We start from the raw sequence: 227,906 nt of genomic DNA, 5'->3' as shown, positions 1-227,906 counted from the left end.
TTGAGGCGTCCTCCTGTAAGTAGTCAGCCGCTTAGCGCTGCTAAGCGCGCAGCCCGCTCACCGCATGGCGGATAAGCGTGATGGCATGGTCGATGTCAGCCTCGGTAGTAAAGCGTCCGAAGCTGAAACGTATCGACGAGAGGGCAAGACGTCGCGGTACGCCAATGCCAAGTAATACGTATGACGGATCTACGCTTGCAGAGTTGCATGCAGAGCCGGTAGAGACAGCGACATCGCGCAGCCCCATCAGTAGCGATTCACCTTCCACACCTTCAAAGGCGAGGTTCAAAATATTGGGGACTGCCTGGGAAATAGGGGTATTGGCGTAGACACCGTCCAGTCCCTCCAGTCCTTTCAGAAAGCGTTGCTGCAGTTGGGTGATATGCGTTTGATCTGCAGCATGTTGCTGCTGCATCAGGTTAAAGGCTTCGCCCATGCCGGCAATCTGATGCGTGGGCAGGGTGCCGGAGCGCATGCCACGCTCGTGGCCGCCGCCGTGAATCAGCGCTTCAATGCGCATATCCGGGTGGCGCTTCACGTAGAGCGCCCCCACGCCCTTCGGCCCATAGGCCTTGTGGCCTGACAGCGACATTAGGTCCACCTGCTGGGCGACCACCGATAGTTCGATGCGGCCGACGGCCTGGGCGGCATCGCAATGAAAGGCGGCACCGAACTCGTGGGTCACCGCGGCGAGGGCGGCAATGTCATTGATGCTGCCGAGCTCGTTGTTGACCGCCATTAGCGAAACCAGCGCGGTGTCATCCCGCATGGCCTCGCGTAGTTGATCGGGCTGGATGCAGCCGTCGGGTCCCGGCGTCAGCCAGGTAACCTCAAAGCCCTCGTTTTCAAGCGCCCGGGCGGTGTCGATAATCGCCTTGTGTTCAATGGCTGACGTCACCAGGTGCATGCCCCGTTCGCGATTGGCGCGCATGAAGCCGATCAGTGCCAGGTTGTCGGCCTCGGTGGCACCGCTGGTCCAGACGATTTCGCGTGGGTCAGCACCGATCGTATCGGCCACCTGGCGACGTGCCTGCTCCACGGCTTGTTCCGCCTGCCAGCCCAGCATGTGGCTGCGCGAAGCCGGGTTGGCGAACAGTTGATCCACGGTCAGGTAACGCTGCATCACCTCGGCCACACGCTGGTCGACCGGCGTTGTGGCGGCATAATCAAGGTAGATGGGAAGCGAAGCAGCAGTCATCGTGGTCATGTACCTGTGGTGGAAAGAAGGTGCTGGCGTATCAGGTTGACGAAGCAAGGATACCTGCCGCGACCCGTTGCTGCTGGCGTTCAGCGACCTGCATTACATCGGGTCGCTGCATCAACTGAGCCAGCGTCACGTCGTTCAGAAAATGGCGAATCTGCGCCGAGAGATCGCACCATAAATGGTGCGTCAGGCAGGTATCTCCCTGCTGGCAGTCCGAAAGCCCCTGGCAGCGTGTGGCGTCGACGGTTTCGTTAACCGCGTCAATTACCTGGGAAACGCTGATGCTGTCAGGTGCGTGGGCGAGGAGGTAACCGCCACCCGGGCCCCGCACGCTATTCACCAGCCCGTAACGGCGTAACCGTGCAAACAGTTGCTCTAAATACGACAGGGATATTTCCTGGCGCTGGGAAATATCGCTAAGGCTGGTGGGCCCATGCTGGGCATTCAGGGCTAAGTCCAACATGGCGGTTACGGCGTAACGCCCTTTGGTAGTCAAACGCATGACAGGTACCTCGACGCCGGTGGCTCAGCGCTAACGGCAAATGTTTCGCCATTATGGGAAAACCCGAGTGCTTTGGTCAACCATTACCCGATGAAGCGTCCTGCTCAGCCGAGGTCGTTGATCGTGGATATTTTGCTGAATCCGAGCAGGCGCCGTCGGCTTCATCCAGAATATCGGCGAAATCCTCATCGCGCAGCGCCGGTAGCTGGCCATCCCGATAGCTGGCATCCAGTTTGCGCAGCGTCGAGCACATGCGTTCGATACGTTCATCCACGGCGTGCATGTGATCCAGCATGGCCTGCATGGAACGGGCGACTGGGTCGGGCATGTCCTCGCTTACGCCGTAGGCATCAAAACCGAATTTCTGGCAGATTGCTTCGCGGCGAGCCGGGTCGACGTCCAGGGCTTCTTCGACATCCGGGTCGGCACGTTTCACTACCTTGCCGGGAATGCCGACCACCGTCGCCCCGGCCGGGACTTCCTTGGTGACCACGGCATTGGAGCCGATTTTAGCGCCCGCACCGACGGTGAAGGGGCCGAGGATTTTCGCTCCCGCGCCGACGATCACGCCATCGCCCAGCGTCGGGTGGCGCTTGCCCTTGTGCCAGCTGGTACCCCCAAGCGTGACCCCCTGATAGAGCGTTACGTCATCGCCCACTCTAGCGGTCTCGCCAATCACCACGCCCATGCCATGGTCAATGAAAAAACGCCGCCCGATGGTCGCGCCGGGATGGATTTCGATGCCCGTCAGCCAGCGTCCAAACGTCGACATCGAGCGCGATAGCCACTTGAGGTTTTTTTTCCACAGCCAGTGACTGCAGCGATGCAGCAGCAGCGCGTGAAGTCCGGGGTAGTTGGTCAGTACCTCAAGAAAGTTGCGGGCGGCCGGGTCGCGCTCAAAGACGCTGTTAATATCTTCACGCAGGCGTTGAAACATGGGGATCCCTTGGGCGTTGGCAGTTCGATTCGTCACCGGGTGGTTTTGACCCGAATCGCAGGGTCATCGAGCGCAGTAGACATCTGATACTGGGGGCGCGTGACACTCTCTTCAAGTCTAGCGCTTCACTCACGCGGCTGCTTGTGATGCGCCGCCTTTTCGGTGGCGGATAAAATCCCGCGTAGAATATTCATTTCCATCTGTTCAGGGCGGGCGCGAAGGTAAAGACGTCGCAGGCGCGCCATAAGCTGACGGGGCTTCTCTGGGTCATGGAACCCGATGGCGATCAGTACGCGTTCCAGGTGTTCAAAATAGTTTTCAAGAGCTGCGTGTGAAGCCAGTTCATCGTCCGCTTCCGATACGGTGACGGGCAGAGCCGCGTCCGCTGGATCAGTGGTGCTGGGCTCCTGGCTGGCTTGAGATAACCAGGCCATGCGGCATTCATAGGCGAGTACCTGAACGGCCGCCGCCAAGTTGAGCGAGCTGAAATCAGCATTGGTGGGGATATGCACGTGAGCATGGCAGCGCTGAAGCTCGGCGTTGGTCAGGCCGCTGTCCTCACGGCCAAAGACCAGCGCCACGCGCGACTCGCTCGGCCGGCATTCTCCGGGCAGGCGGTCGGCCAGCTCGCGGGGGGTTATCATCGGCCACGGCAGGGTACGCGAGCGGGCGCTGGCACCCACCGCCAGCGTGCAGTCCGCCACGGCGTCTTCGATGGTCGCAAACACCTGAGCGCTGTGAAGCAGGTGGTCGGCGCCCGAGGCGCGGGAAATGCTCTCCTGGGTGATGACCTCGCAGCGCGGCGCCACCAGCGCCAGGTCGGCGAGCCCCATATTATGCATGGCGCGGGCGACCCCCCCGATATTGCCAGGATGACTGGTGCCAATAAGTACAATGCGGACGCGCTCAAGCATGATAAAACCCGACCCCTAGAAGCGGAAAAGGCGCAGTTTACCATGAGTCGATAGCATGCCCGATAGCGGTCTGCTAGAATTGCGCGCCATAGGCGATGTCTACGCCTAACGTTCTTTAACATCACTGTGACAAGGCCCAACCATGAATCCAATGGTCCAATTTACGCTGCGCGCCGCGCGTAGCGCTGTTGAGCATTTTTTGAAGGTGCGTGAGCGCATTGAAAATGCCCACGATGAATTCAATCTCGACAAGTTGCTTGAAGACACGGCGCGTAAAGCCGAGGCGACAATTGTTCAGCAACTGGAGCGTGGCTATCCTCAGCACGGCGTCATCGGGCGCTACACGACTTTCAAGCCCGGGCAGGCTGAAAGCGAGGATATCGTCTGGAAAATTGAACCGCTGCACGGCTACTCCAATCTGGCCGTGGCAGGTAAGGGCTTTGCACTGTCAGTGGTGTGTCTGATTAAAGGTCGTCCCGAGCATGCGGTGATTATCGCCCCCTTTGCGGACGACGAGTACATCGCCAGCCGTGGCCGGGGTGCCCAGCATAACGGTAAGCGTATGCGGGTTAGCCAAGCCAAGGCGATAAGCGCTACCCGCCTGGCGATGAGCCTTCCCGAAGCGTGGTTACGCACCCGTCATCTACCTGCTTACTTGACCATTACCCAACAGTTGGCTCCCCAGTTAGATACGCTGGTGGCCACGGGCAGTGGGTTGCTGGATATCTGCGAGTTGGCGACGGGACGCGTCGACAGCGCCTTTGTGCTGGGACTTGAAGAGCAGGATCTGCAGGTGGGCAGTCTATTATTGAAGGAGGCCGGTGCGTTGATGGGCACTCCGGACGGGCAGCCCAACGTGAAAGCCGAAGGCCAGCTGTTGGCGGCGGGGCCGCGTCTGTATAAAGCGATTATCAAGCAGCTTGCACCCCACCTTTAAGGTCTAACCATCTAAACCCGATTATCAAGACACCGTCATCAAAGCAAAACGCCCCTGCCGTGGATAACGGCAGGGGCGTTTTTTGGGAAGCAAAGCCTGCCTGATTAGGGCAGTTCTTCCTCTTCTTCGTCGGTTTCTTTCTGGGGAGGAATCAAGTCTTCCCGCGACAGCTTGAGTGGGAGAAGTAGTGCGCCAGAGACATAGATGGATGAAAATGTCCCCACCACGATACCCACCAGCAGGGCGATGGCGAAGTTTTGGATCATGTCGCCGCCCAGCAATAACAGGGCAATGAGTACCAGCAGAGTGGTACCTGAAGTTGCCAGCGTCCGAGAGAGCGTGGCATTGATCGCATCGTTGAAGATTTGCGGCATATCATCAATGCGCGACATACGGATTTCTTCGCGCATGCGGTCGTATACCACAATGGTATCGTTCAGTGAGTAACCAATGACGGCGAGAATTGCTGCCAGCACAGTCAGGTCGAAATCGAGCTGAAATATGGCGAAAAAACCGACCACGATAATGACGTCATGCATCAACGCAAGCAGGGCACCAATAGCGAACTTGTATTGGAAGCGAAGCGCCACGTAGAGCATCACCACACCCAGTGCGACCAGTAACCCCATGCCGCTTTGGTCGCGCAATTGGTCACCGACCTGAGCCCCGACGAATTCGGCGCGCACCAGATCAACGCTTGCGCCATCGTCTCTCAGTAAGTTGACGACCTGGTTGCCAATATCCGGATCGAAAGCTTGGCGCAGGCGTATGAGCACTTCGCTGGAAGCGCCAAAGGTTTGTACGGCCACGTCTTCAAAGCCGTTGTCTTGCAGCAGTTGGCGTATCGTGTCGAGAGCAGGAGCTTCGGCGTAGCGCACTTCAATCAGGGTGCCGCCAGTGAAGTCCAGGCCTAGATTCAGCTGCTGGAAAAAAATCGCGCCAATCGACACGATCAGCAGGACGGCAGCGACGATGAACGCCAGTTTGCGGCGCCCCATAAAGTCGATTTGCCGTTGTGTTAAAGGTTTCATGACCACCTCGTGAAATCTGGGCTGAGCATTGGCGTTAGATCCACAGCTTTTTGACGGGCTTGCTGCCGTAGGTCAGGTTGACCATGGCGCGCGTCACCAACAGTGCGGTAAACATCGAAGTCAAAATACCGATCGACAGGGTGACGGCGAAGCCTTTGACCGGCCCGGTGCCAATGGAGAACAGAATGACCGCCACCAGCAGCGTGGTGATGTTGGCGTCGACGATCGAGGTGAACGCACGCTCGTAACCCGAGTAGATCGCTTGCTGAATCGACATGCCATTGCGCAATTCTTCGCGTATTCGCTCGAATATCAGTACGTTGGCGTCGACGGCCATGCCTAGCGTGAGCACGATGCCGGCGATCCCCGGAAGCGTCAGCGTGGCGCCCAAAAGCGACATGGCAGCTACCAGCAGCGTCAGGTTCAGTGCCAGCGCGATGTTGGCAAAAATACCGAAAACCTTGTAGCGAATCAGCATGAACAGGGCGACCAGTAACAAGCCGATCTGGACCGATAGCAAACCGCGCTCGATGTTGTCGGCCCCCAGGCTTGGCCCGATAGTGCGTTCCTGGACGAAGTAGATGGGGGCGGCAAGTGACCCCGAACGCAGCAGCAGGGCAAGCTCAGCAGCTTCGGTGGGTGACTCAAGACCGGTAATGCGGAAGCTGTTACCCAGCGCGCTCTGGATGGTCGCCAGACTGATCAGGCCGCGTTCCACATAGGGTTCGCGAACCGTGGTCTCTTCCCCATTTTCCATGACCGTGCGCTCTTCGGTCTTGTGCTCGATAAACAGCACTGCCATGTTGCGCCCGATATTGCTGCGGGTGGCGCGGTTCATCAGGGTACCGCCAGTGCCATCAAGGTCGATGTTGACCTGTGGGCGTCCGTTTTCGTCAAAGCTGCGGCTGGCGTTTGAAACGCTGTCGCCGGTGACGATGACGTCGCGCATCAGGTCGGCAGAACGTGATGGCTGGTTGAGGAAGCTGAAGGTTTCCGTTTCGTTGTCGGGGGTGTCGGGGCGTGCCTCCAGGCGGAATTCAAGGTTAGCCGTTGCACCCACAACGCGCTTGGCGGCCACGGTATCCTGTACGCCGGGTAGTTCGACAACGATCCGGTTAGGCCCTTGACGTTGTACCAGCGGCTCCGCGACGCCCAGCTCATTCACCCGGTTACGCAGCGTGGTCAGGTTCTGATTGATCGCGTAGTCCTGGATTTCATTGACCAATTCGTCGGTCAGTGACATCACCAGGCGCGCCGCGCGGCCTTCTTCTTCGTTGCGGTATTCAAAGTCGGGGAACTCGCGGCTGATCAGGCGGCGCGCTTCATCGCGATCTTCTTCGCCTGCGAAGTCAAGCGACAGGCTGCGCTCGTCTATCTCGGTATTGCGATAGCGAATGCCCTCGCTACGCAGCATTTCGCGAACGGCACTGGCGTTAACTTCCAGACGCTGGGTCAGGGCCGCTTCCATGTCCACTTCCAGCAGAAAGTGAACGCCGCCGCGCAAGTCGAGGCCCAGCGTCATGGGTGAGGCGGAAAACGCCTGCAGCCAGCCGGGGGTGGCTTCGGCAAGGTTAAGGGCCACGGTGGCATCATCACCCAATACATCGCTGGCGATTTCCTGGGTGCGTAGCTGATCGTTGGGGTTAGGCAGCCGGATAAGCCACTGCTGGTTGGTTTGTTCGATGGATTTGACAGCAATGTCGGCCTCATCGAGGGCGTTTTCGACACGCTCGATTTCGCTCTCATCCAGCGTTTCGCCGGTTTCGGCGCTACTGATTTGGACGGCGGGATCTTCAGGAAACAGGTTGGGAAGCGCGTAGATAAGGCCGGCCACTAAAACGGCCAGTATCAAGAGATACTTCCACAGGGGATAACGGTTGAGCATGCAAGCCCTGCCTTCAATTACAAACGGAATGCTGTGCACAGATTCACTGCGCACAGCAAGGTTCACCATCGTGGATACCATGTCACCCCTGCCGGGATGGCTGGCATTAAGGCAGGGGTACTACATCATTACATTAGATGGACTTGATGGTGCCCTTTGGCAGTACGGTGGCAACGGCGTTTTTCTGCACGTTGACTTCGGTGCCTTCGGCGATTTCCATGGTGAGAAATTCATCGCTCACCTTGGTGATGCGACCTACCATGCCGCCGCCAATGACGATTTCATCGCCTTTGTCCAGGTTACTGATCAATTGCTTGTGCTGCTTCGCGCGCTTGGCCTGGGGGCGCCAAAGCAGGAAGTAGAAAATCAGCACAAAACCGACCAGCATCACGATTTGCGCAATACCACCGCCAGCACCGCCTGCTTGGGCGTGGGCTGGTGAGATAAAGAAATCCAGCATTGCAGATAACTCCTGGGTTATAAACTCAATGAATGAGCAAGAGAAAGCGCCCGCTTGTACGCGCGCCGATTAATTCTCAAGGGGAGGCACCGGCAGGCCGCGCCGTGCATAGAAGCCTTCCACAAAGTTCGTCAATGTACCCGCTTCGATTGCCGCGCGCAAATCAGCCATCACCCTCTGATAATAACGCAGATTGTGGATGGTATTGAGCATTGAGCCAAGCATTTCGTTGCAGCGGTCAAGATGGTGCAGGTAGCCACGTGAGAAATGCTGGCAGGTATGGCAATCGCAGTCTTCTTCAAGCGGCCGGGTATCAAAGCGATGGGCGGCGTTGCGGATCTTGACGGTACCATCAGCGGTAAACAGGTGGCCGTTGCGTGCGTTGCGCGTGGGCATCACGCAGTCGAACATATCCACGCCACGGCGTACGCCTTCGACCAGGTCTTCGGGCTTGCCGACGCCCATCAGATAGCGGGGCTTGTCGTCGGGCATCCAGGTGGGCAAATAGTCGAGCACCTTGATCATCTCGTCCTTGGGCTCACCCACGGATAAGCCGCCGATCGCCAGCCCATCAAAGCCGATATCAAGCAAACCCTTCAGCGAGCGTTCACGAAGTTCAGGGTGCATGCCGCCCTGGATGATGCCGAACAACGCCGAGGGGGAGTCGCCATGGGCGTCCCGCGAGCGTTTGGCCCACCGCAGCGACAGTTCCATGGATTTCTCGGCCTCTTCGAACGTTGCCGGGTAAGGCGTGCACTCGTCGAAGATCATCACCACATCGGATCCCAGCGAGCGTTGAACCGCCATGGACTCTTCCGGGCCCATGAATACTTTGCTGCCATCCACCGGCGAGCGGAAATGCACCCCCTGCTCGGTGATTTTGCGCATCTCGCCCAGCGAGAACACCTGAAAACCACCAGAGTCGGTCAGGATCGGCTTGTCCCATTGGGCAAAGTCGTGAAGGTCGCCGTGGGCTTCGATGACGTCGGTGCCGGGGCGTAACCAGAGGTGAAAGGTATTGCCCAGGATGATCTCGGCGCCGATCTCTTTGACGGATTCGGGCGTCATGCCTTTTACCGTGCCGTAGGTACCTACCGGCATAAAGGCAGGTGTTTCTACCGTTCCCCGCGGGAAGTGAAGGCGACCCCGGCGCGCGCGACCGTCCTCGGCCAGGCGCTCAAAGCGCATAAAGCATTCGTTTCGCATCGTTGTTACTCGTTCAGAAAGCGGTTAAAGCGCGACATGATCAGCGGGTCAGCAGCATGGCATCGCCATAGCTGAAAAACGCATAGCGCTCGTCAACCGCCGCTTGATAGGCGTGCATGATGTTATCGTAACCTGCGAATGCCGAAACCAGCATTAACAGTGTTGATTCGGGCAGGTGGAAATTGGTGATCAGCGCATCCACACAGCGCCATTCATAGCCGGGGTAGATGAAGATATCGGTATCGCCACTGAACGGGGCAATTTGATTGTCCGGGCTCTCGAGGCAGGCGCTCTCCAGGCAGCGCACGCTGGTCGTACCCACCGCAATCACCCGCTTGCCCGCTGCCTGTGTGGCGCGCACCTGCTGGCAGGTGTCTTCTGAGACATCAATCCACTCGCTATGCATGTGGTGCTCTAGAATGTTGTCCACGCGCACCGGCTGGAAGGTCCCAGCGCCGACGTGCAAGGTCACGAAGGCGCTGTTGATCCCTTTTTCTGCCAGCGCATCGAGCAGCGGCTGATCGAAGTGCAGGCCTGCCGTAGGTGCTGCCACCGCACCATCACGCCGGGCATAGACGGTTTGATAGCGCTCGCGGTCGCTGAGCTCGTCTTCCCGGGTAATGTAGGGCGGCAGGGGCATATGGCCGTGGGCTTCGAGCAGCGCAATCATTGGCGTGTCGCCCAGAAAGCGCAGTTCGAACAGCGCATCACGACGGCCTTCCACGACGGCGTGAATATCGCCTTCAAAGATCAGCTCGGTGCCGGGCTTGGGAGATTTGCTCGAACGGATATGCGCGAGACCGCGGTGCGCATCCAGCGGGCGTTCAAGTAGCATTTCCACCTTGCCACCGCTGGTTTTCTGGCCGTGCAGGCGCGCCGGGATCACTCGAGTGTCGTTGAACACCAGCAGGTCGCCGGGTTCAAGCAGCTCAAGCAAGTCGGGAAAACGACGGTGTTCTAGCCCACCGCTCTGGCCATCCACGCATAGCAAACGGCAGTCGCTACGCTGTTCAGACGGGTAACGGGCGATAAGCTCGTCGGGTAGCTCAAAGTGAAAATCCGCGCGCTGCATGAATAAAGCTCTATATCGGTGACCAAACGGGCGGCATAGGATAGCGCTTTACGTGGATAAAGTCAGTCAATGTGATTGACCTAGAAGGTGATCTACGTATAATGCGCAGCCATTGCCGGTGTGGCGGAATTGGTAGACGCAGCGGATTCAAAATCCGCCGCTGTAACAGGCGTGCCAGTTCGAGTCTGGCCACCGGCACCATATATATATCAAGGGCTTAGCGTTCATCGCTAGGCCCTTTTTCATTGCTGGTACTTCAAAAGTGTCCACAAAGTGTCAATAGAGACTCCAGCCCTTACTTCCTTACTTCCTTCCCCGTATTAGCCAGACGCTCAGCCGCCAACCTTCGATAAAGAGCAACCAGCGCGGCACTCTGGGTGTCCTCATGCCAGCTGGCGGCATAGGTTTGGCCGCGCAGGGCGAGCTGTGCTCGGTGTGTTTCATCGCTTAATAGCTGGTTAACTTTAGTGGCGAAGTCGTTATGGTTTTCCTCGGCGATCAGGCAGCCTTCTCCTTCTTTTAATACATCAAGCGTGCCCATCGTGGCAGTGGAAACGACCGGTGTGCCCAGCGCCATCGCCTCCAGCAGTACCAGTCCCTGGGTTTCTGTGCGTGATGCAAAGACGAAAACGTCGGCAGCGCGGTAGACGGCTTGCAGTGGGCCGTGGCGGTCGAGATAGCCAAGGAAAATTACGGCGTCTGACACGCCAACGTCCTGGGCGCGACGTACAAGCGAAGCATGGGCCGGACCTTCGCCGGTAATGATTAGCCGGGTGGTGGGGTGTTCGGTTAATACCTGCGGCAGCATATCGATCAGAAAATCGATGTTCTTCTCAAAGGCGGCACGGCCGACATAGAGCAGCAGCCGCGCTTCGCTAGGCAGATCGTGGTGAGCCCGAAAGTCGCGCTGGTCTTGAGGCTGACAAAACGCTTCTAGCGCTAAACCAGTGGCAATCACCGTGATGGGTGTCGTCACGCCGTAGTGGGCGACTGCTTGCTGCATCGCCCGTGAAGGTGCCACTAAGGCATTTAGCTGCTGGCACTGGTGCACTGAAAGCCTGCGTGCCGCAAAGCGCAGCCAGCGTCCTGGTAACCAGCGGATATAGTGATGAACATACGCCTCAAAAAGCGTGTGGTAGGTCGCTACCACCGGAAGCCCGAGCCGGCGACCCAGAGCAATACCCGCATAGTGGGCGGTAAAGGGCGTATGGACATGAATAACATCAAAAGCCTTGCCTGCAAGCTGTGGTGTCAGAGCGAGCAGATCGCGGTAGCGCATAATGCGATCCTCTGGATCGCCGGGCACCGGGTGCGAGCGGATACGCAGTACACCCGGTTCGTCCACTTGGCCCAACGGGTAGTCGGGGCAGATCAGCGTGACCGAGTGGCCCAGGCGTTCAAGGGCACCGCGAAAGCTGGCAATCGAGGTGGAGACGCCATTGACGCGGGGAAAGTAGACATCCGAAATCATCAGTACTTTCATGCATCCCGGCTGCGCGTTAGCCATTGAGGCCGTTGAGTGAAGCAGCGCCAACGCCGATTCCCGCCGAGCCTCGCGGTCAGTCTCACGTTGCAGATAGAGAGCATTGCCGTTGGCTAAATGGGTTAGCGCCGCGACTTCCTGGTCACTGAGCGGAGAGTTGAGAGGAGGGCGTCGACGCTGTGGCATGTTGTCTAAACTCTTATGGCAGCATATTTCCACCCTAACCCGAATCCATGACTTGCAGATGACAGCTTGTCATCCACATTGCACGTATCCGGAGTAGCGTTAACGCACAGTTGGCTAACCTCTCGCATTTTGTTGTCTCGCCGTCTTATAGTGAGTGTCTGAACAGCCTTCGATGAAAGACGGAACTCCACCATGTCCCTTTTTGAGCTGCACAGCCGCAACTTGTCCCAGGAGCAGGTGGCCCATACCCACGATTTTCATCAACTGATACTGGCGACCTGTGGTGTCACGGAGCTTTCGATGGAAGGGCAGGGGGAAAGGGTGACTGCCCGTCGCGGGTGTCTGATTCCTGCGTCGCGCCATCATGAGTACCAGGGCGATGGCAGTAATCGTACCTTGGTGCTGGACGTTCCCGTTGCTCAACTGGCCACGCTTGAAAAAGGCAGTGAGATTGAGCGCCTGTTCGATAAGCCGCGTTTTTTCAGCGTGCCACCTGGGTTAAATCAGCTTACCCACGCCCTGGCCAGCCAGCTTGAGCAGTGCCCTGCGCTGCAGAATGAAATCGCCATTCTGCTATTACGTGCGCTGACCATGTATCTGCACGACACCACCTCTGATGTAGCTGAGCAATTGGGACAGCACTGCATCAGCGAACGCCTCGACCTCGCCCGTCTGGATGCCTGGTTGGATCAGCACCTTGCCGACGACATTCGCGTGGAGCAGCTGGCCGCACTGTGTGCCTTGAGCCCGGGGCATTTCCACACCTGTTTCCGCGAGCTGACCGGCGTGACGCCGCTGGCCTATGTTCAGCGCCGACGCCTGGAGCATGCGCGTACGTTGGTACGGCACAGCACGCTTAGCCTGGGGCATGTCGCCATGCTGGTCGGCTTTCGCGATCAGGGCAGCTTCTCCCGCGCGTACCGGCGCTATTTTGACATCTCTCCCTCGTCTGACCGATAGGCGTTACCTCGAACCGGGCACCATCCTGAGATCGGTTTACATGACTTACGGGCAAACTTGCCGCAGTGTCGGGCAAGTAATTTGCCCAATAGCGTTCTAGTCTCTGAAGAAGCCCTTTTGATGGAGAGACCCAGTGAGCGTTACTTACCAAGACAGCAATGCGCGTATGAGCCAAGTGGCGGTTCATAACGGCACCGTTTACCTCGCGGGCCAGGTCCCCATGGATGCCTCGGCGGATATGCGCGGGCAAACCGAACAAGTGCTGGCACGTATTGATCAACTACTGGCCCAGGCCGGCACCTCCAAAGAACAGCTGCTTTCAGCGCAAATCTGGGTCACCAGCATGGCAGAGTTCGACCAGATGAACGCCGCCTGGGATGCCTGGGTCGTGCCGGGTCGCCCGCCCGTGCGCGCTGCCGTCGAAGCCAAGCTCGCCAAGCCCGAGTGGAAGGTGGAAATCATGGTGATTGCCGCACTGCCGGAGGCCTGATATGCGGGTAGTATCTGCACAAGACGTCGCTCAAACACTGGGTTGGGATGGTCTGGTCAAGCGGCTGCATGCCACCTTCGTGAATGGCGTTGAGTCGCCACCGCGCCACCATCACGCCATGCACCGGCCAGATGGCGAAGCCACCATGCTGCTGATGCCCGCCTGGGAAGAAGCCGGGTATATCGGCGTCAAGATGGTCAATGTGTTTCCGCAAAACGCCGACCATGGCGTCCCTGCTATCTCCGGGCTTTATCTGCTCAGCGAGGGCAAGCACGGACAGCCGTTGGCATGCATCGATGGCAGCGAGCTTACCCGGCGTCGCACGGCCGCGGCGTCGGCGCTTGCCGCCCAGGCCTTGGCGAATGAAGACGCCGATACCCTGCTGGTCGTAGGCACTGGCAAGCTGGCGCCGATGGTGATTGAAGCCCACGCCAGCGTGCGGCCTATCAAGCGGGTGCTGATTTGGGGACGCAACCCCAGCAAGGCGGCAGCGATTGCCGACGATTACGCCGAACGCTTCGAGACACAGGTAGTAGACGAGCTGGCCGATGCCGTGGCTGAGGCCGACATCATCAGCTGTGTGACGCTTTCCACCCAGCCGCTGATCAAGGGTGAATGGCTGACCCAGGGCACTCACCTGGACTTGATTGGCGCGTTTCGTCCACAAATGCGCGAAACCGATGCCCTGTGTTTGCGCCGCGCCGAGGTATTTGTGGATACCTACGCCGGTGCCCAAGGCGAGGCGGGGGATATTCTGCAGGCGGTTGAGGAAGGGGAGTTTCAGCTCGACCAGATTCAGGCAGAGCTTGCTGAAGTGCTTTCTGACACCAAGCCCGGACGCTCGGGAAAGGAGGCGATTACGCTGTTCAAGTCGGTAGGCGCGTCGCTTGAGGATCTCGCTGCCGCCATTGAAGTATGGGAGTCACTTCCCGAATAACCCACACAACAAAGAAATCGCTACCGATCAGGTGGTAACGCCAGTCATAACCAAGACCGACCAACAACCAAAACGAGGTATGTTATGAACACTAGCAAATCCATATTGATTGCCGCCCTGGCAGCACTCCCCCTGGCCATTGCCAGTGCTAATGCCCAGGCGCAATCCAATGAAATGGTGATCGCCACCCAACTGCCGGAGGACATGAGCAATAACGCGATTTATCCGGCGTTGGTGCACTTCAAAAATCTTGTCGAGGCACGTACCGACGGGGATCTGACGGTCAACATCTTCGGTGGCGGCCAGTTAGGCTCCGAGGTTGAGAATGGCTCGGAAGTACAGGGCGGGCGTACATTACAGTCGACGATCATGTCGGCCGGGGCCATGTCGTCTTTCTATGACGACTATCAGGTGGTCACGGCACCCTTCCTGTTCACTAACTGGCGACAAGCCTGGACCTTCTTCGACAGTGAATGGTTCGCTGACTTCATGTCCGGCACCATTGAAGACGCCGATATGCGCTACCTCGGCACCTTCGATGATGGCGGCGGCTTCGTGGCGTTTACCAACAACGTGCGCTTGATCGAGACTGTCGAAGACCTGGAAGGGCTCAATATCCGCACTGAAGAAAACCCCGCCCATGTCGCCATCATGCAATCTCTCGGGGCTTCTGCCACACCGCTGCCCTGGGGTGAGCTGATCACCGCGCTGGAAACCGGCCTTGCCGATGGTCAGTTCAATGCCCCGGTGCTCAACACCACCTTCAACTTCGATGCCGTCACCGACTACACCACGCTCACCGGGCATGTGTATAACAGCGCCCCCTGGATGGTCAGCGAGTCGTGGTACCAATCGCTGCCCGAAGAGCAGCAGCAGGTGCTGATTACCTCCGCGCGGGAGGCGATCCAGATGAGCCACGGCATGTCCGGTGCACTGGCCACCGCCAGCTGGGTGGAATCCTGCGAACGCTTTGAAGAGTGCTACCTGATGCCCGATGAAGAGCGCGAACGCATGGCCGAGATTGCCCGCCCTGCCTGGCAGGAGTGGATTGTCGATGACTTCGGCATGGACGAAGCCCGTGTGCAGGGGCTACTGGACGAAGTTGAAAGCGTCGGCCAAACAGTTGCCGAGGAAGACTACCGTGTTTATGGCCAATAAACGCATGTCCATAGTGACGCGCTGCTGATCGCCGCCGGGGCGGCACTTGCTGCCCCGGCGTATAACGTGATTGGCGGGCGTTGCATGAGGGGGTGTCATGGGCGTATTACAACCGTTGCGCCGCCTGAGCGATAGCGTCAATCAGGTGGCCATCGTGGTGTGTGTGGGCTGTATCCTGGCGATGCTGGGCATCTCCTTCACCGCGTTTATCTACAAGCTGGTGACCGGCAGCACGCTAAGCTGGACGTACTCACTGGCGCGACTGTTTTTGCCATGGATCGGCTTTTTATCAATGACCATTTCGCTGCGCTACGGCGAACACGTGGCCATGACCCTGCTGGTGCGCAGTTTGCCCCGCGTCATGGTGCAGGTGGCGGCCGGTCTGTGCCTGGCGGTGATTGCGCTGTTTGCGGTGATGCTCACCTGGTACGGCTGGAATTACTTCACTAGCGCCACCCAGGTCTACATGGTGTCCGCACAAATTCAAATTCCCAGCAAGGTGACTGCCATCGTGGTACCTCTCAGCGGCGTCATCATGCTGCTCCACCTGGTACATGGCTTTTCACTACTGGAGCACTTTATCGATGATAACGACGTGATCGGCGAGCTCATCGACTCGGCCGACGGGGAGCACCGCTCATGACGCCTGCGATTATCGTCTTCGTACTGCTGCTCTTCATCGGCGCGCCGGTGGCCGTGGTGATGGCCATGTCAGGGCTGGCCGGTGGCTTTGCCATCGGCGGCGAGCGCATGCTGGGCATCATTGCCGACCGCATGTTCTCCGGTGTGTCGGGCTTTCTGCTGATCGCTGTGCCCTACTTTATTTTCACCGCCGAGCTGATGAACCAGGGCGGGCTGACCCATAAGCTGATTGCGTTCAACAATGCGCTGTTTGGCCGGGTGCGCGGCTCGCTCTCCCACGTGAATATCTCCGTCTCGGTGTTTTTTGCCGGGCTGACCGGCGCGGCGGTGACCGACACCGTCGCGATCGGCAAGATCATGATCCCCGAGATGAAAAAGCAGGGCTACGATGCCGAGTACGCCGCGGCGGTCACCGCCTGCTCTTCGATCATCGGGCCGATTATTCCGCCCAGCGTGGTGATGGTGGTCTACGCCACGCTGTTGCGGGATATTTCAGTGATTGACCTGTTTGCTGGAGGCATTATTCCAGGCCTGATCATGGCATTGGCGCTGCTGGGCGTGAGCTTTTTCCTGGCCTGGAAGCGCAACTACCCCAAGCAAGCGCCGACGCCGTTCAAGATGGCGGTCATGGCGTTTCTGCTGGCGCTTCCCGCCATGGTGGTGCCGCTGATCATTCTGGGCGGGATTCTCTCAGGGCTGACGACGATTACCGAAGCCTCGGGCTTTGCCGCGGTCTACGCCATCGTGATCGGCGTGGTGTTCTACCGTAACCTCACCTGGCGCAAGATCTGGGATTCCCTGGTCACCACGGTTCGTTTCTCCGGGGTGGTGTTTTTTCTACTGGCAACGTCGGCCGTGCTGGGCTGGTTTGTCACCCGCTCGGGCATTGCCCGGGATGCGGCGAGCATGATCACCACCGTCAGCGATGCGGCCTTTGTGCAATTGATGCTGGTCTGCCTGCTGCTCATCGTGATTGGTACGGTGATGGATGTGCTGCCCGCGCTGGTGGTGATTGCCCCGGTGCTGGTACCCGCCATGATTCAGTTGGGTTTCGACCCGCTGCACTTCGCCATCCTGATGATCGTGGTGCTCAATATCTCCAATGTAACACCACCCGTGGGGATGACGCTGATGACCGCCGCGCGAATCGCCGAGGTGCCCTATGAGCGGGCCATTGTGGCCTCGCTGCCGTTTTACGTGTCGTTTTTAGTGGTAATTGTACTGCTGGCGGCGTTCCCAGCGCTTTCTACCTGGATTCCTTCTTTACTCTAACGGGCTGCCAAGGATTGCAAATTTGACCATGAAATGCTTCTACCATCCTGATCAGGCCTACCACGCGCCGCCAACGTTTCTGTTGCGCGGCCAGCCTGCGCCTTCACCGGAAGGCCCACTGCGCGCCGAGTTGCTTACCCAGGGTTTGACCAACGCAGGACTGACCCTGACCGCCCCCAGAGAGGCGGATTCGCCGACGCTGCGCAAGCGCCTGGAGCAAATCCATACACCGCGCTACCTGACATTTCTGGATACCATTTATGCCCGTTGGCAGACCCTGCCCAATGCGGCGGAGGTGGTTGCCCCCAACGTTCATCCCTGCGGCGGTGGTCACCACTACCCACGCCACCCGATCGGCCAGGCGGGCTGGCATCTGCATGATATGGCCTGCCCACTAAGTGCCACCAGCTTTCAAGGCGCGCTGGCGTCAGCCGCCAGCGCTGAAGCCGCTGCAGAAGAAGTGCTTGATGGAGCACCAGCGGCCTACGCGCTGTGCCGCCCGCCGGGTCACCATGCCGGGCCTGAACGCGCCGGGGGCTTCTGCCTGTTGAATAACTCGGCGCTGGCGGCCACGGTGCTGCGCGAACGCTTTGCCAAGGTGGCCATCATCGATGTGGACCTGCACCACGGGAACGGTACCCAGGATATTTTCTATGATCGCTGTGATGTCTGGACCGGCTCTCTCCACGCTGACCCCAGCGACTTCTACCCGTTCTTTTGGGGCGGTGCTGATGAAGAGGGCAGCGATGAGGGCGTCGGCGCAAATGTCAATCTGCCCCTGCCGGTAGGCAGCGATGAGGTGGTCTACCTCGACGCGCTGGCGGTGTTAATTGATCACCTCCAGCGCTACGCGCCGGATGCCGTTGTGGTAGCGCTGGGGTTGGATGCCCACAAAGATGACCCGCTGGCAGGGCTCACCGTGGAAACGGACGCCTTTGTAGAGCTTGGCAAACGTCTGGGCGCACTGGCGTTGCCCACCGTTGTGGTCCAGGAGGGCGGTTATCCCACCGAGTATCTAAGCGCCAACCTGAGCGCCTTCATGCAGGGCTTTACGGCATGAGCACGACCGGCTTTTACTGGCACGAACGCTGCTTTTGGCACGACCAGGGCGCCATTGGGGTGTTTTCCGCACCCGGTGAGTTTCTACAGCCCCAGCCCGCCTCGGAAAGCCCGGAAAGCAAGCGGCGGCTGAAGAATATCCTCGAAGTCAGCGGGCTGATCGATGAATTGAGCGTGGTTAAACCACCTGTCGCGTCGCTGGAGGATCTGCTGCGCTTTCACACCCCGCGCTACCTGGACGAACTGCAGGCAGGAGACAAATCACGCGGCGGCAACGGCGGCGACTGCGCCCCCTACATGCCGGGCAGTTGGGCGGCAGCCACGCAATCCGCCGGGTTAGCCATCGCTGCTGTGGAAGCCGTGGCACTTGGCGGGGTGAACAACGCCTATGCCCTCTGCCGTCCGCCGGGTCACCATGCGGAAGCCGACCAGGGCCGTGGGTTCTGCCTGCTGGGCAATATTCCCGTGGCGGTGATGCGTGCCCGCGCCTTGGGGCAGGTTAAGCGCGTGGTAATACTCGACTGGGATGTACATCACGGCAACGGCCAGCAGGCAGCGTTTTATGGCCAACCAGAGGTGTTTACCGTTTCGCTCCATCAGGCGGGTAACTACCCGCTGGAAACCGGTGATTTCGATGAACAGGGTGAGGGGGCCGGTCGGGGCGCCAACCTCAATCTGCCCCTGCCGCCGGGTTGTGGCCTGGGGGCCTACGCCTATGCCATGGAAAAACTGGTGTTGCCGGCGCTCGAGGCCTTCAACCCCGAGCTCATCGTGGTGGCCTGCGGTTATGACGCCTGCGCCAAAGATCCATTAGGCAAAATGTTGCTCAATAGCCAGGCGTTCGCCGACATGACTTCCCAGCTTAAATCGCTGGCCGAGCGCTGCTGCGATGGCAAGCTGGTAGTTGTTCATGAAGGCGGCTACTCGGAAGGCTACGCGCCGCTATGCGGCCACGCCGTCATCCAGACCCTGGCAGGCAGCGAAATTGCCGTGCCTGATCCGCAAAACGATGAAATTGCCGCCTGGGGCTATCAGGCCCTGCAACCGCACCAGCAGACGTTGATCGACGACTGGTGCCAACAGTGGGAGCAAACCACCCGATGACACCGCTTTACGACCGCGACGGCTGGATCTGGCAGGACGGCGAATGGCGTGAATGGCGCGACGCCAAGGTGCATGTGTTCACACACACGCTGCACTACGGCATGGGGTGTTTCGAAGGGGTGCGCGCCTACGCTGGCCCCGACGGCACACACCTGTTCCGAGCCGCCGAGCACACCCGCCGCCTGGTGGAAAGCGCCCATTCGCTGGATATGCCACTGCCGTTCAGCGAAGCGGCGCTGATCGACGCCCAGCGCGATTGTCTGGCCAAAAACGGCCTGAGCAACGCCTACCTCAAGCCCACGGTATTCTTCGGGGCGGAAGGCCTGGGGCTGCGCGCCCAAGGCTTGACTACCCATGTGATGATCGCCGCCTGGGATCTGGGCCCTTACATTTCCCCCCAGGCTGCGACCCACGGGCTGCGCGCGCTGACCTCTTCCTGGGCGCGCCACCACGTCAATATCAGCCTTTGCCGCGCCAAAACCAACGGCCACTACGTCAACTCCATGCTGGCGCTGAATACGGCGCTTAAAGCCGGGTTTGATGAAACCATCATGCTCGATCCGGAGGGCTACGTGGCCGAGGCCTCGGCGGCGAACGTGTTTTTGCTGCGCGATGGCGTGCTGCACACCCCGGAAGTGACCTCCTGCCTGCAGGGCATCACCCGGGATAGCGTGATTCAGCTGGCGCAACGTGAATTGGGTATCGAGGTGCGCGAGCGGCGGATGACCCGCGACGAGCTGTACACCGCCGACGAAGCCTTCCTGACCGGCACCGCCGCTGAAATACTACCGCTGCGCGAACTGGATGGGCGGCGCATTGGCGTCCGTGCGGCGGCTACGCCTGTCAACGAGCCAATCAGCCCCGACAGCGTGACGGCTCAACTGCAGCGCTTATATCGCCAGGCGGTGCGCGGTGAGCTGGCTGATTTTTGTCACTGGCTGACGCCAGCCTAAGTCTTGATTGCCTTCTCTAGCGCCGCCAATCTTCCTGGCTCCAGCGCGGCCTGCACGGCGGTAATGCGTATTACGTTGGCAAGTTCCGGGTGGGCCAGGCGAGCGACCAACACACCCTCAGCGAGCAGTTGCTGGTGCACCTCGGCGGCGAGCTCGGCGCTGGGCAGGCGAATACCGATAAAGTTGGTGGCGCTGGGCAGAACGTCCGCTCCCAGCGCGCGGAAGTGTTCTGTCAACTGCTCACGGCGGGCTTTTACGTCGGCAACGTGCTGGTTCACCTCGTCAGGGTGGTCGAGCACCACTTCGGCGGCGGCCTGGGTGAAGGTGGAGACGGCGTAGTGAATGCGCACTTTCATCATCATCGCCAGCACGTCGGGCTCGGCAATCGTGTAGCCAATGCGCAGGCCCGCCAGGCCGTGGGCCTTGGACAGCGTGCGCAGGCGGATCACGCCCGGAATCGCTCGGGTGGTGAATTCGCTGCCCGCATCGTCGCGGAAGTCCCCATAGGCCTCGTCCAGCAATAACCAGCAGGTGTCGGGCAGGGCCTCACGCAGCTTGAGAATGTCGCTATCGCTATGCAAATGGCCGCTGGGGTTGTCCGGGTTGGCCAGATACACCATCCTTGCATCGGCGTCTTGCGCTGCGATTGCCAGGGCGTCAAGGTCCGGGGCCAGCACGCCCGGGGCCTCAAAATAACTGGGCTCGACCAGGTGGCAGCCCTGCCCCCTGGCGAAATAGCCAAAGGTGGGGTAGGTGCCGGCGGTGCTCACCACCGTATCGCCGGGTTCGCAGGTGGTACGCAGGGCCAGCGCCATCAGGCTGTCGGCGCCGGCATCCACCAGCAGCGTCTCAAGGGGCATGCCCTGCTGGGCGCTCAAGCGCTTGCGTATACCCAACGCCTCGGCATCGCCGTAGCTATAAACGTGGGCCGCCAGGGCATCGCCAAAGTGCTCGCGCAGGGCGTGGTGAGGCATGTCCAGGCCCTCGTTGGAGCCCAACTGGTAGGGAACCGCATGGCCAAGCTTGCGCTCCAGCACCTTGATGCCGGGGAAAGGGTTATGTGGGCCTTCACCGGTGAGATGGTCGGGGTAGCGGGGCATAGTCGAGTCCTAAAGATAGAAAGTGGTTAGCTTAAAATTTTACCGCGATTCAGCAACTGGTACGGGTCAAGCGCCTGTTTGAGTGACTGCATCAATTCAATTTCATCTGTTGAGCGGCAGGTGCTGAGCCAAGGGCGCTTCTCCAGGCCGATGCCGTGTTCGGCGGAGACCGAGCCGCCCAGCACCGCCAGTGGTTGATACACCATGGCTTCTACTTCGCGGCGAACCGCTACGTCATCGCTCCCGGCGCTGACGGATATATGCAGGTTGCCATCACCCAGGTGACCAAACACCACGAGGCGTGCGTCGGGCCAACGCTGTGCCAGTTGGGCCTCCAGTGCATCGATATAACGCTGCATATCGGCAATGGGCAGGCTGACATCGAAGGTGAACAGCGGTGCCAGCCCTTTGATCAGCCCTTCGATGTCTTCACGAATCGCCCATAGGCCATCGCGCTGGGTGTGGGACTGAGCGATAACGGCATCGACAATCACTTCATTCTCTAAAGCGCTCTCCAGCGCTTCGCGGAACTGGATGGCGTTGCGCTCGTCATCGCTGCCCAGGCACTCAATAATCACATAAAAGGGGTGTTCGGGGGCAATCGGCGGCGTGTGGCGCCCTAGCGTTTCGGTAAGCAGGCGGTAGTGGTTTTGCCACATCACCTCGAAAGCGCCGAGACTGCCACCCAGCGCTTTGCCCATCTGGCTGAGCAGACCGGTTAACGCCTCGAATGAGGGGCAGGCCACCAGTGCCGTCTGCTCGCTGGGCGTGGGGGGCTGGAGGCGCAGTACCGCGCGGGTCACAATGCCCAGCGTGCCTTCGCTGCCGATAAACAGCTGCTTCAAATCGAAACCGGCATTGTTTTTCAGCATCCGATTCATGGAACTGATCACGCGGCCATTGGCCATTACCGCTTCCAGGCCTAGCACCTGCTGGCGCATCATGCCGTAGCGGATAACGCGAACGCCACCGGCGTTGGTGGCGATATTGCCGCCAATCGTGCAGCTACCCCGCGCGCCCAGGTCCAGCGGAAACTGCAGACCGACCTCCCGCGCAGCCTCCTGAACCCGCTGTAGCGGTGTTCCTGCCTGCACGGTAAGCGTGCCGCCTACCTGGTCAATCGCTTCAATCGCCGTCATGCGCTCCAGGGAGATGACCAGTTCATCGGGGCTTGCCTCGGCGCCGTGCACCAAGCCTGTTAATCCGCCGTGGGTTACCACTGTTTGCTCTACCGCATGGCATGCCTTCATGACGGCGGCAACCTGCTCGGTATTCGCAGGGCGGACAATCGCGCCTGCCTGGCAGGGAGCGCCGGTCATCCAGTCGACGCGGCGGCTGTGTACATCGTCGCCCGTTAGCACGTGGGACGGGCCAACAATGGCACGCAGTGCCTCCAGCGTTATCTGCATTCGAATGTCCTTTCGTTTTCAACAGATCAGTTTTCAACTGATCAGGCAGTCGCCGCGACGGGCGCTTCGCGGCCGGGAATCGCCTTGAGCAGGTCTTGGGTGTAGGCCTCGCGCGGGGCTAGGAATATCTGCTCGGCGCTGCCTTGTTCGACAATGCGGCCGTGCTGCATGACCACAATGCGGTCGCAAACATGCGCGGCGACGCGCAAGTCGTGGGTGATGAACAAAAGCGATAACGATAGCCGCTGCTTTAGCTCTTCCAGCAGTTCGAGCACCTGAGCCTGAATCGACACATCCAGTGCCGACACGGCTTCGTCGGCTACGATCAGTTCAGGGTTGAGCGCCAGTGCCCTGGCAATGCCGATACGCTGGCGCTGGCCGCCGGAAAACTCGTGGGGAAAACGCTCCATGGCACCGGCGCCCAGGCCGACCATGTCGAGCAACTCACCGGCCTGCTTAAGCGCCGCGGTTTTAGGCGTGCCGTTGGCGATCGGTCCCTGGGCAATCGCCATACCCACACGGGTACGTGGATTGAGCGAGGCGTAGGGATCCTGAAAGATCATCTGCACCCGGTGACGTTCTCGGCGCAGGGTATCCCCTTTCAACTGCGAGAGATTGATGCCGTCCAGCAGCAGTTCCCCGCTGTCGGGGTGTTCCAGACGCACCACGCAGCGCCCTAACGTGGATTTCCCGGAACCGGACTCACCGACAATGCCCACGGTTTCACCCCTGGCCAAGGTGAGCGATACGTCTTCAAGGGCACGTACCTCCCGGGCAGCTTTAAACCAGCCGCCCCGTGAACGGAACACTTTGCTCAATTGCTTGATTTCCAAAAGCGGCGCCACCTGGCTCGTCTCGCGGTGGGGTGGTACCGCGTTGCTGGGGATCGCCGCAATCAGCGCCTGGGTGTAGGCGTCTTGTGGGTTTTCGAGCACCGGCTGGGCGTCGCCCAGCTCGACAATCCTGCCGTGGCGCATGACGCAGACGCGGTTGGCGATCTCCGCCACCACGCCAAAGTCGTGAGTGATGAACATCACGGCCATACCGCGGCGCTTCTGGAGATCGCGGATCAGTTCCAGAATCTGCGCTTGCGTGGTGACATCCAGCGCCGTGGTGGGCTCATCGGCAATCAACAGAATGGGTTCCAGCGCCAGGGCCATGGCGATCATCACCCGCTGGCGCTGGCCGCCGGAAAGCTCAAACGGGTAGGCCCGAATGGCCTTTTCCGGCTGTGGGATGCCGACTTCAATCAACAGTTCCAGGGCGCGGGTTTGGCGCTCCTTGGCGGTGAGCTGGCCGTGGGCCTCGAACACCTCGGCGATTTGCGCGCCTACCCGCATCAGTGGATTCAGGGCGGTCATCGGCTCCTGGAAGATCATGCCGATTTTTAGTCCTTGCAGGGCGCGGTGCTGCTTTTCCGACAGGGCGAGCAGGTTCTGCCCTTCGAACAGGATCTCACCCTGGGTCGGGCGTACACCTTTAGGTAGCAGTCCCATCACCGCGTTGGCAGCCATCGACTTGCCCGAACCGGACTCGCCCACCACACACATGATTTCCCCGCGATTGACGTCGTAACTGACGTCTTCCACCGCCAGGGCGCGGTCGGCGCCTTTGGGCAGTGCAACGCTCAGGTCACGGATGCTGAGGACGGTTTCTGTTGATGCTTCATTCATAACAAGCACTCCAGCCATAACAAACGCCTAGCGCTCGCGGGACAGTTTGGGGTTCAAGGCATCGTCTAATCCTTCACCGACGAGGTTTAGCGCGAGTACCGTGAGCAGAATCGCCACGCCAGGGAAGAAACTCAGCCACCACGCTTGGCGGATTACCGTGCGCGCCGCGCCAATCATGTAGCCCCATGACATCACATTGGGGTCGCCCAGGCCGAGAAACGACAGCGCGGACTCCAGCAGTATGGCGGTTGCCACCATTAGTGATGCCAGCACGATAATCGGCGACAGCGTGTTGGGCAGTATCTGGCGCAGAATGATCGTGCTGTTGGACTGGCCGACCAGGCGCGCGGCTTCGACATATTCGCGGTTGCGCAGCGACATGAATTCGGCACGCACCAAGCGCGCTACCGGGGGCCAACTGACAATCGCAATAGCGAGCACGATCGAGGTGACACTGGGCTGCATGATGGCCACCAGCACAATCGCCAGCGCGAAGTTGGGGATCGTCTGGAAAAACTCGGTAAAGCGCATGAGCACATCGTCAATGATGCCACCGTAGTAACCGGCAATGGCGCCTAGCGGTACACCAATCAATAGCGCTACACAGGTAGAGACCAGCCCGATGAGCAGCGACACCCAGGCGCCGTGCATCAGGCCCGACGCTACGTTACGGCCCATGGTATCGGTTCCCAGCGGGAAGCCTTCCTGTGAGAGTGGCGGCAGGAACGGCCGCTGGACCATGCGCCAGGGCGATTCGGGGAACAGCAGCGGGGCGAGTATCGCCATGGCAATAATCACCATCAGGATGATGAACCCCACCAGCGCGCCACGGTTTTGCGCAAAGCGTGCGAAAAAGCTCATGAGGCCCCCTTGATGCGCGGATCCGCCAAGCGATAAACCAGATCAGTAATGATGTTGAAGACAATCACCAGCGCCGCCGAGAAGAAGAAAATGCCCAGCAGCAGGTTGTAGTCGCGCTGCTCAAGCGCTTCAAACATCAAGCGGCCGATACCGGGCCAGGCAAAGACGGTCTCGGTCAGAATCGCTCCGCCAACCATTTGCCCCGCTTGGAGGCCGGCCAGCGTGATAATCGGCAATAGCGCGTTGCGTAGTACATGGCGGCGCTGAATAACGCCGGGTTTTAAGCCTTTGGCCCGGGCGGTTTTGACGTAATCCTGCTGGGCGGCGTCCAGCATGGAGGTGCGCGTCATGCGGGTGTAAATGGCCATAAAGAACAGTGCTAACGTGGTGGCCGGTAGCACTAGGTGCTTGGCGATATCCAGCGCCAGCGCAATCCCCGTATGGCCTGCTCCCACGGTGTACATACCATAAGCGGGCAGCCAGCCGAGATACACCGAAAAGACCACCACCGACATCAGCGCCACCCAGAACAGCGGCGTGGCGTAGAACACCAGCGCGAGCGCCATAATCAGTGAGCCTGAGGGCTTTTTGACCCGTGCCGCGGCCATCGAACCGGCCACAATGCCCAGTACCAACGACAACACAAAGGCCGTGCCGGTGAGCAGTAGGGTGGCGGGCAAGCGATCCATGATCAGGTCAAATACCGGAACGCCCAAGCGGTAGGAGTAGCCGAAATCAAGCATGGCGATGCCCGATACGTAGCGCCATAGCTGAACATACATCGGCTGGTCGAGGCCGAAGCGCTCGCGCAATTGGTTTAAAAACTCCTGATCAGCGGCCCCCGCTTGACCCGCCAGAATCGCGGCAGGATCACCGGGGGCCAGCTGAATCAGTAGAAAATTGAAAATAACGATTAAAAACAGTACAACCACGGCTTTCAGTAGCCGCATGAGGATGAGGCGAGCGTAAACCATAAATACCTTCCTGACGTGGCTGAAATACCCAGGCGGCGCAGGCCGCCTGGGTAGGGCTTTAGGCCTAGCGGTCTAGCCAAGCATCCTTAAAGCCGTCGTTAACCCCCACGCCGGAGGTGACCAGGTTTTTCACATCGCAGCGGTAAAGCGTCGGGAAGCCCAGCTCCATCAGCCAGCCAACGGGCACATCTTCATGTAGGATCTCTTGCACTTCGCGGTAAAGCTTTTCGCGCTCTTCGTCGGGATAGGCAGTAGCGGCCTCGTTAAACAGCTCGTCAACGCGTTCGTTTTCGTAGCCTTCGACGTTATTCCAGGGCGAGCCCTTAGCGATATTGTCGGAAAGGTAGGTGCGTGAAATACCCAAGGCCGGGTCGCCGTACTGGTAGAGGTAGGTAAAGGCGAGGTCATAATCCCAATCACCCAGGCGCTGGTTCCAGCCGCCCACATCGGTGGCTTGGGTTTCTACGTTAATACCTACCTCGCGCAGGTTCTGCTGCACGGCTTCGGCCCAGCGCGTCCAGGTTTCGCCGTAAGGCAGCGGCAGAATGGTGATCTCTTCACCGTCGTAGCCCATTTCGTCCAGCAGCTCGCGGGCGTGGTCCGGGTCGTGATCGTAAGGCTCCAGGTCATCATTCTGGAAGCGCGCGTTAGAGCCAAAGGCGGAGAGCGGTACCTGGCCCAGGCCGTTCCACAGCACATCGCGGGCGAACTCGCGATCCATGGCGTACATCACCGCCTGACGGAAACGCTTGTCGGAGGTGGGGCCTTCACGATTGTTCATCCAAAGCATGGCGAAGGGGCTGAAGTATTCATGACCTTCTTCGGTCATGCACACGTTATCCATTTTCGCCAGGCGGGGAATGTCGAAATTTTCCACCGTGCCGCTGGGCAGTACATCAATGGTGCCATTCTCAAAGGCCACCGCCCGGGACGCGCCATCGGGGATAATGTGCCAATTAATGCCGTCCAGATAGGGTAGGCCGTCTTCGTAATAGTCTTCGTTTTTAACCAGCTCGATCACCGTTCCGCGTTCCCAGTTAGAGAACTTGAACGGGCCGGTACCAATCGGGTGATCATTGTGCTCGTTATCGCGGAATTCAGTGCCCGCGTAGAGGTGCTCCGGCACCATGGTGAAGGTGCCTGCTTCGAAAGAGAGCAAAAACGGCCCGAAAGGCTGGGTCAGGCTAAACTCCACTGTATGCTCGTCGATGGCTTCGATGCTTTCCACATGTTCCAGCACGGCGCGTGCACTGGGGTTGAGTTCACGGTGGAAAACATCGGCGGAAAACACCACATCCTCTGCGGTGAAGGCTTCGCCATCGTGCCAGGTAACGTCGTCGCGAAGGCGGAAGGTGTAGGTGCGGCCATCGTCGCTGACTTCCCACGACTCTGCCAACTGAGGCATGGGTTCAAGGTCAGTGGTATAGCGCAAAAGTCCTTCGTAGATATTGCCTGACACGGTGCGGGTCGGGGCATTTTGCACCATACCCAGCACCAGACCCGGAGGCTCGGGTTGAACTATCGTGTCGACGGTTCCCCCTTGCTTGGGGTCCTCGGCCAGGGTAGCCGACGAAAAGGCGAGTGCTGCAGCGGAAATAGCCAACGCTAAGGGTGTTTTCATTTTTCCTGCTCCTCGGTTATTAGCACGTAATGGGTTTACGTAGTCGTTAGGCGAGCGAGGCGTGATCCCATTAGCCCTGTTGTCATATTTTTAGGGCGTTATTGAATATAGGGTCTTTTTGAACATAGCAGCGCTTTGAAAAACTGTCGACAGTCGGCAATCGTTCGTCGACAAGGCGTTATTTTTCGCCATACTTAAGGGAACGCATACCCTCCATGAGTGAACTTTATGGCCTTATCAACCGCGCCTCCCAGGGCCTTTATCCAGCAGCAGAACCTCGTCGAGCAGGTGGCTGACTATTTAACCCAAGCCATTATTCAGCAAAATTTTTTACCCGGCGAGCGACTTTCTGAAGTGCAGCTCTCCCGCGACCTGGGTGTCAGCCGCGCGCCGGTTCGTGAGGCCGCGCGTTTGCTTGAAAGTCGCGGTTTGCTGATCTCGAAACCCCGGCGGGGTTTCTTTGTGCGCGCGTTGAATGCCGTTGAACTCGAAGACGTGTTCGATTTGCGGCTGTGCCTTGAGCGCCACGCGATTCAGCGTCTGGCCGAGCGCTATACGCCCGAGGCCCAGCGCGCACTCAAGCAGCAAGTAGAGGTGCTATGTAAAGCGGCCGAAGGCAATGACGGCACTCGCCGGATTGAAGAAGATCTGCAATTTCACCGCTTGATGTTGCACTACGCCGGCAATGAGCGGCTGCTGCGCGCCTTTAATGACCTGAGCCATGAACTGCGCCTATGCATTACCTTGATCACCAAGACCCATGAAGCCCCCGAGACCATTGCCACCAGCCATTTCAAACTGCTTGATGCGCTGGATAGCGGCCGCCCCGAGGCCTGTCGCGAAGCGATTGATTATCACATCGGAGTGGCCCGCGACTTTGTGGTGAAGGGCGTAGGTGAAACGGGGGAGTAAGGGATGAAGACATTCTTTCACGATGACCAAATGTTTCATCAGCCGCAAACCTATTTCTCCCGTGGGAAAATGCGCACGCCCCAGGAAGTCCCCGAACGCGCCACGCATCTGCTGGCGGCGGCCAAGCAGTTGAGCTTTGAGGTGCAGGCACCTGCCGATTATGGCGTGGCGCCGCTGCGTGCGGTGCATTCGCTGGCGTACCTACGCTTTCTCGAAAGTGCCTACCAGCGCTGGCATGCCCTTGGCGAAGATTGGGGAGACGAAGTGATCTCCAACATCTTTGTGCGTTCGCCCAACGCCCTGCGCGGCATACTGGCTGAAGCCGCGCGCTACCTGGCCGACGGCAGCGCGCCGGTGGGTCAGCATACCTGGCAGGCGGCCTACTGGTCAGCGCAAAGCGCGGTCGCGGGTGCCGAGGCCCTGCTTAACGGCGAGCGGTTTGCCTATGCAATATCGCGCCCGCCGGGCCACCATGCGGGTATCGAAACCGCCGGTGGCTTTTGTTTCCTCAATAACACGGCGATTGCCGCTCAACATCTGACGTCGCACTACCCGCGCATCGTGGTGTTGGACCCCGATATGCACCACGGGCAGGGCGTTCAGGAAATTTTCTACCAGCGCGACGATGTGCTGTATATCTCGATCCACGGCGATACCACCAACTTTTATCCAGCGGTGACCGGCTTTGAAGACGAGCGCGGGCAGGGCGCTGGGCTGGGTTACAACATCAACCTGCCCATGACCCATGGCTCTCCGGAGTCGGTATTTTTCGACCGCCTGGAGCAAGCTTGCCAGGCCATTCGTCTGTTTGAGCCAGACGCGATCGTGCTGGCGCTGGGGTTTGATATCGACGAGCGTGACCCGCAGGCCAAGGTCGCCGTCTCCACGCCGGGTTTTGCCAAGCTTGGCTGCACGGTAGCGGGCCTGAACCTGCCCACGCTGGTCATACAGGAGGGCGGTTACTACTTGGAAGGCCTGGAAGCTAACGCGGTGAGTTTCTTTGAGGGGCTGCTTGCCAAGGCGTAATCAATAAGACAAGCCATCAAGGTGTCTGGCACTATAGCCACTTTCAGCGATCAGCAAACGATCCGGATAGCAAACGAAAGGACACGGCATGGCCCACCTGCTACGCATCGTGATGATTCACGGCCACCTGGAAGGGGTGGTCGAACTGAGTGTGGATGGCCACACCAATATTTGCGGCACCAACGCCTCGGGTAAAACCACGCTCCAGCGGCTGGTCCCGGTGTTTTACGGCGAGCTACCTAACAAGGTAGTCCCTAAAACCCGCATGAAGTTTGACGCCTTCTATCTGCCTTCCAGCAATAGTTATCTGGTGTATGAATACCGCCGCGAAGCGGGCGACGTCTGTCAGGCGGTGCTCACGCGCAGCGCCAGCGGCGGGGTGGAATACCGCTTTGTGGCCTCGCCTTATCGGCCCGAAGATTACCTGATGGAAACCGACCAGGGCCCGCTGGCGATACCCTACAGCCAGTGGGCCAGCGGCCTGCGTCGCGAATCCATCGAGGTGTCGCCCAAGCTCTCCGCGACCTCCGAATACCGCGCGGTGATCCAGAACGACTTCACGCCCACGCCGGGCCTTGCCATGCACGGCAACCGCAAGGACGCCCTCAAGCTGCGCCAGATGGCGGCCAAGTTCAGCCTGGTCAAGTCCGAGCATCGCATTCGCCACATCGAAAAGCTGGTCTCGGCGGTGCACGCCAAAGAGGGCAAGATGGACACCCTCAAGACCATGCTGGCAGCGATTTTCGAAGAAGACGGCGTCGAGCTGCCGGTGACGCGTATCCGCAGCGCCAAAGCGCGCGAGTGGATCGCCCAGATGCGCCAATCCATGCGTCTCGAGCCGCTGCAGCGCTCGCTCACCAAGCTGCATGAGGTGGACCGCGAGCTCGAGCACCTGGAGACCTCGTTGTGGCAGCTCAAGCCGCAGTTGGAGGCCGATCAGAACAGCACCGAGCGCAGTCTGGCCGATGCCGAAGCCACCATGGCCGAGCAGCAGCGCGTCTTCGAAGCCGAGCAAAGCGCCTACGAGGCAGCCCGCGACCAACTCAACGACCAACTGAGCGAGCGCGAGAGCGAGCTGAAGCAGACCCAGCGCGAGCTGAGCGATCTTCAGCAGCGCTTTGAGGCCTTCGAAACCGCCGACATGCCGGCGCTTCAGCGCGACCTCAACGCGCTGCCGCAAAAGCGCGAGCAGTTCGACCAGCTCACCAGTCACCTGCGCACGCTGCAGGACGCGGTGCAGGCCAGCCAGGCCCGCAAGGAAGAGCGCCTGCGCGAACTTGGCGAAGCGCTGGCCCGCCAACGCGACGAAATTCAGGCCCTGGTCGACGCCCTGCACGACGAAAAAGCCGAGCGCCAGGAAGCCCAGTGGGAAGCCCAGCGCCAGTTGGAAGCCCGCTACCACGAGCAACGCCAGACGCTGGAGGCCGATTACCAGGCACGCCTGGCCCAGGGCGTCGAGCAGCTGGCCTCGCTGAAAGCGGCGCTCGAGCACAATGGCGCCACGCCCGAAGAAAGCGAAGAGGCCGCGCTGGCCCAGGCGCGGTTGGACCAGGCCCAGAGCGAACGCAGTGCCGCCAACAGCCAGCGCGAGAGCCAGCGCCGCGAAGTCGAAAGCCTCAAGCGCGAGCGGGACGAAGCCGAGCAGACCCACGCCGAGGCGCGCCGGGTGCTTTCCCGCCGTCAGCAGGACAACCAGGCCCTGCACCAGCAGCGCGACCCAAGTCAAGGCACGCTGCGCCACTTCCTGCGCTACCACCTGCCCGGCTGGGAGCAGCGCCTGGGCAAGGTGATCGCCCCCGAACTGCTGGAGCGCCGCGATCTGGCGCCGGCGCTTGCCGAGCCCGCCGGGGACGACCTGTTTGGCCTGGTGGTGGATACCCACGCCATCGAGCCGCCCGACTACGCCCAGGACGAAGCCAGCCTGCTGGCCGCCATCGACGCCGCCGAAGCCGAAGTGTTGCGCGCCGAGGCCGAAGTAGAGCGCGCCGAAAAGGCCCTCAAGCGGGCGAACGAGCGGGTGGGTGAGGCCGACGATGTGTTAAGCCAGGCGCAGTTGGCCGTCAAACGCGCCGATGAAGAGGTCGACTACGCCCAGGAAGCGCGCCGCCAGATCCAGGCCCGCCACGCCGAGGCGCAGCAGCAGCGGCGCAGCGAACAGCAATCGCTGCTCGCCGAGCAGGAAGCCCAACAGCAGGCCCTGCGCGACGAACGCCAGGACGCGCTGGACAAGCGTCAGGCGGCTCACCAGGCCGAACTTCTCGAGCTCAAGGCCGATGCGCAAAGCCAGTTGGATAGCCTCGATGGTCAGATTCAGCAGCACAAAACGCAACTCACCGAGCTGAAGGCCGAGCACAAACGCCAGTGCTATGAGCTGGAGCAGGCCTTCGATGAAGAGCTTAAAGAACAGGGCGTTGACCCGGAGACGCTGCGCGACACCCGCGCCAAGCTGAAAACCCTGGAAGCGCACAATCGCGAGACCGCCGCCCGCCAGGAAGAGCTCGAAGCCTACTCGCGCTTCATGCGCGTGGACTGGGAACAGCGCAAGCCCGAGCTGGTCGAGCAGGAAAGCCGCCTGAGCCGTGAAGTGGACGACGCCAAGCGTCAGCGCGAGCAGCACCAGCAGGCGTTCACCACCACCAAGGCCGCCCACCAGCGCCACGTCAGCGCGTTCGAGGCTACTCGCCGCGCGTCTCAGGAGGTCCTCAACGAGCTCAAGCCGCTGCTCAAGCAGCTCGACGAACTGCCGCTGTCGGCCAACGCCACGCCCCGGCAGGAAGCCCCAGGGGATGTCACCGAACGTTTGGCACGTAGCCGCGAGGCCCTCAAACGCCGCGCCCAGGAGCGCGACACGCTGCGCAAGGGCTGCCAGGAGGTCGAAAGTCAACTGATCAAGGGCGCGAGCACCAGCTTTGTCGACGCCCTGGAAAGCGAGCGCGCCAAGCTCAACGACCCCGACGACCCGCGCGCGCTGCTGCCGCTGCTGGGCGGCATGCTCAAGCTGCTCGAGGACCAGCAACAACAGCTGATCCAGCAGGGGCGCAACCTGAGCGACGACCTGGACAAGTTCTTCACCGTGTTCCGCGACCTCAACCGGCGAATCAGCGCCCAGAGCAAGCGGCTGTCCGACGAAGTAGCCGACGACCTTCGCCTGGAGGGCATCAGCAAGGCTGAAGTGCGCATCCAGTCGACCATCGACGAGCTGGGCTTCTGGGAGCCGCTGAAGCTGTTCTCCCAGCGCTACAAGACCTGGCGCGAATCGGGGCAGATGCTGCCCAGCGACGACTACCTCAACGCCCTGGCCGATGTGGTCGACCTGCTGCGCAGCGACCAGCAATACAGCTTTGAAAGTCTGCTGCGCCTGGAGCTGCACCTCAACGAAGGCGGCACCGACCTGGTCATCAAGAACGACCGCCAACTGCTCGAGTCCTCGAGCCACGGCATGGCGTACCTGATTCTGTGCAAGTTCCTGCTGGCGTTTACCCGCCTGCTGCGCGGCCGGGCCGAGATCGCCATTCACTGGCCGATCGATGAAATCGGCACCCTGGCCTATCACAACGTCGAAAAGCTGTTCGACGCCTGCGACAGCAACCGCATTCATATCGTAGGTGCGTTCCCCAACCCGGAGTCCGACGTGCTGCTGCTGTTCCACAACCGCTACCTGATCGACCGCGACGCCGACCAGCCCGACGTCCGGCGGCTCAAGCGTATCGAGCCGTATCGCAGCCGCTTATCGGAACGGCTCAAGGCACGCAGTGAGGAGGTGATGGCATGAGCGATACGAATCCGCTTGCCAATGGTTTGCTACCCCAGGGCCCGCTGCTGGAGCGCCTGCTGGCCGGCGAGTTTATCTGCGCGGTGAGCGACGAAAGCGCCTTTCAGCGCCTCGAGGATGAAGACACCCGCGAGGCCATCGACGCCTATTTGCGCCCGCTCAATCGCCGCCTGGCGAGCAACCCGGACGCCAGTGTCTACTTCCTCGCCTGGCGTCAGCTCGACGACAGCGCCCGCGACCAGCTCTCCCGCCAGCTCAGCGACACGCTGCACAGCCTGCTGCCGGTGCTCGAGTGGCTGCAGCTGGTCCAGGAAGCGCTCGGCCGCGACAGCGTGCTTTCCCCCGGCGATGTGCTTAAACCCGGCGAACTGCAGGCCAAGAGCGAAGACAACCCCAGCCTGCGCGAGCGCATCGAACGCCTGGCCACCGACAGCTTTTTCGGCTCCCAGAGCGACCAGCTGGACGCCCAGGTCAAGCAGGTGTTCAAGCGCCTGAAAGAGCACGGTTACCTGCTCCAGCCCCACGGCGAGCGGCAGGTCTTTCTGGTCACCGGCAAGATCGACTACCTGCTGGATCTGGTGCGCTTTATTCGCGATGAGGAACACCTGCCGGTCGACGAGCAGGGCGAGGCCACCCAGGAGGCGCTGCTGTGAGCGAGGCTGATACACCGGGGCTGGAAAGCCGCCTGATCACCACCGGCGTCGAGCGCCTGTCGCTGCTGGGGCGCCACGCCGAATCCCTGATGCAGGGCTACGCCCACGACGAAGTGCCGCTGGAAGGGCTAAGCAATACCGCGCTGCGCAGGCTGCTGGCGGCGCGGATTGTCTGGCGGCCCGACGAGCAGAGCGGCGTCAAGCTCACCCCCAAGGTGCGCGAACTGATCGCTGAAATGGTCGCCGACGAGGCGCGCCGCCACGTCAACGCCGATGTGGCCGAAACGCTGGAGCTGATTCGCAGCCTGGTCGAGAGCTACCGCGAATCCAGCCACCGGGGTGACTACTGGCAGCAGGAGCAGCAGCTTCTGCGCCTGCGCCAGGCGGTGGACGACATGAGCGGGCGCTTTGCCGACGCCATCGACAGCCTCTGGCAGCGGCTCAACAGCGACTTTGGCTTTGTCAGTCGCCTCAACGACAAGGTGCGCGAGAACGACCGCGCGCAAAAGCAGGTGGTGCGCCTGCTCGACGGCCTGGCGCTGATCGACTTCAACGAGCTGATTGCCCTGGTCGGCAGCGACGGCACCCTGCGCAAGCTGCTGATCAGCCAGCTACAGCAGCAGCTAAGCGAGCATTACACCAGCCTGCGCGAAGTGCAGCACCGACTGATCGAGCTGATGGCGCGCTTCCGCCATATGCAGTCGCGCAGCCGCCTGGTGGCGGGCATGGCCGCCTTCCTGCGCGAACACCCCGGCTTTGTGCCCGGCAACTACGCCCGGCGCAGCGAGGTGCCCGCGCTGTTCAACCGCGCCGCACCGCTCACCGCCGCCGGCTCCGCAGCACTGGACCGCGCCCAAGAAACCGCCACGCTAAGCGCGCTGCTTAATGACATCCCCGCGCCCGCCCACTCGGTGCAATCGGTCAGCGCCGCACGACCCTCGCAAAGCAGCGCAGGCGACCACGTCGCCGCCCGCCAGCAAGCGCTCAAGCAGGATGTCGAAACCTTCTACCTCCACGTGGTCGACAAGACCGAGCCCGACCAACCCATCAGCGCGCTGGAATACCTACACACCAGCGAACTGACCTGGAACGCCGAGATATGGCTATTCCAGGTCATCGCCGAATTCCAGGGGCTACCGCACAGCGAACAGCGCGCCTTCCATATTCAGCAGGAAGAAGGTCAGGCCAGCCCGTTTAATGAAGTGAGGTTGATTCATGACGTCGCGCTGAGTTTGGCGGTGTGAGTATGGAGGATGAAAACCTAACGCCTCAGGTGCGTAAAAAGTTAAGCGAAGTGGAAGGTTTGCTGCGCAGGCAATCACGAGTGGAAAAAACGCGTAACCAATGGGTGGAACAGTTTTGCAGGTGGTGTGACGCACACAATATTGAGCTTGGCTTAAGGTTGAGCGGTAAAACGCTTTGTTTTGATCGCGAACTTATCAAGCAGGTTGATGACGTGCTCGATAGCCAACGGCTGGCACCTGTTGGTCGACTGCTAAGCGGTATGAGCAGTGCCGAACAGGCGAAGAAAGGGCTCGACGAAGACAAGGGGAATCGCGAACGTCCACGCGCTCAGCGGGTGCTGGTCAATATCCCGGCGTCTACGCCCGCATGGTTGTCTAATAAGCATCGCTCAATACACGACGTTGACTGGCGCGACATAGACCTAGAAGAGTGTGATGTGCTGGTTCAGGTTGAGAATCTGGACAGCTTCTATGAATTCTCGTCGGATATTTCAGCACTAAGCAGCTACACAAATCCGCTGGTTGTCTATCGTGGTGATAGCCACTACGGCGGGGGCTTCAAGCAACTCGCCAACGCCTGGAACGCAATCCAAAAGCCACACCTCTACGCAGGTGACTTCGATGTAAAAGGCCTCAGCATCGCGCTTTCCAGCGGCGCCTCGCACCTTCTACTCCCGCCGCTGGCATGGCTCACCAAGCAGGCCACCACTTTCCACGACCCCGCTGAACAGCTCGAACACCGCCCACGCCTGCTACGCCACCGCGATCAATTACCCGCCACACATCCACTACAGCCGTATCTAACGCTACTGCTCGACCAGCAGCGTGGGCTAAGACAGCAGTGGTTGGGTGGAGAACTGGAGCGCGTAGCGCTGGTGTGAGGGAGTCTCCGTCGACCTAATGCGCATTGTCGGGTGATGTGCTTGCATCCAGTACGAGTAAAACTCGCAGGCACGTGAATTCTGAATATGTTGCCAAAATTGGCTTTGCTCTAAGAAGAATCAATGGGGTAGAGTCAAAAGAAGTGGCTGCAAAACCGCAATCAATGCGCCGTCGCGTTTATTGAGGTTTTGCAGTTGGGCGTAGAATCAGTGTTAGCTTGATGGTCAATCTATGAGTCAGCTAGAGAAAATTAACGATATCGAGAATGTCCTCGTCCGCCTCATAAAGTGTGAGCATTATTTTGAATTGTGCACGGGCTATGAAGGAGACTTTTGGCCGGTTGTCCAGAACGCAGTTGGGGAGGCTGCCTGCCTTTTTTGGTGCCATCTTTTTGGCAATTGGAAAGACGATCTACATTTCTGCCAATTTTTCAAAGACAGTTCCGAAAACGATTTCTCTCCAAAGTCTGTGAAGCAGAGAATGCTTTCCGCTATGAACCTTTCCGAGCCTGAATACAGACGGTTCTGGAGAGAGGTTAAGGACTGCCGCGATAAATTTGTATCGCACAAAGAGCATGGCGCATCGGTTATTTTCCCGCACATAGAGCTCTGCCGTATCCAGGCAGAGGAGCTTCGACGAATCCTATCGGATTATTCAAAAATGAAGAACAAAGCAGAACTTGGTTCCGGATGGGAATTCTGGGTCGAGTATTATTCTGGCCAATGGCTCAAAAGCGGCCAGTTTAGCGCTGAGTGTCAGCGAGAATTCAGTAAAGGAGTCGTTGGCGCTGCAAAAGAGCTAACAATTGCAGGCAGAGCGACGGTTTAGTCGTTGCTCCTTCGTCACAACGACTAAACCGCGCCTGCTGCAGGCGATAGCTGGGAGGTCCATGTGCTAGATGAGTTTCGAGTGTGGGTCCCGCTAGTTAAGGACTCCACGTTAGCGCTGGCAGCCTTAGCAACGGCATTCGTTGCCATCTCCGGTTTGCGCACCTGGAAGCGAGAGTTGGCTGGCAAAGAACACTTCACCGCTGCGAAGGAACTGGTCAGGTCTAGTCATCGCATTTGGCGAGAATGTGGCCGCCTTAGGTCGCCGCTATCCCCACGGGAGCAGAAAGTATTTTCGGCTGAAGATGTACAGAACACCACGGCTGCCGAACGTTGGCGAATTGCGGATTGGGAAGCTTACTCTAAGCGTCTTGATGACTTCGAGAAGGTATCCGACGAATACCGTGCAGTGCTCTTGTCGGCACGAGTTCTTCTCGGGTCGAAAGTCTATGAGGCATTTCTGCCGTTCAACTATCTGACAATCGACCTGATCAACATCGTTAACGAGTACCTTGATCTGCTTCAGCCCAAGGATGGAGCGCTGCTTCCTGACGACCCAGAGGTTATTGAAGCAAAAAAGCGTATTTCCTTGCGGCCGGGTGAAGATGACGAACTCTCCAGAAAAATCGCGGATGCAAGAGAGGATGGAGAGAAGGCCCTCCTTCCGTACCTTGCCCGCTCAAGCATTCGCGGCTAACCAAAAGCTGTAGCCGATGGCTCCGCCGCGGCTGAGCTTCCAAGTTAGCGAGACAACAGGGGGGGCATACCAATGCAATCAGACGTAGTTAATTTAGCCGAAAAATTCAGAAAGTTTTCTGAGTACTGGTCGCCACGTGTGGTCGCTGAAATGAACGATTATCAGCTCAAGCTGGCAAAGTTTCAGGGCGATTTTGTGTGGCATGACCATAGAGATACGGACGAGGTTTTTCTGGTCGTCAAAGGTGCAATGGGCATCGAACTCCGAGGTGGTACTGTTCATCTATCCGAGGGTGAAATGTATGTAGTGCCCAAAGGGGTGGAACATAGACCCTTCGCTGAAAGTGAGTGTCATGTTCTTCTAATTGAGCCCCGAGGCGTGGTGAATACCGGAGATTCTGGCGGAGAGCTCCAGGCGGAAAATGATGTCTGGGTATAGTGGTGGGCATGCCGTCTTTCGCTAACCAGGCCAAGCACGGCGATGGCGTTTATGCTGCGGCTTCACCTTCACTATAACGCCACGCGTGCTGAGCAGAGTTAGACGTATGCAAACAACGCTACGAACCCCAAAGCAAACCGATTACGACGCTATCGCGGCTTGGGTCAGTGATAAGAAAGCCTGTTCCCGCTGGGCGGGGCCATCCGTGCCGTTTCCCTTTGCTGCAGCCAATTTGCCTGAGCTGCTCGCCGTTGAAGGGTGCTCAAGCTATTGTTTATCCGATATCGATAACCACTGCATTGGTTTTGGCCAATTCTGGCCTGGGAAGCAGGGCGCGGTTCATATCGGCAGGATTATTGTTTCGCCTGATGCAAGAGGGAAGGGAGCAGGCCGCTTGCTTTGCGAAAAGCTGATAGCAAAGGCCAAGCAAGCAACAGGTGCTTCGACGGTGACGCTGCGTGTCTATCGAGACAATCATGCTGCTCGCTCTTTATATTCAAGCCTTGGCTTCTTTGTTATCGATTCAGAATCTACAGATGACTTATTGCTCATGAGCGCAACGGCTAATAGTTCACGCATGGCAGGCGCATGAGAAGCACCTTAGATGTAGGATGAGCGGTAGTAATTTGTCAGGAGTCCTTTCATGAAGGTGTGTGCTGCTCAATTACGACCAGTAGCCGGTGATTTGGCAGCCAACGTTGCTAAGCATCTTGAGCTTATCGAGCTTGCCGTTTCGCAGCAGGCCGATGTGGTATTTTTTCCTGAGCTGTCGCTCACGGGGTTCGAGCCCCGGCTCGCGGATTCACTTGCCATGGATATAGCGGACCAGCGGCTTGACGTGTTTCAGGAACACAGCGACCAAACTAACATGCTGATCGGCGTCGGTATGCCAATCTCCATTGGCTCTGGTGTGTGTATCGGCATGGTGTGGTTCTCACCTGGTGATGCTCGCCGTTTATACGCGAAACAACAGCTGCACGCCGATGAACTTCCTTACTTTGTTGCGGGCGGCAAACAGCTTGTATTGGAGAGAAGCGGCTCCACGCTTGTGCCTGCTATCTGCTACGAGTCGCTTCAAATGAATCATGCTGATAGCGCAGCTCACTTGTCTGCCGATATGTATTTAGCCAGTGTTGCTAAACCGGTTGGCGGTATCGCCAAGGCAATGACGCATTATCCAGCGGTCGCAAGCCAGCATAATATGCTTGTGATCATGGCGAACTGTATCGGGCCTAGCGATGACTTTATCAGCGTTGGGCAGTCGGCCGCCTGGAATGGCTGTGGCGAACTGCTTGCCCAGATGGATGCTGAATCAGAGGGCGTAGTGGTACTGGACACCAGAAACGGAAGTGCTAGCGTAAAGACGCTTGATCATTAAGCGCCCCAGTCGATGTCATCAGTAGCACGATAGAGCTGGCCTTGGTTAAGGACATAGGAGTGTCAAAATGTTTGATTACACAATAATTCACTGGGTGACATTTCTTGGTGCGGCGGCCCTGCTAAACCTTTCCCCAGGCCCAGATATCGCTTTTATTTTGGGGCAAACGTTGCGTAACGGACGTCAACACGGATTCGCTGCGATGTTTGGCATCTGGACAGGGGCCGCGTTGCATGTCGTGATGGCGGCGGTGGGGCTTTCCGCAATCCTTGCCACGTCTGCCCTGGCGTTTTCTATTGTTAAGTGGGTCGGCGCCGCCTATCTAATATGGCTGGGTATTAAAATGCTTCTATCGCGGGGTGACGCTTTCGTGGCCAGTGAGGGTGTCAGCCATCAACGAATGCATTCAATCTATTGGCAAGGAGCACTGGTTTCTGCCCTTAACCCGAAAGTGGCCATATTTTTCCTGGCTTTCTTGCCTCAGTTCGTTGTGGAAGGTGCTGGCCCGCCCAGTGCTCAGTTGCTGTTGCACGGAAGCCTGATCATTGTTGTCGCCGCTTGCATAGAGCCACCTTTGGTTATGCTGGGGTCAAGGTTAGGCGCTTTCTTGAGACAAAATCGGCGAGTGGGCTTATGGATGGATCGTGGCCTTGGGGCATTGTTCGTCGCCTTGGGCGCGCGTCTGGCGGCTAGTACAAGGTAATATCGGTGAGAGCTGGTTGGCGATGCAGGATAGGTATGACCTTTGGGTGGCTCGGAATATGGTCAATCTGGATGGAATCCATCCCCTGGACTTTGAAGCAGCTTAACCAGGGCGTTAAATGCCCGTGATGGCCATGTCCAGGGCGCCAACAATCTGGTCTCTGAAATGCGATAGAGAGCCCACCGGGTTTTTGAGATGCTTTTCAGAAACAGAGGAAATTTGCGGGGTTAACAGGAGTAGTTCCTGGTCTGCAAAGCTGATTTCTGGCGTGAGGCCTTGCATGGCGTTGCCACCTAATGCGGAGCGTTTCCCCAAAGGGATGACGATGCGAGTTGTCAGTTCGCTCAGCAGGCTGCTCTGAATATCGACAAGGTATGGGTAGTGTTCTTGGCTGGTTTTGCTTGGGTTGGGGTATACATCGAACTGTGCCATCAAAATTCCCTGAATTCGTCGCCGAAGCATCCATGTTGTTCGACAAAATCGTTGTAGCTTTGGATCGCAGCGCGATTTTCTTCCACCCATTGGGCTGCTTCGCGTTTGGAGAGCTCTTCTTTCAAGGCTCGCTCCAAGGTAGCGGACAAGTTAATGTTCAGTTCACGGGTCTTACGCAGCAGGTCGCTATTGACTGAGAGGTTCGCCGCTTTTTTTGGCGCGGCTGCGTTATAAAGTTCGGCCATTGGAACCTCCAGGTGGCTATTCAATGTGTCATCTAAGTTTATGCGCATGGCAGTGCGCATTCAAGCATGCGCTTGCTGCTTTGGACGTTAATCCATCAAAGCCCATGGTTAGATCGCCAAAACGAAATTATTTGGGTCGGCAGTATGACCGTGGTGGTTGCTAGAGTGTCAACATAGCGACCAGGCTGGCTTCATCTTGTGCCCAAAGCGTGTACTTAAGAGATCACGAGCAAACGATGAATATAATCTTCCTCGGCACCTCCGCCGGTGTACCCACTAAGCAAAGAAACGTCACCGGAGTCGCGTTGCGTGAGAGCAAGGGGAAGGGCTGGTACCTGGTCGATTGTGGTGAGGGCACCCAGCATCAGATCCTGCACACGAAATTTTCGCTGAACTCACTGAAAGCCATCCTGATTACCCACGTGCATGGCGACCACTGCTATGGGTTGCCGGGCCTACTGGCGAGTGCGGCGATGAACGGCCGGGAAGCGCCGCTGACCATTGTGGCGCCCGCAGGCATCAAGGCATGGCTGGATGCCACCTGCGAGGCCACCCAGCTATCGTTACCCTTTGCTCTGGAATTTGTCTGCTCCGACGAGCTGCCAAGCGTCGAGTTTGAGCGCATCGCGGTTACCACCTGCAGGCTTTCGCACCGGGCGCCGTCCTATGCTTATGGGTTGACGGAGCGAAAGGTCGAGTCGGCACTGGATGTGGATAAGCTGGCACAAAAGGGGATTCCGAGAGGGCCGTTGTGGGGGCAGTTGAAGCAGGGCGTTGATATCGACTTCGCGGGTGAACGGTTAAAAAGCCGTGACTTCCTGATCGCTAAACACAAGCCAAGAAAAGTGGTGATCGCCGGGGACAATGACCAGCCCGCCTTGTTATCTGAGGCGTGCGCAGGGTCCCAAGTGCTGGTACACGAAGCCACCTATACCGAAGCCATGGCCGAGAAGGCCGGTGACGTGGGGCATAGCTACGCCAGTCAGGTCGCTGCGTTTGCCGAATCGGTAGCGCTGCCCAACCTGGTGCTGACGCACTTTAGCCCTCGTTACCAGCTCCACCCCCTTGCCTCGCCTTCCATCGAGGACATCCGCCAAGAGGCGTTGCGTGTCTACTCGGGTTCGCTTTACCTGGCGCGGGATTTTGGCGAATACACCCTGAATAAAGCGGGCCACTTTTCTGAAGTGGTGGGCGAATAGCCTTTTCGTGTGTCGACCCTTCGTGCAAGCAGCGGCTACTTTAAAATATATCGCTCACTTGCTCTTACCCGCTATCGTATATCTCACCCAGAACGCCGCGGCTTTGCATGTGCCCATCGAACAATTCCCCCTATCAGCGCTACAGCGCAAATACCTCGTAAGGCCGTTATTAACCAAAATTCGCTTTGCTGCCAGAAGACTAAATAAAGTAGAGTTAATTTTGATGGTTGTATAAAGATCTCAATTAAAGCGCCATCAGGTTCATTGAGGTTATTCAGCGAGACGTGTAATCACTGTCGGGCGCAATAATGCGTTCCGTTTATTACGATTGGTGGAGGATTAAATGATCACGGAAGAAGTCAGGGAATAGTCGATCGCAGCGTTCTATGTTGGCTTGCAACGGTGGGCCGAGACGGGACTCCGAACGTGTCTCCGAAGGAGGTTTTTGCCGCCCACGAAAACGATCGCCTCGTGATTGCTAATATTGCATCGCCTGGAAGCGTGCGGAATGTACTATCGAATGATGCTGTCTGTGTTTCGTTCGTGGACGTGTTCGTGCAAAAGGGCTTCAAGGTGCGCGGTCGCGCGAACTGTGTGGCACGGTCAGATTCTCGTTACGCCAGCTTAGCAGGACCGCTGGAAGAAATGGTCACGGGCAAATTCGAGATTCATAATCTAATTGAAGTGCGAGCCACGGCCGTAGAGCCGATCCTCGCGCCGAGCTATCAGCTTTATCCGGAAACGACTGAGGATGACCAAATCCAAATCGCATTGTCGGCATATGGTGTGTCCCGTGCCTAGAAACGTGGAGCTTCGTTGGAAGGCTAAGCCCAACAAAACGCTCCAACTGACCACTACACCGCTGCGCGGGTAGCGGCGTTTGAGCGCTCACGTTAAATGAGGAGGAGCCAATGGATCAGGACCTTGCGAATGAGCTGGTTGGGATGATGGCGGAAGACCAGCACATGTTGCATCAGCTCTTCGATTCCGGAGAGCTGCCTTCTGATTCATATCACCCACGCATGAAAGCTTTGCATGAGAAAAACGCTTTACGCCTAAAAGAGATTATTGGCAGTCACGGCTGGCCCGGGATTTCATTAGTTGGGGAAGAAGGCGCCAAAGCTGCCTGGTTAGTAGTTCAGCACTCTGTTTCAGACCTCGAGTTTATGGCTCAATGTGTTGGCCTGCTTGAAGAGGCCGTTGCTAGAGAGGATGTGGTAGGTTGGCAGTTGGCATTCCTGCAGGATCGAGTGCGCATTTTATCTGGAAAGTCTCAATACTACGGCACCCAGTTTGATGCTGATGAAAATGGTTGGCCAACACCGTTTCCCATCGAAGATTTTGCTACGGTTAACGAACGCCGTGCGCGTCTTGGGCTGAATTCCCTAGAAGAGCGCCTGGAACAAATGACTGAGCAGGAGCGGAAGCGCCTTGCCAATATCCAGCAAACCAGTTAATCAAACGCAGCACTTGGACGCCCTTGTCTCCGTTTCGCTGCGTCAAGGGCGCCAGTGCGCTCTGTGGTTCAAAAAGGAGAGCCAGTTGTGTCGCTAATGACTATCTTGTTGTTCATACCAGCGTGCTTTGCTCTTAACATGGTGCCTGGGCCCAATAATCTCCTGTCAATGGCTAACGCGAAGCGGTACAGCGTCAGAACTGCTTGCTATGCTGGTATCGGTCGCCTGGTTGCCTTCGTGGGCATGATTACGCTTGCGGCGATGGGGCTTGCCACCGTGCTGTATACATCGGAAAAGTTATTTCTCATCATAAAGGTTGTCGGAGGTCTTTATCTGCTTTGGATTGCCTTTCAATTGTGGACTGCAGATCCTTCTGACAATGAAAATGAAGCCCTTGGAGGAAGAAGCTTGCTCCAATTGGGGCGGCAAGAGTTTCTTCTGGCGGCCGGAAACCCTAAGGCTATTTTGATTTTCACCGCTTTTCTGCCTCAGTTTGTCGACCCTGCCGGTTCTGTAGGATTTCAGTTTCTGGTGCTAGGTATCCTGTTTTTGGTACTTGAATGGATAGCGATAGCCGGGTATGCATTTGTCGGGAAAGTATTACGTAATTGGTTCTCTCGACCTTCGATGCGTCGTGTGTTCAACCGGATTTGCTCGGGGCTAATTGGCACTGCTGGTATTGGGCTTTTGCTGGCTCGTCGTGAGTGAACTAACAAACCGCGGAAGGTGGAAGTCCCTGACGCCCCGCCGTTTTGCTCTACGTTATGCATAGGGAGTCAATGCATGATCTTCGAGTTACCTGCACCAGAATTGCAAAACGCTGAACCATTAGTTGGCTGTATTGAGGCTCGTCGCAGTATAAGGCATTACTCAAAGGCGCCTTTACCATTAGGTGTCTTGTCCCAGTTGCTTTGGTCGGCTCAGGGAAGCACCGGTCCAGACCAAAAAAGAACAACGCCATCGGCCGGCGGGGTATACCCGCTCCATCTACGAATCGCGGTGCAACGAGTATCAGGGCTTGAGCCTGGTATTTATGAGTATATGGATGACAGCCATTCGCTGAAGCTTGTCGGTGATTGTGTGCCGGAAGACACCATGCTAGAGCTAGGTATCGGCGATCAACCATGGTTGAAGGATGCGGCTATCGTCATCGGAGTGACAGCGAAACTTGAGGAGGCGGTTCGGCACTTTGAATGTCAGCCACCTCAGGGGGAGCGCGGTGCTCGCTATGTGTATATGGAAGTTGGCGCTTTAGCGCAGAATATCCATCTTTTGAGCACGGCTCTCGGAGTTGGCTGTGTGCTAGTGGCAGGGTTTGATGATTTGAGGGTGAAGCAAGCACTAAGGTTACCCTCAGACTTGGAGCCAACGGCACTGCTGTGTATTGGGCAACGGCCGGATGTTTAGCAGCGCATAACGATGCGCGTCACGCTGATAGCCCTTACTCCGCTTCGCGACTCACTCTACAACGCTTTTCGTACCGAGGAATCTATGCCAAGGATGCAAACACGCCCGTTGGTCGCAAGCCTAGTTGCGCTAATGGGGTTATGGATGACGTTACGTCAGTTGCCTGAGGTCGTTTCATCGTTATTTATGGTGTTTTCTGATCAGGGGGATATACCAGCCAGTGTTTTAATGATCCACGCGGTGCACTTTTTTAGTTACACGCTGATTGGCGTTGGTCTTATTTTGCTACGCGAGAAGCTGGCGGGTTGGCTGGTTCCACACGAGGCAAACATGTCGATTGGCGTTCGCGCTTTGATGGCGGTTGGAACGGCGCTTATCGGTATTTACTTTATTGCCACCGGTGTCGTTTCTCTTGGCGAGAGTTTTGCGCAACAGTACTCAAGTGCCAACCCTTATTTACTATGGCGAGGGGGAGCCTCTTTAGCGATGGGGCTGGTCCTTTTTGTGGGGTCTGTGGGTATTCAAAGGTTATGGGTATTGCTGGTCGGGCTGCGACGTGTGTAGGGGGCTGTCGCATGAAGCCTCCTACACCGGGCAGGTGACCCAAAGGAGGGTGATGTCGAGCATTGAGATGCCAGATTTGTCGCACTTGCTGGAAAGAGCGCCAGGCGAGTCAGTCGCGGCAATAGCCTTCACCTGTTCTGACGATCAGACAATCTTCCTTTTCCAATAGCCACTTCATGCCTGTCGCTTCGCCGTCGCCCGCACGGAGCAGCTGTGGGCCGTCCCCGCGGTTGAAGCGAATGCCATCGGCGGTTGATTGCCCTTCGAAGGTGCCGATTTGATCAGCATCCAGGCCGTAGCGCATGTGAAGCAGGTAATGGCCCGGGCCCGCAGACGCGTCCTTGCTGATTTCCAGGAATAACCCTTCTACGCCAGTCCATCGGCCGACCCACTGGTCGGTCATCTGGTGGTGGGGCGCGCTTTGTTCGGCTGACGTGCTTGAGTCGGTCACGTCGGAAGTTTCGGTATGTCTATCATGAGCACAACCGCTGATAAGTAATAGGAAGCTTAACGCTAACGCTGCTTTTGCCATGGCTGTCTCCTTATCAGACTGCCGTTACGCCCTATATACACGTAACATGCTTTATTTAGTTTGATCGAATTTTGGGATATGTCGAAGGGGTAAACAAAATGCAAAAGGTAAGAATCGATCTGGTGTCCGATGTGGCATGCCCGTGGTGCGCGATCGGCTACCGGCGCTTGGAGCAAGCGCTAGAAACCCTTGATGGCGAGATCGACGTTGAACTCCACTGGCAGCCCTTCGAGCTCAATCCGGACATGCCGCCCGAGGGCGAGCCGATCCTGGAGCATTTATGCCGCAAGTACGGCAAGGATGCTGCCAGCATGGAGCAGGCCCAGAGTGAGATTATAGCCGTGGCCGAAGGGCTTGGGCTGAATTTCAGCGGTGCCCGCGAGCGTCGGGCGCACAATACGTTCGATGCCCACCGTGTGCTTGCGTGGGCCGCAACGCAGAACCTGGAGACGCCCCTGCAGTTGGCGCTGTTCGATGCCTACTTTGGTGAGGCAAAAAACCCTTCAGATCCCACTGTTCTGCGAGAGAAGGCCATCGAGGTTGGGCTTGACGGGGACGCTGCTGAGGCTATTGCCCGGTCCGATCAATACGCGGACGAAGTTCGCGCGTCAGAACAGCGATTCATGGAAGCAGGCGTGAGCGCGGTGCCAGGGTTCATTCTCGAAGGGCGCTACCTGATCTCTGGAGCCCAGCCCGCCGACGTGCTTGTCGATGCACTTCGTCAGGTGGCCGAGGAAAATGCTAACCGCTAATACAGGTGCCGACCTGAAATCAAGATAGCTGTAGCAGCCCATCACATGGAGCCTGACTCATTTAAGGGCTCCTTTGAGCTGGTTGGTGGGCGGTTACGCGCTTCATGTCAGCCTGGCACTAGTAGTGATAACGACACGAAATAATCGTAATGGAACGCTCGTCAGCGGCGTACACCAAGCGGTTAGTGTCGTCGATTCGACGAGACCAGAAGCCAGCCAGGTTTTCCTTCAGAGGTTCTGGCTTGCCTAACCCCTCGAAAGGGGAGCGTTTCACATCGTTGATAAGTTTATTGATCCGCCTAAGGGTCTTTTTGTCCTGCGTTTGCCAGTACACATAATCGTTCCACGCCTCATCTGTCCACGACAGTAGACGACTACTCATCCACCAAATCCCTATGCGTGGTTTGCCCCGATCTAAGCTGCGCAATGGAGCGATTGAGATGCTCCGCGTTGGCGGGCGAACGCAGCAAGTGCACCGTTTCCATCAGGCTGTTGTAATAGTCTAACGACATCACGACAGCGTCTTCTGAATCCCGGCGCGTAATAACGGTGGTATCGGCATCATTAATTACGCCGTCTAATACCGCTTTCAGGCCATTTCTAGCTTCCGTGAACGATACAATTCTCATGGAACCTCCTATTGTACAGCTAACCGTACGAGTGTAGGCTTATGCGCCTGACTTGTACAGTAAATGGAACATGAGTTGCTGTCAGCGCACTAGCGCCGTTTGAACGGATTCAGCCCGTTGGCCTGCTGCATCATCATGCGTTTGGCGAAGGGGATACGCTCGGCGATATGCAGGCTGAGATCACCCAGTTGGCGCAGCGGTTTGGCACCGGTAAACAGATGGTGGAAGCTGTCGGTGGCGGCAATCATCGCCTGGTTAGCCGCCCGGCGCTGGCACTCAAAGCGTAGTAGGTTGAGGTAGTCGCCGGGGTCGCGGCCATGAATAATAATCTCGGCGAGCGTGTCGGCGTCGTGCAGGCCGATGTTCAGTCCCTGGCCTGCCAGCGGGTGGACGACGTGGGCGGCGTCGCCGATCAGCGCCAGGCGTTTGCCGATGTAGCGCTTGGCGTGCTGGCGTTTGATGGGGAAGCTGGCGCGCGCCACGATACGGGTGAGCTTGCCCAGCCGCTCGGGGAAGGCGTCTTCGATGTCTGTCTTGAGCGCGTCATCGTCCAGCTTTTCCCGCGTCTTGGTGGCCTCGTCGCTGTCGTACCACACAAGCGACGCGCGCTGGCCGGGCAGTGGCAACATGGCCATGGGGCCGGTGGGGGTAAAGACCTGCCAACTGACGTCTTGCTGGGGCAACTCGGTCTCCACGTTAATGATCATCGCCCGCTGGTGGTAGTCGTAATGGGTCACGCCAATGCTGGCTAATTCGCGCAGGGTGGAACGCGCACCATCGGCCCCGACGATCAACGCGGCGGTTAGCGTCTTGCCGTTATCCAGCTCGATCAGGCGCGCCTCGCCCGTGGTCAGGGTACTTACCGGGGCGCACTGGGTATAGCAGGTCACGCCGGGGAGGTCGGCCAAACGCTGCCAGAGGGCGTACTGGAGCGTGCGGTTTTCGACAAAGATACCGAAGTCTTCCATGCCGCTGTCAGCCGCAGAGAAAAGCGAGTGGCCGGTGCCATCCTGGTTGGCGACATCGATATGCCGGAAGGGGCAGCAGCGCTCCTCGGGCAGCTGTGTGCCGCTGGCGTTGATAAACGTAAGCGAGCGCGCATTCAGCGACGAGATGCGCAGGTCGTAGTCGCCCTCGGGCGCTGCGGGGGCATCCCCTTGTTCGATCAGCCCGACGGATTGGCCCGCATTGCCCAGCCGGGCCGCCAGTGCAGCGCCGACCATGCCGCCGCCAACAATAATGACATCATGATCCCGCATCGTCCGTTGATCAGACCCTTGCATAAGTGGCTCCTCGGATAAAAAGCTTGGCACAGAGTAGGCGTTGCCGTTGTCATACAGTATCGTCTAGCGAGAGCAGAATTGCCTAGGGGTGAACATTTGACGCAGGCAGTGGACATGATCAAAAGCGTGGCCCAGGCAGGTGAAGAGCTTGCCGACTTTATCGCGCGCTACCCAAAGCTCTGGATTCTTACCGGCGCGGGCGTGAGCACCGACAGCGGGATTCCTGACTATCGCGATGCCGATGGCCAGTGGAAGCGCTCACCGCCGGTTCAGCACGGCGACTTCATGGCTTCCCATGCGGTGCGCCAGCGCTACTGGGCGCGTGCGCTGGTCGGTTTCAAGGCCCTGACCGGAGCCCAGGTGAGCGGTGCGCACAAGGCACTGGCCGCATTGGAAACCATGGGTTATGTGGAGCTGTTAGTCACCCAGAACGTGGACCGCCTGCATCAGCGGGCGGGGTCAAGGAAAGTCATTGACCTGCACGGCCGGGCCGATACCGTCAGTTGCATGACCTGTGGCTACCATATGATGCGCCACGCCATGCATAGTGAAATGGCACACCTCAACCCGCGTTTTGCCGCCCTGGATGCCGGTCATGCACCGGACGGCGACGCTGACCTGGAAACCGATTTTTCCGCCTTTCAGGTCTTCGACTGCCCGCGCTGCAGGGGGATTCTCAAACCGGACGTTGTCTATTACGGCGATGTGGTCCCGCCTGCTCGGCGGGTTGCCGCCCAGGCTGGGTTGCACAATGCGGAGGCGGTGCTGGCCGTGGGAACGTCATTGATGGTCTATTCCGGCTACCGCTTCTGCCGCGAGGCGCATGGAATGGGCCTTCCCGTTGCCTCGCTCTCGCTTGGCGTGACCCGCGCTGATGCCATGCTCACCCATCAGTGGCGCGCACCGTTAACGCCGGTGCTGGAAGAGGCGGTGCGTTGTCTGCGCGAGAATTAGCGCGCCTTGGACACCCACGGATTACCCTCCAACCATAGCCGCCAGGGGGCGTCGCGGTGCTCAGGGCTGGCGTAATCGATCCCCACGCGAGGCCCGGTCGCAATAGCGGCACTATGCGTGGCTCGGCTAATCCACAGCTGTCCAGTCTGGGTCATATCGTGGCCGTACAAGGCCTTATCAATACTAAGCGCACGGGTGAGCTTGCCCGGGCCATTGCTCAACTGCTTGCCCGGTGCCTGGCGGGTGGCACGCATTGCCGCCTCGTTGATAGTGGGCTCCACGGCGCGAATTAACACCGCGCAGGGTGAATCTTCCGGCTCGGTGACCACGTTGAGTAGCCAGTGCATGCCATATACCAGATAAACGTAGGCGTGGCCCGCTGGGCCGAACATGGCTTCCGTGCGGGGCGAGCGGCGGCGGTGGGCGTGGCAGGCGGAATCCTCAGCACCGCAATACGCCTCTGTTTCCACAATCCTGGCGGCCAGTTGCTCCCCGTTGTCTTCACGCACCAGCCAGCAGCCGAGCATGTCTCGGGCGACCGTCAGGGTATCGCGGTTATAAAAATCCTGGGGCAGGGGCGTTAGCGTAGATTTATGGGTAGTCGACATCGTTGGGAAGCTTTGTCTCGGCGTTTACTTGAGTAAAATGCTAGGGTATTAGGACATACCTTATTCGCTAGCACGTGGATCGTTTCATGCTGTCATTTGAACATCGTTATGCCACCTTACCGGAACCGCTCTGGGTTGCCAGCCAGGCAACGCCGGTTGCGCGCCCGGAGTTGATTGCGTTTAATGCCCCGCTCGCCCGAGAACTGGGCGCGCAGGACATCCCTGATACCACCACGCTTGCCGAGTGGTTCAGTGGCAATCAGTTACCGCCCGGGGCCAAACCGGGTGCCCTGGGCTACGCGGGCCACCAGTTCGGCAACTTTGTGCCGCAGCTGGGCGATGGCCGAGCGTTACTGCTGGGTGAAGTCGTCGACCAGCACGGCAAGCGCCGTGATGTGCAGCTCAAGGGCAGCGGCCGTACGCCGTTTTCCCGCGGTGGCGATGGCCGCTCGCCCTTGGGGCCGGTGCTGCGTGAATATCTGGTCAGCGAGTTTATGGCCGCCGTAGGGATTCCTACCACCCGCGCGCTGGCGGCCGTTACCACCGGTGAGCGGGTGGTGCGCCAACTGCCCGAGCCGGGGGCGGTATTTACCCGCGTGGCCAGCAGCCATATTCGCGTCGGGACGTTTCAATTTATCGCTGCCCGTCAGGATGAAGCGGCGCTAAAGGCCCTGGCGGATCATGCCATTGAGCGCCATTACCCGGAGGCTGCTTCGGCAGACGACCCCTACATGGCGCTGCTTGAGGCAGTTGTCGCCCGCCAGGCAGAATTGATTGCCCGCTGGCTGAGCGTCGGCTTTATTCATGGGGTGATGAACACCGATAACTGCAGCCTGGCAGGGGAGACCATCGATTATGGCCCCTGTGCTTTCATGGAGCAGTTCAATCCGCAGAAGGTGTATAGCTCCATCGATGAAGGCCGCCGCTATGCGTTTGCCAACCAACCGGCGATTGCCCAGTGGAACCTGGCCCGCTTCGCCGAGACATTGCTGCCGCTGATAGACGGTGAGGGCGATGCCTTGGTTGAAAAAGCCACCGATGCTATCCGCCATTTCGATACGTTGTTTAACGCCGAACAGCGCCGCTTGCATGCCGATAAGCTAGGCCTGGAAGCGGAAAGTGACCAGGCCGAGGCGTTGATGGAAGGCCTGGAAAGCCAGATGCACCAGGGCCGGATGGACATGACCGCCACCTTTGATGCGCTGACGCAATACGTCGCGTCGCCCAGTGACCAGAGGCGTGAGGACGTGCTGGCGCTAACGCAGAACTCAGAGGCGCTAGGCGAATGGCTCAGCCAGTGGCAGGCGGCCCAGGTGGCAAGCCAAAACACCGACCGCCTGGCAGCCATGCAGCGCGCCAACCCGGTGGTGATTCCCCGCAACCACCGCGTTCAAGAGGCCATTGATGCCGCGGTCGAGGGCGATTTCACGCCGTTCCATACGCTACTTGCGGTAGTGACCAAGCCGTTTGAAGACACCGTTGAAGCGCGTCGCTTGGCGGCACCCGCCACCGAAAGCGAGCAGGTGCTGCGGACGTTCTGCGGTACCTGATGCTGTGGTAAGCTGTGTTTTTTTACAGTTTAAAGGCTAGCCAGTGCGCAAAATTATTCACTGCGACTGTGACTGTTTTTTCGCGGCGGTGGAGATGCGCGACAACCCGGCGCTGAGCGATATTCCCATCGCGATTGGCGGCAGCGTGGAGCAGCGCGGGGTGGTCGCCACCTGCAATTACCCCGCCCGCGAATACGGCATTCACTCGGCGATGCCCATGGCCCAGGCGCTCAAGCGCTGCCCGCATTTAACGGTCATTCGCGGCGATATGGCCAAGTATAAAGCCGTCGCGCGGCAGGTATTTGCCATCTATCGCGACGTTACCGAGCTTATCGAGCCGCTTTCCCTGGATGAGGCTTTCCTGGATGTCTCCGGGGTTACTCAGCATCACGGTAGTGCGACGCTCATGGCCGAGGCGATACGTGAGCGGGTCAGCCGCGAGGTAGGCATTACCGTCTCGGCGGGTGTGGCGCCGAACAAGTTTCTGGCCAAAATCGCCAGCGACTGGAACAAGCCCGACGGCCTCTGCGTGATCACGCCGGATGAGGTGGACGGCTTCGTACAGCAGCTCTCGGTGAAAAAAATCCACGGCGTGGGTCCGCGTACGGCGGAGAAACTGGCGGGTCTGGACATTCATACCTGTGCCGATTTACGCGCTCGGACACTCACGGATCTGGTGGAGCACTTCGGCCGTTTCGGGCGGCGGTTGCATGAGCTGAGCTGGGGGCGAGATGATCGACAGGTGAAAACCCACCGCGAGCGCAAATCAATCAGCACCGAGCAAACCTATGCCCAGGACTTGCCTACTCTTGAGGCCTGTCGCCATGAACTGCCGGGGCTGATCGAGGATTTAGAGCGCCGCTACGCAAGGCTGGACCCGCCGCTCGGGGTGCGCGGGCTAATCGTTAAAGTAAAGTTCAACGACTTCACCCAAACCACCGTAGAGCACGCTGACCCCGCGCCGGACCTGGCTCAGTTCGAAACACTGCTGAACGTGGGCTGGCACCGTGGCGAGCGACCCGTGCGCCTGCTGGGCGTAGGGTATCGGCTGGCGGAGAACACGCAAGTGCAACAGCTGGCGCTTTTTTAATTAGCCTGTTAACGCCTGATCGGATTGACGCTGCGCACAGAGTGAATTAAAACAGATGTATGATAGATGGTTTCTAACCACTGACTTATCGACTTCACCATGAGCCCTGCCATGCCTGCTGATACCTCATCACGCCCTCGCTTAGTGTTTGCCCATGCCAATGGCTTTCCCGGTTTGAGCTATCGCAGCCTGCTTGATCCATTGGCCGAGTCCTTTGATCTGCACCCGCTGGATCGCCTGGGGCACCATCCGGATTACCCGGTCAATCATAACTGGGGCAACCTGGTGGATGAGTTGCTGAGCTACCTCCCCGATAGCGATAAGCCATTGCTTGGTGTCGGGCATTCGCTGGGCGGCACACTGATGGCGATGGCGGCTGATAAACAGCCCGAACGCTTCTGCGGCGTGATCATGCTCGATCCACCGTTGATGCTGGGACGGGATGCCTGGGCGATGAAAGCTGCCAAACGCTTTGGGTTTGTCGACCGGGTAACACCTGCGGGTAAAACCCTGGGCCGGCGCACGGTATGGCCGAGTCGTGAGGCCATGGCCAATTCGCTGCGTCGCCGCGGGCTGTTCCGGCGCTTTACCCCGGACGCGCTCAACGACTACATTGAAGCAGGAACCCGAGTGTTGGCCGACGGCAGTGCCGAACTGACGTTTGACCCGCGCATCGAGGTAGAGATTTTCCGTCATTTGCCGGACCACTTGACCCGTTTGCCGCGTCGGTTGAGCGTCCCGGTAGAGGTCGTGGCGGGCGACAACTCACACTTGTTGACGGCGTCGCGCATTCAGCGCTTGAAGCGCTATGGGGTCGAGGTGAGCCGTGTTCCCGGCACGCACATGTTCCCCATGGAGCACCCCGAGGAAACCCGCGACGCTATCCTGGATGTCTGGCATCGCATGGCCAAGACGAGTCAGTCTTCCCGCACAGCGTAAGGAGACGTTATGTATCTTTCTGTACAGCTTAGCTATTACCCACTGGCCGATGATTTCAAGCCGGTGGTGAAAGAAGTGGTAAAACGCCTGGAAGCAACAGGCCTGGAGGTTCATCCTAACCGGATGAGTACCCAGGTGTTTGGTGAATTCGACGAGGTGATGGCAGCGCTGAGCGATGTCATGAAGTGGTCGTTCGAAACCCATGGAAAAGCGGTATTTACGGCTAATTTTCTCGAGGGTGACCGGCGGCCTCGTTAACGCCAACATAAAAAACGCCGCCCAATTGGGCGGCGTTTTGGTCTGATATAAAGATAACGCTTATACCAGCGAATCCAGGCAGGACTCGATAATATCCAGCCCTTCATTGAGCACATCGTCTTGAATGGTGACGGGCATCAAGAAGCGGATGGTGTTGCCGTACATGCCGCAGGAAAGCAGGATCAACCCTTCTTCACGTGCTTTTTTGCACAGCGCCGCGGCCAGTTCAGGGTTGGGCGTACGGTCGGTTTTGTCCGAGACCAGCTCAAAGGCTGCCATGGCACCCATGTTGCGGCTGTTATCAACGCAGGCGAACTTGCTTTCCCAATTGCTGAAGCGTTGCGCCAGCTTTTCGCCCAGCGCCTGGCTCTTCTCGAGAATGTTCTCTTCTTCAAACACTTCCATTACCGCAAGTGCAGCCGCACAGGCGGTCGGGCTGCCGGTATAGGTGCCGCCCAGCGAGTTGGGGCCAGAGGCGTCCATGACCTTGTCGGTACCCACGATCGCGGAGATCGGCATGCCGTCGGCCATGCTCTTGGCCATGGTCATGATGTCTGGCTCTACGCCGCTATGCTCGATGGCAAACATCTTGCCGGTACGACCAAAGCCCGACTGTACTTCGTCGATGATCATCAAGATGCCGTGTTCATCGCAGATTTCACGGATCTTGGTCAGGAAGCTGGTGGAGGCTGGGTAGAAGCCGCCTTCACCGAGTACCGGCTCAAGCACGATAGCGGCGGTATCTTTGGGGTTGGCGTCGGTTTTCAGCGCCATTTTCAAGCCACGGATGGCTTCGTCTTCGCTTACGCCGTGGTAGGGCACGGGGTAAGGTGCGCGGAAAACGGTGCCCGGCATCGGGCCAAAGTCGGTCTGGTAAGGCGCGACCTTGCCGTTCATGGCCATGGTGTAGAAAGTACGGCCGTGGTAGCCGCCGTCGAAGCAGACCACATTGGAGCGTCCTGTGGCCGCGCGGGCAACCTTGATGGCGTTTTCCAGCGCTTCAGCGCCCGAGTTGGCCAGCATTACCTTGGCGTGGCCACGTACCGGGACGATCTGGCTCAGCTTCTCGGCGACTTTTACATAGCCTTCATAGGGCATTACCGTCTGGCAGGTGTGCATCACCTTGTCGAGCTGGGCTTTGACCGCCGCCACGACCTTGGGATGGCGGTGGCCGACGTTCAGTACGCCAATGCCGCCGGCAAAATCGATAAAGCGATTGCCATCGGCGTCCCATACTTCAGAGTTTTCCGCGCGCGCGGCAAAGGCGGTGGCGGGGCTTGCGGCACCAGCAGCGACATACTTGTTTTTTAACTCGTTTAACTCGGCATTACTCATAGCTCAACTCCTGAGTTGATGGGGATAGGCTTCAGCATAGTGCGCAATAGGCAGGATTACATGGATGAAGCGACCACAACGCGATTGCGACCCGACTGTTTAGCTTGATACATGGCTTTATCGGCATGATCAAGTAACCGGGTGGTGGAGGCCTCAACATAACCTGCCACGCCTGCGGAGAGCGTAACCGTCAAGGCCCGCTGGGTAAATGTTGTCTGGGCAACGGCAGCGCGCACTCGCTCCATGGCCTGCCGCGCATTTTCTGCATTTACTTCGGGCATGATGACCAGAAACTCTTCGCCGCCCAGGCGAATCTGCAAGTCAGTTTCGCGCAGTGTCTCGTTCACTTTAGCGGTTACTTCCTGGAGAATATCGTCGCCTACGCTATGGCCGTAGGTATCATTGATCGCCTTGAAATTATCCAGATCAAACATCGCAATGCTAAGTGGGCTGCCATAACGCGAGCTTCGACTTAGCTCCTGTTCCAGGCGCTGCAAGCCGGCCCGGCGATTCAACAGGCCGGTGAGCTCGTCATGGTGGGCGAGGTAATGCAGGCGCTCGTTCGCCCGTTGAAGGCGTTCTTCCAGCCGTTTGCGCTGGGTGATATCGACAATAAAGGTGACTTTCCGTGGCTGGCCGTCGAAGCCGATGATGCGTGCGGCTTCGGCGATAATGGTATGCGTTTTGCCACCTTTACCGATGACCTCCCACTCCTGACGCAGCTCATGTCTCTCCTCTCCCCCTATAAACGAGTCGTGGAGGGCCTGGAGCGTCTCGCGGTTGGCATCGGGAACGACCATGGTGAAGTGCTGGCCGAGCAACTCCTCTTCGGCATAACCGTAAAAGTCACAGTACGCCGGGTTGACCATTTCAAAATAACCATGGGGGTCGGTGATGCAGATACCCAGCGGTGCCGCCTTGATGACGTTTTCCGTATTGCGTTTTGATTGGTCCAGAAGCTGATGAATGTCTGGCGAGGCGTAACTAGTCATTGGGTACCTTCGCTGACCTGCTGTGATTCTTCGCGTAGCGCCATCAGGCGCAGCTTTAAGGCTTTATCGTCAGCCAAGGCATTGACGGCCGGTCGTGCATAGTAGAACCCTTGTTGGCAGGCAATGCCTTCACGGGCCAGCCACAACGCCTCTGCGTGGGTTTCCACGCCTTCGGCAATCAGTTTGATCGCTAGTTCATCGGCCAGTTGAATGATCGAGCGAAGCAGCGACTGGCGTCTATGATCCTGGTCACAGTTCATCACCAGTTCACGGTCTATCTTGATTTTATCGGGGGCGAGGTCGGTCAGAAGGTCCAGATTGGCGTAACCATTGCCGAAATCGTCCAGGGCCGTTCTGAAACCCATCGAGCGATAGGCATCAATGATGTTGCATAGATGCTGCCTGTCACGCACGCGCTCGGTTTCGGTGATTTCGAAGATCAGTCGGTCGGTTGGCCAACCCACGCGTTTAGAGACGTCCAGTGTCGCCTGGATGCAGGCCCTGGGTTCGTATACAGCGTTGGGCAGGAAGTTGATCGACAGCGCTGTCGGCATATCAAGCGCGCTTGCCATCTCAATGGCTTTAACTCGACACGCCTGGTCAAAGTGATAGAGCAGGCTGTCGGTCACCTGGGAAATAACGCTCCAGGCAGATTCACCTTGCGGGCCCCGTACCAGAGCCTCATAGGCGTCAATCTTGGCAAGCGATACATCCACAATGGGTTGAAAGGCCATCGTGAAATCGAAGGGCAGCTCGCCTTCGCAGCGTTTGCAGGTTCCGTTTGTGCGCGCGCACTGACTCATCGTATCTCCAGGTCTCTGGCGCTCGCCAGTAACAAAACAAGCGCGGCATTGCCTACTTGGCCAAACAATAGCAGGTTAGTCGTACAAATAGACTAACTCTCTGTAAGCTTTTTGTATATGTATTGTACAGTATTTTGGTGATAACGGACATCAACCAAAAGCACCGGTATAGGCTGCTTTTTACAGTAGCCTAAGATGTAGTTAACCAGTGTACGGTTGGCTAGGCGTTTAAATGAAATCGGTCAGATTCAGATAATACCTGCATCGCGCAACGCCTGTCGCTGATCAGGGGTAATGCCAATATCGGTTAACACGTCGTCGGTGTGTTCGCCGAGATAGGGCGGCGCCTTACTGGCGCTGATCGATTTACCATTCATGCGAATGGGGTTCGCGACCAGATCAACCTGGCCCGCCTGGGGGTGGGGCAGCGTCTGCTTTAACCCACGCGCTTTGACGTGGGCATCGTCGAATACCCGGTCCAGGGTATTGATCGGGCCGCTGGGCACGCCCACGTCTTCAAATGCCGCCAGCCAGTCGTCGGTGGGGCGCTGGGCAAGTGCCGCTTCGAGTACGGGCACCAATTGGTCGCGGTGCTGAACGCGCATGCCGTTGGTGGCAAAGCGTGGGTCGTCAGCCAGGGCGGGCAGTGAAAGCACCGAGCTAAAGCGCTTGAACTGCTCATCGTTACCCACGGCGACAATCATATGGCCGTCCTGGGTGGCAAAGGCCTGGTAAGGCACGATATTGGGGTGGGCGTTACCCAGCCGCTGGGGGACGTTGCCTGAGGTTAAATAGTTCAAGGCCTGATTGGCGAGCACGCCTACCTGAACGTCCATCAGCGCCATATCGATATGGCAGCCGACACCCGTGTCGCGGCGCTGGTAGAGGGCGGCGAGCACTGCGTTGGCGGCGTACAGGCCGGTAAAGATGTCAGTAAACGCCACGCCGCTTTTTACCGGGCCGCCGCCAGGTTCCTCATCAGGCTTGCCCGTCAGGCTCATGATCCCGCCCATGGCTTGAATCATGAAGTCGTAGCCGGCGCGGTGGGCGTAGGGGCTTTCCTGGCCGAAGCCGGTAATCGAGCAATAGACCAGGCCCGGGTTGAGGGCCTTGAGGCTTGCGTAATCCAGGCCGTACTTCTTGAGACCGCCGACTTTGAAATTCTCGATCACTACGTCACTGTCAGCCGCCATCTGCTTGATGAGTGCCTGGCCCTCGGGCTTTGCCATGTCCACCGTGACCGAACGCTTGCCGCGGTTGGCGCACAGATAGTAGGCCGACTCGGTACTGCCCGCGAGCCAGGGCGGACCCCAGTGGCGGGTGTCATCGCCGCAGCCGGGGCGTTCCACCTTGATCACGTCGGCCCCCATGTCGGCCAGCATTTGCCCACACCATGGGCCGGCCAGCACTCGGGAGATATCGAGTACCTTGATTCCGGCCAAGGGTTTGGTTAGCTCGCCCATAGAGGCTCCTGTAAGGGGGGATAAGTGCTCAAAGCCAGGTGCTTAACAGATAGTGATAAACGACAGTGATCAAAAGAACGCCTGAATGCCGGTCTGGGCGCGACCCAGAATCAAGGCGTGCACGTCGTGGGTGCCTTCGTAGGTGTTGACCGATTCCAGGTTCACCATGTGGCGAATGACGCCGTACTCGTCAGAAACGCCATTACCACCGTGCATGTCCCGGGACTGACGGGCGATATCCAGCGCCTTGCCGCAGTTGTTACGCTTGATCAGCGAGACCATTTCCGGTGCCCAGTTGCCGCTATCCATCAGGCGGCCCACCTGGAGCGCTGACTGCAGGCCAAGGGTGATCTCGGTTTGCATGTCAGCGAGTTTTTTCTGGATCAGCTGGTTGGCGGCCAGCGGGCGACCAAACTGCTTACGGTCCAGGGTGTACTGGCGGGCGGCATGCCAGCAGAATTCAGACGTACCCATCACGCCCCAGGCAATGCCGTAGCGGGCCTTGTTCAGGCAGCCGAACGGTCCCTTCAAGCCGCTGACATTGGGCAGCAGGTTCTCTTCAGGCACAAACGCATTTTCAAGCACGATCTCGCCGGTAATCGACGCGCGCAGCGAGACCTTGCCTTCGATTTTCGGCGTGGTGAAACCTTCCACGCCGCGTTCGACGATAAAGCCCTTGATCTGGTTGTCGTGGGCGGCCGACTTGGCCCAGACCACCGCGATATCGGCAATCGGACTGTTGGTGATCCACATCTTGGCGCCGGTCAGGCGATAACCGCCGTCAACTTTCTCTGCGCGGGTAATCATGTTGCCGGGATCGGAGCCGTGGTCTGGCTCGGTCAGGCCGAAGCAGCCGACCATCTCGCCGCTGGCAAGCTTGGGCAGGAATTTCTGTTTCTGTTCTTCGGAGCCATAGGTCTCGATGGGGTACATTACCAGCGACGACTGCACGCTCATGGCGGAGCGATAGCCGGAGTCCACGCGCTCGACTTCCCGGGCAATCAGGCCGTAAGCGACGTGGTTGACGCCTGCGCCACCGTAGTCGGGGGAAACGGTCGCCCCCAGCAGGCCAAGCTCGCCCATTTCGGTCATGATCTCGCGGTCGAAGCGTTCTTCACGGAAGGCGCTGAGCACCCGGGGCTGAAGGTTTTCCTGGCAGTAGTCGTGGGCGGCGTCGCGGATTTGGCGCTCTTCGTCGCTCAACTGTTGCTCAAGCAGCAGCGGGTCGTCCCAGTTGAAGTGTGTCATGTGAACTCCTTGGTGCTGTCCCGCAGACGCCCGCAAGCGACCACGGCAATAACGGTGCAGTCGGTGTGATGCTACAGTCAATGTATCGCCGTTTCTTTAAAATATCTACATTTTTTTAAAACGAAGAATTTATTCGATACCGCGTGCCTTGAGCACACGGGTAATGATGGGGACCGGCGTCATCAAATGGTCGCGCATCAGGGTAGACGCTCGATCTGCATCCCGGGCCAGGATAACGTCGACCAATGTGGCATGCTCCTGGCGCTTTTGCTCCAGGGCCGTGGGCGACATGACGGTTTCCTGCAGCCAGAGATGGCGGTAGCGCTCCACCTGGTTGAACAGGGTGTCGCGCATTTGCAGGAGATGCGGCGAGTTGCAGCCGCTGGCGATGGCGGTATGAAAGGCTTTGTGACGCAGGTCCCAGCCGTCGAGCAGCTCATCCGGCGAGCTGATGGCGGTGACCTTGGCCAGCCGGTGCGCCGCGGCCAGCACGGCGGCTTCCCAGTCATCGTCGCCGCGTTCGATGGCCAGGCGCAAAATGAGCCCCTCAAGCTGCGCGCGGGCGTCGTAGATATCGTTGAGTTCGGCAAGCGACATGGGCGCAACGCGATAGCCTCGCTGGCTGATGGCCACCACAAGGTGGTCGGCCACCAACTGCGATAATGCCTCGCGCAGCGGGCCGGTGCTGACCCCGTAATCGTCTTTGAGGCGGCTCATCAGCAGCTTCTGTTCCGGTGCGAAGCGGCCTCGGATAATATCGTGCTTGAGCTTCCGGTAGGCGCGAATGGCGAGGTTCTGACGCGGCGCGTCTGGCTCCATGGCGAGTGGCTCCCTGATTAAAGCTGGATAATATCGGTAACAGAAGAATAACGGCTATTATCAGGAAATGTTAACAATTTGGCCTGGAGGAAGAGATTGATGTGGGATTTCATCATTATTGGTGGCGGTATCCTGGGCATGTCCACGGCAATGCAGCTCCAGCAGACCTACCCCGATAAACGTCTGATGGTGCTCGAAAAAGAAAGTGGCCCCGCGCAGCACCAGAGCGGCCATAATAGTGGTGTGATTCACGCCGGTGTGTATTACACGCCGGGTAGCTTGAAGGCCAGATTTTGCCTTGAGGGTAATCGCGCTACCCGCGAATTCTGTGACCAGCACGACATTGCCTACGACATCTGCGGCAAGTTGCTGGTCGCGACGAACGAGGTCGAAAAGCAGCGCATGGAAGCGCTTTGGGAGCGTACTGCGGCCAATGGCCTCGAGCGTGAATGGCTGGAAGCCGATGCCCTGCGCGAGCGCGAGCCGAATATTACCGGCGTGGCGGGTATCCATGTGCCTTCCAGCGGGATCGTCGATTACGCCGAAGTGACTCGGGCCATGGCCGCTGACTTTCAGCGCCTGGGCGGTGAAATCCGCTATGAAGCTGAAGTGACGGGGTTGGAGGAGCGCCGCCAGGAGGTGGTGGTGAGCACATCGAAGGCGTCGTACACCAGCCGTTATCTGGTGTCGTGTTCGGGCCTGATGGCCGACAAGGTGATCCGCATGCTGGGGCAGAAGCCCGACTTCACGATCTGCCCGTTTCGCGGCGAGTACTACCAACTGCCCGAGCAGCATAATCACATCGTGAACCACCTGATTTATCCCATTCCCGACCCGACGATGCCGTTTCTGGGCGTGCACCTGACCCGCATGATCGACGGCAGTGTGACCGTCGGGCCCAACGCAGTGCTCGCTTTAAAGCGTGAAGGCTATCGTAAGCGCGATGTATCGCTTGCCGATATGGGCCAGATGTTGACGCACCCCGGTATTCTCAAGGTGCTGGGCAGGCATCTTCGGCCGGGCCTGGCTGAAATGAAAAACTCGTTTTACAAGCGCGGCTACCTGGAGCTGGTGCGCAAGTACTGCCCCAGCCTGACGGCGGATGACTTGCTGCCCTACCCGGCGGGGGTTCGCGCCCAGGCGGTCTCCAAAGACGGCAAGCTGGTGGACGACTTTCTGTTCGTCAACACCCGGCGGACGCTCAACGTGGGTAACGCGCCGTCACCGGCGGCGACTTCGGCATTGCCCATTGGCGCGCATATCGTTAAGCAGGTTGCGGCGCTGCTGATCGATTGACCCCGGCGCTTAGCCAAACAGCAGGCGCAGCAGGATCGCGGCGATCATCGCAAGGGTAAGGTATTTGATCCACATTGCTCCCCGCGGGCTCATGTTGACCTTTACCGCCAGCCAGGCGCCGGTCATGCTGCCCACCGCCAGCAGAAGCCCGTAGCTCCAGCGCACCTGGTCAAACCACATGAACATCGCCAGGGCAGGGAGGCTATAGACGAGAATGATCAGCACCTTGAAAACATTGACCTGAGCCAGGTCGATTTTCAGCATGCGGTACAGCACGATGATGAACAGCACGCCCACGCCGACCTGAATAAAGCCGCCGTAAATACCGATCACGAACATGGCCAGATAAATCAGCGGGGTCAACCGGTCCTTGGTGAGCGGGCGGGTATCCAGTTTGGGCTGCGGCAGCAGCATCACCAGGGCCGAGGCGGCCATGACGGCAATCAGGATCGCCTCGAACAGCGCATCGCTAACCTGCAGGGCGAGCCACGCCCCCACCAGCGAGCCGACAACGGCAGGCACCGAAAGGCGCAAGCTCAGACCGATATGCGAGGCGCCTGCGCGTCTGAAATTGCTGATCGCGGACACGCTCTGCAGCACAATGGCGACACGGTTAGTGCCGTTGGCTACCTGGGTGGGCAAGCCAAGAAACATTAGTAGCGGCAGTGCCAGCATCGAACCGCCTGCCGAGAGCACGTTGATAAACCCGGCGATAATACCGATGCCCACCAGCGCAGCGGCCTCCCAGAGCATCATGGGCGGCACCTGCCAGGGGCATAGTGTCGATAGAGCATGGGGGTCTCCTTGCCTGAAATTTCGATAAGCCATTGATCATATAAGCATCGCCAACTAAACGCACGCAGACGACTTTTCGGCTTGGCCAAGCGTTGAAGCAAGGTTTGCCTTAACGCCAAGTTATTGGCATCAAACGGCGATTGCATGCTAATTTCACTGGGACCGCTTCCATTCGACCGGAAGCTGGATGTATGACCTCCCTATCGTCAACCATACCTATAAGTCCAAACAGGACGGAGGAAACGCTTATGCGAACTCTATCTAAAGCTGCTGCCGCTTCACTCCTGGCCGTTGCGCTGCCTGCCAGCGCCCAGCAACTGTCTATCGCCACGGGCGGTACCGGTGGCGTTTACTACCCCATCGGCGGCGGTTTCGCCGAGATGATCAACGAGCATATTGAAGGTGCTCAGGCCACCGCCGAAGTGACCGGTGCGTCGGTCGAAAACATGGGGCTGATCATGCGCGGTGACGCCGATATGGCCCTGGCCCTGGCCGACACCGTTTATCAGGCCTATACAGGTACCGGCGACTTTGAAGGCCGCCAGATCGAGAATACCCGTGCGCTGGCGTCGGTATACCCGAATGCCGTGCAGCTGGTCACCCTGGCCGACTCAGACATTGAATCGCTGGCCGATCTTGAAGGCAAGCGGGTTTCCGTGGGTGCACCCGGTAGTGGTACCGAGCTGAACGCGCGCGCCGTACTGGAAGCCAACGGCCTGAGCTATGAAGACTTCACGCCCCAGCGGCTGAACTTCAACGAAACCGCTGACGCCATTCGCGATGGCGATATTGACGCGGGTTTCTGGAGCGTTGGGCCTCCCACCAGTTCCATCATGAACCTGGCCACTACGCGTGACATCCGTATCATCGGCCTTTCCGATGAGGAAGTCGCCAACGCGCGGGAAGCAGTGGAAGTGTTCGCGCCCTACCAGCTCCAGGAAGGTCTCTACGAAGGCATGGACGAAACGGTCCAGACCATCGGCATTCCCAACGTACTGGTGGTCAACTCGGATATGGACGAAGAGCTGGCGTATCAGTTAACCCAGTTGCTGTTCGAGAATACCGACGAACTGATCGCGGTTCATCCGGCGGCGAACGATACCACCGTCGAGTTCACCATGGAGTCCACGCCGGTACCTCTGCATCCGGGCGCCATTCGCTACTTTGAAGAAGTCGACGCCGAGATTCCGGATCGTCTACGTCCCTGATTCTTGCGCAGGCGATCATTATGCAACCATTACGACGCCTGCCTTGGACACTGACGGTAAGGTTAGTCCCGGCCTTTGTGCTGGGGCTAACCGGTTCACCATTAGCCGGAGCGGAGTCCACCTCTGCTCCGGCTAATGCGTCTGAGCTCCTGGTAGTGACCGATGAGCAGGGCGAGCAGCTCTTCCAAACGCCAATGCCCGAGGGCTCGCGCTGGTGCCTGAAATGGCAGCATTCGGTGGAGAAGTTTACGGTCCTGGACTGTTACCGAAATCACGCGGGGGTGATGGAACTGGAACGCAGCCACCAACCCGACTTTGCCGCTGGCCTGGGGCACATTTACGGTCGTGGCGAGCAGGTTTCCGATGGTCAGGGCGGATATTGGATCGAGCACATCGACGAGCCCGTTCCAGGGAATCAGTATGTATTGCGTGTCGGCGCACCTGCCGTTAACCACCGCCTGGTCTGGCAGCGTAATGGACAGGCACACAGCTTCAGCCTGAGCCGCCGGGCAGCCGGCGAGCGGGTAACGCTGGGCCTGACCGAGGCAGCTGACGCCAACGCGAAAAACTAATCAGCCAGATATATCGTCTGACGAGGACTCCATGAGTGAATCAAAACAACCTTCGGTGGTAATGCCCGGCGGCAATGTGGTCCAGCCACGTGCTGTGTTGTGGTGCATTACCATCGTGGCGGTAGGGCTCTCACTGTTTCAACTTTACTCAGCGGGCATCCAGCCGTTGGGCCTGTTTTATCAGCGCAGCATTCACCTGGCGTTGATCATGATGCTGGCCTTTTTGATGTTCCCGGTGTTTGGCGGAGGGCGTCCCAGGGGCATTGTTGGCTGGGGGCTTGATGCGGTGTTTTTTACCGGTGCGTTGATTACTGGCGGCTATCTGGTGCTGTATCTCGATGAGATCATCAATCGGGCCGGTTTCTGGTCCCAGACCGATATCATGGTGGCCTGCATCGCCACGGTAACCGTGCTGGAGGCGAGCCGCCGAGCGGTAGGCCTGAGTATGACCATGATCGGGCTGATTGCGATTCTTTACGCGATGGCAGGGCCACGCGGTGATCTGGCCTGGCTGGGGGAGTGGCTGCCTGGCATCTTGGGGCATCGGGGCTATAGCTTTGACCGTATTGCGGGTCAGCTCTATCTTGGCCAGGAGGGTATTTTCGGTCTGCCGCTGGGCGTGGCCGCGACCTATATCTTTATTTTCGTGCTGTTTGGCGCTTTTCTGGAAAGTACCGGTGCCGGCAAGTTTTTTATCGACATGGCTTACGCGGCGACGGGCCGCCAGCGGGGCGGGCCCGCTAAAGCGGCGGTCTTGGCCTCCGCGGGTATGGGCTCCATTTCTGGCAGTGCAATCGCCAATGTGGTGACCACCGGCGCCTTTACCATTCCGCTCATGAAGCGCCTGGGTTATAAGCCCAAGCAGGCCGGTGGTATCGAGGCGGCTGCTTCCACAGGGGGGCAGATCATGCCGCCGCTGATGGGAGCAGGGGCGTTCTTGATCGCTGAATATACCAATACGCCGTACCTGGAAATCGTCAAGATCAGTATCCTGCCCGCGATTATGTACTTTGCAACGGTTTACCTGTTCGTGCATATCATCGCGCTTAAGCAAGGCATGCAGGGTATGGCCAGAAGCGAGCTGCCCCAGATGCGCCAGGTGATGAAGGATGGCTGGCACTTCCTGCTGCCGCTGGGCGTTCTGGTATGGCTGCTGGCGATGAGCATGTCACCCAGTCGCGTCGGCTTTTATGCGGTCGTCACCATGGTGGCGGTGGCCGTGTTGCGTTATGTGTTGTGGTTCTTCTTTGTGGCCCCTCGCCAGGGTGAAACCGTGACGGCCCACAGCATCAAGGAGATGGCCGCTGCAGGTTTCAAGAAACTTGTGGAAGGTCTGGAGTTGGGGGCGCGCAATGCCGTCGCCGTCTCCATGGCGTGTGCCGTTGCGGGGATCATCGTGGGCATTGTCGGGCTTACCGGCCTGGGGCTTAAGTTCTCGTCGATGATGATGGCGTTTTCAGGCGGCAACATTGTGCTCGCACTCATCATGGTTCTGCTGGCAAGCCTGGTCCTGGGGATGGGGCTGCCGGTCACCGCCAGCTATATCGTGCTGATCGTGCTGGTCGGCCCGGCGCTGACGACAGAGTTCGGGATTCCGCTGCTGGTTGCCCACCTGGTGGTGTTCTGGTACTCCCAGGACTCTAATGTGACGCCGCCCATTGCCCTTGCGGGTTTTGCCGGGGCCGCCATTGCGGGCAGCAAGCCCATGGAAACCAGTTTCCAGTCGTGGAAGTTCGCCAAGGGACTGTATCTGATTCCGCTGTTCATGGTGTTTAATCCGGAGATCATCGTGGGCGGTCCAGTGCCGCTGGTGATCTGGAACGCGGTGATCGCCTTGCTGGCGCTCTGCGCCTTTGCCGCTGCGTTGGAAGGTTACCTGTTCACCCGCATGGGGTGGCTGTCACGTGTGGCGATCGCGGTAGCTATCGTCGGCGTGTTCTACCCCAACCTGATGGCGGAAGTTGCCGGGGTGGTCGTCATGAGCGCGGCGATTATCGCCAACTGGTTGGCCAGTCGCCGGGAGTCTGCTGTCGCGGCCTAGCCTGCTAACGGCCCGATCGATGCAGTGAAAAACCGCCGCATAAAAAAAGGCCTGGCATATCGCCAGGCCTTTTGCGTGGAGTGGGGTTGGCTAGAAAATCGATTCCGCCGTGCCGGAGCCTTGTGAGCCACTGGCCTCTTCCAGTTCACGGCTGATCTGTCTGTTTTGGTAGTCAGGCAGGTGATCCTCATGGAACAGCTCAACGATACCGCCAGACTGGTCGTCGCGCAGGCGACGGCCGCTATCCGGATCAATGCGCGCGGTAATGACCGTATCCGGGCGCTCAGGCAACGCCTGGGGCGTTCCTTCCAGGGCTTGCCCCATAAAGTCGATCCAGATAGGTAATGCTGCCTGGGAACCATACTCGGAGATGGTCTCGTTGCTGTCCTTGCCTACCCAGACGGTGGTGACCAGCTTGTCGTTAAAGCCTGCAAACCAGGCATCACGCTGGCTGTTGGTGGTGCCGGTTTTGCCGACGATATCGTCGCGCTCAAGGCTCAGCGCGGCGCGTCCGGTGCCTCTCTCGATCACGTCACGCATCATGTCGCGGAGAATGTACACCGCAGCGGGGTCGGCGACGCGTTTCGCCACAGGGTAGTCGTGGCCGTTTATCTCCACCGTCTCCTGACCGTCTTCACATTCACGGCAGGCCACTTGCGGGTTTGCCTCGTCGATGGTTTCCTCTTCTTCGTCACCTTGGCGAGCGACCCGTTCGATAAACCAGGGCGAGACCTGGAAGCCGCCGTTGGCCAGCACCGAATAGGCATTGGTCATTTCCATCGGTGTCAGCGTTGCGCTGCCCAGTGCCAGCGAAAGACCGTTAGGCAGACGCCCTTCGGCAAAGCCAAAGCCTTTCAAGTATTCAAGCGTGTAGTTGATGCCCATGCTTTGCAGAACGCGGATGGTCACCAGATTGCGTGAGCGGGCCAGCGCCGGGCGAAGGCGCATGGGGCCCTGGAAGTCGCGGCTCGAATTCACCGGGCGCCAGAGCTCGTTGCTGCCGTCATCCATCACCACGGGGGCATCATTGACCACGCTGGCCGCGTTCATCTCGCCGTCTTCAAGGGCGGCAAGGTAGATAAACGGCTTGAAGATGGAACCGGCCTGGCGCTGGGCCTGAATGGCGCGATTGAATTTACTGGCGTTGAAGTCAAAGCCGCCCTGAAGCGCACGAATTGCCCCGGTGCGTGGGTCTTGGGCGACCAGCGAGCCTTCTGCATCGGGTAGTTGCGATAAGCGAAGCTGACCCTCTTCATTTTCAACCACACGGATCATATCGCCACGCACCGCGATCTCCTGCGCCGAGCTGGGTTGGGCACCGCGGCTGCGCGGGCTGAGATAAGGTTGGGCCCAGCTCAAGCCTTCCCAAGGTATCTGGCGTAGTTCGCCGTCAACCAGCACCTCCATTTCCTGGCCGCTGCTCTCGACGACAATCGCTGGCTCCAGCAAGCCATAGCGAGGCGTGCGGTCCAGGACCTGAAGCCAGTTGCTGACATCGCCGTCAATGCCTTCGATTTCAGTTTGGCTTCGCGCGGCCGCCTGCCGGGCGGTTTGGCGAATTTCCGGTGACTCGGCAAGCTCTTCTTCCAGGCCCCGGGTTTCGGTCTCTTCCTGGGCTTCAACCAGGCTTGCGGCAATGTCGCGTTCCTCAGGCCCGCGCCAGCCGTGGCGCCGGTCGTAGGCAATCAAGCCGTTGGCCAGAGTGCGGCGGGCGGTGGGCTGCAACTCGCTGTCGATGGTCGTGTAAATGCGGTAGCCGCCGGTATAGGCATCGTCCCCGAAGCGATCGACGGCGTATTGGCGGGCCATTTCGGCCACGTAGGACGCATCCACTTCCGGCACGGTGGAATGCCGCTCTGCGGTCACCGGCGCTTGAACGGCTTCACGATAGGTCTCTTCGTCGATGTGGCCCAGCTCGCGCATGCGGAACAGAATCCAGTTGCGGCGAATCAGCGAACGTTCAGAGTTGGCCAGGGGGTTAAACGCCGAGGGGGCTTTGGGCAGGCCAGCGATCATGGCGGTTTCGGCCAGCGTCAGTTCATCCAGGGGTCTGTCGTAATAGGTGTCGGCCGCCGCGGCAATCCCGTACGCCCGGTTACCCAGGAAGATTTTGTTTACATAAAGTTCAAAAATTTCTTGTTTGTTTAACACCTGTTCCATCTGCAGGGCGAGCAGTATTTCGCGGATTTTACGCGTGAAGGTTTGGTCCAGCGTCAGCAGATAATTGCGCGCCACCTGCATGGTAATGGTGGAGCCGCCGGACTGGATGGTTCCCCCGCTCTGCATCAGTTCCAGGGAGGCGCGCGCCAGGCCGCGCGGGTCCACGCCCTGGTGGTCGAAGAAACTGGCGTCTTCGGCGGCGGTCAGTGCGTTGATCATCTCATCGGGGATTGCCTCGAAGTCAATTTCGATGCGTCGTTCTTCGCCAAACTCCCCGATCAGGCGCCCGTCGCGGGTCAGGATGCGCAAGGGGGTGTGCAATTCAAAGTTTTGCAACTGACGAACGTCCGGAAGGCCCGGAGCGAAATAGATAGCGGCGCCGACCAGGGCAAGAACGACGGCACCGGTGAGCGAGACCAGAATGCCCAACAGCGACACAATAAGGGTGCGGAGAAACGTCATGAATGGAAAGTACCCGTGGGATGAATAAAAAAGAGACGGTATCTAAACGACCGTATCACGCAACTGGCTGCCATTATAGGAAGCCAAGGCGGCCGCCACCAGTGTTGATGTGCCATCATGCGGCGTGAGTGTGACTCGGCTTAAAATCATGTAACCTCGAGCAACGCGATAGGCAAGCGACTCCGGACCCATAATGCGCTTACTCAAACCTCGTAACGGGTTGATCGGCGTCGATATTACCTCGGCGACTGTCAAGCTGCTTGAACTCAAGAACGCTCATCAGAACTTTCAGGTGCAAAGCTACGCCGTGCGTCCGCTTCGTGAAGGGGCGGTAGTGGAAAGACGCATCCGTGATATCGACGACGTCGCCCAGGTTCTCAGTCGCGCGGTAGAACATGCCAGCCCGTCAACGCGTAAAGCGGCGGTGGCCGTACCTGCGAGCGCGGCGATCACCAAAACGCTCAGCTTTCCGCGATCACTCAGTGAAGACGATATTGAAGCCCGCATCATCGCCGAGTCAGACCGGCATATTCCGTTTCCGTTCAATGAGGTGGCGTTTGATTTTGAGTGCCTGGGGCCATCGCCATTTGACGATGACCGTCAGCAGGTGGTGCTGGTGGCCTGCCGCCAGCAGGATGTAAGCCAGTTAACCGAGACCCTCGAGCGCGCCGGGCTCGAGCCCGCCGCCGTTGAAGTTGAAACCTTTGCCATGGAGCGATCGTTTGAAGTGCTGCGCCGCCAGCTTCATGTTCAGGACGACCCCGACGCCTGCGTCGGCCTGGTGGATATCGGGGCCAATATGAACGCTTTTCACGTCGTGCGCGGTGGGCACATCGTCTACAGCCGTGACACGGTCTTTGGTGGCCGCCAACTGACCGATGCCATCCGCGACCGTTACCAATTAAGTATGGAGGAGGCCGGTTTTGCCAAAAAACGCGGCGGCCTGCCCGATGACTATCCTGACAGCGTGCTTAACCCGTTTTTGGAAACGGTCGTACAGCAGGTGGGCCGCTCACTCCAGCTTTACTACACCGCAGGGCGTCAACATGAGGTTCAGCATATTGTTCTGGCCGGTGGGTCGAGCGTAATTCCTGGCTTGGCAGAGCGTATCGCTGAAGATAGTGGCATGAACGTGACGATTGCCAACCCCTTCCAGGCCATGGCGGTCAACAAGCGCCTGGATGTCGAAGCGCTCACCAACGATGCCCCGGCGATGCTGACTGCAGGCGGCCTGGCCATGAGGGTTGGGCAATGAGCATCACCATCAACCTGTTACCCTGGCGTGAGGAGCAGCGCGAACGGCGCACGCGGCGTTTTTACTACTTTATGGTGCTGATGTTGTTGTTAGGCGTCGCACTCGGCTGGGGCATCGCCAAGTTTTATTCAATGCAACTGGCTGCGCAGCAACAGCGCAATGCGTTTATTGAGGCTCAAACCCGCGAGCTGACAGCGGATATTGGCAACCTGGAGCGCTATAAGGCGGACGCCCTGCGGCTCGGTGAGCAACTGGTGTTGTTCCAAACGCTGCAAACACAGCGGGCCAGCACCGTTGAGCTGTTCAATGCACTCGCTAGCAGCGTCGCCAGCGGTGTGGTCTACCAGCAGGTGTCGCGCAACGGTGCCCAGGTCAGCATCGAAGGGGTCGCGGCCAGCGAACGGCAGGTGTCCGAGCAGTTACGCCGAGTGGCTGACAGTCGGGCGTTTGGCGTGCCATCGCTATCGGAAGTCGAGAGTGACGCTGAGGGTGGCGGCCGACAGTTCCGTTTCGATGTTGAGCAACCCTCACTATCGGCTTCCGCCGAGGAGCAGCCATGATCTGGAAGCGGGCGCGTTGGGCGCAGGAATGGCAACAGCTGCGCGATGTCGATTGGCGAGACCTGGATGTGAAAGAAGCCGGTGGCTGGCCATTGCTGCTCAAAGCGCTTTGCGGTGGGCTGGCCTTGCTGGTGGCTGTATTGATAATGGAATGGTTGATTATCGGCGAGCGGCGCGCCGAGTTGGCCAGTGCGCAGCAGCAAGAATCGCGCTTGCTTGGCGACTACCGTCGGCAGTCAGGTGAAGCGGCTCAATTGCCCAAGATACGCGAGCAGCTTGCCACGCTGGAAGACCAAATGGCGCGTGTGCGCGCCATCCTGCCCACCGGTGCGGAGATTCCATCGTTGCTCGATAGTATCAGCGATGCCGCGGTGGATAACCGGCTGACAATCGAAACCATTCGTCTGCGTCCCACGGTTACCCAGCCCCACTATGTGGAGCAGCCGCTGGATATACAGGTACGCGGCGACTTTCATCAGATTGCCCGTTTCGCCGCCGACATTGCCTCGTTACCCCGGCTTGTGACCCAGCACGACTTCACGTTGGCGCCCGTCGATACCACTGGGGACAGCCTGCGGCTTTCCTTGCTGGCGCGCACCTACCGAGATCGGGAGGAGGCTCCATGACGTCGTGGGTTCGCCGAGGGTTAGTCGCTGGATGGCTAGCGGGGTTTCTCCTGTTGACGGGCTGCGCGGATCCAGCGCTGTCGCAACTGGAGGCAACCCTTGACGATATACGGCAAACCTCCAGCAGTGAGCCGGTCATGGTGATTCCCTATGTGCCGCTTTACCCTGCACAACGCTATCAGCACAGCGAGGCGCGCAGCCCCTTTTTGCCGCCACAATCGACACAGGACAGCGCGTACGGGGCGGCGGGTGAAAATGGCCCCGACCCGCAACGACCTGCCGAACCACTGGAGCGCTTTTCACTGCAAGAGCTTCAACTGGTTGGCACGATACGCATGGACGGTCGGCGAGTGGCCATGATTGCGACACCTGAAGGTGAGGTGGTTAACGTCAGGGAAGGTCATTATATGGGCACAAATTATGGTCGCATTGTTGCCATATCAGCTCAGGAGATTGAGATTCGCGAACGCGTCTACACCCAGCAAAATGGCTGGCAGACACGTCCTGCTTCGCTCACTATTGTCGATGAGCGCTAAATGATGACGGGCATGCGCATCACGCAGCGACCCAAAGCAAGTGGATGGAGACCCATGGCAAACACCTTGGTAAGCCGTTTTCGGCAAAGCATGCTGGCCGCAATGATGCTACTTCCCGGTTGGGCGGTGGCGTCGGTGCTCACCGATCTCGAGGTGCGTGAAACGCAAGGCGGCGACGTGGCGTTGGAGTTGCGTTTCAGCGGTGAGGTGCCTGAGCTCAATGGCTACCCGCTGACGAACCCGCCGCGTTTGGCACTGGATCTGGCGGATACCCAAAACGGCCTGACCGAGCGTCGGACACGCGTTGACCTGGGGGGCGTTGAGGGCATTACCGCGCTGGAAGGCAGTGGTCGCACGCGCCTTGTGCTGGACCTGGAGGCGCCTCGCCAGTTTCGTTCATCGGTGTCCGGTGACCGGCTGACCGTGACCCTGGCGGCCGCTGGGGCATCGAATGAGCTGCCTGTCGAACGCCTTGAAACAGCGCAGGGGCCCCAGGTGCAGGATATTGACTTTCAACGCGGTGAAAGTGGTGCAGGGCGCTTGTTGGTGACCTTTGATCGCGACAGCGTCAGCCCCAAGGTGCGCGAGGGTGGACGTAATGAGGTGATTGTCGAACTCGGGCAGGTGACGGTGCCCGACGCCCTCAATCAGGTCTATGACGTGACGGATTTTGCCACGCCGATCTCGCGTATCACGCCGCGCCGCGGGCAACGCGGCAGTGAGCTGGTGCTCACCACCGATGGCCCCTATGCCATGGTGTCATCGCAGTCAGGCGATCAGTTGACGGTGGAAGTCCAGCCTGTCAGCGAAGTCCCGCAGCAGGCGCGTGTGGATCAAGGCGAGGAATATACTGGCGAGCGGTTGAGTCTTAACTTTCAGGATATTGAAGTGCGCGCCGTGCTTGCCACGCTCGCCGATTTTACCGGCTTGAACCTGGTGGCCAGCGATAGCGTCAGCGGACGGGTAACGCTCAATCTTAACGATGTGCCCTGGGACCAGGCGCTGGACCTGATCCTCCAGAGCCAGGGGCTTTCCAGTCGTGAAAAGGGCAATGTGATTGTGGTGGCGCCGGCGAGCGAACTGGCTGAACTAGAGCGCCAGGAACTGGAAGCCCGCAATCAGCAGGAAACGCTGGCACCGCTTGTAACAGAGTTTATTGAAGTGAAGTACGCCCGTGCCGAAGACCTGTCGCAACTGCTGCGTGGCGGTGAAGGTTTCGGTCTGCTCACCGAGCGAGGCCGGGTCAGCGTTGACCAACGCACCAACACGCTGCTGGTTCAGGACACCCCGGATCAAGTGCGCGAAATCGTGCGCACGCTGGACCGCCTGGATGTAGCCGTTCGCCAGGTGCAGATTGAAGCCCGCATCGTGATCGCCCGTGATACGGCTTCCCGCGAGCTGGGCATCAACTGGGGGGCGTCCAGCACCCGCGGATTTCAGGGTGGCGGTGACGGCACATTCGAACGCCGCGATATCAATCCCGACGGGCTAAACCGCGCTCGCGGCGGGCTGGCGGTTGATTTTGGCGATACCTCCGACGCCGGTGCCGGGTTCAGCTTTGGCTACCTGGCCGGTGATGTATTGCTCGATCTTGAGCTGCGCGCCCTGGAAAGTGAGGGCAAGAGCCAGACCATTTCACAGCCCAAGATCATTACCGCCAATCAGCGCACCGCTACCATCAGCCAGGGCGAGGAGCGTGCCTTCCAGAGTGTTGACGGTAACGATAATCCGGATACCGAGTTCAAGGAGGCCGAGCTATCGCTTGAGGTCACCCCGCAGATTACGCCGGATAACCGCATCATCATGGATCTGTTGATTCGCAATGACAGCTTCCGGGAGTCCGAGTTTGGGGGGGAACCGCCGATAGACACCAATGAAATCGAGACCCAGGTACTGGTCGATAATGGGCAAACCGTGGTGCTGGGCGGTATTTTAACCACTGAGGAGCTGCGTCAAGTCGCCAAAACACCGCTGCTCGGCGATATTCCCTTGCTGGGTCGACTGTTTCGCTATACCGAAGAGAGCAATGAAAAGGTAGAGTTGTTAGTCTTTATTACACCACGACTTCTTGATGATGGCTTAACGGTTCGCTAATGCAGGATTTACCCAACCTTTTTCTGATTGGCCCCATGGGGGCTGGCAAAAGCACGATTGGTCGACTGCTGGCAGCCGAACTATCGCGCGACTTTTTTGATAGCGACCACGCCATTCAAGCGCGCTGCGGGGCCGATATCCCGTGGATTTTTGATGTGGAAGGCGAGCAGGGCTTTCGCCAGCGTGAGATTCACATGATCGACGAGCTGACCCAACGCCATCCCGTGGTTGTGGCGACCGGCGGTGGCGCGGTGCTGCGCGAGGAAAACCGCCGCGCGCTCCGCGAGCGGGGCACGGTGGTGTACCTGTTGACCACTGTCGATCAGCAGCTCCGGCGCACGGCGAAAGACCGCAACCGCCCGCTGTTGCAGTGTGCTGACCGCGAGAAGGTGCTGAACGATATGTTCGCCGCCCGTGACCCGCTTTATCGCGCCACGTCGGATATTACCGTGCGTACCGACCGGCGCAGCCCGCGCGCGGTGGTCAACGAAATTGTGCGTCGCGTCCGGCGCCTGGTCGACCCTCTTGAATCCATAAATTCGTCAAACAAGGTATCCCCATGACCGCAGTTGACGGCGTACAGCGTACGCTTGAGGTGGCGCTCGGCGAGCGCAGCTATCCGATCCTTATTGGTACAGGGCTTGTAGGCAGGCCCGATATGCTGACGCCGTATCTGGCCGGCCAGCAGGTAATGGTGGTCACCAATGAAACCATTGCCCCGCTGTATCTGGAACGTCTCTGCGATAGCCTGCCGGATGATCTGGAGGTGCGCACGCTAGTGCTGCCCGATGGCGAACAGTACAAGACCATCGAGCAGGTAGAGCGTATCTGGAGTGCGCTGTTGGAAGCGGGGTTTAACCGTCGCTGCACCCTGATAGCGCTGGGCGGTGGGGTCATTGGCGACATGGTGGGCTACGCGGCCGCCGCCTACCAGCGTGGCGTGGCGTTCATCCAGGTGCCGACCACGCTGCTGTCCCAGGTGGACTCCTCGGTGGGCGGCAAAACCGGCGTCAATCACCCGCTGGGTAAGAACATGATCGGCGCCTTCTGGCAACCCAAGGCCGTGCTGGTCGATATCGACACGCTCACCACGCTGCCCGCGAGGGAGTTGTCAGCGGGACTCGCGGAGGTGATCAAATACGGTTTCATCCGCGATGAAACCTTCCTGGCCTGGCTGGAAGCCAACATGACGGCTTTACGCTGCGTGGAGCCCGAGGTGATTGCCGAGGCCATCGCCCGAAGCTGCCTGATAAAAGCGGATATCGTCGCTGAGGATGAAACCGAGCAGGGCGTTCGCGCGCTGCTCAACCTGGGCCACACCTTTGGCCACGCCATTGAAGCGCACCAGGGCTATGGTAACTGGTTGCACGGCGAAGCCGTAGGCGCGGGGATGGCCATGGCCGCGACGCTCTCCCATGAGCTGGGCTGGATTTCGGCGGCGGATCGCGAACGCAGCCTGGCGGTGATCAAGAGCGCCGACTTGCCTGTTCATGCACCGGCAAGCATGTCGAGTGACGACTTTCTTGCCCGCATGCGGCTGGACAAGAAGAATATCGATACCCGCTTGCGCCTGGTGCTGCTTGAGGCGTTGGGCAGTGCCTGCGTCAGCGATGCGGTGCCGCCTGACCAATTAAAAACCCTGCTCGATCAATATCCGCGACGCTAGCCGCTGATTTCCCGTTGTATTGCACCTAAAAACACCCCGCTTCGACTAAGCGGGGTGTTTTTAGGTGTGCGCAATAAAGGTTTCTGTTTTAGCTAATCCGCATGCCTTATGCAGTATCGGCATGGCTAAAAAGCGCCTTATTAGACTAAAGTCTAGGCATTGGAGTGTTTCGTTAAAATAGCGTTTTCCTGCGCTGCAAGTGGTTGAAGGATATCGTTTTTTTAATTGATCGGTTGTGCAACTACAGGATTTGGAAAGGGTTTTGAAGGCTCAGGAGGTGAGGAAAGATTGCGCAAAGCGGCTGCAAATCGCTATGCTGACCGGCCATTTTCCAATGGTAGCGAAGGCAAAAGCCGCCCTCCTACAGGCCGGTTATCACCACTAAAAAAATCAACAACCCGCCTTTTTATCACAACCCCGCTACCAAAAAAACACGCTGACTAGAGGCACGCCCATGAATAGAGGTCTTCACCAGCCCGGCGAGTTTCGCGACAACTGCGGCTTTGGCCTGATTGCCCATATGGAAGGGCAGGCCAGCCACGACCTGTTGAAAACCGCGATCGAGTCCCTTACCTGCATGACGCACCGGGGGGGGATCGCCGCTGACGGTAAAACCGGCGATGGCTGCGGGCTGTTGCTTAAAATGCCCACTCACTTCATGCAGGCGGTGGCCAAGGACGCCTTGGGCGTTGAGCTGGGCGAGCGTTTTGCCGTTGGGGTTGTGTTCCTGCCCGATGATGACAAGCGGGCTGCACGTGGACGCGATGCACTTGAAGACGCGCTCAAGGCACGCGGCCTGAACGTGATCGGCTGGCGCGATGTGCCCACCGACGCCAGTGTGTGCGGGCCGATGTCGCTCGATTGCCTGCCGCGTATCAGGCAGGTCTTTGTGCAGCCGGGTAGCGGTGAGCACTTTGATGTTGACCTTTTCATGGCGCGCCGTCATGCCGAACAGGCGATGCGCGACGACGAAGACTTTTATGTTGCTTCGCTGTCGTCCGAAGTGGTGTCGTATAAAGGGCTGGTAATGCCCGAAGATCTGCCGGCTTTCTATACAGACCTCAACGACCCGCGCCTGGAAACGGCGATTTGCGTCTTCCACCAGCGTTTCTCGACCAATACCGCACCGCGCTGGCCGCTTGCCCAACCGTTCCGCCTGCTGGCGCACAACGGCGAGATCAACACCATTCAAGCCAACCGCGGTTGGGCGAACTCGCGTAAAGCGAACTTCGTTAACGAGCGCCTGCCGGATATCGCCGAACTGGATGAAATTGTCAATACCACCGGTTCAGACTCCTCCAGCATGGATAACATGCTGGAAGTGCTGCTGACCGGTGGCATGGAACTACACCGCGCAGTGCGCATGATGGTGCCGCCAGCCTGGCAGAACGTCGAAACCATGGACGCCGAGTTGCGCGGCTTCTATGAATACAACTCCATGCATATGGAGCCGTGGGACGGCCCGGCAGGCGTGGTGATGACCGACGGGCGCCAGGCAGTGTGTATGCTCGACCGTAACGGCCTGCGTCCTGCGCGCTGGGTGATTACCAAGAATGGCTATATCACCCTGGCGTCGGAAATCGGCACCTACGGCTACAAGCCGGAAGACGTGGTGGCCAAAGGGCGTGTGGGACCCGGCCAGATGCTGGCGGTGGATACCCATACCGGTGAGGTGCTGCATACCGAGGACATCGACAATCGGCTGAAGTCGGCGTATCCGTACAAGCGCTGGCTGAAGCAGGAAGCCAACTACCTGGAATCGGCGCTGACCGAGTTGGCGCGTTTCCAGAACATGGATGGTAATGCACTGAACGTGCAGCAGAAGATGTTCCAGGTCAGCTTTGAAGAGCGCGACCAGGTGCTGCGTCCGTTGGCTGAAAGCGGTCAGGAGGCGGTAGGTTCAATGGGCGATGATACGCCCATGGCGGTGCTGTCCAGCCGTCCGCGGCTGCTGACGGATTACTTCCGCCAGAAGTTTGCCCAGGTGACCAACCCGGCCATCGATCCGCTACGTGAAGCGATCGTCATGTCGCTGGAAACCTGTTGTGGCGCCGAGCTGAATGTTTTCAAAGCGACCCCGGAACATGCCCACCGGCTGATCTTGACCACGCCGGTGCTGTCGCCGCGCAAATTTACCGCCCTGGTCAGTCAGGATGATCCGGCATTTGCCAGTCATACCCTGTCGCTGGGCTATGACCCCGAGCAGCAGTCGCTCAAACAAGCACTGACGGCGCTTTGCCAGGAAGCCGAAACGCAGGTGCGGGCCGGTAAAGTCCTGCTGGTGTTGACGGATGCCGACTTGCCCAAAGGCATGCTGCCGATTCAGGCAGTCCTGGCGGTAGGGGCGGTTCATGCCCATCTGGGCCGGCTTGCCCTGCGCCCCAACGCCAATATTGTGGTCGAGACCGGCTACGCCAGGGATGCCCACCAGATGGCCGTGCTGTTCGGCGTGGGCGCGACGGCTGTCTACCCATGGCTTGCCTATCAGGTGATGGCGGATATGCACCGCACCGGCGAACTGACCGGCAACCCGGCAGACGCGCGGGAAAACTACCGTAAAGGCCTGCAGAAGGGGCTGTTCAAGATCCTCTCCAAGATGGGCATCTCGACACTGGCGTCTTACCGCGGTTCGATGCTGTTTGAAGCTGTCGGCCTCGACGACGACATCATGCAGATGTGCTTCCCGGGCATGGCGTCGCGCATCCAGGGCACTGGCTTTGCCGAGCTGCAAATGCAGCAGGCATTGCTGGCCAAAGACGCCTGGATTCCCCGCAAGGGCATCACCCAGGGCGGCTTGTTCAAGTACGTTCATAACCACGAGTATCACGCCTATAACCCTGACGTGGTGATGACGCTTCAGGCCGCTGTCCAGGAAGGCAGCTACGCCAAGTGGAAGAAATTCGCCCAGCTGGTCAACGAGCGGCCGGTGGCGACAATCCGCGACCTGCTGGCCCTCAAGCCTGCTGAAACGCCGATTCCGCTGGATGACGTCGAGCCGGTTGAAGACCTGCTGCCGCGCTTTGACAGCGCGGGCATGTCGCTGGGCGCGCTGTCGCCGGAGGCCCACGAAGCACTTGCCCAGGCGATGAACGAGGAAGGTGGCCGCTCCAACTCCGGCGAGGGCGGCGAAGACCCGGCGCGCTACGGCACGATTCGCAGCTCGAAAATCAAGCAGATTGCCTCTGGCCGTTTTGGGGTGACGCCTCACTACCTGGTCAATGCGGAAGTCCTGCAGATCAAGGTCGCCCAGGGCGCCAAGCCCGGTGAGGGTGGTCAGTTGCCTGGCGGCAAGGTCAATCAGCTGATTGCGCGGCTGCGCTACTCGGTGCCCGGCGTGACGCTGATTTCGCCGCCGCCGCACCACGACATCTACTCGATCGAAGACCTGGCGCAGTTGATTTTTGACCTCAAGCAGGTCAATCCGGACGCCCAGGTATCGGTCAAGCTGGTGTCCGAGCCGGGTATCGGCACTATCGCGACAGGAGTTGCCAAGGCCTACGCGGACCTGATTACCGTGTCCGGCTATGATGGTGGTACGGCCGCAAGTCCCCTGACCTCGATCAAGCACGCCGGGTCACCCTGGGAGCTGGGGCTGCCGGAAGTCCATCAGGCGCTGCGTATCAACAGTTTGCGTGACAAGATCCGCCTGCAGACCGACGGCGGTCTGAAGACCGGCTTGGACGTGGTCAAGGCGGCGATCCTTGGCGCGGAAAGCTTCGGTTTCGGTACCGCGCCGATGGTCGCGCTGGGCTGTAAATACCTGCGCATCTGTCACCTGAACAACTGTGCCACCGGTGTCGCCACCCAGGATGACTTCCTGCGCGGCGAGCACTTCCGCGGTACCGTGGACATGGTCAAGAACTATTTCCGCTTTATCGCCGAAGAAGTGCGTGAGTTGATGGCCATGCTGGGTGTGACCAAACTCACCGATCTTATCGGCCGTACCGACCTGCTCGACGTGCTGGAAGGCAATACCGCCTCCCAGCGCAAGCTGGATTTGACGCCGCTGCTGACCAACGACTTCGTGCCCGCGGATGCGCCCCAGTTCTGCAAGGTGAGCCGTAACGTGCCCCACGATCCGGGTGCCAAAAACCAGGAAGTGTTGGCGGCACTGAAAGACGCCATAGAAAACCAGTCGGGTGGCGAGTTTGATTTCACCATTACCAACTGTGACCGTAGTGTCGCCGCGCTGACATCCGGCGCGATTGCCAAGCGCTACGGTGAAGAAGGCCTGGAAAACGCGCCGATCACCGCGCGATTTACCGGTGTTGCCGGGCAGAGCTTCGGGGTGTGGAACGCCCGTGGCCTGAACCTGTATCTCGAAGGCGATGCCAACGACTACGTGGGTAAAGGCATGAACGGTGGCAGCATTGTGATTGTGCCGCCGAAAGTCAGTGAATTTGAAAGCCACAAAACGGCGATTATCGGCAACACCTGCCTGTATGGCGCGACCGGCGGCAAGCTGTTTGCGGCGGGTACGGCGGGTGAGCGTTTCGGGGTACGTAACTCCGGGGCGACGGCCGTTATCGAAGGCGCGGGCGACCACTGTTGCGAATACATGACCGGTGGCCTGGTCTGCGTCCTCGGTGAGACCGGGGTGAACTTCGGCGCCGGCATGACAGGCGGGTTTGCCTACGTGCTGGATGAAGAGCGCACCTTTGTAGACAAGTACAACCATGAACTGGTTGAGATTCACCGTGTTAACACCGAAGCGATGGAGGCGTATCGTCGCCACCTGCGCGAAATGATTGAGGCCTACGTAGCAGCGACAGGATCAGCGCGTGGGGCGGCTATTTTGGAAGACTTCAGCGACTACGCGCGTCACTTCTGGCTGGTAAAGCCCAAGGCCGCAAGCCTGGGTAGCCTGCTGGATCAGTCTCGGCGTCAGCCGGAATAACCGTTTTATGCCCCTATCGCTGACAGGAGAGAGATCATGGCCAACCGTTTGAATAACGATTTCCAGTTTGTGGATGTGGGTCGTCAGGACCCGCAGAAAAAAGATGCGCGTAAGCGTTCCAAAGAATTTGCTGAAATCTACGAGCCCTACAAGCCTACCGACGCGGCCAGCCAGGCACACCGCTGTCTGCACTGTGGCAATCCGTACTGCGAGTGGAAGTGCCCGGTACACAACTACATACCCAACTGGCTGCAGCTGGTGGTGGAAGGCAACATTATCGAGGCCGCCGAGCTTTCGCACAAAACCAACTCGCTGCCCGAAGTGTGTGGTCGTGTGTGCCCCCAGGACCGTCTGTGTGAGGGCGACTGCACACTCAACGATGGCTTTGGCGCGGTGACCATTGGATCGATCGAGAAGTACATTACCGATACGGCCTTTGCCATGGGCTGGCGTCCGGATATGTCGCAGGTGACCTGGACGGACAAGAAAGTGGCGATTGTGGGGGCAGGACCTGCAGGCCTTGGCTGCGCCGATATCCTGGCACGCAATGGTGTCAAGCCGGTGGTGTTCGACAAGTACCCTGAAATCGGCGGCTTGCTGACGTTCGGTATTCCCGAGTTCAAGCTGGAAAAGAACGTCATGGAGCGTCGCCGTGCGGTCTTTGAAGAGATGGGCGTCGAGTTCCGGCTGAATACCGAGATCGGTACCGACGTTGAGTTTGAAACGCTGCTCCAGGACTACGATGCCGTTTTCCTGGGTATGGGCACTTACAAGTATATGGAAGGAGGCTTCCCGGGCGAAGATCTGCCGGGTGTTTATAAAGCGCTCGACTTCCTGATTGCCAACGTCAATCGCTGCCTGGGCTTTGAAAAAGATCCCAACGATTACATCTCAATGGAAGGCAAGCGCGTGGTGGTCCTGGGCGGTGGTGATACCGCAATGGACTGCAACCGCACCTCGATTCGTCAGGGAGCGGCGAGCGTGACCTGCGCCTATCGCCGTGATGAAGGCAACATGCCGGGGTCACGTAAGGAAGTTGCCAATGCCCGGGAAGAGGGCGTCGAGTTTCTGTTCAACCGTCAGCCGGTCGCCGTGGTCGGTGACGACAAGGTCGAAGGCGTGAAGGTGGTGCGTACGCGTCTGGGCGAGCCGGATGAAAACGGTCGCCAGCGCCCTGAAGTAGTGCCGGGCTCGGAAGAGATTGTTCCCGCCGATGCGGTGGTTGTTGCCTTCGGTTTCCAGGCAAGCCCCGCGCCCTGGTTCGACCCGGCCAATATCCAGGTCGATGAGCGCGACCGTGTCACCGCGCCGGAGCACGGCCAATACGCCTTCCAGACCAGCAACGAGAAAATCTTTGCCGGCGGCGATATGGTGCGCGGCTCTGACCTGGTGGTCACCGCCATCTACGAAGGCCGTCAGGCAGCGGAAGGCATGCTGGATTATCTGGGCGTTTAATTCGGATTCCAGCATCGGACTTGTCGGGCGATCGGGCTGTCTACGGGAAATCCTCTTCGGTGCCTCGATGATTGCTGATCGCCCAATGAATTGGGCTCCTACCACCCCGTCTTGCACGAGGCCATGTAGGAGCCCGACTTGTCGGGCGATCAGGCCATCGACTGGCTATCACCCTCGGCGCCTCGATCCCTCTTCCCGCCGTAATTGAGCCTTAGGTCGTACTCTGCTATTCTGTCGTCCCATCCTGGTGTGGCTTTCTGCCGTGCCTTCTGATCACGTTTCGACAGGTTTTTCATGACACGATATATCTTCGTGACCGGCGGCGTTGTGTCCTCTCTTGGCAAAGGCATCGCGTCGGCCTCGCTGGCGGCGATCCTCGAGGCACGCGGCCTTAAGGTCACCATGCTCAAGCTCGACCCCTACATCAACGTCGACCCGGGCACCATGAGCCCCTTCCAGCATGGCGAGGTATTTGTCACCGAGGATGGTGCAGAAACCGACCTGGACCTTGGCCACTACGAACGCTTTATTCGCACCAAAATGACCCAGCGCAACAACTTTACGACCGGGCGTGTTTACGAGCACGTACTGCGTAAAGAGCGGCGAGGCGACTATCTAGGTGGCACCGTTCAGGTCATTCCGCATATTACCGACGAAATCAAACAGCGCGTTTATGCCGGTGGTGAAGGCTTTGACGTCGCGCTGGTGGAAATTGGCGGTACGGTCGGCGATATCGAGTCGCTACCCTTCCTGGAATCGATCCGCCAGATTCGCAGCGAACAGGGCGCCAACCGCGCGTTGTTCATGCACCTGACGCTGGTGCCTTACATCAAGACGGCGGGTGAAACCAAAACCAAGCCGACCCAGCACAGCGTCAAGGAGCTCCGCTCCATCGGTATCCAGCCGGACATCCTGATTTGCCGCAGCGAAGTCGAGTTGGAAGAGAGCGAACGCCGCAAAATCGCCCTGTTCACCAACGTTGAAGAGCGTGCCGTTGTGCCACTGCAGGATGCCGATACGATCTACCGTATCCCGCTGATGCTTCACGAGCATGGGCTGGACGATATCGTCTGTGACAAACTGCGCCTGGAGGCCGGCCCGGCGGATCTTTCCGAGTGGGTGAAGGTCCTGGATGCCAAGCTTAACCCGCTGAAGTCGGTCAGCATCGCCATGGTCGGCAAGTACATGGAATTGCTTGACGCCTATAAATCGCTTAATGAAGCGTTGACCCATGCCGGTATCCAGGGGCGCATCAAGGTCAATATCGACTTCGTCGACTCGGAAGATATCGAGCGCCATGGTACCGAACGGCTGGCCGGTAAAGACGCCATCCTGGTGCCGGGTGGCTTTGGTGAGCGCGGCGTTGAAGGCAAGATCATGACCGCCCAGTTTGCCCGTGAAAACAAGGTGCCGTATCTGGGGATCTGCTTGGGCATGCAGGTGGCTGTGATCGAGTTTGCGCGCCATGTGGCGGGCTGGAAGGATGCCAACTCCACCGAGTTCACCCACGATACCCAGCACCCCGTTGTCGGCCTGATTACCGAGTGGCTTAACGCAGAAGGCAAAATCGAGCTGCGCGATGCGGCTTCCGACCTGGGTGGCACCATGCGCCTGGGCGGTCAGGTATGCCGCCTCGCGTCAGGTAGCAAGGCACGTGAAGCCTATGGCGCTGATGAAATCGTCGAGCGCCACCGCCATCGTTTCGAGGTCAATAACCAGTTTATCGATGACCTGGAAAAGGCCGGGCTGGTAATTTCAGGCAAGAGTGTCGACCAGTCGCTGGTGGAAATGGTCGAGCTTGCTGACCATCCCTGGTACGTCGCCTGCCAATTCCACCCGGAATTCACCTCGACGCCGCGGGATGGCCATCCGCTCTTTTCAGGCTTTATCAATGCCGCCGTCGAGCACAAAGCCGCAAGGGCACGTGCCCACGCGGCGCCTCAGGAATAACAGGGGGAAGCATGGCTTCTCAAGAGACATTCCAAGAGCACCATATCAACGTTGCCGGCCTAACTGCCGGCAATTCTTTGCCACTGATGCTGCTGGGGGGCATGAACGTCCTGGAGTCGGCTGAGCTGGCGGATGAAGTGGCCGAGACCTACGTCAAGGTGACGCAAAAGCTGGGCATGCCCTACGTCTACAAGGCGAGTTTCGATAAGGCCAACCGCAGCTCGATCCACTCCTACCGTGGACCGGGACTGGAAAAAGGCCTGCAGATCCTGGCGGATATAAAAGCCCGCCACGGAGTGCCGGTCATCACCGACGTCCACGAACCCTGGCAGGCCGCACCGGCAGCCGAAGTGGCCGATATTATCCAACTGCCAGCGTTTCTTGCACGCCAGACCGATCTGGTCGTGGCCATGGCCAGGACGGGGGCGGCGATCAATATCAAGAAACCGCAGTTTTTGGCGCCGCATGAAATGCGTCATATCCTCACCAAGTTCCGGGAAGCCGGTAACGACCGCCTGATGCTTTGCGAGCGGGGCACCAGTTTTGGCTATAACAACCTGGTTGTGGATATGCTGGGCCTGGGCGACATGAAGCAAACCGGGTCGCCGGTGTTTTTCGACGTGACCCACGCACTGCAGCGCCCGGGTGGGCGTGCCGATAGCGCCGATGGGCGCCGTGCCCAGGTGGCGGAATTGGCTCGCGCGGGCGTCGCGGTGGGTTTGGCCGGGCTGTTCCTGGAAGCGCACCCCGACCCCGATAATGCCAAGTGCGATGGCCCCTGCGCTTTGCCGCTGGATCAGCTGGAGCCGTTTCTGACCCAGCTCATGCAGCTGGATGCACTGGTGAAAGGCTTTGCGCCGCTGTCCATTCGCTGATGGCGCCGCCAAACGTGATACGTTAAACCTCCATTAGACCGACAACTAAGGACACTGTCATGACCAAAATCGTTGATATCCGTGCGTTGGAAGTACTCGATTCACGCGGTAACCCCACCGTTCAGGCTACCGTTCGCCTGGCAAGCGGTGCGGTAGGCGACGCCTGTGCCCCAAGCGGCGCCTCTACCGGCTCGCGGGAAGCGCTCGAACTACGTGATGGCGACAAGGCGCGCTACCTGGGTAAAGGCGTGCTCAAAGCAGTGGACGCGGTCAATGGCAGAATCCGTGAGGCATTGCTGGGGATGGACGCGCGCGATCAGCGTGGCCTGGACGACGCCATGCTTGCCCTGGACGGCACGGATAACAAGGCCAACCTGGGCGCCAATGCGATTCTGGCCGTATCGCTTGCGGCAGCTAAAGCCGCTGCCAATGCCAAAGGCGTGCCACTCTACGCGCACATCGCCGAGCTATACGGCCAGCCTGGCCAGTACCGCATGCCCGTGCCGATGATGAACATCCTGAACGGTGGCGAGCATGCGGATAACAACGTCGATATCCAGGAATTCATGGTCCAGCCAGTAGGCGCGGCCAACTTCCGCGAAGGCCTGCGCATGGGCGCGGAAATTTTCCACGCCCTGAAAAAGGTACTGTCAGCCAAGGGGCTTTCCACCTCGGTAGGCGATGAAGGCGGTTTCGCCCCCAACCTGGCGTCCAACGCTGACGCGCTGGCGGTTATCAAGCAGGCGGTTGCCGATGCGGGCTACTCGCTGGGCAGCGATGTGACGCTGGCGCTGGACTGTGCGTCTTCCGAATTCTACAAAGACGGTCAGTACAACCTTGCCGGTGAAGGCAAAAGCTACGACGCCCAGGGCTTCACTGATTACCTTGCAGGCCTGTGCGCGGACTACCCGATCGTGTCCATCGAGGATGGCATGGATGAATCCGATTGGGCGGGTTGGAAAGCGCTGACCGACAAGCTGGGCGATAAAGTGCAACTGGTGGGTGATGATCTATTCGTCACCAATACCAGGATTCTCAAGCGCGGCATCGACGAGCAGATCGGCAACTCGATTCTGATCAAGTTCAACCAGATCGGTTCGCTGTCGGAAACGCTGGATGCCATCAAGATGGCCCAGGACGCGGGCTTTACCGCGGTGATTTCCCATCGTAGCGGTGAGACCGAAGATACCACCATCGCCGATTTGGCCGTCGGTACCTGTGCCGGGCAGATTAAAACCGGCTCGCTGTGCCGTAGCGACCGCGTTGCCAAATACAACCGCCTGTTGGTGATCGAAGATGAATTGGGCGACGTCAGCTACCCGGGGATCAAGGCCATTAAAGGCCAATAAGGCAAGAAATGGCAGTGGCTTTGTAAGAGATGTCTCAAGATTTTGTAAGAGATCTCTTACAAATGCCGTCGAAAATCGCTCGATAGATGTAAGAAAAACAGAAATTTTTCACTAATTAAATTTTAAATATCTGTTTTTAAAGGTGTTTATGAAAAAGGGTAGGCCAGCATGGCCTACCCTTTGTCGTTTTGGACCGCCTTGTGGTGTCAGCCGGTTCTGCCACAATGCTCATCAAGGACAAGGGAGGCAAGGATGTCCCCCAGGCAGGATGCAACGGGATGCAGGTTGGTGCGCCGGGTGAAACAGTGATGTAAGTCCTGGCAAGGACAGCACCAAAGGAAGTTGACACAGGGAGTGGTCAAGAGGAAGTGCTTGGAGCGGGCGGCCTACGGGCCGCCTTTTTTTATGCCTGCCGCAGGCATAAAAAAACCAGCGCAGTCGCTGGTTTCTAAAAGGTGTGCAATGGCGACTCGATTCGCGCATCACTTACCGTTCAAGCTTCTCCAGCTTGCCGCTTTTGCCATCCCACTCCTCGGCATCGGGCAGCGGGTCTTTCTTCTCGGCAATGTTGGGCCACACTTCTGACAGTTCCGCGTTGATTTCAATAAACTGCTCTTGTCCCTCGGGCAGTTCATCCTCCGAATAGATTGCCTCGGCAGGGCATTCCGGCTCGCAAAGCGCACAGTCGATACACTCGTCCGGGTGGATCACCAGAAAATTGGGGCCTTCATAAAAGCAGTCGACCGGGCAGACTTCTACACAGTCGGTGTATTTACATTGGATGCAGTTCTCGGTAACGACAAACGTCATCTTGCTATCCCTCTTGCGGGACCAAGGGGACGCCCTTGGTCGTGGTCAATCGTGAATGGTTATAAATCAGCCGTTTTTTATAAGCTAAAAAGTATGGGCGACATTCTAGAGGTGCCCTAAGGCCGCGGCAAGCGCCGTGGCGATGTTCTGTTACGCGAATTAAAGCAGCTCGCGCCATTGATATAGCAGCGACAGAGCCTCTCGTGGCGATAAACCATCCACATCCGCGTTTTCCAGCGCCTCCACCACCGGGTGAGGTGCGCTGGCAAACAAATCATTCTGTTGAGGTGCGGCCGTTTGAGACAGTGGCATTTGACGCTGTTCCTCAACGTCGCGCTGTTCAAGGGTAACCAGCTTTTCACGCGCCCGCTGGATGACCTGGCTGGGCACCCCGGCGAGTTGGGCGACCTGCAAGCCGTAACTCTGGCTGGCGGGCCCTGACTCGATACGGTGCATGAAGACGATATTGTCGCCATGCTCGGTAGCGGTTAAGTGAATATTGGCCACGCCGTCGGCCTGGTCGGGTAGCCCGGTCATTTCAAAGTAGTGGGTCGCGAATAGCGTCAAGGCGCGGGCACTGGCCAGATGCTCTGCACTTGCCCACGCCAGTGACAGACCATCAAAGGTGCTGGTGCCGCGGCCGATCTCGTCCATCAGCACCAGGCTGTGCTCGGTGGCATTGTGCAGGATATTGGCGGTCTCGGTCATTTCGACCATGAAGGTCGAGCGTCCGCCCGCCAGGTCATCCGAAGAGCCGATGCGGGTAAAGATACGGTCGACGGGGCCTATTTCGGCAGCGTCCGCCGGGACAAAGCTGCCGCTGTGGGCCAGCAGTGCAATCAGCGCGGTTTGCCGCATGTAGGTTGATTTACCCCCCATGTTGGGGCCGGTGATAATCAGCATGTGCTGCTCGGGGGTGAGGGTCACATCGTTGGGCACGAAGGGATGATCACTCACCTGCTCGACCACCGGGTGACGACCGGCGTGGATGGTCAGACCGGTGGCCTCCACCAGGGTTGGGCGTACCCAGTTGAGTGCTTCGGCGCGTTCGGCAAAGGCGCACAGCACATCCAGTTCGGCCAGCGCCTGGGATGTCCGCTGCAGTGCGTTGAGATCCTCGTTGAGCTCGTTGAGCAGCTGGTCATAAAGCCACTTTTCCCGGCTTAGCGCGCGGGATTTCGCCGACAGCGCTTTATCTTCGAACTCTTTAAGCTCGGGGATGATAAACCGTTCGGCATTTTTCAGCGTCTGGCGGCGAATATAGTCGGCCGGGGCCTGCTGGGCCTGGGCCCGGGGCAGTTCGATAAAGTAGCCATGCACGCGGTTATAGCCGACCTTCAGGTTGGCAAGGCCGGTGCGCTCGCGCTCGCGCTGTTCCAGTTGAACCAGATAGTCGCCGGCGTTCTCGGCCAGGCCGCGGTGTTCATCCAGCTCAGCGTCGTACCCCTGGGCGATGACGCCGCCGTCGCGGATTACCACCGGCGGATTGTCGATCAGCGCCCGCTGGAGCGTATCGGTTATCTCCGGGTAGGGGCGAATATGCGGGCGCAGGCTATCCAGCAGGCTGCCGTTTTCGACCTCACCCAACTGCTGCTCCAGCGTGGGCAGCGTGGCCAGGGCATCGCGCAGACGCGCCAGGTCACGTGGACGGGCGCTATACAGCGCCACCCGGGCAAGAATACGTTCGACGTCACCCACGTCGTTCAGGGTATCGCGGATGGCCAGGTAGTTGGCGTCCAGGCTTAATAGCGCAACGCCTGCCTGGCGACCCTGAATGACGTCTCGTTGGCGCAGCGGTCGATTCAGCCAGCGCTTCAGCAGGCGCGAGCCCATTGCGGTTGTGCAGGTATCCAGAACGCTTGCCAGGGTGTTGTCAGTCCCGCCCCCGAGGTTGATATCGATTTCCAGATTGCGTCGGCTGGCGGCATCGATCACCACCGCGTCGTCACGGTTCTCGACGCTGATGGCCGTCACGTGGGGCAGGCGTGAGCGCTGGGTGTCCCGCGCGTAGTCGATCAGCACGCTGGCGGCGACCAGCGCTGTGGTCAAGTGCGCGCAGCCAAAGCCGCGTAAGTCCTGCACCTCGAACTGGTCGCACAAACTGCGCGTCGCACTCTGCAGGTCAAACAGCCACTCCCCCTGGCGGCGCAGGCCACGGGTCTGCGACCATGCGTCGGGCAGGGTAAGGCTTTCGGGGACCAGCAACTCAGCCGGCGATAGTCGCGTCAACTCGGCCAGCATCTCGGCTTCACCGTCGACTTCCAGCACGCTAAAGCGGCCGCTGGAAAGCTCAAGCCAGGCCAGCCCCCACTGTTCGTTGCCGGGCGCAACGGCCACCAGTACGTTATCGCGCCGGGCGTCCAGCAAGGCCTCGTCGTGCAGGGTGCCGGGCGTGACAATACGCACAACCTGGCGATCAACGGGGCCTTTGCTGGTAGCCGGGTCGCCAATCTGTTCGCAGATGGCAACGGATTCGCCAGCGGCGACCAGGCGTGCCAGGTAGCCTTCGGCACTATGATAGGGCACGCCCGCCATGGGGATGGGCTTGCCGCCCGACTGGCCGCGCTGGGTCAGGGTAATATCCAGCAGCGCAGCGGCGCGCTTGGCATCGTCGAAAAACAGCTCGTAAAAGTCCCCCATTCGGTAAAACAGCAGTACCTCGGGGTGCTCGCGTTTGATCTTCAAATATTGCGCGATCATTGGCGTGTGCGCGGGGCTGGCCTGTGACATGGACGTCCTAATTGAGCGGGGCGCAAGCGCGTGGAACTTGCTGCCTGTTCTTTGAGCAACTGAAACACAGTATTCTACGCTGAATTGATGACGCACATGAAGGAGCGACGATGTCACCCAGTGTCTCAAGCTTGATGAATCTGGATTTATCCCTGCTAGCCCAACGCCTGGGGCGCCTGTGCCAGCAGGCGCAACTGGAAGTGACCGCGGCCGAGTCGTGTACCGGCGGCGGCATTGCCAGCGCGATCACCTCGGTGGCGGGCAGTTCGGCGTACTTCACCACCGGCTACGTCACCTACGCCAATGCGGCCAAGACGCGTCTTCTGGGCGTGCCGGAAGGCACGCTGGACACCCATGGCGCGGTCAGCGACGTCGTGGTCAAGGCCATGGTGGCGGGCGCCTGCCGGGAAAGCGGTGCCGGGCTTGCGGTGGCCGTCAGCGGCGTCGCGGGTCCTGACGGCGGTAGCGAAGACAAGCCCGTGGGGACTGTCTGGCTGGCGTGGGGCAATGCGGACCAGCAGCAAGCCGAGCGGTTTGTTTTTCCCGGTGACCGTCAGGCCGTTCGTGAGCAGGCCGTGCGCCAGGCACTGGCAGGGCTGATAGTGCGGCTGGCGGAAAAAGTGGGTGACGGCAGCGAGAAATAATCGCGCGAAACACTAGCTGAGGATTTGTTTAGCGGCTAATCTTTGGCATACTACTGGCTAATTATACAGCTTATGATGAGGATTGACTGAATGGCTCAGGATGATAATCGCACCAAGGCGCTCAACGCTGCGCTCAGCCAGATTGATCGCCAGTTTGGCAAAGGCACGGTCATGCGGCTGGGCGACGCTCCCCGCGTTGTCATGCCGTCGGTGTCCACCGGCTCGCTGGGTCTGGATATCGCCCTTGGTATCGGTGGCCTGCCGTATGGCCGGGTGGCTGAAATTTTCGGCCCGGAGTCCTCGGGTAAGACGACCCTGACCCTGTCGGTGATTGCGCAAGCCCAGAAACAGGGCAAGGTCTGCGCATTCGTGGATGCCGAGCATGCGCTGGACCCCAGCTATGCTGAAAAACTGGGTGTTAATCTGGACGACCTGCTGGTGTCTCAGCCGGATACCGGCGAACAGGCGCTGGAAATCACCGATATGCTGGTGCGTTCCGGCGGTGTCGATGTGATCATTATCGACTCGGTGGCGGCGTTGACCCCACGTGCTGAAATTGAAGGCGAAATGGGCGATGCCCACGTTGGCCTGCAGGCACGCCTGATGTCGCAGGCGCTGCGCAAGATCAGCGGCAACATCAAGAATGCCAACTGCCTGGTGGTGTTCATCAACCAGATCCGCATGAAGATCGGCGTGATGTTCGGCAGTCCCGAAACGACCACTGGCGGTAACGCACTGAAGTTTTACTCAAGCGTGCGGCTGGACATCCGGCGCACGGGGTCGGTGAAAGTTGGCGACGAGGTCACCGGTAACGAAACCCGCGTTAAAGTGGTCAAGAACAAGGTGGCGCCGCCGTTCCGTCAGGCCGAATTCCAGATTCTCTACGGCAAAGGCATATACCACGCCGGCGAAGTCGTCGATCTGGGCGTGCAGCAGAACCTGGTAGACAAAGCCGGTGCCTGGTACAGCTACAAGGGTAAAAAGATCGGTCAGGGCAAGGCCAATGCGGCCCAGTACCTGGAAGAGCACCCTGACGTCATGGAAGAGATCGAAAGCCAGATTCGCGCCCAGCTGCTTGCCCAGCCCGAGCCGAAGAAAGAAGAGGCTGCCAAGAAGGAAGAAGCGGCTGACGCGAACGCCGAAGACGATCTGCTCTAAGCCGCGGGCGTCAGCATGTTCCCATCGTCCCACGAAGCCCCCCCCCGCGAGGTGGCTATCCAATTGCTGGCAAGGCGCGAATACTCGCGTACCGAGCTGGCGCGAAAGCTGGAACAGAAGACGTTTGCTGCTGAGGATATCGACGCCTGCCTGGACGCCCTGATCGAGCAGGGCCTGCAGTCGGATGAGCGATTTGCCGAAAGCTTCATTCGGTCGCGAGTGAATCGAGGGCAGGGCGTTATTCGCATCAAAGGCGAGTTGCGCCAGCGTGGTGTCGACCAGGAAATCGCCACGGCAGCGTTTGCGACCGTTGAGGAACGCGAGGCCGTCGACTGGTTTGAACTGGCCCGGGACACCCTGGCGCGGCGCTTCTCATCGCCTGGCGCTACCCCTAAAGAACGGGCTAAACGCGAACGTTTTCTGGCGATGCGGGGATTTGATTTTGACCAGATTCGCTACGCATTAGACTGCTTGTAGCCTGCTTTGCCGGGCGATTTAGCCTCCTTTCTGATAGCTCTGCCACTAACTGCGGCTTTAGTCGTTTGACAACTGCGCTATAATGGCGCTTTTGCGACCCCAGTGGGTAGCGGCGACAGCGCCCTGGGGCATCACGCTTTATTGTTACGGATACCCTATGAAGAGCGCAGAGATCAGACAGGCCTTTCTATCCTTCTTCGAAGAACACGGGCACACCATCGTACCCACGAGTTCGCTGGTGCCGGGCAACGACCCGACGCTATTGTTTACCAATGCCGGCATGGTGCCGTTCAAGGACGTTTTTCTGGGTCGAGACCCGCGCCCCTACGTGCGTGCCACCTCGGCGCAGCGTTGTGTTCGTGCGGGTGGCAAGCACAACGACCTGGACAACGTCGGCTATACCGCGCGCCACCACACCTTCTTTGAAATGCTGGGCAACTTCAGCTTTGGTGACTACTTCAAGCGTGATGCCATTCGTTTCGCCTGGACCTTTCTTACCGAGACCCTGGGGTTGCCCAAGGACAAGCTGTGGGTAACGGTACATATCAGCGACGACGAAGCCGAACGCATCTGGAAAGATGAGATCGGTATCGATCCTGAACGTTTTTCCAAGCTCGATGAAGATAACTTCTGGCAGATGGGCGATACCGGCCCCTGTGGCCCCAGTTCCGAAATTTTCTTTGACCACGGTCCCGAGGTCTGGGGTGGCCCGCCGGGAAGCCCGGAAGAGGACGGCGACCGCTACATCGAAATCTGGAACCTGGTGTTCATGCAGTTCGATCGCGACGCCGAAGGAACGCTTAACCCACTGCCCAAGCCGTCCATCGATACCGGCATGGGGTTGGAGCGTGTCGCGGCCGTCATGCAGGGCGTGCACTCCAACTATGAAATCGACCTGTTCCAGAACCTGCTCCAGGCCGCCGCAAGCGCCACTGGCTACGCGGATACCACCGCGCCTTCCTTGCGGGTGATAGCCGATCACATCCGTTCCTGCGCGTTCTTGATTGCCGATGACGTACTGCCGTCCAATGAGGGGCGTGGCTATGTACTGCGCCGGATCATTCGTCGAGCGATTCGCCATGGCCACAAACTGGGGGCGACAGAGCCGTTCTTCCACAAGCTGGTGGACGCACTCGATACGGAAATGGGCGATGCCTATCCCGAGCTGCGCGACGCACGCGATCAGATCACCCGTGTCCTGCTCAAGGAAGAAGAGCAGTTTGCCCGGACACTGGACCACGGCATGGGGCTTTTAAGCGCGGCACTCGATAACCTGCAGGGCGACGTATTGCCGGGCGAGACGGTGTTCAAACTCTATGATACGTACGGGTTCCCCTACGATTTGACCGCCGATGTGTGCCGCGAGCGCGAAGTCACGCTGGATGAAGAGGGCTTCCACCGTGAACTGGAAGCCCAGCGCGAGCGTGCCCGCGCGGCCAGCCAGTTTGGCGCCGACTACAGCGCTTCCATCGAACTGGACGGCGAAACCACCTTTACCGGCTACGACCGGCTGGAAGACCAGTCCAGCGTGACCGCTCTGGTGGATACTGAAGGCAATGAATTGGCAGCACTGGAAGCGGGGCAGAAAGGCGTTGTCGTCCTTGATCGCACCCCCTTTTACGGTGAATCGGGCGGTCAGGTCGGCGATACCGGTTACCTGCATGTCGACGGTGGGCGCTTCCAGGTCACCGACACCCAGAAACAAAGTGGCCACCATCTTCACCAGGGGATCATGGTCGAGGGCACGATGAGTGTCGGGGCCAAGGTGCGCGGCGAGGTGGATGCGAGCCTGCGTAATGCCACTGTTCGCAACCACTCGGCGACTCACCTGCTGCATCAGGCGCTACGCATGGTGCTGGGCGACCATGTGCAGCAAAAGGGCTCATTGGTTAATGCCGAGCGCCTGCGTTTTGACTTTAGCCACTTCGAGCCCATGACCGCCGAGCAACTGGCCGAAGTGGAGCGGCTGGTCAACGAACAGATCCTCGCCAACGCGCCGACCAAAATCGAGCAAATGAGCCTGGATCAGGCCAAGGCCAAAGGGGCTGCGGCGTTGTTTGAAGCCAAGTACGCCGACAACGTCCGCGTGCTGACCATCGGTGAAGATGACTTCTCGATTGAGCTGTGCGGTGGTACCCACGTGGCGCGCAGCGGCGACATCGGTTCTTGCCATCTGGTCAGCGAAGCAGGCATTGCCTCGGGCGTGCGCCGCATCGAAGCGATTACCGGCGAAAATGCCCTGGCATATTTCCGCGAACAGGAGGCCCGTGTCCAGCGGCTTGGGGAGCGGCTGAAGACCAAGCCCGAGCAGGTTGAAGCGCGCGTCGAAGGGCTGGTCGAACGCAATCGCAGTCTGGAAAAAGAACTTGAGCAACTCAAGGCCAAGCTTGCCAGCGCCGCCGGTAGTGACATGCTCAGCCAGGCGCAGGACGTTAACGGCGTTAAACTGCTGGCGACCCAGCTGGACGGCGTATCAGGTAAAGAGCTGCGCGGCGTACTCGACCAGCTGAAGAACAAGCTGGGCTCGGGGGTGATCATTCTTGGCGTTGCCGATACAGACACTGGCAAGGTCAGCCTGATTGCTGGGGTCACCAAAGACCTCACCGACCGGGTCAAAGCGGGCGAACTGGTTAACCACGTGGCCTCACAGGTTGGGGGCAAAGGTGGTGGTCGCCCGGACATGGCCCAGGCCGGGGGTAGCCAGCCCGATGCCCTCCCCGGTGCGTTGAACAGCGTACCGGCATGGTTGGAAAACACGCTTAGCTAAACAGACAGGCCGGTGGCATTATTTGCTATCGGCTTTTTTCTTCATACATGTCCAAACCACAGGAAAACGGCATATGGCATTATACGTACAGAAGTTCGGCGGCACCTCGGTGGGCTCTGTCGACCGTATCAAGGCCGTGGCGGAAAAGGTCAAAGGTTTCCGCGACCAGGGCCATCAGGTAGTCGTCGTCGTCTCTGCGATGAGCGGGGAGACCAATCGCCTGACCGATATGGCCCAAGCGCTAAACAGCGACCCCGCCCCGCGCGAGATGGACATGCTGTTGTCGACCGGTGAGCAGGTGACGATTTCCCTGTTGGCGATGGCGCTGCAGCAGGCAGGTGTGGCGGCAACGTCGCATACCGGTGCCCAGGTGGGTATCCATACCGATAGTGCCTATACCAAGGCGCGCATCCAGCGCATCGAAACCGAAGACCTGAGAGCCGACCTCGACGCCGGTCAGGTTGTCGTGGTGGCGGGCTTCCAGGGTGTCGATGAAGACGGCAACATCACCACGCTGGGTCGTGGCGGTTCAGATACCACCGGTGTGGCCTTGGCGGCAGCACTGGGCGCCGATGAGTGCCAGATCTACACCGACGTCGACGGCGTGTACACCACCGACCCCCGTGTCTGTTCCAAGGCGCAGCGTCTGGAAAATATTACCGTCGAAGAAATGCTCGAGCTATCAAGCCTGGGCTCAAAAATACTGCAAATTCGCGCGGTCGAATTTGCTGGCAAATACAACGTTCCCCTGCGGGTGCTGTCGAGCTTTGAAGATGGCCCCGGTACCCTAATTGTTGCTGAAGCAGACAAAGACGAGGATTCCATGGAAGAACCGCTGATCTCCGGTATCGCCTTTACCAAAAACGAAGCCAAACTGACCCTGCTCAACACGCCTGATGTGCCGGGTGTTGCCTCACGTATTCTGGGCCCGATTGCCGACGCCAATATTGAAGTCGACATGATCGTTCAAAACGTGGCCCCGGCAGGCGATTACACCGACTTCACGTTTACTGTGGCCAAGGGTGATTACAAGGCCACCAAGAAGCTGCTTGAAGAGACGGTGATTCCAGGCCTGGGCGGCGGTGAATTGCGTGGTGACGACAACATCGCGAAAGTATCGCTGGTGGGTGTCGGTATGCGTTCTCACGCGGGCGTGGCATCGAAAATGTTTCGCGTGCTGGCTGACGAAAACGTTAATATCCGTATGGTGTCGACCTCCGAGATTAAAATTTCGGTAGTGATTGACGAGAAACATATGGAGCTGGCCGTGAATGCCTTGCACAAGGCATTCGGCCTGGATAAGTCAGATATCGAATCTGAATAACATTAACGCCTTATACCTTCTACGCTGAAGGGTACTTGCTGCCGTGTGGTGGTGAGCTTTCTTTCAACGGGAGGTTAAGGTGTCATGGAGCCGGTGCCTTTGGTGGCAGGGGGTAGCATGCCGCATAATGGCATGGTACCGCTGCCGGCGGACACATCCCGTTGTATATAACGTCTGAGAAGGAGATCAGCCATGCTCATCCTAACCCGCCGTGTCGGCGAAACCCTGATGATCGGGGATGAAATCACCGTCACCGTACTAGGTGTGAAGGGTAACCAGGTTCGTATCGGCGTCAATGCGCCTAAAGACGTGGCGGTTCATCGTGAAGAGATATACCAGCGTATTCAGCGCGAACGAAGCGGTGAAAGTGAAGCCGAATAAGCGCTGTTTGATGGTGCGATAGTGCCGCGTTTTACGCGTAAGGTAAGGCCGGCGCGAAAAAAATCCGAGCAGGGCTGGACAACTTCCTGCCAAATCGGTAATATTCGCGCCGTGCCGTTAAGGAGAGGTGGCCGAGTGGCTGAAGGCGCTCCCCTGCTAAGGGAGTATAGGGTTTATAGCCCTATCGAGGGTTCGAATCCCTCTCTCTCCGCCAGCCGCACACCAAGGTAAGCGCCCGTAGCTCAGCTGGATAGAGTATCTGACTACGAATCAGAGGGTCGGAGGTTCGAATCCTCCCGGGCGCGCCACCTTTTTAGATGTTGTTTTACCTATATAGCAAACGTGGAATAGCATCCACGCGCCCGTAGCTCAGCTGGATAGAGTATCTGACTACGAATCAGAGGGTCGGAGGTTCGAATCCTCCCGGGCGCGCCAGATTCCAAACCCGTCCTTTTCAAGGGCGGGTTTTCTGCTTTCTAGACAGGCTCAAGTGCCACGCGCTTGAGTCTCGTGCTCGTTTAGCGCCCCACTTCACGGTAGGGCGCTTTTTTTATGCCGGTTCGGCCATCCGGGTTGGCACCACAAGGCTATCAAGCAGGGTGTCCAGATCGGTAATCCGCTTGACGCGCTGAAAGTGAAGGTTGGCTTCCGCGTTGCCTTGGCGCATCTGTGCAAGCCACTGCTTAACGAGCGATACCACCACTTTCTTAGGCAACTGTTGACGCTGACGATGAGCGTATTGCTTGAGAACGTTGGCGCGCATTGACCAAGTGGTGTCGGCCAGGCGCTCGCCGGTGCTCTGCCAGTGTCGTATCCTGGGCGCCAGCCAGGGATCGGCCAGGGCGCTGCGTCCCAGCATGACATCACGGCATCCTGAGAGCGTGCGCGCTTTCCAGTAATCTTCCAGGGACCAGATATCCCCATTGGCCACCACGGGCAGTGAAACGCGGTGTCGGATCTTGGCGATCCATTCCCAGTGAGCGGGTGGCCGGTAGCCTTCGTCACGGGTACGCCCGTGAACGACGAGCCGTGCGGCGCCGCCGGCTTCAGTGGCCTGGGCGCAGGCAACGGCCAGGCGGCGGTCAGAAAACCCCAGGCGGATTTTTGCCGTCACGGGAATTTCGCCGTCGAGGGCGCAAGCAACCGCTTTCACGGCCTGGTAAACGCGCTCGGGCTGGCGCAGCAGCGATGCGCCGCCGTCGTGACGGTTGACGAGCTTGGCCGGGCAGCCGAAATTAAGATCAATGCTGCGCGCCCCGAGTGCCAAAGCCTGGCGGGCATTGGCAGCGAGAGCCACCGGGTCGGCGCCCAGGAGTTGCAGGTGAACGGGAATGCCGCTGGGTGTGGCAACCTGATCGCGGGCGAGTTCAGGGCAGTGTTTGTAAAACACCCGAGGGGGTAAGCGGGCATCGACGACACGCACAAATTCCGTCACCGTCCAGTCAAACCCGGGCCTGACCGTCAGCAGCTCGCGCGTGACAGCATCGATCACACCCTCCATGGGGGCTAGTCCGATTTCGCCTTTATGTAGTAAATTAACAACCATGACTTACACCATCGCGCCATTGCATTCTTCAGGGGGTGTGGCAGGTTAGTGTATTCCCAGCATTGCGCCAAGCGTCAATGAGCGGTCGCGTTGATGGTCTTATTGGCTACCAGATAGGAGAAGCCTTATGCAGGACCCGGAATTATTACACGAAGGCCTGGGGCTTATGGCGTTAGGCATGGGGTTTGTGTTTGTTTTTCTTGCGATTTTAGTTTTTTTGCTGACTTTGATGTCAGGCATTATCCGGCGTTTTCAGCCTGCCCCCGCGCCGGTTGCGCCTGGTGGTAGCGCCAAGCCTGCCTCCCCAGCAAAAGGGCAGGGCGATGAGACGCTTGCCGTGATTAGTGCTGCAGTGCACCGTTATCGCTCGAAAAGACGTCGTTAACTTTCATCTTTTGTTGGGGTGCTCCGCGCAAACCGCATAATTTTTTGTTATTTTTACTACAAATAAACATTCCTTGACTACGAGCCAAGCCATGAACGAAACAAAAAGACCACTAGGCATTACCGATGTCGTGCTGCGCGACGCCCATCAGTCGCTGTTTGCTACCCGCTTACGTCTAGCCGATATGCTGCCGATTGCCGAAAAGCTGGATAAGGTCGGCTACTGGTCGCTGGAAACCTGGGGCGGCGCGACCTTCGACGCCTGCATCCGTTATCTGGGCGAAGATCCCTGGGAGCGCATCCGGGCACTCAAAGAGGCGATGCCGAACACACCGCAAGCGATGTTGCTGCGCGGCCAGAACCTGCTGGGCTATCGCCATTACGCCGACGATGTGGTCGATAAATTCGTCGAGCGCGCCAAAACCAACGGTGTCGATGTATTTCGTGTCTTTGATGCCATGAACGACCCGCGCAATCTGGAGCGCGCCATCAAGGCGGTTCGCCAGGTGGGCGGTCATGCGCAGGGGACTATTTCTTATACGGTTAGTCCGGTACATACCCTGGATAGCTGGGTCGACCTCGCCAAGACCATCGCGGCCATGGGTGCGGATTCGTTGGCTATCAAGGATATGGCGGGTCTACTCACGCCTTACACCGCGTTTGAACTGGTCTCGCGTCTCAAGAAAGAACTGTCGATTCCCGTACACCTGCACTGCCACGCTACCACGGGGCTTTCCACCTCGACCATTCTCAAGGCGGTCGAGGCGGGCATCGATAACGTTGATACCGCCATTTCGTCGATGTCGATGACTTACGGCCACAGCCCCACTGAATCGGTGGTGGCGATGCTCAAGGACACCGACCGCGATACCGGGCTCGACCTTGAGCTGCTGGAAGATATTGCCAGCTATTTCCGTGGCGTGCGCAAGAAGTACGCCGCCTTTGAAGGCTCCCTGCGTGGCATCGACTCGCGGATTCTGATCGCCCAGGTACCCGGCGGCATGCTGACCAACATGGAAGGCCAGCTCAAGGAGCAGGGCGCGGGCGATAAGCTCGACGATGTTCTCACCGAAATACCCCGCGTACGCGAAGACCTGGGCTTTATTCCGCTGGTCACGCCGACTTCGCAGATTGTCGGCACCCAGGCAGTGATGAATGTCATGATGGAGGAGCGCTACAAGTCGATTTCCAAGGAAGTCCAGGCGTTGCTCAAAGGCGAATACGGCGCCGCACCTGCGCCCTTCAACAGCGAGCTGCAACAGCGCGTGCTGGAAGGCAGCGAGCCGATTACCTGCCGCCCGGCGGATAATCTCTCGCCGGAAATGGACAAGCTGGCCAGCGAACTGAAGGACAATGCCAAGGCCGACGGCATTCGCCTGGCCGACGGCGATCAGCAAGTCGACGACGTGCTGACCTACGCGCTGTTTCCGCAGATTGGCCTCAAGTTCCTCAAGAACCGGGATAATCCCGACGCCTTTGAGCCCGAGCCCCAGGCAGCCGAGGCGGAAACGGCCAGCGGGCCTGCCAAAGGGGAAAGCAAAGCGCCTGCCGCCAGTAACGGCCCGGAAACCTATACCGTCAAGCTCAACGGCAAGGCGTTCGTTGTGGAAGTCGCCGAGGGTGGTGACATCAGCAACGTGCAAGAGCAGGCAGGTGCATCTGCCACCGCTGCCAAGGAAGAAGCACCGGCCCCCAGCGGCGAGGCAATCACCGCCCCGCTCGCTGGCAACATCTTCAAGGTCAATGTTCGCCAGGGCGACACCGTCGAAGAAGGTGACGTGGTGATTATTCTCGAAGCGATGAAAATGGAAACCGAAGTGCGCGCCAGCAGTGCCGGGACCGTTTCGGCTGTTAGCGTCAGTGAAGGCGACAGCGTTGTCGTTGGCGATACGCTGATCGAACTTTAAGGACCTCGCATGGATAAATTACTGACCCTATGGCAAGGCTCCGGGCTTTATAACCTGGAACTGGGCCAAGCCGTGATGGTGATGGTGGGCCTGTTACTGCTCTATCTCGCTATCTACAAGAAGTTTGAGCCATTGCTGCTGGTGCCGATTGGTTTTGGTGGCATTCTCGCCAATATTCCGGAAGCCGGTTTGGCGCTGTCCGCTCTTGAACAAGCGATTGATGTGGGGCGCCCCGCCGTGCTGGAGCAGCTTGCTTCGGCGTTGGGGGGCAGCCTCGACACCCAGGCGAGTATCGAGAGCTGGCGCACGAGCCTTCAACAGATGATGGCCAATGGCGCAGCCGAACAGCTTGCCACCGCAAAAGCCGTGGCCAATGGCGCGGGCTATGGCGATGGTTTGCTGTACATGTTTTACACCGTGGCGATTACCTCAGGCATTGCACCGCTGATTATCTTCATGGGCGTTGGCGCCATGACCGACTTTGGGCCGCTGCTGGCCAATCCGAGAACGCTGTTTCTCGGCGCCGCCGCGCAGTTCGGGATCTTTGCCACCCTCTTCGGGGCCGTACTGCTGTCGTCGATGGGCTGGATGGATTTCTCGCTCAACCAGGCGGCTGCCATCGGCATTATCGGCGGTGCAGATGGTCCGACCTCGATCTACGTCTCGAGCATGCTGGCGCCTGAACTGCTGGGTGCGATTGCCGTGGCCGCGTATGCCTACATGGCGCTGGTGCCGTTGATCCAGCCGCCGATCATGCGCCTTCTGACCTCCCAGAAAGAGCGCGAGATCACCATGACGCAGCTGCGCCCGGTGTCGAAGCTCGAGAAGATTGTGTTTCCGCTGCTGCTGTTGATCCTGGTGGCGTTGTTTCTGCCCGATGCGTCGCCGCTGCTGGGGATGTTCTGCTTTGGCAACCTGATGCGCGAATGCGGCGTGGTCGAGCGGTTAAGCGACACGGCGCAAAACTCCCTGATCAATATCGTGACGATCATGCTCGGGCTGGCAGTGGGCTCCAAGCTCATGGCCGACAGCTTCCTGGCGGTTGAAACGCTGGGCATCATGGCGCTGGGGATCGTCGCCTTCGGGATTGGCACCACGGCAGGCGTGCTGATGGCCAAATTGATGAACCTGGTGAGCAAAATGCCGATCAACCCATTGATTGGCGCGGCAGGCGTTTCGGCGGTGCCCATGGCCGCACGTGTGGCCAACAAGGTGGGACTCGAGTCCAACCCGCATAACTTCCTGCTGATGCACGCCATGGGGCCCAACGTGGCTGGGGTGATTGGCTCGGCGGTAGCCGCCGGGGTGATGATCAAGTACTTGGGTTAGGCTAAAGGGCCTCGCCCATAGCAAAACGGCCGCCCCCTTGAGGGGCGGCCGTTTTTTTGCTTAGTCGTTGATGACCTGCGCGGTAATGGACTGCTTCAGGCGGCTTTCCAGTGGTGTTAAGTCAAGCTCGCAATCACTCGGCCAGCCGATGGTGAGCGCCACTCCCTTTCCGTCATACTCGGCGTTGACCACGGGAATGGCCTGTTCGTCGCACCACCCGCGGGCAACGGATTCGTCGGCGAAGGAAAAGCGCACCCGGTAGTGAATGCGTTGGATGATTTCCCGGGTGCCAAGGGTGTCGAGTGCCTTGTTTACCGCTTGGGCATACGCCCGGGCCAGCCCGCCGGTACCCAATTTGGTACCGCCAAAGTAGCGGATGACCACGCAGCCGATTTCGCCCAGCTGACTACCTTGCAGCGAGTGAAACATGCGCCGACCGGCGGTGCCGCCGGGCTCGCCGTCATCGGAAAAGCCAATCTGCTGTTGCTCGCCCGGGGCGCCGGCAATGTAGGCCAGGCAGTGGTGGCTCGCACTGGGGTGTGCCTGTTTGGCGGCCTTTGCCAATGCTTCCACGGCGTCAAGCTCAGGGGTATGGGCTATCCAGGCAATGAAACGGCTCTTCTCAACCTCGATCTCGTCAATATGCCAAGTGCCTGGCGGCAGTTGGGGGACGCGATAGCGCATGATTATCCCGGCAATTTAGTGTGTCACGGGATGATGCTCAATTCCCATGAACATGCCAAGTACCTGAATATCGCGATTATGCAAAAACACTTCGGGGTGCCGGGCATCATCCAGCCACAGGCGTACGCCCGCCCGGCTGATGGATAGCTGCTTGAGGGCGAGGCTTTGCTGATTGATTTCGGCGATAACCGTCTCGCCCTGACTGTCGTCCTGATAGCGCCGAATCACGATGACGTCGCCATCGAACAGGTTGCAATCGGCCATCCGGTTGCCGCGTACCTTCAGCGTATAGGTGTTACGGCGAGTCATTCGCGCTGCTGCCGACGGGATCGAATAGGCGGTTGGCGTCGGGCGAGTCGTCGGTATTGCGGCGTTCATCGACATGTTCATCGGCTTTCTCCAAATCAGCGCCCGGTCCCTAGGCAAGATCTATCGGTAGACACGATACGGTTGTTAGGTTTTTACATGTTCTTTCATACAGTATTTGTCCAGTATAAACCTGTTTTTGCATACAGTGCCAGAAATAATTATCCAGTGGTTTGGCAAACCGACCTATGCGAGCGTCGAAGACCGGCGCGACTAGCGGGGAAATGGCTTTGAGTGTAGAGTTCAAGCCAGTATTTGATTGCGTGGGGTGGCATGTGTCGCTGAGTTTGCAAGGCCGTCAATTGGGTTGTGAGCGCGATGGCCGCTGGCTCTTTGAGGGGCTGGATATTGACGTCAATCGCGGCGATATATGGCATGTAGCCGGCCCCAATGGCAGTGGCAAGACCACGCTGTTAAAAGTGCTGGCGGGGCAATTCAATGACTATTGCGGGTCGCTCCACTGGCAGGGCAAGCCGCTTGGTCAGGGGCGTGAACATTTTGCCGCCAACATGCTTTATCTGGGGCATTCGCCGGGCGTGAGCGCGGGCCTGACGCCGCTGGAAAACCTGGCCTGGTACCAAGCGTTGCACGATGAATGTAGCGACGAGGTACAGCGCGAAGCCGCCCTTGCGACCATGGGGCTTGAAGGCTTTGAAGATGTTCCGGTGGGGCATTTATCAGCAGGCCAGCAACGCCGCGTGGCGCTGGCAAGGCTGAATCTCACTCCGCGTGTGCTATGGATACTGGATGAGCCCTTTACGGCCATCGATCAGGCGGGCGTCGAGGCGCTGGAGGCGCAGCTGGTCGCCCATGCCAGGGCTGGTGGGGCCGTGGTGATGACGACCCATCACGTACTCGAGATTGACCATCCACTGCGTCATGTTGCGTTGGGCTAAGGAGCCAGAGTTGCCGCCTTCAGAAACCACACAGCGCGTTGCGGTCCTGGCCGAGCCGACATCCAGGCGCCTGGGCGTCGCCTTTGGCGCTACCCTGGTGCGTGATCTCAATCGCGTTCGCCGTCGGCGCGGTGACGTGCTGAACCCGTTGGTCTTCTATGCCTTGGCGGTTAGCTTATTTCCCATCGGTATTTCACCCGAGGCAGAGCTGCTGGCTGTCATGGCGCCGGGGCTTTTATGGGTCACGGCGCTGCTCGCCACACTGTTGTCGCTGGATGGACTTTTTCGCAGTGATTTCGATGACGGCAGCCTGGAGCAGATGATGCTTTCCCCTCAGCCGCTTGCGGCGCTGAGTGTCGCCAAAGTGGCTGCCCATTGGCTAGTTACCGGTTTGCCGCTGGCGCTCATGGCGCCGCTGCTGGGTATCATGCTGGCACTGCCTTTCCAGAGTGTCGGCGTGCTGATGGCATCGTTAGCGCTGGGCAGCGCCAGCTTGAGCCTCATCGGCGGCATTGGCGCGGCATTAACCGTCGGTTTGCCCCGGGGTGGCGTGCTACTCTCGCTACTGGTACTGCCGCTGTATATTCCGGTGCTGATTTTTGGCACCGGGGCGGTTCAGGCGGCAATCCAGGGCGATACCGCATTGCCTCACCTGGCGATGCTTGGCGCCTTGCTGGCGGCAGCGCTGATATTTGCTCCCTGGGCCATCGCCGCGTCGCTGCGTATCAGTATTAACGGGTAGGGATGAGCACTGTATGTGGGGCTTGATACATAAGCTGGGGTCGCCAAAGTGGTTTTATTACCGGAGTGCAGCGCTGCAGCCCTGGTGCTGGGGCGTGGCCGCCGCGTTGCTGCTGGTCGGCAGCGTATGGGGGCTCGTCTTTGCCCCCGCCGACTACCAGCAGGGCAACAGCTTCCGCATCATTTATGTCCATGTGCCCGCCGCTTTTTTGGCCCAGTCGGTGTTTGTCGCCATGGCCGTTTCCGGGCTTGTTTTCATGGTCTGGAAAATCAAGATTGCCGATATGGCGGCGACTGCCATGGCCCCATTGGGGGCGGCCATGACCTTTGTCGCGCTGTTTTCCGGCGCGGTGTGGGGCGTGCCAACCTGGGGAACATGGTGGATATGGGACGCCCGATTGACGTCCATGCTCATTCTTCTGTTTTTATATATAGGGGTGATAGCACTGCGCGGTGCCTTTAGTCGTCGGGATAGCGGTGCGCGGGCGGCATCGGTGCTGGCAATGGTTGGCGTGATCAATATTCCCATCATCAAATACTCGGTGGACTGGTGGTACACCTTGCACCAGCCCGCCTCATTTACCCTGACCTCCCGCCCCGCAATGCCGATGGAAATGTGGCTGCCGCTGTTGATGATGGTGTTGGGCTTTTACGGCTTCTTTATCGCCCTTACGCTTACCCGTACGCGCAGCGAAATACTCCGTCGCGAAGCCAATACCCGATGGGTGAGAGCGTTGCTTGAGGAGGTTAACTGATGGTGGCCTCGTTGGCTGAATGGGTATCCATGGGTGAGCACGGTGTCTACGTGTGGTCTGCCTGGGGTATCACGGCCTTGTTTATGCTGGGCCTGACGCTCCATGCCCGGCTGGAACGTCGACAATTGCTCAAACATCTCAAGCGGGTAGCGCGCCGCCAAGCCTCACCCCCGCAGCAAAGAGGGCATGACGATGACCCCAAAGCGTAAGCGCAAGCTTTATGTGATTGTCACGCTGGTCAGCCTGGCAGCAGTGGCCGTGGGCCTGACCCTGTATGCGCTGCGGGCCAACATCAATCTGTTTTTTAGCCCCGTACAGATTGCCCAGGGCGAGGCCCCCGTGTCGCGTTCCATCCGTGCGGGGGGCATGGTGAAAGTCGGCTCGGTATCCCGCGATGCCGATAGTTTGAATGTCGAATTTACCGTTACCGATTACGTGGGTGATCTGCACGTTGATTACCAGGGTATCCTGCCCGACCTGTTTCGTGAGGGGCAGGGCGTGGTCGTGGTGGGGGAGCTGCAGGGGGATGGCCGTTTTCGTGCCGATGACGTCTTAGCCCGGCACGACGAGAACTATATGCCGCCCGAGGTCGCACAGGCCCTGGAAGAGGCCGGTTACTCGCCCGCCGATTTTCAGGCCAGGGCCGCCGAGGTGAGGCAACCGCGCGAGGACGATACGTGATGCCCCGCTACCTCGCCATCGATCGTCGTGTTCAGCAGGAGTCCCCATGCTGACCCGAATATTGCCCGAAATAGGTCATTTCGCCTTGATCGTTGCCCTACTGATGGCGGTTGTGCAGTCAGTACTGCCATTGGCCGGGGCCGCAACGCGGCGTCCCTTGTGGATGGCCTACGGGCAGCCCATGGCCACCGGCCAGTTCCTGTTTGTGCTGCTGGCCTACGTTTGCTTGACGGCCAGTTACGCGATGGACGACTTCAGCGTGGTGAATGTCGCCAATAACTCCAATTCGCTGTTGCCCTGGTATTACAAGCTCAGCGCCGTATGGGGCAACCATGAAGGCTCGGTGCTGCTGTGGAGCCTGATGCTGGCGGGCTGGGGATGCGTTGCCGGCTGGTGGTCGCGGCGCCTGCCCCGCGACATGCTTGCCCGTGTGCTCGGTGTCCTGGGGCTGATCAGCGCCGGTTTTCTGTTGTTTATCCTGTTGACCTCCAATCCCTTCGAGCGGCATCTGCCTGACATCCCCGCCGATGGCGCAGACCTTAACCCCTTGCTGCAGGATATCGGGCTGATCATTCACCCACCCATGCTGTATATGGGCTATGTCGGGTTTTCGGTGGTGTTCGCCTTTGCCATTGCCGCCTTGTTGGGAGGGCGGCTGGATGCCGCCTGGACCCGCTGGGCAAGGCCCTGGACCAACGCCGCCTGGGCGTTTCTGACGGTCGGGATTGCGCTGGGTAGCTGGTGGGCCTATTACGAACTGGGCTGGGGCGGCTGGTGGTTCTGGGACCCGGTGGAAAACGCCTCGCTGCTGCCATGGCTCACCGGTACGGCCCTGATTCACTCGCTGGCGGTCACCGAAAAACGCGGCTCCTTCAAGAGCTGGACGGTCTTGCTGGCGATTGCCACCTTTTCGCTTTCGCTGATGGGCACCTTCCTGGTCCGCTCCGGCGTGCTGACCTCGGTACACGCCTTTGCCAACGACCCATCAAGGGGACTGTTTATCCTGGTGCTGCTGGCTATCACCGTCACGCTTTCCCTGGTCGTGTTTGCGCTGCGAGCACCGCGCGTCAGCCATACGGTGGGTTTTAACTGGTTGTCCCGGGATGCCCTGCTGCTGATCAATAACGGGTTGCTGGTGACCGCGACGATGACGGTGCTGCTGGGCACCCTGTACCCGTTGATCCTGGATTCGCTGGGGCTGGGTAAGATCAGCGTGGGGCCGCCTTATTTCAATGCACTGTTTGTACCGCTGACCGTGATCGCCTGCCTGTTCATGGGCCTGGGGCCGATGGCGCACTGGAAATCGACGTCGCCTGGCAAACTGGTGCGCAGATTGTGGCTGGCCGGGTTGGTCGCGCTGGGTCTGGGGGCACTGGTGCCGCTGGTGTATCGCGGCGAATGGAACCTCTGGGTGACCTTGGGGTTGTCGACGGCGCTGTGGATAGGGCTGTCATTGAGCCGTGACCTGTTCGACAAAGTGCGTCATCGGCACTCGATATGGAAAGGGCTGCGCAGCCTGTCGTTAGCTTATTGGGGAATGGTGCTGGGCCATCTGGGGGTGGCGGTGACGATTGTCGGTGCCACGGTGGTCAGCCATTATGCGGTGGAGCGCAACGTGCGCATGTCGCCGGATACCAGCGTCGAGGTGGCAGGCTATCACTTTACCATGACCGAGCTTTTTGACCGGCGCGGTGCCAACTTTCTGGCCGATACCGCTGTTATTGAGGTACAGCGCGGTGACAGTCGCCGCCGTTTCGAGATGCAGCCAGAAAAGCGGCTGTATCTGGCGACGGGCATGCCCATGACCCAGGTGGCGCTTAGCCCGGGCCTCTTTCGTGATCTTTACGTGGCCATGGGCGAAGAGCTGGACGACGGCAGTTGGGCGATGCGTATCCAGTACAAACCCTTTGTGCGCTGGCTATGGCTCGGCGGTTTGCTGATGGCGCTGGGCGGTGTGCTGGCGGTGTTCGACAAGCGCTATCGTAAGACGCGCCCGGCAAGATTGGTCCAGGAGGGGCAGGCATGAAACGACGCTGGCTTTTGTTTCTGTTACCCGTTGCGTTTTTAGGTCTCGCGCTGTTTTTCTTTGAGCGCTTGTCCCAGGACCCCGCCGATCGTGACTCGGCGCTGATGGCCCGCGACTTCCCCGCCTTTGAGGCCACGACGCTGGAAGATGAGCAGCAGCGAGTCGATCAATCGTTGCTCCAAGGCCAACTGACACTGGTCAATGTGTGGGGAGAGTGGTGTGCCGCCTGTCGCCAGGAAATGCCCCAGTTGCTTGACCTGGCTGATCGGGGCATCCGACTGGTGGGGGTTAACTACCGGGATACCCGTGAGAATGGCCTGGCGTTTCTGGACGAGTTTGGTGATCCTTTTGCGGTAAACATTTTTGATCCTGAAGGTGAACTCGGCTTTGAGCTTGGCGTCATTGGCGCGCCGGAAACCTTTGTGGTCGATGCGCAAGGTGTCATTCGCTATCACCATAAAGGCTATGTATCTCCCGAGGATGTTCGCAACCGTCTTCTGCCGGAGGTGGAGAAATGGCGCTGATTCGCGGCTTAGGCCTGGTGCTGATGCTATGCGCGCTACCGGCGTGGTCGGCCGGTATCGAGCTGCGCGACTTTGACGACCCGGTAACGGAGCAGCGCTATCGCGACCTAACGGCTTCGATGCGCTGCCCACTGTGTGAAAACCAGGCAATCGATGATTCCGATGCGCCCATTTCGGCGGACATGCGGGAACGGGTGTATCAGTTGCTTGACGAGGGCAAATCGGATACGGAAATCATCCAGCACATGGTGCAGCGGTTTGGAGACTACATTCTCTATAACCCGCGTTTGGAACAGCGTACCTACTTGCTGTGGGGCTTGCCGGTCGGGCTGCTGGTAGTGGTGGGCGTTGTGGTGGCATGGATCGTCAGGTCTCGTCGCCACGCCTCGGCGAAGGCCCTTAGCCCTGACGAACAGGCGCGACTGGATGCCCTTATCGAGCGCAAGGAGTCGTCGTGACCCTGCTCTGGATCGCTCTTGCCTGCGTATTGCTGCCCGCGCTCTGGCTGTTGGTGTTGCCGTTGCGCACGGCGCGCCGGTGGCGCGACGAGCAAATGGCCTTTGAGCAGCATGAAAGCGCCGCTGAACAAAATGTCGCCATCTTTCGGCGGCGTCTCGCGGCGCTTGAAAACGCCCACGCCGACGGCAAAGTCGACGCAGCGCAATTGGCGGAAGAACGTCTTGAACTGGAACGCAGTCTGCTGGACGATACCGCCACCTTGCAGCGTCGGCCGCTCAAGCCTTATGTATCGGGGCGTTGGGTCGTGCCACTGGTGATGCTCGCGCTGGGGGCGGGCAGCGTGGTGTGGTACCAGCAGCAGGGCGCTGAAGACGATCTTGTGCTGTGGGCCATTGGCCAGGAGGTTCGCGAACATCCGGAGGGCTCGCGGGAAATGTATATCGAACGGCTTGAAGCCCAGACGTCCCGGCAGCCGACCAACCCCAACCTGTGGAGCACACTGTTCCCGCTTTATCGGGAAACCGGCCAAGCGGATAACGCCGTGACAGCGCTTGAGCGCTTGATCGCCCTCGAAGGGCGCTTGCCATCGCTGTTAGCCCAGCTCGCGCAGCTGCGCTTTTTCATGGCCGGGCGAGAACTCACCGACGAGGTGCAGGGGCTTGTGGACGAAGTGCTGGCGGAAGAACCCCGTCAGCCCACTGCCTTGGGTATACTCGGCATTCACGCCTTCGACGCTGGCGATTATGCGCAGGCAATTGACCGCTGGCGGCGCGCCGTGGCCAATGTTGAGAATCCCGATATCGCCGCGTCGCTGCGCGAGGGAATTCAGGCGGCGCAATCGCGCCTGGGAGAAGAAGGCCGTCAAGTTGCGCAGGCAGACGGCCCGGGGGTGCGGGTCAGCGTGTCGCTCGATCCCGATCTGGCAAGTCAGGTTGACGGTGATGATAAAGTCTTTATCGTTGCGCGCGATGTAGACGGCGAACAGCCGCCACTGGCGGTGGTTCAGGGCCTGGTGTCAGAACTGCCAATGACCGTCGTGCTGGACGACCGCGCGGCCATGACGGCTGACGCGCAGATATCGCAAGCGCGTGAGGTTCGTCTGATGGTGCGTGTTTCGCCAAGCGGCCAGGCTACTCCTCAGGCGGGGGATTTATGGGGCTCTGTCGACCGGGTCGACGTTGGCCCGATTAACGCACGAGAGACTACCAGGGTGACCATTGATCGTGTTTTTGAATAATCTCAACGTGAACTCTCCATGCGTTTAACGTCAATACGTCTCGTCGGTTTCAAATCCTTTGTCGACCCGGTCACGGTGCCTTTCGACGGAAATATGACGGCTGTCGTCGGGCCCAATGGTTGCGGTAAATCAAATATTATCGACGCCGTGCGCTGGGTGATGGGCGAGTCTTCCGCCAAGACGTTGCGCGGTGAGTCCATGGCCGACGTCATCTTCAACGGCTCGACGGGCCGTAAACCGGTGGGGCAGGCCTCCATTGAACTGAAGTTCGATAACCGGGATGGCGCCATGGGTGGGGTCTATGCCCAGTACGCTGAAATTGCGGTGAAGCGGCTGGTGACCCGCGACGGTCAGTCCAACTACTTTTTCAATGGCCAGAAATGCCGCCGCCGGGATATCGCCGACCTGTTCATGGGGACCGGGCTGGGCCCGCGTTCCTACGCCATTATTGGCCAGGGGATGATATCGCGGCTGATCGAAGCTCGTCCGGATGACCTGCGTGCCACCCTGGAAGAGGCGGCGGGGATCTCCAAATACAAAGAGCGCCGCCGGGAAACCGAAAACCGCATGCGGCGTACCCAGGAAAACCTGGAGCGCCTGGACGACATCCGCGAAGAACTGGATAAGCAGCTTGAACGCCTCAAGCGTCAGGCCGAGGCCGCCAAGCGTTACCAGGCATTAAAGCAGCAGGAATTCCAGCTAAAAGGCGAGCTTGCCGTGCTGCGCGGGCGTGCCCTGCGGGCGGAACAGGCCCAGCAGGAAAGCCGTGTGCGCGAGCTGGAAATCGCCGTCGAGAAAGACGTATTCGGCGTGCGCCAGTGCGAAACCCGCCTCGAACAGGCCCGTGAGCAACACGATGAGCTGGCCGAAGTCCTCGAGCGCCATCAGCAGCAGTTCTTTGAGACCACAACCCGCATCGCCCGTCTGGAGCAGGACCAGGCCCACCGGCGCAGCCGGGAAGCGCAACTGGCAAGCGACATCCAGACGGCGCGGCGAGACCTCGACGAGCAGCGCCAGGTCAGCGAAGGCGATCAGGAACGCCTGGCCGCCATTGAAGCGCGGTTGGACGAATTGCTGCCCGAGCACGAAGCACTCGACGAACAGCTGGAAACCCTGGAGCAGGCCCTGGCCGATGCCAGCCCCTCTCTGGAGGCCGCCGAGCAGCAGTGGGCGGATGCCGAAAGCCACTGGCGGGATGCCAGCCGCGAGGCCGAGCGCCGCCAGGATCAGTTGCGTGACCTTGAACAGCGCATTGCCCGCCTGCAGGCCGAACGCCAGCGCCGCCGTCAGCAGCGGGGCGAGCTTGCCGATGTCACCGAATTACGCAGCGAGCACGCTGAATGCCAGGCCCGCAAGGAAGAGGCCGAACAGCGCGCTGAGGCATTCCAAACCGAGCGCGACCAATGGCAGCAGCGCTACAGCGAAGCCAAGGCGGCTTACCAGCAGGCGACCCAGACCCGCGATCAACAGCGCGCCGAGTTGAGTCAGCGACAGGGCGAACTTGCCTCGCTGGAGGCGCTGATTGATGCCGCGCTTGCCGATCACGACCCGCACATCACCGAGGCGTTAGCCGCCCACGGGCTTGCCGAGGCGCCACGGTTGGGGGAGGCCATCAGTGTCGAACCCGGCTGGGAACGGGTGATTTCCTGGCTGCTGGCGCCCTGGCTCAATGCCCGTCTGGTTGCCGTTGATCAGTTGCAGGCCCTGCCCGACGCGCTGGCCACCGACTGGTGTTTGATTGACCGGGCGTCGCCTGCCTTGCACGGTGGACAACGCCTGGACGCGCTGGTGAGTGGGGCGGGCGCGCTGGGTGAATGGTTGGCAAGTATTCACTATGCCGAGAGCAGCGCCGAGGCGGATGCGCTATTAGCCACACTTGCCCCGGGTGAAAGCGTGGTCACGCGGGAGGGAGTGTGGCGCGGGCGTGGCTGGTTGCACCAGCAGGCCAACGGCGACGGCGTGGACGCGCTGTTGGTCACCCGGCGTCGCTATGATGAGCTGGCGGCCCGCCGGGAGCAGGATGAAGAGGCGCTGGCGCTTGCTGAAGCCCAGTGCGAGGCGGCCAGTGAAACCATCGAGACGCTGGAGCACACCCGCGATCAACAGGCGGAGGAAGAGCGTGCCCACGCCGCCACGCTCCAGCAGCTGGCGGTCACCGAGCAGCGCCTTTCTCAGCGTCTGGAACATCTGGAAAGCCGAGCCACAGAACTTGACGAAGAATTGAGTCAACTGCAGGAAGATGAAGCAGAGTTAGCGCTTACTCTCGATGAGCAGCGTGCCCGCTGGCATGAGGCCATGGAACAGCTGGAAATGGCGGCCCAGGCCCGCGACGAAAGCGCCGAGCAGCGGGATCACCAGCGCGAACAACGCGAACGGTTGAATCAGCAGCATGCACCGCTGAAAGCCCGCCAACAGGCGCTGGCGCTTGAACGGGAACGTCTCAACACCGAGGTTAATAGCCTGCGTTCCCAGCAGTCGCGTAGCCATGAAAGCGAAGAGCGCCTGGCGCTGCGCATTGAAGAGTTGGAAGCATCACGGGAGACCCTGCTTGAACCTGACGAGCTTGCCGCCGAGGAGCTTGAAGAGCTGCTTCACCAGCGCGAACAGCAGGAGCAGCGTTTAAACGACACCCGCCAGCAAACCCAGACGCTGGCAGAGCAGTTGCGTAACGACGAACTGACCCGTCAGCAGCATGAACGTAATCTGGAACAAAGCCGCGAGCAGTTGCAGCAGCGGCGAATGGACGTTCAGGCGCTGGCGCTAAAAGCTGCTACTCAGGATGAGCAGCTCACTGAGCTTGGCCACGATGGCGATGCATTGGCAGAACAGCTTGCCGACGACGCCACTGAAACCGCCTGGCAGGAACATCTGGAAAGCACCACCGACAAAATTCGTCGCCTGGGGGCCATTAACCTGGCGGCGATTGAAGAATATGATCAACAGGCCGAACGGCGTGACTATCTGGAAGCCCAGCACGCTGAGCTAAGCGAAGCGCTGGAAACCCTGGAACGCGCCATTAAACGTATTGATCAAGAAACCCGCATTCGTTTTAGAGATACGTTTGATCGGGTCAATACCGGATTGCAAACCTTGTTTCCGAGAGTGTTTGGCGGCGGCACTGCCTGGTTAACGCTCACCGGTGATGACTTATTGGAAACCGGTGTGGCGATCATGGCGCGTCCACCGGGTAAAAAGAACAGCACGATTCATCTCTTATCCGGGGGGGAAAAAGCACTGACGGCACTTTCCCTCGTGTTCGCTATATTCCAGTTAAACCCGGCGCCTTTTTGTATGCTGGATGAAGTCGATGCCCCCTTGGATGATGCTAACGTTGGTCGCTATGCCAAGTTGGTAAAAGAGATGTCGGAAAACGTTCAGTTCATCTATATCACCCACAACAAAATTGCCATGGAGGCTGCCGAGCGATTAATGGGGGTCACCATGCAGGAGCCGGGGGTCTCACGGATGGTCTCGGTAGGGATTGAAGAAGCAACAGCGTTGGTGGATTAATGCTCGCAAGTGTTAACGTTATTAACTACCCTAACGGTTAATGATCCACGCCCCAGCGTTAAAAAAGGTGACTTGAGGCGCTAAACTTATCTATATTATAGGGCGATGAGTGATTTTGGCCTTCAGTAGTGTTAGAAAATGTGGTAACCGCATCCAGCTTCCGGTACTCAGCAGGGTGATGTTTAAAGGACTGGGCATGCATTACTAACACGGGCTTCAATCGCAAACGATGTTGCTGTCGCGTAAGGTAGTTAATTAATAGACAGGCATTGGGGCACTTATCGCCGACGGTATAGTCGAATTTTTGCCTTAAATAACGTTAAAAACTGTGCGATAACGTGAAAATTAGCAAAAAGTGGCCCTTTTCGTAGTAATCGCGCTATGCTTGGGGTAAGTATAGGTTTAACAGTAGTGATCTAATTTTCAGGCATCGCGCCTTAGCAACCGTCAAAATGACCCATGGAATGTTCAACATGGAATTAAGAGAGTGGCTAATCATTTTAGGGCTGGCGTTGGTTTCCCTCATCGTGATTGATGGGGTGAGACGACTTCAGCGCCAGCGCCGTGTTCCTCGCCTTGACCAGTCTGTCGGCGAGACACCGGCAAGTCGATCCACCGAGTTCGATGACGCGGCTAAAGAAGCTGAGGTCAACTGGGAGCTTCCCAACGGCGGAGCCCGTGTCGTAAAGCCTGCTGATTATAGCGGTTTCAATCAAAAGCCCAAGTTGGAACGTCAAGAACACCCGGGACCCTCAAAAATACTTTCCCAGTTTAAGCGCGGTAGCTCCAAGACAAGTTCATCTGTCTCCTCGAGGGTAAAAGAGAGCTGGAAAGAGAGCCGGGATGAGCAACCAGCCACCACGCGCACAGCCGAAGCATCGACAACGACGCGTGCCCAGCGCCCCGAGGTGAAAATGCCTGAGCCAACGCCAGCGCCAGAAGAAGGCCATCGCGATCCTGCGTTGTCCTCCTCAGACGGCGCCAGCCCTGCGCCAGATGAAAACGCCACCGCTGCCAGCCGCGAGCCTCGTTTAAGTGCCATGGAGGAAAACGAGGTTGAACGTTCGGCGGCCACGCAAGACGTCCATGACGACAGGCCGGTACTGAGGGCTGAGCCGGAGGACGCCGCGTTCGCCAAACACGCCTCCTCTGATGGATCGACGAAACGTCGTCATCTGCGCAACGATATTGCCGGTGAATACCCGGATGAAGACGAAGAAGAAGATACCTATCGTCTGGTCGACTTTGAGGAAATTGGTCGTTCACTGAAACAGAAAATGATCGACCATCGCAAAGCCCGGGCAAAGAAAAAAGCCGAGAAGGCGCGTCGCGCCGACGCATTAGCCAAGCAGAAAGCAGAGCGTAAGGCGCTTGAAGCAGAGCAGCGCCGGGCAGCCGAGGAAGCCGCCGAGGCAGAGAAAGCCCGCATCGCTCAGGAACAGGCGAAAGAACGTGAGTTGGCTGCCCAGGCCGCTGAAGAAGAACGTCTCGCCCAGGCGTCCGAGATGGCCCAGTATGCCGCCGAGGAAGAAACTTACGACTCGCTGGAGCCACAAGCGACCCGGCACGAGCCTGATGAAGGGGTAGTACGGACTCACCCTGCACTGGAAAAAGCATTGCGTCACGATGTCTGCGGTGAACACGCCAAGGAAACCTTGACCAATGCAGAAGAAATGATCGTCATCAGCGTGCTGTCACGCGATCCGGAAGGCTTTGACGGTGGCAAGCTGCTGGAATTGATGATGGCCTGTGGCCTCCGCTATAGCAGCGCCATGGGGGTTTTCCACCGCTTCGAAACCGAAAGTGCCGACAGCGAACTGCAATTCTCCATGGTCAATGTCGTCAAGCCCGGCACCTTCCCCATTGAAGAGATGGATGAGTTTGTGACCCCCGGCATTACCTTGCTGATGCCGCTACCCGGCGCCCACGACAGCTCGGCAGCGTTCGAGGCCATGGTCGAAACCGCCATGGTAGTTGTGCGGCATATGGGTGGCGAGCTGAAAGACGAGAACCATAGCGTGATGACGGCACAAACCATCGAGTTTGCGCGCCAACGCGTACACGAGTTTGAACGCCGACATCGCCTGCACCGCCATATGCAGGCGCACTAACAGCGCGCTTGTCATCCAGCACCCGTCCTCTTGCAGAGGGCGGGTGTTTTTTATTTTATAATACCGTTAATTCGTACCACCGCTATCGAGAACCCGCTTCAATGAGTCAGCCTTCCCCCGATGTGCGGCAAGAAGTCAGCCAGCTTCGCGCCGAGCTGGACGACGCCAACTACCGCTACTACGTGTTGGATGAGCCCACGCTATCCGACGCGGACTACGACCGTAAGTTTCAGCGTTTAAAAGCCATTGAAGACGATAACCCTGAACTTGTCTCGCCGGATTCCCCTACCCAGCGGGTGGGCGCGGCGCCTGCCGATGGCTTCCCCGAAGTGGCCCACGCCATTCCCATGCTGTCGTTGGATAACGCCTTTAGCCGTGAGGATATCCACGCGTTTGCCGAGCGCGTTGCCGAACGCCTGGAGAGCGAGACGGATGATATCGAGTTTAGCTGCGAGCCCAAGCTGGATGGTGCGGCGGTGTCGCTGGTTTACGAGCAGGGTGTGCTGGTCAGTGGGGCGACGCGGGGCGATGGTCGCACCGGCGAGGGAATTACCTCCAACCTGCGCACGCTACGCTCGGTGCCCTTGAAGCTGATGGGGAAAAACGTCCCCGAGCTTCTGGAAGTTCGCGGCGAAGTGATCATGCGCCATGCGGGGTTTGAAGCGCTCAACGAACGCGCCCGGGAAGAGGGCAGCAAGGTGTTTGCCAACCCGCGTAACGCAGCGGCGGGTAGCCTGCGTCAGTTGGACCCGCGCATCACCGCTAAACGGCCGCTGGAGTTTCATGCCTACCAGGCGGCTCGCCTTGAGCCCGACCTGGGCGATACCAGCCACAGCGCCTTGATGGCGCGGTTATCAACACTCGGTTTTCGTACCAGCGCCGAGCTGACCACCATGAAGGGCCCCAAAGCCGTCGCCGATTACTGCGAACAGCTCGGCGAGAAGCGCGACCAGTTGGGCTACGATATCGATGGCGTGGTCATCAAGGTGAACGATCTGCGCCACCAGCGGGAGCTTGGCTTTGTCGCCCGGGCGCCGCGCTGGGCCGTGGCCTTCAAGTTCCCCGCCCAGGAAGAAGTCACCACGCTCAACGAGGTGGAATTTCAGGTGGGGCGTACCGGCGCCATTACCCCGGTGGCACGGCTTGAACCGGTGACCGTGGCAGGCGTGACGGTTTCCAATGCCACGTTGCACAATGCCGATGAAATTACCCGCTTGGGCGTCATGATTGGCGATACCGTCGCGATTCGTCGTGCCGGTGATGTGATTCCACAGGTAGTCCGGGTGGATACCGACAAGCGCCCCGCGGATGCCCGGCCCATTATCTTTCCCGAGCGTTGCCCGGTGTGCGACTCAGAGATCGAGCGTTTAGCCGATGAGGCCGTTGCCCGCTGCTCCGGGGGGCTTTACTGCGCCGCCCAGCGTAAAGAAGCGCTGAAACATTTCGCCAGCCGCAAGGCGCTGGATATCGACGGTCTGGGCGAAAAGCTGATCGAGCAGCTCGTTGATCTGGACTGGGTGAAAACCCCGGCAGACTTGTTTCATCTGACCGTTGAGCAACTGCAAGGCCTGCCACGCATGGGGGAAAAGTCATCCCGCAATCTGGTCAACGCCCTGGATAACGCCAAGTCGACAACCTTGGCGCGGTTTATCTACGCATTGGGCATACGCGAAGTGGGCGAAGCCACGGCGTCCAACCTGGCGAATCACTTCGGCACCCTCCAGGCATTGCAGGACGCCGACCAGGCAGGGCTGGAAGCGGTGAACGATGTCGGGCCGGTGGTCGCGGCTCACCTGTACACCTTTTTCCGCCAGCCGCATAACCTGGAAACACTGCAGGCGCTGATAGACGCAGGCGTAACCTGGCAAGAAGCAGAGGTTACCCAGGGCCCCACGCCCCTTGACGGCCAGACCTGGGTGCTCACCGGCACCCTTGAGTCGATGACCCGGGATGAAGGTAAGGCGCGCCTGCAGGCGCTGGGTGCCAAGGTGGCAGGCAGCGTCTCCAAGAAAACTGCCTGCCTGGTGGCGGGCGAAGCTGCGGGCAGCAAACTCACCAAGGCCGAGCAGATGGGTGTCGACGTCATCGATGAAGCGAACTTTATAGACCGATTGGCAGAGTGGGAGCAGAGCTAATGAGCCGATTTATTGAAGTACCCGCCAGAATGCTGCCGCAGGAAACCCTGGATGCCCTGCTCGAGGCGTTTGTGACTCGTCAGGGCTACGACACGACCGATACCACGGGCGAGGGCATGCATGGCTGGGTTGCGCAGCTTAAAAAGCAGCTTGAGCGCAATGAGCTGATCATTGCCCACGACCTTGAGCTAGAGATGACCGAGGTGATGACTCTCGCCCAGTGGCGGTCATTTGGCCGGGATATCGCCGACGACGAAGAAGAAGGCGATATCTAGCGGCGGCTCAGGCCCTCTCACTCCGAATAATCGCGCTGATAAGCCGCCGTCCCGGGTGGAGGTGGTCGACCAGCGGCAACTCCAACGGCTGCGGGTCGTCGCTGATACGCGAGGCAATGACCTCGGCGCACAGCGGCGCGCTGGCAAGCCCACGGGAACCGTGGGCGGTGGATATCCACAGCCCCGGGTAATGCTCCCCCCGTGTATCAGGCACTTTCGAGGCGTCCTTGCCTAATGCTTGATACGCCGCCTGCCAGGATTCAGCTATCGGCACCGGCCCTGCATAGGGGCTTTTGTCCGGGCTTGCCGCACGCACGGCGGCCCGGCCCTGGAGTGTTTCGGGGCTGAGTTCAACGCCTGATGCCTCTAGAGCCGCCACCCAGTCGGGCAATGCCTGTCGCAGCTCGTCAATATTGCGCTGGTGGTCGTCATGGGTGACGTGGCGGGTGTCATTATTGGGTACAAAGCTGGCGCCAAAGGTCAGCACGCCATCCACAGGCGGTGAAACATAGCCGCCAGCGCAAACTACCCGCTGAGGCGCTTTCACGTCTTCGGGCAGCGTCACTTCGCTGACCTGGCCGCGCACCTGCTGGAGCGGCAGTTGTGTGGTTTGCGCAAAGTGGTTGGCAAACTGGGCGTTGGCGATCACGACCTGGTCGGCGCTGACGGTATCGCCGTTGGCCAGGTCGAGCTGCCAATGCTGCCCGCCCCGCTGCAGTTGTGTCACATCCCCCTGAATAATACTGATAAGCGGATGGGCGAGCAGCTGCTCGCACAGCGCTTTGGGGTGTACCCAGCCTGCCTGGGGATAAAACAGCGCCTGCCGGGCACTGATCGGCACCCCGGCAAGCTCGCTTAGTTTTTCCGTATGGGCCGACACCACCGCTTCAGGCAGCGCATGGTACGCCATGAAGCGCTGCTGGCGGCGGGCTTCCTTATCGCTTAACGCCAGCTGTACCACGCCGCTTGGCTGCCATACAGGCGTGTCCGTGGCTAACTGCCCAAGCCAGCGCTGGGAATACATCAAGCCGGCCAAATAAAACCGGCTTTGATGGTTCGTCTCGGCGGCCAGTTTGACGTATAGCGCCCCCTGGCGATTGCCCGAGCCGCCCGCACCGGGTGCCTCGCGCTCTACCACGCTGACCTTGATCCCGCGCCTGGCAAGGGCGGCGGCGACACTGGCCCCGGCGATGCCCGCGCCAATCACCGCCACATGTTGGTTATCCAGGCCTGCAGGCGGCGTAAACCATGGCGTGGCGCGGCGGCGCGTATCGCTGGGTGGCACGGCGATCGCGCCTGCCAGCATTTCCCGCTTGCGTCCAAAGCCCGGCACTTTTTGCCATCCAAACCCGGCGGCTTTCAGCCCGCGTTTGACGATACCGGCGCAGGTGAAGGTGGCGAATGTCGCCCCGGGGCGTGAGCGCGCCGCCATGGCCTCAAATAGCTCAGGTTGCCACATCTCAGGGTTCTTGGAAGGTGCAAAGCCATCCAGAAACCAGGCGTCGACCTGGCCATCCAACTGCGACAGGCGCTCGGTGGTGTCACCAAAATGCAGATCCAGCGTCACGCGTTCGCTCAGGTGCAAACGGTGGATGCCGCTGACCGCGTCGGGCCACTGGTCGCAAAGCACCTGTGCATAAGTGGCAAGCGACGGCCATGCGCTCAACGCGCGGATAAGCGAGGCGCGATCCAGGGGAAACTTCTCTGTGGATAACAGGTGAAGCCGGGCGTGGGCCGGTGCATGCGCGGCAAAGCAGGCCCAGGCACACAGCATATTCAGCCCGGTGCCAAAGCCGGTCTCGCCGATCACAAAGGCACGCCGCTGCTGCCACTCGGTAAAGCGAGCAGGCAGGTGGTTGGCGTTGATAAACACGTGCTCGGTTTCAGCGCGGCCGTTATCACGGGAAAAATAAACGTCGTCGAAGGCGTCCGAGTGCGGCGCCGCGTCGTTCCAGGTGAGCGACGGCGACGTCAGCGCCGCCAGAGGCGGCAAAGGGTAAGGGTGTTGCGTCACGCAGTCATCCGTGTTGCAGAAAGATGGTTAAAAAATGACCAATTTGTGAATAGGGGCGTTATTCCTGGCTTAGGGAAATGCGTCCGCCGTGTTTTCACAGAGTTTTCCACAGCCTCTGTGAAAAAGCCGACGGACCCTCCATATTCACTCGCCAGGGTCAAGGTAAAACTTTCTTGAACGGTTTGACGGTCACCTGGGAATAAACACCGGCAATGACGTAGGGGTCGGCATCGGCCCAGCTTTTGGCGTCTTCCAGGCTGCCGAACTCGGCAATCACCAGGCTGCCACTGAAGCCCGCTTCGCCAGGGTCATTGGCATCAATGGCCGGGTGGGGGCCTGCGAGCACCAGGCGCCCTTCGTCGCGCAAGGCTTCCAGCCGCGCTAAATGGTCAGGCCGGGCGGCCAGGCGGCGTTCCAGACTGTTAGCCGTATCTTCACTGATGATGGCATATAGCATGTGCATAACTCCTTGAATGAAAGAAGGAACAAAAAGGTAGGTAACCACGGCTTCAATTGACCGGACCGGTATAAGCGAGCACCATATCGCATCAACCTAAGCCTTATTCTGACAAACTCGCCACACGGCGTCATGCCTATGCTCCGACTTCCTGCCACGTTTGAGACCGACCAGCGTTACCCCGTTGATTTGCATATGCATTCGACGGCATCCGACGGTGCCTTGACGCCGACGCAACTCGTCACGCTGTGCGCCGAACGTGGGCTTACCCACATGGCGTTGACCGACCACGATACCATGGATGGCGTGGTGGAGGCGGGCCAGGCGGCGGCATCCACAGGTATGTGCCTGCTGCCCGGCTGTGAGTTATCCACTCGCTGGCAGGGTATCAATATTCACATGGTGGCGCTGATGCCGGGCGGCCTCCAGGGCCCGCTGGTGGAAGGGTTGATCCATCAGCGTGAGGCGCGTATCAAACGCGCCGAGGTGATTGCCGAGCGGCTTGAAAAAGCCGGTCTGACTGACGCCCTGGCCAAGGCCCGCGAGCAGGCCGGTAGCGACCGGCCACTAGGCCGCCCCGACTTTGCCCGGGCCCTGGTGGCCGACGGCATGGTGGCCGATTGGGCCAGCGCCTTTAAGCGCTTTTTGGGCAGCGGCAAGAAAGGCGATGTAAAGGCCCACTGGCCGGAAATCAGCGACGCGGTGGGCTGGGTTGTCGCCTCAGGCGGCGTGGCGGTGCTGGCTCATCCGCTGCGACACGGCCTGACCCGGCGCAAGCGTGGCCTGTTGATGGATACCTTTCAGGCAGCCGGCGGCCAGGCGGTGGAACTGGTCAGCGGCCAGCAAAATCCGGACAGCACCCGGGATCTGGCGCGCCAACTGGTCGAACGCGAGTTATACGCCTCGATGGGCAGTGACTTTCACTTTCCCGGCAGCCACGCCGCCCCTGGCAGCATGAGCATGATACCGCGAACCGCAGCGCCGCCTATCTGGCAGCATCCGCGTTTACGCCACCTGCAGGACGCGCCGGCTGGGCCTCTCGCCGCTGCATAAGCTAAGGTAGGCGGTAGGACCACTAATATCCACAGGCAGGAGTACGCCATGAGCCAATACTTTCAGATTCATCCCGAGAATCCGCAAAAACGCCTGATCGACCAAGCCATCGAGATTATCCGCAAAGGCGGCGTGGTGGCGTACCCCACCGATTCCGGCTACGCGCTGGGTTGCCACCTGGGCGAGAAAAAAGCCATCGAGAAAATCAAATGGCTGCGCTCGCTGGACGACAAGCACAACTTCACCCTGGTGTGCTCGGACCTGTCGCAGATCGGCACCTACGCCAAGGTCGATAACGACGTGTTCCGGCTGCTCAAGGCGCATACGCCTGGCCCCTACACCTTCATTCTAGACGCCAGTACCGAAGTGCCGCGCCTGCTGCTGCACCCCAAACGGCGTTCTATCGGTGTTCGCGTGCCCGACCACCGCATCACCCACGCGCTCCTGGATGCACTGGGCGAGCCGCTGATGAGCGTCACCCTGATTCCCGTCGGCGAGGACCTGCCAATGAGCGACGCCGAGGATATCCGCGAGCGCTTTGGGGCACACCTGGACCTGATCATTGACGGCGGCGCCTGCCACCTGGACCCCACCAGCGTCATCGATCTGCGCGAACTGCCGCCCAAGATCGTCCGCGAAGGCCGCGGGGATGTCACGCCCTTTACCGTTTAAGTGGTTGATCTGTTAAGCGCTTGAATGCTTAACGTCCTCATCGTCTAACGGCGCGCCTCAGGTGTCACTATCCTGGGGCGCGTTTTTATCTGTGTCGTCGCCGTTGTCGTCTTTCTTCTTTTCTTCTTTCTTTTCTTCCTCTTTCTTGCGCGGGTCTTCACTGTGTTCATCCAGCCAGGTGCCGCAGCGCAGGCAATAGTAGGCGCGTTTTTCGTGGCGCTCGTGGCCGCAACCTGGGCAGGCTTCTTCAGAGTAGCGATCCTCGCGGATCGAGCGGATCACCTGGGCGGAGAACACCCCGGTGGGCACGGCGATGATCGAGTAACCGAGCAGCATCAGCACCACGGTGATGGATTTGCCTAACGGCGTTGCCGGCACGATGTCGCCGTAGCCTACCGTGGTCATGCTGACGATCGCCCAGTAGATCGACATGGGAATACTGGTAAAGCCGGCTTCTGGCGATTCGATCACATACATTAGCGCCGCAAACAGCGTGACCACCATGAAAATGCTGAAGAAGAACAGCAGGATCTGGCGCAGGCTGCGCTTTAACGCATCGATCAGCAGCCGCGCTTCACCGACAAACTCCATCAACCGCAGAATGCGGAAGATCCGCAATACCCGCAGGATTCGCACAATCACCAGACCGTGGGCGCCGGGTATCAGCAATACCAGCCAGGTGGGCAGGATGGCGATCAGATCGACAATACCGTAAAAGCTTTTCAGGTAGAGCGTGGGGCGCTCAAGGCAGTAAAGGCGCAGCACCAGCTCGATGCTGAACAGGATGGTGAATATCCACTCCAGGACATAAAAAAGCATGCCGTAGCGCTCGGCATAGGCTTCAACGCTATCCAGTAATATGACCCCGACGCTGAGCAGGATCGCCAGAATCAAGCCAATGTCAAAGGCTTTGGCACCCGGCGTATCGGACTCGAAAATGATGTGGAAAAGCTGCGCGCGAAGTCCCTCTGCGCCAGGTTTTAATGAAAGATTCATCAGGCCGTCCTGAAAAAGGCTGTGAGCGCTAGCGTAGCGCGGTTTGATGCGCCATGCGATGGGCAAGGGCCAGTGCGGCCTTGGCATACGTCACGCTTGGCTGGCCGGTGCTTCCCAGCGCATCGCGCATGGCGCTTGCGTCATCACGGGCCTGGTCGGTGAGCGCCGGATCGGCGGCCAGCATGGCAAGTGCCTTCTGAGCCGCCGCCAGGTGCTCGGCGCGGTGGCTGTCATGGTAGGCATCAAGCGCCAGCGTTGCCCGGTGCATCCATTGCGCAGGGGAGTCAGCGTCGGGAAGCGGCCATTGCTGGGCGGCGAGGGCGTTGCCACGGGCGGCCTTGCTGGTGTCTGAAGGACGCAGGGGAACGCGTTCGGCGATCGCCTGGGCCAGCGACCAGAGTGCCTCGGGCGCGCCGTGTTTAAGCTCGAGTTCCGCTTCGCAGATGATCGCCTGATGCCCACCGCTGTGAATCCTGCCTTCATCCAGTGCCAGTTCGATATGGCTGTCCTGCCACATCACCTGCCAGCTCCACCGTTCAAAATCGGTGCTCAGCTGAGGCTGCAGCGTTGGAATTGCCTCGCCCAGGGCGCCCTGAAACGGCGGGAGCCCGGCAAGCCCTTGGGTATCCAGGTGGCGTGTTGTCAGCGGCCATTCCCACTCATGGCGTTGCGAAAACCCGCCGCCGCCGTGGCCGGCGGTCTTGACGGTCTGCAGCACCTGGTCGTCCACCTGACGCAGACGCACCGCGATGCGCGCCTGGGCAAGTGCTCCCCCGGGGGTGTCGTAATAGGTGTTGGTCAGGGTTTGCCGACTGGGTGTCAGGGTCTGCAACAGGGGGTACTGGCGCAGGGCCACCGGCCCCTCGGGGGACAGGGCAAGCTTCAGTTCAATCTCGGTTGGCTCTGAGGGTTTCATGACAATTGCCACCTCTATACTATGACATTTAGGTTAAATTTTAATGACATTATGAACTTTTCATGACGGCGGCAGACGCACTCTCTATACTATTGCCGCCATTTCCCGGCTTCCCGAAAAAAGGCGTAAAGGCTTTATGGTTACTTCCAACCCTTTTTCCTCGATGTTTGGCCGCTCGCCATTCCAGCCGCTGCTCGCTCACATCGTCAAGGCAAACGAATGTGCCGATCAACTCCTGCCCTTCTTCGAAGCGACGCTTGCAGGCGATTGGGAGAGCGCTGCGCAACTACGCGAAAACGTCACCCGTTTAGAACACGATGCCGACGTACTCAAGACCGAGTTACGTCTGAACCTGCCTAACACCATGTTCTTGCCTGTTTCGCGCTCCGATCTGCTCGACCTGATCAGCGTACAGGACAAGATTGCCAATAAAGCACGCGACATTACCGGCATTATGCTGGGCCGTAAAATGACCGTGCCTGACGAGTTGGCTGACCCCATGCGTGACTATATCCGCACCAGCGTGGCCTGTGTGGCGCAAGCCCGCCAGGCGCTGGAAGAACTCAAGGACCTGTTGGAGTCAGGCTTTGGGCGCAACGTATCGGATGTCATGCACAACATGATCCGCGAACTGCATACCCTTGAGCACCAGGCCGATGGTCAGCAAGTCGCGATCCGCCGTCAGTTGTTCAGTCTGGAAAGCGAGCTACCGCCGGTCGATGTGGTCTTCCTCTACCAGATCATTGATTGGGTAGGCGAACTTTCCGACCGCGCCGAACGGGTCGGTAGCCGCCTGCAGATCATGACCGCCAACTAATTTGTGATCCAAACCTAATACCTGATCCCAACCAAGGGAAGCGTTATGCAGATCATTGCTCAGCACGGTGATATTTTTATCATCCTGGCCTGTCTTTTCGGCTTTTTCATGGCCTGGGGCGTGGGGGCCAACGACGTGGCCAACGCCATGGGTACCTCGGTCGGCTCCAAGGCCATCACCATCAAACAGGCAATCCTGATTGCCATTGTGTTTGAGTTTCTAGGTGCCTGGCTTGCGGGCGGCGAAGTCACCAATACCATCCGCAAGGGCATTATCGATCCTGAACTGCTGCAGGGGGAACCACAACTGCTGGTGTACGGCATGTTGTCGGCGCTGCTGGCAGCGGCCACCTGGCTGTTGGTTGCCTCGATGAAGGGGTGGCCGGTTTCGACCACTCACTCTATCGTGGGTGCGATTGTCGGCTTTGCAGTGGCAGGCCTGGGGGCCGAGGCCGTCGACTGGGGGGCGGTCGGTAGTATCGCCGCGAGTTGGCTGGTGTCGCCGCTATTGGCCGGTACGGCCGGTTTCGTGCTGTTTAAGTCGGTCCATCACCTGGTGTTTGAAGACCGCAACCCACTGGCAGCCGCCAAGCGTTATCTGCCCGCCTATGTGTTCCTGGTAGGCTTTGTCGTCTCCATGGTCACCATGACCAAGGGCCTGAAACACGTTGGCCTGAATCTTTCGTTTGGCCAGAGCCTGGTGATCTCGTTGATCCTGGGCGGGTTGCTCGCCGGTGTCGGTGTCTTGATGGAACGCCGTGTGAAGTACGTAGAAAGCAGCGATGATCACTTTGGCTATGCCAACGTGGAGCGCGCTTTTGGTGTGTTGATGATCTTTACCGCCTGCGCCATGGCCTTTGCGCACGGCTCTAACGACGTGGCCAACGCGGTTGGCCCGCTGGCGGCGGTGATCAGCGTGGTGCAAACCGGTGGTGAGATTGGCGGCTCGGCGCTGGTCCCCTGGTGGGTACTGGTACTAGGCGGTGGCGGTATCGTGGCCGGTCTGGTGACCTACGGTCATAAAGTGATTGCCACCGTGGGTACAGGCATCACCGAGCTGACGCCTAGCCGCGGCTTTGCTGCGACCCTGGCGGCGGCCACCACCGTCGTGCTTGCGTCAGGCACCGGCTTGCCGATTTCCACTACCCATACCCTGGTTGGTGCCATTCTGGGGGTTGGCCTGGCGCGCGGCATGACGGCGCTCAACCTGCGGGTGATCGGTACGATCGCCATGTCGTGGTTGATTACGCTGCCCGCAGGCGCGGCGCTCTCCATTCTGTTCTTCTTTATGTTCAAGGGTATGTTCGGTTAAGCGGCGAGGGCAGTACAACTGACCCGGCACGCCAACGCCTGGTACCCCAAAGCGGCATCTTCTTTATGCATAAGTGCATTAGAAGGTGCCGCTATTTTTTGTGCTCTGGTAAAGTAACCGTAGTTATTAACCAGAGTTCTTCCATTCACCTGCTGCCGGAGAGCGGCCCCTTGGATACACGCTTCCCCTTTGTCGACTGGTTTCGTAATGCCTCCCCCTATATCAATGCGCACCGGGGGCGAACCTTTGTCATCTTGATCGAAGGTGAAGCCATGGCGTCTGGCCGAGGGGAGCAGTTGATCCAGGACCTGGCGCTGCTGCATACGCTGGGCGTGCGTCTGGTGGTGGTGTTTGGCATTCGCCCCCAGGTGCACGAGGCGCTGAGTGCGGCGGGGGTTGAACCGACGCGCCTCAACGGCCGCTGGGTCGCCGACCGCGCGGTTATGGCGCATGTGGAACAGGTGGCTGCCCATCAGCGCCTGTGGCTGGAGGCGCGGCTTTCGCTGGGCCTGCCCAGTACGCCGCTGCATGGCGTGGAGCTAAGCGTGATTTCCGGCAACCTGGTGACCGCCAAACCGTTGGGCGTGCGCGAAGGGGTGGATTTCGACCACAGCGGTGAGGTACGCCGAGTGCGCGCCAGCGCCATTGAAGGGTTGCTGGAAAAAGGCTCGCTGGTGCTGTTGCCGCCGCTGGGGTTTTCCAGCACCGGCGAGGTATTCGACCTGGATGCTTCCGAAGTGGCCCAACATGCCGCGGTGGCGCTCAAGGCCGACAAGCTGATTCTGCTGGGCGAGTCCGAAGGTCTGGCAGACGAGCAGGGTGCACTGCTGCGCCAGCTGTCTCCCGCCGATGCCGAGCCGCGCATCCAGCATGCCGCGCCGGGCAGTGAACTGGCCCGCCATCTCAACGCCGCCTGTACCGCCGCGCGGGAAGGCGTGGCCCGCACTCACCTGCTTTCCTGGCGCAATCACGATGCCTTGCTGGGAGAACTCTTCACCCGCGACGGTGTGGGTACCATGATTACCCAGCACCGCTATGAACAGCTGCGCCCGGCCACGCTCAACGATGTGGCGGGCCTGTTGGAGCTGCTGGAGCCGCTGGAAAACCGGGGCATGCTGGTGGCACGCTCACGCGAGCGGCTGGAGCACGAAATCGATGACTACATGGTGATTGAGCGCGACGGCATGGTGATCGGTTGCGCGGCGCTGCATGTCTTCCCTGATACGGGCGTGGCCGAACTGGCCTGCGTAGCGGTGCATACCAATTACCGCGGTGGCGAACGCGGTGAGCGTCTGGTCGAGGCGCTGGAGCGCCGTGCCCGCCAGCGCGCGGTGCAGGAGATGTTTGTGCTGACCACCCACACGGCGCACTGGTTTGTGGAGCGGGGCTTCCGCGCCGCCAGCCTTGAAGAGCTGCCGACGCTGAAGCGTGAAACCTACAACCACGCGCGTAAATCCAAGGTGCTGGTCAAAACGCTGGCGAGTTAGGTATTGAGGATCACACCGCCGTTCAGATGCATTGTTTGTCCGGTCATGTAGGACGACTCTTCGCTTGCCAGATACACATAGGCAGGCCCCATTTCGCTGGGCTGGCCAGCGCGCTTCATCGGCACTTGGCCGCCAAATCCGGCGACTTTATCGTCGTCGAAGCTGGCGGGAATCAGCGGCGTCCATACCGGCCCGGGGGCAACGGCGTTGACCCGAATGCCGCGGTCCATCAGCGACATTGCAAGCGAGCGCACCAGGCCCTGAATCGCCCCTTTGGTGGCGGTGTAGTCGATCAGCGTGTCGTTGCCCTTGAAGGCGTTGATCGACGAGGTGGCGATGATCGTATCGCCCTCGCTCATGTGGGGTAGCGCGGCCTTGGTCATGTAAAAGTGGCTGAACAGGTTAGTTTGAAAGGTACGCTGCAACTGGTCGTCGGGGATCTCGGTAATATCGCGCCAGTCGTACTGCTCAGCCGCGTTATTGACGACGATATTGAGCTTGCCGAATTCTTTCAGGGCGCGCTTCACAATCTCACGGCAGAAGCTGGGAGCTCCTACGTCTCCTTTCACAACCAGGCAGCGACGGCCTTCAGCCTCAACCAGTCGTTGGGTTTCTTTGGCATCTTGGGTTTCCTTCAAATGCACGATCACGCTGTCGGCGCCTTCGCGTGCATAGTGCACTGCCACCGCGCGGCCAATACCGCTGTCGCCGCCGGTAATGATTGCCACTTTATCCAGCAGCTTGTCGGCACCTCGGTAGCTTTCGCGAATAAACTCGGGTTCCGGGTGCATGATGTGTTCGTCGCCCGGTTGTTTAGCTTGATGCTGAGGGGGTTGTTGCTGATTGCTCATGTGCGGTCACTCCTTTGTTGGCACAAACATCAAAAAGTAAGATGCAGCAGGTGCCGGCCTCCTTGGACACCCGTTTTTTAATGTAGACCCGGCTCGTCAGTAGGGGCAAACCGGGGCATCTACCGCATGGCGTAAGCCGGAATCCACGACGATAGTGACAGTCGATGTGCCTTATTTAGTTTGCTAATCACCCTGCTGAATACCATGATTCTTATATGGCATTGTTTTTAAATTGTTTTTTAATTCGAAGGGGATGGGTGGGCGAGAGGTGCTTAATTGCAAGTTACGCGTGACGCACTACAGTGAAGACAGGCAACGTAATGCCGAGCACCATTAACCGTAAGGAGTACGCGTTATGTCTCATCCCGACAGGAAAGACGAGAAATCACCCAAACCTCAGGACGAACACTACAGTGAAGCCAATCCGATGCCGGATACGCATCATGTAAACCCTGAGTCCGAAGACTCGCCCCAGAAACCGGGCAAGGACAGGCAAAAAGACAAGTAGTAAGCCAGGTTGATCCCCTCAACTCAGCCATCGCGGCGCTACCCCTTGTAGCGCCGTTTTACTTCCACGCTGAGTTGGCCTTCGCCCAGACGCAGCTTGAGCTTCTGCCCCGGCGAGGTATCGTCCGCACGCCGCACGATCTGACCCTGCTCGTCCTGGGCGATGGCGTAGCCACGGCCCAATACCGCGAGCGGGCTGATGGCATTCAACTCCCGGGCGGCGCTGGTTAACCGCGCCTGGCGGCTTTCCAGCTGGCGCTGCATGGCCGCGCTCAAGCGGCGTTGAAGCTGACTGACCCGCTCGCTTTCCACGCGGTGCAAACGTGCCATATCCTGGCTGGCCAGGCGCCGGCTCAATTGCGATACCTGCGCTTTCTGCTGGGTGAGCGTGTGCTGCATGGCGCGGCTCAAGCGTTGGTGCAGCGCGGTTAAATACTGGCGCTGACGATTGAGCTGCTCGCCGGGATGGCGCAGTTTGGCGCGCAGGGTATCCAACCGCTGACTGTCCCGCTCCAGGCGCGCCTGCATGGCCCGCATCAATCGGTTTTCATGGTGCTCAAGCTGGCGCTTGAGGGTGTGCTGGTCCGGCACCAGGCGCTCGGCCGCGGCGGAAGGCGTGGGCGCACGCATGTCGGCGGCAAAGTCTGCCAGGGTGATATCCACCTCGTGACCCACCGCCGACATCACCGGCAGCCGAGAGTGAAAAATCGCCCGCGCCAGGTGCTCGTTGTTGAACGCCCACAAATCTTCCAGACTGCCGCCGCCGCGGGTGATCAGGATGGCATCGCGTTCCGGGTCCAGCCGCGCCTGACGATTGAGCAGGGCCAGCGCCGAGATCATCGCAGGCGCCGCCTCGGCCCCCTGTACCGGCACCGGAATCAGCGTGACATCCGCCAGCGGCCAGCGGGCGGCCAATACCGCCAATACGTCACGAATCGCCGCGCCCGTCGCCGAGCTTAAAATCAACAGCTTGCGCGGCGGAAAGGGCAGGGGGCGGGCGTTGGCAAACACGCCTTCACCGTCGAGCTGGGCTTTTAAGCGCTCGAACGCCGCCAGCAGTTCGCCCAGCCCCGCGGCCTGAACGGCCTCGGCAATCAGTTGGTAATCGCCACGGGGCTCGAACAGCGACACCCGCCCGCGCAGCTTGACCTGGTCGCCGTCGCGCATCGGCGCCGACACAAACCGTGCCCGCTGACGAAACAGCGCACAGCGGATCTGCGCCCGGTCATCCTTCAGGGTGAAGTAAACATGCCCGGACGCCGGGCGCGAGACGTTGGAAAGCTCACCCTCTACCCACACCTCGCCCACGTCGCGCTCGAGTGTCTGCTTGGCGCGCTGATTGAGCTGACTGACGGAAAGCGCCTGGGGCGTGGCAGAGGACATAGGTTAAGCGCGCTCGGTGAGGAAGTGTTTCAGCGCCGCCGGGTCGGGGACGCCCTGGATGGTTTCACCGTCGATGATCAAGGTGGGCACCGACTGAATGCGCGCTTCTTCCATGGCGTGGCGCAGCGCCGCCTGGTGCTGCTCGCGGTAGCGGCCCTCGGCAAGCGCATCGAGCACCGCCTGGCGTTCCAGGCCGACGGAGTCGGCAATGTCGGCCAGCACGTCCGGGTCGCCAATATCGCGTTCCTGCTGGAAGAACGCCTTCAACGTTGCCATCGAATAGGCGTGGCCCAGGCCGTGCTCTTCAGCCATGGCGAAGACTTCAAAGGCCTTGTCGGTGCGCGGCTGCGGCGAAATATTGGGCAGCTTGATGGGCACACCCAGTTTTTCAGCCATGGGGTAGACCGCCTCGCGCCACACTTTAGGCAGGTACGGGTCTTCGACCTTCAAGGTGGGCACCGGCGCCGGGCGTAGCTCGAACGGGCGCCATTGGATGTCGACGTCCAGGCCTTTGGTGGCCTCGGCAAGCACCTCTTCGGCCAGCAGGCAGAAGGGGCAGACGTAATCGCTGTAAACAATGATTTGCTGGGTCAACATGCACCCCTTGGGTCGGTAAATGAATCGGTTATCAGGCTACCACCAATCGTCATTATCCATTGGTATAAGCGTAATGGCGTCTCTGCATTGCTGGGACGGCCCTCTACCCGTTATAATGGGGGATTAACTTTTCACGCCCCGTCTTCCACTTCAAATTGGGTGTTGCCGCTATGCTACGTATGGCTCAAGAAGCACTTACGTTCGACGACGTACTCCTCCTGCCCGGTTATTCGGACGTTCTCCCCAAGAATGTTAACCTTAAAACCCGCCTGACCCGCAATCTCTCGCTTAACATTCCGCTTGTCTCCGCCGCGATGGACACGGTGACCGAAGCGCGGTTGGCGATTGCCATGGCGCAGGAAGGTGGCATTGGTATCATTCATAAAAGCATGACCATGTCGCAGCAGGCCGCTGAAGTGCGCAAGGTGAAGAAGCACGAAAGCGTGATCGTTAAAGACCCGATTACCGTTAGCCCCAAAGCCAAGCTCGAAGACCTGCTCGCCATGGCGCGCGAGTACGGGTTCTCCGGTTTCCCGGTGGTCGAGGGCGAAACCCTGGTGGGTATTGTGACCGAGCGCGACATGCGCTTCCAGCCCAACCACGGCGACAGCGTGGCCGACATCATGACCCCCCGCGATCGGTTGGTCACCGTGCCGGAAGGCACCCAGCTTGAAGAAAGCAAAGCCAAGATGCGCGAACACCGCATCGAAAAGATGCTGATCGTTGACGACGCCTTCCACCTGCGCGGCCTGGTGACTTTCCAGGACATCGAAAAAGCCCGCACCTACCCGATGGCCGCCAAGGACAGCGATGGCCGTTTGCTGGTCGGCGCGGCTGTTGGTACTGGCCCGGAAACCCCGGACCGCATCGCGGCGCTGGCCGAAGCCGGTGTGGACGTGATCGTGGTAGACACCGCTCACGGCCACTCCGAAGGCGTGATTGATCGTGTGCGCTGGATCAAGGAACACTTCCCTGCCATTCAGGTGATTGGCGGTAACATCGCCACCGCCGCCGCCGCCAAGGCACTGGCCGAAGCGGGCGCCGATGCGGTGAAAGTCGGCATCGGCCCCGGTTCTATCTGCACCACGCGGATCGTCACAGGCGTGGGTGTACCGCAAATCACCGCCGTCTCCAACGTGGCAGAAGCGCTCAAAGAGTTCGACATTCCGCTGATTGCCGACGGCGGCATCCGCTTCTCCGGCGACCTTTCAAAAGCCATTGCCGCTGGCGCAAGCGCGGTGATGGTGGGCGGCCTGCTGGCCGGTACCGAAGAAGCCCCGGGCGAAGTGGAGCTTTACCAGGGCCGTACCTACAAAGCCTACCGCGGCATGGGCTCCATGGGTGCCATGTCCGAGAATCAGGGCAGTGCCGACCGCTACTTCCAAGATAAAGCCGAAGGTGCCGAAAAGCTGGTGCCGGAAGGCATCGAAGGCCGCGTACCTTACAAAGGCGTGATGGGCGCCATCGTCCACCAGCTGATGGGCGGCCTGCGTGCCTCCATGGGTTACACTGGCTGCAGCACTATTCAAGAGATGCGCACCAAGCCGGAGTTCGTGAAAATCACCGGCGCTGGCTTTAACGAATCCCACGTCCACAACGTGCAGATCACCAAGGAAGCGCCCAACTACCGGGTGAGCTAACCAGCGCTTTAGTTCAATAGCGGCGGGCATGGCTCGCCGCTTGCTTTTTGGCCTTACCGTGGCCCCGCCCCGCTTAACGAGATACCGCCATGAGTGACATTCACGCCCACAAGATCCTGATTCTCGACTTCGGCTCCCAGTACACCCAGTTGATTGCCCGCCGGGTTCGCGAAATCGGTGTGTATTCCGAAGTTCGCGCCTTCGATATCACCGAAGAAGAGATCCGCGAGTACAACCCCAACGGCATCATCCTTGCCGGTGGGCCGGAATCCGTCACCGAGCTGGATTCCCCGCGTGCGCCGCAGTGCGTGTTTGACATGGGCCTGCCGGTCTTTGGCATTTGCTACGGCATGCAGACCATGGCCGAGCAGCTGGGCGGCAAGGTGGAAGGCTCCAACCAGCGCGAATTCGGCTACGCCCAGATCCGTCTGGACGAGCCCACCGCGCTGTTCAACGACATCAAGGACCACGTCGACCATGAGACCGGCAAAGCGTTGCTGGACGTATGGATGAGCCACGGCGATAAAGTCGCCCAGGCGCCGGACACCTTCACCGTGACCGCTTCCACGCCGAGCTGCCCGATTGCCGCCATGGCCTGGGAAGAGAAACAGTTCTACGGCGTGCAGTTCCACCCGGAAGTGACCCACACCCTACAGGGCCAGCGCATTCTCGAGCACTTCGTGCTGGATATCTGCCAGGCCGAAAAGCTGTGGACCCCCGCGCAGATCATCGAAGACCAGGTACAGCGCGTTCGCGAGCAAGTGGGTGACCGCCACGTGCTGCTCGGCCTCTCTGGCGGCGTGGATTCTTCCGTCGTCGCTGCGCTGCTGCACAAGGCAATTGGCACCCAGCTGACCTGCGTCTTCGTGGACAACGGCCTGCTGCGCAAGGCGGAAGGCGACCAGGTAATGGAAACCTTCGCCAAGCACATGGGCGTGAAGGTCATCCGTGTGGACGCCGAAGACCTGTTCCTCGACAAGCTCAAGGGCGAAAACGACCCGGAGGTGAAGCGTAAGATCATCGGCAACACCTTCATCGACGTGTTCGATGATGAAGCCAGTAAAATCGAGGATGTGGACTTCCTCGCCCAGGGCACCATCTACCCGGACGTGATCGAATCCGCCGCCTCCAAGACCGGCAAGGCCCACGTGATCAAATCCCACCACAACGTGGGAGGCCTGCCGGAAACCATGAAGCTCAAGCTGGTCGAGCCGCTGCGCGAGCTGTTCAAGGATGAAGTGCGCAAACTCGGCCTGGAGCTCGGCCTGCCCTACGACATGGTCTACCGCCACCCCTTCCCGGGGCCGGGCCTAGGCGTGCGCATCCTCGGCGAAGTCAAAAAAGAGTACGCCGACATCCTCCGCGAAGCCGACGCCATCTTCATCGAAGAGTTGCGCAATTCAGGCTGGTACGAAAAAACCAGCCAGGCCTTCGCCGTGTTCCTGCCAGTGAAATCCGTCGGCGTGGTCGGCGACGGCCGCCGCTACGAATGGGTCATCGCGCTACGCGCGGTAGAAACCATCGACTTCATGACCGCCCGCTGGGCGCACCTGCCCTATGAGCTGCTGGAGAAGGTTTCCAACCGGATTATCAATGAGTTGGAAGGCGTCTCCCGCGTCACCTATGACGTTAGTAGTAAGCCGCCTGCTACTATTGAGTGGGAGTGAGTGGTTACTCACAAAAGCTGTTTAAAAAACCCACCGAAAGGTGGGTTTTTTATAAATTGTACTTCGGATTGTTGCCAGTATGTGATTACATCCATTAATCTGTTACTTTTCCGTGCAAAGTATTTTCTTGAGGGTTTTTATGTTGGGAGGAAAAGATTTTTGCACTAAAAAACTTGCTTTTTTAATTAGCTTGCTAACATCATTGGTGGCTGCGGTCGCCTTGTTGGCGTTTTTTGTGTTCTTTGCTTCACCAGGGCTAGTGAATAAGGTAATCGGATTTAATTTTTATTCATTATATTCTGGTTTTTTTGAATGTAAAGCAGGTGGGTGTCAATATCTATCTGGTCCAATGAATAACTTTGAAGATGTTGGTGTGGAAGATGTTTGGGCTTTTCAAACTTCGTTGTATCAAACTGTAATAACTTTTTTGATTGCAATAAATGGCTTGATTGCCGCTCTTTCAATAATGTACATAAAAAGTAATTCTGAAGAAAAAGCTGAAGATGCCGCTAAAAATTATGTTAAAGGTGAGGGTTTTGGTGCTTTTATTGATAAAAAGCTTTCAAAAATAAGTAAGAAGAAATTGAAGCAGGTTCAGAAAGACTATTCTAGTACTGTGGAAGAGCTTGAGTTTAAGATTTATGATATGAATGATGTGGAGATTAAAGTTAAACGTTTGGAAAACGAAAATAATGAGTTAAAAAGACAGATTGGCATTATATCGAAAAAAATAGCTGAGCTTGACAGTTCTGAATCGGATGGAAATAGTCTTGAGTTAAATAGGGGCAAATGAATATGGCGTTTATTAGAAAAGGTGCAGTAAAAGAGAGAAAAGTCCCTGAGTTTGAGAACCTTTCTGCTCCTGAAGATTTGGTTAAATTAGCAGAAGAGAAGGGAGTTAATACTAACCCAATAAATGTATCCGAGTTAGCTCAAGTGCTAGGTGTCTTAGTGAGATTCGAGCCTCTTCCAGATGATACGTCAGGAAGTTTGGTTAAGGATAAGCGCTCTGGAAGCTGGATTATGACAGTTAATTCATTACATCATCCACATAGACAAAGATTCACTATTGCACATGAGATTGCTCATCGGATATGCCATGCAGCGAATAGTGATAGCTTTGAGGATAAAACGTTTTTTAGAAACGGTGAGTCAAACTGGATGGAGGCCGAAGCTAATCAGTTTGCAGCTACCTTATTAATGCCTGAGAGTGAGTTTGTGAGCTATATAGATAACATCTCTTCTAAGGTGGAAGACTTAGCTAAGCATTTTCAAGTTTCTTCCATGGCGGTACGAATAAGAGCAAAAGTTTTGGGTTATGAAGGTCATAATTTATGAATAAATTTTTATACTTTCCGATGATAAAAACTAGAGATTCCGAGTTGCGCTGTTTTGCCAATATTAAAGAAGGTGACTTTAATGATTTGTTGCCAATTTATGAGTTGACTAAGTCTAGGAAAACGAAAAAAACTCCTGACGGCGATATTTATCGACGCATGAAGCAGATTGGGGCCATTCAAAATGGCAGGCCTTTCATTCTTGATTTGTGCACGGATCCTAAGTATATAAATCCCCAGATTGAGCAGCTTCTATCTCCTCATTTCGGCTTTAAAGACTGGCAGTATTTCGTATTTGATTTACACAATGAATTAAATATTATACCTATGATTCATATTTATGAAGATCAAGGTGGAGTTGCAGAGGAAGTTGAGGCTTTTGTCGATGCGGCATCTCAAAGAACTCCCTTTTTAGCAGTTCGTCTTCCTTATGATTTGGGCAGAGAGGATGTGGCGCGTTATTTAGAGCCAATCATTAGTGCATTGAAAAATGGATGTAAAATTTATGTTGTTTTAGATGCTGGATTTGTTAGAAACGATCCTGTCTCTGATATTGTGGATGAATTTCTTGATAGTTATGAAGGTTTAGTTGATTTAAAATATGGCATTGAAGATGTTGTTATAATGTCTACCAGTTTTCCCTCAACTCCTGCAAAAGAAGGTGGCGGTGATTCTAAGGGGCAATTTGATATTTTTGAAGAAAATATTTATCAAGGAGTGGTAGAAGAGCATAACGTTAAATATGGTGACTATGTTTCTATCAATACTGAGCAAATTGAGATAAAAGGGGGAACTTTTGTTCCTAGGATAGATGTGGCTGCGGAAAATGGTTTTAGTTTTTCCTATAAGCGGTATAGAAGAAATAGAGGCGGTTATGTACTGTGTGCAAAAGAAACAATAAAAGATACAGGAAATTATACACCATTGGGAACTTGGGCTGATGAAGAGATAAAATTGGCCGCAAATGATTCCCCATCAGGTATTAGCCCTGCTTTTTGGATTTCTGTTAGAATGAATTATTATATTGAAACTAGGCTTAGATTAAGAAGATCTTCGAACTAATTTTTCTGGTGATTTTTTTGTGAGTGTATAAATGTCATCTTTGCTTATTTTTTCTCCTTTTTCGATTTTTACTAAATAAGAAGAGGTTCTATATTTTTTGTCGAAGTCTAGTCTTGACCACCTTCGGATATCTTCTAATGAGTAAATAGAAGATATATGTTTACATAATTCATGTTTCGATTTTATTTTTTTATCTTTTGCTTTTTCTTTTAAGGATTTCACATCTAATGTACTGCAAAGTGTAATTTTATTATGCATTTTAAAGTTCTTTGATTTTCGAACCCATGAAATACTGCTTTGTGATGCAACTAATATCCCTACTGATTTCGGTGTTTTTTTTCTTACTTCCTTAAGATTTGTTTTTTCACAAACAACGAAGCAATAATCAAAGAAAGACTTGTAGCTATCAAGTTGATAGTCAAGTCTGGATATATTGTCTTTGGCTGTTTTTATTTCATATGCAGTCAATTTTCCTGAGTTTGATAAAACGAGATCAGCCCGTCTTTCTCCAAATTGAAATGGCACTTCTAAGCCCATGATATAATCTTGATAAGTATTTGTAATGTGATCTGCTAGGTTTACTTTTATATCAATTTCTTTCATTAGCCAGGCATCCATTGCTTTAGAAGTAGTTTCAATAGTTTGTTTTATATGTGAGTGATTAATCTTTGGGTAGCATATCTGATCCATGTTTTTCTATAAGTGCTCCTATGCGCTCCAGTCTTTTGGATCTTAAAAATTGTTGCATTGTTTCATAGCACAACCATGCAAATACAATACTTCCAAAAACTAGCAATATTGCTACAGGAAGAGATATAAGCCCTATGTTTTGGAGAGGTAACGAGCCAAAGAACATCCCTACGGCTAAAAGATAGAAAGTAAAAGAAATCCAACGCCATTTTTCTGGTGCTTTACTGTCGGGGAATTTATAAGGTTTTGTTCTCTTTTGGAGTTTGTTTTCTTTATAAATAACTTCTCCTTTGAGTCTCCTTAAGTCTTCAAGTGTTTCTATTGCGCTATCAGACTTAAATGCAAGGTTCACTAGGCGATGATTTATTTGATAGCCGCAATAAATTTTAGTTAAATATTCTAGTTTTGCTTTATTTGTACAGTGGTCAGGCTGCTCTATATACTTTTCATAGGTTGAGCATATATTTTCAAAGATATGTAGGCTGTTTTTTTGTTTTTTATATTTCCAATCGGGGATCTGATGTAGGAATATACGTGTCCAAGCAAATAAAGCTGCAGCTACAGCACCTGAAAACATTACTATGGAAATAATAGGAGTGAAAATTTCGTTTAACATTAAGGTCGCTTTTAAGTTGTGCCGTTATCTACAATTAAATTTTAAAATAGTAAGCTGTTGAGTTTGTTAATTTATTGTAAACGCTTTGACCACTCCCCGCCACTACCAACACCGTCGCTAGAAGCGATAGCGCTATCCCCACAGCAGATGTGCCGCTAATCCTTTCCCTGCGCACCAGTGAGCCAAACACGACGGGAGTCAGCGGGTACATCGACACAATCACAATGCTGATAATGGCAAGTTGCCCCTGCCGTGATAGCGTATAGAGCGTAAGCCCCAGTGCGCTGATGCCGCCTGCCACCGTGGCGAAAAGCGGAAAGCGTTTTTGTGCTGGCTTGGCGCGTTGGTAAAACGGTAGTAAACACACGGCTCCGCTTAGCATGCATAGGGCGATGCCATATAACGCAGCGTGGTTGGGCACCTGCCCAAGAAAGTGCAGCTGCAGGGCAAACCCCAAGCCTGCACCCAAACCAAAGAGCAGGCCTGTTTGGGTCATGCTGTTCATCTGCTTGTTGTTTATCCGGTTGCCGCCCGCCGTTAGCCAGATAGCGGGCAGGGCGATCATCACACCGAGCCATACCCAGGCGTTGGGTCGCTCGCCAAGAAACACCAGCGATAGCGCAAGGGCGATGGTCACCATCGAGACAGCACTAACGGGCACCACGAGAGCAAAGGGCGCCTGCGACAAGCCTTTGTAAAGCAGCAATGCGCCCAGGGCCGAGCCAAGGCCAGCCAGTGCGCCCCATTGCCAAGCGGCTGGCTCCCATGTGGAAAAGAGCAGCGCGCCAGCGAGGCTGACAAGCGCTCCGCCCAAGTGGGTATAAAAACCAATATTAAGCGGCGGGTAAAAACGAGCGAGCAAGCCATTGATGAAGTGGGTACTGCCGAGCAATAACATGGCGGTAAGCGCAAGGGCGATGGACATGCGGCTTCCAGGTTAGGATGATAAATGGAATGGCCAGCCTATAAGGCGCTCGCGTGCGGGCGGAAACCCAGTTAACTCATGGTCACCATGAGGAGATGTGATGATTAAAGGCGCAGACATCACCATTGCCCAACTGCGTGTATTACTCACCGTGGCAGAGGAGCAATCCTATACACGTGCTGCCGCGCGCCTTGGCGTTAGCCAGTCCGGCGTTAGTCACTTGATGCAGGCGTTAGAAAAACTGGCCGGTGGCCCGCTTATTTCAAAAGCCGCGGAAGGTTTGGAGCTAACGGCCTTGGGTGAGTTAGTGCTTGCTAGCGCCAGGAAGGTGGTGGGAGAGCTTCAGGTATTAAACCAGCAAGTGGCCCAGTTCCATGATGAGGTGGATGAAACGCTGAAAATTGGCGTCATACCCAGTGCGCTAGCGGGATGGTTATCGCCGCAACTTTCGAGCTTAGCAAGCCGCTACCCGGAGGCCATTAGCCTTGTACTGGAAGGCATGGAGGAAGAGATAAAGGAGTGGGTGGAAAGCGGCGTAGTCAACATGGGTGTGACGACCGATGTGACGCAGCTTAATGTCACCTACTGGCGTGAGCACTTTGATTGGCAGCGGTTAAAACAAGACGAGATTGTTGCCGTACTGTCCGAAAATCACCCACTCAGCAAACAAGCCAGCGTGACGGTGGCACAGTTAGCAGAGCACCCGCTTGTTATGTCGTCAGGCGGTTGTGAGGCGCTTATCCAGCAGATATTTGCCCACTCATTGGAAGAGGTCGAAACCTTCCAGGTGGATTTTTGGGTACGCGATACCCGCACGTTATTGCAGATGGTTGCTGGCGATGTCGGGGTTAGTTTTGTGCCCACATTGGCGTTAAACAATATGCCAATGGCGAAAGTTGTCACGTTGCCATTATCCCCTCGACGTGACCGGAACCTGATTGCTTTCTGGCCTAAACGGCAGCCGCTGAATTCCGTGGGTAAGCAACTCTTGAAAGCGTGTTCAAGATATAGCCAATAGGCTCACTAATAGTGATCAAAAAACCTTTTCTGTAAACCACGCTTCACTAGACAGAGTTCTTGAAAGCCGTATTATGTTCACTATGAGTGAACAAAAATCGTCAAAATTAAACCAGTTGCTAGCCAGCCTCGGAGACTCTGATTTAGTCTCCAGCCGCTGGCTGCAGGCGCATGGCTATTCGAGAAGCCTTGTGGCGCGCTATGTCTCCAGCGGTTGGCTGGTGTCTCCGGCACGTGGCGTCTATCTGAGAAAGGGAGGGCGGCTGCAGTGGCAGGGCGTATTGCGAAGCCTGCAAGAGCGCGAGGGCCTGGCATTATACGCCGGTGGGCGTTTCGCGTTGGCAATGCAAGGGTATGAGCACTACCTGCGCCTGGGCGAAGCAGCCACAATAACGCTTTATGGGGATGCCCGTCCGCCCGGCTGGCTCAGACAATTGGCACTGCCTGAACGATTTGAGTTCTGCGGCAAGCCTCCCTTTGACTGGCCGTTGTCTGATTTCACTGAGGATACGCAGAAGGGTCAGCTATCTGAGCAGGGCCTTAAGCGGCAAGAGGTGCTTTCTGGTGCGGGAACCATCGTTTGTTCTACACCAGAGCGCGCGATACTGGAGCTTTGCGATGGCCCCGCTGGGGCGGCGCTGGTCTACGAAGCTGATACGCTCATGCAGAGTTTGGCAACACTGAGCCCAAGGCGAGTGACGGGGTTGCTGCGCCATTGCAGCAGCATCAAGGCAGCGCGACTGTTTCTCGCCTTGGCGGATCGGTACCAGCATGCATGGCTAAAACGAATCTCGTTAGAGGGGGTGGATCTCGGCAGCGGTAAACGCGTTCTGGTGCCCGGTGGTCGTTTACACCCGACTTATCAGATCACGTTACCGAGGGACTTGGATGAGCACTTGGGATAAACGCTACACCGACCGCGTACAGCTACTTGTAGATATTCTCCCAGTGTTGTCACTGGAGCCTCGCTTTGCGTTGAAGGGCGGAACGGCGATCAATCTGTTCGAGCACGATCTCCCTCGATTATCAGTGGATATCGATCTTACATGGCTGCCGACCCACGGTTTCGCTGAAGACGCCGCCGCGATTGATAATGCGCTGAACATGCTGGCTGATGCGTTACGGACTCAATCAAAAACAATGCATGTGCAGTCGTCGGCGACTCAAGGCAGTCAAGGTGTCACGCGGTTGATTGTCAGCCGCGGCAGGGCACTTGTGCAGATTGAAACCACACCAGTAATGCGGGGCACGGTGCATCCAGTGCGTGAGATGGATGTTCGGCCGGTGGTGGAGGAGGCGTTTGGGTTTGCTTCTGCACAGGTGCTGAGTTTTGCCGATTTGTATGCAAGAAAACTGGCAGCAGCATTATCGCGTCAGCACCCACGCGACTTGTTCGATGTAGGACTATTACTGGATGACAAGCGAGCTGATAGGACGCTTTGGTACACATTCCTGGTCTATTTGACCTGTAGTCCAAAACCCGCCTGGGAAATTCTTGAGCCGCAGATGCCTAAGGATTTTGAAGATATTTTTCAGGCTCATTTTAAGGGCATGACGTCGGAGCCTGTCACTGCGCATGAGCTACTGAAGTATCGGGAACGGCTATTGGTACGTCTTGCTGAGTGGATAGATGAGCCTTCGCAAGAATTTCTGTTCTCCATCGAAGATGAGCAGCCGGAATTTGGTCTGATTGGTCTGCCCCAGGCTCGCGAACTGCCCGGTGTTAAACGTAAGTTGCAGAATTTGAGTCGTCGTTCCGAGGATAAACGCCGGGCAGACAGGCTTCAATTAGAACAAGCGTTGTCGCGGCTTTGGCCTAAGTAATTACATTGCAGCGAGCACGCACATAGTTAAGAAACTCGGTCACGGTTTGAGAGGTTCTTAAATCGGTATGCATCAGTCCCCACATGGTCGTGCTCAATTCAGGGATGATAGGGCTGATTCGTTTGATGCCCGCGCCTTCTTTTTCCAGATACGTCGGTAACACCGCTGCATAGTCGTAATTAGCGACCATGAAATAATCCATAAGAATCGAGTTGCTTTTTAATAGTCGGTTGTTAAGCAGGTTGTTTTTGGAGAACCACTTGCTGAGCTGTGGGTATTGCATTTCCGTATTGGGCGCAATCCACGAAATATCGCTTTCCAGCCAGTCAGTATGTTTGCTCTTTTGTGAAACATAGACAGCCTGGTCAATAGGCAGGATTTTCTTGCCGATAAGCGTTTCGTTCGGGTTGACCACAGGGCGAAATGCGATATCTGCGTCACGAGCTTCCAGGCTCATGAGTTTATTACTGACGATGACGCTTATATTCAGCTCTTTGTATTGGCAATTGAAGTCGTGAATGATATTGCCCAACAGACCATACATTAATGTATCTGTGGTAGTGACTGTCAGGTTGCCGGATAATGTTTCTTTGGCAGAGTAAAGTTTTCGCTGAGCATAAAGCACTTGTTTTTCGATTTCCTCTGCACTTCTCACCAGCTCTAATCCGGCAAGTGTTGGCACATAAGCATTATCTTCACGATGGAAGATCTTTACGCCACATTTGCCTTCAATGTTAGCCAGTTGCCTGTAGATGGTGGCTTGGCTGACATGGAGCTTGCTTGCGGCTTGTTTAAGTGCTTTCTCTTCAGCGATCGCGAGAACAACTTTAAAGTCATCCCACTTTAGATTCTCAATCATGAAAAACTCGTTCTCATTAATGATGGTTTACATGCTAGTCATGGGTGGATAGCGTTTCAATAAACTCTTTAACAGAAATTAATATTGCCATGAGTGAAACGCAACAAGCTTTTCCACTGATTTCTTCACAGCAGAAATTCAATGCCATTCTGGTTGCCGCTCTGTGTGTTGTCACGGCCGGTAGTTATGTCACCTTGTCGGGGTTGTTGACGTCACAGCTGATTGAGGAGCTTGGCTGGTCGTCTCTGAATACGACCTTTGGCATCACCATCAATATGATCCTTTATGGTGCGACGGCACCCTTCGCCATTCATTTGATGGAAAAGCATGGGATCAAGAAAATTGTCATCGCAAGCCTTGTGATACTGTTGGCCGGTGCTTTGGTCTGTACGCTGAATTCAAAAATAATATTCAATCTTGCATGGGGTGTTTTGGTTGGGCTGGGGTGTGGCGCGTTAACGATGTCCTTTGGCGCTCTCTTTGCTCGCTCCTGGTTTGAGAAAACGGGCTTGCCAACAGGTATATTGACGGCCTCCTCGGTGACGGGGCAATTTGTGTTACTCCCCATGTGGGCCAAGCTGGCTGATGAGTTTGGCTGGCGAGCGCCGTTAATAGGCTGTGTTGCCTTGACCCTGATCACATTGTTAATCGTGTGTTTGCTGCTGAATGAGAAGTTCTCGGCGGTGAGGACGGTGACGGCTCATCATATTAAGCCGAATAGTACATTTCGCGATGTCTTCATCAGCCTGAAAGGATTTGTGAAGAATAAGAAATTCTGGGTAATCGCATTAGCCTTTGGAATGTGTGGCGCTACCACGAATGGCCTGATGTGGAGCAGCTTTACCCCGGCGGCATCGTTAGAGGGGATATCGGTAGCGGAATCATCTTATCTGCTCCTGATAATCGGTCTTTTGAATATACCGGGCACCATTGGAGCAGGGTGGCTTTCAGATAAAATCAATAAGCAGGCGCTGCTGGCCGTTATCTTCTTTTTGCGGGGCGCGAGTTTGATTTGTCTGCCTTTTATTTTGTCGCAACCGGTTGGATGGGAGCTGATAGTCTTTGCCGTCGTGTTTGGCGTATTTGATGTTGCAACGGTGCCTCCGGTGATTACTTTGTGCAACCACATATTTGGTGATCAAGGGCCTTCGGCCTTTAGCTGGATCAACGTGGCTCATCAGGTAGGGGCCGGGTTGGTTGCTTTTTTAGGCGGGTTAATTGCCTTTATGACGGGATCTTATTTCGCATTGTGGTTTATCGCAGGCGGGATTTGTTTCCTTGCCGCTGTGATCGTGCTTAGCCCTTATCATGGTGAGAAGTAATGCTGTTTTACGAATCTTGCGCGCGTGGGCAATAGCATTACGAAGGCTGATAACGCCGCTGTTGGTGCCCTTTCTGCATGTCGCCTACTCTCGGCGAGGATTGATGTCGGCTAGATAGAGCTGACTTTGATCCCGCGTCGCCCCTCCTGACTCTATTTCTGGCACCTATCCGCGACGGCAGCGAGGCGCTTCTGGGCTGCTAGGATAGGTAGGTATGCCGTATTTCTAAAAACATTGCGCAGCATTTGTTAGCGTAGCGCCTGGGTCAGTGGCCGATATCCTATGCCTTGAGCAGAGAGGTTATCGTTGCTGTTTTTTTACCTCTACGTGGTTACCCGAAATACTGCAGTTTTCTATGAATTCAGGAAAGCCATATCAACATGGAGCCAAGATGATGAGAAAACGCTATCCCCTAAAACCGATGATGCTGGCCGTGCCGCTACTCGCGCTTAGCCCAGTAGCCTCGGCAAGCTATGCCTACTATGTAGGCAAAAACCTGACCGACGAGGGCGCCGTCATGATCGGTGGCACCGGTGAGGAAGTCTCCAGCCACTGGTTGGAGATCATGCCTGCCGAAGATCACTCAACTGAAGATACAGTGAGTGTTGGTGTCACCGCTGATGCCGGCATTCCCGGTGAGCTCATCGACATTCCGCAAGCCGAACACACCTTCCGCTACCTGTCGATGTCGTATTCCGACTATGAGGGTTTCCCTGCACCGCTCACCAACGGCGGTATCAATGAGCACGGCGTGGCCGTTCGTGACGTCTGGGCGACCAACCGCCAGGAACTGATCGACATGACGGAGACGCCGCAGCAGGGCCCTCAATACAGCGACTTGGCCAGGCTGGTGCTTGAACGCGCCGAGACAGCCCGGGAAGGTGTCGAACTGATCGGAGCGCTTATTGATCAGCATGGCTACTCCACCTATGGCGGCAATACGCACCTCATCGCCGATGACGAGGAAGGCTGGGTTGTTTGGGAGTTTGCTGGCAGTCAGGGGCTGTGGGCCGCCGAGCGGCTTGGTGATGATGACGTGCGTGTGCTCTACCCCGGCTATATTGAAGACTTCCCTGTCGATTTCGAGAACGACCCAGATTACATGGGCGCCGACAACCTGATTACCTTCGCCGAGGAACAGGGCTGGTATGCAGGCGAGGGTGACTTCAATGTATTTGACGTCTATGGCCGCCAGGATACCCAAGCGCGTACCGGTGGCTACAAATACATGTCCCAAGCGGACATAGAAGAGGCCCTGCGCGACTTGGCGCCGATCACTGAGCGCGAAATGATGGCACAGGTTCGTGATCATCGTATCGCTGACGATGAGGCGGGTTATGGGCAGGTCGCCACCTTGAAGGCCGATACGGACGCCGATATGCAGCAAATCTGGTTAGCGCCCACCGGCTCGTTAGCGGCTCCCTTTATTCCTTGGTGGCTCGGTGTCCAGGAGGTCCCCATGGAATATGGGCAGCACCGCTATCTTTCCAAGGGGGCCGCGTCCACCTTCCTCAACCCCGATTTTCAGGTACAGGAAGCCAGTGATTTTGCGGGCCGTCGCTTCAAGCAGGTCATGTACCTGATGTGCGAACAGCCAGATCGTTTTCACGGCTCTGTTACCGAACTCCTGGAAGGCTTTGAGCAAGATAGCTTCGATGATCTGAGCTGGGTGGAAACATCCGCCAAGACATTGATTGATCAGGGTAAGCGTGACGAAGCCAGGCAGTTGCTCACCTTCTACAGCCAGCAGCGTGCCGATGAGGCCCTCGATCTGGGGGATACGCTAGTCAATTGGCTGAACGCTTCGCTTGAGCTTCGCGATCAGCGCCGCCGCCCAGAGGGCGTTTTGCCTAATGACCAGGGCGGCGAAACCGTCAATTGCCTGGTTGACGCCGACCCGGATAAACCCAGCGATGCTCAGTAACTAGCGCCTGCTTCGGTCGTGAAAAGAAACGCCTCCTCGGCTTGGCGCCGGGGAGGCGTCTATAGGGTTTGTACTCAGAAACTCGGTTAGTGACCATTGATTTTTTAGTACAGCGCCCGAGATTATCTTGGCTATCAACGATGAAAAGGGGGAAAGCGAATGCCTGGACATGATGAAATTGAACTTGGAGGTAAGCCTTTCAAGCATGCAATGGTAGATGCTGGAGATGTCCGTTTGCACACTGTATCAGGTGGCAAAGGCTTTCCAGTTTTGCTAATGGCAGGTTTCCCGCAAAGCTGGTACGCGTGGCGCCGCATCATGCCCATTCTTGCCGACCATTTTTACGTGGTTGCTATAGATTTACCTGGACAAGGTGATTCCGACAAACCTGTGGATGGCTATGATACTTGGACGGCTGGTAATCGTGTCCATGCGTTAGCAAAGGAGCTTGGTTTCGAGCGTTATCACATTGGTGCGCATGATATTGGTTCGTGGGTCGCTTACCCCTTTGTGGCGCGATTCGCCGATGAAGTAGGTCGGTTAGTCTTGCTTGACGCTAATATCCCAGGCCTGACGCTTAAACCAACAGTTGAGGTGGGGCCAAACATCTGGAAGTCATGGCACTTCTTTTTTCACCAAGTACCGGATGTCCCTGAGTTTTTAATCACTGGTCGGGAGAGAAGTTATATCGAGTGGTTCTTCCAGCGGAAAACTTTTAATCCCGCCGGTACTTTCTCAACTGCTGATATAGATGAATATGAGCGCGTCTATAAGCAACCCGGAAACCTACGTGGGGCGCTGGCTTATTATCGTGCAGTGCTTGATGACGCCGAGCAGAACGCGTCATTGGCGGCCAAAAAAATTGAGACGCCAATCTTGGCTTTGGGCGGTGATTTCGGCATGTCGCCTGATATTTATGACGCTATAAAACCATTAGCGACCCATGTGGAAGGTGGTGTCATTCAGAATTGCGGTCATTACATGCCCGAAGAACAGCCGGACGAAATCGCCGCTAAAATGATCAAGTTTTTTAGGGGCTGAATAGTTTGTCTACTGGGCTCCTATCGAGCTCTGTGTGGATGCAATGGCCGATTGACGATACAATTCTTTGTGCAGCTTTAAATACGCTGTTGCCGTAACACCATCACCCCCGCGATTAAAATCATGCCCATACCGAACCAGGTCGTGGCATCGTGCACTTCGCTGAATAGCAGATAGCCCCAAAGGCTGGCAAAGATGAGGTAGGCGTAATCAAAGGTGCCGATCAACGCCGAAGGGGCGATTTGATAAGCCCTTGCCAACCGGTGAACAGGAATGGCGCGCGTTAGGCGGACTTTGCTTAAGAGCCAACTTTTCGTACAAACACCTAGGGAGATTGATGATGCATAATCTCGGGGCATTCGCAGTCATTTTTGACGATGCATCAAGGGTTTTGCTTTGTCATCGAACAGATTTTGATGCATGGAATTTGCCTGGCGGAAAGGTTGAGCGCCTGGAAGCGCCGTGGAAAGCCGCACAGCGTGAAGTTCTGGAAGAAGTTGGCCTTGTCGTGAGAGTTGACCACCTTGTCGGTGTATATTCTGTGCCCGAGCAGGAAACCGTAGCGTTTGCTTTTCTATGCACTCGAATGGGTGGCGCTATTCGTCTTAGCGATGAAGCCGACGATATTCAGTATTTCCACAGAGGCGATCTGCCCCCAAACACATTGCCTCGTAATGTTGAGCGCATCGAAGACGCGTTCAACGTAAGTGGCGGTGCTTCGTTGCGTGTACAAGTCCAATAAGCGCTTGCTGCGGATGGCCCGTGCGCTACGCGCTCGCGCCACCGCTGAAGCCAATCGACATCTAGACTTCCTAGGTTAATAGCTTGGCTATCCGCTACTTCTCCCGTTGCGGTTGTTTAGCCACTGCCCGCCACAATTAGTGCCGTAGCCACGATAGAAAGTGCTATACCCACCATGCCGGTGTCACTTAGGGAGTGCAAGGCGTAACAGGCTCTTCATTATATCTTGTGAATGTATTACGGGGAGATGGACATGGTAATCTGTCTCGTAACGATTGGCAGAGGTCTCCATGGTCAATAATCACCACGATACCGGCTACAAAGAGCTGTTCAGCTATCCGGAGTTTGTTCAGCAACTTATCGAAGGCTTTGCGCCCGCCGAGATTGCCCAATTAATGGACTTTTCTACTCTGAAAAGCCATAGCGGCAACTACATTACGCCTCTGTTCGAAGAAAAAATTGAGGACGTGGTGTGGTCAGTCAACGTCAACTGGCAGGGCATGACCCAAGAGGTGTACCTGTACATCTTGTTGGAGTTTCAGTCCTCGGTAGATCGCACCATGCCGGTTCGGCTGATGCACTATGCTGCTTGCTTCTACAGCGAATTATTCAAGCAGAAGGTCATCACGCCAGGCCAAGGCTTGCCGCCAGTGTTTCCGGTGGTGCTTTATAACGGCTCGGATCGTTGGACGGCATCGCTAGACCTGTATGAAATGATCACCCCGGAACCGCCGGGTCTGCTACAGGTCTACCAGCCACGGATGCGTTATTACCTGGTCGATGAAGGGCGCTATACTGATGAGCAGTTAGGCTTGGTGCAGTCGCCGTTAAGCGGGGTGTTCAGTATCGAGAAGGCCTCCACGAATCGCCAGGGGCTGCAGCAAGCCGTGGACCGAATTGTGGCGATTATTCAGGCGGACCCCCACAAAGAGCGCATCGACAAGATTATTACCCGCTGGCTTAAACGCCATCTACAGCGGCTCGGGGCTGAGGTCGACCTCAATCAGCTCAACAGTTTGGTGGAGGATAAAGACATGTTGGCAGAAAATTTGGAAAACTGGGCACAGCAAGAACGTCAGGAAGGCGAGAAGCTAGGCCTTGTGAAAGGCGAAAAGCTGGGCATCGAGAAGGGCGAAAAGCTGGGTATTGAGAAAACGGCCCGTAATCTGCTCAAGCTGGGAGTGCTGAGTGATGAGCAGATTGCTGAAGCGACTGGTCTGGCGCTGGATGAAGTGGTTGAACTGCGCATCGAAGGTAAGCGCTGACCTGCTCCCATTTTCGTATTTCCGTTTCACGCATAAAACGAAAGGGCAGTTCACGTGACTGCCCTTTATGTATTTGGGGCTGAGGATGGTAGACAGTCGAGCTACGGGCATGATGACGATCAGAAGTATTCCTGAGGAAGCGAGTGCGATTCTGGAAGAAGCCACACGTCCATCAAACCGCCTCAAAATGGGCGATGCCCTGGCAAATTTGACCTGTAACGTCGGGTTGACCAATGAAGATGTTGCAGCCATTGAACAGGTTCGCGACAAGACGCCTGCTGAGCTGATTAGGTTTGAATGATCGTTCTCGATACCAATGTCATTTCCGAGGCGATGAAACCCGAACCTGACCCGGCCGTCAGAGCTTGGCTTAATGAGCAGTCAGCCGCAACACTGTATCTGACGACTGTCACACTGGCTGAGTTGATGTTTGGCATTGCAGCGATTGCCGTATCGCAGGGCTACCAGGTTGCATCTCGCGACATGGCGACATTTGAGGCGGCTAATGTGGGCGTGGTTAACCCTTGGGAGGGCTAGCGGTTCTTGAGGGAGTATTGATGATCAATCGGGCAGAAAATAAGAGACGATATCCATTTCTTTGTGAGGAATGCCGATGATCTCAATGCCCCGTTGGCCAATCAGGTAAAAGATAACATGCTGGCCTTGGGGGTAGCTGTAATAGCCCTCGCTGATGTCTGCGCGATGTTTTCCTGATAGTGGATTTTCTGCGAGCCAGTGAAATCGTTTTTCAAAATCTTTTAGATAGATATTACGTTGGCTCCTGCCCCATTGCCGCTCCGTATAGCGGCCAATATTCTTTAAATCGTCTCTCGCTCTCGGTGTGATATGAAACGAGGGCATTACGTTTCTCTATCCAATTCGTTGATTAGTGAATCCATCGAGAAATCATCCACGAATTCACCAGACCTTGCTTGCTCGGCACCTTGGGCTAGATGAGTACGTAGCGCTTCCATTTTGCTTTTACGCTCCTCCATGGCACGCAACGCGTCACGCACAACCTCACTTGCGGAGCCGTAGCGACCGCTGGAGACCTCGTTTCTGATAAAGACTTCCCAGTGCTCTCCGAGGCTAAGGCTTGTCGTCGCCATGAGTGCTTCCTGTATTCAAAAGTAACAAATTTGAATATAGGTGAGGCTGGCAAGAAAGGCAAGAGAGCCCGCTAGCGAGGGCCGATGCGTATGTATACGGCTGAAACTAATCCTAATCATGAGCCGAATATTAACCATAATCGGCTCACGATATGATCTGAATAATTGACACAGCAGTGGAGCATTTGAGCAGGGCATCAATGCGCATAAATACCAATCGCTGGCCAAGGTAAGTAAAGCCACCGCAACATGTGATTTAGCTGAACTGGTAAAAAAGGACTGCCTCTACAAGCTACCCGACGGGGGCGCAACACGCGTTATTGGGTGATGCTTGGTTAAGCAACTACCGAGGATGTCTCGGAAGTGCATCATGAAAATAGGCGTCAGCCCCGCTGTTGCCGTAATACCATCACCCCCGCGATTAAGATCATGCCTATTCCCAGCCAAGTCATGGCATCGGGCACTTCGCTGAATAGCAGATAGCCCCAAAGGCTGGCGAAGATGAGGTAGGCGTAATCAAAGGTGCCGATCAACGCCGAAGGGGCGATTTGATAAGCCCTTGCCACCCCGGTATTCACAATGATCAGCAGTAGGGCGTACGCGCTAACGATCAATAATGCTGTGGCATCTAGCGGTTGCCAACCAGCGAACAGGAAAGGTGCGCGTTCAGCAAGCGATGCTGTGCTGCTGATTGACACCAATACGCTGAAGAGCGTGCCTGCTGCCAGGAAGGCTAGATTTAATCCCAGGGTGAGAAGTAAGGGATGCTCTCTTTGGCAGTGGTGGCGAGTGACCAGCATGGCTAGCGCATAAAAGAGGGCGGCAAGCACGGGTAGCAGTGCGGCAGGTGTGAAGGCGTCGCCGCCAGGCCGCAACACCACCACCACGCCAAGGAAACCGCAGAGTATGCCCAGCCAAGCCTGGCGTGAAAGATGCTCGCCCGCCCCAAAAGCAGCCAGCACGGCAATAAACAGCGGCGTGGTGTAAATAGCGACCGCTGCCACTGAGAGTGGAATCAGCGGCAGTGCTGCGTAGTAGGCGATCCACATCAGTAACAGAAGCAGGCTTCTTATCGCCACCCAGCGGCGTGATTTTACCTTGGGGCGGGGGCCTGAATGACCAATGATCAATCCAAAGAGTAACGACAGCGATAGTGCTGAGGCGATGACATAGAGTTGCCATAGCGACATACTGGCACTTAGATACTTAACCAGGGCGTCGGTCAACGCCAGCAGAAAGACAGCCCCAATGATAAGGCTTATGCCCTGTAGGATATTATCTTGTGGTTCAGCGGTGACCTTCATTGCAGCGTTCCAGGTATGAATTCCGCTATAGAATGCCGCTGCCTCTAGCCGTGCTTCAAACGACTTCTGCGTCACAATGTATGAGCTCAGATTATGGATAACGTCATCAAGTCTCTTCCACCGCTGGCGACGCTGCGCCCCTTTGAGGCTGCCGCCAGGCTTGAAAGTTTTTCGCGCGCGGCCGATGAGCTACACCTTACTCAGGCGGCTATCAGCCGACAGATCCGTGCGCTGGAGGAAGACCTTGGCGTGATGCTTTTCGAGCGCCGTCATCGCCGTGTGTTTCTTACCCGCGAGGGGCGCGAGTTTGGCCGTACGGTCTCCCAGGCGCTGGAGAGTATTGCCACGGGAGCTCAGGGACTGCGTGGCGACCCGGATGATAAGCGCGTCGTATTGTTCTGCCAGTTATGCGAAGCGTTCTATTGGCTGATGCCACAGCTGGCGGACTTCAATCGACGCTATCCTGACATTGAGATACAGCTGGCGACCTCGACACGGCCGATTACCGAATTTAGTGGCCGCTTCGACATTGCGCTGCAAACCAACGGACGACCCAGCGGGAGCCATCGTGTGGTGTTTACCGCCGAGGACGAGATATTTCCGGTCTGCAGCCCTGCTTACCTGAAAGGGGCCGCTACGCCGTTGAGTCTCAATGCGTTGCTGAACCAGCGGCTACTGCACCACCACGCTGAACCGCCGGACTGGCTGGAGTGGGATGATTGGTTTCGTGCCATGGGGCACTTTGAGTTTTCATCAGCGGAGAGCGCTGTGTTCGATAGCTATCCACTGTTACTGCAAGCGGCTGTCGCGGGGCACGGTATCGCCTTGGGATGGCGGCGCACAACGCAACGCTTAATTGAAAATGGCGAACTGATCCGCCCGGTGACAGAGAGCTTGCCCCAGCACGATGCCATCGCCTTATACACTCGCCAGGGCGCACCTCAACGCCAAGGCAGCGAAGCATTACTTGGTTGGCTGCGAGAGGTGTTGAGTCATGAGTGATAGTAGGGCTTGTATATGTTCTCCATAACTCTATGAGCCGAATATAAACCGTAATCGGCTCATAATATGATCTGAATAGATGGGTCAATCGGCGCACGCATCCTTGGGAGCAGCGCCACTGGCCGCCTTTTTAACCGAGCAACTGCGCGCGCGCGGCCTCAAAGCCTTCAAGTAGCGTGCGATGTTCGGCCCCCAGGCCTTCGATGCAATAGCTGTTCAAAAACTGCCGACCGGCAAAGAGCTTCCGGTCAGTCTCGGTCAGCTTGGCTTCCTCGCAGAGCCCCTTCCACTCACTGGCAATCGTTGCGAGCTGTTGCTCAATGATGATCTTGGCTTCTGTGTCATTGAGCAAGAAATCAGGCGCGGCCGCGAGACAGCTATGCAGCGTGCTCATACGGTTTTCACCCTTGATCAGCATCGCCTGTGTCGCCTCGTTGCCGGTTCTTCCTTGGGGGCAAATGTCATAGGCTGGGGTCAAAGTGAGCATCTCGCCGTCCCAGAAAGCAGCATGATTGCGGGCATGGTCGTCCGTGTTGCCGCATAGGATATTGAAAACGATCCGTCCGTAGAGCTCTCGCAGCGTTTCCTGTGGGTCGCTGAAGCGGTGACGGATAATCTCGGCAAGATCTTCATAAGACGCATAGCGTGCCATCATTTCGTCAAGGCCGAGCATCGTCAGAGCCGAGACCATCGCTTTACGCTGCCAGCCAGCCTCTGATTTGAGGCGGTCAAAGCGTTCGATGAGCAGAACGTCCTTGCCAGCCGCTGAGATCATCGAGACTGAGGCAACATTGAGGTTACATAAAGCCGCGAGCTTCATGGCGATAAATTCCAACTTCACAACGCTGTAAAGATCCGAGCTCGACGAGAATTTGGCGATTGTTTTGTGATCGCCGTTGTCAATCAGGGCTTTCGGGCGCGCGCCGCCGATCGACGTGCCGTGGTTCAACGCCTGGTCGAGAGCTGGCGTCAGCGGGGCGCCTTTCTCGATCCGTTCGGCCGCTTCAAGCAATTCCTCATAGGACGCTTCTGCCTTGAGGCGGGGAACGTATTCGGTGGCGGAATGCTGAAAATCGAGTGCACCGATTCGGTCTGATCCGGACTCAAGCAAGTAGGTCAGTTCGTCGATGTCGCTGGTTTCGGTCTCGGCGGCCTTGGCACCCATTAGACGGTTGATGATAACCCTGCGGCCCCAAGCGTCAGGCGAGCCGTCACGAAGGCAACTGGCCATTGCTAAGCCAGCGGCCGGTTCGATCAGGCCGCGGCGGAGCGGAAGCTCGGCGTCATAGATGGGTATTGCGTCATCACGCTCCAAATAGCTGGCGCCATAGTTGAAAGCGTAGGTGCCCCTTTGCTGTGTGATTCGTCCAGCCACGACAGGTTGTGTTTCTCCCGGCAGCCAAATCCAGACATAGGCTCCTTTGTGGTCAGTAAGCTTAGAAATCATCATCGACCTCCTGCTTACTAGGGCGAACGCTCTTAGGCAGCAGCGTTAGTTTGTCTTCGAGATGGGCGTTATGAATCGCCAGGGTCCGTTCGTCAACATCGAACAGACTGACGCCGACGAGTGTCGCAACCTCGAAGACGGTGCCGATCTCAGAACCGGCTTCGCCGTTTTCGATGTTGCGGAGGGTCCTGCGGGTGATGCCCGCGCGTTCTGCCAGTTCTGTAGCCGTCATTTTGCGCTCCAGACGGCCAGCCTTGATCAACTTGCCAAAGAGTGAGAGCGCCTGCTTCGTGACGCGAGAGTAGCTGCGTGCCCGTTTCATCGCCGTTCCATTAGTTTGGGTAATTTAAGACCCATAAAAGCTATTTTGGGCTTTTAAATGCTCATTATGAGTCAGCTTTGGCAAGATGCCAAGTTTAGATAGGCTGCTGCAGCGTTGGCAAACAGATACTGGAAATAGTCTATCGAATCCGGCAGAGGGAGGGCTCAGAGATCGTGGACAACTACGATGCGGCGTTGCGTCGACCGATGAGAGGGGTGCTGCTTAACTGCGCGTGAGGTTCAGGTCATGGCTTAAGTTCATGCACTTTCAAGCTTAACAGTGGAAGAACTTAAATCCGCGCTCGTCTGAAAAAAAAGTTGACAAGCGCAAACAGTCGACATTAACTGAAGTCTGGAATAGTAATCTTCATTCCAATATACCGGAAATATCTAAGAAGTCCAACATACCGGAATATTCCAACAAGGAGACTCATCATGTTAAAAGCCTTTACCCTACTCAGTTCCACTGCGTTCGCCTGTTGCGCCTTCGCCAGTGCAGCTCAGGCCGACAAACTTCAGGACGTTCTCGACCGCGGATATCTAATTGCGGGAACTGGCAGCACCAACTCTCCCTGGCACTTCAAGGACGCCAACAATGAACTTGTCGGATTCGACGTCGACATGCTTCGGCTGATTGCCAAGGGCTTATTCGACGACCCTGAGGCGATCGAATTCGTCAACCAATCGGGCGATGCTCGAATCCCAAACCTCGCGACCGACAAGGTTGATGTGGCCTGCCAGTTCATGACAGTGACAGCTGGCCGCGCACAGCAGGTCGAGTTCACGATCCCCTATTATCGTGAAGGCGTGGGCCTGATGCTGATGGCAGACGGCGAATATGCCGATTACGACGCGCTGAAAGCAGCGGGGAGTGACATCACAGTATCGGTGCTGCAGAACGTCTATGCAGAGGAAATGGTGCATGCCGCCCTGCCAGAGGCTAATGTCGACCAGTACGACAGCGTTGATTTGATGTACCAAGCGCTGAACTCGGGGCGCTCTGATGCAGCAGCGACCGACCAGTCGTCGTTGAGGTGGTACATGACGCAGAACCCGAACCGTTTTGCCGACGCCGGTCACGGCTGGAACCCCCAAAGCTATAGCTGCGCCGTTAAGCCTGGCGAGCAGCGCTGGCTGAACTTTGTGAACTCGGTTCTGCACGAGGCTATGACAGGTGTTGAATTCAACACCTATGCAGCTTCCTTTGAAGAATGGTTCGGAGTGGAACTCGACCCGCCCCAGATTGGTTTCCCGATCGAGTACAAGTAAGACAGAAAATCCTGGGGGGATTTATGGAATACAATTTCAATTTTTCGGCGGTGTGGAGAGACTTCGATATCTTGCTCTCTGGTTTGGGGCTGGGGCTAGTTTTAGCCTTGGCCTCCATCGCGATCGGTTGTCTGATCGGGTTGTTCCTGGCTTTCGCGATGTTATCAAAAAAGAAGCCTATCCGTTGGGCTGCGTCAGTCTATGTATCGGCATTCCGCAACACGCCGATTCTTGTACTAATCCTCTTTACCTTTTTTGCACTGCCGGAACTCGGTATTAACCTTGGCAAAATTGAAAGCTTCATCGTCACGCTTTCGGTCTATTCTGGTGCTTACTTGACCGAAGTCTTTCGCTCTGGCCTCGTTTCGTTGCCCTCGGGGCTTCGAGAGGCCGGGCTGACTATCGGATTGACCGAATTCCGGACCAAGGTTCTCATCACTATCCCGGTCATGTTCCGTCGTGTCCTGCCCGCGCTCGGCAATAACTTTATTTCTCTATTCAAGGATACTTCGCTTGCTGCGGTCATCGCCGTTCCTGAGCTTACTTTCTACGCCCGCAAGATCAACGTGGAAACTTTCCGTGTAATCGAGACCTGGTTGGTTGCAAGCCTTATGTATGTTGTCGCCTGTTCGATCATTGCCGCAATTCTACGGCGTACCGAAAGCCGTCTGGCGATCCCGAGATAGGTGACCAAATGGATATAATGCAAGCTCTTAATGCTGTCTGGGCGGCGCGGATGCCTTTGCTAGACGGTTTCGGCTATACGATCCTCATTTCAACTGTGTCGATACTGCTGGGCACGCCCCTAGGAGTCGTCGTTGGGGTGATTCTCTCCTATGGAAACCCGGTCTTACGATTCTTCGTGCGCCTGTATTCCGACTTCCTGCGTGGCACGCCGGTCTTCGTACTGATTCTTGCCTGTTACTACATTCTATCGATAATTGGTATTCAACTGTCAGCTATGCACGCTGGTGTCTTCGCGCTTACGCTATTTTGCTCATCGCATGTCGGTGAAATTGTTCAAGGCGCCCTGAAGGCTATTCCTAAGGGACAGACTGAAGCAGCGAAATCTGTAGGCCTCACGTTTTTTGGAACGTTCTTCTCAGTACTCCTTCCGCAGGCGCTTCGAATGATCCTGCCGACTTGGGTGACGACTGCCACCGAAATTGTGAAAGCATCGACGCTGCTCTCGGTCATCGGTGTGGTCGAGTTGCTGCTGGCGGCTCAGCAAGTGATCTCCCGCACATATCTTAGCCTCGAACTCTACTTCTTTGCGGGGCTTATCTTCTTCCTTATCAACTTCGCGATCGAGAAAGCCGGACGCTTCGTCGAACGCAAAGTCTCGTTGCCCAGTTGAGGTGTACATTGACTGTTCCTGTTCTGAAAATCACAAACCTGCATAAAAAATTCGGTGAGGTTGAGGTGCTAAAAGGCATCGACCTAACCATGCAAAGTGGCAATGTCGTGAGTCTGATTGGATCGAGCGGATCAGGAAAGACTACCCTGCTGCGTTGCGTCAACCTGCTGGAAGACTACGAGGATGGAGTCGTCGCTGTTGAGGGGGAACAGATCGGCTACAAGCAGCATAAGGGGAAGCGAATCCGGCTTAAAGAAAGAGAAATAGCTCGCCAGCGCGCTATGACCGGTATGGCATTCCAGCATTTCAATCTTTTTCCTCATATGAGCGCGATCCATAATGTCATGCTGGGTTTGATCAAAACTCGCAAGATACCGAAGGACGAGGCTTACGCGGCTGCAGAGGATTGGCTGGATCGTGTGGGTATGAAGGATCGAAAGGACCATTACCCGGGACAGCTTTCTGGTGGCCAACAGCAGCGGGTTGCCATCGCCCGTGCGATCGCCATGAAACCGGCGCTCATGCTCTTTGACGAGGTGACCTCCGCGCTTGACCCAGAGTTAGTTAGCGAAGTGCTGGCAGTCGTCAAGGATCTCGCCTCAGACGGCATGACGATGCTCTTAGTTACTCACGAGATGCAGTTCGCCCACGACGTGTCGGACACCGTCGTCTTCATGCAAGACGGTCGCATAGGCGAGGAGGGCCCACCCGAGCAACTCTTCCACAACCCGAAATCAGAACGTCTCGCGGCGTTCCTCAAAAATTCAAAGTTTTAATAAGGATAGAATATGAGCATTAAAAGGCATGGTTTAAACGAATCCAAGGGCTCTGGGCGTCAGACGTTACCTTTTGCTAAAGCGACAGAGGCCGATGGCTGGCTCTATGTCTCTGGCCAGACGCCGATGGTGGATGGCGAAGTGATTGATGGTGGAATTGTGCCACAGGCCCATCAGGCGATCAGCAATATGATCGCGATCGTGGAGTCAGCTGGCTATAGCGTTGCCGACATCATGCGAGTCGGGGTCTGGCTTGACGATCCACGCGATTTCTGGAGCTTTAACAAGATCTTTGCCCAATACTTCGCCGATTCACCTCCTGCCCGAGCTTGTGTTCAATCGGCAATGGTTGTCGACTGTAAGGTCGAGGTTGACTGTATTGCTTATCGCAAGGCGACCTGACAAAAATTCCCTGCAGAGGGCACACTCAACGAAGAAACAGCCGGTACCTGAATGAGTAATGAGAAATTTGCCCCACCTACCAGAACGAAAGAACGTGGGCTGGAGCGTGCCTTTTTGATCCTTGACTATCTTTGCACAATTAGTGAGCCACAGCGCCCCATTGACATTGCAACCGGCATGGGAGCCCCAAAGTCCTCGATATACGAACTGGTTGGCCTGCTGACGACAGCGGGTCTGCTGGAACGCACTGACTCTGAAGGGCGGGTTTTCCTCGGACGCAAGTTGCACTACTGGGGGCTGAACTATTTGAAGAACTTCGATATAACACGCCATGCTCGGCCGGTTCTGGAATGGATCACGGATCAGACTCGCGAGACATCGCAGCTATGCATGCTCGAGCGAGATAAGTACTTCGTTGCGATGATGAACGAGGGTAGTCGTCCCTTCAGGATTAGTGCTGATGTCGGCGAGCGGACGCCCATCCCCTGGACTGCGTCGGGCCGTTTGCTTCTCGGCCATCTAACAACGAAGGAAATCTTGGCGCTAATACCACCCGAGGATTTCATATGCCCCAACGGTGGTCGTATTGACCCTCAGGAGTATGCCGATAGCGTGCATAAGGCCTGGAAAGAGAAGTTTTTCTCTTTTGATAGCATTGCGGACAATTTTACCCACTGTTTCGCAGCACCAGTTCTCGATGCCGAAGGAATTTGTCAAAGCACCGTCTGTATCATCGCACCTAAGCAGGATGCTATGGAAAACTATGCCCTATATCGCGAGACTCTCATTCAGGCGGGAAGGAGACTGTCGTATCTACCCAATATTTCGAACGACTATATTTAAGGCCAAGTGGCGAGATAACCTGATCGTAAACTTGACCTTCATCGACGCCACCATTCTGCTGAGATTAGCTGATGCATATCAATGACATTGATACCCCCGCTGTACTAATCGACCTGGATAGAGTCGAAGCGAATCTGAAACGTGCGCAGGATTATGCCGATGCGCACGATCTTTCTCTGAGGCCTCACGTGAAGACCCATAAACTTCCGGAAATGGCTCAGAAGCAGGTGGCACTGGGAGCTATAGGCATCACTTGCCAGAAGATCGGTGAGGCGGCGGCAATGGCCGATGGTGGGCTGACTGATATTTTCTTGCCCTACAATATTCTCGGCACATCCAAACTCGACAGACTAGTCGACTTGCATACCCGCGTGACTTTGTCAGTTACTGCCGATAGCGCCCATACAATCGCGGGTTATGCCGCCCGGTTCAGTGCAGCCGACCCACTGAACGTCTTGGTGGAATGCGATACCGGTGCAGGGCGCTGCGGTGTGCAGACTCTGGAAGAGACGGTGGCGCTCGCCCGGCAAATCCGTGATGCGCCAGGCCTTACTTTCGGCGGACTGATGACTTATCCACCCAAGGGCAACATCGACAAGGCCGATGCGTGGCTGCATAAAGCCAAGGCCGCGCTCGAGTCGGCGGGCTTTCCGCCCAAAGTAATCTCTTCCGGGGGGACTCCCGATATGTATCGCGCCGGTGAAGGCACTGCCACGACCGAATACCGGCCCGGCACCTACATCTATTCTGACCGGATGCAAGTCGCTTTCGGCGTCGGGACACTGGACGATTGCGCGTTGACGGTGAAGGCCACGGTGGTCAGCCGCCCTAAAGTAGATCGCGCAGTCATCGATTCCGGCTCAAAGGCACTGGCAGCCGATGCGGTTCCGGCGCCGTACAAAGGCCACGGCCATCTGGTGGAGTATCCGGATGCTGTGATCACCTCTCTCTCCGAGGAACATGCGGTCGTTGATCTGTCTGCCTGCATGGACAAACCATTAATCGGCGACACGGTTCGTGTAATTCCTAATCATGCCTGCGTCGTCACCAACCTGTTCGACACGGTCTACCTAGTGCGAGGCGATACCGTCGAAAGGGAGGTCGAGATCACATCGCGCGGGCATCTGCAATGATGACCATGAAAGTTGGTATCGTCTAACTGGAATGAAAAGGGCCTCTGGAGTCATAAAGTAGGTTCTATGCCTGCTGTTTGCACTGATTCTCACATCCGATGAGATCCAGACTCCCTTTTCTTTGGGCCAGCTTACCTCCTGAATTCAATTAAGAATTGCATTAGCGATGTGTTGGCCGCAATAAAAGGTCGGCATCACGGTCGTCGGCTTTAGAAGAGCTCTTTACTGGCTCTGATTCTGTCTCCGGCTCGATCACGATTTCATGCGCAAGCCGCTCTTTTTCAAGCGCTGCCAAGGCAATTTGATAGCAGTCTTCGATATGACGGTTGCCCATCACCTTCATGGCGGTGAAGCTGATGCTGCCTGCCACGGCACTGCCGATTAGCGGGACGAACTTCGTCACGCCTTTCGCGGCGACCTTGATGCCCATCTTGTTGAGCACCGTCACGATGAGTTTTTTGGTGATGTATTTCCCGGCCAGCTTGCTGCCGGTATTGGAAATGGCGGTCATCACAAAGAGCTTGGATTCGGTATCCAGGCTTTCGATTTGTTCAGGCGATAAGCCAAATTTTTCATTAATTTGGGGGATCAACCGCATCAAGATGGCCACGTCTGAGCCAAGGTCCACCCCGGGGATGGGAATGATCGCCGCCCCGGCTGAAAGGCCTGAGCTCCTCGTGACCAACGACTGGCACGACTGTTTGATGGCGTCGAGGTCTTCCCGTGACTCGATCATGATGCGGTCCTCTCTTGATAGACGATGGTGGGCTTCTCAGGCGCCCTCGATGCCATCCACGATAAAGACCCGATAGTCGGCCCCCTGAAAACGGTGCTGGCGGGCTTCCTGGTAGGCGGGGCTTTCATACCAGGCGCGGGCGGCAGCCATATCGGGGAAGCGTAAAATCACCGCCCCTTCCATGGCGCTACCTTCGAGCACTTTGAAATCACCATAGAACGCGAGCGGCTCAGGGTCATGGCCTTCGCGGGCGGCTTTGGCCTTTTCGCTGTAGCGCTCCATTTCGTCACTGTCGTGGGTGTGTTCTTTGATCATTACCACATAAGCAGTCATAGGGAGCTCCTCGTCGGTGTGAAATGTGGGTCTGTGCATCATACCTGCCATGGGCAGACTTCTGCTGGATCTAAGCGTCTTGCGTCCAGAGCGATGTGAGTGAACCGCCGACCGGGTCGCTCTCGGGCATCTCCACGTTAGCCACGCGTGCCTTTGCCGCTTCCAGCTGTGCCGGGTCGCCGCGTTCTATCTCCGGCCTTTGGCCGGGCGGGTAGGCGCCTACCATGCAGAAATCATCGTCCGCCTCCAGGCTTGCATGCCCAACCCCTGCGGGCAGCACCAGCACGTCGCCAGCGCAAAGCATCAGCTCGCGGCCGTTAGGGCCACCCAGTCGTGCTCGGGCTTGGCCGCGAAAGATGCCCAATACTTCGTGAGCGGTGGAGTGAAAGTGGTCAAAGTCATACAGGTGGTAGCGCCATGCCGGCGGCCAGCCGTGGCGCTTGAACATGGCTTCGAAGGTGGCGGCACACGCCTCTGGGTCACGAGTGTCGATAACATCCCGGTAGATCAACACTGGCAGTGGGGAGTTGGGGTAGCCGGTCGCGTCATCGCTGTCCAGATGGAGCGTTTCGGGTTGCTCGATACTCATCATGGCCTCCTGTGTCGTGATGGGTGTCTCTCAGCGTAGACGTTAGTGGCGCGATGGGTCAGCCTATTGCCACCGCTCAGTCGCCCGGTCGCTGCCAGAGACCGCTAGGCCTTGGCGCTGGCTTTTGCCAGCGGGATGTCATCGCGTGAACGAGTCCCAGACCCAGCAGGCGCGCTTTGTCCGCCTTGCTGGTCGAGATGCGCGCGTCCCAGGCCAGAGCACCGTGCGTTTTCACCTTGACCCCGATTTCCCGGTAGACGCCGTGGGCGGTGCCGATGGCCCAGGCGCAGCGAGGCGGCAAGGCCGTCAATCCACCGCGGGCGGCATCATAGTAGGGTTCCGCCAGGTCGATCAGTTGTCGGGCCAGGCCTGCCAGGGCTTCACGATGCCTTGGCGCGGTCATCTCCTGGCGGGGAATGCCGGCTTCTTCCAGCCACTGGGCCGGCAGATAGCAGCGATCAATCTGTGCATCCTCGATGATGTCCCGGGCGATATTGGTCAGCTGAAAGGCCATCCCCAGGTCGCAGGCCCGATCCAGGGTCGCCTCATCCTTCGCGCCCATGATCCAGGCCATCATGATGCCCACCACGCCGGCCACGTGATAGCAGTAGTCCAGGGTGTCGTCGAGGGTGACATAGCGCCGCTGTGCCACGTCCATGGCGAAGCCGTCCAGATGAGCCAGGGGATAGCGCTCGGGGATCCCGTGGTCGAGCGCCACCTCCTGAAAGGCGGCGAAGGCCGGGCTTTGCATGGGCTCCCCGGCATAGGCACGACGCGTCAGGTGTCGCAGCTCGTTCAGGCGCGTCTCGCTGCTTTCGCCCGTGGTTTCCTGAGCACGAAAGCCCAGCTGCTGGTCGTCGATCACGTCGTCGCAGTGGCGGCACCAGGCATAAAGCATCAGGGCGCTGCGCCGAGTGGCCGGATCGAACAGCTTTGCTGCAGTGGCAAAACTCTTGGAGCCCACGGCGATGGTCTGTGCGGCATGCTGTCCTAGCTTATCGGTCATTGAGTCGCTCCAGCATCAGGCCCGCAGTGGCCTTGGCGGAACCGATCACGCCGGGCACCCCGGCCCCGGGATGGGTGCCGGCCCCCACGAGGTAGAGGTTGTCGATCTTGGCATCCTGGTTGTGGGGTCGGAACCAGGCGCTCTGGGTGAGAATCGGCTCCAGGGAGAAGGCGGAACCCAGGTGGGCGTTGAGCTCCTCGCGAAAGTCCAGGGGCGTGAAGTGCCGACAGGTCACCAGGTGCTCCCGTAGCCCGGGAATATAGTGGCGCTCCAGATAGTCGAGGATGCGGTCGCGGTATATCGGCCCCTGGGTTTCCCAGTCGATGTTCGCCTTGCCCAGGTGCGGTACCGGTGCCAGAACATAGTGAGCGCTACAGCCTTCGGGTGCCATGCTCGGATCGGTGACACAGGGGGAGTGCAGGTAGAGGGAAAAATCCTCCGCCAGGGTGTCCGCGTTGAAGATCTCGTCGATCAATTCCTTGTAGCGGGGGCCGAAGCACACCGTATGGTGCTCCAAGCCTTGCGGTGGCCTGTCCAGGCCGAAATAGATCACGAACAGTGACATGCTGAAGCGCTTGCGGCCCAGAGACTTGGCCTGGCGGGTGCCGCGGGAATGCCCGCTCAAGAGCCTGCTGTAGGTATGCATCACGTCTGCGTTGGAGGCCAGTGCATCCGTCGGGAAATGTCGGCCGTCCATCAAGGTGACGCCGCTCACCTGATCCCCTGCGGTTTCGATGTTTGCCACTTCCGCGTTCAGTTCGAGGGTGCCGCCGAGATCCTTGAACAGCTGGACCATACCCTGTACCAGGGCGCCGGTGCCGCCCCGGGGAAACCATACGCCCCACTCCCGCTCCAGGGCATGGATCAGGGTATAAATGGAGGAAGTGGCGAATGGGTTGCCCCCCACCAGCAGGGAATGAAAGGAGAAGACCTGGCGCAGGTGCGGATCCTCGATGAATTTCGAGACCATGGAGTAGACGCTGCGCCAGGCCTGAAGCTTCGCCAGCTGCGGCCCGGCGGCGAGCATGTCGCGAAAGGCCAGAAAGGGCACGGCGCCGAGCTTGCGATAGCCTTCCTCGAACACTGCCTGGGAATAGCTCAGGAAGTGCCGATAGCCCTCCACGTCACGGGGGTTGCGCTCGGCGATCTGTCGCTCCAGGGCGGCCTGATCGTTGACGTAATCGAAGGCAGGGGCATCTTCCCAGCAGAGCCGGTAGAAGGGCGTGACCGGCAGCAGTTCGACATAATCTGCCATGTGTTTGTCTGCCAGATGAAAGAGCTCTTCCAGGGCGGAGGGGTCGGTAATCACCGTCGGGCCGGCATCGAAGGTGAACCCCTGGTCTTCATAGACATAGGCGCGGCCACCGGGCTTGTCGCGCTTTTCCAGCAGGGTGGTCTGGTAGCCGCCGGACTGCAGGCGAATCGCCAGGGCCAGGCCGCCGAAGCCGGCGCCGATCACCAGGGCACGTTGAGGCTGGGTCATGAGCGTATTCCGAAGAAGGTGGATGAAATCTTTTGTGGGGAATTCGCCCGCACCGCCTTGAGCGCTTCGCCAAGCGGCACCGGCGGCTTGCCCATCAGGATGCGCACTTTGTCGGCACGGGTCAGGCGTCCGGCGTAGAAGCGTTCGATCAGCGGTTCTGGCAGGCCGTAGAAACGTTGCATGACCTGCCAGCGCCGCGCCGGGCGGCCCGCCAGGAACAGCATGCGATTGAGCAGGCGAAAGTAGCCCTGGTGTTGCCATTCCCGGGCGGCGAAGGCATGGATGGCCTGGAACAGCGACGCCGCATCGAGCTTGCCAAGCTCGGCGATGCGTTCTGCCAGACCCATCGCCTGGGGCAGGGAGTACCCGGTGGTGGGGTGGAACAGACCGGCGCGCAGGCCGCTTCGTGGTTGGCCCTGGGCGTTCTGCCAGAAGGCACCGAACTCACCCGCCAGGATGATCGGCAGCACGCCGCTCTCTTCCCGCAGGGTTTCGACGATCCGCCAGTCGCGATCCCGCGCGTAGGCGCCAATATGCTCACGCAGTTGGGCCGCGTCCGCCTCCGGGCGGTCCACATAGTGGGTATCCTCGATCAGCAGGGTATCGTGGCTGAACGGCAGCACGTAGACGAACCGGTAGCCGTCCTGCTGGGGCACGCTGGCGTCCATGAGGATCGGTTCTTCCAGGCCGTGGGGCTTGTCCAGGCGGACTTCCTGGCCGAGAAAGGCCTGGTAGCCCAGGGTCAGGTGAGCGCTGTCGGCGGGGCCCCGGCCGTCGATGACCGCTTTCGCGTGCAGCACCCGGCCATCCTCGAGTTCCACGCTATCCGTGGAAAGGCGGGCCACGCGCGTGTCGACCCACAAGTTGTCGCCCAGGGCCTCTTCCAGAACGCAGGCGAAATCCCGGGAGAAGATACTGGCGTAGCCCCCGTTCAACAGGCGCTCGCGGTGCGGGAAGATCACACGGTGCCGTGGCCAGCGACGACCCACCATGGGCGCCAGCCAGGCATGTTGGTCTACGGAGAGATCGCCATCGTGAAACGACCAGGTGTGATGACCACCGGGGCGACTTTCGCTTTCCAGCATCAGCAGGCGCAACTCTGGCTGCGCCTGTATCAAGCGCAGGGCGATCAGGCCATTGGCCAGGCCGCCCCCCACCAGTATCAGGTCATATCCTGGCGCGTTCATGAATCATACCTCGTCGCCAGCGATCGGCGCGGCAGGACAGGGGCGATGACGGCGATATACCTAGCCATGGGGCGCTTCCAGAGGGACGCCGCGATCATCCAGCAGCACCGCCGTACGCAGGGCATGCAGGTCGGCGCTGCCGGTACAGAAACAGGCGATGCGCAACTGCTGGATGATTACCTCGAAGTGCTCGATCACCGCCTGACTCGATTCGGTGGCACTCTCAAGCACTGCGGCGGCCTGGCCCACCAGGTCCGCGCCCAGGCGTATGGCCTTGGCGGCGTCCACTCCATCGCGAATGCCGCCGGAAGCGATCAAAGGCGTCTTCGGCAGGGTCTGGCGCACCGCTCGAATGGCCTGGGCGGTGGGGGTGCCCCAGCCGGCGAAGGCCATGGCGACCCGGCGCTGGTGCTCATTTGTCGCGCGTTCCGCCTCCACCGCCGCCCAGCTGGTGCCGCCGGCGCCGGCCACGTCGATCATCGCCACACCTTCTTCCACCAGCGCCCGGGCCACCTCGGGGGAGATACCCGCGCCGACTTCCTTGACCACCACCGGCACTTCGAGCGACGTGACCAGCGTGCCGATGGCCTGAAGTACGCCACACCAGTCCCGGTCGCCGCCCTGTTGCACGGCCTCCTGCAGGGGGTTGAGGTGGACGATCAATGCATCCGCCTCGATCATCTCCACCGCCCGGCGCGCCCAGTCGATCCCCTGGGGCTCCCGAAGCTGACCCGCGCCGATATTGCCAAGCAGTGGAATATCCGGGGCGATGCGTCGTAACTGCCTGGTCAGGCCATGATCGTTGCCAGACTGCAGGGCGACTCGTTGGGAGCCGATGGCCAGGGCGATACCCAGGTGTTGGGCGGCTTCTGCCAGGTGATGATTGATCGTTTTGGCCCGTTCGGCGCCGCCGGTCATGGAACTGATCAACAGCGGCGCCTTCATGGGTTTATCGAAAAGTCGTGCGCTCAGATCAATCTCGTCCAGGTGCAGCTGTGGCAGGGCGCAATGGGCGAAGCGATAGTCGGCGAATCCCGTAAGGGTCCGAGCGTTAGCCCGACGAGCGTCCAGCACGATGTCGAGATGATCATTCTTGCGTTTCACCATACTGTCATCGGTCATGTCTCGCTCCCGCTGGAGATGCAGCCCGTTGCTGCTTTAGGCGTTTTTTGAGTTTCCTGACATCTGGCGCGTAAAGGAAGCCGAAGGACACAGCCCCCTCTCGAGTACGCACGGCATGATGGATTCGGTGAGCTTGGACCAGACGCTTCAAATAGCCGCTCTTTGGCTGCCAGCGAATCGGCCAGCGTTGGTGAACCATACCGTCGTGAAACAGAGAATAAGCGACGCCGTAAAGCGTGATGCCTGATGCGATAGCCATGAGTGGCGTCCAGTAAAGGTCTCCCACCGCAAACATGCCGACCACCACCAGCGAAAACACCACAACATACAGGTCATTTTTCTCGAACACGCCCTCAGTGGGTTCGTGATGGGATTTGTGCCAGCGCCAGCCCCAGCCGTGCATAATGTACTTATGGGCGTACCAGGCGAACACTTCCATCCCCAGGAAAGCCGCTATCACAAGCATGAGCGTCCATAACCAGTCCATCATGTTTTACAACCTCTCTTAGGCCGGCGTCTTGAATAAGGGGAGGGCAGCTAGTAGCAGGCTTACCAGTGCCACGGCGGCCAGGATGCCGCCGGGCTGGGCTAGCTGAGCCCAGCTGTCGCCGCGAATCAACGCTCCGTAAAAACCTTCAATCGCCCAGGCATTCGGCGTGAACAGGCTCACCGTCTGCAACCAGTCAGGCATCATGAAACGTGGCACCATTGAGCCGCCTACGCTGGAAACAATGAGCACAAAAAACGAAGAAAAGGTTGTCGCCTGCTGCGTTGTTCGACACAGCGACAGGAGTAAAAGTGCCAGCCCGGCACTGGCGGCGGCGCAGGCAATTGCCATGACAATGACTTTCGCCAAAGCGCGCTCTATCTCCAGCCCAAACCCGAACCTGGCGACCAGGAAGATAGCGCTGGCCTGGAAAAATCCCAGACTCAACAAAAACAGAAACCGGCCCAGCAGTAACCGCGAATGCGCCGCTTTGCTCAGTAGAAGGCGTTCGGCGATACCGTTTTGGCGCTCTTCCAAACTGACCATGCCCGCGTTCACGGCGGACAACAACAGGAACAGAATGGCGGTGGCGCCAGCATAGTAGGCGATACCGCTGAGCCCAGATATTGACGCTGTCGCCTCGCCATAGACGGGATCTAGCTCGATAAGCAAGTCTTCGATCGCTGCCTCGCCCGGGTCCCTGGCCATGGCTTCCAGAGCGGCGTCCAGGCGTGCTTGTTGTTCGGGCGAGAAACCCTCAACCAGAGCTTCTGTGGTTTGCGCAAGACGCTGCACAAGAACCTGCGGTTGCTGGGAGACCAGGCTTTGGCGCAGCCAGCCCTGTAGAGACAGAGCGGCAATTTCACGGGTGGGTTCGCTGACAATAGTAAACAGCGGATCGTTGTCCGTGTCTGGTTGCCCGTGAACGATCACCCCCGTGTCGAAATTGCCTTGTTGCACCTGTTCCCGTAGTTGAGCGCGGCCCGAATCGGGTAGAGCCGTCATCTCCAGTTCTTCGGTCTGCGTCAGGTACTGCGCAAACTCTTGCATCTGTTGATCTTCGGTTTCCACCACAAGACCGACCCGCAAGTGCAAGTCGCCTTCCGTGGCGCCGGAGAAGATGCTGGCAAAGATGGCGAATACCAGGCTGGGCAAAGCAAATGCCATGAGTAACGCACCGCGGTCACGCCACAAGCCCAGGACCATCACTCGGAAAATTGCCCTCATGACACTGTCTCCACCGCAGTATCGCTTCGGGCACCGGTAACCTGCTGCATCACGTTTTTTAATCCGGGTCGGCGTATCGATACCTCGGCAATGGCCTCACGTGCTCCGCCCAGGTCGCGGTAGAGGTGGTCGATCAATCTATCCAGCGGCAGGTCACTTTCCAGCCACCATTCACTGCTCTCATCACTACTCTCATCACTGCGAGGGCGAAAACCCATCTCCTGCAGCCGCTCACAGAGTGCCGGGGGCAGCATGTGAACCGTACGCACAACGAATAGCTGACGGTTGCCGAAGGTTTCCTGTATCAACGCCTGGGGCTCGTCCAGGGCTTTCAGTTGGCCTTGATGAAGAAGGGCGACGCGGTGGGATAGCACTTCAGCTTCATCTAACTCATGGGTCACAACGACCACGGCCACACCTTGCTCGGCGCGGCGGCGAATAAGGTCGTGGATTGACAGGCGCACACCCAAGTCGACCCCGGCCGTGGGTTCGTCCAGCACGAGCAGAGAAGGGTGGGAGACCAGGGTGGCTGCCAGGTGTAAGCGCCGCTGCATACCACCGGACAACTGGTCGACCCGCACATCGGCGTTGTCTGTTAACTCGATTTCTTCCAGCGCTTGACTGACCCGGGCGGGCATCTGGTGGCGGCTGACACCTGTGCAGCGCGCGAAAAACGCCAGGTTCTCCCGCCCCGTCAAGTGCCGGTATAAACCCAGGAACTGGGGGGTGAAGCCGATGGAGTGTTGATAGGCCTTACCCGGAGAAAGCGCTTTTCCGGCAATGAATATTTGCCCGGAACGGGGGCGCAGCTTGCCGGTGATGGCGCGCAACAATGTCGATTTCCCGGCACCATTAGGCCCGAGGATACCGAGTATTTCACCTGGACGTACCTGTAAAGAAACGTCGTCTAAGGCGCTGTGGCTGCCGTAGACAACCCTTAGTCGATCAATGGTGAGTGCTGCAGTCGTCGTCATTCGCAAGGTCTAAACCCCAAGCCTTTGCGCCGCACCGTTGAAGGCAACGAACTGTTGTTCCACGAGCGCTGCGAGTGAGGATTCATCGTATCCGGCTCTACGCAATTGCTCTCTTGCCATGGCTTGTGCATTGCTCAATGCGCCGCGAACTTCTTCGGGTGTGTAAAGAGAAAGCAAGGTGGTTTTCGCACTATCCTGCTGCACGTCCTTACCGGTCTCCTGCACAAAGGTACTGTGATCCAACATATCATCGTAAAGCTGAAACAGCAGACCAAAGGCACGGGCAAAGCGCGTCAATGCGTCTATCACTTCTGCATCCAGCCCCCGAAGTCGTGCACCGGTAACGACAGCAAACTCAAACAGGCAGCCTGTTTTCTGGTGGTAGAGTTGCTCAATGGCGCTCTTGGTGCCCACGGGGTGATTTTGTAAATCAGCGATCTGTCCGCCCACTAACCCCATAGAACCAATAACATGACTGAGATGAGCGCTAACGGCGACTTTGGTGGAAGCATCCACGTTGGGGCAATCGGCGATAACCCCGTACGCGAGGTTGAGGAAGTTGGTTGAGGCAAGAATGGCGGTGCTTTCGGAAAAGCGTATATGCGTGCAGGGGCGGTCGCGGCGCATAGTCGCATCGTCCATGCAGGGCAGGTCGTCGAGAATCAGCGAAGCGGTATGCACCAGTTCCGACACACAGGCCATACGGAGGGTGTGACTGTCAGTGGCCACATTCGCAGCTAGAAGCGTAAGCAGCGGGCGCAAGCGCTTGCCTGAACCCAACAGGGCGTAATGCATGCCTTGATGCAGATGCGTGGGCGATGTTTCCTGAGCTGGCATAAGCTCCAGCAAGGTTGCGTTTACCATGCTCTTTAGATGGACAATATCCATCGGTGGCGTCATTGAAACTTGTCTCTTTCTACCTTGAGACGCGACAGGCGCGGACTCTGCGGCGGACGCTTGCGGCTTGCGTATAAAGGTCACCCTGTACCCCCCGGTTGCCTACCTATGCGGCCGTAATAAAGTCAGAGCTGACTTCCTTGAACCGCCATTTGAAGAATTGTATTAACCTGGTCTTTTGGATCACCATGAAAGACGGGCGACGACACGCTTCTCATCAGCGAGTAGCGAAAACGACCAGCCATTGCGCTCACAAAGCCGTTGCACGATACCCAGACCAAGACCATAACCCCGCGACGAGGACACCTCAGTCGGCGCGTGCCGCTTTTCGGCGTCGCTGCTCACCTGATTGGTGACCAGGAGCTCATGCTCTTTAATACGAATCGTGATCGGGCCGTGCGCGTGGAGCGTATGCTCGAACGCATTTCGCACCAGATTATTGACCGCAATAGAAAAGGCCTGCGGATGTCCGTTGACTTTGGGGTTTGCGAGTTCGTCGATATCCACATCGACGAACTGGCGGGTCAGCAGGTAGCGCTGCTGATCAATAGCCTTGCTCACCAGCGGCATCACTAAAAACTGCTCGTCATATAACCCGTCGTCGGTTTCGCGAGCGAGGCACAAGAACATTTCAATCGTGGTTTTCATATCGAGCGTTGCGCGCCTCACTCGATCAAGCGCCTTCACATCGGTCGCTGACAGGTTGCTTTGTTCCAGCAGCTCAAGTGCGCCTGTTATGACCGTGATCGGCGTCCGCAACTCATGACTGGCTGAACTGGTAAAATATCTTTCCCTCTCAACAAATGCGCTGATACGCTCAAGCGTCTTCTCGATGGTCCTGGCGAGCACGCCAACCTCATCATCACCGAATCGGCTGGCCTCTATGCGTTTATGATCTTCGGCCGATAGTCGTTCCGGGTCGATGTCTGCGACCGCTTCGGCGAGTTGCGCCACGGGGGCGACGGCTTTGCGCATAACCACCACGCCCAGCGCGAAACCAAGCGTCGCGAGTGCTCCAACGGCACCGGTAATAAAAAGCAGCCACCACCAATCCTCTGACGACGCCGCTTCAATCCCGGCAACATCGAATACCACAAAGCCGTGTTGCTGGTCATTGTCGGTCGGTACTACCGCGACATGCAGTTCTTTTTCTTCGAATTCGTACAACCCTTCATCGGGATTGGTTTGCGCCCATTCCCGCAGTGATTCAGGCAAGCGACCGATCTCATCGTATCCGCGAAGGTTCATCGGCATAGCGGGGTAGCTCTCTGCGGCACGCTGCAGCTGATGCTGGAGCACCCGGTCTTCGGTAAACCTGATCGCCGCGAAGAAAGCGAGCCCCCAGGCCACGCTCAGTACAGCTACGCACACTGCAAATGCAATGGCGACACGTGTGCGTAAACTGTGCCGGTACATTACTGAGTATCCTCTGCAATTCGGTAACCGATGCGATGCACGGTGTGAATTAACGGACTATTAAACGGCCTATCGATAGCCTGGCGCAGCTTGTACAAGTGCGAGCGAAGCGCATCGCCATCGGGGCGCTCCTCAGCCCACAACAAGGTTTCGAGGTCATCGCGAGCCACAACAGACGGCGCTTCTTCCATCAAGCGTTGCAGTAGTCGCATGCCGGCAGGGGTAAGGTCGATGCGCTGACCCGCACGATGCACTTGCAGCGTGGATCTATTCATCGTCAGATCACCAACCGTCAACAGGTCGTCAGTCTTTCCGTGACTACGTTTGCAAAGCGCCTGCAGTCGCGCATGTAGCTCTTGTAAGGCGAATGGCTTGACCAAATAGTCATCGGCGCCCGCCTCGAACCCCTTAAGCTTATCGTCAAGCGTGTCTCTCGCCGTTAGCATGAGCACGGGCGTTTCTACTTTGGCATCGGCCCGCAGCTTTGTGCAGAAACTTAGGCCATCCATCCCCGGAAGCATCAGGTCCAGGACGATAACGTCGAACGGATTCGTCAACGCCAGGTACATCGCGCTGATACCGTCATAGGCAAAATCCACAACATAGCTATGCTTTTCAAGATACGCAGCGATGTTCTCGCAAATGTCGCGGTTGTCTTCGACAATCAGCACTCTAACCGGTGCCGCTCCAAGCACGTTTCCCATCTGCTGATCTCCCCTTTCAGGCATAACCCGGTCGCAGACCCATTAGTGGCTCGGCCTCGCTGCCTTGATGAAACTTTGACAGGTTAGCAAAGCGGATGTGACTAAAACGTCGCTGAAATGTGAAAGCGACAATCTAGTGACAATAACAAATGCGAATCGGACGGTGCCGGCTTATTCGGCACCGTGTCTGACCTTTTGGTCGGACGCCAGCGCTCGCATGGATTGATCTTCGTCGCATGGGACGAGGCTGTACGGTAATGCGTCTTTAAGAAGTCTTGGCGGGGGTCGGAACGATAAAGAAGTATTGCGTAAGTCTTCAGTAAGTGAGCGGCTGTGACAGTCAACACGCTTTCCATTCAACGTTGACTGAAGGGCCTCTGGTCTTTGGAGACTTCGCGCATGATCTACCGACTCCTGCACCGGTGGCGCTGGCTTGGCGCCTGGACCCTGGCCAACCTGCTGCTTACCTGGATGATCTCGCTGCGCTATGTCGGCTATATCCAGCCCGAGGGGGCCGAGCAGTGGAGCTACCTGCTGATGGTTTTCCTCGGCCATCTCTCGCTGCTGGTATGGCTGGCCGCTCTGCCGATGTTCCTGCTGGCCACACTTTTACGCGGCATCGGACTATGGCTGATGACGACCCTGTGGGCGAGTGGCCTGCAGCTGTTGCTGCTGCTTGATACTTTCGTCTACGCTCAGTATCGCTTCCACCTGAGCGGCTTCATCCTTGACCTGCTGCTCAACGCCGGGGGAGACGTGTTCAGCTTCTCATGGGTTGCCTGGGCACTGGCCGTCGGTGGCGTGCTGGGTATGTTGGCGGTGCAGGGTGGTCTCGGGCTGCTGTTCAGGCGGCGTCCACCGTCACGGCCTGTGGGCGCAATGCTGGTAGTGAGTTTGTTGGCCCTGCTGGGGGTGCACGGTTGGCATGCCTGGGCGGATGCCCACTACGACCGCGACATCACCGGCATGACGCGTCATGTGCCGGTCTTCTATCCGGCCACTGCCAAGCGCTTCTTCGTCAAGCACGGGTGGGTCGACCCCCAGGCGGTACGTGATCGGGTGGATCTCGAGGCGACGGAGGGCGAGGCGCAGGATTTGGTCTACCCCTCCGCGCCCCTGAGCTGCTCGCCGTCGGTGTCTACCGACAACCTGCTGCTGGTACTGCTGGATACCCTGCGTCACGACATGCTCACGCCTGCGGTGATGCCGAATCTTTACCGGTACGCCCATCAACCCGGTTGGTTCAGGGCACGTGAGCATATCAGTGGTGGCAATTCCACCAAGGCCGGCGTTTTCAGCCTCTTCTATGGCCTGCCCGTTACCTACTGGGATGCATTTACTGCCAGCCAGACGCCCCCGGTGCTGATGGAGCGATTAAAGGCCGCCGATTACCGTTTTCAGGTCCTCTCTTCGGCGACGTTGGTGAGCCCTGCCTTTGACCGTAACGTTTTTGCCGGCCTCAAGGATGTCTCGCTGGAGTCAGCAAAGGGCGAGCCCTGGGAGCGCGATCAGCAGGTCACCGATGACTGGCTAGCCTGGATGGACAACGAAGAGGCAAAGTCAGATGAGCGCCCGTTCTTTGGTTTCCTGTTCTATGACGCCGTGCACGGCTATAGCCATCCGCCAGATTTCCCGCGCTTCACGCCCTATTGGGAGCATATCAACCACCTGAGCCTGGGGCCTGACTTTGATCCTGAACCTTACTGGAACCGCTATCGCACGGCGGCGCGCTATGTGGACCAGCAATTGGGGCGGGTACTCGATGACCTGGAACGCCGAGGGCAGCTTGAGGATACGGCGATTGTGATTACCTCCGACCACGGTGAGTCCTTCAACGAACATGGCAAGAACTACTGGGGACATGGCAGCAACTATACGCCGGAGCAGGTCCAGGTCCCCTTGGTGATGCATTTGCCGGGACGCTCCGGTGGTGCGCTGAAGCGGCGAACGCACCACGCCGATATCGCACCGACGCTGCTCGAGGAACTGCTCGACTGTGAGTCGGCGCCTCAGCATTACACCCTGGGGCAAAGCCTGTTGGACGCCGACCCCCATCGCGACTGGATGCTTTCAGGCAGCTACATGGGTTATGGCATCTTGATGCCCGACTATCAGGTGGCCGTGCACCCGACAGGTGCCTTCGCAGTCTATGACTACCGCATGAACGAGCTTGACGATATCGAGCTTGAGGCCCGGGTGTCGAACGAGGTACTCAGGGCGCTGTCGAGGTTCTATCGCTAATTCTATGCCAACATATATATAACGACGAGAGATCCAGTACCTGCCACTCCTATTATATTGGTGAGCTCTACTATCTCATCCTCAATATGACTCAGCAGCCAAGCTGTCGTGTCTTTTGATGTTATTTTGGAAAACATGAAGGCTGTCGTGCTAGCTTCAACGCTGAAGACGGCAATGATGGTTTCAATTGACTTTGCATTAAGCATGATAATGGGTAAAGCTAGAAAAAGAGTTAAAGAAGTTGCTATGCGTAAAGCAAAGTGCTGTAAATGGCTTAAGCTTTCAGGAGCATCAGATAACCAAACGTTTGAAAATAAAGTCTTCTCTTCCACGCGTCGCGTTAGAAAAAAATACTTGGATAGTGAAGACTTGGATATAAGCATGTTATTTCACCTGTTTTTTCTCAACGTTCATGTGCTATACGGTGATCGCTCGACCTTCGTTACTATTGATCGGGCGGCTCACCTCAAGGAATCCTGCTAACTTCAGTCGATTTTTCGTCGCTTAGTCACCTGTCACCTCGCGGATATTATCGAGGAGTTCGAGAAAATAAGGATTCCAGGTTAATCGGGCATGGTATTTGTCCGCATCGCGCTGCCCCCATGCGCTAAACCACAGGGTGTCAGGGTCATCGGGCGGGGTGAGGTCGTCCTGGCCGTTTTCCAGCATGAGATAGCTTCCCGCTTCCCCGTAATACCTATTCTCCGGCGCAAACAGCACATTCATGTGGGAAAAGTTGCTGATCCGCCGGTCGGGCAGGTAGCTGGTGAGGGGCGTAACGCGGGGATCGTCGAGGTGAGCCGCGGTGTCGCCGTACCATACGAAGCGTGATGACGGATGAGTAAAGCGGGTTTGAAAGGCATCGAGCGTCGCGTCGGGGTCGAGAACGCTGTCGTGCTGGCTCATGGTCATCAGCACGGGCTTATCGAAGCGCTCGGCATGGAGGTTTTTTTGCACGGCACTGACCGAGCGATAATACAGCGAGGCGCCGCGCGACGGCAGCGACCGGTACGTGACGATATTGTCCTCGTCGTCGATGTCGAGCCAGTCCCAGAAATGGGCAATCGCCGGGGCAAGAAACAGGTAGTGGCTATCGGGGTAAAAGCCTGGGGAAAACAGCAGCAGCCCGTCGACATTGTCGTCGTGGTACGCATGGGAGGTGACCAGGTTGCCTCCGGTCGAGAAGCCACCCAACCAGAGTTCATCAACTTCATCTGCAAGCAGCTTGGTGTGATGGGCAACGGCGCTTTCCCAATCGTCATGGTCCGGCAACATCAGGTCGGCGGGGCGGCTGCCATGGCCGGGCAACAGAATCGAACGTACCAGCCAGCCGTCTTCCGCCATGGCGCTGGCCATATCCGTGAAATACCAAGGGCTTGAACCCAATCCGTGCACGAACAGGATGCCGCGTTTTGCCTGTGTCGCCGGACGGCGCTCAAACGGTGCGTTGAGCGCTATCTCACGGTGGCGGTCGTCGCCGATGAAGGCGCGATTGTCGGCAATCCACGCCCGGGTGTCGCGAACGTACTCATCGAAGCTTGGTTGATCATGGCGCGGCAGGCTGCCCGAAGGTTGGAAACGCGGGGAGTCCGGCGGTACGGCGCAAGAGGCCAGCAATACCAGGGCGGACAGCAGTACGCTTAGGCGAAGAAACATGGAAGTCTCCATCGGTGGGTGCTTGCCTTTGTCAGCGCGTCGCTATGCGTTGCTTACCGGGAATGGTCGGGTAAACGGGCGAGGCGTTGGCTTACAAGCAGAACAAGGACGCCATGAGCGCCGACGATGATTCAGTTGTTCAAGGTGAACCCTGGCAGCACCGCTTCGGCCTCGATAGCGATCAACCATTCCGGTTCGGCTAGGCCGTGTACCATCAGCCAGGTGGCCGCTGGTGGCGCACTGGAGAAGCGGCGCTTAAGCGCTTCCATTACCACGTCCTGCTCGTAACGGGCCGATTCGGCCAGATAGATTCTCAGCATCACTACCCGCGAAAGGTCGCCATCAAGGTTCAATAGCAACCGTTCGACGTTGTCCAGTGCGGCCTCTGTTTGCGCTGCCAGCTCAGGCCCCGCCAAGTGGCCCTGGGTATCGACGCCTACCTGGCTGGACATCAGCACCCGGCATCCACCCTGGACCAGCACGGCTTGGCTGTGCCCTTCGTCCAGGGTATCGGGCAGGTTGGTCGGATTCAGGGGTTGGCGCCTTAAGATTTGCATAGCAACCTCGTTGGTAAGCTGATGGTTATCACGATCACTCGATCCATTGGGCGTGATGCGCTACAGAGCGCTTTTAAATCAATCGCTATCATTGGCATCGCTCGCTCTGCATAGCGTCATGGCCAAACCGGGGTGGGCGTTGTGGGCCGTAAGCACCCAGCCGTGTGCCATGGCAATCTCCTGGCAGATGGCCAGCCCCAACCCAGCGCCATGGTCGCGCCGATGCGCCCCACGCCAGAAACGTGAGAACAGCAGGGCCAATTGCTCTGGTTCGACGCCTGGGCCACGGTCACGCACAGTTATTATATTTTCCTGGATCTCCATGCTGACGAGCGTCTGCTCGGGGGCATGCTGAATAGCGTTCTCCAGCAAGTTCTTGAGCAGGGTGAAGCATGCCCCGCGATCGGCCTTCCATGTCACTCCTTGATCCGCGGCAAGCACCGTTAAATGAACGTCGGCGGATTCCGCCATGCGTTGCAAGTAGGTGGAAGCTTCGTGGGCGATGTCGTGCATTCGAACAACGCTAAACTGGTAGTTGTGCGCCTCGCTCGCTTCGGCCAGCAGTAGCAGTTGTTGCACCTGCCGGGTCATGTACTCGACATCGCTCAATAGCGCCTGGCGGTCATTTCGCCCTTCCTCAAGCAACTCAACCTGCCCGCGGATCAGCGCCAGGGGCGTTTTTAACTCGTGGGCCGCGTGGCCGAGAAACTCCTGCTGGAGGCGATAACCACGCTCAAGGCGTTCCAGGGCGTGATTGAAGCTATGTACCAGCGGGGCAATTTCCACAGGCACGGCGTCCGTATCGAGCCGGGCGTCTATAGAGCGCGGCGAGATAGCCGCCGCCGATTTGGAAACATCGCGCAGCGGCTTGAGGGTTAAGCGCAAGGTAATGTAGGCGCATAGACCGAAGGCAACGAACATGACAAAGCCAAACACCAGTACGCCCGCTGCCACCAGTGGAAAGGCGACGAGATAGAGGACATCAACGAATCTTGAACTGGCGACGAACTGCAGATACCACGTTCTTCCACCATGCTCAAAGGGCTCCGTGGCACCGTAGAAAGTTCTGTCATCATACTCAAAGGAAAAGGTGCCACGCGCCAAACGTAGAGCCTCGCCGTCGGCTGGCCAGAAAGCTTCTCCGGCACTCGAGGCCACTGCCACGTTCCCGGCATCATCCAGAATCCGGTACGCCGTCTCGCGTTGTGGGCCTTCGTAGAGCCAAGCGCGGTCGTTCATGCTGGCGTCGAAACCGACGGGCCGGCCACGACTGTCGAACTCGATATTATCCACCAGCCCCTCGGCCGCGTCGGCCATATCCATACGAGGCAGTAGATCGCTCTGAAGCACCACTGCGGCGGCAATGACCAGCAGTGTGATACTCAGCACCATACCCGCCAAATAGGCCAGCAGCACCTTCAGCCTCAGGCTATTGAGCGTCATCCGCTTGACGAAGCGCATATCCCATCCCTCTGACGTTGGCGATCCGCTGGCGCGAACCGATAGCAAGAAGCTTTCGGCGCAAACGGTGCAGGGCGACATCCAGGGCGTTCGGTGTCACCGCCTCACTTAGCCCCCAGGCCGCCGCCTCCAGCGCGCTGCGGCGGACTACCTCATCGTGCTTGTATAGCAGCAACTGCATGATGTGCAGCTCCGCCGGCGCGAGGGTAATGCTCTTGTCGCCGCTAAACAGAACGCCGCTTTCCGTATGCAGTCTCAGGTCGCCATAACTCGTATCGATGGGGTGGAATTCCACCGGGCGGCGCAGCAAGGCACGGACACGTGCCACCATCTCATCCATGGCAAACGGTTTGGGAAGGTAGTCGTCGGCACCGGCTTCGAGGCCTTCTAGCCGGTCATGCAGCGCATCGCGGGCCGTTAACACCAGGCAGGGCACGCTAAGGCCCGCGTTGCGCAACTTCTTGAGCAATAGCAGCCCATCGCCATCCGGCAAGCCGCGATCGAGCACCAGTGCCTGGTAGGGCATCTGCTGCACGGCAGCCCAAGCCGAATCAATGCGGTCGACCACATCAACGGCGATGCCAGCGGCCACCAACCCATTGCACATTAAATGCGCTAGCCGGTCGTGGTCCTCGATCAACAGTATGCGGCTCATCAGAAGGTATAAAGATAGCCAGCTAACACGGCGTTTTGGGTCGAACGATCCACTAGCGGACTATCTTTGATTTCGTCCGCCAGGCTCGTGACCTCAACACCTATCAGCACAGAGTGATGCTGGTCAAACTGGTACACGCCGCGCACCCCCGCCTCGATATTGACACCCGATTCCCCTGAATAGGCAGGGCGATCGAAGCGAACTTCACTATCGCGAACGCCGAAGTAGTAATCGATGTTCTTGTCGTCCTGCCAGGACGCTCCCACGTGTGGGGTTAGCATTATATGCTCGCCGAATTCCCACGTTCTCTCCAGGCCTAGGTCGAAGCGCTGCCCGTCGCTGTTGCCGGAGGCGTCGGTGAGCCATTCGGCGCTGACCTCGAACAGCTCGTTTTCCCACTCCACGTTGGCCCCCGCCCAGAAGCCCCCTTTGCGCTCGTTCATGCCGTTGAGAATTTTGGCGTCGCCTTGCTCGTAGCCGCTCTCATCGTACTGGGCGACGATACCGAAATTGAGTTGTTGTGAGTTGCTGATGACAAGACTCGGCAGTTTAAATTCGATTTCCGGACCGAAGACACTAATGTACCGGTTTTCGACCTGGAACAAGGGGAAGGGGGTGTTTTCCCTTTCGATACCGGCATAGGGGTCCTGTTCGCTTATTGCACCTATGCCCAATCCCCAAGTGGTTCCGTCTGAATATTCTTCGTCAGCGAACGCCAACGGAGAGGCAATAACAAGACCACCAATAAAGGTGGCGGTTGCCAATCTCATAGTGATGAGGCGGCCGTTCAGCAATAGCGACTGATGAGAACTCATGGTTGCACTCCTAGCATAGTGTGTAAGTGAGAACGGTATGGAAGTGCCATCATCAGGAGCGCTATCTTACGCGTTTCTTACTGGTGCCGGATTTTTTAAAACGTTACCTCAGTAAGAAATGAGAAAGGAAGGCAGGCCGATAGTGGTTCAAAAGAAATGCTTGATGTCGTTTTTCATCAACGAACAGAACATTTTGGAACAGGCCTGAATTATGTCACCTCCGACCAGAAAAATGTATTTCGGCATTATGATTGTCGTGATCGCCAGCGCTGCCGCGCTGGCGTGTATGCAGGCGGTGTCGTCGGAAAGCGATGCCGTCGCCGAACCGACGGCGCAGCCCTCACTATCCGTCAACGTGACGACCTTAGAATCTCAGACACTTCCGACGACGATTGCGGCCAATGGTGATATCGCGGCGTGGCAGGAGATCAGTATCGGCACCGAAATTAGCGGCCTGCGGCTGGTAGACGTCAAGGTAGATGTGGGTGATGAGGTTAGGGAAGGGCAAGTGCTGGCCGTTTATAACGACACCACGGTGCGCGCAGAGCTGGCGAGAAGCCGCGCCGCCGTGGCGGAAGCCGAAGCAACGCTTGCGGAAGCAACGGCCAACGCCCAGCGTGCCCGCGGTTTGAAAACCACCGGATCGCTTTCAGAACAGCAGATTCAGCGATATGAAACCGCCGAGCTCACCGCACGAGCGCGGCTAGATGTTGCACAAGCCGAGAATGAAGCTCAAGCGCTACGCCTGGCGCAGACGGAGGTGGTCGCCCCGGACGATGGCTTAGTTACCTCCCGTACAGCCACGGTAGGCGCTGTCATCGGCACTGATCAGGAGCTGTTTCGGTTGACGCGCCATGGTCGCCTAGAGTGGCGGGCAGAGGTCGCCGCGTCCGATCTGAATAAGCTGCGACCGGGCCAGACTGCCAGGGTCACCGTGCCCGGTGGATATGAGCTCGAAGGGCGCTTGCGCACCATCGCGCCGCTAGTGGACACCGCTACCCGCAATGGCCTGGTCTATGTCGATCTTCCAGTAAGCGACGTCGCCCGAGCGGGCATGTTTGCAAGGGGTAAATTCGAGCTGGGCACCCGCCAGGTGATGACGCTACCCCGCGCCGCGGTTCAGCTACGCGATGGCTTTGGCTACGTCCATCGCGTCAGCGATGAAGGCCAGATAACGGAGCAGAAAGTTGCCCTCGGCCAGCACACTGAGGATCGAATCGAAATTGTCTCAGGGCTTGAGCCCGATGACCGGGTGGTTGCCTCTGGCGGTGCGTTTCTCGGCAATGGTGACCAGGTGCGGGTGATTGAGACCGACGTCGAGGAGGGGGTATGACGTTGAATACCTCATCCTGGGCGATTCGCAATCCTATTCCGGTGGTTCTGCTCTTCATCCTATTGACCTTCTGGGGGCTCATTTCCTTCCGAGGCTTGTTTATTCAGGACTTGCCGGATGTGCAGCTGCCCCTTGTGGAGGTCTCCGCCTCGTTGCCGGGGGCGGCCCCTGCCTTGGTGGAGAACGAGGTTGCCCGCAAGATCGAGGACGCCATCGCTACCATATCCGGCGTCAAAAACATCTCTACAACGCTGACGGATGGCAATGCCGACATTGCTATCGAATTCAGGCTGGAAAAGTCCTTGCAAGAGGCTCTTGAGGATGTGCGCGACGCGGTTGCTCGCATTCGCACGGAGCTACCCGCCGACCTGCGTGATCCAGTGATTCGGAAGGGTGAGTTTTTCAGTGAGCCGATTGTACGCTACGCGGTGACCTCCTCCGATCTAGACGATGAGGCACTCTCCTGGTTCGTCGATGACAAAATGACCAAGGCCGTCTTGTCGGTGCCAGGCGTTGGCTCGGTTCGGCGTATCGGCGGGGTCGATCGCGAAGTCCGCGTGGCATTGGATCCGGACCGCCTGCTGGCACTGAATACGACAGCGCTGGATATCTCACGCCAGCTGCGCCAGGCGCAGTTGGAGGCGCCCGGTGGACGTGTGGATGTCGGCGGCGCCGAACAGGCCGTGCGCATCATTGCCAACGCTGAATCCGCCGCCGAGCTGGCGGCAATGGAGTTGGCGCTCAGCGACGGTCGGCGCATTCGCCTTGATGAGGTGGCGACGGTTACCGATACCGTGGCCGAGCGGCGCTCGATGGCATTGCTTGATGGCGCGCCCGTTGTCGGCGTCGAGATGACCCGTGCCGAGGGGTACGGCGAGGTGGATGTGGCCGAGGGGGTGCAGTCTGCGCTCGCGGCGTTGCAGGTGCAATATCCCCATGTCGAGATCGAAGAGGCCTTCAATTTCGTCGGGCCGGTGCTGGAGAACTATCAAGGCTCCTTGCACATGCTATTCGAGGGGATGGCGCTGGCGGTGCTGGTGGTGTTCTGCTTCTTGCGCAATTGGCGGGCGACACTGATTGCGGCGGTCACGCTTCCTCTCTCGATCATCCCCACCTTCGCGTTCATGCACCTGATGGGCTTCACGCTCAATGTGGTGACGTTGCTGGCGCTCTCGCTGGTGATCGGGGTGCTGGTGGACGATGCCATTGTCGAGATTGAGAACATCGAACGGCACCTGCTAATGGGCAAGCCCCCGCGCCAGGCCGCCATGGACGCGGCGGCGGAAATTGGCCTGGCTGTCGTCGCCACCACCTTTACATTGATTGCCGTGTTTCTGCCCACCGCCTTCATGAGCGGCACCGTCGGGCAATTCTTCGTTCAGTTCGGTTGGACGGCCTCGGTAGCGGTGCTGTTTTCGCTGCTGGTGGCGCGCCTGCTGACGCCCATGCTGGCTGCATATCTGCTGCGCGCACCCCAACACCCCCCTCACGATCCAGCTTGGATCAGCCACTATCTGGTCGTTGCCCGTTGGTGCCTGCGCCACCGTAAGACAACGCTCCTCGCGGCGGCGGCCTGTTTTGCAGGCGGTATCTGGCTGGCCTCGACCCTGCCGGGAACCTTCATACCCCCCGATGATAATTCCCAGACGCAGGCGACGCTCACCTTGCCGCCCGGTAGCACCTTGTCTGAAGCGGTGGCGCTTGCCGAGCAGGCACGCTCACGGCTGGTGACGCAACGGCATGTCGTCAGCGTTTTTGCGGCCATCGGTGAGAACTCCGGCAGCAGTGACTTTGATGTGACCTCTGTGGAACTGACCATTGGTTTGGCGGAACGCGCAACCCGCGCGGACGTTACTCAGCAAGACATAGAGCAGCAGTTGCGCGTTGCACTCGCCACACTTCCCGGCGTGCGAACTCGCGTAGGCGACGAGGGGGATGGCTATGAGTTGGTGCTCGCCGGTGAGGATAGCCGGGTGCTTGAACTGCATGCTCGCCAAGTCGAGCGGGAGATGCGCGCTATTCCCGGCATCGGTGCGGTGAGTTCGACGGCCAGCCTGGTCAGGCCTGAACTCATTGTACGCCCTGATGTTGCCCGCGCCGCTGATCTTGGGGTCTCGGCTCAGGCCATCGCCGACACGCTGAGCATCGCAACCGTGGGCGACAACGCTGAGGACCTTCCTAAGTTGAACTTCAGCTCGCGTCAGGTGCCGGTGATGGTCCGACTGGCGGATGCCGCGCGGGAGGATATGGCGACCCTTAAACGGCTACCCGTGCCTGGCGCGAACGGACCCGTGCCGCTGGAGAGCGTGGCTACCTTTGAGTGGAGCAGCGGCCCTTCGGAAATTACCCGGCATGATCGTCTGCGCAACGTCAATTTCGAGGTGAGCCTGCAAGGGCAGCCTTTGGGGGAAATCGAACAGGCCGTGCAGGCACTGCCCAGTTTACGTCAGTTGCCGCGCGGCGTGTTTCAGGCCGCAGAAGGCGATGCGGAGGAAATGGAGGAGCTTGCCTCAAGCTTCGGTATTGCCATGCTGACCGGCGTGCTGTGTATCTACATGGTGCTGGTGCTGCTGCTCAAGGATTTCACGCAGCCGGTCACCATTCTGGTGGCGCTGGTGCTCTCCATCCCCGGGGCTTTCCTGGCGTTGTTCCTCACGCAGACGCCCGTGTCGCTGCCCGCCATGATCGGATTGATCATGCTGATGGGCATCGCCACCAAGAACTCGATCCTGCTGGTCGACTACATCATTATCGCCCGCCGGGTGCATGGGTTGGAACGTGTGGACGCCATTGTTGATGCCTGCAAAAAACGTGTCCGGCCCATCGTGATGACCACCATTGCCATGGGGGCGGGCATGATGCCGATCGCCTTGGGCTGGGCGGGCGATCCCAGCTTCCGGGCTCCCATGGCCTTTGTGGTCATTGGTGGGCTGCTCACTTCAACGCTTTTGAGCCTGCTGGTTATCCCGGTGGTGTACAGCTACGTGGATGACATCGGCAATATCCTGGGGCGGTTCAAGCTGCGCCCAAACCACGCAACGCAAACATCGGAGTAGAAATTGTCATGAAACAGATCGAAAAAAAACTAAAGAGTCTGACAATGGGACGCCGCAGTTTTCTAACTGGCGCGGCGGCACTTGGTGTTGGTGCCGGGTTGTCCGCGCCTGCCATTATCTCCAGTGCTGCTGCGACAGAGAAATCGGTCATCGCATTGCGAGACCAGGATCTGCCATTTATCGCCACGGAAGAGACCTATACTACCGAGGAACTGATCGCGCTGAACGCGATTAACGATCAACACGTAGAGTACCTCAGGGAAACGGGTCTTGCAGAACTTGGCCCTGGCCGCATCGGCGCAATGGATAAGGCGGGGATCAATGTTCAAATCCTCTCCGCGCATACGCCGGGCGTGCAGAATGTCCCTGGTCAGGAGGGCATCGATTTCGCCTATCGTCTCAACAAGATGATTGCCGATGGCCCGATGGCCACCTACCCGGGGCGGTACCAGGCCTATGCAACCTTGCCTCTGCAGAACCCGGAAGCATCAGCGGACGAACTGGAACGCGCCGTTCGGGAAGATGGCTTTCTGGGGGCCATGACCAATGGATTCATTGGCAACAAATTCCTCGACCACCCGGATTTCGAGCCACTTCTGGCGCGCGCCGAGGCACTTGATGTGCCGATATACCTGCATCCAGGCTTCCCCCCGGAAGACGTGTTCAATATTTATTACAACACCATGCGGCCAGGGTATGACCAATTGTTCCAGAACTACATTTTCAGCGGTTCAGGATATGGATGGCACCAGGAGGTGCTGACTCAATGTCTTCGACTGATCATCACTGGGGTGTTCGATAAATTTCCTAAACTGCAGATGATTATCGGCCATATGGGAGAGGGCCTGCCGTTCTACTACGAGCGTATCGTGGGAGATATGAGCGAGTCGACTGAAGACTCGCTGAACAAGCCTATCGGGCAATACTTCAGTGACAATTTCTGGTACACAACCAGCGCATTCTTCCAGGATGAACTGCTTCATCTTTTGCTGAGGTACATCAGTGTGGATCGGGTGATGTTTGGAACGGATTACCCGTTTGCAGACATGAAGCAAGGCACCGACTGGTTTAGAGCGGTGGATCTGCCCCGTGACGCCAAGGAAAAAATTGCGTTCCGGAATGCAGAAAAGCTGTTTGGAATAAAGGTCTGACGCACCGGCTCGGGATCGAATGATGCCGATTGGTTTTGGTGTCAGCGGGGCCATAATCGGAGATCACTTTGGCTGTCGCTCAAGGGTACAGCAAAAGGATGCCAAGCAAGGCCTCTTGCCTCCTTGCGCCCCTACCCGCTGCTAGAGGCTTCCACCTATTTTGATCGCTCGAAGCAAGCCGGTGTGAGCGTCATGACGCTGATAACCTAATCATCGCGGCTTAGTGACTTTGCCGGGTCCTCTGCAATAACAACCAGTTCCCGGTCATTTTCCAGCGTTGCCAGGGCAACTTGATAGCAGTCTTCGATATGACGGTTGCCCATCATCTTCATGGCGGTGTAGCTGATGCCGCCTGCCACGGCGCTGCCAACGAAGGGTACGAACTTGGAGACGCCTTTTGCAGCGACCCTGACGCCCATCTTCTGTAGCAGCATCACGATCAGCTTTTTGGTGATGTATTTCCCCGCCATCTTGCTGCCCGTGTTGGAAATGGCCGTCATCACGAACAGCTTGGCTTCGGTATCCAAACCTTCGATTTGGTCAGGCGTTAGCCCGAACTGGTGATTAATCCTGGGGATCAGCCGCATCAAGATGGCGACGTCTGAGCCTACATCCACCCCCGGCAGGGGGATGATCGCCGCGCCGGCTGAAAGGCGTGAGCTGTTCGTGACCATTGCCTGGCACGACTGCTTGATGGCATCCAGGTCTTCCCGTGACGTGATCATCATGCGTTCCTCCTTCTCGCGAATGATAGGCGCTTGGCTAACGGCGAGCAGAGACGAGAGAACCGCTATGTTAACCACCCAAAACGTTTAGTTTCTATAGGTAATCTATGCGTATCAGTATGCTATTAAACGGCGGTAGACCGCCATGGCCTTCCTGGTCATTGGCGAATTGATCACGTCTACGCTTCTGAGCCAGCTAGTGATTCCCGTTGTCTACCGTGGTGTCGATGATATCGTGAATTTGCTGCACCGCTCGACGACGAACCGGCGCGAGACAATAAAGGCCGAGGTTGATTAATATGGGGCTCTAGCAAGGAAAGCGACTAATGCGAACAGAAAAAGACAAGATGCTAGCAGGAGAACTCTATAATCCTGCTGACCCGGTATTGAGAAAAGAGCAGGAGGAAGCAAGGCGCAAAGTGAGGCAGTACAATCAAGTACTGGAAACCGACGCTCAGCGCTTGAAAGCGTTAAAAGAGTTATTTGGCTCTACAGGGGAGTGTCTTTATGTAGAGCCCAATATTCGCCTGGACTATGGATATAATATTCATGTTGGTGAAAACTTCTTTGCCAATTTCGACTGCATACTGTTGGATGTTTGTGAAATACGCTTTGGCGATAACTGCATGCTGGGGCCGAATGTGCAGATTTATACGGCCACGCATCCCCTCGATCCGCATGAGCGCAATGCGGGTAAAGAGTACGCAAAGCCGATTAGGTTTGGAGATAACGTCTGGATTGGTGGCGGTGCCATCATTAACCCGGGCGTTAGCGTAGGCAATAACGTTGTTATTGCGTCGGGTGCCGTCGTTATTAAGGATGTGCCGGATAATGTGGTGGTCGGCGGTAATCCTGCTCGGGTAATTAAAAACATTGAAGTTGATAGAGCGTAATATTGAGTTAGCGTTGAAGTAAGGAGTTGTCTTCACCTCTCTTTGCTTTATCCATATCAGTTGGAGTCAATGGAAGAATGCACTGCAGTGCGTCAGCAAACAGTGCATTTGCCAGTTAGAAGGCTAGAGGAAAGGGCTTACATTTTACTGAGCATCTCGACCGCCTGATCGAAGTGTCCGTCGCGCTCCGCCCAACGCAGGAACTTTACGTTCTCCACCAGGATTTCCTTGGGCGTGGGTTGCTTGTGAAACAGTGTCATGACCTCTTCCATATAGTCATTAAGCGGCATATAGCCTTCGCGGGTCGACTGCCCAGGTGTCAGCTCCGTCTGTACCGCAGGTGGGGCCAGCTCGATGAGTTCAACCTTGCCCTTGAGCTGCTCGCGGAGCGAGATCGTATAGGAATGGATGGCTGCCTTGGTGGCGTTGTAGGTAGGCGTGCCGCTTAACGGCACAAACGCCAGCCCTGAGGAGACATTCACGATGGCGGCGTACGGTTGGTTGACCAGGTGGTCGGTCAGGGCATTGGTCAGTCGGATCGGGCCGAGCAGATTGGTGACGATCGTCTGTTCGGCATCAATGAGGTCATGGGTGCTGGTCAAGTCCTCGCGGCGCATGATGCCCGCATTGTTGATCAAAACGTTGAGCCTGGGATGCTCGGCGACGACGCGCTCCGCAAAGGTGGTAATGGCCGTTGGGTCTTCGACATCGAGGGCCATTGCGTGCATGTCATGCTGGCCTGCAATGGTTTCCTCTAGCGGCTCCATGCGCCGCCCGGCGACGATCACAGTGTTGCCCAGCGCGTTGAATCGCAAGGCTAGTTCGCGGCCAATCCCGGAACCACCGCCGGTAATGAGCATGGTATTGCCTGATGTTTTCATGGTTAACGCCTCCATTTCTGAATAACTCGGTATGACGAATGCCTTCGGCGTGGGTGTGATCGCCGAGCTGCCCCAGTGTTAATCATTCAGTGACGGCGGGGCTTGCCAGCCCATGCGCAAAACTTGCCTAATCCTGTAAGTGCAGCGAGTTTCCTGTTGATGGATGCTAACGTTGATCAACAGGCGGCGAGAGGAAAGCAGATGAATTCACTCAAACAGGCGGTTCAAGTCTATGCCAAGCACCACGCCAATCACGATGGTTTGGTGTTCACCTCAGTGCCCGGGCTTAGCATGATGTGCGTCGAAACCCCCGCCGGTGATTTGCAATCGGTCTACAAACCGCTGGTTTGCCTGGTGTTACAGGGGGCAAAGCGGATGACAGTCGGGCACCAGACCCGAGTGGTCGCTGGTGGGGAGTCGGTGCTCGTGAGCGCGGATATGCCGGTCGTCGGACGGATTATCCAAGCCAGTCAGGACGAGCCCTACCTGGCCGTTGCGATTGACCTGGATAGAAGAATATTGCGCGAGCTTACCGCGCATATGGGCAGCACCCGCACCCAGCGCCCATCCGAGATGCAGACACTATTCGCCGAAGACACTGAAGCCGAGTTGATTGACTGCGCATCCCGGCTGATAAAACTGCTGGATCGCCCCGATTCCGCGCCGCTTCTGCGTCCCGGCATCATGCAGGAGCTGCATTATTGGCTGCTCTCGGGGCCTCACGGCAATGCACTGCGTGAGATTGCCGATCCGGATAGCTACGCAAGCCGCCTCGCGGCCGCTATCGAGATTCTCAGAGCTAACTACACGTCACGTGTGCCGGTGGAACAGTTGGCGACTGAGGCAGGCATGAGTCTTAGCTCGTTTCACAAGCATTTCAAACACATGACGTCGCTAACGCCGGGCCAATACCAGCAGCGGCTGCGCTTGATCGAAGCACGCCGCCTGATGCTTGACGAAGGTGTGACCGCGAGCAATGCCGCCTTTGAAGTCGGGTACGAGAGTGTCTCTCAGTTCACTCGCGAATACGGTCGCCTTTTCAAGATGCCACCAAAGCGTGACGCGCTGCGCTTGCAGAAAACTATCGGGGCCGCCAGTAGAAGCGCTGCTCAGCCGAGATGAGTAGGCGCTTGAGTTATCAGGGTGTTTACTCGGGTAGCTTGGCAATGACCTTGATTTCAAAGTCGAACCCCGCCAGCCACGTCACGCCGACCGCGGTCCAGTTCGGGTAGGGTTTTTCCGGAAACGCGCGCGCCTTGGCTTCCAACCAGATAGGGAATTGGGCTTCCGGGTCGGTATGGAAGCTCGTCACATCGACGATATCGTCGAAGCTTGCCCCCGCTGCTTCAAGGACACTGTGTAGATTGTCGAAGGCAAGCTGCACCTGAGATGCAAAGTCCGGCTCGGGGGAGCCGTCTTCACGACTGCCGACCTGGCCCGACACAAACAGAAAGTCGCCCGAGCGGACGGCGGCGGAATAGGTGTTCTGCTCATAAAGCGCCTGGCGGCCCTGGGGAAAAACGACGTCTCGCTTAGCCATGTGAATCTCCTTCAGTGGTCGAATTCGACCGGTGAGTTACGGTGATATCACTTTAGGCCTGCCTTTGTGGTGGATAAACGGGGGATTCTGTTCAACATTGTTTGTAGTTTTCAAACAATCACGAGGTGCTTGTCGCAACCATGGATCGTTTCAATGCAATGCAGGCCTTTGCTCGGGTGGTGGAGACGGGCAGCTTTACCAAGGCGGCTGACACACTTCACATGAGCAAGACCAGCGTGACGCAACTGGTGCAACAGTTAGAGGCACGGCTGCGTGTCAAGCTGCTCAACCGCACCACACGCAAGGTTAACGTTACGGCGGATGGCGCGGCCTACTACGAGCGCGTCATCAAGCTGCTGGCTGATATGGATGATGCCGAAACCAGCCTGTCCAACGCCTCGGTGTTGCCTCGCGGCCGACTGAGAGTAGATGTGCCCAGCCCTTTCGCTCGCATGATCCTGATTCCTGCCTTACCTGCTTTTCACGCTCAATATCCCGATATTCAAATCGATATGGGCGTCAGTGATCGCATGGTGGATTTAATCGATGAAAGCGTGGACTGTGTGGTGCGGGGCGGAGAGCTTACCGATTTATCTTTGATGGCACGTCGCGTGGGTGATCTGACGCTGGGTGTTTACGCTGCACCAAACTATCTAAAAAGGGCAGGTGTTCCTTCGCACCCCCAAGAACTGTCGCTCCCGCCTCACTACATTGTCGGTTTCAGATGGGCACGCACAGGCTCTGCCTTTCCCTATGCCCTGCACCGCAACTCAGAGCGTGTCACCGTGCAGGGGCGCTATGTGATCTCGGTCGACGATGGCAATGCTGGGCTTGCCGCGGGCCTGGCGGGGCTCGGCGTTATTTGGTTGCCTGATTATATGGCTAGGGATCACGTATCTTGCGGCGAGTTGGTACGTTTGTTTGATGATTGGCACCTGGAGCCGATGCCAATGTACATCGCCTTTCCACCCAATCGACACGTCAGCGCCAAGCTGCGTGTGTTCATCGATTGGGTCGTCGAGTTGGTGGCGCAGCATGCGCCCGTCATGGGGTAAAAGCGGCTTGGTCGATCGTGCACTCTCTGCGTTATGCTAGCCAGTTTCGCCATGTGGTGTGAAACGACTCAAACGGAGTTTGTACGCTTATGATCAACCCCCGGGGGCTTACCCGCATTCCTCTCCGACATGCCACCTTTATTGCCTGTTTGTTGCTGTTGGCGATCTCGCTGATTGGGCTGATGTTTTCAATGATGTGGCTGTGGGGCGTGGTGGTCTTCGGCCTGCTGTCGGCGCTTGGGGTCCACGATGTACGTCAGCGTCGGCGTACCGTTAGCCGTAATTACCCCATCCTGGCCCACTTGCGCTATATCCTTGAGTCGATAGGCCCGGAGGTTCGGCAGTATTTTATCCAGTCGGACTTGGACGCGCGGCCTTTCTCGCGGGAACAGCGGGCGGTGGTCTATCAGCGTGCCAAGAATGAAAGCGACAAGAAGCCGTTTGGCTCGTTGTTGGACATGTATCAGCCGGGCCATGAATGGATCAATCATTCCCTTCAACCCAGCACTATCGACGATCACGATTTTCGTGTTCAGGTGGGCGGCAGCCGCTGCCGTAAGCCCTATTCCACCAGTGTGTTCAATGTTTCGGCGATGAGTTTTGGTTCGCTGTCGGCCAATGCGATTGAGGCGCTTAACGCCGGAGCGCACAAGGGTGGCTTTTATCACGATACCGGTGAGGGATCGATCTCCCGCTACCATCGCAAGCACGGTGGTGATTTAGTGTGGGAGATAGGCTCGGGCTACTTCGGCTGCCGTAACGACGATGGAACCTTCAGCGAGGAGCGCTTTGCGGCGAATGCCTGCGACGATCAGGTGAAGATGATCGAGATCAAGCTTTCCCAGGGGGCAAAGCCCGGTCATGGAGGCATTCTGCCAGGCGCCAAGGTGACTGCTGAAATCGCTGAGGCGCGGGGCGTACCGATAGGCGAGGATGTTGTCTCACCCGCCGCCCATACGGCGTTTTCAACGCCGCTGGCGTTAATGCATTTTATCGCCCGCCTGCGCGAGCTTTCCGAAGGTAAACCGGTGGGCTTCAAGCTGGCGATTGGCCATCCATGGGAGTGGTTTGCCATTGTCAAAGCCATGCTTGAAACCGGCGAGCGGCCAGATTTTATTGTGGTTGACGGAGGCGAGGGCGGCACAGGGGCAGCGCCGCTGGAATTTATCAATCGGCTCGGGGTACCGCTAACCGAGGCGCTGACTCTGGTTCACAATACGCTGGTGGGTGCTGGTCTGCGTGACGAAATTCGCATTGGAGCGGCGGGCAAGATCATGTCCGGTTTTCATATTGCCCGCACTATCGCCCTGGGAGCCGATTGGTGCAACGCCGGTCGAGGCTTCATGTTTTCACTGGGGTGTATTCAGGCGCTCAACTGCCATACCGATAAATGCCCCAGCGGGGTGGCAACCCAGGACCCGAAGCGGGGGCAGCATTTGGATGTCGCCGATAAGTCTGAACGGGTCTATCACTACCACCGCAACACCCTAAGAGCGTTGGCAGAGATGCTGGCCGCCGCCGGGCTTGGTCATACCAGTGAGCTGGGCCCAGAGCACATTATCCGGCGGGTGTCAGAAAATGAGATTCAATCCTACGATCAGCTTTTCACGTTCTTGAAGCCTAACGAGTTGCTGACCGGGAACTGCCATCACACAGTCTTTGAGCACTACTGGGAAAACGCCCGGTCAGATTCGTTCTTACCGCCTTCGCGGATTGCTCAATTGCGTTTCACTAAACTGGAGTGAACGGCATAACGGCTAGACGCCAATCATAAGATGCATTGCGTTGTGCTACCTACGCTCGACCCAACCGGTGGCGTAGTTTGGGCAGCGTGCGCGAGACAGGGGGCAGACGGGTGGCCATGACGAGCGCGCCAATGGCCGCATACATTGCCCATTCGCCCATATCGGCGCGTACCACCCAGAAAAAGTGCAGCAGAACGAGGCCCAAGATAGCGTAGGAAAATTTGTGCAGCGGCTTCCAGCGTTTGCCCAGGCGACGCATCGACCATTTGTTGGACGTTGCCCCGAGTACGGCCAAGCCGATCAGCGCGATCATGCCGACGATAATATACGGGCGCTTGACAATTTCGCTGCCCAGCAGCGCCCAGTTAAGCCCCAGAATAAACAGCGCGTAACTGAGCATATGCAGGGTGGCGTAGGCGAGGGTCCACAAACCCAGCTGGCGCCGGATCAGCGCGAAGCCTTTCCAGCGGGTTAGCTTTGTCAGCGGCGTCAGGCTGAGGGTAAACAGCAGCATCCAAAGCCCGCCAATCCCGATGTTGAGCAGCAGGTAGCGCCCTGGCTCCGGGCCAGCGGCGTTGTTCGCCACCTGCCAACTCCAGACTATCAGCGGCGCGAGTGCAGCGAGAAACACTGCCACCCGCCAGGCCAACCATTTGCGCTGCGTTGCCATCAGTAGTGCTTCCTCAAGTCCATGCCCGCATAGAGCTCGGCGACTTCATCTTCGTAGCCGTTGAACATCCGGGTGTCGATGGTATTGGAATTGAACAGGGTGTTGGGTAGGCGGCGCTCGGTTGCCTGGCTCCAGCGGGGATGGTCCACATTGGGGTTAACGTTGGCGTAAAAGCCGTACTCATCCGAGGCAATCTTCTGCCAGGAGTTGACCGGTTGTTCTTCGACCAGCGAGATGCGCACAATCGACTTGATGCTCTTGAAGCCGTACTTCCAGGGAACCACCAGCCGCAAGGGGGCGCCGTTCTGGTTGGGCAGTTCGCGGCCATACATGCCCATGGCCATTATCGTCAATGGGTGCATGGCTTCGTCCAGGCGCAGGCCTTCCACGTAGGGCCAGTCGATGATCGAGAAGGATGAACGCTGACCGCGCATCTGCTCCGGGTCGACCAGGGTTTCAAAACGTACGTACTTGGCTTTGCTGGTGGGATCGGCGCGCTTGATGATTTCGGCCAGCGGGATGCCCAGCCAGGGAATCACCATCGACCACGCTTCGACGCAGCGCAGGCGGTAAATGCGTTCTTCAAACTGCGACGGTTTGACCAGGTCCTCAAGCGCAAAACGTCCGCCGTTGTTCACCTCACCGTCGACCACCACGCTCCACGGCTGGGTTTCCAGGCTACCCGCATGGCGGGCAGGGTCGCCCTTGTCGGTGCCGAATTCAAAAAAGTTATTGTATTGGCTGGCGTCATCAAAGGGCGCGAGCTTGTCCTTTTCAGGGTCGCTTGGGGTGATGGCATCCCACTTGGCGTCGCTGATCTTTTCTTTCAGCCAACCGGGGGCATCGTCTTCGGGAACGTCCGAATAGTCGTCGGCGGCGGCCTGGGCACCACCAGAGAGCGCGAGCCCTGCCCCCAGGCCTGCCATGCCGCCCATAAAGCGCCGTCGGGATAGGTAGATAGACTCGGGCGTGACATCGGATTCGTGCAAGTCACTCGGTTTGGCAATCTTTATAAGCATTGGATGCCTCCTGTGGGGGTAAGCCGTCGACAGAGGGTGGCTGGGTTCGCTATAACATCAGCATCGTTTTAAAGCATACGCATTCGACGCTGAATTGGATGAAGGGTTCTACACAACTTGTATGTAAAAGCTTATAAAAACAAGTTGCAGGTGATCTTTTTCTTGCCGAGCGGGTGTAACGATGAACGCTGGCTCGGTCATCCTTTTTAGTAGACAGTTTCAAAACCTTATTGCTCTGACCGACTGACAAGGAAAACCATGGCTTCAAAACGCCGTGAACTGGTGTCGTTAATTGAACAGGGAACACTACCGCCCGAGCAGGTGGCGCGCGCGGTGGACGTTGCCGAGTTGTCTCCTTCCTCCCGGGCCTGGGCCGTGCTGATTGATCGGCTGCTGTTATGGCTAGGCGGGCTGGCGCTGGCTTTCGCAGTGCTGTTTTTCATCGCGTATAACTGGGCAGAGATGGGCCGCTGGCCGCGTTTTGCACTGGTGCAGGTGGCGCTGGTGTTGGCAGCCGGGGTTGCCGTTTGGGGCACTACTCGGCGGTTAATTTTTAAGGTTGCGATAACGGCAGCGTCCCTGCTGGTCGGGGTGCTCTTGGCGTTGTTGGGGCAGGTGTATCAAACCGGCGCTGACCCATGGCAATTGTTCTTTGCTTGGGCGGTGCTTACGCTGCCCTGGGTTTGGGTGGCGCGTTTTGAAGTGCTCTGGGTGTTGTGGCTCGGGCTGCTTAACGTCTCGCTTTGGCTTTATTTCGATACGTGGGGCGGGGCGCTGGATATTTGGTTTATCAGCAGTGATGCCATTTTCTGGTGGCTATTTGCGCTCAACACGACGGCGCTTGCCGTTTGGGAGTGGGGGCTACAGCGCCGGGGCTGGCGCTCGAGTCGTTGGGGTATACGCTTATTGGCGCTGGGAAGTGGGGTGACTGTCACGTTCCTGATGATGACATGGATCGTCAATTCGGCGTCTTTTGCACCGACGCTAGTGGTTTACCCGCTGTGGTTGTTGGCCCTGTATAGCATGTATCGCCTCTGGCGCCCCGATTTACTGTTGGTGGCGGGGGGCTGTGTATCGGTGATTAGTGTCGTGACGTTACTGATGGCCAGGTTCTTGATAGGGAAGGACGAGTGGCAGGCGGGCAGTATGCTGATGCTTGCGCTTGTGGTGTTAGCACTGGGGGCTGGGGCCGTGGTGTGGTTGAAGCGTTTACACTTGGAGGTTACCCAATGACGCGCGAAACGACACCCCTAATCATCCGGTTGGATCAGGCGGGTATCCCGTTAAACGAGCACGACACAGCAGCATCCCAGGAAGTGCCTTGGTTTGTACGCCTGTTGCAGGCATTTTCCGGTTGGCTGGCGGCGTTGTTCCTGCTTGGCTTTATCGGCCTGGGGGCTATGTCGGTGGTGGAAAGTTCGAAGGCGTCGATGGGGCTGGGAATCGCCATGATCGTTGCCGCGTTTGCATTATTAAGTGCGGCTCGCAGTGATGTGCTTGAACACTTGGCGCTGGCAGTGAGTTTGGTCGGCCAACTGTTAGTGGCTTGGGCATGGGTGATGGTCTGGGAAACGTCTGCTTATCTCTGGTGGCCACTGTTGGGTTTGCAGGTCGTGCTGGCGCTGGTCATGCCGAGTCTGGTTCATCGAAGCTTTTCTGCCTTTGCCGCCAGCTTGGCGCTGTATATGGCCTTGGCGATGAGTGCTTTGGACCAAGCCGCGAGCGGGCTGGTGCTGTTGGCGCTTACGCTGTTCTGGCTGAATGAGTTTCGCTGGCCCAGGCATATCAGAAGTGTCCAGGCCTGGGGCTATGGCCTCTTGGTGGGCCTGCTGGTATTGCAGGGAGTCGCGCATGTCGGGCAGCCGTTATTGATTCAATTTGAAAGTCACAGTACAGGCACCGGAGGGTGGTTGGCGCCGTGGTTGAATACCCTCGTATTAGCGCTGACGCTGGCACTGCTGCTGCAAAGGGTTTTCAAAACGCAACCGCGGCATTGGAGCGTCTTTGTAGGGGTTGCCGCGTTGCTCTTGATGTCTCTATACGTACCAATGGTTGTGCAAGGTGTCGTGGTGATGTTGCTAGGGGTTGCCATAGGTCATCGCCTACTGATGGGGCTAGGTGTGCTGTCGCTGCTGGTGGGGATGGGCAGCTATTACTACTGGCTGGATACGACGCTACTCATCAAGGCATTAACGCTGTTAGTGATAGGGGTACTGTCCTTCGTGCTGCGTTGGGTGCTGCGCAAGTCACTGCGTGTGTGGCATGGCGCCATCACACCGCGGGAGCCCAGGTCATGATGCTTAGTGCCAAGTGGAGTCGCGTTGTCATTATTGTGACCACCTTGCTGATTCTTGCGGTGGTCAACTGGGCAATTTGGGAGAAAGAGCGCCACCTGGCCGAGGGTGACATCGTTTACCTTGAGCTGGCGCCCGTCGACCCGCGTTCACTGATGCAGGGTGACTATATGGCCCTCCACTTCGCCCTCAGTAACCGCATTCAAAGCGCGCTTGGTCAAGCTGAGGCTGAGGACTCACAGCAAGCCAGCAATGGTTATGTGGTTGTGCGCTTGGATGAACAGCGTATCGCTCGATTCCAGCGCCTGGATGATGGCACCTCTTTAGCCGACGACGAACAGCAACTGCGCTATCGGATTCGCAATGGCCAAGTGCGCTTTGCCACTGATGCCTTCTTTTTCCAGGAAGGTCATGCTGAACGCTACGAGCCTGCCCGTTACGGCCGTTTTCGTATCAATGAAGATGGCGAACCCTTACTGGTTGCTCTCCATGATAGTGAGCTTAATCTGCTGGGAGCATCGGCTCGGTAGTCTCCCATGTCAGTATTCAGAACCAAGCGCGGCATAGCGTTCGGCAAGAAAATCCAGCAGCGCTCTGACCGAAGGCAGTAAGCCGCGTCGCGATGGGTAAACCGCATGAATGACTTCCCGCCGTGGTTCCCACTCGGGCACTACTTGCACCAAGGTTTTTGACCTGAGCGAATCTCCCAGCATCAAGCTAGGCAGTTGCACCACGCCGACGCCAGCTAAAGCCGCTTTATAGAGCGCGGTCATGTCGGTGGTAATAAAGCGTGGTGAATGTTCCACCACACGCTCGTCACCGTCACGCTTCAAGCGCCAAACATGCGGTTCTTCCGGCCGTGCCCGGCTTAAACTGGGCAGGTTGGCGAGCATCTCGGGGGTAGAGGGGACACCATACTCCTCAAGCAGTGTCGGACTTGCCACCAGGCACTGACCGCGATCCGACAGCACTTTAAGAATCAGGTCGCTGTCTTCCAGGGGGAGGGGGCGGGCACGCAGAGCGATATCCACGCCTTCCACGAGCGGGTCAATGCGCCGATTGGTGCCTTCGAGATGAACCTCTACCTCTGGGTAAAGGGTCATGAAGTCCGCCAGCATGGCACTCACGTGAAAGCTCAACAGCCCGGTGGGGCAGCTTATACGGATAACGCCGCAAGGGGCCTGCTTGCTCTCTTCAATGAACTGCTGGGCGGCTTCCGCTTCCACCAGCATCGCCTTGCAGTGCTGGTAATAACGGTGGCCAATATCGGTAAGCGTCAGGTGGCGGGTCGAGCGGTGCATCAGGCGAACATGCAACTGATTTTCTAGTTCGCCCACGCGCCTGCTCAGCTTGGATTTTGCGATGCCTAAGGCACGCCCCGCTGGCGAAAAACCACCGTGGTCGACGACCTTCACAAAGTAATACAGATCGTTAAGGTTGGGGGCCGTCATGTGTGTTCTCCCTATGCAACGCTGTGTCCTAATTTCTTTATCTAATCCTCGAATAAGCGGAATACTACACTCTATAAAGCATGTGGAAACGCATGTTGGCACTTCATTAGCCACTGCTCACGCAGCCTTGTAGATAAAAAGGAGTACATCATGGCCAAGCCCTATGTTCGTCTTGATAAAGAAAATGCCGCTGTTCTGTTGGTGGATCACCAAACCGGGTTGCTGTCGCTAGTACGTGACATTGATCCGGATCGTTTTAAAAATAACGTATTAGCGCTGGCGGATCTGGCTAAATATTTTGGACTGCCCACCATTCTCACCACGAGTTTTGAAGACGGTCCCAATGGCCCTCTGGTGCCCGAACTGAAAGCGATGTTTCCAGACGCTCCCTACATCGCACGTCCTGGGCAGATCAATGCCTGGGATAACGAGGATTTCGTTAGCGCCATAAAAGCAACGGGCAAAAAGCAGTTGATCATCGCCGGTGTGGTAACCGAAGTGTGTGTGGCTTTCCCGGCGCTCTCTGCTCTTGAAGAGGAATTTGACGTCTTCGTGATTACCGATGCTTCGGGCACCTTTAATGAGCTCACTCGTGATGCCGCCTGGGACCGTATGTCCACTGCAGGCGCACAACTGATGACATGGTTTGGCGCAGCCTGTGAGCTGCATCGCGATTGGCGCAATGATGTAGAAGGTCTCGGCACGCTGTTTGCCAACCACCTACCTGACTACCGTAATTTAATGAATAGTTACAGCACGCTGACCAGCAAGTAAATCGTACCCATGACGGGGGCGAGTGCGCCTCCGTCATGGCTTTTCAGGATGGCACCCACCGCGTGTCCATTGGTGATGGAAGATCACAATGATCTCTGAATCTCTTGCAGCTCCACCTAGCGAGTCGAGGGCGATCACACTGAAGATATGCCATCGTGTAAAGTCCGATGCCCGGGCCGAGTACGAGTCATGGTTAAAAAGAATTATTTATGTGGCCGCTCAGTATCCGGGGCATCTAGGCGTGCATATTTTGCGCCCTGCTGAGGGGCACAATGACTATGAAATCGCGCTAAGGTTTGCCTCCCATGCCGATGCAGGAAGATGGCTTGAGTCTGCCGAGCGAAAAGCACTGATCAATGATGCGTTACCTGCTTTTCGGGAAGAGGAGGTAATCGAGATTCAGAGCGGTATCGACTACTGGTTTTCGCCACCTAGTGCGCCCACCAACAAGCAGCCTGTGCGCTGGAAACAGTGGCTCGTGACCACCTCGGTTATCTGGCCGCTTACCCTTCTGGTTCCTGTTCTTTTGACACCGCTCTTTGCACTGCTCCCCTGGCTGAGTACGTGGGGGATCAGGCACGGTATCGTCGCGGCCAGCGTGGTAGGGCTGGTGGTCTATGTGGTGATGCCTCGCGTCGTCCGTTTGGTCGCCCCATGGATGTTTCGCTGATATGGATTAACTTAATAGAAGCGAGTACTGACAGTTGACTGCCTCATACAACCAGGCACACGACATCGTTGTCTGCCTCTCACTGCTGGAGGAAAACCCTATGAGCTGGATGCCTGATTTAGAGCCCAAATGCCCATCCGCCGGTAGCGTGAATGATATCGAGACACTGATTGTTCCCCGTGCTCGGGACCTGGGTGGTTTCGAGGTGCGCCGTGCGCTTCCTGCTCCTAAACGCCAGATGGTGGGACCTTTCATCTTTTTTGATCAGATGGGGCCCGTTGAATTTCTGAAGGGTGAAGGCATTGATGTTCGCCCCCATCCGCATATTGGGCTTGCCACGGTGACGTACCTGTATCAGGGGGCGTTCCAGCATCGCGATAGCCTGGGTACTGACCAAATGATTCGTCCTGGCGCGGTTAATTGGATGGTGGCGGGCAATGGGGTCACCCACTCTGAGCGCACCAGTGCGATCACTCGCCAGCACAAACACCCGCTATTAGGTGTTCAGACCTGGGTAGCGCTCCCTGAGACGCATGAAGACAAGCCAGCCAGCTTTGAGCATCACAGCGAGGAAGCGCTGCCGATACTTAAAGGCGAGGGCAAGGAAGTGCGCCTGATTTTGGGCACGGCATGGGGAGAACGGGCGCCGGTAGAGACCTTCTCCGAAATGTTTTATGCGGATGCGATATTGCAGCCAGGCGCAAAGCTACCGTTACCGGATAATCATGAAGATCGAGGTATTTATGTGATGTCCGGCAGTGTCCTTATCGCAGGCGAGACCTTTGAAGCTGGCCGCATGATGGTCTTCCGACCGGGCGACCCGATAACCGTGGTGGCTGGGGGAGCGGGTTCTCGGTTGATGTTACTGGGAGGCGAAACCCTGAATGGGCCACGGTATATCTCTTGGAATTTCGTCGCCTCTTCCCGTGAAAAACTGGCGGCTGCCAAGCAGGCTTGGGTAGAAGCGGATTTTGAGCATGGTCGCTTTCGCCTTCCCCAGGGCGATGATGCGGAATTTATTCCTTTCCCAGGGCAGCCTGGAACATAAAACCAAAAGCTAGCTGCCCAAGGCAGCTAGCGGGTTAGCTCAAAAGTGAGCTTCAGGTGGGCATCTTTCCAAAACGTCCAGAGTTGAAATCATCGATTGCCGCAATGATTTCATGCTCGCTGTTCATGACAAAAGGTCCGTGACCTACGACTGGCTCATTCAGCGGCTCACCACTGAGCAGCAGAAAAGAGGTGTCGTTATTGGCTTCGATGTTCATTGCTTCCCCTTCCCTTGAGAGTTCGACAACCTGTGCTTCCCGAACTACCTGTTCGCCATTGACCTGTACGGTGCCATGCAGTACCACCAGAAGCGTCGTCCAACCGGTGGGTTGGTTCAGCGTAGCGACTTTGCCGCCTTTTAACTGAACGTCCCAGACGTTCATGGGGGAGTAAGTGCGCGCAGGCCCTGCATGGTCAAGGTGCTCACCGGCAATAACGCGTACTTGGCCTGCTTGATCCGGCAATTCGATCACAGGGATCTGAGCATTAAAAATAGCCTGGTAGCCAGGGGCTGCCATTTTGTCTTTTGCTGGCAGGTTGACCCACAGTTGGACCATTTCCAGCGAGCCGCCTGACTGAGTAAATGCCGGAGAATGAAACTCTTCGTGCAGAATGCCTGCGCCTGCGGTCATCCACTGCACATCCCCGGGGCCGATGACACCCCCTTTACCGGTGGAGTCTTGGTGCGCCACTTCACCCTGGTAAACAATCGTTACCGTTTCGAACCCACGGTGCGGGTGCTGCCCCACGCCGCGAGGCCGTTTTGCAGGCGTAAAGTTTGCAGGGCCCGCGTAATCGAGTAACAGAAAAGGGCTCAGCTGTTCTGAACGTTGACCATAGGAAAAAAGCGAACGAACAGGAAATCCATCGCCTACCCAATGAGCCCGTGGCGCATTCGTCACACGCAACAGTTTTTTCATCATGTACTCCTGTTGGCAGAGATATGTTGTCACGCAGAAATCATACTGCTAGAACAAAAGGCGCAGTAGATGGGGTTTTTGGGAATCATTGTTGCAATATTGGAACGAAAGGCGAGCGGTGAGTGGACGCAGTTAACGACTTCCTTGTCCAAGTCGCCTGCATCGCCGCAGGTTATTGATGCACTCCACCTTGCTTCATAAAGCCAGGTAGGCTGTACTCTTGACTTCACTGACCAGGAAGGCCTGGAATGGCGCATTCCCGGCCTGTCGTCGGCAGACAAGTGGCCCATCTCAATCAATAAGGTAAGTATGAAAGCAACCGTCTCGTGGCCCGCGTGGCTAGTGCTGGTTCTGACCTTCACTTTTTCCAGCCTGTGCGCGGCGCAAACTCAAGGAGAAGAGAGCGAGAACCGTCGGTGGTTTAGCGTTGATTCGCTCAACACGGGGCTTGGCGAAGTACCTGAAGAAGCCAACCGCGTCACACCAAGGGAAGCCATGCGAAGCTTTCTTGATCTCACCGAACAGGGGGAGTACGAAAAAGCGGCGCACATACTCAATCTGTCGGAATTGAGCAACAGTGAGCAGCGCGAAAAAGGCCAGGAACTGGCTCGACAGTTGGCGGAAGTGTTCAAGCGTGGCGAACGGATCAGCGTCGATAACCTGTCGGGGCGAGAAGACGCCGTGATAGAAGACCCCGCTGGCCAAAACCCCCTTGTTGGCGAAACGCGGCGTAACCTGGAGTTGGCATCATTACGGGCTAACGGGCAAACCTATGATATCCGGCTTGCTCGCTATCGCGTGGGTGATGATGAACCGATGTGGCTGATCATGCCCATCAGCGTCTCGTATATTCCAGTGCTGTATGAAGAGTTCGGGCCATCGATGCTGGAGCAATATATCCCTGAACGCTTGCAGACGTCGTTTGGCATATTGCGACTGTGGGAATGGCTCGCTATTCCGGTTTTCTTGCTGTTCGTGGGCATGGTGGGCTGGGGGGTCCATCGCTTGATCGGTTTGATGTCGAACTGGTTGCCCGCCGGCGCTTTCCGCATGTTTGCCGAGCAGATTGGGATGCCGACGGCATTGATCGTGATGTCGCTATTCACCCAAATGCTGTTGAATTACGTCGTCTCGTTTTCGGCGGTGGCGACGACCACTTTTCGTGTTCTACTCATTGGTATTCTTGCTTGGGCGGCTGGCACCATCGCGATGCGTTTCGTGGATACCCTGATGCTGCGCATGACCCGACGCATGGTAGGGGAAATTGATGACACCAAGCCCAAGGATGATCGCAAATTACTGACGTCGCTCTACGCGCTACGCCGCATCATTATCCTGGTTTCCGTCACCGGCGTGTCGATTTATGTCCTCGGCCAGATACAGCTTTTTGAATCCATGGGGTTATCCATTCTGGCGTCTGCCAGCGTTCTGGCGGTACTGGTGGGTGTTGCCGGTCAGGCGGTGTTGGGCAATATTCTAGCGTCTTTTCAATTATCGTTTGCCAAGCCGATTCGCATTGGTGATCTGGTGATCTTTGAAGACCAGTGGTGCTATGTAGAAGGCATTTTTTATACCTTCATCCGCTTGAGAACCTGGGACGAACGGCGGTTGATCGTGCCTGTTACGTACTTTACGTCCAAGCCTTTCCAGAATCTCTCGGTCAAGAGCATCAAGATGTACCGATACGTGGAACTGACCCTGCACCTGAGTGCGGATATCGGGCTGATCAGAGACAAGTTTCTGGAGTTCGCAAAGGAAGAGGACTGCGTTATCGAGCACCACAAGCTGCTGTGTTATGTGACGGCCCAGACGGCAACGGCGCAAACCGTGTCCTGTTATTTAATGACCTCTGACCCCATGGCCGGGTGGACAGCGGAAATGAACGTAAGAGAAAAGCTGATGGCATTTATCCGCGATAATCACCCCGAATGGTGGCCGAGAGACGTCGTGGTTATCAGTCATCAGGATGTTGCGCGTGGGGCGAAAGTTAAAAGCTCCTCGGAGGCGGATAACGCTGAGGGGGAGCCGTCGGAATAGAATGAATCAGCGTCGAGGGTAGGCGACGGGGGTGAGGATGAGGGAAGCCTGCAGGGAGTCTAAATGCCTTTAAACATCGTGCAGCGCGAGTTGCCCGACTGGGGCGCTACTTAAGGCCCGCCGGTTGATGGACCCTTTCCTGACATCATGCTGCTGCATGGCTCTGAAGGCGCGTGGGGGGAGCCACCGGGACGCGGTACTATTCGCCGCCCATGGCTTCTTGGCGTTCCCTTATGGCTACTCAAGCGGCGGTGTGGTCGGTTGAAATGACCAAGTGCCTGGAAAAACGCCTGCGTGAGCACGGTCGCAGCCCGGAAGTGCACTACTACGAAGACGAGGGTCATATACCTACCCAGCAGCGCTGGGCAGAATAGGCATTACGAGTTGCTGATGGGTTTCTTTTCAAAACATCTATAACTCACTTTGCATCATTTTACCCTGACCACGATTGCTCAATGACTGAAAGGTTAACGAGCAATCAAGGTCAAAAAACCATCTTCATCGATAAATCCTTCATCGCCGGTGACAAACCAACGCTGTTCGTCGAGCTCCTTGATGGCGGCGTCTGTGCGCTGCGGGTCACTAAGATAGCCTTTCATCACCTGCGGCCCGCTGATCAATATCATGCCCGCCTCGCCGGTAGTCAGTTCTGCAAAGCTTTCAGGGTCAACGATTTTGCAACTGGTGCCGGGCAGTGGCATGCCCACGGTGCCTGGCTTGCTGCCGCGTTGCACCTGCTGGTAGTTAGCGCCCATGGCGTCGGGCAGGTTGACCGATGCTACCGGTGCGGTTTCAGTCGCGCCATAGCCTTCGTAGATAGGCGTGCTGAATTTTTGAGCAAAGCTGGCGCGTACGCTCTCATCGAACGTCTCGGCCCCTACGACGACCGCCCGCAAGCTATCCAGCATTGGCGGGTAAACCTCTGAGCTATCGACAAACAACGGCAGCGAGCTGGGCATACTAAACATAAGGCTGACTTGGTACTTGGCAATGGCGCCGGCGATACCTGGAGCATCGGTGGGGGCGGGATGGCATACCAGCGGAAGCCCTTCAATCAACGGCAGCAGTTGGGTCACTGTGAGGCCAAAGGCGTGAAACAGCGGCAGTGAGCCCATTACCACGTCGTTGCTCTGTGTGTTGAGTACATCCGAGGTTTGTTTGATATTGGCCATCAGGTTGCGGTGGCTCAGCATCACGCCCTTGGGTTCGCCTTCGCTGCCACTGGAGAACAGAATGGCGGCAGTCGCGTCGGCATCGTGGCCGTGGCAGAAGCAGCGCTGTAGCAGCCAAGTCGGCAGTATTCTCACCGCAAACCAGGTGCTCAAACGCTCGGCATTACCAATCGTGGTCTGCAGGTCTTCTAAAAAGACCACCTGCTGCTCACCAAGCCATTGGCTACCGTCGAGTCCGCGCTGCTCAAGCGTCTTCAAAAATCGCCGTGAGGTGAATACGGTGGTGATTTCCGCCTGGGAAAGGGCGGACGTCAACGCTTCCTGGTCGGCGGTGTAATTCAGGTTCACCAGCGTTTTACCGGCCAGCAGCGTGGCCATATTGGCAATGACCCCGGCACTGCTGGTGGGCAGCAGCAGGCCAACGTTCTGTCCTGGGTTGAGTTTGCGAATCCGTTTAGCCATGAGCAGGCTGGCGGTGAGTGCCTGGCTTGCGTTGAGTGGGTGGCCCTGGGTATCGGCCAAGGCAAGTTCGCCAGGGCGACGCTTAACACTTTGAATCCAGGCATTAGGCAGGGTGGGTAGGTCGTCCATGGCCTGCTGCCAGGAGCGGGTCGCCTGCTCGAAAATACGCCGTTTCAGCACATCCGCGGGGGTATCTTTGGGCAGCGGTTTGCCAAAGGCGACCACGACCGAGCGGTGCAGGGGCGCATTGCGCAGCTCCTTTAACTTGCTGGACGAGCGGGAAAACTGGCTACCCCAGAGGCCGCGCAGGTAGAAAGGCACGATTTTTACGTCGGGGTTAGCCATTCCACAGGCGCGCTCGTAGCCCCGGCGGAACTCACCCAGCTGGCCAGTGCGGCTGATCGCCCCTTCAGGAAACAGGCACACCACCTCGCCTGCGTTGAGTTGTTCAGCAACATCGGCCAGGGCCTTTTCGGCACCGCTGCCACGCTCGATGGGAATGCAGCCCAAGGATTTTAAGAACCAGCGCAGGTACCAGCGCTGGTAAACCGATCTGAGCATGACAAAGCGCACGGGGCGGGGGCTGGCGATCTGTACCATGGCCCAATCCACCCAACTGATATGGTTGCCCAGTAGCAGCACACCTCCCTGGGCGGGCAGGTTCTGCAAGCCATGCACATCGACCCGGTAGCGACGAGTCATCAAGAAGCTCAACAGGAAGCGCACCAGGCTTTGGGGCAGCTTAACAATGGTGTAACCGCCGCCGACCATCGCCACCGTGGCAATGAGCAACAGCAGGTAGTGGCTGTCTACTCCTGCCAGTGCGAACAGCGCCGTGAGCACCAAAAAGCCCAGCATGGCGATGTTTTGAATCCAGTTGTTGGCAGCCAGCACGGTGCCTAGCTCGTTGTCGGCGGCGTGAAACTGAATCAGCGCGTTAAGCGGTACGATAAACAGTCCACCCATCATGCCAATAAACACAAAGTTCAGCGCTTGACCAACAGGTGTGGTGAACAGCGGCAGGCACCATAGCCCCACGGCTACCCCAACAGCACCGACGGGAATCAAGCCCGTTTCTATGCGGTTATGTGAAAGCTTGCTGGCAAGCATGGAGCCCAGCGCAATCCCGATACCGCTAGCCGCCAGAATGCCTTGCAGTACCAGGGTGTTATCGATACTGAGGGCGTCTTTTGCATAGGCGGGAAAGGCCGCCAGTAGCACTTGGCCCACCGACCAGAAGGTGGCCAGGCCGATAATGGACAGCCTGATGACGGGCTGGCGGACGATAATCTGCAGGTTATCTTTTAGTGCAGCACCCCTAATGTAGCGTTGCCAAGTCAATGGAGTATCAGATTGCGTAGTGCTATCAAGCGGAAGACGGTAAAGCGTTGCCACCTGAATAGCGCTATTGAGTACCAGTAGCCAGCCCAGGGGCGCTATCTGGCGCAACAGCTGCGCTGGCGTTTGATCGGTAGGTGTTATCCAGGTTTCAAACAGTGCGGTAAACGCCACGGTACCTGCCAGAATGGCCCCAATGGTGACGGCCTGGATCAACCCGTTGGCTTCTGCCAGGCGCGGCTTGCCGAACAGCCCTTTTACCAAGCCGTACTTGGCCGGGGAGTAGAAAGCCGATTGGATCGCCAGCAGTAGCGTCATCGCAAAGGCCAGCCAGAACCAGCCTTGATAGTAAGCGGCGGTGATGCCCAGTGAAACCACAACGGCAGCCCAGGCTGATGTGCGCAGAATGCGCACCTTGGGGTAGCTGTCTGCCACGTGCCCCGCCGGGCTAAACAGCAAAATAAAGGGCAGCAGGATAAGTCCGTTGACCAACGCGGTGAGGACGACCTGTGTTTCACCGTCGTAACTTTTGAAGATCGTGTTCTGAATGACAATCTTGTGCCCCAGATCCACAAAAGCATTGAGGAAGATGGCGATCAGGTAGGGCAAAGCGCCTTTCAATTGCAGCAGTCGGTGCATGGTTGTGTAGCCTTATAAGTCCCTGTAAGTATTCGCACTTTCTAAGTAAGGCTTGCTTGTTGCAACTAATTTGCGAAAAGTTGTGTTATAAGTGCCGGTTGGTATCACTACCTGCTACTTTTTATGTATGGTGCGCCTTCATTCCGCTTACGAGATGTCTATGTCCCAAGCCGATTCGCTGATTGAAACGCTAAAACGCCAGCTTCGTGCTCAGGGTAAAACCTATGCCGATGTTGCCCGGTGGTTGGGGCTTAGCGAGGCCTCGGTGAAGCGCCTGTTCGCTGAAAAGCACTTTACTTTGGCGCGGCTAGAGTGCATCTGTGATCAGCTTAACCTTGAGTTCGTCGAACTGGTGCAGACCATGCAGGCAGGGGAGCAGCGTCTGCAGGAACTGACTCAGGCCCAGGAGCAAAGTATCGTCGATGACCGTGAGCTGTTTCTGGTAGCGGTCTGCGTTATCAATGGCTATAGCTTCGACGAAATTCATCACCAGTACCAGCTAAGCGAACTGGAGTGTACCCGGCAGTTACTCAAGCTTGAGCGGCTTCAGCTTATTGAGCTACTCCCCGGTAACCGTATCAGGCGGCGGTTAGCCGCTAATTTTCGCTGGCGGGTGAACGGGCCGATCCAGCGTTTCTTCCAGCAGTACATCGCCAACGAGTTTTTCCGCTCTCGCTTTGATAGCGACAGCGAAAAGCTGGTCGTACTCAATGGCTTGCTATCCCCCGCGGGTAATGCCGAATGGCAGCAGACCATGCAGCGTCTTGCTAAAGAGTTCCACTCCCTGTGTGAACGAGAAAGCGGGCTGCCTATTCACCAGCGGTTTGGCACCACATCTGTGCTGGCGGTAAGGCAGTGGCAGTATGGGTTGTTTCAGGATTATAAACGTGAAGCCGAAGCAAAATCCTAACGTGCTGCGCCACGAAAGCGAGCCGCTTCTTGCTCTAACCATTCGATGAAACGTGCCACCGCCGGTGGCGTAACGCCTTCAGAAGGCAGAATCAGTTCATAGGCGAACGGAGAAGCGAGCGGATACTGTTCCGCAAATGGGCGCACCAACACCCCGCTGGCGAGTCGGTCGGCCACCAGTGGGTAGCTGGCCAGTACAACGCCTTGTCCGGCCATAGCCTGGTCGAGTGCCAAGCTGTAGAGCGAGTATTGGCGCTGATGGGGGATTTTATTGATGGCCACCCCGGCGTTTTTCAACCAGTCTTGCCAGCTTGGGATCGGATGGCCCGCCTGGCTGCACCAATCGACGGTGAGCAGTGTCTGGGCCAGCAAGTCGGCGGGCTCGTGTATATGTTCCTGGGTTAACAGGGTTGGCGAGCAAACAGGAAAGAGAGTGTCTTCAAATAGACGCTGGCTGGTAACGCCTGGCCAAGGCCCTTGGCCGTAGCGCAGCGATAAGCGCGCCCTGTTGGGCATCCATAACGGTGGCGTTAAGCGCGCCTCTGCATCCAGAGAGATCTCTATTTGCCGCTCTTGGGCTTCAAAACCGGGCAAGCGGGGGAGTAGCCAAAGTTGTAGGAAAGAAGGTGGTGCACTCAGTAGCAATCGAAAAGCGTCTTCTGAGCGCTCGGTGACGTTCTGCACGCCGCTGGCGATGCGCAAAAGCCCCGCTTGAACATCTTCAGCTAGCCCCCTGCCTGCTTCGGTGGCGCGCACCCCATTGGCATGCCGTTCAAACAGCGCTACGCCTAAGTGACCCTCCAGCTGTTTCACCTGTCGGCTAACGGCACCAGGGGTCACCCCTAAACGAGACGCAGCGGCTTTGAAACTGTTTTCCCGCACCGCTTCCGCAAACGCGCGCAGTGCATTCAGCGGTAGTCTCTCAATTCTCATGGCATGAGTTTTCCTGAGCCTAGACCCGATAAGTAATCGTTTGTACGCAATTTTGCTTACTGCTGCAATGAGCGCCTCGATGTTAGAGGAGCTCACGATGAATAATCAAAGGATAGTCTCAAATGCCGATGCTGGCGGCATGCTTGGGGGGTCGAAGCGCAAGTCTGTGGATGCGACAGCCGCATCGCTAATGCTGCTTTTTTGTCTGGTGTTGGGGTTTCAACAGGTGGCAATTAAAGGCGTGGCTGAGGATATCTCACCCATGGTGCAGATCGCCCTGCGCTCCGCTATCGCAGGTTGTCTGGTGGGGTTGCTTGCCTATTGGCGCGGCATTTGTTGGGCGGATATGGGCCGCCATTGGGGCCCAGGGTTACTGGTTGGCCTTGGGTTTGCGGCCGAGTTCGCTTTTGTTGCCTGGGGACTGACCTACACACTGGCATCGCATATGTCGGTCTTTCTTTATACAGCGCCCATCTTCGCAGCACTTGGACTACATCTCTGGGTGCCGGGTGAGCAGCTCTCTCTTCGCCAGTGGTGGGGCGTTGGCCTGGCGTTTCTGGGCATGGTGATTGCCATGGCGCCGAGCGGTGCCTATAGCATCGATATTCTGATCGGCGATGGGCTGGGTTTGCTGGCAGGGCTATCTTGGGCAGCGACGACGGTAGTGATCCGCAAGACCTCGCTTTCCGAGGCGCCTGTGGAGCTCACTCTGAGCTATCAATTGAGTGTGACGGCGCTGCTGTTGTTGCCGGTGGCGGCGCTATCAGGTCAACTGATGAGTGCGCAGTTTACATCCATGGCGGTCGCCAGTCTGGGTTTTCAGGCGCTGATTATTTCATTTGCCGCGCTGATGCTGTGGTTCACGCTGCTGCGTCGCTATCGCGCGTCTCAGTTGGGCGTGTTCTCTTTTCTGGGCCCGCTGTTCGGCGTACTTTTTGGTACCCTGTTACTCAACGAGCCGCTAAGCATCAATTTTCTGATGGGCGGCGGCGTTATCCTGATTGGCATCGTACTGGTGACGCGATAAAGCGATTGATCCCGGCGTGGTAGGCGGCGGTTTGACGAGGGTTTACCCCACTAACGCCGCCACGATTTCCACCAGGCCAAACACGCTGACGCCAGCGGCAACAGGCCAACCCAGCGAGCGTAATCGCCACCACACTAACAGCGTGACGCCAAGCCCGATGACGGTCGCTATCCAGGAAATGAGACTAGGGCTCACTGGCACAATCGAAACGCCTAGCACGGCGGCAATCATCAGCGGACCGAGAATGCCAAGCCACTGGGGCATGGCATTCATACCGGTGTCGCTATCCAGGCGGCGCTGCATCCACATGAATGGCACCACCCGCATCAGCAGGGTCCCCAAGGCCGACACTACAACGGCGAGCCAAAGCGCGGTGCTCATGAGTCACGCCTCCTTTTTTCGAATTTGACCGTATAGAAGCATAGCGCGCCGCAGGCAGCCGCCAGCGGAATCGCCACGTTGCTCCAGCCGATCAGCGTCAAACCCAGCGCAGCCAGAATGGTGAGCCCCATGGCCATTGCCCAGCGTTTATCGGTAAAGCGAGGCGCCACCATGGTAAGAAACAGCGCGGGGAGCGCGAAGGGCATAATCTCGCCCAATAGCGGCCAGCGGGCGGTAAACGCTTCCCCGGCGGTGGCGCCCACGGCAGTGCCGATGATCCAGGTGCCCCAGGCCAGCAGCGAGGCGCCGACAAACCAGCTAAACCGTTTGGCGTCAGGCAGCTGGGGTAAGCGCGTCAGGGCAAGCGCAAACACCTGATCGGTCAGGCCGTGCATCAGCCAGGGCCAGTGGCGGCTGCGCGGTAATAACGCCGCCAGGTTAGGGCCGTACACCACATGGCGTACGTTAATCAGCATTGTCATTGCCACGACAAGCCATAGTGGAGACCCCGCGGCCACCATGCCCACGAACAGGAACTGCGAAGCACCAGCGTAAATAAGCGTCGAGATCACGACCGCTTCCCAGGTGCTGAAGCCTGCCTGGGTGGCAATCAAGCCAAACGAAAGGGACACCGGTATGTAGCCGCCCAGTAGCGGAATGGCTTCACGAACGCCCTGCAACGCGCTTCGGGCGGGCGAATGTTGGGCAATCTGGCTCATGGTGTTTCGCCTTCTTTGCCATAGGTAATCGTCATTAGCAGGGTGGCCGCCGCTGATTGGGTGCGGTAGAGGTGGGGTTGATCAGCGCAAAAGGTGACATGGCACCCGGGGGTCAGTGTTGTCGTGTCACCCTCAGGCCCGGCTTCCAGCCAGCCGCTGATCAGCGTGAGGGATTCTCGCGTGCCCGCTGTATGGGCTTCAGCATGCCGCAATGTATGGGGTGCGCAGCGCATCCAGTAGGCATCCACCTGGGGGCAATCCTTGCCCTGATCGATCAGGCGTACCTGAACGCCGTCTTCGCCGAGCGGCACGGAAATAGGCGCGACCAAGGTGCCGAAGGGCACATTCAACTGCACGGCCAGGCGCCAGATCGTGTCCAGGGTGGGGTTGCCGTTGCCTTGTTCGAGGCGGCACAGGTTGGATTTGGCGATACCTGCCTCGCTGGCTAGCTGCGAAAGCGACCAGCCACGTTCAAGGCGGAGTCTTTGTAAATGGTGGCCAAGGGTCTTGAGTGAAAGTGAATCCATGGGAGCGCCGCCTCTTGGCTTTATAAATGTTCCTTTTATAGAACGTTCTATATAAAGAACAGGCGGCTGTCAAACTGCTTGCTAGGCGATGCTCCGTCGTCAGTGGGCGAGGGAAGATAGCCCGCTAGGCTAAGGCGGCGCTTTTTGAGGGCGTCGCAATGGGCACGCTCATGGCATCGATATTTGCGTAGCCCTTTTCAACCAGCGCAACCACGTCCGGGGATGAGCCCCAGCGCAACAGCATGGTGTCGATTAACTGTTCGGCTTCGTTAAAGCGGCCGCAGTGGCTAAGCAGCTTGGCCACGGTGTAATCGCAGGCGGGGGTGTCAAACATGTCGTCCTTGATTTCCTGAATGGCGAGTTGCAGTCCGGCCTGTGAAATCTCAATACGCTGTTCGCGTTGCATAGCACGTCTCCTTGTGAATGCGGGGTCGTCAATATCGGGCTCTGCCGATGTTTATTATGTTGTACCTATATTGTACGAGGCGGAGCCTATTATAATGCTTCTCATCGTGCGATAACCTGGGATATGCAAACGAAAGGTTATTGCAGATTCACCTTCCCGAACAGCAATTGCCTTCAATTTTCTACCGCATTTATTTAAATAACATGGGTTTATATTTCAATGAAGGGGGCTGGAGTTATGAGCCTGGTAGTGTCACCCATGGTTCGCGTCCCAGTAAAAAAATTTATGCAAATCTTTGCAATGTTGGCGGTTAGCATCTAAGGTTACCGGTGTGTAGGACAAGGAATCGTCTGGCACGCCAGGAAGGCAGGCTTACGGATAAGCCACCAAGCCCGATAGGAAATCAAATGACAGGACGTCATACAGCACATGCCATGGAAAGGTATCCAGGAGGGATACAAACGACAGGACGTCGGTGAGATGCATGAAGGCCCCCGAGAGGGGGTTTTTTTGTGTCTAAACATCACGCCTAAGGGTGAGGTAACCGCCCCATAGCCGTGTGGTGGTGGTGATCAGGCAGGCCACCGCGAAAATACTGGCGAGTAGCGGGAAATGCTGAGGAAACAGGCAAAACACCACCAACGCAACAAAGGTTTCGGTGCCCTCGGTGAGCCCTTCCAGGTAGTAAAACGCTTTTGTCGGAAAGTCGGGCCGCTCGACGCCGCGCTGTTTGGCGGCAATCGCAAACGCTAGAAACGACGTGCCGGTGCCGATAAAGGTAAACAGCAGGAAAGCGGCAGCCAGGGCATTCTCTGCCGGGTTGGCCAACGCAAAGCCCAACACGACGGCTGAATAAAAAACGAAATCCAGACCGATATCCAGAAACCCCCCTGCCTCGCTCGTCTGGCCGCTCACCCGAGCCAAGGCGCCATCCAGCCCATCTCCCAGGCGATTCAGCAATACCGCCACCAAGGCAAGCGCGTAATGCTCCCATGCCAACAAGGGCAGAGCAGTGATGCCGATCAGGAAAGCGATAAAGGTCACCTGGTCGGGCGTGGCACGCCCGGTAAGCCGATGGGCGAGCCGTTCAAGTGGGCGATGGGTCAGGGGCATGGTCCAGCGGTCTAGCATACGGCGCTCCTTGGGGTGAATGACGATGAAACCAGCAAGCTAACATACCGGCCGAGCGGCGACCCGACCTATGAGGCCATGCTTATGAATTAAACTAAAGTCGTTATACTTTAGTATCAATGATGAATAAATCACTGGACGCCAGGCGCAGGGGCATGGAAAACGGGGGCCGAAGAAGGCGCGTGCCCTGACGGTTCCGGTCGCTATGGGTGGGTCGTGTGTATTCTTCATAACCTTACACACTTTCGGTGAGCGAAGTACGTCGTATGCTAAGCAATGGAATGATGACGGTGTGGAACCAGCTTTGGGCTTCCCACCAGCAGGCAAAAACCCTGTTACTGTGCGCGCTACCTACCACGGGCGGTTCGGGAAGCGGTAGTGCGTCTGGCAATAATGGCGCGGGCCCCGAGCCGCGTCCACCGGCGTATACAAAGCCGCAAAAAGTAGGGCTGCTGCTTGGCCCGCTGCTGTTCGCCTTTGTGGTGTTGTTCTTTCATCCTGCCGACCTGAGTTTTGAAGGCCGGATGGTGCTGGCCACGACGCTATGGGTCGCGGTGTGGTGGATTACCGAGGCGATCCCGATTCCGGCCACGTCGCTGCTGCCCATTGTCTTGCTGCCGATCACCGGGGCGCTTGAAAGCAGTCGGGTGACAGCGGCCTACGGCAACCCGATTATCTTCCTGTTCCTGGGCGGCTTCATGATCGCCCTGGCCATGGAGAAATGGGGGCTGCACAAGCGTATTGCGCTGGTGATCATTGGCCTGCTGGGAACCAGTATCAATCGCATCGTGCTTGGCTTCATGGCGGCCACCGGCTTTTTGTCGATGTGGGTGTCCAACACCGCCTCGGTGATGATGATGCTGCCGATTGGCACGGCGATTGTGTACCAGGTTACCCAGGAGCTGAGCAAAACAGATGGCGACCACAGCGACGATATCGATAAATTCAGCAAGGCACTGATATTTGGTATCGGCTACGGCGGCACCATTGGTGGCCTGGGCACCTTGATTGGCACGCCGCCCAATATCATCCTGGCAGCCACCGTATCGGAGCTGTTTGGGGTTCAGATTTCCTTTGCCGAATGGATGTTCTTCGCCTTTCCCGTGGTGGTGATTCTGCTCTTTGCGGCCTGGCTGTTGCTGACCAAGGTAGTTTATCGCGTCAGGTTTGCCGATTTGCCTGGGGGCAAGGCGGTGATCGACAAGGAGAAGCAGGCCCTGGGCGCCACGCGCTTTGAAGAAAAAGCCGTGCTGGCCGTGTTCCTGTTCGCCGCCTTTATGTGGATCACGCGCTCGTTTTTATGGGAAGGACAGTTGCTCAATATTCCCGGCATCAACGACACCATGATTGCCATGGTGGCGGCCATTGCGCTGTTTTTGATTCCCTCCAAACGTCGCGGCGGCTGCTTGCTGGACTGGGAGGTGGCCAAGGATGTGCCCTGGGGCATTCTGCTGCTGTTCGGTGGCGGTCTGGCGATTGCGGCGGGCTTCAGCGCCTCGGGACTGGCCGAGTGGATCGGCGAGCAGATGAGCGTGCTGGAAGGCGTCAACTTCCTGCTGGTGATTCTGATGGCCAGCGCCATGGTACTGTTCCTGACCGAGATCACCTCGAATACCGCCACGGCGACGATGATTTTGCCGGTGCTGGCGTCGTTGGCGCTGGCGCTAAACGTGCATCCCTTCGTGCTGATGGTGCCCGCGGCCATGGCCGCCAACTGCGCCTTCATGCTGCCGGTGGGTACGCCGCCCAACGCGATCATTTTCGCCACGGGCAAAATCAAGATCGCCGAGATGGTGCGCAACGGCTTCGGGCTCAATATCCTGGCGCTGGTGTTGATCGTCGCGGCGGTCTATATCCTGCTGCCGATGATGTGGGGCGTTGATTTGACCAGCTACCCCGACGCTTTCCGCCGCTGATTCACTGACGGTTGAGCTTGTCCTTTAACGCCCCGCCAACAGCGGGGCGTTTTGCTAGTATGATGCCGTCATTCTTCTTGTTGCTGAGTTTGCCATGCGCCTACTGCACACCGCCGACTGGCACCTGGGTCGGCTGTTTCACAACCTTTCGCTGCTGGATGACCAGCGTTACGTACTCGATCAACTGGTCGATATCATCGACCGGGAGGCCGTCGATGCGGTGTTGATCGCCGGGGATATCTACGACCGCTCGGTGCCGCCTGCTTTGGCGGTCGCCCTGCTGGACGACGTTCTGAAGGCACTGTGCAGCGAACGCAACCTGCCGGTGGTGATGATTTCCGGCAACCACGACAGCGCCCAGCGGCTGGGCTTTGGCGCAAGCCATTTACGCCAGGCGGGGCTGCACATTCTGTCTGATCTGACGGACATCGAGCGGCCGGTAACGCTGTCTGCCAAAGGCGTGGAGGTGGACATCTTCGGCATTCCCTACGCCGACCCGGAATATGTGCGCAGCCAGTTAGAGGTAGACGTGCGCGACTTCGACGGCGCCCATCGCTACCTGGTCGAGCGTATCAACGCCCAGCGCCACCCAACACGCCCGACGGTGCTGATGAGCCACTGCTTTGTGGATGGTGGCAGCGCATCCGACTCCGAGCGTCCGTTGACGCTCGGCGGTGCCGAGAGCGTCGCCTGGGAGCCCATGCAATCGTTCGACTACGTGGCGTTGGGGCATTTGCACGGCCCCCAATACCGTGGCGGAGAGCACATCCGCTACAGTGGCTCCCTGCTCAAGTACAGCTTTTCCGAAGCAAGCCAGCGCAAGGGCGTTACCCTGGTGGATATCGACGAACAGGGTGTCTGCCACATCGAGCACCGCCCTTTGACGCCGCGCCTGGACGTGCGCGTCCTGGAAGGCGAGCTGGATTCGCTTATTGCCCAGGGGCTTGGCGACCCTCATGCAGACGACTACCTACTGGTTCGCCTGACCGACCGCCATGCCATCCTCGACCCCATGGGCAAGCTGCGGGAGGTCTACCCCAACGTCATGCACCTGGAAAAGCCGGGCATGCTGGAATCCCGCGGCCGCCAACAGCTGGATCGCGAGCGGCTGCGGTTCAGCGCGCTGGACATGTTCAGTGATTTCTTCGCCCAGACCAGCGGCGAGGCGATGACCGACGAGCAGGCCGAGGCCATGAACGAGCTGATCAGCCAGCTCAACCGTGACGAGGAGAACCGATGACGCCGCTAAGCTTGACCATGCAGGCCTTTGGCCCCTTCGCCGGTCGTGAAAACCTCGACTTCACCGCGCTGGGGCAAAGCCCGCTGTTTCTGATCAACGGCCCCACTGGTGCGGGCAAAAGCTCGATTCTGGACGCCCTGTGCTTTGCGCTTTATGGCCAGACTACCGGTGCCGAACGTGACGCCAGCCAGATGCGCTGCGACCAGGCCGCGGCGGATGCGCTTACCGAAGTGACGCTGGACTTTCGCCTGCGCGGCAACGCCTACCGGATACGCCGCGTACCCCAGCAGGAGCGCCCCAAGGCGCGTGGCGAAGGAACCACCACGCAAAACGCGGAAGCCCAGCTTTGGCAACTGACGGCTGAAGGCGAGCAGGGCGACTGCCTGGTCGCCAAAAGCGTCAACGACGCCACGACTCAGGTCCAGGGCCTGATAGGGCTCGACGCCAGCCAGTTCCGCCAGGTGATGGTGTTGCCCCAGGGCAAGTTTCGCGAGATGTTGCTGGCGGACTCGAAAGACCGCGAAAAAATCTTTTCTCAGCTGTTTCAAACACAGATTTTTCAACGCATCGAAGAGCATCTGCGGACCCAGGCCAACCAGATCGAGCGCGACGTCAATAACCACCGCCAGCGGGTGCAGGGTATCCTGCAGGCCAGCGATGTGGAAAACGATGCCGCGCTCGACGAGGAACGCCGTTCTCTGGAGCCCCGGCGCCAGGCCGCCCAGCACGACCTTGCCGAGGTCAGGGCGCGCCGTGAGGCCGCTGAAAACGCCGAGCGCCAGGGCAGGGAGTTACAGGCCCAGTTTGATCAACAGGCCAGGCTCAAGGCGGCCAGGAAAGAACTGCTAGATCAGAAAGACGACATCGACGACGCCCAGGCAAGGCTGGCCGCTCATGCCCAGACACAGGCGTTGGCAACGGTTTACCAGCGCCTGCAAGCCGCCCAGCAAACGACCCGGTCGACCCGTGATGAGCTCGCCCAGGCAGAACGCACTGTGGCCGACCAGCGAGTCGCGCAGGCCGATGCCCAGCGAGCGCTGGCGGATGCCAAGCCGCCGTTTGAGCAGCTACCTGCGATGCGCGAGCAGGCGTTTCGCTTGCACCGTGCCGTTGAGCAATGCCAGGAACTGGCTGCGCTTGAGAGCCAGCGTGAGCAGCTTGCCCAGGAGGTTGAAAGCGCGGCGGCCGAGGTCACGCGACTGCGGCCAGGCGTTGAAGCCGCAGAGCAGCATGCCACCGCGCAGGAAATGCGCTGGCATCAGGGGCAGGCGGCGCTTCTGGCGGCGCGCCTGGAAACCCGAATGCCTTGCCCGGTCTGTGGCAGTCTCGACCACCCGGCCCCGGCGAGCGCCGAACAGGCGCCGGTGACCCAGGCCGAGGTCAAACAGGCCCGTACAGCGTTCGATAAAGCCCGTCAGGCGCTCTCGAAAGCCGAGCAGCACCATGCGCAGCTAAGCCAGCAACTCGCCGACAAGGCCTCGCATTGTCAGCGACTACGCGACGAACTGGGTGAGCAGTCCTCGCTGGAGGCGCTGGAAGCCGCGCAGGCCAAGCTCAAGGCCGATATGCAAGCCGCCGAAACCGCCTGGCAAACCGCTCAGGAAAAAGCCCAGCAGGCCCAGACGGCGCTGGCTCGCGCCGAGACAACGCTGGACGACGCTAAAAAGCGCCAAGCCCGCGCCAGTAGTGCCCTTGATGAGGCGCAGCAGGCGTGGCAAAACGCCCTGGCTGAGAGTGTCTTCGACGACGAAGAAGCGTTCAACCAGGCGCGGTTAACCGATGACGAGGCGCGACGGCTCAATGAGGCGGTGGCCCACTTTCAGCGCGAACAGGCCAAGCTGGAAGGGCAGTTGGAGGCAATTCACACTCGCCTTGAGGGGCAGGCATTGCCGGATCTAATCGCCCTGGCAGAACAGGTCGCTGAGGCAAAGGCCCAGGAGCAGGTCTTTGAAAAAAACTATCAGCAGCTGGCCACTCGGATTGAGCACTTGGATGCCACGCGAGAAAAGCTTGACGCCGCCCATGCCGCCCAGGCATCCCTTGAAGCCCAGTATCGGGTATGGGGTACATTGAGCGAGGTCGCCAACGGCCGCACGGGGCACCGCATCAGCCTGCAGCGGTTTGTGCTCGGCGTCCTGCTGGACGACGTGCTGATTCAAGCCTCCGAACGCCTGGTGCACATGAGCCGCGGTCGCTATCAGTTGGTGCGCCGGGAAGACCCATCCAAAGGCAATCGCGCCTCGGGGCTGGAGCTTGACGTGGCCGATACCTACACCGGCAAGAACCGTCCGGTGGCGACGTTATCGGGCGGTGAATCCTTTATGGCCGCGCTCTCTCTGGCACTGGGGCTTTCCGATGTGGTGCAGGCCTACGCTGGCGGCATTCAGCTGGATACGCTATTTATCGATGAAGGCTTTGGCAGCCTCGACCAGGATGCGCTGGACCAGGCGATTGCCATGCTTAGTGAACTGCAAATGGGCGGTCGCATGATCGGGATTATTTCCCACGTCAGCGAACTCAAGGAGCAAATCCCGGTCCGTGTTGACGTGCGGTCGAGTCGTCAAGGAAGCTCGGTGGACATAAAGGGTGCACTGCGTTAATGCCAGGGGGCATTAGGTTTTGCAGGCATGGTTCATGCTGCGTTCATGCAGCATGTTCTATAACGTGGGTTGGTCGTCAGCGAGTCCTGAAAAGACTCTCTACTTAGGAGTACAAGGATGAACGCAAGCAAGATTTTACAGCAACTGATGCAACAGGCAGGCGGTAGCCAGAAGGGCGGCAGCAGTGGTGGCGTCGATGTCAAAGGCATGCTGAGTGGCCTCTCTAAACAGCTCGGCGGGAGTGACCAGGGCGGCAAGTCAAGCGGCGGTTCATCGAGCGGGTTCGATATGAAAAGCCTGCTGGGTGGGGGCGCCATGGGCATGCTGGTCGGCTCCAAGCGCGGCCGTAAGCTGGGCGGCAAGGCCCTCAAGTACGGTGCCATTGCGGGTGTCGGGGTACTGGCCTGGAAGGCCTGGCAAAGCTCCCAGGCCGGCAAAAACGCGTCCGGCGAGTCGCAGGGCAGCGCCGAAGGGGAGCGCGTCGAGGTGCTGGACGGCGAGTATCAGGAGCGCCGCAGCCTGGAGTTGCTGCAAGCGATGATCATGGCCGCCCGGGCTGATGGTCATATCGACGAGCAGGAGCAGGCGCTGATCACCGAGCAGATTGATGAACTGGGCGCCGATCAGGAAATGCATAACTGGGTCGAGCGGCAGCTAAAGGCACCGCTGGACGCCCAGGCACTGGCCCGTGAAGCGGATTCACCCCAGGCAGCGCGGGAAATGTACCTGATCAGCGTGGCCGTGACCGACGAGCAAAACCCCATGGAGCGCGCCTGGCTCGATCAGTTGGCAAGCGCCCTTGAGTTATCGCCTGACATGGCCCGCGAGCTTGAACAACAAGCCCAACAGGCCGGCTGATGCTTGATACGCTCAATTTCTGGGTCGCCACCGGTTTTGGTCTGGGGTTGGCGCCGGTGGCCCCGGGTACCTTCGGTTCGCTGATTGGCATACCGTTGGCGTGGTGGTTGCTGGGCCGGCCCGTTGGCTATCAGGTAGCGGTGATCGCGGTGCTATTGGTAGTGGCAGTGCCGGTATGTCACGTCGCTGCCTGGCATTACGCGGGTCTGGATCACGGCAGTATCGTTGCCGATGAATATGTCGCCTTTCCATTGGCCGTCATCGGGTTAACGGCCGCGCGCCAGCCGCTGGTCATGCTGCTGGCGTTTGCGGTCTACCGTTTTTTCGATGGCTTGAAGCCGCCGCCGATTCACCTGGCCGAATATGTTCATGGCGGCTTGGGTATTGTGCTGGACGACGTGATTGCAGCCCTTGTGACCTGGGTCGTGCTGGCGCTACTGTTGAAGTTCTGGCAACGCCGAACGCTAAAAAGTACCTGACAATGCGCCTTAACTAAAAAGCGCCGCAGGCTAAACCTGCGGCGCTTTTCGTCATTGCATCAAGTTGTACTTATCGAAGCCTATTCCTTGACGACGATGACCGACTTGGCGTTGACGAATTCGTGCATACCGAAGCCGCCATGCTCTCGGCCGTAACCGGAGTCTTTTACGCCGCCAAACGGCATTTCCGGGGTGGCCACGCCAAAGCCGTTGATAAATACCATGCCGGTATCGAAGTTCTGGCTGGCAAGCTCGGTGGCACGCTTCACATCCTTGGAAATGATCCCACCGCCGAGGCCATAACGGCTGTCATTGGCAATGCGCATGGCATCGTCGTCATCCTTGGCGCGAATCAAGGCCGCCACCGGGCCAAACAGCTCGTCATCGTAGGCGGGCTGGCCGGGGGTGACGTTATCCAGCACGGTGACCGGATAGAAGGCGCCTTGGCCGTCGGGCTTCTGGCCGCCGCATAGGATCGTCGCGCCCTGGCGTACGCTTTCTTCCACCTGCTCATGGAGGTCGTCGCGTAAATCGACGCGCGCCATGGGGCCGACATCGGTGCCGTCTTGCGTGGGTTCGCCCACCTGCAGGGCGTTCATCCGCTCGACGAAACGCTCCTTGAAGGCCTCGTAGTTGGCCTCGGTCACCACAAAGCGTTTGGCGGCCACGCAGGTTTGCCCGGTGTTGTAGACACGACCCATCACACAGGTGTCCACGGCGACGTCCAGGTCGGCGTCGTCGAGTACCAGATAGGCGTCGTTGGAGCCCAGTTCGAGCACGGTCTTTTTCAGGTGCTCGGCGGCCTTGGCGGCGACCTTGCGGCCTGCACCGTCGCTGCCGGTCAGCGTGACGCCGCGCACCGCCTTATGGGCGATGACCTGGTCGGAGACGTCGTGGGAAATCACCAGCGTACGGAAAACGTTTTCCGGCAGGCCCGCCTCGCGGTAGATTTTTTCCAGCAGCAGGCCGCTACCGGTGACGCATTCGGCATGCTTCAGCAGCACTGCGTTACCCGCCATGATGTTGGCGATGGAATAACGCACGACTTGATAAGCGGGGAAGTTCCACGGCTGAATGCCGTAGATGACGCCCATCGGCGAATAGGTCACGATGCCGCGTTCACCGTTGCTCGGGTTGCGCGTTTCATCGGCAAGGGATTCCGGGCCGCGCTCGGCAGTGTAATCGCAGATGCCCACACACAGGTCGACTTCCTGATAGGCCTGCGAGGGCAGCTTGCCCATTTCCTTGACCATGAAGTCGGCAAGTTCTTCTTTGTGCGCCTTGAGCGCCTCGCCAATGGCCTTGACCACCTTGGCACGGTGTTCGAGAGGCTTGAGCCGCCAGTCGAGAAATGCCTGATGGCTGGCCTCCACGATCTGCATCGCCTGGCTTTCATCCATCAGCGCATAGGTCTGGAGTGTTTCGCCAGTGGTGGGATTGACGGTGGTGATGCTGTTGCTCATAAGATCTCCTATCTATAGATCAACATGGTGGAATCAACGCTGCTCTTAGAACCGCGTCCTGGCGCGTCGCTAGTCGTTGACCGACTGGTCTATTATGAATGTCTTGGTAATATAGTAGAAGATAGAGGGTGTTGCCTAATAGCCTCTCACTATGGGGAGATAAACGTCTCGGTCAGTCAAAGGTGGGCCCGCCGGCCTCGTCGCCCCAGACTTCTTCCAGGCGGTCGTCGCGTCCGCAGCTGAAGCGGTAGAACTTGTAGCGGACCGGGTTCTTCTCGTAGTAGTTCTGGTGGTATTCCTCGGCCGCCCAAAAAGCGTCCCCCGGCAGTATCTCCGTGGTTACGCTCTCTTCGAAGCGTTCTTCCATCTCTTCCTTGGAAGCTTCGGCCAGTTCGCGCTGTTCGTCATTCTGATAAAAGATCGCCGAACGGTACTGGTCGCCGACATCGCAGAACTGGCGGCCGACCGCGAAGGGGTCGATGTTGCGCCAGTAAATTTCCAGCAACTGCTCGTAGCTGATCTGGTCCGCGTCGTATTCGACCTTGACCACTTCAATGTGGTCGGTGTTGCCACTGCTGACGTCATCGTAAGTGGGGTTTTCCAGCTCGCCGCCGGCATAGCCGGAAATGGTCGCCGTCACGCCGGGCTGGCGGTCGTAAGGGGGTTCCATGCACCAAAAGCAACCCCCGGCAAATACCGCTTCCGCGGGCGTTTCAGCCTGCAGCGATGTACTGGTGATGCCAATGGCGGCCGTAGCGATACCCAGAGCTAACGGGCGAAGCGGTAGGTGTTGCATCATGAGGTTGACTCCCGGTAGGTGAACCATGCTGTCGTCAGTTCTGAGTTGTTAAGTCGCCGGGTAGTTCACTTTCCTTATAAGCGAACGCTATCCCCTCGTTAAACCCGGCCGTGGCGTGGGGGCCATACGTCGTCCAGGGTTTTTAGCGCGGCGGCGATGGGTGGCTCGACGGAACGATCGTGTCGCCAAATCAGGCCCAGTGAACAGGGCAGGCGAACATGCTCCGCCACGGCCAGGCCGCTCTCCTGACGTTCCGCCATGGCCAGGGCATCCCGTGCCAGGCTAAGGCCCACGCCGGCGCGCACTAGATCGAGCATGCAGGCTTCCTGGTCGACCTGGGCGACACGGTTTGGCGTGATGCCGCCGTCGGCCAGGCGATGGTGAAGGAGCCGGTGGTGGACGGAGTCGGGGGGCGTGACGATCCACGGTAGACGGGCCAGAGACGTCCAGCGGGTGTCTGCCAGCCGCGCCTCCCAGCCGGCAGGGGCAATCACGTGATAGTCAAACTGGGTCAGCTCTCGCCAGGCCAGCGCCGAGTGGCCGGTACCTTCACCCGGGGGCGCCAGGTAAAAGCCCACGTCCAGCTCACCCTTTTCAATGCGCGTCAGTACGCGGCCACTCATGCCGTGGTGCAGCTCGGTTTCCAGCTGTGGCGCCCTGAGCATCAGGCGGCTTAAAAAAGCTCCCAGACGAATAAACTCGGGGTCGACGATGGTGCCGATGGTCAGTTTGCCGCGCAGCGTGCTGTGCAGGGCGCTGGCGGTTTGTTCAAAAGCGCTGGCGCTGGCCAATGCCTTTTCGGCGGCCGGCAGGAGAGCAAGGCCGTCGGCGGTCAGGCTCAGGCCTTGAGGACGTCGGTTGAAGAGAGCGAGCCCCAGGCTGGCCTGAAGCTGCTTCAACTTTAGGCTTACGGCGGGCTGGGTGAGGTGCAGTTGCTCGGCGGCGCGTGACACGCTGCCAGCGCGGGCAACCGCCACGAACGCCCGTAGTGTGGCGTATTCCTGCATGGGCGACCTTCTTGATGCGCATTGTTATTAATCAAGCTTATATCGTGGTTAAAAATTACTCAATTGATTGCCCCCGTTAGGCGGTTAATCTGGTGTTACCGCTATTTTAACTATCACGATACTTATAAAGGTTGCTTCCATGACCACCACAACGACCACCGCTATCCAGCATTTTATTAATGGCCAGGTAAGCCAGGGCACTGGCGATGCCCAGGACGTGTTTAATCCCGCGACGGGCCAGGTTAGCGGGCGCGTGTCGTTAGCCGGTGAGCACGATGTGAATGCCGCCGTGGACGCCGCCCAGGCTGCGTTTCCTGCCTGGGCCGATACGCCGGCCATTCGCCGCGCGCGGGTGATGTTCAGGTTTCTGGAGTTGCTCAACGCCAATAAAGATGCCTTGGCCGAGGCGATCACCAAAGAGCACGGCAAGGTGTTTACCGATGCCCAGGGTGAAGTGGCGCGGGGTATCGATATTGTGGAGTTCGCCTGCGGTATTCCCCAGTTGATGAAGGGCGACTATACCGAGCAGGTGAGCACCGGCATCGATAACTGGACGGTACGCCAGCCGCTAGGTGTAGTGGCGGGGATTACGCCGTTCAACTTCCCCGTCATGGTGCCCATGTGGATGTTTCCTGTGGCCATTGCGACGGGTAATACGTTTATCCTCAAGCCGAGCCCGCTGGACCCCAGCGCCTCATTGATGATTGCCGACCTGCTCAAGCAAGCCGGTTTGCCCGATGGTGTGTTCAACGTGCTGCAGGGCGGTAAAGACGCGGTTGAGCGGCTGCTGGATCACCCTGACGTCAAGGCACTGTCGTTTGTCGGCTCCACGCCCATCGCCAACCTCATTTACGAGCGCGGTGCCCGCCACGGGAAACGCGTCCAGGCGCTCGGCGGGGCGAAAAACCATATGGTGGTGATGCCCGATGCACATCTGGATAAGGCCGTTGATGCTCTGGTCGGCGCCGCCTATGGCTCAGCGGGCGAGCGCTGCATGGCAATCAGTGTGGCCGTGTTGGTGGGTGATGTGGCCGATAAGATCGTGCCAGCGCTTGCGGAGCGCGCCAAGTCCCTCAAAGTGAAAAACGGTATGCAACTGGACGCTGAAATGGGCCCGATTGTGACCCGCGAAGCGCACCAGCGCATTACCGGTTACATCGACAAAGGCGTAGCCGAGGGGGCCGAACTGCTGGTTGACGGGCGCGAGTTTGACGCTTCACAGACCGGCGACGGCTGCGCAGATGGTTTCTGGATGGGCGGTACGCTGTTTGACCACGTCACCCCGGACATGACGATCTACAAAGAAGAGATTTTTGGCCCGGTACTGGTCTGCGTGCGGGTTCCCGATGCGGCCACGGCGATTCAATTGATCAACGACCATGAGTTTGGCAACGGCGTCAGCTGTTTCACTGAAAGCGGCAGCGTGGCACGGGAGTTTGGTCGTCGCATTCAAGTGGGCATGGTGGGTATCAACGTGCCCATCCCAGTGCCCATGGCCTGGCATGGCTTCGGCGGCTGGAAGCGTTCGCTGTTTGGCGACACCCATGCCTACGGTGAAGAAGGCGTGCGTTTCTACACCAAGCAGAAGTCGATCATGCAGCGCTGGTCCGACTCGATTGATGGTGGCGCAGACTTTGTCATGCCCACCGCCAAGTAAACGCCGACGCGTTGCGGGAGCCAACTCATGACCGATACAACAAACAATACCTTTGACTTTATTGTCGTGGGGGCAGGCACCGCGGGGTGCCTGCTGGCCAATCGATTGAGCGCTAACCCCGATCATCGGGTACTGCTGATCGAGGCGGGTGGGCGCGATAATTATCACTGGATTCATATTCCGGTGGGCTATCTGTATTGCATCAATAACCCGCGCACTGACTGGATGTTCCGCACCGAGCCGGATAAAGGGCTCAACGGTCGCTCGTTGATTTACCCGCGGGGCAAGACCCTGGGCGGCTGTTCGAGCATCAACGGCATGCTGTATATCCGAGGCCAGGCGCGGGATTATAACCACTGGGCCGAGGTGACCGGCGACGATGCCTGGCTCTGGGAAAACTGCCTGCCTGATTTTATCAAGCACGAACACCATCATCGTCTGGACGAAGGTGGCGATGCTGATCCCGAGCACCGCGACTTCCATGGCCACGGCGGTGAATGGCGGGTGGAAAAGCAGCGGTTAAGCTGGCAAGTGCTGGATGATTTTGCTGAAGCAGCGGCACAGTCAGGTATTCCCCGGACACGCGACTTTAATCGCGGCGACAACGAAGGGGTGGACTACTTTGAGGTCAATCAGCGTGCCGGTTGGCGTTGGAATACATCAAAAGCGTTTTTGAAGCCGGTGCGACAGCGTCATAACCTGACCATCTGGCACTCAACCCATGTCAACCAACTCCTATTTGCTAACGATGGCACAACACCCCGCTGTGTGGGTGCCGAGGTGGTGCGCAACGGTGAAACGCTGCGTGTGGGCGCCAACCGGGAAGTGATCCTGTCTGCCGGGTCGATTGGTTCGCCTCAGTTGTTGCAGCTTTCCGGCATTGGTCCCGCTGACCTGCTGGCCGAGCACGATATCGAGGCAGTGAGCGCCTTGCCCGGTGTGGGCGAAAACCTGCAGGATCACCTGCAAATCCGCTCGGTGTATAAGGTTCAGGGGGGTAAAACGCTCAACACGATAGCCAATTCACTGATAGGCAAGGCTAAAATTGGCTTGGAATATGCCCTTAAACGTACTGGTCCCATGAGCATGGCGCCGTCACAGCTGTGCATATTTACGCGCAGCTCTGAGGAGTATGACGACGCCAATATCCAGTATCACGTTCAGCCGTTAAGCCTGGAAGCGTTTGGTCAGCCGCTGCACCCCTATGCCGCGATTACGGCGAGCGTGTGTAACCTGAATCCCAGCAGCCGCGGGACGGTCAGGATTAAAAGCCGCGACCCGCGCCAGGCACCGGCGATAGCGCCGAATTACCTGAGTACGCCGGAGGATCGCCAGGTGGCGGCTGATTCCTTGCGGGTCACGCGTAGAATTGCCGAGCAGCCGGCCTTTGCGAAGTATCAGCCTGAGGAAGTAAAACCGGGCCTTGAGTACCAGAGCGACGACGAGCTGGCGCGCCTGGCAGGTGATATTGGCACGACGATTTTTCATCCGGTGGGCACCGCGCGGATGGGGCGAGACGACGATCCCATGGCCGTGGTCGATAGCCGACTGCGGGTTCGGGGTGTCACTGGCCTTCGGGTGGCGGATGCCAGCGTGATGCCGACGATCACCAGCGGCAACACCAATTCACCGACGCTGATGATCGCTGAAAAAGCCGCAGGGTGGATACTTTCGGCGCGGTCATCGTACTGACACTTTTTTACGCGATAGTATTGACGTGTGCTGAAACAAGGCGCATTCTTCTGAGCAGTAGGTTAGCAAGTCGAACGTTGTCAGCAGTATCGAAGCGCCGCAAGCGTTGAGTCTGGTGAAAGTTTCTTGTTCTACCCACTGCAACTCGGGTATTACCCGGCTTTAAATACGCTTTATCGAGGATTTCGATCATGGCAACTGGTACCGTTAAGTGGTTTAACGACACTAAAGGCTTCGGCTTCATTTCTCCGGACGACAACGGCGACGACCTGTTCGCGCATTTCTCCGAAATTCAGGCTGACGGCTTCAAAACTCTGCAAGACGGTCAGAAGGTTTCCTTCGACGTCACCCAGGGTAAAAAAGGCCTTCAGGCTTCCAACATCAAAGTTCTGTAATTCAGAACGATGATGTGTGCCATCAGCCGATAGCTGATGTGCTGAAAAACCCCGCTTATGCGGGGTTTTTTGTATGTGTATGAAAAATCGCCACATTACTCGCCCTAGACGTTGCTTTGCGCTAGGGTGAGGTTTTTTTAAGCAAGGGATGAATCATCATGACAGCGCCTGGCGAACTCATTATCGAGCCGAAAAGCGGTAAACCCGCCGATGCGTGTGTGTTCATATTGCATGGTTTAGGTGCCGACGGGCATGATTTTGAACCTTTAGTTCCCGCGCTGGGTTTGCCGGCCAGCGCCAATGTACGTTTTATCATGCCTCACGCCCCGCGTTTGCCGGTGACCATCAACGGCGGGATGGTGATGCCTGCCTGGTACGATATCCTGGCGATGGACCTGGGCCGCCGGGTCGATGAAGCGCAGCTAAAGGTTTCGGCCAAGCGTATTCAAACGCTGATTCATGAGCAGATTGATCAGGGTATCGATAGCCAGCGGATTATTGTGGCGGGATTTTCCCAGGGCGGCGCCGTTGCTTATCATGCCGCGCTTTCGTTTCCCGAGCCGCTTGGCGGACTCTTGGCAATGTCGACCTACTTCGCCACCGCCGACAGCATTGATCTG

218 protein-coding genes, 4 tRNA genes and 1 pseudogene (2 of these 223 only partly in view) are annotated in these 227,906 nt (G+C 57.8%); 134 read left to right on the top strand and 89 right to left on the bottom strand.

Annotation, left to right across the window (positions count from 1 at the left end):
- The 5 genes from QC816_RS11770 to QC816_RS11750 form a co-directional block, all read right to left on the bottom strand.
- A protein-coding gene (locus QC816_RS11770) for a HesB/IscA family protein (protein WP_085918432.1) crosses the window boundary here: on the bottom strand, position 1 shows a 1-nt sliver of it. Its footprint begins 326 nt before the window's first position; just 1 of its 327 coding nucleotides falls inside the window; the start codon is cut by the window's left edge — 1 of its three bases falls inside, at position 1; its stop codon lies beyond the left edge, outside the window.
- Positions 2-40: 39 nt separating this feature from the next.
- Entirely contained in the window at positions 41-1,198 is a 1,158-nt protein-coding gene (locus tag QC816_RS11765; protein WP_264824521.1) for an IscS subfamily cysteine desulfurase, read from the bottom strand.
- Between the two features lie 40 nt (positions 1,199-1,238).
- Entirely contained in the window at positions 1,239-1,706 is a 468-nt protein-coding gene (gene iscR, locus QC816_RS11760) for a Fe-S cluster assembly transcriptional regulator IscR (protein WP_085918434.1), read from the bottom strand.
- Positions 1,707-1,782: 76 nt separating this feature from the next.
- Positions 1,783-2,643, bottom strand: a complete 861-nt coding sequence (cysE, locus tag QC816_RS11755) for a serine O-acetyltransferase (protein ID WP_264824520.1) — start codon at positions 2,641-2,643, stop codon at positions 1,783-1,785.
- Between the two features lie 125 nt (positions 2,644-2,768).
- Complete coding sequence (locus QC816_RS11750) at positions 2,769-3,557, bottom strand: RNA methyltransferase (RefSeq protein WP_085918436.1); 789 nt, start codon at positions 3,555-3,557, stop codon at positions 2,769-2,771.
- 142 nt (positions 3,558-3,699) lie between these two features.
- On the opposite strand from QC816_RS11750, the gene QC816_RS11745 reads away from it, so the two are divergent.
- Positions 3,700-4,494 (top strand): inositol monophosphatase family protein, encoded by a 795-nt coding sequence (locus tag QC816_RS11745; RefSeq protein ID WP_085918437.1) that lies wholly within the window; start codon positions 3,700-3,702, stop codon positions 4,492-4,494.
- Between the two features lie 104 nt (positions 4,495-4,598).
- On the opposite strand, the gene secF is transcribed toward QC816_RS11745, so the two are convergent.
- From secF to queA, 5 genes are all read right to left on the bottom strand, one after another.
- Positions 4,599-5,525: a protein translocase subunit SecF gene (gene secF, locus QC816_RS11740; protein ID WP_309782368.1), complete on the bottom strand. Its 927-nt coding sequence runs from the start codon at positions 5,523-5,525 to the stop codon at positions 4,599-4,601.
- A gap of 34 nt (positions 5,526-5,559) precedes the next feature.
- Entirely contained in the window at positions 5,560-7,410 is a 1,851-nt protein-coding gene (gene secD, locus QC816_RS11735; protein ID WP_268901127.1) for a protein translocase subunit SecD, read from the bottom strand.
- Between the two features lie 133 nt (positions 7,411-7,543).
- A complete protein-coding gene (gene yajC / locus QC816_RS11730) occupies positions 7,544-7,870 on the bottom strand; it encodes a preprotein translocase subunit YajC (protein ID WP_066321865.1) in 327 nt (108 codons plus the stop codon).
- A gap of 69 nt (positions 7,871-7,939) precedes the next feature.
- Positions 7,940-9,058, bottom strand: coding sequence for a tRNA guanosine(34) transglycosylase Tgt (gene tgt, locus QC816_RS11725; RefSeq protein ID WP_085918465.1), 1,119 nt, complete (start codon positions 9,056-9,058; stop codon positions 7,940-7,942).
- 58 nt (positions 9,059-9,116) lie between these two features.
- Positions 9,117-10,148, bottom strand: coding sequence for a tRNA preQ1(34) S-adenosylmethionine ribosyltransferase-isomerase QueA (gene queA / locus QC816_RS11720; RefSeq protein ID WP_309782365.1), 1,032 nt, complete (start codon positions 10,146-10,148; stop codon positions 9,117-9,119).
- A gap of 114 nt (positions 10,149-10,262) precedes the next feature.
- Here queA and QC816_RS11715 point away from each other — a divergent pair.
- Positions 10,263-10,349 (top strand) — tRNA-Leu (locus QC816_RS11715).
- 94 nt (positions 10,350-10,443) lie between these two features.
- Here the strand turns inward: QC816_RS11715 and QC816_RS11710 are convergent.
- Complete coding sequence (locus QC816_RS11710; RefSeq protein WP_309782363.1) at positions 10,444-11,817, bottom strand: glycosyltransferase; 1,374 nt, start codon at positions 11,815-11,817, stop codon at positions 10,444-10,446.
- A 192-nt stretch (positions 11,818-12,009) separates the two neighbouring features.
- On the opposite strand from QC816_RS11710, the gene QC816_RS11705 reads away from it, so the two are divergent.
- The 9 genes from QC816_RS11705 to QC816_RS11665 all read left to right on the top strand — a co-directional run bounded on the left by QC816_RS11705 (position 12,010) and on the right by QC816_RS11665 (position 20,392).
- Entirely contained in the window at positions 12,010-12,777 is a 768-nt protein-coding gene (locus QC816_RS11705; RefSeq protein ID WP_085918441.1) for a helix-turn-helix transcriptional regulator, read from the top strand.
- Between the two features lie 133 nt (positions 12,778-12,910).
- Complete coding sequence (locus QC816_RS11700; protein ID WP_309782361.1) at positions 12,911-13,267, top strand: RidA family protein; 357 nt, start codon at positions 12,911-12,913, stop codon at positions 13,265-13,267.
- 1 nt (position 13,268) lies between these two features.
- Positions 13,269-14,204, top strand: a complete 936-nt coding sequence (lhpI, locus tag QC816_RS11695; RefSeq protein WP_085918443.1) for a bifunctional Delta(1)-pyrroline-2-carboxylate/Delta(1)-piperideine-2-carboxylate reductase — start codon at positions 13,269-13,271, stop codon at positions 14,202-14,204.
- An 84-nt stretch (positions 14,205-14,288) separates the two neighbouring features.
- A complete protein-coding gene (gene dctP / locus QC816_RS11690) occupies positions 14,289-15,362 on the top strand; it encodes a TRAP transporter substrate-binding protein DctP (protein ID WP_309782359.1) in 1,074 nt (357 codons plus the stop codon).
- A 97-nt stretch (positions 15,363-15,459) separates the two neighbouring features.
- Complete coding sequence (locus QC816_RS11685; RefSeq protein ID WP_085918444.1) at positions 15,460-16,005, top strand: TRAP transporter small permease; 546 nt, start codon at positions 15,460-15,462, stop codon at positions 16,003-16,005.
- Positions 16,002-17,276, top strand: a complete 1,275-nt coding sequence (locus tag QC816_RS11680) for a TRAP transporter large permease (RefSeq protein WP_085918445.1) — start codon at positions 16,002-16,004, stop codon at positions 17,274-17,276. The genes QC816_RS11685 and QC816_RS11680 overlap by 4 nt, the downstream gene beginning before the upstream one ends.
- Positions 17,277-17,304: 28 nt before the next feature.
- Positions 17,305-18,336 carry a histone deacetylase family protein gene (locus QC816_RS11675; protein ID WP_264824639.1) on the top strand — a complete coding sequence of 344 codons (1,032 nt, stop codon included), beginning with the start codon at positions 17,305-17,307 and terminating at the stop codon, positions 18,334-18,336.
- Positions 18,333-19,439, top strand: a complete 1,107-nt coding sequence (locus QC816_RS11670; protein WP_309782357.1) for a class II histone deacetylase — start codon at positions 18,333-18,335, stop codon at positions 19,437-19,439. The genes QC816_RS11675 and QC816_RS11670 overlap by 4 nt, the downstream gene beginning before the upstream one ends.
- On the top strand, positions 19,436-20,392 hold the full coding sequence (locus QC816_RS11665; protein WP_309782355.1) for a branched-chain amino acid transaminase: 957 nt from the start codon (positions 19,436-19,438) through the stop codon (positions 20,390-20,392). The genes QC816_RS11670 and QC816_RS11665 overlap by 4 nt, the downstream gene beginning before the upstream one ends.
- On the opposite strand, the gene QC816_RS11660 is transcribed toward QC816_RS11665, so the two are convergent.
- The 6 genes from QC816_RS11660 to QC816_RS11635 all read right to left on the bottom strand — a co-directional run bounded on the left by QC816_RS11660 (position 20,389) and on the right by QC816_RS11635 (position 28,030).
- Positions 20,389-21,492, bottom strand: a complete 1,104-nt coding sequence (locus tag QC816_RS11660; protein ID WP_309782353.1) for a pyridoxal phosphate-dependent aminotransferase — start codon at positions 21,490-21,492, stop codon at positions 20,389-20,391. The two genes, QC816_RS11665 and QC816_RS11660, sit on opposite strands and share 4 nt — an antisense overlap.
- A gap of 26 nt (positions 21,493-21,518) precedes the next feature.
- A complete protein-coding gene (locus tag QC816_RS11655; RefSeq protein ID WP_309782351.1) occupies positions 21,519-22,901 on the bottom strand; it encodes an FAD-binding oxidoreductase in 1,383 nt (460 codons plus the stop codon).
- A gap of 41 nt (positions 22,902-22,942) precedes the next feature.
- Positions 22,943-24,574: an ABC transporter ATP-binding protein gene (locus tag QC816_RS11650; protein ID WP_309782349.1), complete on the bottom strand. Its 1,632-nt coding sequence runs from the start codon at positions 24,572-24,574 to the stop codon at positions 22,943-22,945.
- Positions 24,575-24,601: 27 nt separating this feature from the next.
- Positions 24,602-25,435, bottom strand: a complete 834-nt coding sequence (locus QC816_RS11645; protein WP_309782347.1) for an ABC transporter permease — start codon at positions 25,433-25,435, stop codon at positions 24,602-24,604.
- Positions 25,432-26,409, bottom strand: coding sequence for an ABC transporter permease (locus tag QC816_RS11640; RefSeq protein WP_309782343.1), 978 nt, complete (start codon positions 26,407-26,409; stop codon positions 25,432-25,434). Before QC816_RS11640 ends, QC816_RS11645 begins: the two co-directional genes overlap by 4 nt.
- Positions 26,410-26,473: 64 nt before the next feature.
- Entirely contained in the window at positions 26,474-28,030 is a 1,557-nt protein-coding gene (locus tag QC816_RS11635) for an ABC transporter substrate-binding protein (RefSeq protein WP_309782341.1), read from the bottom strand.
- A gap of 228 nt (positions 28,031-28,258) precedes the next feature.
- Between QC816_RS11635 and QC816_RS11630 the strand changes: the two genes are divergently transcribed.
- From QC816_RS11630 to QC816_RS11575, 12 genes are all read left to right on the top strand, one after another.
- A complete protein-coding gene (locus tag QC816_RS11630) occupies positions 28,259-28,942 on the top strand; it encodes a GntR family transcriptional regulator (RefSeq protein ID WP_309782338.1) in 684 nt (227 codons plus the stop codon).
- 3 nt (positions 28,943-28,945) lie between these two features.
- Positions 28,946-29,968 (top strand): histone deacetylase family protein, encoded by a 1,023-nt coding sequence (locus QC816_RS11625; RefSeq protein WP_309782336.1) that lies wholly within the window; start codon positions 28,946-28,948, stop codon positions 29,966-29,968.
- Between the two features lie 88 nt (positions 29,969-30,056).
- Complete coding sequence (locus QC816_RS11620; protein WP_309782335.1) at positions 30,057-33,740, top strand: ATP-binding protein; 3,684 nt, start codon at positions 30,057-30,059, stop codon at positions 33,738-33,740.
- Positions 33,741-33,766: 26 nt separating this feature from the next.
- Positions 33,767-34,393 carry a condensin complex protein MksE gene (locus QC816_RS11615; RefSeq protein WP_309782409.1) on the top strand — a complete coding sequence of 209 codons (627 nt, stop codon included), beginning with the start codon at positions 33,767-33,769 and terminating at the stop codon, positions 34,391-34,393.
- Positions 34,390-35,637 (top strand): hypothetical protein, encoded by a 1,248-nt coding sequence (locus QC816_RS11610; protein ID WP_309782331.1) that lies wholly within the window; start codon positions 34,390-34,392, stop codon positions 35,635-35,637. The genes QC816_RS11615 and QC816_RS11610 overlap by 4 nt, the downstream gene beginning before the upstream one ends.
- A gap of 2 nt (positions 35,638-35,639) precedes the next feature.
- A complete protein-coding gene (locus tag QC816_RS11605; RefSeq protein ID WP_309782329.1) occupies positions 35,640-36,518 on the top strand; it encodes a DUF7281 domain-containing protein in 879 nt (292 codons plus the stop codon).
- Between the two features lie 232 nt (positions 36,519-36,750).
- Positions 36,751-37,347 (top strand): hypothetical protein, encoded by a 597-nt coding sequence (locus QC816_RS11600; RefSeq protein WP_309782328.1) that lies wholly within the window; start codon positions 36,751-36,753, stop codon positions 37,345-37,347.
- A gap of 63 nt (positions 37,348-37,410) precedes the next feature.
- Positions 37,411-38,043 carry a hypothetical protein gene (locus QC816_RS11595; protein ID WP_309782326.1) on the top strand — a complete coding sequence of 211 codons (633 nt, stop codon included), beginning with the start codon at positions 37,411-37,413 and terminating at the stop codon, positions 38,041-38,043.
- 72 nt (positions 38,044-38,115) lie between these two features.
- Entirely contained in the window at positions 38,116-38,481 is a 366-nt protein-coding gene (locus QC816_RS11590; RefSeq protein ID WP_199284664.1) for a cupin domain-containing protein, read from the top strand.
- A 106-nt stretch (positions 38,482-38,587) separates the two neighbouring features.
- Positions 38,588-39,073 carry a GNAT family N-acetyltransferase gene (locus QC816_RS11585; protein ID WP_309782323.1) on the top strand — a complete coding sequence of 162 codons (486 nt, stop codon included), beginning with the start codon at positions 38,588-38,590 and terminating at the stop codon, positions 39,071-39,073.
- A 51-nt stretch (positions 39,074-39,124) separates the two neighbouring features.
- Positions 39,125-39,859: a carbon-nitrogen hydrolase family protein gene (locus QC816_RS11580; RefSeq protein ID WP_309782322.1), complete on the top strand. Its 735-nt coding sequence runs from the start codon at positions 39,125-39,127 to the stop codon at positions 39,857-39,859.
- 67 nt (positions 39,860-39,926) lie between these two features.
- Positions 39,927-40,562: a LysE family translocator gene (locus tag QC816_RS11575; protein WP_309782321.1), complete on the top strand. Its 636-nt coding sequence runs from the start codon at positions 39,927-39,929 to the stop codon at positions 40,560-40,562.
- Positions 40,563-40,676: 114 nt separating this feature from the next.
- On the opposite strand, the gene QC816_RS11570 is transcribed toward QC816_RS11575, so the two are convergent.
- Positions 40,677-40,994 carry a CcdB family protein gene (locus tag QC816_RS11570; RefSeq protein ID WP_309782319.1) on the bottom strand — a complete coding sequence of 106 codons (318 nt, stop codon included), beginning with the start codon at positions 40,992-40,994 and terminating at the stop codon, positions 40,677-40,679.
- Entirely contained in the window at positions 40,994-41,239 is a 246-nt protein-coding gene (locus QC816_RS11565) for a type II toxin-antitoxin system CcdA family antitoxin (RefSeq protein ID WP_085919619.1), read from the bottom strand. Before QC816_RS11565 ends, QC816_RS11570 begins: the two co-directional genes overlap by 1 nt.
- Positions 41,240-41,475: 236 nt before the next feature.
- Here QC816_RS11565 and QC816_RS11560 point away from each other — a divergent pair, with 236 nt between their 5' ends.
- The 6 genes from QC816_RS11560 to QC816_RS11535 all read left to right on the top strand — a co-directional run bounded on the left by QC816_RS11560 (position 41,476) and on the right by QC816_RS11535 (position 45,866).
- Positions 41,476-42,438, top strand: coding sequence for a ribonuclease Z (locus QC816_RS11560; RefSeq protein WP_309782316.1), 963 nt, complete (start codon positions 41,476-41,478; stop codon positions 42,436-42,438).
- A 426-nt stretch (positions 42,439-42,864) separates the two neighbouring features.
- Positions 42,865-43,239, top strand: coding sequence for a pyridoxamine 5'-phosphate oxidase family protein (locus QC816_RS11555; RefSeq protein ID WP_309782314.1), 375 nt, complete (start codon positions 42,865-42,867; stop codon positions 43,237-43,239).
- A gap of 110 nt (positions 43,240-43,349) precedes the next feature.
- Positions 43,350-43,895 (top strand): DUF6624 domain-containing protein, encoded by a 546-nt coding sequence (locus QC816_RS11550; protein ID WP_309782312.1) that lies wholly within the window; start codon positions 43,350-43,352, stop codon positions 43,893-43,895.
- 87 nt (positions 43,896-43,982) lie between these two features.
- Positions 43,983-44,603 carry a LysE family translocator gene (locus tag QC816_RS11545; RefSeq protein ID WP_309782310.1) on the top strand — a complete coding sequence of 207 codons (621 nt, stop codon included), beginning with the start codon at positions 43,983-43,985 and terminating at the stop codon, positions 44,601-44,603.
- A 75-nt stretch (positions 44,604-44,678) separates the two neighbouring features.
- Complete coding sequence (locus tag QC816_RS11540; RefSeq protein ID WP_309782308.1) at positions 44,679-45,302, top strand: SagB/ThcOx family dehydrogenase; 624 nt, start codon at positions 44,679-44,681, stop codon at positions 45,300-45,302.
- 144 nt (positions 45,303-45,446) lie between these two features.
- Positions 45,447-45,866: a hypothetical protein gene (locus tag QC816_RS11535; RefSeq protein WP_254902950.1), complete on the top strand. Its 420-nt coding sequence runs from the start codon at positions 45,447-45,449 to the stop codon at positions 45,864-45,866.
- 109 nt (positions 45,867-45,975) lie between these two features.
- Here QC816_RS11535 and QC816_RS11530 read toward each other — a convergent pair whose 3' ends face one another.
- The gene (locus QC816_RS11530; RefSeq protein ID WP_309782305.1) at positions 45,976-46,398 is read right to left on the bottom strand and encodes a hypothetical protein; all 423 of its coding nucleotides are present in this window, start codon (positions 46,396-46,398) and stop codon (positions 45,976-45,978) included.
- Positions 46,399-46,496: 98 nt separating this feature from the next.
- On the opposite strand from QC816_RS11530, the gene QC816_RS11525 reads away from it, so the two are divergent.
- The gene (locus tag QC816_RS11525) at positions 46,497-47,150 is read left to right on the top strand and encodes a DsbA family oxidoreductase (RefSeq protein WP_309782304.1); all 654 of its coding nucleotides are present in this window, start codon (positions 46,497-46,499) and stop codon (positions 47,148-47,150) included.
- Between the two features lie 118 nt (positions 47,151-47,268).
- Here the strand turns inward: QC816_RS11525 and QC816_RS11520 are convergent, their stop codons facing one another.
- From QC816_RS11520 to QC816_RS11510, 3 genes are all read right to left on the bottom strand, one after another.
- On the bottom strand, positions 47,269-47,532 hold the full coding sequence (locus QC816_RS11520) for a Txe/YoeB family addiction module toxin (protein WP_309782302.1): 264 nt from the start codon (positions 47,530-47,532) through the stop codon (positions 47,269-47,271).
- Positions 47,525-47,779 carry a type II toxin-antitoxin system Phd/YefM family antitoxin gene (locus QC816_RS11515; protein WP_309782300.1) on the bottom strand — a complete coding sequence of 85 codons (255 nt, stop codon included), beginning with the start codon at positions 47,777-47,779 and terminating at the stop codon, positions 47,525-47,527. Before QC816_RS11515 ends, QC816_RS11520 begins: the two co-directional genes overlap by 8 nt.
- A gap of 89 nt (positions 47,780-47,868) precedes the next feature.
- Positions 47,869-49,062, bottom strand: coding sequence for a UbiH/UbiF/VisC/COQ6 family ubiquinone biosynthesis hydroxylase (locus QC816_RS11510; RefSeq protein ID WP_264824493.1), 1,194 nt, complete (start codon positions 49,060-49,062; stop codon positions 47,869-47,871).
- A gap of 114 nt (positions 49,063-49,176) precedes the next feature.
- Between QC816_RS11510 and QC816_RS11505 the strand changes: the two genes are divergently transcribed.
- Positions 49,177-50,016: an NAD-dependent protein deacetylase gene (locus QC816_RS11505; RefSeq protein WP_309782296.1), complete on the top strand. Its 840-nt coding sequence runs from the start codon at positions 49,177-49,179 to the stop codon at positions 50,014-50,016.
- Here the strand turns inward: QC816_RS11505 and QC816_RS11500 are convergent.
- Entirely contained in the window at positions 50,013-50,624 is a 612-nt protein-coding gene (locus QC816_RS11500; protein ID WP_309782294.1) for a DNA-3-methyladenine glycosylase, read from the bottom strand. The genes QC816_RS11505 and QC816_RS11500 overlap by 4 nt on opposite strands.
- Before the next feature lie 86 nt (positions 50,625-50,710).
- On the opposite strand from QC816_RS11500, the gene QC816_RS11495 reads away from it, so the two are divergent.
- From QC816_RS11495 to QC816_RS11480, 4 genes are all read left to right on the top strand, one after another.
- Complete coding sequence (locus QC816_RS11495) at positions 50,711-52,174, top strand: protein adenylyltransferase SelO (RefSeq protein ID WP_085919608.1); 1,464 nt, start codon at positions 50,711-50,713, stop codon at positions 52,172-52,174.
- Between the two features lie 43 nt (positions 52,175-52,217).
- Entirely contained in the window at positions 52,218-53,264 is a 1,047-nt protein-coding gene (gene dinB / locus QC816_RS11490; protein WP_199284681.1) for a DNA polymerase IV, read from the top strand.
- 111 nt (positions 53,265-53,375) lie between these two features.
- Positions 53,376-54,203: an alpha/beta fold hydrolase gene (locus tag QC816_RS11485; protein ID WP_085919606.1), complete on the top strand. Its 828-nt coding sequence runs from the start codon at positions 53,376-53,378 to the stop codon at positions 54,201-54,203.
- Between the two features lie 9 nt (positions 54,204-54,212).
- Positions 54,213-54,461: a YkoF family thiamine/hydroxymethylpyrimidine-binding protein gene (locus QC816_RS11480; RefSeq protein WP_008958845.1), complete on the top strand. Its 249-nt coding sequence runs from the start codon at positions 54,213-54,215 to the stop codon at positions 54,459-54,461.
- Between the two features lie 60 nt (positions 54,462-54,521).
- Here QC816_RS11480 and gabT read toward each other — a convergent pair whose 3' ends face one another.
- The 6 genes from gabT to csiR all read right to left on the bottom strand — a co-directional run bounded on the left by gabT (position 54,522) and on the right by csiR (position 61,121).
- Complete coding sequence (gabT, locus tag QC816_RS11475) at positions 54,522-55,796, bottom strand: 4-aminobutyrate--2-oxoglutarate transaminase (protein ID WP_085919605.1); 1,275 nt, start codon at positions 55,794-55,796, stop codon at positions 54,522-54,524.
- A gap of 56 nt (positions 55,797-55,852) precedes the next feature.
- Positions 55,853-56,788 (bottom strand): sensor domain-containing diguanylate cyclase, encoded by a 936-nt coding sequence (locus tag QC816_RS11470; protein ID WP_085919604.1) that lies wholly within the window; start codon positions 56,786-56,788, stop codon positions 55,853-55,855.
- Positions 56,785-57,591 (bottom strand): EAL domain-containing protein, encoded by an 807-nt coding sequence (locus QC816_RS11465; protein WP_085919603.1) that lies wholly within the window; start codon positions 57,589-57,591, stop codon positions 56,785-56,787. Before QC816_RS11465 ends, QC816_RS11470 begins: the two co-directional genes overlap by 4 nt.
- Before the next feature lie 248 nt (positions 57,592-57,839).
- Positions 57,840-59,054 carry a CaiB/BaiF CoA transferase family protein gene (locus tag QC816_RS11460; protein ID WP_309782288.1) on the bottom strand — a complete coding sequence of 405 codons (1,215 nt, stop codon included), beginning with the start codon at positions 59,052-59,054 and terminating at the stop codon, positions 57,840-57,842.
- A gap of 69 nt (positions 59,055-59,123) precedes the next feature.
- Positions 59,124-60,302, bottom strand: coding sequence for an acyl-CoA dehydrogenase (locus QC816_RS11455; protein ID WP_085919601.1), 1,179 nt, complete (start codon positions 60,300-60,302; stop codon positions 59,124-59,126).
- Positions 60,303-60,431: 129 nt separating this feature from the next.
- Complete coding sequence (csiR, locus tag QC816_RS11450; protein ID WP_199284684.1) at positions 60,432-61,121, bottom strand: DNA-binding transcriptional regulator CsiR; 690 nt, start codon at positions 61,119-61,121, stop codon at positions 60,432-60,434.
- A gap of 99 nt (positions 61,122-61,220) precedes the next feature.
- On the opposite strand from csiR, the gene lhgO reads away from it, so the two are divergent.
- Positions 61,221-62,417 carry an L-2-hydroxyglutarate oxidase gene (gene lhgO / locus QC816_RS11445; RefSeq protein WP_268901106.1) on the top strand — a complete coding sequence of 399 codons (1,197 nt, stop codon included), beginning with the start codon at positions 61,221-61,223 and terminating at the stop codon, positions 62,415-62,417.
- Between the two features lie 9 nt (positions 62,418-62,426).
- Here the strand turns inward: lhgO and QC816_RS11440 are convergent, their stop codons facing one another.
- A complete protein-coding gene (locus QC816_RS11440) occupies positions 62,427-63,173 on the bottom strand; it encodes a sulfite exporter TauE/SafE family protein (RefSeq protein ID WP_085919598.1) in 747 nt (248 codons plus the stop codon).
- 287 nt (positions 63,174-63,460) lie between these two features.
- On the opposite strand from QC816_RS11440, the gene QC816_RS11435 reads away from it, so the two are divergent.
- From QC816_RS11435 to QC816_RS11425, 3 genes are read left to right on the top strand one after another with little or no spacing between them, the layout of a single operon-like run.
- A complete protein-coding gene (locus tag QC816_RS11435; RefSeq protein WP_085919597.1) occupies positions 63,461-64,420 on the top strand; it encodes a TAXI family TRAP transporter solute-binding subunit in 960 nt (319 codons plus the stop codon).
- A gap of 20 nt (positions 64,421-64,440) precedes the next feature.
- Positions 64,441-64,992 carry a DUF1850 domain-containing protein gene (locus QC816_RS11430; RefSeq protein ID WP_085919596.1) on the top strand — a complete coding sequence of 184 codons (552 nt, stop codon included), beginning with the start codon at positions 64,441-64,443 and terminating at the stop codon, positions 64,990-64,992.
- A gap of 31 nt (positions 64,993-65,023) precedes the next feature.
- Positions 65,024-67,033, top strand: a complete 2,010-nt coding sequence (locus QC816_RS11425; protein ID WP_085919595.1) for a TRAP transporter permease — start codon at positions 65,024-65,026, stop codon at positions 67,031-67,033.
- 90 nt (positions 67,034-67,123) lie between these two features.
- On the opposite strand, the gene QC816_RS11420 is transcribed toward QC816_RS11425, so the two are convergent.
- The gene (locus tag QC816_RS11420) at positions 67,124-69,655 is read right to left on the bottom strand and encodes a penicillin-binding protein 1A (RefSeq protein WP_309782284.1); all 2,532 of its coding nucleotides are present in this window, start codon (positions 69,653-69,655) and stop codon (positions 67,124-67,126) included.
- Positions 69,656-69,848: 193 nt separating this feature from the next.
- Here QC816_RS11420 and pilM point away from each other — a divergent pair, with 193 nt between their 5' ends.
- From pilM to eno, 12 genes are all read left to right on the top strand, one after another.
- On the top strand, positions 69,849-70,910 hold the full coding sequence (gene pilM / locus QC816_RS11415; protein ID WP_085919593.1) for a type IV pilus assembly protein PilM: 1,062 nt from the start codon (positions 69,849-69,851) through the stop codon (positions 70,908-70,910).
- Positions 70,907-71,470: a PilN domain-containing protein gene (locus QC816_RS11410; protein ID WP_199284688.1), complete on the top strand. Its 564-nt coding sequence runs from the start codon at positions 70,907-70,909 to the stop codon at positions 71,468-71,470. Before pilM ends, QC816_RS11410 begins: the two co-directional genes overlap by 4 nt.
- Positions 71,467-72,096 carry a type IV pilus inner membrane component PilO gene (locus tag QC816_RS11405; RefSeq protein WP_264824485.1) on the top strand — a complete coding sequence of 210 codons (630 nt, stop codon included), beginning with the start codon at positions 71,467-71,469 and terminating at the stop codon, positions 72,094-72,096. Before QC816_RS11410 ends, QC816_RS11405 begins: the two co-directional genes overlap by 4 nt.
- Positions 72,093-72,632 carry a pilus assembly protein PilP gene (locus QC816_RS11400; RefSeq protein ID WP_199284689.1) on the top strand — a complete coding sequence of 180 codons (540 nt, stop codon included), beginning with the start codon at positions 72,093-72,095 and terminating at the stop codon, positions 72,630-72,632. The genes QC816_RS11405 and QC816_RS11400 overlap by 4 nt, the downstream gene beginning before the upstream one ends.
- 54 nt (positions 72,633-72,686) lie before the next feature.
- Positions 72,687-74,726 carry a type IV pilus secretin PilQ gene (locus QC816_RS11395; protein WP_309782281.1) on the top strand — a complete coding sequence of 680 codons (2,040 nt, stop codon included), beginning with the start codon at positions 72,687-72,689 and terminating at the stop codon, positions 74,724-74,726.
- A complete protein-coding gene (aroK, locus tag QC816_RS11390) occupies positions 74,726-75,289 on the top strand; it encodes a shikimate kinase AroK (protein ID WP_066321297.1) in 564 nt (187 codons plus the stop codon). The genes QC816_RS11395 and aroK overlap by 1 nt, the downstream gene beginning before the upstream one ends.
- On the top strand, positions 75,286-76,392 hold the full coding sequence (gene aroB / locus QC816_RS11385; RefSeq protein ID WP_309782278.1) for a 3-dehydroquinate synthase: 1,107 nt from the start codon (positions 75,286-75,288) through the stop codon (positions 76,390-76,392). The genes aroK and aroB overlap by 4 nt, the downstream gene beginning before the upstream one ends.
- 454 nt (positions 76,393-76,846) lie before the next feature.
- Complete coding sequence (gltB, locus tag QC816_RS11380) at positions 76,847-81,289, top strand: glutamate synthase large subunit (RefSeq protein WP_309782276.1); 4,443 nt, start codon at positions 76,847-76,849, stop codon at positions 81,287-81,289.
- Positions 81,290-81,325: 36 nt separating this feature from the next.
- Positions 81,326-82,744: an FAD-dependent oxidoreductase gene (locus tag QC816_RS11375; RefSeq protein WP_085919586.1), complete on the top strand. Its 1,419-nt coding sequence runs from the start codon at positions 81,326-81,328 to the stop codon at positions 82,742-82,744.
- 294 nt (positions 82,745-83,038) lie between these two features.
- On the top strand, positions 83,039-84,694 hold the full coding sequence (locus QC816_RS11370) for a CTP synthase (protein WP_085918912.1): 1,656 nt from the start codon (positions 83,039-83,041) through the stop codon (positions 84,692-84,694).
- Positions 84,695-84,705: 11 nt separating this feature from the next.
- Complete coding sequence (gene kdsA / locus QC816_RS11365; RefSeq protein ID WP_199284694.1) at positions 84,706-85,569, top strand: 3-deoxy-8-phosphooctulonate synthase; 864 nt, start codon at positions 84,706-84,708, stop codon at positions 85,567-85,569.
- Between the two features lie 59 nt (positions 85,570-85,628).
- Complete coding sequence (gene eno, locus QC816_RS11360) at positions 85,629-86,918, top strand: phosphopyruvate hydratase (protein ID WP_085918910.1); 1,290 nt, start codon at positions 85,629-85,631, stop codon at positions 86,916-86,918.
- A 486-nt stretch (positions 86,919-87,404) separates the two neighbouring features.
- Here the strand turns inward: eno and fdxA are convergent, their stop codons facing one another.
- On the bottom strand, positions 87,405-87,728 hold the full coding sequence (gene fdxA / locus QC816_RS11355; protein WP_066321307.1) for a ferredoxin FdxA: 324 nt from the start codon (positions 87,726-87,728) through the stop codon (positions 87,405-87,407).
- 159 nt (positions 87,729-87,887) lie between these two features.
- Positions 87,888-90,458, bottom strand: a complete 2,571-nt coding sequence (gene mutS / locus QC816_RS11350) for a DNA mismatch repair protein MutS (protein WP_309782272.1) — start codon at positions 90,456-90,458, stop codon at positions 87,888-87,890.
- Between the two features lie 110 nt (positions 90,459-90,568).
- On the opposite strand from mutS, the gene QC816_RS11345 reads away from it, so the two are divergent.
- The 9 genes from QC816_RS11345 to QC816_RS11305 all read left to right on the top strand — a co-directional run bounded on the left by QC816_RS11345 (position 90,569) and on the right by QC816_RS11305 (position 97,644).
- Positions 90,569-91,102, top strand: coding sequence for a CinA family protein (locus QC816_RS11345; RefSeq protein ID WP_268901099.1), 534 nt, complete (start codon positions 90,569-90,571; stop codon positions 91,100-91,102).
- Positions 91,103-91,192: 90 nt separating this feature from the next.
- Positions 91,193-92,260: a recombinase RecA gene (gene recA, locus QC816_RS11340; RefSeq protein WP_066321310.1), complete on the top strand. Its 1,068-nt coding sequence runs from the start codon at positions 91,193-91,195 to the stop codon at positions 92,258-92,260.
- 15 nt (positions 92,261-92,275) lie between these two features.
- Positions 92,276-92,737 carry a regulatory protein RecX gene (locus QC816_RS11335; protein WP_309782270.1) on the top strand — a complete coding sequence of 154 codons (462 nt, stop codon included), beginning with the start codon at positions 92,276-92,278 and terminating at the stop codon, positions 92,735-92,737.
- Positions 92,738-92,894: 157 nt separating this feature from the next.
- Complete coding sequence (gene alaS, locus QC816_RS11330; RefSeq protein WP_309782266.1) at positions 92,895-95,504, top strand: alanine--tRNA ligase; 2,610 nt, start codon at positions 92,895-92,897, stop codon at positions 95,502-95,504.
- Between the two features lie 73 nt (positions 95,505-95,577).
- Positions 95,578-96,828, top strand: coding sequence for an aspartate kinase (locus QC816_RS11325; RefSeq protein WP_085918905.1), 1,251 nt, complete (start codon positions 95,578-95,580; stop codon positions 96,826-96,828).
- A 192-nt stretch (positions 96,829-97,020) separates the two neighbouring features.
- On the top strand, positions 97,021-97,209 hold the full coding sequence (gene csrA / locus QC816_RS11320) for a carbon storage regulator CsrA (protein ID WP_066321318.1): 189 nt from the start codon (positions 97,021-97,023) through the stop codon (positions 97,207-97,209).
- Between the two features lie 121 nt (positions 97,210-97,330).
- A tRNA-Ser gene (locus QC816_RS11315) sits at positions 97,331-97,423 on the top strand.
- Positions 97,424-97,440: 17 nt separating this feature from the next.
- Positions 97,441-97,517, top strand: a tRNA-Arg gene (locus QC816_RS11310).
- Between the two features lie 50 nt (positions 97,518-97,567).
- A tRNA-Arg gene (locus tag QC816_RS11305) sits at positions 97,568-97,644 on the top strand.
- Positions 97,645-97,759: 115 nt separating this feature from the next.
- On the opposite strand, the gene QC816_RS11300 is transcribed toward QC816_RS11305, so the two are convergent.
- Positions 97,760-98,710 (bottom strand): tRNA dihydrouridine synthase, encoded by a 951-nt coding sequence (locus QC816_RS11300; RefSeq protein ID WP_309782407.1) that lies wholly within the window; start codon positions 98,708-98,710, stop codon positions 97,760-97,762.
- Positions 98,711-98,882: 172 nt separating this feature from the next.
- Between QC816_RS11300 and QC816_RS11295 the strand changes: the two genes are divergently transcribed.
- From QC816_RS11295 to QC816_RS11285, 3 genes are all read left to right on the top strand, one after another.
- Positions 98,883-99,140, top strand: coding sequence for an OadG family protein (locus QC816_RS11295; RefSeq protein ID WP_268901097.1), 258 nt, complete (start codon positions 98,883-98,885; stop codon positions 99,138-99,140).
- 91 nt (positions 99,141-99,231) lie between these two features.
- Positions 99,232-101,046 carry a sodium-extruding oxaloacetate decarboxylase subunit alpha gene (gene oadA / locus QC816_RS11290; protein WP_085918903.1) on the top strand — a complete coding sequence of 605 codons (1,815 nt, stop codon included), beginning with the start codon at positions 99,232-99,234 and terminating at the stop codon, positions 101,044-101,046.
- A gap of 9 nt (positions 101,047-101,055) precedes the next feature.
- Positions 101,056-102,375 (top strand): sodium ion-translocating decarboxylase subunit beta, encoded by a 1,320-nt coding sequence (locus tag QC816_RS11285; protein ID WP_085918902.1) that lies wholly within the window; start codon positions 101,056-101,058, stop codon positions 102,373-102,375.
- 60 nt (positions 102,376-102,435) lie between these two features.
- On the opposite strand, the gene QC816_RS11280 is transcribed toward QC816_RS11285, so the two are convergent.
- Both QC816_RS11280 and QC816_RS11275 read right to left on the bottom strand, forming a co-directional pair.
- Positions 102,436-103,059: an IMPACT family protein gene (locus QC816_RS11280; RefSeq protein ID WP_309782261.1), complete on the bottom strand. Its 624-nt coding sequence runs from the start codon at positions 103,057-103,059 to the stop codon at positions 102,436-102,438.
- 15 nt (positions 103,060-103,074) lie between these two features.
- Positions 103,075-103,449, bottom strand: a complete 375-nt coding sequence (locus QC816_RS11275; protein ID WP_309782258.1) for a LexA family protein — start codon at positions 103,447-103,449, stop codon at positions 103,075-103,077.
- Positions 103,450-103,700: 251 nt separating this feature from the next.
- Between QC816_RS11275 and ccmA the strand changes: the two genes are divergently transcribed.
- The 13 genes from ccmA to QC816_RS11210 all read left to right on the top strand — a co-directional run bounded on the left by ccmA (position 103,701) and on the right by QC816_RS11210 (position 118,775).
- A complete protein-coding gene (ccmA, locus tag QC816_RS11270; protein WP_199284701.1) occupies positions 103,701-104,321 on the top strand; it encodes a cytochrome c biogenesis heme-transporting ATPase CcmA in 621 nt (206 codons plus the stop codon).
- Between the two features lie 10 nt (positions 104,322-104,331).
- Positions 104,332-105,063 carry a heme exporter protein CcmB gene (gene ccmB / locus QC816_RS11265; protein WP_264824476.1) on the top strand — a complete coding sequence of 244 codons (732 nt, stop codon included), beginning with the start codon at positions 104,332-104,334 and terminating at the stop codon, positions 105,061-105,063.
- Between the two features lie 13 nt (positions 105,064-105,076).
- Positions 105,077-105,817 carry a heme ABC transporter permease gene (locus QC816_RS11260; RefSeq protein ID WP_264824475.1) on the top strand — a complete coding sequence of 247 codons (741 nt, stop codon included), beginning with the start codon at positions 105,077-105,079 and terminating at the stop codon, positions 105,815-105,817.
- Complete coding sequence (ccmD, locus tag QC816_RS11255) at positions 105,817-106,026, top strand: heme exporter protein CcmD (RefSeq protein ID WP_309782254.1); 210 nt, start codon at positions 105,817-105,819, stop codon at positions 106,024-106,026. The genes QC816_RS11260 and ccmD overlap by 1 nt, the downstream gene beginning before the upstream one ends.
- Positions 106,010-106,498 (top strand): cytochrome c maturation protein CcmE, encoded by a 489-nt coding sequence (gene ccmE / locus QC816_RS11250; protein ID WP_309782405.1) that lies wholly within the window; start codon positions 106,010-106,012, stop codon positions 106,496-106,498. The genes ccmD and ccmE overlap by 17 nt, the downstream gene beginning before the upstream one ends.
- A gap of 46 nt (positions 106,499-106,544) precedes the next feature.
- Positions 106,545-108,524 (top strand): heme lyase CcmF/NrfE family subunit, encoded by a 1,980-nt coding sequence (locus tag QC816_RS11245; protein ID WP_264824474.1) that lies wholly within the window; start codon positions 106,545-106,547, stop codon positions 108,522-108,524.
- Positions 108,521-109,048: a DsbE family thiol:disulfide interchange protein gene (locus tag QC816_RS11240; RefSeq protein WP_309782250.1), complete on the top strand. Its 528-nt coding sequence runs from the start codon at positions 108,521-108,523 to the stop codon at positions 109,046-109,048. The genes QC816_RS11245 and QC816_RS11240 overlap by 4 nt, the downstream gene beginning before the upstream one ends.
- The gene (locus tag QC816_RS11235; protein WP_309782248.1) at positions 109,039-109,506 is read left to right on the top strand and encodes a cytochrome c-type biogenesis protein; all 468 of its coding nucleotides are present in this window, start codon (positions 109,039-109,041) and stop codon (positions 109,504-109,506) included. The genes QC816_RS11240 and QC816_RS11235 overlap by 10 nt, the downstream gene beginning before the upstream one ends.
- Complete coding sequence (gene ccmI, locus QC816_RS11230; protein ID WP_309782246.1) at positions 109,503-110,744, top strand: c-type cytochrome biogenesis protein CcmI; 1,242 nt, start codon at positions 109,503-109,505, stop codon at positions 110,742-110,744. The genes QC816_RS11235 and ccmI overlap by 4 nt, the downstream gene beginning before the upstream one ends.
- Positions 110,745-110,762: 18 nt before the next feature.
- Entirely contained in the window at positions 110,763-114,254 is a 3,492-nt protein-coding gene (gene smc / locus QC816_RS11225) for a chromosome segregation protein SMC (RefSeq protein WP_309782245.1), read from the top strand.
- A 473-nt stretch (positions 114,255-114,727) separates the two neighbouring features.
- Entirely contained in the window at positions 114,728-116,365 is a 1,638-nt protein-coding gene (zipA, locus tag QC816_RS11220) for a cell division protein ZipA (RefSeq protein WP_309782243.1), read from the top strand.
- 101 nt (positions 116,366-116,466) lie between these two features.
- On the top strand, positions 116,467-118,500 hold the full coding sequence (gene ligA, locus QC816_RS11215) for an NAD-dependent DNA ligase LigA (RefSeq protein ID WP_309782239.1): 2,034 nt from the start codon (positions 116,467-116,469) through the stop codon (positions 118,498-118,500).
- A complete protein-coding gene (locus QC816_RS11210; RefSeq protein WP_066321347.1) occupies positions 118,500-118,775 on the top strand; it encodes a YheU family protein in 276 nt (91 codons plus the stop codon). Before ligA ends, QC816_RS11210 begins: the two co-directional genes overlap by 1 nt.
- A gap of 7 nt (positions 118,776-118,782) precedes the next feature.
- Here QC816_RS11210 and mnmC read toward each other — a convergent pair whose 3' ends face one another.
- Together mnmC and QC816_RS11200 are read right to left on the bottom strand one after the other, a co-directional pair.
- Positions 118,783-120,789 carry a bifunctional tRNA (5-methylaminomethyl-2-thiouridine)(34)-methyltransferase MnmC2/FAD-dependent 5-carboxymethylaminomethyl-2-thiouridine(34) oxidoreductase MnmC1 gene (gene mnmC, locus QC816_RS11205; RefSeq protein WP_309782236.1) on the bottom strand — a complete coding sequence of 669 codons (2,007 nt, stop codon included), beginning with the start codon at positions 120,787-120,789 and terminating at the stop codon, positions 118,783-118,785.
- A 157-nt stretch (positions 120,790-120,946) separates the two neighbouring features.
- Positions 120,947-121,246, bottom strand: coding sequence for a YciI family protein (locus tag QC816_RS11200; RefSeq protein ID WP_085918130.1), 300 nt, complete (start codon positions 121,244-121,246; stop codon positions 120,947-120,949).
- A gap of 132 nt (positions 121,247-121,378) precedes the next feature.
- Here QC816_RS11200 and QC816_RS11195 point away from each other — a divergent pair, with 132 nt between their 5' ends.
- Both QC816_RS11195 and QC816_RS11190 read left to right on the top strand, forming a co-directional pair.
- On the top strand, positions 121,379-122,299 hold the full coding sequence (locus QC816_RS11195; RefSeq protein ID WP_085918129.1) for a PHP domain-containing protein: 921 nt from the start codon (positions 121,379-121,381) through the stop codon (positions 122,297-122,299).
- A 48-nt stretch (positions 122,300-122,347) separates the two neighbouring features.
- Positions 122,348-122,971 (top strand): L-threonylcarbamoyladenylate synthase, encoded by a 624-nt coding sequence (locus QC816_RS11190; RefSeq protein WP_085918128.1) that lies wholly within the window; start codon positions 122,348-122,350, stop codon positions 122,969-122,971.
- A 57-nt stretch (positions 122,972-123,028) separates the two neighbouring features.
- Here QC816_RS11190 and QC816_RS11185 read toward each other — a convergent pair whose 3' ends face one another.
- Positions 123,029-123,967: an ion transporter gene (locus QC816_RS11185; protein WP_085918126.1), complete on the bottom strand. Its 939-nt coding sequence runs from the start codon at positions 123,965-123,967 to the stop codon at positions 123,029-123,031.
- Between the two features lie 28 nt (positions 123,968-123,995).
- Complete coding sequence (locus QC816_RS11180; protein WP_309782233.1) at positions 123,996-124,883, bottom strand: CYTH domain-containing protein; 888 nt, start codon at positions 124,881-124,883, stop codon at positions 123,996-123,998.
- 136 nt (positions 124,884-125,019) lie between these two features.
- On the opposite strand from QC816_RS11180, the gene QC816_RS11175 reads away from it, so the two are divergent.
- From QC816_RS11175 to argA, 3 genes are all read left to right on the top strand, one after another.
- On the top strand, positions 125,020-125,700 hold the full coding sequence (locus QC816_RS11175) for a TIGR00153 family protein (protein ID WP_085918124.1): 681 nt from the start codon (positions 125,020-125,022) through the stop codon (positions 125,698-125,700).
- Positions 125,701-125,745: 45 nt separating this feature from the next.
- Positions 125,746-127,011, top strand: coding sequence for an inorganic phosphate transporter (locus QC816_RS11170; protein ID WP_085918123.1), 1,266 nt, complete (start codon positions 125,746-125,748; stop codon positions 127,009-127,011).
- Positions 127,012-127,181: 170 nt separating this feature from the next.
- A complete protein-coding gene (argA, locus tag QC816_RS11165) occupies positions 127,182-128,498 on the top strand; it encodes an amino-acid N-acetyltransferase (RefSeq protein ID WP_309782231.1) in 1,317 nt (438 codons plus the stop codon).
- Here the strand turns inward: argA and QC816_RS11160 are convergent.
- A complete protein-coding gene (locus QC816_RS11160; RefSeq protein ID WP_199284718.1) occupies positions 128,495-129,349 on the bottom strand; it encodes an SDR family oxidoreductase in 855 nt (284 codons plus the stop codon). The two genes, argA and QC816_RS11160, sit on opposite strands and share 4 nt — an antisense overlap.
- 355 nt (positions 129,350-129,704) lie before the next feature.
- On the opposite strand from QC816_RS11160, the gene QC816_RS11155 reads away from it, so the two are divergent.
- Positions 129,705-129,857 carry a hypothetical protein gene (locus QC816_RS11155; RefSeq protein ID WP_176243645.1) on the top strand — a complete coding sequence of 51 codons (153 nt, stop codon included), beginning with the start codon at positions 129,705-129,707 and terminating at the stop codon, positions 129,855-129,857.
- Between the two features lie 38 nt (positions 129,858-129,895).
- Here QC816_RS11155 and xseA read toward each other — a convergent pair whose 3' ends face one another.
- Entirely contained in the window at positions 129,896-131,239 is a 1,344-nt protein-coding gene (xseA, locus tag QC816_RS11150) for an exodeoxyribonuclease VII large subunit (RefSeq protein WP_309782228.1), read from the bottom strand.
- Between the two features lie 3 nt (positions 131,240-131,242).
- Positions 131,243-131,836: a DsbA family oxidoreductase gene (locus QC816_RS11145; RefSeq protein ID WP_254902858.1), complete on the bottom strand. Its 594-nt coding sequence runs from the start codon at positions 131,834-131,836 to the stop codon at positions 131,243-131,245.
- Between the two features lie 170 nt (positions 131,837-132,006).
- On the opposite strand from QC816_RS11145, the gene guaB reads away from it, so the two are divergent.
- From guaB to QC816_RS11120, 5 genes are all read left to right on the top strand, one after another.
- A complete protein-coding gene (guaB, locus tag QC816_RS11140) occupies positions 132,007-133,476 on the top strand; it encodes an IMP dehydrogenase (protein ID WP_085918118.1) in 1,470 nt (489 codons plus the stop codon).
- Positions 133,477-133,565: 89 nt separating this feature from the next.
- Positions 133,566-135,143, top strand: a complete 1,578-nt coding sequence (gene guaA / locus QC816_RS11135) for a glutamine-hydrolyzing GMP synthase (protein ID WP_309782225.1) — start codon at positions 133,566-133,568, stop codon at positions 135,141-135,143.
- Between the two features lie 139 nt (positions 135,144-135,282).
- Positions 135,283-135,936 carry a hypothetical protein gene (locus tag QC816_RS11130; protein WP_309782223.1) on the top strand — a complete coding sequence of 218 codons (654 nt, stop codon included), beginning with the start codon at positions 135,283-135,285 and terminating at the stop codon, positions 135,934-135,936.
- Complete coding sequence (locus QC816_RS11125) at positions 135,933-136,481, top strand: ImmA/IrrE family metallo-endopeptidase (protein WP_309782221.1); 549 nt, start codon at positions 135,933-135,935, stop codon at positions 136,479-136,481. The genes QC816_RS11130 and QC816_RS11125 overlap by 4 nt, the downstream gene beginning before the upstream one ends.
- Complete coding sequence (locus QC816_RS11120; protein ID WP_309782218.1) at positions 136,478-137,542, top strand: beta family protein; 1,065 nt, start codon at positions 136,478-136,480, stop codon at positions 137,540-137,542. Before QC816_RS11125 ends, QC816_RS11120 begins: the two co-directional genes overlap by 4 nt.
- Here QC816_RS11120 and QC816_RS11115 read toward each other — a convergent pair.
- From QC816_RS11115 to QC816_RS11105, 3 genes are read right to left on the bottom strand one after another with little or no spacing between them, the layout of a single operon-like run.
- On the bottom strand, positions 137,522-138,145 hold the full coding sequence (locus QC816_RS11115) for a sce7726 family protein (RefSeq protein ID WP_309782216.1): 624 nt from the start codon (positions 138,143-138,145) through the stop codon (positions 137,522-137,524). The genes QC816_RS11120 and QC816_RS11115 overlap by 21 nt on opposite strands.
- 58 nt (positions 138,146-138,203) lie before the next feature.
- On the bottom strand, positions 138,204-138,848 hold the full coding sequence (locus QC816_RS11110; protein ID WP_309782214.1) for a hypothetical protein: 645 nt from the start codon (positions 138,846-138,848) through the stop codon (positions 138,204-138,206).
- Positions 138,849-138,882: 34 nt separating this feature from the next.
- The gene (locus tag QC816_RS11105) at positions 138,883-139,773 is read right to left on the bottom strand and encodes an EamA family transporter (RefSeq protein ID WP_309782213.1); all 891 of its coding nucleotides are present in this window, start codon (positions 139,771-139,773) and stop codon (positions 138,883-138,885) included.
- A gap of 100 nt (positions 139,774-139,873) precedes the next feature.
- Between QC816_RS11105 and QC816_RS11100 the strand changes: the two genes are divergently transcribed.
- The 3 genes from QC816_RS11100 (at position 139,874) to QC816_RS11090 (ending at position 142,614) form a co-directional block, all read left to right on the top strand.
- Entirely contained in the window at positions 139,874-140,791 is a 918-nt protein-coding gene (locus tag QC816_RS11100; RefSeq protein ID WP_309782211.1) for a LysR family transcriptional regulator, read from the top strand.
- A gap of 82 nt (positions 140,792-140,873) precedes the next feature.
- Positions 140,874-141,695: a type IV toxin-antitoxin system AbiEi family antitoxin domain-containing protein gene (locus QC816_RS11095; RefSeq protein WP_309782208.1), complete on the top strand. Its 822-nt coding sequence runs from the start codon at positions 140,874-140,876 to the stop codon at positions 141,693-141,695.
- Positions 141,679-142,614, top strand: a complete 936-nt coding sequence (locus QC816_RS11090) for a nucleotidyl transferase AbiEii/AbiGii toxin family protein (RefSeq protein WP_309782207.1) — start codon at positions 141,679-141,681, stop codon at positions 142,612-142,614. The genes QC816_RS11095 and QC816_RS11090 overlap by 17 nt, the downstream gene beginning before the upstream one ends.
- Here the strand turns inward: QC816_RS11090 and QC816_RS11085 are convergent.
- Positions 142,607-143,473 carry a LysR family transcriptional regulator gene (locus QC816_RS11085; RefSeq protein WP_309782205.1) on the bottom strand — a complete coding sequence of 289 codons (867 nt, stop codon included), beginning with the start codon at positions 143,471-143,473 and terminating at the stop codon, positions 142,607-142,609. The two genes, QC816_RS11090 and QC816_RS11085, sit on opposite strands and share 8 nt — an antisense overlap.
- Positions 143,474-143,562: 89 nt before the next feature.
- On the opposite strand from QC816_RS11085, the gene QC816_RS11080 reads away from it, so the two are divergent.
- The 3 genes from QC816_RS11080 (at position 143,563) to QC816_RS11070 (ending at position 147,760) form a co-directional block, all read left to right on the top strand.
- Complete coding sequence (locus tag QC816_RS11080) at positions 143,563-144,795, top strand: MFS transporter (protein ID WP_309782203.1); 1,233 nt, start codon at positions 143,563-143,565, stop codon at positions 144,793-144,795.
- Between the two features lie 391 nt (positions 144,796-145,186).
- Positions 145,187-146,719 (top strand): C69 family dipeptidase, encoded by a 1,533-nt coding sequence (locus QC816_RS11075; protein WP_309782201.1) that lies wholly within the window; start codon positions 145,187-145,189, stop codon positions 146,717-146,719.
- A gap of 159 nt (positions 146,720-146,878) precedes the next feature.
- Entirely contained in the window at positions 146,879-147,760 is an 882-nt protein-coding gene (locus QC816_RS11070; protein ID WP_309782199.1) for an alpha/beta fold hydrolase, read from the top strand.
- Between the two features lie 77 nt (positions 147,761-147,837).
- Here QC816_RS11070 and QC816_RS11065 read toward each other — a convergent pair whose 3' ends face one another.
- Positions 147,838-148,020 (bottom strand): hypothetical protein, encoded by a 183-nt coding sequence (locus tag QC816_RS11065; protein ID WP_309782198.1) that lies wholly within the window; start codon positions 148,018-148,020, stop codon positions 147,838-147,840.
- A 77-nt stretch (positions 148,021-148,097) separates the two neighbouring features.
- Here QC816_RS11065 and QC816_RS11060 point away from each other — a divergent pair, with 77 nt between their 5' ends.
- The 4 genes from QC816_RS11060 (at position 148,098) to QC816_RS11045 (ending at position 150,303) form a co-directional block, all read left to right on the top strand.
- A complete protein-coding gene (locus tag QC816_RS11060) occupies positions 148,098-148,502 on the top strand; it encodes an NUDIX hydrolase (RefSeq protein ID WP_309782195.1) in 405 nt (134 codons plus the stop codon).
- A 289-nt stretch (positions 148,503-148,791) separates the two neighbouring features.
- Positions 148,792-149,766 (top strand): Rpn family recombination-promoting nuclease/putative transposase, encoded by a 975-nt coding sequence (locus tag QC816_RS11055; RefSeq protein WP_309782193.1) that lies wholly within the window; start codon positions 148,792-148,794, stop codon positions 149,764-149,766.
- Between the two features lie 109 nt (positions 149,767-149,875).
- A complete protein-coding gene (locus tag QC816_RS11050; protein ID WP_309782191.1) occupies positions 149,876-150,067 on the top strand; it encodes a hypothetical protein in 192 nt (63 codons plus the stop codon).
- Positions 150,064-150,303, top strand: coding sequence for a PIN domain-containing protein (locus QC816_RS11045; protein WP_309782189.1), 240 nt, complete (start codon positions 150,064-150,066; stop codon positions 150,301-150,303). The genes QC816_RS11050 and QC816_RS11045 overlap by 4 nt, the downstream gene beginning before the upstream one ends.
- Before the next feature lie 24 nt (positions 150,304-150,327).
- On the opposite strand, the gene QC816_RS11040 is transcribed toward QC816_RS11045, so the two are convergent.
- The 3 genes from QC816_RS11040 to QC816_RS11030 form a co-directional block, all read right to left on the bottom strand.
- The gene (locus tag QC816_RS11040; protein ID WP_309782188.1) at positions 150,328-150,627 is read right to left on the bottom strand and encodes a type II toxin-antitoxin system RelE/ParE family toxin; all 300 of its coding nucleotides are present in this window, start codon (positions 150,625-150,627) and stop codon (positions 150,328-150,330) included.
- The gene (locus QC816_RS11035; RefSeq protein WP_066321408.1) at positions 150,627-150,875 is read right to left on the bottom strand and encodes a type II toxin-antitoxin system ParD family antitoxin; all 249 of its coding nucleotides are present in this window, start codon (positions 150,873-150,875) and stop codon (positions 150,627-150,629) included. The genes QC816_RS11040 and QC816_RS11035 overlap by 1 nt, the downstream gene beginning before the upstream one ends.
- Before the next feature lie 383 nt (positions 150,876-151,258).
- Positions 151,259-152,179 carry a DMT family transporter gene (locus tag QC816_RS11030; RefSeq protein WP_309782186.1) on the bottom strand — a complete coding sequence of 307 codons (921 nt, stop codon included), beginning with the start codon at positions 152,177-152,179 and terminating at the stop codon, positions 151,259-151,261.
- Positions 152,180-152,272: 93 nt separating this feature from the next.
- Here QC816_RS11030 and QC816_RS11025 point away from each other — a divergent pair, with 93 nt between their 5' ends.
- A complete protein-coding gene (locus QC816_RS11025; protein WP_309782184.1) occupies positions 152,273-153,181 on the top strand; it encodes a LysR substrate-binding domain-containing protein in 909 nt (302 codons plus the stop codon).
- A gap of 130 nt (positions 153,182-153,311) precedes the next feature.
- Here QC816_RS11025 and QC816_RS11020 read toward each other — a convergent pair whose 3' ends face one another.
- A complete protein-coding gene (locus QC816_RS11020; protein WP_309782182.1) occupies positions 153,312-154,631 on the bottom strand; it encodes a type II toxin-antitoxin system HipA family toxin in 1,320 nt (439 codons plus the stop codon).
- Positions 154,618-154,950, bottom strand: coding sequence for a helix-turn-helix transcriptional regulator (locus QC816_RS11015; protein ID WP_309782180.1), 333 nt, complete (start codon positions 154,948-154,950; stop codon positions 154,618-154,620). The genes QC816_RS11020 and QC816_RS11015 overlap by 14 nt, the downstream gene beginning before the upstream one ends.
- A gap of 434 nt (positions 154,951-155,384) precedes the next feature.
- On the opposite strand from QC816_RS11015, the gene QC816_RS11010 reads away from it, so the two are divergent.
- The 7 genes from QC816_RS11010 to QC816_RS10980 all read left to right on the top strand — a co-directional run bounded on the left by QC816_RS11010 (position 155,385) and on the right by QC816_RS10980 (position 160,729).
- Positions 155,385-156,218 carry a transporter substrate-binding domain-containing protein gene (locus tag QC816_RS11010; RefSeq protein WP_309782178.1) on the top strand — a complete coding sequence of 278 codons (834 nt, stop codon included), beginning with the start codon at positions 155,385-155,387 and terminating at the stop codon, positions 156,216-156,218.
- 23 nt (positions 156,219-156,241) lie between these two features.
- Complete coding sequence (locus QC816_RS11005; RefSeq protein WP_309782176.1) at positions 156,242-156,904, top strand: amino acid ABC transporter permease; 663 nt, start codon at positions 156,242-156,244, stop codon at positions 156,902-156,904.
- 8 nt (positions 156,905-156,912) lie between these two features.
- A complete protein-coding gene (locus tag QC816_RS11000; RefSeq protein ID WP_309782174.1) occupies positions 156,913-157,575 on the top strand; it encodes an amino acid ABC transporter permease in 663 nt (220 codons plus the stop codon).
- A gap of 8 nt (positions 157,576-157,583) precedes the next feature.
- Positions 157,584-158,351 carry an amino acid ABC transporter ATP-binding protein gene (locus tag QC816_RS10995; RefSeq protein WP_309782172.1) on the top strand — a complete coding sequence of 256 codons (768 nt, stop codon included), beginning with the start codon at positions 157,584-157,586 and terminating at the stop codon, positions 158,349-158,351.
- A 12-nt stretch (positions 158,352-158,363) separates the two neighbouring features.
- Positions 158,364-158,753 carry a RidA family protein gene (locus tag QC816_RS10990; RefSeq protein WP_309782171.1) on the top strand — a complete coding sequence of 130 codons (390 nt, stop codon included), beginning with the start codon at positions 158,364-158,366 and terminating at the stop codon, positions 158,751-158,753.
- A gap of 51 nt (positions 158,754-158,804) precedes the next feature.
- Positions 158,805-159,596, top strand: coding sequence for an IclR family transcriptional regulator (locus QC816_RS10985; protein WP_309782169.1), 792 nt, complete (start codon positions 158,805-158,807; stop codon positions 159,594-159,596).
- A 71-nt stretch (positions 159,597-159,667) separates the two neighbouring features.
- Positions 159,668-160,729: a D-TA family PLP-dependent enzyme gene (locus QC816_RS10980; protein ID WP_309782168.1), complete on the top strand. Its 1,062-nt coding sequence runs from the start codon at positions 159,668-159,670 to the stop codon at positions 160,727-160,729.
- Positions 160,730-160,889: 160 nt separating this feature from the next.
- Here QC816_RS10980 and QC816_RS10975 read toward each other — a convergent pair whose 3' ends face one another.
- From QC816_RS10975 to QC816_RS10915, 13 genes and pseudogenes are all read right to left on the bottom strand, one after another.
- Positions 160,890-161,465 (bottom strand): hypothetical protein, encoded by a 576-nt coding sequence (locus QC816_RS10975; RefSeq protein WP_309782166.1) that lies wholly within the window; start codon positions 161,463-161,465, stop codon positions 160,890-160,892.
- Between the two features lie 36 nt (positions 161,466-161,501).
- Positions 161,502-161,798, bottom strand: a complete 297-nt coding sequence (locus QC816_RS10970) for a DUF1330 domain-containing protein (protein ID WP_092826555.1) — start codon at positions 161,796-161,798, stop codon at positions 161,502-161,504.
- Positions 161,799-161,868: 70 nt separating this feature from the next.
- Positions 161,869-162,387, bottom strand: a complete 519-nt coding sequence (locus tag QC816_RS10965; protein WP_309782163.1) for a cupin — start codon at positions 162,385-162,387, stop codon at positions 161,869-161,871.
- 76 nt (positions 162,388-162,463) lie between these two features.
- On the bottom strand, positions 162,464-163,393 hold the full coding sequence (crtB, locus tag QC816_RS10960) for a 15-cis-phytoene synthase CrtB (RefSeq protein ID WP_309782161.1): 930 nt from the start codon (positions 163,391-163,393) through the stop codon (positions 162,464-162,466).
- Positions 163,383-164,876: a phytoene desaturase gene (locus tag QC816_RS10955; protein ID WP_309782159.1), complete on the bottom strand. Its 1,494-nt coding sequence runs from the start codon at positions 164,874-164,876 to the stop codon at positions 163,383-163,385. Before QC816_RS10955 ends, crtB begins: the two co-directional genes overlap by 11 nt.
- Positions 164,873-166,063 (bottom strand): lycopene beta-cyclase CrtY, encoded by a 1,191-nt coding sequence (gene crtY / locus QC816_RS10950; protein WP_309782156.1) that lies wholly within the window; start codon positions 166,061-166,063, stop codon positions 164,873-164,875. The genes QC816_RS10955 and crtY overlap by 4 nt, the downstream gene beginning before the upstream one ends.
- 60 nt (positions 166,064-166,123) lie before the next feature.
- Positions 166,124-167,185, bottom strand: coding sequence for a type 2 isopentenyl-diphosphate Delta-isomerase (gene fni, locus QC816_RS10945; protein ID WP_309782153.1), 1,062 nt, complete (start codon positions 167,183-167,185; stop codon positions 166,124-166,126).
- The gene (locus QC816_RS10940; protein ID WP_233337354.1) at positions 167,175-167,675 is read right to left on the bottom strand and encodes a sterol desaturase family protein; all 501 of its coding nucleotides are present in this window, start codon (positions 167,673-167,675) and stop codon (positions 167,175-167,177) included. Before QC816_RS10940 ends, fni begins: the two co-directional genes overlap by 11 nt.
- Positions 167,676-167,690: 15 nt before the next feature.
- Positions 167,691-168,899 (bottom strand): ABC transporter permease, encoded by a 1,209-nt coding sequence (locus QC816_RS10935; protein WP_199284759.1) that lies wholly within the window; start codon positions 168,897-168,899, stop codon positions 167,691-167,693.
- Positions 168,896-169,798: pseudogene (locus tag QC816_RS10930) on the bottom strand (ABC transporter ATP-binding protein); the annotation flags it as partial. The gene QC816_RS10935 and the pseudogene QC816_RS10930, both read right to left, overlap by 4 nt.
- Before the next feature lie 84 nt (positions 169,799-169,882).
- A complete protein-coding gene (locus tag QC816_RS10925; RefSeq protein WP_309782146.1) occupies positions 169,883-170,773 on the bottom strand; it encodes a polyprenyl synthetase family protein in 891 nt (296 codons plus the stop codon).
- Between the two features lie 180 nt (positions 170,774-170,953).
- A complete protein-coding gene (locus QC816_RS10920; RefSeq protein ID WP_264824450.1) occupies positions 170,954-172,186 on the bottom strand; it encodes a sensor histidine kinase in 1,233 nt (410 codons plus the stop codon).
- Positions 172,186-172,890, bottom strand: a complete 705-nt coding sequence (locus tag QC816_RS10915) for a response regulator transcription factor (RefSeq protein WP_085920264.1) — start codon at positions 172,888-172,890, stop codon at positions 172,186-172,188. The genes QC816_RS10920 and QC816_RS10915 overlap by 1 nt, the downstream gene beginning before the upstream one ends.
- Positions 172,891-173,289: 399 nt before the next feature.
- Between QC816_RS10915 and QC816_RS10910 the strand changes: the two genes are divergently transcribed.
- Both QC816_RS10910 and QC816_RS10905 read left to right on the top strand, forming a co-directional pair.
- Positions 173,290-175,131, top strand: a complete 1,842-nt coding sequence (locus tag QC816_RS10910) for a DUF3413 domain-containing protein (RefSeq protein WP_309782144.1) — start codon at positions 173,290-173,292, stop codon at positions 175,129-175,131.
- A 108-nt stretch (positions 175,132-175,239) separates the two neighbouring features.
- Entirely contained in the window at positions 175,240-175,614 is a 375-nt protein-coding gene (locus tag QC816_RS10905; RefSeq protein WP_309782142.1) for a hypothetical protein, read from the top strand.
- Between the two features lie 21 nt (positions 175,615-175,635).
- Here QC816_RS10905 and QC816_RS10900 read toward each other — a convergent pair whose 3' ends face one another.
- From QC816_RS10900 to QC816_RS10880, 5 genes are all read right to left on the bottom strand, one after another.
- Positions 175,636-176,787: an alpha/beta hydrolase gene (locus QC816_RS10900; protein WP_309782140.1), complete on the bottom strand. Its 1,152-nt coding sequence runs from the start codon at positions 176,785-176,787 to the stop codon at positions 175,636-175,638.
- Between the two features lie 131 nt (positions 176,788-176,918).
- Positions 176,919-177,344, bottom strand: coding sequence for a Rid family hydrolase (locus QC816_RS10895; protein WP_085920260.1), 426 nt, complete (start codon positions 177,342-177,344; stop codon positions 176,919-176,921).
- Between the two features lie 78 nt (positions 177,345-177,422).
- Complete coding sequence (locus QC816_RS10890) at positions 177,423-178,805, bottom strand: ATP-binding protein (protein ID WP_264824445.1); 1,383 nt, start codon at positions 178,803-178,805, stop codon at positions 177,423-177,425.
- Complete coding sequence (locus tag QC816_RS10885) at positions 178,774-179,445, bottom strand: response regulator transcription factor (RefSeq protein WP_268901062.1); 672 nt, start codon at positions 179,443-179,445, stop codon at positions 178,774-178,776. The genes QC816_RS10890 and QC816_RS10885 overlap by 32 nt, the downstream gene beginning before the upstream one ends.
- A 14-nt stretch (positions 179,446-179,459) precedes the next feature.
- Positions 179,460-180,275 carry a MipA/OmpV family protein gene (locus QC816_RS10880; protein WP_309782136.1) on the bottom strand — a complete coding sequence of 272 codons (816 nt, stop codon included), beginning with the start codon at positions 180,273-180,275 and terminating at the stop codon, positions 179,460-179,462.
- Positions 180,276-180,507: 232 nt separating this feature from the next.
- Here QC816_RS10880 and QC816_RS10875 point away from each other — a divergent pair, with 232 nt between their 5' ends.
- The 3 genes from QC816_RS10875 to QC816_RS10865 are packed head-to-tail and all read left to right on the top strand — an operon-like array spanning position 180,508 to position 185,815.
- Entirely contained in the window at positions 180,508-181,608 is a 1,101-nt protein-coding gene (locus QC816_RS10875; RefSeq protein WP_309782134.1) for an efflux RND transporter periplasmic adaptor subunit, read from the top strand.
- Positions 181,605-184,664 (top strand): efflux RND transporter permease subunit, encoded by a 3,060-nt coding sequence (locus QC816_RS10870; RefSeq protein ID WP_309782131.1) that lies wholly within the window; start codon positions 181,605-181,607, stop codon positions 184,662-184,664. The genes QC816_RS10875 and QC816_RS10870 overlap by 4 nt, the downstream gene beginning before the upstream one ends.
- 8 nt (positions 184,665-184,672) lie before the next feature.
- Complete coding sequence (locus QC816_RS10865) at positions 184,673-185,815, top strand: amidohydrolase family protein (RefSeq protein ID WP_199284769.1); 1,143 nt, start codon at positions 184,673-184,675, stop codon at positions 185,813-185,815.
- Between the two features lie 206 nt (positions 185,816-186,021).
- Here QC816_RS10865 and QC816_RS10860 read toward each other — a convergent pair whose 3' ends face one another.
- Positions 186,022-186,543: a hypothetical protein gene (locus QC816_RS10860; protein WP_422823505.1), complete on the bottom strand. Its 522-nt coding sequence runs from the start codon at positions 186,541-186,543 to the stop codon at positions 186,022-186,024.
- 142 nt (positions 186,544-186,685) lie between these two features.
- Between QC816_RS10860 and QC816_RS10855 the strand changes: the two genes are divergently transcribed.
- Entirely contained in the window at positions 186,686-186,838 is a 153-nt protein-coding gene (locus QC816_RS10855; protein ID WP_176243727.1) for a hypothetical protein, read from the top strand.
- A 28-nt stretch (positions 186,839-186,866) separates the two neighbouring features.
- Positions 186,867-187,433: a sugar O-acetyltransferase gene (locus tag QC816_RS10850; RefSeq protein WP_199284770.1), complete on the top strand. Its 567-nt coding sequence runs from the start codon at positions 186,867-186,869 to the stop codon at positions 187,431-187,433.
- 137 nt (positions 187,434-187,570) lie between these two features.
- Here QC816_RS10850 and QC816_RS10845 read toward each other — a convergent pair whose 3' ends face one another.
- Positions 187,571-188,314, bottom strand: a complete 744-nt coding sequence (locus QC816_RS10845) for an SDR family oxidoreductase (protein ID WP_268901059.1) — start codon at positions 188,312-188,314, stop codon at positions 187,571-187,573.
- Positions 188,315-188,515: 201 nt separating this feature from the next.
- Between QC816_RS10845 and QC816_RS10840 the strand changes: the two genes are divergently transcribed.
- A complete protein-coding gene (locus tag QC816_RS10840; protein WP_264824440.1) occupies positions 188,516-189,436 on the top strand; it encodes an AraC family transcriptional regulator in 921 nt (306 codons plus the stop codon).
- Positions 189,437-189,461: 25 nt separating this feature from the next.
- Here the strand turns inward: QC816_RS10840 and QC816_RS10835 are convergent, their stop codons facing one another.
- The gene (locus QC816_RS10835; protein WP_264824439.1) at positions 189,462-189,854 is read right to left on the bottom strand and encodes a RidA family protein; all 393 of its coding nucleotides are present in this window, start codon (positions 189,852-189,854) and stop codon (positions 189,462-189,464) included.
- Between the two features lie 140 nt (positions 189,855-189,994).
- Here QC816_RS10835 and QC816_RS10830 point away from each other — a divergent pair, with 140 nt between their 5' ends.
- Together QC816_RS10830 and QC816_RS10825 are read left to right on the top strand one after the other, a co-directional pair.
- Positions 189,995-190,909 (top strand): LysR family transcriptional regulator, encoded by a 915-nt coding sequence (locus tag QC816_RS10830; RefSeq protein ID WP_264824438.1) that lies wholly within the window; start codon positions 189,995-189,997, stop codon positions 190,907-190,909.
- Between the two features lie 89 nt (positions 190,910-190,998).
- Positions 190,999-192,654, top strand: a complete 1,656-nt coding sequence (locus QC816_RS10825; RefSeq protein WP_199284773.1) for an FMN-binding glutamate synthase family protein — start codon at positions 190,999-191,001, stop codon at positions 192,652-192,654.
- Positions 192,655-192,703: 49 nt separating this feature from the next.
- Here QC816_RS10825 and msrQ read toward each other — a convergent pair whose 3' ends face one another.
- Both msrQ and msrP read right to left on the bottom strand, forming a co-directional pair.
- Complete coding sequence (gene msrQ / locus QC816_RS10820) at positions 192,704-193,324, bottom strand: protein-methionine-sulfoxide reductase heme-binding subunit MsrQ (RefSeq protein ID WP_085920190.1); 621 nt, start codon at positions 193,322-193,324, stop codon at positions 192,704-192,706.
- Positions 193,324-194,343, bottom strand: a complete 1,020-nt coding sequence (msrP, locus tag QC816_RS10815; RefSeq protein ID WP_268901055.1) for a protein-methionine-sulfoxide reductase catalytic subunit MsrP — start codon at positions 194,341-194,343, stop codon at positions 193,324-193,326. Before msrP ends, msrQ begins: the two co-directional genes overlap by 1 nt.
- A 258-nt stretch (positions 194,344-194,601) precedes the next feature.
- Here msrP and QC816_RS10810 point away from each other — a divergent pair, with 258 nt between their 5' ends.
- The 3 genes from QC816_RS10810 to QC816_RS10800 are packed head-to-tail and all read left to right on the top strand — an operon-like array spanning position 194,602 to position 197,167.
- Positions 194,602-195,576 (top strand): DUF2157 domain-containing protein, encoded by a 975-nt coding sequence (locus QC816_RS10810; RefSeq protein ID WP_268901054.1) that lies wholly within the window; start codon positions 194,602-194,604, stop codon positions 195,574-195,576.
- Positions 195,573-196,640 (top strand): DUF4401 domain-containing protein, encoded by a 1,068-nt coding sequence (locus QC816_RS10805; RefSeq protein ID WP_309782123.1) that lies wholly within the window; start codon positions 195,573-195,575, stop codon positions 196,638-196,640. The genes QC816_RS10810 and QC816_RS10805 overlap by 4 nt, the downstream gene beginning before the upstream one ends.
- Positions 196,637-197,167: a GDYXXLXY domain-containing protein gene (locus QC816_RS10800; RefSeq protein ID WP_309782121.1), complete on the top strand. Its 531-nt coding sequence runs from the start codon at positions 196,637-196,639 to the stop codon at positions 197,165-197,167. The genes QC816_RS10805 and QC816_RS10800 overlap by 4 nt, the downstream gene beginning before the upstream one ends.
- 9 nt (positions 197,168-197,176) lie before the next feature.
- On the opposite strand, the gene QC816_RS10795 is transcribed toward QC816_RS10800, so the two are convergent.
- The gene (locus QC816_RS10795; protein WP_309782119.1) at positions 197,177-198,088 is read right to left on the bottom strand and encodes a LysR family transcriptional regulator; all 912 of its coding nucleotides are present in this window, start codon (positions 198,086-198,088) and stop codon (positions 197,177-197,179) included.
- 150 nt (positions 198,089-198,238) lie between these two features.
- Between QC816_RS10795 and ycaC the strand changes: the two genes are divergently transcribed.
- The 3 genes from ycaC to QC816_RS10780 all read left to right on the top strand — a co-directional run bounded on the left by ycaC (position 198,239) and on the right by QC816_RS10780 (position 200,580).
- Positions 198,239-198,862, top strand: coding sequence for an isochorismate family cysteine hydrolase YcaC (gene ycaC / locus QC816_RS10790; RefSeq protein WP_085920196.1), 624 nt, complete (start codon positions 198,239-198,241; stop codon positions 198,860-198,862).
- 88 nt (positions 198,863-198,950) lie between these two features.
- The gene (locus QC816_RS10785) at positions 198,951-199,532 is read left to right on the top strand and encodes an antibiotic biosynthesis monooxygenase (RefSeq protein WP_340322851.1); all 582 of its coding nucleotides are present in this window, start codon (positions 198,951-198,953) and stop codon (positions 199,530-199,532) included.
- A gap of 100 nt (positions 199,533-199,632) precedes the next feature.
- A complete protein-coding gene (locus QC816_RS10780; protein ID WP_309782113.1) occupies positions 199,633-200,580 on the top strand; it encodes a pirin family protein in 948 nt (315 codons plus the stop codon).
- A 52-nt stretch (positions 200,581-200,632) separates the two neighbouring features.
- On the opposite strand, the gene QC816_RS10775 is transcribed toward QC816_RS10780, so the two are convergent.
- Entirely contained in the window at positions 200,633-201,499 is an 867-nt protein-coding gene (locus QC816_RS10775) for a pirin family protein (protein WP_309782109.1), read from the bottom strand.
- Between the two features lie 309 nt (positions 201,500-201,808).
- On the opposite strand from QC816_RS10775, the gene QC816_RS10770 reads away from it, so the two are divergent.
- Together QC816_RS10770 and QC816_RS10765 are read left to right on the top strand one after the other, a co-directional pair.
- Entirely contained in the window at positions 201,809-203,536 is a 1,728-nt protein-coding gene (locus QC816_RS10770; RefSeq protein ID WP_085920200.1) for a mechanosensitive ion channel family protein, read from the top strand.
- A 233-nt stretch (positions 203,537-203,769) separates the two neighbouring features.
- The gene (locus QC816_RS10765) at positions 203,770-203,910 is read left to right on the top strand and encodes a hypothetical protein (protein ID WP_309782106.1); all 141 of its coding nucleotides are present in this window, start codon (positions 203,770-203,772) and stop codon (positions 203,908-203,910) included.
- A 93-nt stretch (positions 203,911-204,003) separates the two neighbouring features.
- On the opposite strand, the gene QC816_RS10760 is transcribed toward QC816_RS10765, so the two are convergent.
- Complete coding sequence (locus QC816_RS10760) at positions 204,004-207,147, bottom strand: acyl-[ACP]--phospholipid O-acyltransferase (protein WP_309782104.1); 3,144 nt, start codon at positions 207,145-207,147, stop codon at positions 204,004-204,006.
- A gap of 160 nt (positions 207,148-207,307) precedes the next feature.
- Here QC816_RS10760 and QC816_RS10755 point away from each other — a divergent pair, with 160 nt between their 5' ends.
- On the top strand, positions 207,308-208,057 hold the full coding sequence (locus QC816_RS10755) for a helix-turn-helix domain-containing protein (protein WP_199284783.1): 750 nt from the start codon (positions 207,308-207,310) through the stop codon (positions 208,055-208,057).
- On the opposite strand, the gene QC816_RS10750 is transcribed toward QC816_RS10755, so the two are convergent.
- Entirely contained in the window at positions 208,054-208,989 is a 936-nt protein-coding gene (locus QC816_RS10750; RefSeq protein WP_264824426.1) for a LysR substrate-binding domain-containing protein, read from the bottom strand. The genes QC816_RS10755 and QC816_RS10750 overlap by 4 nt on opposite strands.
- A 97-nt stretch (positions 208,990-209,086) precedes the next feature.
- Between QC816_RS10750 and QC816_RS10745 the strand changes: the two genes are divergently transcribed.
- Entirely contained in the window at positions 209,087-210,016 is a 930-nt protein-coding gene (locus QC816_RS10745; RefSeq protein ID WP_309782100.1) for a DMT family transporter, read from the top strand.
- 42 nt (positions 210,017-210,058) lie between these two features.
- Here the strand turns inward: QC816_RS10745 and QC816_RS10740 are convergent, their stop codons facing one another.
- The 5 genes from QC816_RS10740 to QC816_RS10720 all read right to left on the bottom strand — a co-directional run bounded on the left by QC816_RS10740 (position 210,059) and on the right by QC816_RS10720 (position 213,180).
- Complete coding sequence (locus QC816_RS10740; protein WP_199284784.1) at positions 210,059-210,397, bottom strand: AzlD domain-containing protein; 339 nt, start codon at positions 210,395-210,397, stop codon at positions 210,059-210,061.
- Complete coding sequence (locus QC816_RS10735) at positions 210,394-211,116, bottom strand: AzlC family ABC transporter permease (RefSeq protein WP_085920204.1); 723 nt, start codon at positions 211,114-211,116, stop codon at positions 210,394-210,396. Before QC816_RS10735 ends, QC816_RS10740 begins: the two co-directional genes overlap by 4 nt.
- On the bottom strand, positions 211,113-211,643 hold the full coding sequence (locus QC816_RS10730; protein WP_199284785.1) for a helix-turn-helix domain-containing protein: 531 nt from the start codon (positions 211,641-211,643) through the stop codon (positions 211,113-211,115). Before QC816_RS10730 ends, QC816_RS10735 begins: the two co-directional genes overlap by 4 nt.
- Positions 211,644-211,767: 124 nt before the next feature.
- A complete protein-coding gene (locus tag QC816_RS10725; protein ID WP_085920206.1) occupies positions 211,768-212,049 on the bottom strand; it encodes a hypothetical protein in 282 nt (93 codons plus the stop codon).
- 516 nt (positions 212,050-212,565) lie between these two features.
- Complete coding sequence (locus QC816_RS10720) at positions 212,566-213,180, bottom strand: CDP-alcohol phosphatidyltransferase family protein (protein ID WP_085920207.1); 615 nt, start codon at positions 213,178-213,180, stop codon at positions 212,566-212,568.
- Positions 213,181-213,464: 284 nt separating this feature from the next.
- Between QC816_RS10720 and QC816_RS10715 the strand changes: the two genes are divergently transcribed.
- The 5 genes from QC816_RS10715 to QC816_RS10695 all read left to right on the top strand — a co-directional run bounded on the left by QC816_RS10715 (position 213,465) and on the right by QC816_RS10695 (position 220,273).
- A complete protein-coding gene (locus tag QC816_RS10715; RefSeq protein WP_085920208.1) occupies positions 213,465-215,096 on the top strand; it encodes an SLC13 family permease in 1,632 nt (543 codons plus the stop codon).
- Between the two features lie 94 nt (positions 215,097-215,190).
- Positions 215,191-216,336, top strand: coding sequence for an exonuclease SbcCD subunit D (locus tag QC816_RS10710; RefSeq protein WP_309782093.1), 1,146 nt, complete (start codon positions 215,191-215,193; stop codon positions 216,334-216,336).
- Complete coding sequence (locus QC816_RS10705; RefSeq protein ID WP_309782091.1) at positions 216,333-218,936, top strand: AAA family ATPase; 2,604 nt, start codon at positions 216,333-216,335, stop codon at positions 218,934-218,936. The genes QC816_RS10710 and QC816_RS10705 overlap by 4 nt, the downstream gene beginning before the upstream one ends.
- A gap of 117 nt (positions 218,937-219,053) precedes the next feature.
- The gene (locus QC816_RS10700; RefSeq protein ID WP_085920211.1) at positions 219,054-219,794 is read left to right on the top strand and encodes a tellurite resistance TerB family protein; all 741 of its coding nucleotides are present in this window, start codon (positions 219,054-219,056) and stop codon (positions 219,792-219,794) included.
- On the top strand, positions 219,794-220,273 hold the full coding sequence (locus tag QC816_RS10695) for a phosphatidylglycerophosphatase A family protein (RefSeq protein ID WP_085920212.1): 480 nt from the start codon (positions 219,794-219,796) through the stop codon (positions 220,271-220,273). Before QC816_RS10700 ends, QC816_RS10695 begins: the two co-directional genes overlap by 1 nt.
- A gap of 80 nt (positions 220,274-220,353) precedes the next feature.
- On the opposite strand, the gene QC816_RS10690 is transcribed toward QC816_RS10695, so the two are convergent.
- The 3 genes from QC816_RS10690 to QC816_RS10680 form a co-directional block, all read right to left on the bottom strand.
- Complete coding sequence (locus tag QC816_RS10690; RefSeq protein ID WP_309782087.1) at positions 220,354-221,736, bottom strand: NAD-dependent succinate-semialdehyde dehydrogenase; 1,383 nt, start codon at positions 221,734-221,736, stop codon at positions 220,354-220,356.
- Positions 221,737-221,908: 172 nt separating this feature from the next.
- Positions 221,909-222,535: a peptide-methionine (S)-S-oxide reductase MsrA gene (gene msrA, locus QC816_RS10685; RefSeq protein ID WP_422823740.1), complete on the bottom strand. Its 627-nt coding sequence runs from the start codon at positions 222,533-222,535 to the stop codon at positions 221,909-221,911.
- Between the two features lie 98 nt (positions 222,536-222,633).
- Positions 222,634-223,542 (bottom strand): LysR family transcriptional regulator, encoded by a 909-nt coding sequence (locus tag QC816_RS10680; RefSeq protein ID WP_085920214.1) that lies wholly within the window; start codon positions 223,540-223,542, stop codon positions 222,634-222,636.
- Positions 223,543-223,681: 139 nt separating this feature from the next.
- Here QC816_RS10680 and QC816_RS10675 point away from each other — a divergent pair, with 139 nt between their 5' ends.
- The 4 genes from QC816_RS10675 to QC816_RS10660 all read left to right on the top strand — a co-directional run.
- Complete coding sequence (locus QC816_RS10675) at positions 223,682-225,199, top strand: CoA-acylating methylmalonate-semialdehyde dehydrogenase (protein WP_264824419.1); 1,518 nt, start codon at positions 223,682-223,684, stop codon at positions 225,197-225,199.
- Between the two features lie 27 nt (positions 225,200-225,226).
- Complete coding sequence (locus QC816_RS10670) at positions 225,227-226,891, top strand: GMC family oxidoreductase (RefSeq protein WP_309782083.1); 1,665 nt, start codon at positions 225,227-225,229, stop codon at positions 226,889-226,891.
- A gap of 191 nt (positions 226,892-227,082) precedes the next feature.
- Entirely contained in the window at positions 227,083-227,286 is a 204-nt protein-coding gene (locus tag QC816_RS10665; protein ID WP_009101184.1) for a cold-shock protein, read from the top strand.
- Positions 227,287-227,444: 158 nt separating this feature from the next.
- Positions 227,445-227,906: the 5' portion of an alpha/beta hydrolase gene (locus QC816_RS10660; RefSeq protein WP_085920217.1), read on the top strand. 207 nt of this gene lie beyond the right edge of the window; 462 of the gene's 669 nt are visible here — the first part of the coding sequence; it begins with the start codon at positions 227,445-227,447; its stop codon lies beyond the right edge, outside the window.

Source organism: Vreelandella janggokensis (genome assembly GCF_031451615.1).
Classification (GTDB): domain Bacteria; phylum Pseudomonadota; class Gammaproteobacteria; order Pseudomonadales; family Halomonadaceae; genus Vreelandella; species Vreelandella janggokensis.
This window is presented reverse-complemented; position numbering and strand designations above follow the sequence as displayed.

Bases quoted from the DNA above. Each gene is read 5' to 3' on its own strand.
- QC816_RS11525 (WP_309782304.1), top strand. From the start codon at position 46,497: ATGCAAAAGGTAAGAATCGATCTGGTGTCCGATGTGGCATGCCCGTGG.
- msrQ (WP_085920190.1), bottom strand. From the start codon at position 193,324: ATGGCAACGCAGCGCAAATGGTTGGCCTGGCGGGTGGCAGTGTTTCTC.
- QC816_RS11710 (WP_309782363.1), bottom strand. From the start codon at position 11,817: ATGCCACAGCGTCGACGCCCTCCTCTCAACTCTCCGCTCAGTGACCAG.
- QC816_RS10920 (WP_264824450.1), bottom strand. From the start codon at position 172,186: ATGTACCGGCACAGTTTACGCACACGTGTCGCCATTGCATTTGCAGTG.
- QC816_RS11090 (WP_309782207.1), top strand. From the start codon at position 141,679: ATGAGCACTTGGGATAAACGCTACACCGACCGCGTACAGCTACTTGTA.
- QC816_RS11480 (WP_008958845.1), top strand. From the start codon at position 54,213: ATGTATCTTTCTGTACAGCTTAGCTATTACCCACTGGCCGATGATTTC.
- QC816_RS10795 (WP_309782119.1), bottom strand. From the start codon at position 198,088: ATGACGGCCCCCAACCTTAACGATCTGTATTACTTTGTGAAGGTCGTC.
- QC816_RS11630 (WP_309782338.1), top strand. From the start codon at position 28,259: ATGGCCTTATCAACCGCGCCTCCCAGGGCCTTTATCCAGCAGCAGAAC.
- QC816_RS11705 (WP_085918441.1), top strand. From the start codon at position 12,010: ATGTCCCTTTTTGAGCTGCACAGCCGCAACTTGTCCCAGGAGCAGGTG.
- QC816_RS10840 (WP_264824440.1), top strand. From the start codon at position 188,516: ATGAATTCACTCAAACAGGCGGTTCAAGTCTATGCCAAGCACCACGCC.
- QC816_RS11625 (WP_309782336.1), top strand. From the start codon at position 28,946: ATGAAGACATTCTTTCACGATGACCAAATGTTTCATCAGCCGCAAACC.
- QC816_RS11045 (WP_309782189.1), top strand. From the start codon at position 150,064: ATGATCGTTCTCGATACCAATGTCATTTCCGAGGCGATGAAACCCGAA.
- QC816_RS11370 (WP_085918912.1), top strand. From the start codon at position 83,039: ATGACACGATATATCTTCGTGACCGGCGGCGTTGTGTCCTCTCTTGGC.
- QC816_RS11120 (WP_309782218.1), top strand. From the start codon at position 136,478: ATGAATAAATTTTTATACTTTCCGATGATAAAAACTAGAGATTCCGAG.
- QC816_RS10700 (WP_085920211.1), top strand. From the start codon at position 219,054: ATGAACGCAAGCAAGATTTTACAGCAACTGATGCAACAGGCAGGCGGT.
- QC816_RS11235 (WP_309782248.1), top strand. From the start codon at position 109,039: ATGGCGCTGATTCGCGGCTTAGGCCTGGTGCTGATGCTATGCGCGCTA.
- QC816_RS10665 (WP_009101184.1), top strand. From the start codon at position 227,083: ATGGCAACTGGTACCGTTAAGTGGTTTAACGACACTAAAGGCTTCGGC.
- QC816_RS11295 (WP_268901097.1), top strand. From the start codon at position 98,883: ATGCAGGACCCGGAATTATTACACGAAGGCCTGGGGCTTATGGCGTTA.
- QC816_RS10705 (WP_309782091.1), top strand. From the start codon at position 216,333: ATGACGCCGCTAAGCTTGACCATGCAGGCCTTTGGCCCCTTCGCCGGT.
- fni (WP_309782153.1), bottom strand. From the start codon at position 167,185: ATGACCGATGACAGTATGGTGAAACGCAAGAATGATCATCTCGACATC.
- QC816_RS11520 (WP_309782302.1), bottom strand. From the start codon at position 47,532: ATGAGTAGTCGTCTACTGTCGTGGACAGATGAGGCGTGGAACGATTAT.
- QC816_RS11665 (WP_309782355.1), top strand. From the start codon at position 19,436: ATGACACCGCTTTACGACCGCGACGGCTGGATCTGGCAGGACGGCGAA.
- QC816_RS10855 (WP_176243727.1), top strand. From the start codon at position 186,686: ATGGCCTTCCTGGTCATTGGCGAATTGATCACGTCTACGCTTCTGAGC.
- QC816_RS10955 (WP_309782159.1), bottom strand. From the start codon at position 164,876: ATGACCCAGCCTCAACGTGCCCTGGTGATCGGCGCCGGCTTCGGCGGC.
- QC816_RS10735 (WP_085920204.1), bottom strand. From the start codon at position 211,116: ATGAGCCAGATTGCCCAACATTCGCCCGCCCGAAGCGCGTTGCAGGGC.
- QC816_RS10985 (WP_309782169.1), top strand. From the start codon at position 158,805: ATGAGTAATGAGAAATTTGCCCCACCTACCAGAACGAAAGAACGTGGG.
- QC816_RS11375 (WP_085919586.1), top strand. From the start codon at position 81,326: ATGGCCAACCGTTTGAATAACGATTTCCAGTTTGTGGATGTGGGTCGT.
- QC816_RS11300 (WP_309782407.1), bottom strand. From the start codon at position 98,710: ATGGAGGGTGTGATCGATGCTGTCACGCGCGAGCTGCTGACGGTCAGG.
- ligA (WP_309782239.1), top strand. From the start codon at position 116,467: ATGAGTCAGCCTTCCCCCGATGTGCGGCAAGAAGTCAGCCAGCTTCGC.
- dctP (WP_309782359.1), top strand. From the start codon at position 14,289: ATGAACACTAGCAAATCCATATTGATTGCCGCCCTGGCAGCACTCCCC.
- QC816_RS11125 (WP_309782221.1), top strand. From the start codon at position 135,933: ATGAATATGGCGTTTATTAGAAAAGGTGCAGTAAAAGAGAGAAAAGTC.
- smc (WP_309782245.1), top strand. From the start codon at position 110,763: ATGCGTTTAACGTCAATACGTCTCGTCGGTTTCAAATCCTTTGTCGAC.
- QC816_RS11680 (WP_085918445.1), top strand. From the start codon at position 16,002: ATGACGCCTGCGATTATCGTCTTCGTACTGCTGCTCTTCATCGGCGCG.
- QC816_RS10925 (WP_309782146.1), bottom strand. From the start codon at position 170,773: ATGACGCCACCGATGGATATTGTCCATCTAAAGAGCATGGTAAACGCA.
- QC816_RS11055 (WP_309782193.1), top strand. From the start codon at position 148,792: ATGGTCAATAATCACCACGATACCGGCTACAAAGAGCTGTTCAGCTAT.
- QC816_RS10890 (WP_264824445.1), bottom strand. From the start codon at position 178,805: ATGCGCTTCGTCAAGCGGATGACGCTCAATAGCCTGAGGCTGAAGGTG.
- QC816_RS10830 (WP_264824438.1), top strand. From the start codon at position 189,995: ATGGATCGTTTCAATGCAATGCAGGCCTTTGCTCGGGTGGTGGAGACG.
- QC816_RS11345 (WP_268901099.1), top strand. From the start codon at position 90,569: ATGTCACCCAGTGTCTCAAGCTTGATGAATCTGGATTTATCCCTGCTA.
- QC816_RS11460 (WP_309782288.1), bottom strand. From the start codon at position 59,054: ATGGGCGAGCTAACCAAACCCTTGGCCGGAATCAAGGTACTCGATATC.
- crtB (WP_309782161.1), bottom strand. From the start codon at position 163,393: ATGACCGATAAGCTAGGACAGCATGCCGCACAGACCATCGCCGTGGGC.
- QC816_RS11745 (WP_085918437.1), top strand. From the start codon at position 3,700: ATGAATCCAATGGTCCAATTTACGCTGCGCGCCGCGCGTAGCGCTGTT.
- QC816_RS10710 (WP_309782093.1), top strand. From the start codon at position 215,191: ATGCGCCTACTGCACACCGCCGACTGGCACCTGGGTCGGCTGTTTCAC.
- QC816_RS11560 (WP_309782316.1), top strand. From the start codon at position 41,476: ATGAATATAATCTTCCTCGGCACCTCCGCCGGTGTACCCACTAAGCAA.
- QC816_RS10720 (WP_085920207.1), bottom strand. From the start codon at position 213,180: ATGCTAGACCGCTGGACCATGCCCCTGACCCATCGCCCACTTGAACGG.
- ycaC (WP_085920196.1), top strand. From the start codon at position 198,239: ATGGCCAAGCCCTATGTTCGTCTTGATAAAGAAAATGCCGCTGTTCTG.
- QC816_RS10910 (WP_309782144.1), top strand. From the start codon at position 173,290: ATGATCTACCGACTCCTGCACCGGTGGCGCTGGCTTGGCGCCTGGACC.
- QC816_RS11650 (WP_309782349.1), bottom strand. From the start codon at position 24,574: ATGAATGAAGCATCAACAGAAACCGTCCTCAGCATCCGTGACCTGAGC.
- QC816_RS10775 (WP_309782109.1), bottom strand. From the start codon at position 201,499: ATGAAAAAACTGTTGCGTGTGACGAATGCGCCACGGGCTCATTGGGTA.
- QC816_RS10940 (WP_233337354.1), bottom strand. From the start codon at position 167,675: ATGATGGACTGGTTATGGACGCTCATGCTTGTGATAGCGGCTTTCCTG.
- QC816_RS11400 (WP_199284689.1), top strand. From the start codon at position 72,093: ATGACGTCGTGGGTTCGCCGAGGGTTAGTCGCTGGATGGCTAGCGGGG.
- csiR (WP_199284684.1), bottom strand. From the start codon at position 61,121: ATGGAGCCAGACGCGCCGCGTCAGAACCTCGCCATTCGCGCCTACCGG.
- QC816_RS10675 (WP_264824419.1), top strand. From the start codon at position 223,682: ATGACCACCACAACGACCACCGCTATCCAGCATTTTATTAATGGCCAG.
- QC816_RS11075 (WP_309782201.1), top strand. From the start codon at position 145,187: ATGATGAGAAAACGCTATCCCCTAAAACCGATGATGCTGGCCGTGCCG.
- QC816_RS11210 (WP_066321347.1), top strand. From the start codon at position 118,500: ATGAGCCGATTTATTGAAGTACCCGCCAGAATGCTGCCGCAGGAAACC.
- QC816_RS10740 (WP_199284784.1), bottom strand. From the start codon at position 210,397: ATGAGCACCGCGCTTTGGCTCGCCGTTGTAGTGTCGGCCTTGGGGACC.
- QC816_RS10895 (WP_085920260.1), bottom strand. From the start codon at position 177,344: ATGCAAATCTTAAGGCGCCAACCCCTGAATCCGACCAACCTGCCCGAT.
- QC816_RS11005 (WP_309782176.1), top strand. From the start codon at position 156,242: ATGGAATACAATTTCAATTTTTCGGCGGTGTGGAGAGACTTCGATATC.
- QC816_RS11405 (WP_264824485.1), top strand. From the start codon at position 71,467: ATGATCTGGAAGCGGGCGCGTTGGGCGCAGGAATGGCAACAGCTGCGC.
- QC816_RS11485 (WP_085919606.1), top strand. From the start codon at position 53,376: ATGCCTGCTGATACCTCATCACGCCCTCGCTTAGTGTTTGCCCATGCC.
- QC816_RS11430 (WP_085919596.1), top strand. From the start codon at position 64,441: ATGCAACCATTACGACGCCTGCCTTGGACACTGACGGTAAGGTTAGTC.
- QC816_RS11170 (WP_085918123.1), top strand. From the start codon at position 125,746: ATGCAGATCATTGCTCAGCACGGTGATATTTTTATCATCCTGGCCTGT.
- eno (WP_085918910.1), top strand. From the start codon at position 85,629: ATGACCAAAATCGTTGATATCCGTGCGTTGGAAGTACTCGATTCACGC.
- QC816_RS10975 (WP_309782166.1), bottom strand. From the start codon at position 161,465: ATGATCGAGTCACGGGAAGACCTCGACGCCATCAAACAGTCGTGCCAG.
- QC816_RS10800 (WP_309782121.1), top strand. From the start codon at position 196,637: ATGATGCTTAGTGCCAAGTGGAGTCGCGTTGTCATTATTGTGACCACC.
- QC816_RS11060 (WP_309782195.1), top strand. From the start codon at position 148,098: ATGATGCATAATCTCGGGGCATTCGCAGTCATTTTTGACGATGCATCA.
- QC816_RS10990 (WP_309782171.1), top strand. From the start codon at position 158,364: ATGAGCATTAAAAGGCATGGTTTAAACGAATCCAAGGGCTCTGGGCGT.
- QC816_RS11180 (WP_309782233.1), bottom strand. From the start codon at position 124,883: ATGAAACCCTCAGAGCCAACCGAGATTGAACTGAAGCTTGCCCTGTCC.
- gabT (WP_085919605.1), bottom strand. From the start codon at position 55,796: ATGAGTAATGCCGAGTTAAACGAGTTAAAAAACAAGTATGTCGCTGCT.
- QC816_RS11080 (WP_309782203.1), top strand. From the start codon at position 143,563: ATGAGTGAAACGCAACAAGCTTTTCCACTGATTTCTTCACAGCAGAAA.
- QC816_RS10785 (WP_340322851.1), top strand. From the start codon at position 198,951: ATGATCTCTGAATCTCTTGCAGCTCCACCTAGCGAGTCGAGGGCGATC.
- QC816_RS11070 (WP_309782199.1), top strand. From the start codon at position 146,879: ATGCCTGGACATGATGAAATTGAACTTGGAGGTAAGCCTTTCAAGCAT.
- gltB (WP_309782276.1), top strand. From the start codon at position 76,847: ATGAATAGAGGTCTTCACCAGCCCGGCGAGTTTCGCGACAACTGCGGC.
- QC816_RS11635 (WP_309782341.1), bottom strand. From the start codon at position 28,030: ATGAAAACACCCTTAGCGTTGGCTATTTCCGCTGCAGCACTCGCCTTT.
- QC816_RS11175 (WP_085918124.1), top strand. From the start codon at position 125,020: ATGGTTACTTCCAACCCTTTTTCCTCGATGTTTGGCCGCTCGCCATTC.
- zipA (WP_309782243.1), top strand. From the start codon at position 114,728: ATGGAATTAAGAGAGTGGCTAATCATTTTAGGGCTGGCGTTGGTTTCC.
- QC816_RS10745 (WP_309782100.1), top strand. From the start codon at position 209,087: ATGAATAATCAAAGGATAGTCTCAAATGCCGATGCTGGCGGCATGCTT.
- guaA (WP_309782225.1), top strand. From the start codon at position 133,566: ATGAGTGACATTCACGCCCACAAGATCCTGATTCTCGACTTCGGCTCC.
- QC816_RS11540 (WP_309782308.1), top strand. From the start codon at position 44,679: ATGATCTTCGAGTTACCTGCACCAGAATTGCAAAACGCTGAACCATTA.
- QC816_RS10875 (WP_309782134.1), top strand. From the start codon at position 180,508: ATGTATTTCGGCATTATGATTGTCGTGATCGCCAGCGCTGCCGCGCTG.
- yajC (WP_066321865.1), bottom strand. From the start codon at position 7,870: ATGCTGGATTTCTTTATCTCACCAGCCCACGCCCAAGCAGGCGGTGCT.
- QC816_RS11570 (WP_309782319.1), bottom strand. From the start codon at position 40,994: ATGGCACAGTTCGATGTATACCCCAACCCAAGCAAAACCAGCCAAGAA.
- QC816_RS11455 (WP_085919601.1), bottom strand. From the start codon at position 60,302: ATGACACACTTCAACTGGGACGACCCGCTGCTGCTTGAGCAACAGTTG.
- QC816_RS11115 (WP_309782216.1), bottom strand. From the start codon at position 138,145: ATGAAAGAAATTGATATAAAAGTAAACCTAGCAGATCACATTACAAAT.
- QC816_RS10750 (WP_264824426.1), bottom strand. From the start codon at position 208,989: ATGAGAATTGAGAGACTACCGCTGAATGCACTGCGCGCGTTTGCGGAA.
- ccmD (WP_309782254.1), top strand. From the start codon at position 105,817: ATGGTGGCCTCGTTGGCTGAATGGGTATCCATGGGTGAGCACGGTGTC.
- QC816_RS11765 (WP_264824521.1), bottom strand. From the start codon at position 1,198: ATGACTGCTGCTTCGCTTCCCATCTACCTTGATTATGCCGCCACAACG.
- crtY (WP_309782156.1), bottom strand. From the start codon at position 166,063: ATGAACGCGCCAGGATATGACCTGATACTGGTGGGGGGCGGCCTGGCC.
- QC816_RS11155 (WP_176243645.1), top strand. From the start codon at position 129,705: ATGTCTCATCCCGACAGGAAAGACGAGAAATCACCCAAACCTCAGGAC.
- QC816_RS11050 (WP_309782191.1), top strand. From the start codon at position 149,876: ATGATGACGATCAGAAGTATTCCTGAGGAAGCGAGTGCGATTCTGGAA.
- msrP (WP_268901055.1), bottom strand. From the start codon at position 194,343: ATGCTTATAAAGATTGCCAAACCGAGTGACTTGCACGAATCCGATGTC.
- QC816_RS11025 (WP_309782184.1), top strand. From the start codon at position 152,273: ATGGATAACGTCATCAAGTCTCTTCCACCGCTGGCGACGCTGCGCCCC.
- tgt (WP_085918465.1), bottom strand. From the start codon at position 9,058: ATGCGCTTTGAGCGCCTGGCCGAGGACGGTCGCGCGCGCCGGGGTCGC.
- QC816_RS10900 (WP_309782140.1), bottom strand. From the start codon at position 176,787: ATGTTTCTTCGCCTAAGCGTACTGCTGTCCGCCCTGGTATTGCTGGCC.
- QC816_RS11605 (WP_309782329.1), top strand. From the start codon at position 35,640: ATGGAGGATGAAAACCTAACGCCTCAGGTGCGTAAAAAGTTAAGCGAA.
- QC816_RS11575 (WP_309782321.1), top strand. From the start codon at position 39,927: ATGTTTGATTACACAATAATTCACTGGGTGACATTTCTTGGTGCGGCG.
- QC816_RS11565 (WP_085919619.1), bottom strand. From the start codon at position 41,239: ATGGCCGAACTTTATAACGCAGCCGCGCCAAAAAAAGCGGCGAACCTC.
- QC816_RS11425 (WP_085919595.1), top strand. From the start codon at position 65,024: ATGAGTGAATCAAAACAACCTTCGGTGGTAATGCCCGGCGGCAATGTG.
- QC816_RS11655 (WP_309782351.1), bottom strand. From the start codon at position 22,901: ATGCAGATAACGCTGGAGGCACTGCGTGCCATTGTTGGCCCGTCCCAC.
- guaB (WP_085918118.1), top strand. From the start codon at position 132,007: ATGCTACGTATGGCTCAAGAAGCACTTACGTTCGACGACGTACTCCTC.
- QC816_RS11590 (WP_199284664.1), top strand. From the start codon at position 38,116: ATGCAATCAGACGTAGTTAATTTAGCCGAAAAATTCAGAAAGTTTTCT.
- QC816_RS11040 (WP_309782188.1), bottom strand. From the start codon at position 150,627: ATGCCCTCGTTTCATATCACACCGAGAGCGAGAGACGATTTAAAGAAT.
- kdsA (WP_199284694.1), top strand. From the start codon at position 84,706: ATGGCTTCTCAAGAGACATTCCAAGAGCACCATATCAACGTTGCCGGC.
- QC816_RS11245 (WP_264824474.1), top strand. From the start codon at position 106,545: ATGCTGACCCGAATATTGCCCGAAATAGGTCATTTCGCCTTGATCGTT.
- QC816_RS11585 (WP_309782323.1), top strand. From the start codon at position 38,588: ATGCAAACAACGCTACGAACCCCAAAGCAAACCGATTACGACGCTATC.
- QC816_RS11750 (WP_085918436.1), bottom strand. From the start codon at position 3,557: ATGCTTGAGCGCGTCCGCATTGTACTTATTGGCACCAGTCATCCTGGC.
- QC816_RS11645 (WP_309782347.1), bottom strand. From the start codon at position 25,435: ATGAGCTTTTTCGCACGCTTTGCGCAAAACCGTGGCGCGCTGGTGGGG.
- oadA (WP_085918903.1), top strand. From the start codon at position 99,232: ATGAACGAAACAAAAAGACCACTAGGCATTACCGATGTCGTGCTGCGC.
- QC816_RS10880 (WP_309782136.1), bottom strand. From the start codon at position 180,275: ATGAGTTCTCATCAGTCGCTATTGCTGAACGGCCGCCTCATCACTATG.
- QC816_RS11195 (WP_085918129.1), top strand. From the start codon at position 121,379: ATGCCTATGCTCCGACTTCCTGCCACGTTTGAGACCGACCAGCGTTAC.
- QC816_RS11675 (WP_264824639.1), top strand. From the start codon at position 17,305: ATGAAATGCTTCTACCATCCTGATCAGGCCTACCACGCGCCGCCAACG.
- QC816_RS11465 (WP_085919603.1), bottom strand. From the start codon at position 57,591: ATGAGTCAGTGCGCGCGCACAAACGGAACCTGCAAACGCTGCGAAGGC.
- QC816_RS10715 (WP_085920208.1), top strand. From the start codon at position 213,465: ATGACGGTGTGGAACCAGCTTTGGGCTTCCCACCAGCAGGCAAAAACC.
- QC816_RS10865 (WP_199284769.1), top strand. From the start codon at position 184,673: ATGAAACAGATCGAAAAAAAACTAAAGAGTCTGACAATGGGACGCCGC.
- QC816_RS10725 (WP_085920206.1), bottom strand. From the start codon at position 212,049: ATGCAACGCGAACAGCGTATTGAGATTTCACAGGCCGGACTGCAACTC.
- QC816_RS11100 (WP_309782211.1), top strand. From the start codon at position 139,874: ATGATTAAAGGCGCAGACATCACCATTGCCCAACTGCGTGTATTACTC.
- secD (WP_268901127.1), bottom strand. From the start codon at position 7,410: ATGCTCAACCGTTATCCCCTGTGGAAGTATCTCTTGATACTGGCCGTT.
- fdxA (WP_066321307.1), bottom strand. From the start codon at position 87,728: ATGACGTTTGTCGTTACCGAGAACTGCATCCAATGTAAATACACCGAC.
- QC816_RS11010 (WP_309782178.1), top strand. From the start codon at position 155,385: ATGTTAAAAGCCTTTACCCTACTCAGTTCCACTGCGTTCGCCTGTTGC.
- QC816_RS11085 (WP_309782205.1), bottom strand. From the start codon at position 143,473: ATGATTGAGAATCTAAAGTGGGATGACTTTAAAGTTGTTCTCGCGATC.
- QC816_RS10765 (WP_309782106.1), top strand. From the start codon at position 203,770: ATGGCTACTCAAGCGGCGGTGTGGTCGGTTGAAATGACCAAGTGCCTG.
- QC816_RS10965 (WP_309782163.1), bottom strand. From the start codon at position 162,387: ATGAGTATCGAGCAACCCGAAACGCTCCATCTGGACAGCGATGACGCG.
- mutS (WP_309782272.1), bottom strand. From the start codon at position 90,458: ATGTCACAGGCCAGCCCCGCGCACACGCCAATGATCGCGCAATATTTG.
- pilM (WP_085919593.1), top strand. From the start codon at position 69,849: ATGCGCTTACTCAAACCTCGTAACGGGTTGATCGGCGTCGATATTACC.
- QC816_RS11500 (WP_309782294.1), bottom strand. From the start codon at position 50,624: ATGTCGACTACCCATAAATCTACGCTAACGCCCCTGCCCCAGGATTTT.
- secF (WP_309782368.1), bottom strand. From the start codon at position 5,525: ATGAAACCTTTAACACAACGGCAAATCGACTTTATGGGGCGCCGCAAA.
- queA (WP_309782365.1), bottom strand. From the start codon at position 10,148: ATGCAGCGCGCGGATTTTCACTTTGAGCTACCCGACGAGCTTATCGCC.
- QC816_RS10845 (WP_268901059.1), bottom strand. From the start codon at position 188,314: ATGAAAACATCAGGCAATACCATGCTCATTACCGGCGGTGGTTCCGGG.
- QC816_RS11275 (WP_309782258.1), bottom strand. From the start codon at position 103,449: ATGAACATGTCGATGAACGCCGCAATACCGACGACTCGCCCGACGCCA.
- QC816_RS11535 (WP_254902950.1), top strand. From the start codon at position 45,447: ATGACGTTACGTCAGTTGCCTGAGGTCGTTTCATCGTTATTTATGGTG.
- QC816_RS11260 (WP_264824475.1), top strand. From the start codon at position 105,077: ATGTGGGGCTTGATACATAAGCTGGGGTCGCCAAAGTGGTTTTATTAC.
- lhpI (WP_085918443.1), top strand. From the start codon at position 13,269: ATGCGGGTAGTATCTGCACAAGACGTCGCTCAAACACTGGGTTGGGAT.
- QC816_RS11515 (WP_309782300.1), bottom strand. From the start codon at position 47,779: ATGAGAATTGTATCGTTCACGGAAGCTAGAAATGGCCTGAAAGCGGTA.
- QC816_RS11185 (WP_085918126.1), bottom strand. From the start codon at position 123,967: ATGAATCTTTCATTAAAACCTGGCGCAGAGGGACTTCGCGCGCAGCTT.
- QC816_RS10980 (WP_309782168.1), top strand. From the start codon at position 159,668: ATGCATATCAATGACATTGATACCCCCGCTGTACTAATCGACCTGGAT.
- QC816_RS11550 (WP_309782312.1), top strand. From the start codon at position 43,350: ATGGATCAGGACCTTGCGAATGAGCTGGTTGGGATGATGGCGGAAGAC.
- QC816_RS11035 (WP_066321408.1), bottom strand. From the start codon at position 150,875: ATGGCGACGACAAGCCTTAGCCTCGGAGAGCACTGGGAAGTCTTTATC.
- xseA (WP_309782228.1), bottom strand. From the start codon at position 131,239: ATGTCCTCTGCCACGCCCCAGGCGCTTTCCGTCAGTCAGCTCAATCAG.
- QC816_RS10850 (WP_199284770.1), top strand. From the start codon at position 186,867: ATGCGAACAGAAAAAGACAAGATGCTAGCAGGAGAACTCTATAATCCT.
- QC816_RS10935 (WP_199284759.1), bottom strand. From the start codon at position 168,899: ATGAGGGCAATTTTCCGAGTGATGGTCCTGGGCTTGTGGCGTGACCGC.
- QC816_RS10810 (WP_268901054.1), top strand. From the start codon at position 194,602: ATGGCTTCAAAACGCCGTGAACTGGTGTCGTTAATTGAACAGGGAACA.
- QC816_RS11600 (WP_309782328.1), top strand. From the start codon at position 36,751: ATGAGTCAGCTAGAGAAAATTAACGATATCGAGAATGTCCTCGTCCGC.
- QC816_RS11505 (WP_309782296.1), top strand. From the start codon at position 49,177: ATGATCAAAAGCGTGGCCCAGGCAGGTGAAGAGCTTGCCGACTTTATC.
- QC816_RS10680 (WP_085920214.1), bottom strand. From the start codon at position 223,542: ATGCAGGAATACGCCACACTACGGGCGTTCGTGGCGGTTGCCCGCGCT.
- QC816_RS10860 (WP_422823505.1), bottom strand. From the start codon at position 186,543: ATGATGATCACGTCACGGGAAGACCTGGATGCCATCAAGCAGTCGTGC.
- QC816_RS10690 (WP_309782087.1), bottom strand. From the start codon at position 221,736: ATGAGCAACAGCATCACCACCGTCAATCCCACCACTGGCGAAACACTC.
- QC816_RS10870 (WP_309782131.1), top strand. From the start codon at position 181,605: ATGACGTTGAATACCTCATCCTGGGCGATTCGCAATCCTATTCCGGTG.
- QC816_RS10770 (WP_085920200.1), top strand. From the start codon at position 201,809: ATGAAAGCAACCGTCTCGTGGCCCGCGTGGCTAGTGCTGGTTCTGACC.
- lhgO (WP_268901106.1), top strand. From the start codon at position 61,221: ATGTGGGATTTCATCATTATTGGTGGCGGTATCCTGGGCATGTCCACG.
- QC816_RS10780 (WP_309782113.1), top strand. From the start codon at position 199,633: ATGAGCTGGATGCCTGATTTAGAGCCCAAATGCCCATCCGCCGGTAGC.
- QC816_RS10760 (WP_309782104.1), bottom strand. From the start codon at position 207,147: ATGCACCGACTGCTGCAATTGAAAGGCGCTTTGCCCTACCTGATCGCC.
- QC816_RS11190 (WP_085918128.1), top strand. From the start codon at position 122,348: ATGAGCCAATACTTTCAGATTCATCCCGAGAATCCGCAAAAACGCCTG.
- QC816_RS11620 (WP_309782335.1), top strand. From the start codon at position 30,057: ATGGCCCACCTGCTACGCATCGTGATGATTCACGGCCACCTGGAAGGG.
- QC816_RS10805 (WP_309782123.1), top strand. From the start codon at position 195,573: ATGACGCGCGAAACGACACCCCTAATCATCCGGTTGGATCAGGCGGGT.
- QC816_RS11000 (WP_309782174.1), top strand. From the start codon at position 156,913: ATGGATATAATGCAAGCTCTTAATGCTGTCTGGGCGGCGCGGATGCCT.
- QC816_RS11530 (WP_309782305.1), bottom strand. From the start codon at position 46,398: ATGGCAAAAGCAGCGTTAGCGTTAAGCTTCCTATTACTTATCAGCGGT.
- QC816_RS11285 (WP_085918902.1), top strand. From the start codon at position 101,056: ATGGATAAATTACTGACCCTATGGCAAGGCTCCGGGCTTTATAACCTG.
- QC816_RS11145 (WP_254902858.1), bottom strand. From the start codon at position 131,836: ATGTTGACCCAGCAAATCATTGTTTACAGCGATTACGTCTGCCCCTTC.
- QC816_RS11335 (WP_309782270.1), top strand. From the start codon at position 92,276: ATGTTCCCATCGTCCCACGAAGCCCCCCCCCGCGAGGTGGCTATCCAA.
- QC816_RS11420 (WP_309782284.1), bottom strand. From the start codon at position 69,655: ATGACGTTTCTCCGCACCCTTATTGTGTCGCTGTTGGGCATTCTGGTC.
- csrA (WP_066321318.1), top strand. From the start codon at position 97,021: ATGCTCATCCTAACCCGCCGTGTCGGCGAAACCCTGATGATCGGGGAT.
- QC816_RS11640 (WP_309782343.1), bottom strand. From the start codon at position 26,409: ATGGTTTACGCTCGCCTCATCCTCATGCGGCTACTGAAAGCCGTGGTT.
- QC816_RS11685 (WP_085918444.1), top strand. From the start codon at position 15,460: ATGGGCGTATTACAACCGTTGCGCCGCCTGAGCGATAGCGTCAATCAG.
- QC816_RS11095 (WP_309782208.1), top strand. From the start codon at position 140,874: ATGAGTGAACAAAAATCGTCAAAATTAAACCAGTTGCTAGCCAGCCTC.
- QC816_RS11020 (WP_309782182.1), bottom strand. From the start codon at position 154,631: ATGATGATTTCTAAGCTTACTGACCACAAAGGAGCCTATGTCTGGATT.
- QC816_RS11200 (WP_085918130.1), bottom strand. From the start codon at position 121,246: ATGCTATATGCCATCATCAGTGAAGATACGGCTAACAGTCTGGAACGC.
- QC816_RS10915 (WP_085920264.1), bottom strand. From the start codon at position 172,890: ATGGGAAACGTGCTTGGAGCGGCACCGGTTAGAGTGCTGATTGTCGAA.
- QC816_RS11670 (WP_309782357.1), top strand. From the start codon at position 18,333: ATGAGCACGACCGGCTTTTACTGGCACGAACGCTGCTTTTGGCACGAC.
- QC816_RS10755 (WP_199284783.1), top strand. From the start codon at position 207,308: ATGTCCCAAGCCGATTCGCTGATTGAAACGCTAAAACGCCAGCTTCGT.
- QC816_RS10695 (WP_085920212.1), top strand. From the start codon at position 219,794: ATGCTTGATACGCTCAATTTCTGGGTCGCCACCGGTTTTGGTCTGGGG.
- QC816_RS11110 (WP_309782214.1), bottom strand. From the start codon at position 138,848: ATGTTAAACGAAATTTTCACTCCTATTATTTCCATAGTAATGTTTTCA.
- QC816_RS11580 (WP_309782322.1), top strand. From the start codon at position 39,125: ATGAAGGTGTGTGCTGCTCAATTACGACCAGTAGCCGGTGATTTGGCA.
- QC816_RS11495 (WP_085919608.1), top strand. From the start codon at position 50,711: ATGCTGTCATTTGAACATCGTTATGCCACCTTACCGGAACCGCTCTGG.
- QC816_RS11440 (WP_085919598.1), bottom strand. From the start codon at position 63,173: ATGATGCTCTGGGAGGCCGCTGCGCTGGTGGGCATCGGTATTATCGCC.
- QC816_RS11160 (WP_199284718.1), bottom strand. From the start codon at position 129,349: ATGAGCAATCAGCAACAACCCCCTCAGCATCAAGCTAAACAACCGGGC.
- QC816_RS11510 (WP_264824493.1), bottom strand. From the start codon at position 49,062: ATGCAAGGGTCTGATCAACGGACGATGCGGGATCATGATGTCATTATT.
- QC816_RS11395 (WP_309782281.1), top strand. From the start codon at position 72,687: ATGGCAAACACCTTGGTAAGCCGTTTTCGGCAAAGCATGCTGGCCGCA.
- QC816_RS11240 (WP_309782250.1), top strand. From the start codon at position 108,521: ATGAAACGACGCTGGCTTTTGTTTCTGTTACCCGTTGCGTTTTTAGGT.
- QC816_RS11280 (WP_309782261.1), bottom strand. From the start codon at position 103,059: ATGCGCTATCGCGTCCCCCAACTGCCGCCAGGCACTTGGCATATTGAC.
- QC816_RS11435 (WP_085919597.1), top strand. From the start codon at position 63,461: ATGCGAACTCTATCTAAAGCTGCTGCCGCTTCACTCCTGGCCGTTGCG.
- QC816_RS11470 (WP_085919604.1), bottom strand. From the start codon at position 56,788: ATGACTAGTTACGCCTCGCCAGACATTCATCAGCTTCTGGACCAATCA.
- QC816_RS11410 (WP_199284688.1), top strand. From the start codon at position 70,907: ATGAGCATCACCATCAACCTGTTACCCTGGCGTGAGGAGCAGCGCGAA.
- iscR (WP_085918434.1), bottom strand. From the start codon at position 1,706: ATGCGTTTGACTACCAAAGGGCGTTACGCCGTAACCGCCATGTTGGAC.
- QC816_RS10835 (WP_264824439.1), bottom strand. From the start codon at position 189,854: ATGGCTAAGCGAGACGTCGTTTTTCCCCAGGGCCGCCAGGCGCTTTAT.
- recA (WP_066321310.1), top strand. From the start codon at position 91,193: ATGGCTCAGGATGATAATCGCACCAAGGCGCTCAACGCTGCGCTCAGC.
- ccmE (WP_309782405.1), top strand. From the start codon at position 106,010: ATGACCCCAAAGCGTAAGCGCAAGCTTTATGTGATTGTCACGCTGGTC.
- cysE (WP_264824520.1), bottom strand. From the start codon at position 2,643: ATGTTTCAACGCCTGCGTGAAGATATTAACAGCGTCTTTGAGCGCGAC.
- QC816_RS11015 (WP_309782180.1), bottom strand. From the start codon at position 154,950: ATGAAACGGGCACGCAGCTACTCTCGCGTCACGAAGCAGGCGCTCTCA.
- QC816_RS11660 (WP_309782353.1), bottom strand. From the start codon at position 21,492: ATGCCCCGCTACCCCGACCATCTCACCGGTGAAGGCCCACATAACCCT.
- QC816_RS10730 (WP_199284785.1), bottom strand. From the start codon at position 211,643: ATGGATTCACTTTCACTCAAGACCCTTGGCCACCATTTACAAAGACTC.
- QC816_RS10670 (WP_309782083.1), top strand. From the start codon at position 225,227: ATGACCGATACAACAAACAATACCTTTGACTTTATTGTCGTGGGGGCA.
- QC816_RS10970 (WP_092826555.1), bottom strand. From the start codon at position 161,798: ATGACTGCTTATGTGGTAATGATCAAAGAACACACCCACGACAGTGAC.
- aroB (WP_309782278.1), top strand. From the start codon at position 75,286: ATGACCGCAGTTGACGGCGTACAGCGTACGCTTGAGGTGGCGCTCGGC.
- alaS (WP_309782266.1), top strand. From the start codon at position 92,895: ATGAAGAGCGCAGAGATCAGACAGGCCTTTCTATCCTTCTTCGAAGAA.
- msrA (WP_422823740.1), bottom strand. From the start codon at position 222,535: ATGATGCAACACCTACCGCTTCGCCCGTTAGCTCTGGGTATCGCTACG.
- aroK (WP_066321297.1), top strand. From the start codon at position 74,726: ATGCAGGATTTACCCAACCTTTTTCTGATTGGCCCCATGGGGGCTGGC.
- QC816_RS10825 (WP_199284773.1), top strand. From the start codon at position 190,999: ATGATCAACCCCCGGGGGCTTACCCGCATTCCTCTCCGACATGCCACC.
- QC816_RS11105 (WP_309782213.1), bottom strand. From the start codon at position 139,773: ATGTCCATCGCCCTTGCGCTTACCGCCATGTTATTGCTCGGCAGTACC.
- QC816_RS11130 (WP_309782223.1), top strand. From the start codon at position 135,283: ATGTTGGGAGGAAAAGATTTTTGCACTAAAAAACTTGCTTTTTTAATT.
- QC816_RS11030 (WP_309782186.1), bottom strand. From the start codon at position 152,179: ATGAAGGTCACCGCTGAACCACAAGATAATATCCTACAGGGCATAAGC.
- QC816_RS11325 (WP_085918905.1), top strand. From the start codon at position 95,578: ATGGCATTATACGTACAGAAGTTCGGCGGCACCTCGGTGGGCTCTGTC.